Origin of the sequence: Chryseobacterium elymi (genome assembly GCF_003385495.1) — a bacterium.
Lineage (GTDB): Bacteria > Bacteroidota > Bacteroidia > Flavobacteriales > Weeksellaceae > Chryseobacterium > Chryseobacterium elymi.
In genome coordinates this window covers 1-230,686 of the sequence record NZ_QNUH01000004.1, presented here as the reverse complement: position 1 = coordinate 230,686, position 230,686 = coordinate 1, and the positions used below count along the sequence as shown (strand labels likewise).

The window sequence follows — 230,686 nt, the reverse complement described above, 5'->3', positions numbered from 1 at the left end:
ATATGGTCGTAGAGATGCCTATTCTTTAACTTCAAAATGCCAAATGACTTGCATTATAGGTGGCACGATTACTTATGCAGAAGGAATTACAAGTACCTGGCAGGCTATGATCTACACCGCAAGAAACACAGGCTGGGCAGTTTTAGAAGGTGCTATGCTGGGTAAACTTGGATCGGCAGGGTTTGGCGCTTTCGCAGGAACAGCGACACCAACGATGTCTACAGCCTTGCTCAATTTTGCTTTTTTGAATGTTTCCGCAAGGGGAATTGCTGTTGTAGATCAAGTAGGCTTCGAGGGGATATTAAGAAATGGTAAAAATCTAAGCGAAACAGGTGACGAAGTTATTTCAGGTTTAACTATGTTTGAGCAACCTTTCATTCAGATATACCAAAAAGCAACTGGCGCAAATCCACAACCGTTGAATTGGCAGGATTTTTATTATGCAGGACTATCACTTGTTGGGCAAAGAGCGATGGTTGAAAGTGCGAAGACAAATCCAAATATGGCGGTTGGAATTTACAAACAGGGAGCGCAGACAGTTAATGCATTGAAAAATGGTAAGCTTTTTGAGCGTGTTACTTTAGAGGCCAGATTTGGATTGCAATCACTGTATGATAATCCTGTTTGGCGTGCTTTATGGGAACAAGCAAAGGAAAATTTACGAAACTCGGACACTAGAGCAGGTGAACATTTGAGAAATTATGAAAATGGACGCCGAGGGAAAATTGACCCAAATGATAACAAAAGCCCATCTTATGAACGAAAAGCTTTTGATGCTGTTAGAGATGAGTTTAAAAAAATAGCTAGGCGAGATAATGTGGAATTTCCAGAAGGCCCTATTCATCATAATAACTGGCCTATTGAAAAATATTCCGATCATGCAACAGATCCAAAGAATTTATATCCTACTGAACCGAAAACGGCGACAACAGATCAACATAGAGATATTCACAGGACTACAAGTACAGGGCCACATCCGTACAATACACCTGTAAGCCCAAAACATGAGAAACCACTATATGAATATAAACCACGTCCAATTGACGACAACGATAATGATTAAAAAATGAAAGAGCTACTTGATTTATTGGGAATTGATGACAGGGTACAGAAACTGTGTCTTGGTAATATTAGTGTTTTCAGGGAGTATAGTGGTTGGGAGTATTACGGCTTGAATGAAGTTAATTTAAAGAAAAACCATGCTTATCCACCGCTTTTTCTTCCGATAATTATTAATTATGACGCTACACCAATTTCTTATGGAATTACTAAACAATGGTTTACAGGAAGAGAATACTCATTTACCTACATGGAGTTCTCTGAACAATTTTTGAATGCAGAAATTGCTAGAACGGCAGATCAATTTATTGATAATCTAGTTTTTGAATATTTCATAGATTCAATTGAAGATAATGATATTAGCGATAGTAAAAAGTATACTGTGTTGAATCAACTAAGAACTAATTATAGTTTTGAAGAGATAAAAAGAATTTCAAGATTAAATTCGACACAGCGGGCTCAGTTGCTCAATTCTTATAAAGAACATAAACCATTATGGATGTTTGTCAATAATGTCAGTGAATATAAAGGAGCGTTTCCAACAGCAGAGAGTATATTAAATCAAAAGGCCCTTTTTGAGGCCACATTCTTTGAAATATCGCATAAAGAGTGGATTGGCTATAATGCAGAGAAAAGTATATTTTCATTTCTTAAGAAAGAATCAAAGTACAAAGCGTTAGATAATATTCCGGAATGGTTAAAGCCAGAAACTGACAAAAAAGAATCGTTTGAGAAATATATCAGTTCAGGTGAATTTAATAAAGCTTGGCTTATCATAAATGGTCCCGGTTTTAATCCAATTGAAGTTGGAGAAAGACTTCAACGCTTAAAGGAATTTTCAGATGAGAAGGCTTACCATTTATGGGCTGACTTCTGGTGTGATAGATATGGAGATATGGATAGTTTTATTTTTGTTTAAGTGTTGTTATTCTATGTTGGAAAATATATTAAATGAATTAAATTTAGGAAAGGAACTTAAATCATTGTATAAAGGTGAAATTCCGATTATTGATGAGTATAGCATGTTTAAGTTTTATATTGAAGAAACAAATACAGGCTCATTTGCTCATCCACCGTTTCTCATACCTTTTATGTATAGTTATGACGCAGACCATTATCATGTGGGAATTGTTAAACACTGGTTTTCAGACAGAAAAATTAGTTTTGGAGACATGACAGATGGATATGGGTTTCAAACAAGTGAAATTGCCAGAAACGAGAAACAACTGTTTTCGCGATTGTTGTTTAACGAATTCGTAAACAGCGAGGATTGTATTGTTACCGAAAGACTAGAAAAATGTGCGGCACTCATGGGGTTGAGTAATCAGGATTTTTTAGAATTTCAACAAGCAAATCAGAGCCATCAAGAAAATCCAGAATGTAGTATATCGGTAATCAATGCAAATAGACCACTTTCATGTCTAAAAGAAAATGAAATTTATGATGGTGAATTTCCCTCTAACGATAATCGGATAATTTTAAGCAATGTTCCAAAGTCTTGTTATTTTGAAATCTTTCACAAAGAATGGATCGGGTATAATAAGGATAAGTCAGGTTTTTCCTTTTTTAAAAAAGATCCAAAATATAAATCAATCGACGATATTCCCGAATGGCTTTTAGTCAATACAAATAAAAAAGAGCTATTTGAAAAGTATATTGTTACCGGAGAGTACGACAAAGCCTGGTTCACAATTAATGGTATTGGCTTTACTCCCAATGAAGTTGGCGAAAGACTATACCGCCTGAAAGAATTCACCAATGAGAAAGCCTATCATTTATGGACGGACTTTTGGTGTGAAAAGTATGGAGATATGGATAGTTTTATATTCATATAAGTGTAAGGCGAAATTAAAGAATGAAAGAAATTTTAAATGAAATTTGTTCAGATCCCAGAATAACTGAGATTTCTATGGGAACAATAAGACCCTTTAGTGAATATAGCGGTCGGGAATATTATGGAACTACATCTAAAAATGATAAAGCAGACTTTCCCTTTCCTCCTTTATTTATTCCGATCATAATTGATTATAATTCCACTCCAGTAGCAGAGGGAATTATTAAGCATTGGTTTTGTGAGCGAGAATATCCATTTGGATATATTGATTTTGGAAACGGTTTTCTAATAGGTGAGTCTGCCAGAAGCTCTGAACAGTTTATTGAAGGAATGTTATTTGAACAATTTATTGATCAATTCAATTATGTGATGACTGATGAATTTCTAAGTCTTGCTAAAAAATTGCAGATTTCAGAGGAAGCTTTATCTAAATTTTATGAAGTTAGTGAAAGGGAAACTAATAACACTGATTGTTATCTTCCGATTTTCATTGAGAATCAGCCATTAAACTGCATCTACAATAAAAATCACTATAACGGTAGTCATCCTAGCAATGAAGTAGTCATTATTGAAAGAAATATATTACAAGCTTCTTTCTTTGAAATCTTTCAAAAAGAATGGATTGGATACAATATCAAAAATAGAGGATTTTCATTTTTCAAGAAGAAACCCAAATACCAGCCCCTAGAAAATATTCCTGAATGGCTTAAACCGGATATTGAAAAGAAGGAATTATTTGAATACTACATGGTAAAAAAAGAATATGGCGAAGCTTGGCTTACAATGCGGGTGTATTCGCATTGGGATAAGCAAGAACTTCCTTGATTTGTCGTTCTTTTAATTCTCTGTTATTTCCGCTCGCCTGTTTCGATCCAGATATGGATATCTGGGATGCGAGATCTGCCAGTTTTCTGGCATCATTTACAGTAACGCCGTATTTATCATTTTTGTTAATCGACATGTCCTCCTGTTGACATGAAAGAATGCCCAAAGAGGCAACAAAAAGTAAAAGGTACTTAAATACTTTCATAGTGATTATTAGTTTAGATTAATATTGTCTACAATTCACTTCTAAGTTAATTAAAATATCAATTTAACCTATAATCACTTCTAAAAACTACACTTTTGGGTAATTTCAAAGAATATTTTTCCGATAAGTTTTAATTTAGATTATATCACTTAAATTTTAATGCTTGATGAATTTAATTATAATGGGAGATATAGATAATGGGTAACTAAGCTTTTTTTCTCGGAAGCCCAATCTCATGCTCCTGAGGATAAGGTGCTCGAAAAGTCATACTGACATCTTCTTTCATTCGCTCCTGTGTCTCAAACCGTTTCTCTTCATCGTGAGCATATCTTGGATCAGCCATAAATGGCATCTTTGCCATTTTGGTGATGGTAATCGTAGGGAAATGGAAATCAACCTCCACTATTCCCAAAAGTAGATAACAGCCTCCTCCTTGAAAAGGAAACTTTTCAAGGCAATCAGGAAAATGGGCGGTGTCAAAGTAATTCCCCTCAACATCGATCCAGGTTCCAAAATACATAGTTCCCCTTTTTGTGGGTACATGTTTTCTTGAAATCAGATACGCAAGCATTTTAACCTCTTTTTTGTGGTGGTTAACCAATTCACTTGCCATCACAGTTCCTCTGTACTTTGTCTGCAACAGATCAAAGGGTGTGCAAGACACCGGAAAAGATAGAATCTCAATCTCATCAAATGCATCTTCAAAGATGTTCCTTTTCAATTCTGGAAATTTAAATTCCTTAACAGGTTCTTCAAACAATGTTTCAAATCTACGTTCGGGTTTAAAATCCCCAAGAAGAACCCTTGCCTTTAAAAGCAATTCATTCTTCGGTACACCAGTAAACCGAAATGCCCCGATAAAGATCAAAATCTGCAAAGTTTCAATACCGATTGGAATCCTTCTAATAAAATCTTCCAATGATCGGTATGCTCCATTTTTTTTTCTCTCCTCAGGAATAAGCATTCCAAGTTTTGATTCTACCTTTTCCAGATGCATGAACCCCAAATAAATCTCATCACCGTAGATCGTTGTTTGCTGTTCACTCATGTTAACACATGGATTCAAAATCTTACCACCAGACATCCGTGCTTCATGAACGTACACTTCTGTGCGATAAAAACCTCCCATGTTATTGATCACGGATACCATAAACTCTAACGGATAGTAGACTTTAAGATACAGACTCTGGTAACTTTCCACAGCGTAAGACGCCGAATGCGCCTTACAGAATGAATATCCTGCAAAAGATTCGATCTGCCTGTAAATTTCTGTACTCAGGGCTTCTGGGTGTCCTTGCTTTCTGCAAGATGCAAAGAAATCATCTTTAACTTTCTGAAGTGCCGAAAGTGACCTACCTTTTCCACTCATTGCTCTTCGAAGAATGTCACCGTCAGCAGCCGAAACCCCGCCATAATGCAGGGCAATTTTTATGACGTCTTCTTGATAAACCATGATTCCGTAGGTTTCTCCAAGCTGCTGTTCAAAAACTGGATGGAAATATTCGAACTTATCCGGATTGTTGTGACGAAAAATATATTCCCGCATCATTCCAGATTGGGCTACTCCTGGTCGGATAATCGAAGATGCTGCTACCAAAACCTTATAGTTATCACATTTCAGTCGACGAAGTAACCCCCGCATCGCCGGAGACTCGATGTAAAAGCAGCCGATAGTTTTCCCTTTGCTCAGGAAATCATTACAGATCTCTTCATCTTTAGAAATGGCGGTGTCTTTGATATTAACGGTGATCCCCCTTTTTTCTTCCAGAAGCCGGACAGTATCATTAATCGTACCCAAACCGCGTTGTGATAGAATATCAAATTTTTCAAATCCGATTTCCTCAGCAACATGCATATCCCACTGAACAATTGGAAAGCCTTTCGGCGGCATTTCGAGTGCCGTGAAATTTGTTAACGGCTCTTCTGAAATAATAATGCCACAAGAGTGCATGGAGCGTTGGTTGGGAAATTTCTCTAATAATTTTCCATACTTCTGTACCTGTTTTACGATATCATCGCGAAATACTCTTTCGGGATATTTGCTTAATTCGTCCAGCTCCTCTTTGGGTAAACCAAAGGCTTTTCCAACCTCGCGAATAATAGAGCGGTACTTAAATTCCACATTCGTACCACAGAATGCTACATACTCCTTACCATATCGATTGAAAATATAATCTAAGATAATATCTCTGTCCTGCCAAGACCAGTCGATGTCAAAATCAGGCGGACTCTTGCGATTTTCATTTAAAAAGCGTTCGAAATAAAGATCAAGTTCCAAAGGACATATATCTGTAATACCAAGACAAAATGCAACAATACTATTTGCACCGCTTCCACGACCGACGTGCATAAATCCCATACTGTTGCTGTATCGTACAATATCCCAGGTAATTAGAAAATAACCGCTAAAGTTTAGCTCATCGATAACTTTCAATTCTTTTTCGACTCGTTTTGTTGCAGCTTCATGGTTTCTGCTATATCGCCTTTCCAACCCTGCGAAAGCCAACCTTGTTAAAAGCTGCAAATCATCCTTCTTTGAGCCTGTGTAAAATTTTCTGTTCCGTGGAGTTTCAAAAGCAAAGTCAAAACTACACTGCGAAAGTAATGAATTGGTATTGTGGATGATTTGTGGATAATTCCTGTAGGCATCCAAAATTTCTTGCGGAGGCCGAAAATATTCTTTCTTGGAACACACTTCACTTTCCGGTAATTTAGAAAGCAATTCATTGTTATCAATTGCTCTGAGAATCCGATGGAGATTATACTCTTTTTTAGTACTGAAGGTGATCGGGTGGAGTATAACCATTTTGATAATAAGTTTTTTATACTGTGGCCGGATCAAGAGATTTAGTTCTTCTTCACGAATGCCTATAAATTCATTTTCTTTCAGGATTTCTGGGATATTGGTTAAAGGATAAATGATGAAATTATTTGGCAATTTGGGTTGCAACGGTAATTCGAGACTATCACAGTTAGCCGATGTCAACATTCTGTTCACTTCTTCTAATCCGATAAATTCCTTTGCGATGGATATGTAGAGTAGGGTGTTGTTTTTTCGTACCTCTACTCCTACCATTGGTTTAATTCCCTGTTGTTCGCATTTTTTCTTGAATTCATAAATACCGGTAACCGTATTTATATCCGTCAAAACAAGCTCTTTTACTCCCAATGAGGAAGCTTGGGAAATAAGGTCATCTATTGATAATGTCCCATATCGAAGGCTATGGTATGAATGGCAGTTTAAAAACATAGTTTCACACTCTAACGTAAAAAATCAAATCCTACAGCTCGGCCAACGGCAGAGCTTCCAAACCGGTTCTTGATATTATCCATCGCTTGGTAGAGACTGATAAGCTCTGCATTATCTTCAAACAAATTCATTTGATAACTGCCATGAACGAGATCGGTAAAACGCAATCCTACCAGACGAAGACGCATACGTCTTGTGTAGATTTTATCGAAAAGTTCCAGTGCAACCCTTGCTAGCGTATGATCAGAAGATGTATATGAAACCCTACATTGTTTTGTTTCTGTATCGAAGTTTGAGTAGCGGATCTTTATGACAACTGTGGAGGTTAGCCATTTTTCCTGTCTGAGCTGATGGGCCAATTGTTCCGCCATACCTGCAATGAGACCTTTCACTTCCTTTACATCCATCGTATCACTGCTAAAGGTGCGTTCTTTAGATATTGATTTCCTTTCCGAATACGGAACAACTGGCGCTTCATCAATACCATTAGCTTTCTTCCATAAATCAGCACCATTTTTACCGATCATCTGCTGCAAGACCTCCACCGGCATTTCCGAAAGAGTACCTATGGTTCTAATACCTACTCTTGAAAACAATTGAAAAGTCGCATTCCCAACCATCGGCATTTTTTTGATTGATAGTGGATTTAGGAAAGACTGAACACCTAAAAATGGTATTTCCCGGTGTCCGTGAGGTTTTGATTCGCCAGTCCCGATCTTGCTCACGGTTTTGTTGGTCGATAGTGCATAACTGATAGGTAAACCTGTTTCCTTTTCGATCTTTGTCCCAAGTTCATTTGTCCACTTGTAAGCCCCGAAAAATTTGTCCATACCCGTCAAATCAAGATAAAATTCATCTATTGATGCTTTCTCCATCAACGGTGCGCTTTCCTCGATCACCTCGGTAACTGTGTGGGACATTTTACTATATAATTCCATATCACCCTTGACAACCTTAGCCTGCGGACAGAGACGAAGCGCCATTTTCATAGGCATTGCCGACCTTACACCAAATTTCCTTGCTTCATAGGAACAGGACGAAACGACCCCTCTATCTCCACCTCCAATAATGAGAGGAACACCGTTCAACTCTGAGTTGACCAGTCTCTCACAGGATACAAAAAATGTATCCAAATCCATATGTACGATAGCACGCTCCATAACAATTAAAATTCTTTTACAAAATTGCTATGATTTTTAGCAAAATACACTAAATTTGTTGCTATAAATTATAGCAATGTTATTACTCGCTGAAAATCTGCGCTTTCTGAGGAACGAACTCAATGCTTCCCAACAATCTGTTGCGGACGCGCTCCTTATTACCAGGGGGAGGTATAGCAAATATGAAGATGGCGCCAGTGATCCCCCGATAGACATTCTGCTTAAAATATCTCGTTATTATAAGGTAAGTGTGGATTTGTTGATTTCAATAGATCTACGGAAATATAAATTGGAAGAGCTTTTAAAACTATCTGATAATAGGATTTTATTACCGATCAAAACGGATAGCAAAGGCGAAAATAAAATTGAAGTCGTTCCTTTCAAAGCTTCAATGGGTTATTTAGTAGGATATTCCGATCCGGACTATATTGAGAACCTGCAGACGATATCCCTTCCATTTCTCAATCATGGAAAATATAGAGCATTTCCGGTAGAAGGCGATTCTATGCCACCGTACAAAGATGGAAATTTTATTATTGGCCAATATATTGAATCTCTTAGTGATCTTAAAGTAGGGAAAACCTATATTTTTATAACGCGTGAAGGAATCACCTACAAAAGACTTGAAGATCAGTCATCATCCAAAATACAAGTTTCAGCAGATAATAAATTCTATCAATCATATGAAATCGCGAAAGAGAATCTGCTAGAAATATGGGAATTCAGATGCAGTATAGCAACTGATGAATTTGATAGGAACAGTAGTGAGCTGGATAATGAAACTATTATCAGGATGTTCAATGAAATCAAATCAGATCTTTCCAAGCTAACATCATAATTCATTTTACCGAACTACATCTATCAAGTCTAAAATGATCTTGACAGAGTACAGAAAAGAAATATTAAATTGCAGTGTTTTAATTATAGAATTGCCAGAAATGATTAATATGGAAAGTTTTGAAATTGACCAACCTGAATTTCTATTGTGTGAGAAGCCTTTAAAGGATTATGATAGCACTGGAAGTTTCCTGACGGAAGATGAACGTTCGTTTGCTTTAACTGTACCGGATGAACGTACATGGGTTTATCATTTATTAAGTGAATCATTAATCGAATTTGTTTTAATGAACAACCGTGAACCCTATAATTTTATAAATAAGCACAAAGATTTCATGTATAATGAGTTTCGATATACGGGTGTTTTCGTAAAAAATAATTGCGAAAGACTTGAATTTGATGAAAATTCTGTGCTTGATAAAGCTTGGGAATACTTGAAAAGTATTTTGAAATGGGAGGATGAGTATTACAATGGAAATGAAAACTAAAATTTAGAAATATTAAAACTCATTTTTTTAATAATACGACCTTCTTTTGCTTCTTTTCTTTGGTCGTCTATCCAAAAAGAAAAGAAGTCATGTTACATACTGCCCAGCAAGGTACATATGTGGTGGGCATTCAGAAGCGGACATCTCGCTTTACGCAAAAAGACGTTTCCAGCTATGGAAATGTCTTTTTGCCCGATTGGATCAATCGATCAATATCGGGCTTGTTCTGAAATCTTCAAGATTGTGGAAACATCCTCTGTATTTGGTCATTCCGTAACGGAACATGCTCCACAATAATTTACATCCCATTTGCGCCAGTGAAGCATTGATAAATAAATCCTGCTGTTCCAATGCTTCCGCAAGTGAACAACTTGGCGTATTATCGTCCTTTTCAGACTGTAAAAGAAGGTCACCATATTCTTCGGTAACAAACGGCATATTGGCTACAGGATTGTATTTTTCGGATTCCGGCTGAGTGATATTGCCCACAGTGGAAAGAATTACCTGTCCAGTCTGTTTACTATTTCCATAGTCCATCCAATATTTCGGAGAATCCCGAACACGGTTTCGCTGTCCATTAATTTCTGTAAGTATATCGGCAACTCCAAATCTCGCCTGTACTGTATCAACACAGGTAATCGTAATTGTTGCGACTGACTGTTTTGGGATATTTCCAAACTTGTCCTTTTCAAATTTAAGGTTTTCCGCTTTCCAATTCGCACCTGTACAGCGGTTGATACGGTTAATTAGCGCAACGGACTTTGGCAATCCGACTTCACATTCAAAAAAACGCTGTCTGCCCAAATTTGCGGAGGTAACAATATCGTCATCCCATAACCTGACCTGCAGTCCTGTATGTCCGAGTGCCAATAAACTTTCATTTATTTCCATCAGTCCAGTAAGCACTTTTGAACCTGTCCCCCCTGCTCCTATGAGGTTCACGCTGATCGGATTAGTTGGGGCTAACAAGTAATTGTCTGTATAATGTACATTTGTTTTTTGGGCATTCATAACAATATATTTTTGAGGGTTAATTTATGGGGTAGTAGTACCTCCGTAGGAAAAACAGTTTCCTGTTCTATCAATCTTTTCCAGAGTGTCACGAGATTTTCCTCGCTCTGTCCACCTGTAACAAGCGCATGGCTAAAATAACTGTGGAAAAAATAGTGTTCCCATGCTTTTATAAATTCCTCTACCGAAGTAGAATTTTTAATATCGATTTTTATTGTCCCTAAGCAAACTTTCCCATCTGCGTAGATATTGAAATAAGGACAATGGAAAAGCTGTGTTTTTAGTGTTGGCCTTCTGTTGCTTTTAAGTGCAAATACCGTAAGACTGGATTTACTAGCCTTCCACAGCATAGGTGGCACATGTGCTTTACCGTTTGGAATGCCCAGACTTTCGACAAAAAACAGTTCTTTTTGCGTAGCTTTTGTGTGCCATATTACTGTTCCTTTTTCCGTATTCGGATCAAGACTTAAAACATTGCCTGGCAGGACAGTTTTTGGTTTTAAAAATGCACTTTCTTTTTCATGTTCAACCATTAGGGCTTTAGCCAAATGATCGGCTTCCATCACAGTTAGCGGATGGGCGTTTATTGGGTTCCCGTCAACGTCCATATCAAAATGTTCAACATAAACGTCAGGGTCAAGCCCCTGTGACTGGTAAAGCACCAATGCACATTTCGGATAATAGAGTTTATCAAAATCGGGTGTAATATCTATGTTATTGTTGTTCATTGCTCAATTGTTTATAGTCATAAATTAAATCAGTAATGTCATGCAATAGGTCAAAAAGCCTTTTCTCAAATGAAAGGTCTTTGCTTTCAATTTCCTGTCCGTCAAAACATTTGATTAGGGCAGGTTCCTGCGTTTCGCTATACTCCTGAAACTGGTTATTGACGGATTCAAATATGGTTCCTGCGAGCCAACCTTTATTGTCCGCGTAAAATGAAATATATTTTTCCATCGGAATGATCTGATCTTCCAAATATTCTTCATCCTCATCGAACATACTACTGGCGTTGCGAAAAATACTGGCATCGGGATATTCCCGATAAATTGCCAGTGTTTTGCGGGCCAACATCAAACAGCCCGTATCAAAATCATCTTTTGGTTTAAACCGAACAATTCGCTGATCGAAAAAAACGAGGTTTTCACGGTTGTAAATTTTCTGTTCAATTTTATCCCCGACCCATTCCGCATAATCGATTTCACTTAATCGGTGGTCTTCATCCTCTTCATCTTCTTCGTAGGGATCATCCAGTATCCAGTCTTTCAGCATCTCGTACTCATAATATAAATAGCTACCTTCCTGTCTGTAATAAGGTATATCAGCAATGTGGTAGAGATAGGAAAACACAGATAACAAAAGGTGGGCTGCCTTTTTTCTCTTTTTGTCACCGAGCATTCTGAAAAGTGGAATAACAGGAATATAAAAGAGCGTAGCACCTGTATCATAGCGTTCTTCGGAAACCAGATAAAACTTGTCATTTTCTTTTTTGAATCTAACACTATCCCAGTTCAGCACATTCTTTTTTAATTTCCCCTTTATGTCAGAAAGGGCAAGATTGATATTGTAGGGAAATCTGAATTGTTCGGACTGTACAAATGGTTCAATTTTGTAGTGTTCTGCCAGTCTTGAAAGTGACTGAAAAAAGTCACTTTCAAGTTTAACAGATGTTTCATTTACCTGATTCATTTCTGTCTGCCTGAATTTTGGCAGAAATGTGCAGTTTAGTAAACCATTGGCAACATGGCTATTGGAACGCATTTCCTTTTGTCTCTGAAAATTTCCTGCGCATCCTTCGGTTTTTGCATCCAACTGGCGAACTCCGCAAGCCTGCGGTGCATTTTGGTTTCTCTTTCTTTTTCGGGTATTTGTATTGTTCCCGATATGATCTGTTTTCGCATTGTTCATTGTTTTAAAATTTTCGGTTTTATCCTTTCGTACCCATAACACTTTCAAAAGTATATACCACAGAATCATCCTTAATTACGGGTGCAGAAACTTTTGAAGTTGTCAAACTGGGATAGGTATTTGCATAAAAATTCATCACTGCATCCACGCTCCAACGTGGTTCGGGGTCGTCAAGAATTATTTTCAATCCTTTGTCCATGAGTACAAATACTCTCGCTAGTTCAAGTGCTAATAACATGATCTTTCAATTTTATTGTTAAACATTCATTTGGTCTATAGGCTCATCAGTTTCGCTCTGCGGTCTTGCAAAAAGGTCAGGTGCAAAATGGGATTGATATAAATCCTGTTTCTGACCGATTGTTTCAGCATGTTCGGGATATTCGGAAGCTTTAGGCAGTGCTGTCCATGCTTCCTTAAATTTTCCTTCATTTTCCAGTGCTTCGGCTTTTGCCATAGCATCGATGTACTTCTTGTTCTTGGCTTCCTTCTCTTTTTTCGTTTTATCAGCTTTTTCCTTTTCCATTGCAGACTGTTTTTTGGCTTCCTCCATCTGCTTCATAAAAGTTTCCATATTGGACATAAGCCCCGAAGCGGATTCGACTGGTTTTTTGATATGTGAGAAAAATTCAGCATCCAGTTCTTCTGCCGTTCCTTTCAGGTTAAGGGGTGGGATAATGTTTTTTGCTTTATCTCCACAGCCGTCATTCTGTACCAAAATAGACACAACTATTTTATCTTCTGTAGCTTTGGCAACCGTTAGCGTTAATTTGCTTTGCAAGTCCATTTTTGCTATCTGTTTAAAAAAATTCGCTTCCATAATATTGTAGTTTAAGATTATTGATTTATTTATAATTGATCGTATGGTGAGATAATTTCGGAAGGGTTATTCAGTCTATATTTTTCAATGAGAAGATTCGCAATTTCATCCTCTGAATATTTCAGGTATCTTAGTCTTTTTATATACTTTTTCACATTTTTTTTTGCATCCCGCCCGTGTTCTTCTTTGAGATCAAGTAAATGTGTTTTCCAATTATATACTGCATACAGAATACTTGAATAGTTTCTGCGTGCATATTGCTGTGCTTTTTCGGGATCATCATACTTGAACCCCCACTGGATATAGTTAGAAATAATGGACAAAAACCGATGTGACTGACTTTTTCCGATGCGCCGTTCTATTTCCAGAAACTCATTGAAGAGATAGTCCATAAACCTATTATCTTTTTCCATGATGTAAAAAATTAGCGTGTATAATTATGTTTTGCCTTTGGGATGCTGTCATCTTTGAGAAGCGGTCTATTGCCTTTACCTTCACGGTCATAATTTATCTTGTAGCCGTTGCTCTGTATGATACCTTCCAAAAGATTCCTTGCTCCTGTGGCATCCCAATCGTCCGATGCCGTCATATTCAGATAGTGCAAACGTTCAAAATCCTTAACCATTCGGGCGATGATGGATAATGCCCGATATTCTGTTTTATCTGCTAGGTTGCTCATGATCCAATTTTGATTTTAGTTCCAAAAGTTTTTTATAGATGTCATTCCAGTATACCTGTCTCACCTTATCGTAAGGGACAGGCGGAACATGATGCATATCTTTAAAGAGTTCCGCCTGCTCAATAGCTTTATCAAGGTCAGTTACTGTTATTTCCTGACCATTTAAATCGATGATTTTCATTTCAAAAAAATTTTAGGTTTACTAATACAGGTTTATGTTCTCCAAAAAAAAGATGAATGGCCTGCCTTAATTCATCGTCACAACGTGCTTGTGTTGTGTATTTCAAAAGGGCGTCAATTGTAAATAAGGCATCCAGACCATCGAATAATTGATCTCGAAATACCCGACAATTTTTGTATAATCTTGTACCGTTGGCAGTATATCTGTATCTAAAATTAGCAACAAGGCCATACCACGTATCAATATCTACGGGATCGCCTGTCCATACTGACCTGACGAAATCTTCATTCTTTGTATATTCATCAGTCACGGTTTTTATGAACTCCGTTATATCCTGCAGTTGGTCAGGAAACAGTTTTGCAAATAAATATGCCCTGTCAATATTGTCCATTTCTGTTAATGCTTTCATTTCATTAAATTTTGGTGTTAAAGAAATTTTTTAAGGCTTTCGGCTTCCTCCCAGTTTTCTTTTGCGAGCGGAAACCATTGTGCCGCCATCGTACAAAGAATGGCATGATAAATAATCTTCGCAGTCCTATAACTGTCCTGCTGTTCGTCTTCAAAATCCAGTGCGCCACTGTTCACAGCCTTATAGAAAAGTTCTTCGATTTCCTTTAAAGGCGGGTTGATGGCTAATAATGCCCTGAAATTATCTTTTAATTCTGCCTGTGTCATTTTGCTAGTATTTACAGGCGACTTTTCACAGTCACCTGTGGTTAAACTTTAATCTTCCGTTTGTTCCGTAAATTCAATGGAGACTACTTCTTTCTCTCCGAACAGCAGTTCTATTGCCAGTTTCAGACTATGGTGGGGATTTTCGCACTCGACAAAGCGCACAAGGCAGTGTGTCATAAAAATGGAATTGTGCCCCCAAAAAAGATGTTCAGAAAATATTCTCGGGTTTCTGTGAAGCTGAACATTGAACCGTTCCAATACCTTTTCAATTTCTGAGATCAGGCTGTACCAATAATTCGCTGTAATTATGGAATAGGGTGGCCAAGCCTGTCTAATATCCTCCTGTTTTTCCCGAAAATGGGTTATCTCCTTTTGAACAAAGCTGATAAGGTCTTTTAAATCTTTAGGAAATAATCGGGCTAGTACATACGCCCTTTCTATATTGTTCATTTCGTCCAGTGGTTTCATTTTGATAAATTTTGATGTGTAAAATTCAGTTCTGCGACCTGCGGTAAGTGCTTCGGTCAATGAAAGGTTCAATTCTGTATGCAACCCTTTTATTGACAAGATTTGCGTATTCAGTGGCTTTTTTCCTTGTTCCGAAAACCGCACCGTCTACTTTCCAAGTCACTTTATAATGCCTGATTGTGGAAGGCGACCTAAATGCGTAATAATCTATCCATTTAAGTTCCTCTTCCCTGAACACCTTGACCGGATGGATATACAGCCCTTTTCCGTCAACATTCGGGTAATAGGTAGAAGCCAGTAATTTCTTCTCCCTGTCGAAGATTTCAAAGCGTACAAAATCTTTGTCGTGCAAGATGATCCTGAATAATTCATCTACATTGAAATGTGCATTCATTAGCACATTTTCGTCGTACTTTTTATAGGTTATTACGCCAATATTCATTGTGGTAAATTTTAAATGGTTGATTTCTGACCGATTTTTTTAATCCTGACTATTGCCCCTATCGGACAGTGTTGCCACGCCATTACCTGCTCAATTGCGCCTTGCTCTCCGCTAAGTGAGGTCAGTTTGACCTTGAAAAAACCTGTATCATGTTTCAATGTTAATTTGAATGTTTCCAGTACCATTTTTTTAGATTTAAAGGCGACTGCTTTCACAGTCGCCTGTGGTTAATGTTTAGTTATAGAATACGTGTCCGTCCTCGCTCCAATAGCTTCCGCAGAAAAGATCGTTTGCGTAGGATGCATAGTCAAAATATTGCTTTGCAAAATCGCTGAGGTCTTCGCGCTGGTCAATCAATTCCCTCGCAAAATCCTCGTCACTGTCGTATTGCCCAACATAGTCGTTCTCAAAATCTTCCAATAGTTCGGAAGCATCACTACGTGACAAATCCTTATGATCGTTGTCACACCATATTAAAAAGGCTTCCAAGGTGTTTTCGTCCAGATTGTTTAAGGCTTCCAATACTTCAAAAATATTTTCGCTGATCCACGATTCACCGATCAAACCTTTAGGGATGTTCTCATAATCCTGAAACATATATTCGGGGTCTTCCTCGTCACTGTGCAACTCGGCACAGGCTTCGTAAAACTCGCCCCGATCGGCATAATCGGACAGTTTTAGCCATTTTCCGAAAATTGAACCGTTATTATATTTGGCATAGGTTCCCACGTAAACGTTAGCTTCTGTTATATCTATATTTGTTGCCATGATGTTAAATTTTTGAAGGTTTAAAGATTAGTTTGCACTTGCGACAAGCTGTTTTAATTTGGCTTTTACCGCCCTTGCAACCTCTCCACGCCATGTTGTCGCATTGGACAGAAAATAGTTGATTATTGAGCTTGCCGAATCTTCATAATAGTTGTCGTTTACGCTATTTAGTGAGCGCATGGCATCCAAATAAGGCACTGCCCCGAAATAGACGTTTTTCCAGTCTTTTCTGACCATTAGGGCAATCTGTGCTATATTATCGGGTATCTGTACCCCTGTGCTTTGGGCTGAATTTTTCATAATGAATTTTAGATTTGTGTTGATTTAAAATGGTAGATCATCGTCATTGTCTCCCGCAAATACGGGTGTAGAGTTTCCAGTTTTTACGGTTTCTTTTTTTACAGATTCTCCGCCCTGTTTTGTGTCCCCACCGTGAAAAACTATTTCTGATACCTGAAAATTCAGTCCTGCCTTTAGGTTGCCTTCTTTGTCTACCCACGCTCTAGGGCTGACCCTTCCCGAAAGTTCTACAATAGTGCCTTTTGTGAGGTATGGGGCAATGTTTGGGGTTCTCCAATATGCGCAGTCAAAAAATGTCGGCTGACTGATTTTTTCGCCTTCTTTGTTTCGGAAGGTGTGCCTGATCGCTACGCCAAAATTTACTACCTCTTTGCCGTTTGAAGTTGTTCTAACTTCTGCTGTTCTTGTGATTTTTGCTGTGATGTTCATAACGTTTTGTTTTATTGTTTTACATTGCTTGTTATGTTCTTCCAGTCCTTCCGAGGCTCGGCCCCGATATTATTTTCAAAAGAAAAAAAGGAAAAAAAGAAAGCAGACAAACAGATCATACAACTGCGTAGACCAAGAGAAAAAATGATTTAATGGGGGGTCCCTTGGGGGGGGGACCGTTCATTCACTTTTTTCTATTGGTGGGATGTGGGTCGGATGGATGAACTAACTTGGCTGCCTTTTTATCCTTTTCTTTGAAAATGATTTTCATTGAATTTCTATGCATATAAAATCCGGATACTTAGTTGTCCGGACATTAGAGATTTGGAAGGCAGATGTTGAGAACTGTTGTGGGATCTGACTTACAATTTTCTGATCATGGGGAGCCAAAAGCTCTTTTATGGGACGGAAAGAAGCCAGGAGATAAATGTGCTTTGGCGTGCGCAATGGAAAACATACAATAATGCGTGAGCGATTGAAGTGGATAGCCCACAGCTCAGCGAGGACTTGTAACGAAAAGCGCGGTCCATCATAAGACACGCCCCAGTTAAAAAGAAGCTATAGCATAATTTCAGCATGCACCTCGGAAAAATTATAGAAATTGGATCATGCCTCATTTATTGAGGAACCTGAAATTTTTATGAAATTGTTGAACTTCTTTATGTTCTATACCCTAAAACCAATTCATTAAAAAAATTACGAAATCGTAGTTGATTTATTGTTTTTATTAACTTATATAGGTTAAAAAAAAGTTATCTATTTCGTTAATTAAAGTTTATGGTTATATTTATTGTATATATATATAATACTAACCATAAAAACTAGATTATGAGAAAATTCTATTTGTATTTAGCTATTCTTATCTTCTTTTCGTGTAACAGGGAAGATATTAATACGGACAACTCAAATGATGAGAATTATGTTACCTTAAAAGAGAGCAAATCAATCGCTGACTCTTTACAGCAGTTCATATTACATAGGAAAGCAAAAGCCAGCCGGGGAGTAAATAAAAGCCGTAATACAGTTCTAGAGAAAGAAATAGTAGGCAGTGATGGAACGGTTGTCATGCGTATATTTAACTATACCGATGGCGGCTTTATTATTTTAGCAGCTGACCGAAGAGCAAACCCGGTACTCGCATATTCAGACGAAACTTCCTTTTCTTCAGATACTGTGCCACTTGCCACAGATGCATGGCTTAACGATACGAAGCTTGAAATTGATGCTATCAAAGCAAGAGGAACTCAGGGAACAAATGTTGCGGATATTCTATTGAAGAAAGCCAAATATACACAGCTATTATCCGGTAACATGGTCTCTACTATAAAAACAAAGGCAGTTGGAGGAAATGTCGCAAAACCGCCACCCCCAAAATGTGAGGATAGTGATTTTGTAAAAGGTCCACTTCTTACCACAAGTTGGGACCAAATCGGTGGCTATAATAATTATATGCCGGCGAAAAGTTGTACTCCTTATTATTGCAATGGTAAAGCTTTCACTGGTTGTGTAGCGACTGCAATGGCACAGGTCATGAGATATCATCAGTATCCAACTACATTTAATTACAGCATTATGCCCAGTAGTGTTCCAAATTATACAGATGTTTCTGCTGGAGCAAATGAAATATCTAAACTCATGTGGCGGGCAGCAGATGCAGTTGGCTCAGATTATAAATGTGATGGAACCGGCGCGGCTGCAGATATAAGTGATATTTCCTCTACTTTTAAAAGTCTTGGGTATTCCACATCCGCAACTTCGGGTGATTTTAATTCTTCGACAGTTTTGAGTGAAATAACAAGTAACAGGCCCGCTATATTATCAGGTTACAGTACCAAGAGCGGATCACTTTTTCCTACATATAGCGGCGGACATGTATGGGTAGTGGACGGAGCACACCACTTCATAACATGTCCAGAAACTTTGCCCGATGGTTCAACAGTTGGCGGAGGGGGTTATCTGTGGTTCCACATGAATTGGGGATGGGGTGGTTCGCATAATGGCTGGTTCGGTTATGCCGATGCAAATTCAGGTAATGGAAATTACCAATATAAACGACAAATGGTTTATTCGATTCATAAATAAAATCAACATGAAAAATTTATTGTTAATAATCGTAAGTGTTCTTTCTTTCATTGCATGTAAGAAAGAGGAAGCTAAGCAAACAAACCTATATGATAAGGTTTACCTAAATTTAGTAGATGAGAATGGTGTAAATGTCCTGAATTCAAAGTTGACAATGGCTGACCTGGATCTATATTACGTCACAAGTACAGGTGATAAAATCCTTCAAAATCATGAAAATCTGGATTTTCCAAAGAATATGAATATTGTAAATGAGGGGGTGGATAAGATGCTGATTGTGTTTGCAAATGTAGAAGCTCAAAATAATGAGTATGCAGAAAGCATATTAAAAGTTAAAGGTTATGATGATATAACAATTAAGGTTAAGGTTCAAAAAAATGGCGGTAGCCTTGGATATTCCGACTTATTTTTAAATGGAAAAAACATACCTGTAGATTTGAGATCTAAACCTATTAAGTTACAGCTGGAAAAATAGTTCCATTCAGATATACAAAGACCACAGATTTGTGGTCTTTGTATTTTTCCCTCCAATAGATAAAAAAACGTTTCCTTTCGATTAACGGCAATAATAGCCGCTCATTTATATCATCAAAGTTAGATACGATAATTTTTACGCCATATTTAGAATTTAGATACTAGGAAAGCAAATCACCATAAAAATTACCGTCAACTTTATAAACATGGTTAATCTTATCATTTTCACATCGTCCAACGAGGTTATATTCCTCCGACCTATATAAGTAAACCTTCCCGCAACATCCCTTTTTAATGCAGTCCGCAGATCGTTTGTTAAAAGTAAAATGCCAAGGTCCATTTCTCCGAATTGAAATATGAGTTTGTTCATCAAATAAAACCTCTCGCTCTACCGGCAATTTTTCACCCAAGATCAAGTATAAAATTTTATGGGGAAATTTGGTCTTTTTGAGTTTTTCTTTATAAAAATATAAGAATATCGGAAGTGCACAAAGCAAACTCATCATCGACATTTTCCAGACCCATTCATTTGAGGACCATATATAATAAATTCCTATTGCTATTACCAAAGTAAGCAGCGTCATTACGAACAGATAATACACATACGAATCTTTAACCGATTGCGAGAATGGAAATGATATCTTTTCCTTTTCATCCGCTTTGAAAAAGACTGTATTATCACCTTGAAAATCCAAAGACCGACAAAGTACCGTTCTAATTTGCTGGCTAGGCATCTGCATTATTTTAGCAGCAATATGTTTATGGGTGATCACATTAATCTTAATGTTTGGATTATGTATTCGTAATTTATCAACCACAGCCAATTCATCAGAAGTAGAAATTCGATTAGTAACAAAATTAAAAATTTCAACATTGTAATTTTTAGTGACGCAGTTAACAAAGTCCTGCCGAATCTTCGTTTTGACATCGCTTCTGGAAGATATAGCAAAATATTCCTTAGATTGCGGAATATAACCATCTTTACCGCCATCTCCATTACTTCCATATGATGCTACACGTTGAAATTCTATGCCATAAATTGCATCAAAATATCTTTCGCAGTAATCTTGAAACTCAAAGCTGTGTTTTCCTTCTAACAGCATTTCCATTAAGTCTATTTCCATAAGTATAAATTTTAATGTTTATTTAAATTGAAAGATAAAGATAAGTCAACGCTCAATATCGCTTGCTATTCTTGATTGCATAAAGAAAAACACCCGAATCTTGGGTAGAATCGGGTGTTTTAGCCATTATTAACCTATTTTATGAAAAGTATGCTCGAACGAGCATAAAATTATTTACTCGAATTTAATAACATTTTTAGAAAATGTCAAATTAGGATAGCCTTTTTATTACAATTTCCTATTTGCCTTCTCTTTTTTTAATTGGTTCCAATTATTGATATTTAAAATTAAGATTGGAAGCAGAGCTAGAGGTATCACATTTAACGCGCTAAAACCGCGTTTAAATGTTATGACTATATTACTTAAGAATAATAGCAGGATTGCTATGCCCAACATGATCGTTATGGCTTTGATTTTTTTTTCATTGCTTACAAGTTCTTTATTTGTATACTCAGTTAGGGCCTTATTTTTCATATTCTTCTTTTTAATGACATCACGTTTATTATTTTATTAGGAGACTAAACTTAAACTTCATAATTAAGTTCAGGTACTTCTGAATAAACAAAGGCTTTTGTAGGAGTTCCAGTTGTTTTGAACTCTTTTTCAATTGTATATGCTTCCATTTCAGCGGCACTGATTTGATAAGTTGCAAGTTCTGTAATTCGTTCCTCGCTCAGATCCTCCATCATCCATTCCCACGCAAGTTCGTCCGGTAGCATAGTAGGCATCCTGTTTTTTGAATTATGAATTTGTCTCATGAGCGGATTTGCTTCGGTAGTTACAAGAGCTACCGTATCCAATGTTTCGCCTGTATCCATGTCAGTCCAATTTTGCCAGATAGCTGCGATAAAGAAATACTCTTTTCCCTTAAGTCCAATATGGTAAGGATATTTATCTGCTGTCTTAAGCGGTTTATTGGTTTTTTTATTGAGACGATAAATATGGCGCCACTCGTAAAATTCACTTGAAAGTATTAAGCATCTTCTATCCAGCGCTGCTTTCCGAAACATTTTCTCTCGACCAGTACTTTCATCCTTCAGTAAAAGTTCTTCACCTTTTGCGTTCAACGTCGTATATGGCTGATGCCATTTTCCCTTGTCGTCCTTATAACCAAAACGCATCTTTTTCAGATTTTCTCTATTTTTCACATATGATGGAACGAAGCCCCATTCCATTTGGACGATGTTAAAATTGCATTTGTCTTCCGTGGGACGCAAAACCGCAATGTTTCCGTAATTAAATCCCTCGTGAATTTCTTGATCTAGAAAATCGTAGTTCATAACAGCTTTCTCCAGATCCATGAGACGAATAAATTCGTCTCTCGATACACGTTGTCCATTATAATAACACATAAGATTAAAGTTATAAATGTTTACTTATTTCTTTACCAAATGACTCTGCCTCCTTTTGCCGTCCTTGCGGTATACTCGTCCAGAGATTACTGGACAGAGCGGAAATTCGAGTAATAACGAGCGGTAACCGACCATCAGAAAATAGCAACCTAAAGACCTGTTGATCATTAACTGTGTATTCAGATACAACAATTTTCACGCCCTCGGCTGAAATTTCTAACGTTTTATTTTCAAAAAGATTACCCATCAGACTGCTAGTCAATAATTTAATGATAATTAAAGTTAATCATTTTTTCTTTCTTCTCATCTAATGAAATGATTTACCTTTAAGTCTAGGTATATGTTCTTCGGCCTAAAGCCCTAGATATTAAAAAAAATAAGGTACTGTACCATTAATAAAATATCCAAGGTTATGGAATTTGAAAGTGAAAAAGAAATGCAAAAATGGCTGAGTAATATCTTTGCAAAAGGACTGTGCTTAGCTGATATTATAATAAATTACGAGGAGTTTATTTCAAGTAGTGACCACCTAAATTATCCAGATTCTTCCCATCAGAAAATAGCACATAGTTTTCTCCATTGTCTTAAGTCCTTTGAAAACCATGAAGTTTTAATGGAGGATAAAAATATCTCCTTAAATTCCGATGATATTTTGCGACCCGATTTCTTACTTTATTCGCCAGCAACCGAAAGTATCATAATAGTTGAGCTAAAAAATCAAAAAGGTTCCACTAGACAAACCGCAACTGAAATCGGGGCCTATGCAGCAGAAATCAGAAGCTATCTACCTTTTCTCTCAGAAGGTGACTTAGTGAATGTGATTGTCTCTAGTGAATGGCCAACATTACTCTGTCATTTCACGTATAATGAAATTGTTTGGTTGCATAAACGTATTATCTGTTTAGAACCCACTCACAGCGGTGGAGAAACAGCATTAAACATAGTAGATCCTTATATAATTTTTAAAGAACGAATGACTCCATCAATTTCGGCTCAACAATTAGGGGGGTACCAGATTTGCCTTTATGATGACCAGCTGTATGCTGGTGGAGATTACATGAGATTGCAGGAATTTGAGAATTCAATGTTTATTGCCTTACATGCCATGTCAGCAAAGGGTAATTCATTGAAGGCACATGGATTCGCGTTTTTGTGGCGTCATCGTTTTGATGTTGGTGTTGCACCATACAATATTACCGTAATGAATTTTGCTTCTTTTCAAACACCAATGTTAACTATCGAAAATTCGACTTTTAAAGAAAATATTTTCTCCAATAAACTTATTAAAGCGATCCATGACCACAATCCTGAAGGCCATAGTAATACACTGGATATCATCTCAGACTATGCAGATACTTTTTTAAAAGAGTTCTGCTCACCTAGAGCAGAGGGATACTCAAATTGGCAAACTTTAAAACCAAGAATCTTCACTGAGATCGCTATTGCATTTGTTGGATGGGGTTATTTTCAGGAGTGTCTGTTTGATCGCTTAGCAAAAATGCCTAAACATGAGGAAGCCGACATTCGTTTTGAGTCTACAGATCCACTATTTGCAATAGCGATGCTTAATGAGATTATTACATAATTTGTAAAGTCAACAACTACATTTCTTTAAATAAAAAGAAACCATCTTCCGATGGTTTCAAAAACAGTCACATCAACATATAATCAGATAATCTGAACTATACTTGCGTTCTAAACGTAATGATGAAGATTATACGGTTTATTACCGGATGAAGTTACCAATCCTTATCTGTTTGATAACTCTGATTAAGGTCCGGACCGAAGATAATTGTTCCGTTATTAATAGTATAAGGAAATACTACCTGATATTTCTTCCTACGATTTCTAAATATTTCAATAACTACTACATCATATCCATCTGATTGGCCAGTGAGGACAATTGCTGAGGCAGTGATCTCAGAATCTGCTAAATCTAATTTTACCTCCTTGATGAGGAAATCATAGATTTGAGTTTCTGAAAATGTTTCATACGCTTTCACTGTATCAACAACTTCGCCTGAGCGAAAAAAGACCCTAAACGGTTTGAACTCGCCCATTTGGAGTAAAAAAAAACCAGCGCGTTCTTTAAGGGCGTTTATAAATGCTTCCATTTCTTAATTTTAACTCACTTACAAATTTAATGCTTGGAGCGTTACTATTATTTTCATTTCTGTTACGCATTCTTTGTCAGTATAATTTTATACTTTCCCAATAATTGACAGGCTTTCCCGTACAGATAAATTATTATTACAAGCGAGCTTTCTAAAAATAGTAATTAAGCCCTAGTTGGAAATTAGTGTTTTTTGAAATCTCTCCGCCGCTATTTTTAACAATATTGCTCAATCCTGCTATATAACGAGCATTAATCCCTATGTTCGGACTAAATCTATAGCCTAAACCAAGGTCTAAAGCAAAATTAAAGGTTTTTAATCCATCTTTATTACTTGCTTTATTAGAGGTGCCATTAATATCACCTGATGCTTGAGCATTAATAAGGAGCCCAAATTCGGGGCCAGCTTCAAGATAAAATTCAGGAGTGGCATTGTATTGTACCATTACTGGAACATTAATATAACCAAGGGTTTGTTTCATATTCGTTATTGTATATCCTACAAAGTCATAGTCATCTTTTAATTTTGCCCCCTGTTGGCTATATACTGCCTCCGGTTGAATGTTAAATGCTTCAGAAATTGGAATATTTACAAATACCCCACCATAAAATCCGGGTTTGGATTTGGAATCTCCGTCTGTTATACTTGAAAGGTTCCCCCCAGCCTTAATACCAAATCTCGTCTCGTCTGAGTATTGGGCAAATGTCATAGTTCCTATAACTATGCATAAGCTTAGTAATTGTTTTTTCATATAATTAGTTTAAAAAATTGTATTTGAATTTCATAGTTTGATTCTGTACCTTATATCTTTTTTAATTTTTATTTTCTACTATATGTTTTAATAATATTAGCACGATATTCATTATCTTTTTCATTGAATTCAACTAAATTTTCTTCAAGATTTAAATTTATAAAAATCTCCGCATAATCATTTTCTTCATCATCATTAAAAAATGCCTTAAACCTATAATAATTTGGATTACTTAAATTGGCTTCGATTTCATTCAATGGAAATATTGTTACAGTTATAGGCTTAATTGAAAATTTATCATTGCATTTAATTCCGTAAATTTTGCATAAGGCATGAAGAAAGTTATCACTTTCTTCGCCAATAGATTGCAAGGTCATCCCTTTCCTATAAAATGCATTACTGTCAAGTTTACCGTTGACTATTCCTGCATTTATATTATTTTGAACCGTTAATTTTAACCCTACTATTTTATTTTTATATTTCCCTTTTACAGTATATAAAAATGCATTTGCTGAATTTTCAGTTTCAACAATTTTTAATGCTATATCATTAAATCCTTCTTCTTTTACATTTATTATTTCTGGAAGATTTGATTTAACGGTATCTGATTTATTGCAACCAAAAAGGGTTGAAAAAAAACTTGTTAGTAATAGTGTCTTGGAGAAAATACTTCTCATAATTTCTATGATTGTTGGTTTTTATCTAATTGTTATGTAAAGGCCATTTCCACTCTAATTCTATGGGAGAACTTAATTTTTATACCGTGGAAACCAAAGGTTTTACTTTTGAAAAAGTTGCCCGAGTATTCGGGCAACTCTTATAATAAGTTATATGAACTTATTAAATAATTGCTCATGAGATTTTCAAATTCTAGTTATATTTCAAGAAGGATTTTCTCTTCATTCTCAAAAACTTACTTTTATGGAATAAGTTCTGAACTCTTTAATTTTAATATTTTTTTGTCTTGTTTATTTGCTTCTATTTGTTTCAATAAAAAATCCTTATTACTCGCTACATTCTGCAATTTCTGAAACCATGCGCCAAACTCTCCAAACACTGCTTCAAAGATTTTCAGATTCCAGTTTTTACTTGCTCTTTCAATTTGATCTAATGTACTTTGAATCTGACTTTCGCTTCCTGCATATAATGCCAAATAAAATTTAAACTCAAGTAATGATGCATTGCTTGCCGTGGCTGATTGATAAGTACTATCTTTTTTTTGAATGTCATCTATTAGATTGTAAAAACTATCCAATGGCACATCATCTTCCAGAGATAATTGCAGACTATCAGAAACAATTTGAATTGCTTCTTTTAACTTTTCATTCACATCATTATAAGGAAGATCTAATTGTAAATTTCTACCATTATAGAATTCAAACATGAGGACCGGATAAGCCAGACAAGATTTAATATCCGTCTTATATAAGGGATATATTACAAAATGGGGTCTGTAGTCCTCACTCCTTGGCAAATTAATAAGTTCTATACCGCATATAGCCGGACCAATTATTTTGTATAGCTTATTCTGGGAAAATGCACTTAAGCCTGGAAATGCCCTTAACCACTCCTCCTTGATTATTTTCTTTGTTTTATTATCCATTTTTTATCTTACTATAATGTTACCGTATCGATCTACTATCCTTATTGGTTGTCCAAATGTATTATTATATTTATTAAATTGAGAGGTTCCCATCACAGGTTTTCCAAATTTGAAATCATAAATAACACCGTTTGAAGTGTCATGAACATCTAAATAACCTTTTCCAAAAGCCCTGTTAAAATACTTGTTAACCTCCATTCCTCTATTACCGTACATACCCTGATATTTTTTTATAAAAGTAGTTGCATATGTATGTTTAGCGGTTCCTGCAAACCTGCCCGTTCCCCCAATTGCATTTTCTGCTCTAACAGCGGCTTGGGATACAAGTTGTTCATTTGACCTAAATACCTTCGGGAACGTCTCCTGACCTAGATTGCTGAATTTGGGATTGGGAGTATCCTTATATATAGGAATGGAGCTGACCCCCTCATCGACTATCTGGTAGCCAGTAACTTCCTTAATTCCTCCATTAATATCTCCAATTACCAAGTTTCCTTTTGGTGCAGGTGTTGCGCCTACGGTGGTTGTTTTCGGAGTATTGTTCAGTGTCCATTGGGTTCTTCCTACTTCGATAGGCGCATTTTTTAAAATGGTACCTTGTGGAGCACCTGTCGTAACTGCCCTTGCATTAGCTACAGCCCGCTGGATTCCGCCTGCAACACCTCCGATAGCTCCTCCCATAGCGGCTCCGGTCAAACCGCCCATAAAGGTACCCTGTACTACATCTTCGCCAAACATTACGGCAGTTGCAAAGCCATTGATGGCTCCAGCTGCTGCTCCTCCAGCCGCTCCTGCTATGGCTCCACCTAAAACACCACCCTGTATTCCCGCAGTAGCTGCTGCGGTGAGGGCAGAAGCGCCTACAACTGTCCCTACACCTCCGGTAAATGCTCCAATGGCACCGCCCATTGCAATTTTCCCCCAGGTCGCTCCCCAGTTCCATTTAACAGGATTCCATGAGCCGTTAGCTTTTACTCCTGTAACGTAGGCTCCTATAACTGCTCCCGCAACAATCCATACAAATTCCCCGTTAGGGTCATTATACATCAGCGGATTATTCATTACATACCCGTACCTGTTGTAGTTTTGGGTATTAAATGGTGCTTGAATGTGTTCATCTGCATTCAAAAATCTTCTGAGCAGTGGGTCATAGAGCCTTCCGTTCATATGGATAATTCCAACTTCAGAAAAATGCTCATGACTGGTATACCCCCGGTCTATTAAAAATAGAGTCGAATTGATTACATTTTTATCTGTAACAATAGCCCCGGTGCCTTTCTGAAAATGAGTAAAATTACCCCATGCATCAAAATGTCTCCGCTCGAATGGTCTGCCATTTTCAGCACTGATGGCCAAGATGCTTCCCAGGTAATCCTTATGCAAAAACCTGTAATAAGGAATGGTAACATCAAAGTCTTTCAAATATACAATATCTGATTCATATGGTGAACCTCCGATGTAAATAATGTGCTTTTCTTTCCCGGTAGCATTGTTTTTTACTACTTCGAAGCTTCCTTCTTCACTATAAATTTTAGTGAATAGTCCATCATGATCACTTCCAAAATTGCCTCCGTAGGTTGCTCGCTGTCTCATGGCTGATAAGCCATACTGAAAGGCAACATCCCCTTTTTCACCGTCTATAAATACCGGATCATTATTCTCATTGTACAGAACAGTTTGCACCAGATCATGGTCATAATTTTGTACACCGTTATTATTAAGGGTCATTCCGCTAGGCTGGTAGATTTTGCCAGCATTCTCAAACTTGATGGTTCCGATATGATCATTTTCCATGATCCGGCCTTTTACATCATAAATATTTCGGTTGGCAGATGGTATAACTCCTGTTACGGGATCGGTCCAGTTTACCAGGCGGTTATTATCATCATAACGAAAAGATTCACTGATGTCAAATAGTACATTTTTCCGGAAGTTCAATTCATTTTTAATAGCATTAAAGGAGTACTGCACGTGTATTATAGGTACTGATGTCGCAGATAAATGCTTAATTTCCTGAAGCATTCCCGCAGCATCATAGGTATTGGTTACCCCTGAAGTACCCAACTTTGCTTTCAGGACCTTCGACTTGGCATTGGTCTCCTGAAGCTCCCATAAAACTTTTCCGGTAGCTTTGTCTTTTACCTGATAAAGCTCTCCATTCCACGGGCTATAGATATTTTCGATTGATGCCTTGGTTATAATTCCTGAAGATTGCAATTCTTTCTCATAAGACCTTACCCTTCCATTACTGTCATATACTATGCTTTTGTCGTAAAAGTATGCTTCAGGAGTTGTTTGGGTGGAACTTATTACCCGTCCTTGGGGATCATATTTTCTTGTGTATATATACTTTTTCCCGTTGGAAGTTCCCGTTTTTTGGTCTATTCTGCCTTTACTATCATACGAAAAGGTGATGATCTTTTCCGTTTCGTTTCCGGGATTGGATTTCTCAATCTGGCTAATCAGCTGACCTAGATTATTATACTTATATATTTTCTCTCCCTTTGGGCTAACAATTCTTGACAATGCTCCCATATATCCCAAATATTCGTACTGGTATACTCCGTTGGAAGGGTCTTCCATTTGTATTTTATTTCCCCAGTCATCATATTTAGTGGTCACAATATTTTCAGCATACTTCGCCTGGATCTGTTGCCCCGCTGCATTGTAAGAGAACTGTACAGTTCCCCCCTTATCAGTAGATGAAATGATATTTCCTAATGCATCCATCGTCTGAGAAGTTATCCTTCCATAATCTGCCGGGTTAGTCTCCTTTACGGTGGAGGTTAGTCCAGAAGTAGTAGTCTCAGTTTTCTTCCCTGTAAAGGCTATGGCATTTACCTTGGCGGGGAAAACGGTGTCGTCATAAGTGAATGTATTCCACTGGCTGGCACTCTGGCCTTCAAAATAGGGCTCAGATTCGTTAATTTTCCTTCCCAATATGTCATACTGCGTTTCTTTAGAGACATACTGCCCCTGTCCGAAAGCTTTGGTTGAAGTTTTATATTCTCTTCCAAGTTTGTCTGTAAGAGTTTTGGAAACACCTCCATCGGAATCAGTTCGGGTAATGGTTACATTGTACAGGTTGTCTTTTTCATATTGATACGTGGTAGTTCCAAGCAGGCTAGATACAACACTCATTAGTTTACCCCATCCATCATAAGTATTTGTTATGGTATTATTATCGGGATCAGTCTTCATAAGCATCTGACCCCAGGCATTGTGAGTAAATACGGTTTCCAGTCCGAGGTTATCTGTTCTTTTAACTAGAAACCTTCCCTGTTGGTCATATACTACCGATTCAGTTTTGGAATTGCCATCAATTCCTGATGTTGTTGTCGTAGACGTAATATTTCCAAAACCGTCGTATCCATATTTTTCCACAATTGCTTTAGTAGCATCTGATCCTGGAAAATAAGTGCTGGTTCTTAAAAGATTGTTATCATAGGCGTATGTTGTGAAATTTTTTTGAGTGTCACCATAGGCTTCTAGCATTTCAAGTTTGTTCGATGGTCTTCCAACATAATAATTCTTTCCTATACCCGCTAAATTATGCTCATAATCAAACTCTGTTGTTGAGACAGCATAGCCATTATTAGTATTGGTTACCGTTTGGGAAGGAAGGTAGTAGTTTTCATAGGTAGTAGTTTGATCAGTAAATACACCAGTTAAAAAATCTTTGGTCTTCGTAGATATCGGAACAACAGCAGTAACAACCTGGGTTTTGTATGCTGGAGGCACGGTAGTAACGACCTGGCCATTCACAAGTTTGTCTATCTTGTATGTTACACCCTCAAAGCTCAACAGCTGGGTATTATTTTCAGATATATCAATCGGGAAAATATTATTTTCGTTGTTTGTTCTGATGCTCCAATTTTTTACTGGAATTCCGTCTTTAAGGAGATCAATTTCTGATCCGGACCATATTTTGGTATTTTCATATCCATCAGCGTACCAGGAAGAACGGGCGATCTGATGATACCCAATCATTTGTTTCTCATGTAAGTTTCCAGACAGACCCCTGTATCGGAAATCCTGCTTCCTGCCTTCCTGCTTAAGCTGGGAAACGGCAAAAGCCTGATCCGCTCTGCTTAAAGAATAATATGGATAAAACTCATTCTTTTCTTTTTTATAAAAAGATGAATTAGAGGTATTATTTGGAACTACTTCTAGATATTCTACTGAGGTGGTAACTCCTCCCTGTGTGATTGAGCTAACTCTGGCAAGTTCGGAAAGTGGAGTAGGCCCCTTTATTTTTTTTAGATTTTCTTTCCAGTATAAAAAGACATTGTAATAATTATTTCCTGATTTTATTGGGTTGGTAAGAGGGGAAAACAATGTAAGATCAGTAATGTCTGGTGTACCATATAACGGACTTTGAAATGACCAGTTTGCCGTAAAATTCGGCGTTCCATCAATCTCAGATCCATTCGCCATTTTCGCGCTAACTATATACCCAAACTCTCTATACCCATTTGCTTGGAAAGGATTAATCTGATTGTAAGAGAAAACCTGAACGACATCAGATTTTCCATCTTTATTCATATCAGTAACAGAAAAGAAATATTGTTTTGCATATTTTGCATAATTACCCGTCATTTCCTTCTGGAACTTTCTATAGGTAAAGAATTCTTTTTTCAGGAAAGGGACAAAGCCTTTATCTGTTCCGATATAAAATCTCCAGTCATCAGGTTTTCCGATCGCATTATCTGTAATGGGAATGGTAAAATCAAGCTTTCCATCGCCATTATAATCCCCGTATAACACTGGGAATTCCGGATCTTTTGTTTCAAGCAGGTTTCCAGAAAAGCGTATTTTCTTCTCATAATGGGTCGCATCATATTTTACAAATTCAAAGACTGTATACTTGGAGCCTGATACACTAATAATTTCTACTTTTCCGTCTCCGTCAATATCAGTATAATGCTGATCAGGATATAAGCTGTCATTGATTGACGAAATGATGTAATGAAAGCCAGCATTTGGATTTTTAAGATCTACAAGAGCTTTTGTGTTAAATGAACCCTGGTCTCCATCATCAATAAAAAGATCAGGAATACCATCACCATCTAAGTCCCCTACCTCCAGGGTGATGATATCATCGGGAGAACCTAGAGCTAGATTTCTCTCGAATACCTTTACAAAGGTATTATCTCTAAAAATATAGCAGAGAACTTTGCTGTCTTTATATTCAACAATGCCATTACCATTATAAACCTGTCCTTGTTCATCCAATAAGGTGTTTACTACTTTAGCATTACCGGCAAAAACTTTCCCTGTAGAAACGGTTGAAAAAGTTTCATTGAAAGCACCCAGCTTTACCTTACCGTTATTCATCAAAAAATCCAGATAAGAGTCCCCATTAAAATCTCCTACTAATTTGACATCATTAAAAGGCTCAGGTTCAGCTGGGTACTCAGCGTAGGATGAGTTGACATAAGGTGGATAGTTTAATGTCACCTCATTGGCAGACTCATTATTAGCATTGTACTCAATAATCTTATTGGCAAACTGGTAACTTGTTCCATTATTGGTATACTCTATACTGTATCTTCTGAATTGGTTAAAATCTGTAGTGACCTTAACTTCTGAAAGAATTTTGGTTTGATAATATTTGAGTCCCTGTATATAGGATTCTTCTTTTAAATGCCTATCGGAATAAGTAAAACGAATGGCATTCATATGGGGTTTATTCAAATCCTTATTGCCTCCCCATTCTACAGCATCAAGAATGGTAATGTGGTTTCCCGGACTATAGCTATAAGTAATATAATTCCCCTGAGCATCTTTCCATTCGCTGATATTGTATTCTGTTGAAGTTTTTCCATCCAGACCAATACCGTACAAGGCTTGAGAGCCATCCTCAAAAGTGATTTCCCAGTGATCGGGGCCTAACCAAGCCTGTCCAAGAGTAACAGATCCCACAGACTTTATTTTTATATTTGAGTATTTCTCTGTTACATATTCCGCACCATCCTTGCCGTATTCTCCGGATTTAAGAATCAACCTTTGGCCGTTGAAGCTGTAATAATCCGAGTAGTTGAACTGGATTCCTTTTACTTCTTCGGCATTTTCTATAGTCTTTGTAATTCTTGTGATTGCTGTAATGCCGGAGATACTCCATCCATACCCAGCAATACCATTACCGGATTCACTGGTGTAAACCAAACTTATTTTCGGAGTTACATCTTTTATACCTGGAGGTACTGCAATAGGTAAGGAAAACTGGAGCTGTCCTGTCCTTGTGACTTCGATATTTCCTTCAGTATCATGAAATTTCGGCGGCGCTTGTGAAAAGCAAAGAACCGAAATAAAAGATAATATGAAGGAGAAAAATAATTGTATTTTCTTTAGATTATATTTTTTCATGACGATTATCTTTTAGTGATGTTTTTACTGATAGTTCTTCCATCTTTTAAGGAAAAACGCAAAACATATACGCCCCAGTCGTAACCTGTCATATTGATCTTCAATTGCTTGTTTAGAGAAGGGATATTCTGCTGTTGGAATTTCCAGTGTACAGTACTATGTTGATAAAGTGAGACTGATTGGATTAATCCGTCTGCTTCCTCTGTCCAGTCGATCGTTAACACATCGTTAACCGGAACAGGGTAAAGCCTGATCTGTTTCCAGAATGTCTTCTCATCCATTGTCTGTGCGCCAGCTAATGGGACTTTTTTAGATTGCTCGGAAGCTTGTTTGGCTGCAGAGTCTGGTCCCCTGTATCGCTGATTGCCTGCGTCGTCGTATTTAAAGTAGACTTCGGTTTGAGAATACCCCAAAAAGCCCAGCAATAAACAAAACAAAATCATAGATTTCTTTACCATAAACCCTCGCTTTCTAGGAAAAAGATCGAATAGACTGATACGACGATCCACTTGCGATGGTATCAATTTCCTATGCAAAGGAATCCTTCGGCCCTGATGACCGGAGGCTGGACACCGATACGGCGTACCATTATAAATTTTGTACATGTGCTTTGTTTTTAGATTAAATTAGATATTAGTTATCCCTAAAAATGGGATTCATTGTCCTATCGTCTAATTTTTTGACGACGGGATATGTTTATCCAGAAAAAAGTTTCGCTTTCATTTAGGTTAATTTGAAGATTTCAATATTCCTGATTATTCAATCAGGCCACGGATAGTCTCTAAAGACGCTTAGCCTTACGGCCGTGTACAAATCGAAGAGATTCTTTATTTGTACATAAAAGAAGTTAGGGTGAGAACTTCATTTCAATAATCAATACCACTTTTCCATTCGAGAGCTATTTACAGTTTCGAAATACATAGCAACGATATGTACTTACAATTTTTGATTATATTGTTTACATATCAATAAATGGTGATTTAACTAAACATACTTCACAAAAAAATGATAAAATATCGACCTAAAAATATATTCGTTTTTCATTTTATGATTAGAAATTAGCGCACTTTTTTAAGAAGTATTGGTGTTTCAAAAAAGTGTTGTTTAAATTGTTATGGTTTTAAAATTTTCATCTGATAATATTAATGTTAATCAATCAAATACAGACCATTTGATATTGTTTTGTGCACCAATATTATGAAAAATTATAAGCAAAAATATCCGTAAAAACCCCATATTAAAATGGGGTTTTTACGGATATTTTTTAAATTGCATTAATATGGTTAAAAAGCCTAGTCGTACCGTATTTATTTCCCTTTTAGGTGAATTAATATTCGGAAGAATTCAATAAAAAAGAAGATTTTTGGGGGAAGGCACAACAGAATTTTAAAATCGTCTAAACAAAATATGATCTTAATGATTTTGAAGCAATCAGGAAAGATTTACTGAATTTTGAATTTTTTAGGCAAAATCCAAATACGCATAAAACTTGTACCAAACATGAGGAGAAAGCAGAATTTCGAGTAATGGCTGATGTTAATAAGAAATTCTTTTTACTGTTTGACAAGGTAGATAATGCTTTGGAATTTTTGAATTCTACTGAACACTACGATTATGGAATATTGGAAACAGACTTGCAGGACGAGCTGGAAAAGATCACCGCTGAAAATATTGATAAAAAATCTGCTGAATTTCTGTCACGTTTTAACAAAACATTTAAATTGCAGGTGGATTATGATCCAAATGAATCTGACTTTTCCACGATCACATCATTACATTATTGGATAGGGTAGTTTTGTTAATGTCTAAAAAATACTTTTAAAAAATCTTTGATTTTACGGAAACCCTAAAGATTTAAAGATATCATAACCGATACCTCAATGAAATAGCCCTCCATATATCTTTAGCAAGTTCTTGATCCGCATCAGAGTTTTCAAAAAACCAAGCTTTATCTCTATTAACAAGTTTTTGAATTACTCCATCTAGTAGAAGATCTACTTGGGTGTCGTCTTTTGAAATTCCTCTTTTTAAAAGTCGAATCTGAAAATCTCTATTCTTATACGTGATCCTAAAAATTTGTCCGGCGGTACTATCAAAACTTGAACCGATCGTATCTTCCATATAAGCAAAATAAATTAATAAACTGAATTTAGTATGTTTCCCTTTTTTTGTAACGTAAGATAATATGAATTGTTGTAGGTATTACCTTATAATATTATTACCTATAAAGCTTCTGAATGCCAAATTAGGCCATAAAATTCGCATATTCAAGATTCGATAAAAAATCATTCTATATTAGCTCAAACATTGTATAAAAAATTCAAGCACAGTTATGATTGTATAAGTAATAATGATTCATTCAAAATAGACTGTATCATTAAATCTTAAAAATTGGAAAAATATATATTATTAATTTACGAGTGATCAACAGAATGTAGGATAAAACGAGACTATAAAATATTAGCAAAACATCATTTACTTTTTGACAAACATTTCATCATCCAAAATTAAATACATTCTTTAATTACCAATATAGGTGGTGAATTCACCAATTATTTCACCACCGACATAAAGTTATTTTTGGCTTAAATAAAATAAATTACAATCCACAACTACCTTAAGTTCAGTCAGTTACAATGTCACTTGATATGTAATTAAGTATTTGATTTACAGCGCTTTATGAAAAATAGGTTTTTTAAAATTGAGCATTTTGTCCCTTTCTTTCAAAAATAGTTAGTTTGAAGAGAGACGTGAACTTGAAAACTGCATCAAATGAACATTGTTTGCCATTATCAAATTACCAAAATAAAACCCTTTTTTTGACAATGTTACTTCGATAAAAATTGACAATAAATTCTTGAATTTCAATGGTAAGTAATAAAAATTGCTTCTATTATATTTTGTTTGTTTTTATAATATCCGTAAATTTGTAACAGATATTTTTGATTTGTGTGTATTTATCCCCCATATGTCCCTCAATGGTGACAAACCGCTGTAAACAAACACTTTCTAAGTTTTGTATCGGAAAGTAATCACCATTTTCTAAGTACCATAATACAACTATACAACCCGCATTAATAAGGGAAAAATAGAAAATGTTAAGTGATATTTTCTGACATATTTTATACTGTAGGCTTCCCATTATCAGTACGAGTCAAAAGTAGTAATTTCTGTTGATACTTTTTTATTTTTTAATGTGGGAAAGTGGGCAGGTAAAAGGTTTTGTAAAGCAATATATATAAAGAATAAAAACAGATTGGTGAGAACATTAATTAACCTGAGTTCGGGATAAGAAAATACCTGAAACAAATTGTATTTTTATCGCAAAGGCAAACAAAGTATGTTTTGTTGCATGTTAATAAGGAAAACAAGGGCATTCCGTTCAGCAAAGTAAGACCAATATATTCCCTGTATTGCTTACCAATAAGTGAAACGGCTCTGTCTACCTAAAAAAATCAAATGAATGTTTTTTAAAGCTTTGTCTATCCTTGCGTTTAATTTAATCCTTATCCCGAATTCAGGTTTAATTAATATTTATTTGGATAAATATGCTGAATAATAAAATGCTAATGGTTTAAAATCAAATGATTGGTTTTACCTGCCTGTCATAGAACCAATCATTTTCTTATTATGTTGAATAAGCTAATTTTTTATCTCATGTTTCTCTCCATGTCCTTGGTCTACTACTTCGATTTTACCACCTATACTACACATGCAAAATGAATCTTCTGTAAGAATTTTGTAATTGTTAATGGTGTCTTTTTCTGTTGCTTTTTCCCAAGCGACTGGCGCAGGAGTACATGGTAAATACCCTCCCGAAGTGGGCTTTAATTTACATTGTCCGAAAGGTTTTATATTGGTGCTTGTTTGCTTATCCTGCTCCGTAGCAATATACTTTCCCTCGGCTGTAGAGAAATTCTGGCTTGTAACACTAAGGTTGCTCGGTGTTGTTCCCTGATTGCAGGATAATTGGGCGGTATTTGTGATCTTTTGTGGCATTTCATCGTTATTTCTGAGTAAATATATATTCTCTTTTTTTCTTTTGCCAATCTTCTTTGTAGCCTATCAATTGGTTATTTTTAATCCGTAAATCTAGGTTTTTTATGAATGATGATTGATTATTTGACGGAATTTGAATATCAATCTTATTTTTTACAATACGCCAAATAAAATTGTTCTTATGTAATATTTGCTCTTCATTACATTTTAAACGCTTTTCGATAACATCAACACTTTTATTTTTAAATTTTAAAACTAAATAATCTGTCGAACCAGAGCATTTAACAGGCTCAGGTGTTTCTTCACAAATACTTCCTATCTTGGTGGTAAATTCTTTTCCTGCAATATTTTTTTGCGCATAACTAATAGATGTTAAAAAAATCGAGAATAGTAAAAGATATTTTTTCATAGCATCAGTTATTAATGAATGGAACTGTCCTTCTTGTAATTTCTTTGCCATTTTTACCATCCAAAATTATTTCTTGAATTTGATCTGCTGTAATTTGGTATGAAATCTGCCATGCATTTCTACTTTCATAGTCACTGTAATTAATGTAGCTTTTATTCTGGGCGTCTATTCTGAAATCAAACTTATTTGTTCCTAATGTCTCTTTAATGATACTGTCAGCAATAATAGATGTGTTCACAGCCTGAGTACCCCCGAAACTCTGGGTATGGGGTGCGGAATCCATCAGGATTGTTGGGCTCTGCCCTTTCAGTACAATGTTTCCTAAACTCATTTTTTCCTGACTGAATGCCACTTTTGTAACCACACCGACAAATGTACGTTCAGGACTTTCATTTTCAGCATCTTTATATTTAAAAGTAACTGTCAGACGTTTTCCCAGAAATTGTCTGGCTTCTTCAAGGTTGTGGTTCTGCGCTTCTCCCAAAGAATCATGTGCTAAAGTAAGTTCAAAGTAATGATGTCTTCTTGCACTCTGCTGTAGGCGGAAGTGCTTAAAGTGGCTGACAGGTTTTCCGTTAATCACAATATGGAGCTTCACCACACGGTTGATGCCCGAAATATGATTCTCCGAAATCCGGTCAGAATTTGAGATATTTTTCTTCATTGTGTGTTTTTGGTATTATATCACTAAATATAGATAAAAATATGATGCTAGGTATAGAGGTTTTTAATAAATATTTGAAATTGTAGTAAAACTACGACTGCTTGTTAATCAAATAGTTTGATTAATGCTTTGCCTTCCGTGTTTTACTAAATGCTGTTTCAATTTGTCGGTTATAAATTTTAATATTCAGCCGGTTCAGAGTTGAAAAATAAAATATGTATAAATAAAATAGATATCCTAAATAATAACCTCTAGCCAGATATTGAGTATTAGAATGGTAAAGATGGGTACCAACAATCGCAAGGTATATTGGCTTTAATATATGTTAAAAAAAATATAAAATAAAAGTTAAATATATATAATTTAAGTATGTTACAGAGAGTTAGATTTAGTATTTTTGTAGCCTCTAAAAAAACATATTTATGGAACTTTTTCTAATCTTTTCTATCCTTATTACACTTGCCGCATTTTTTTCTTATATCAACATAAAGTTTTTCAAACTTCCTTCCGGAATCAGCTTGATGCTCATGGGAGTTTTAGTTGCTACCGGAGTAATTGTTACAGGGTATTTTTCAAAAGGATTTACAGAAATGATAAGAGAAAAACTGGTGTTGATTGATTTTTCTGAATTTTTATTAGGTATCCTATTGAGTTTTCTCTTGTTTGCAGGTTCAATGCACGTTTCCATCCCTGATTTGAAAAAATCGGCTAAAAGCATCATCAGTTTTGCCACGGTTGGAACATTAATTTCTACTTTAGTGGTAGGTTGCAGTTTATTTTATTTACTCACTGCTTTTAACCAGCCTATTCCACTAATCTATTGCCTTTTATTTGGCGCCTTGATCTCACCTACTGATCCAATAGCAGTTATGGGAATTTTGAAGAAAACCAATCTATCCAAAAATATAGAGACCAATATTGTTGGAGAATCCCTTTTCAATGATGGTATAGGAGTCGTAATATTTGCAACGATTTTAAAAATAGCCAGCGTAGGAGCCGAAAACTTTGGGATTGCTGATATTGGAATACTGTTTATCCATGAAGCCGTAGGAGGTATTTTCATGGGGCTTGTTATAGGTTTCATAGGATATAAGCTAATGAAATCCATAGATCATTTTCAAACTGAAATTTTAATTTCTTTAGCAATGGTAATGGGAGGTTACAGTCTTTGCCACTCTATTCATGTTTCAGGTCCATTGGCTATGGTAATAGCAGGTTTAATGACCGGAAATAGAGGAAAAGAACTTGCTATGAGCGATATTACAAGAGATTATCTGGGTAAATTCTGGGAAGTAACGGATGAGGTACTTAATGCCATTTTATTTATGCTGATAGGGCTTGAGATCGTAATAGTTTCATTCGACCTAAGCTATCTTACAATAGGAGTTATTACCGCATTCATCATTATAATTGCCCGTTTTGTATCATTATATATTCCTGCTGCTTTATTCAGGTTTAAAAAGGTTTTCGGAACAAAATCCCTGTTTATTATGACATGGGGAGGGCTCAGAGGAGGAATATCTATAGCTTTAGCTTTATCTTTACCACAAAATCCCTATAAAAACATTCTGGTATCCATTACCTTTGTGATTGTAATTTTCTCAATACTTATTCAGGGAATTACTGTTGAAAAAGTTATCAAAAAATTAACCGCTTAATATATTCAGCCAGATAAAATAACCTTAAGCGAATCTTCTAAGCTTTCTCAAATTAAAAGAGATTTTAAGAACACTAAATGTTTCTAATTTGGAAAAAGGGACATATATATTAAAATATACTGAAAATGGAATGGTAAGTAATAAAAAAGTCATCAAGGAATAAAGTTAGCATTCTTTTCTTTAATGTTATCTAATATAAACACATATCAATTTTCATTCAACAAATCAAAAGCAGCCTACATTCACCATCATTTTCAACAGGAGCCCTATGAACACAGGGCAGGACTTGCTGTCCGGGATGATCTACTGCCAATTTCCAAAGATGCCCTAATCCTAAATTTATAGGTCGGGCATTAGGTGTGGGTTGATAATGAAGATCGAAGAAACAGTCTTTCAGGAACATTTCAAATTCGGCTTCCGGACCATCATATAATTTTTTAAGCTTTTCCCGGATTTCAGGAATCAGGATTTTTTGTGTAGCCTGATTATTGGGTAAGATATCACTTGAAGCACCATGGTAGGTACATAGAAAAGTCTGGGTACCCACAGGCGAACGGTCCACATGATACGAATATACGTCTGTTGATATGAAATCGAACTCCTCATCTCGCTCATAACTTTTGAGTAAATTGAGTGAAGGTGAGGCTCCGAAATCAGTTAATTGCTGTAAATCACCTAAGATAATTTTCCTTGCAGTATGACCTTCTTCTGATAGCTGTAGCGCTAAAAGGTCTTCAATGGAAACTTCTGTAATATTCTCCTTTAATTCAAGTTGAGATACAATTTCTTTAAAATCACCGGTTAAATTTCTGCTCCAGCAAATTGCATTCATAGCTCCCTGAAAATTGGTATTTACAAGTTCAGAAAAAGTAGAAACTATTCCAATTTGATTATGGTCGGAAAATTTTAGATTCATTAGAGGTTGCTTAATGCTCTGCAAAAATAAGGATTAGATAAGAAGATAGTGATGACGAGCACCAGATATTATTTGGATTTTTATTCCTGGAATTAATTTTTTATATCAGTTTCCGGCGGATACGGCTCAGACTTTCCGGCTTCATTCCCAGAAAAGAAGCAATATAAGTAATAGGAACATTATGCAGGATTCCTGGATAATTTTCAATAAGTTTCCTGTAACGTTTTTCTCCGGAAAGAGTGGCCAGCTCAGTGGATCGGGTTTCATTATAGACAATAGATTTTTGGAAAACTTCTATGCTGAAATCTTTCATAGCTTCACTTTTTGAAGTTAAAGAATCGAGATCCGTCTTGGTGATTCTTAAAAGCTCACATTCAGTGATGCATTCAACATTTTCATTAGACTTTGCTGTATTTATGAAATTAAAATAAGAAGTAAAAAATCCCGGAGGGCAGTTGATATGCGTGGTCACCTCATCTCCATTTTCATTATAATGGAAAAGACGTAAATAACCTGATATAATATAATAAAGGTATTCCGGTACTTTTCCCGCTTCTTCAATAATACGGTTTTTAGGAAAAAGTACCGGTTCAAAATATTGGAAGATCAAATCCTTATCCATTCGGGAAAGAGGATGTCCGGATTGGATAAAATCAATTAATTTCTGCTGCATCATACCTTATAGTAGTTATATATTCAAATTTACAATAACTATTTCAACAGCTCCTTATGCTCCATTAAATAAAGTAATGCTTCCTTTACTGCCTGTTCCGGACTTTTGGGGTTGAATCCCAATTCTTTTCTTGCTTTTGTAATGTCGAAATCTTGCTGCAAGCCCGAAAACATGGCAATATCCTTGCGGGTCAGAACAGGTGGCTTTTTCTGTATTTTAGCAGTAAGCTCCATAATTCCGGCAATGATAAATAAAATAGACTTAGGTACCGAACCGGGTATTTTGATCTTCAGCTCAGGAAATAATATATTGGCCAGGATAGTAGTATCTGTAATGGTCATACACTTCTCATTGGCAAGGATATAGCGCTCTCCGTTTCTGCCTTTCTGTGCAGCCAGATAGCAACCTTCCGCTACATCTTTTACATCAATCCAGTTCAGGGTTATTTTAGTATCTACCGGGATTTCTTTATTGAGAATAAGCTTTAAAACTCCGTAAGAAACATTCAGCGGTAAAAAAGCTTCACTTCCGATCATTGCTGAAGGCATCACGGACACTATTTCTATTCCCAGTTTCCTGGCCAGTTCAAAGGCCAGCTTTTCACCATCGTTTTTAGAATTGTAATACATGTCCCTGCGGTCAGGATTATAGCCGTAACTTTCTTTAGTAGGGAGTTTTGTATAATCTAATGCCGCTATAGAGCTTACATAAACAATACGTTTTACACCTGCTTCTGCTGCAGCTTCAATAGTATTTATTGTTCCCAGGATATTCACATCATAAATTTCTGTTTCAGGATCCTTTGCCCACAGCTTGAAAGATGCTCCTACTGCATAGAATGTTTCCACTCCCTGTAAAGCTTTTATAAAAGACGATTTGTCGGTAATATCTGCCTGTACCACCTCGCAGTCCAACCCTGTAAATGGTGCTTTATTTTTAATATTTCTTACGCTGGCTCTTACAGGAACTCCTTTTTTAATCAGGAATCTTACCAGGTTATTTCCTAAATGTCCGTTGGCCCCGGAAACTAAAGCCAGATTTTTCTGTATCATAATTGCTTATTTTAATGACACAAAGTTCCTATAACCGTTTGCCAATGCACTTGACTTTTGTTAGATAATGTTCAGACGGTTTCTGCGATAAAAGAATAAAGCCATCTCAATAGTGAAACGGCTTCATCTGTTTTTGTATAGGATGTCCTTAAATAATAGCTGGCAGCTTAATGCCATGAGATGATTATTTTATCCTGCTTTACACATAGCATCCCAGGTTGTCCAGAAATGTGCATTTATAGCTCCTGGAGGAGGGCTAGTACTGTCAGCAACAACACCTACCATAGAAGCACAGTTCGAATTACAGCCTATCTCATTATAACTTCCTGCCTGAGGCGGAATCTGGCGCCATGTACCGGTAGAACCGCTTAATAACTCTACTTTAATCCCAAAAATACCCGAAAGATTGGGCGTCTGAATTTGTTTCGTCGGGTTATCGCTGGAAATCGAATCGCTCCAGTTACCCTGTGAGAATGTGATACGCCATGTAGAAATCATTTTAGCAGTATTATTCTGAGGTGAAAGATAAACCCAGAATTGTGCACCTCCACCCAATTGAAGCTGGCCGGAAGAATTGGCATTGAAGCCAGTGTTTGTAGTTTCCATATTGAATTTTATTAGTTTTTTATTGATTGTTCTGTATTTCAAAGTAACAAAGAAATATGCAGTCATTTTAGAGTACAAATGACCAATTACGGCTTTGGGTAGAAATACTTAAATTAGGAGAACAAAACTGTGAACTGATATTTTCCGGTAGATTTGCTGGCAGACGAGGAAATGCTTTATCTTTGTTTTTCAGGGCTGATGATAAGTTGTTGGCCGAAAATACCTCTATGAACAATAATAGTTTCTTACTTCCTGCAAAAGCAATCTGTATTGCAGCTTTTCTTTCCTTAAATACGGTAATGTATGCTCAGAAAACAGCAGATATTTCTGCAATTTCGGAAAAAACCTTAAGCAACATTCTGGAAAAAAACAGAACCTATTATACGCAAGGAAAAGTGGCTGATTACATTCCTGAACTGGGAAAAATGGATGCTAAGGCAATTGCTTTTTCAGTGGTTGGTAAAAACGGTAAAATCTTTAATACCGGCGATGTTCATAAAAAATTTACCATGCAGAGTATTTCCAAAATTATTGCATTAATGATCGCTGTCAGTGAAAAAGGCGAAGCAGATGTCTTTAATAAAATGGGCTACTTTGGGACCGATAAGCCCTTCAATCACTTTTCCAATCTTGAAACTACGGGTAAGCCATTGAATCCGATGATGAATGCAGGAGCTATTCTTACCACTTCACTCATTTCAGGAGAAGGTGAAAAACCATTTCTTAAAATTTTGAATCTGGTAAGGTATATAACCAAAAATAATACAATTGACTACAACACATCCGTTTACGAATCCGAAAAATCTACAGGCCACCGTAACCGTGGCATGTTTTACCTGATGAAAAATAACGGATTAATCTCAGGAAATGAAGATCAGCTGGACAATTATTTCAAGCAGTGTTCTATAGAGCTTACTGCAGAAGATTTAGCTAAAATAGGTTATTTCTTTGCTAATCAATGCGTTCGGTTCGACGGCGATTCTACCTATAAAAATGAAGAGCTGGCAAGGTTGATACAATCGCAAATGCTCATCGCCGGCATGTACGAATTCAGTGGAGAATATGCAAGAACCGTAGGCCTTCCGAGCAAATCCGGCGTTGGAGGCGGAATTGCCGTAAGTGTTCCCGGAAAAATGGGAATTGGTGTTTTCAGCCCGGCATTGGATCAACATGGAAATTCTGCAGCGGGCTATCATATGATTTTAGACCTGGTAAAACAGTATAATCTGAGTTTATTTTAAAAAGCTTATTTAAAAAAACACTGATTCTGCAAAATACAGCGTGCACTTTGGTTCTGGGGAGCATTATTAACAGTTTATCCCATATTAGCCTTCCTGTATTGATTGGGAGAAGAACCTTTTTCAGACTTGAAATACTTTCCAAAGTGTGATTTATCATTAAAGCCAAGTTCGTAGGAAATTTCTGTAATGGAAAGGGTAGTGTGCAATAAAAGCCGTTCTGCTTCCAGAACGACCCGGTTTTTAATGATTTTTCCGGCAGGTATATCCAGGCTTTCCTTAATGATCGCATTGAGATAATTAGGGGTGATGTTTAATTTTTCTGCATAGCTGGAAGTGGTTTTCAGTTCTTTAAAATTAATATTAACCAGATTGTTAAATTCATCAACCAGTGTTTTTTTACGGTCAGATTGGGTATTGATATGAGAGGTTTTGTGAGAATAGCGGATATATTTCAATACAAACACCTTAAGCAGAAGGCAGGTAACCTCTTTGAACAGAGGTTTCTCCGAAAAATATTCTTTTTTTAGCTCTTCAAAGCTTTGCCATTGATCTTTTCGACTTTCATTTTTCAGGGTGATATACGGAGAAATTTCGACCAGAGCAGTATCACTTTTTATCACCTTATTACCGGTATAGATGTAGTTATAAAAAGATTTTGTAAACAATAGGGCATAGCCTTCGCAGGATCCTGTATCCTGAAAGCTGTAAACCTGATTGTAATTAAGAAAAAAGAACTGATGAGGGATAAGATCAAAGGATTGACTATCGATCTGTAAAGAGCCTGTGCAGTCCATAAAAAGGAAAACGGCATAAAATTTATTTTTGAAATGACCTTCCTTTTTTACTTTCCACAGAAATTCATTCATAGTCAGAATAGCCATCCCGGACCGTAGACTGGCATGGGTACTGAGTTTGTTTAAAGTAAGAATTTGAATTTCCTGATTTAGCATGGACGTTTTTTAATGCTCAGGTATAAAGATAAAATAATTCCTTTTGATTCCCCGGTTTTAGGTGGTGTTTTTACGATTGTTTTACTGGGAAGCCGTCTTAATAATAAGTCGGATTCTTGATGTCAAACTTTGTTTACCTGTTTTTATTGATTTTTCAGTTCTGAAATTTTCAGTTATCCTGCAAAAAGACTTTTCTCACTTTCTTATCGACATAATCCGAATTCATAGCACGTAATACCGCCATATAATCCATGTTGAAATCCAGTGTATCTCCCACTTTAAATTGGGAATCGTTCGTTCCCAGATCTAAAATAAGCATATCTGAACTGGCCCCGATAATCTCTATCCCCTGAAGAAAAGGGCTTATATTTTTAGGGTCAATATCCAGTAGTCCAATATCTACGATAGCTCTGGTGGATTTTTTGCCCAGATCTTTAGCATCATATTGAGGGCTTTCTCCGGATAGGTTAGTCCCTACCTCTCCGGCTGGGATTACTGGTTTTTCAATGATTTCAATAATCTCCACCGTAAGACAGAAGACATCCTGGTACATTCCGCTGATCAGAGAATCCTGATACACATCTGTTCCGAAAAACAAGGTTTCTCCAACTCTGAAATGATTGATCCCGTCAGGAATCTGATTTTTGAAAATCAAAGGAATTGTTACAGAAGAGCCTGCTGAAATATAAGGTATTTTCATTCCATAGGTTTCCTCCACTATTTCTTTATAGCGGTTTAGCTTAGTCAGTTTTTTCTCATCAGGAAGTATTCCGTTAAGGCAATTCAGGTTGGTGCCTATTCCTACAACCTCAATATTTGGATATGGTAAAACTTCCCCATAAAATTGAGGCAGGTTTTTAGCCATAATCCCCTCCCGTAATTCACCCATTTCAACCATTATAACAATCTTATGAATTTTTTGCTGTTTTACAGCTTCCTCAGAAAGAGCTTTGATCGTATTAATTTCTGTGTTGAAACTGACATCGGCAAATTCCACAATGCTTTTTGCCAGCCTTTGAGCAGGCGGTTTTATATAAACAGTCTGTGTTTTGGGCGAAAGCTTTTTGATCGTTTTCAAGTTACTTAACCGCGAGTCGCAAATCTCTTTGTTTGATATTTCCAGCAAAACACTCAGAAATTTCTCATTTCCGCATAGCAGCTTTCCTACAATAGCCCAGTCAATATGACTCCGGCTGAAAAGCTTATCCAGAAATGTGAAATTATAAAGAAGTTTATCAGAGTTTAATGTGATGTGTGACATGTTATTTTTTTAACCGCATTTCAAGATATTTACTTGCAAATCCCAGCTTTTCATACAAATGCTTGGCCGGATTATCCGGTTCACAATGGAGTGCAATATCTCCTTTAGAAATGTCAATAGCATATTGCATGAGTTTTTTACCGATTCCTTTTCCCCGAAGATTTTTGTCGGTCGCAATATAGACAAGGATATTTTCAGGAATATAGCCATCCATTCCTGTTTTATTGATGACCAAAGCCCCTGCCAGTGTACCGGTACTTTCATTTACGGCTGCCAAAACAATTCCGCCGGGTTTGTGGTCTTCGCCCATGGCATAGTTGATGGATTTTTCTATATCGTATTTAGGATCTCCATATTGTTCCAGATGATGGAAAAGGAATTCTGTTATATTTAGCTTCTGCTGTTCATTCGCAGTTCTTTCTTCAGTATAGGTATGTATTGTGATCATTTTCTTTTTAATTAAATTATCCCGGGCAGGGCAGGGTTATATCGTATGCGTTAGGATTTCCTTGTGGAATTTTTATGGTGATTTTTGGTTTTAAGAATAGTAAAGGGACATCAGTAGCATTGATTATTTTCTTTAAAAAGTTTTCAGAGAAAATAGATTTCCAGCTTTCCTCATCTTCATAATTTAAAATGATAAGATCAGCAGCCTTTTTTTTTGAAAACTCTGAGATCTCTATGGCTTTATTTCGAGTCAGTAAAAACTCTGAAGTATAATCAGCAGATCTCATATGCAGTTGTTTTTTCAGATCTAGAAAAGCATTGGTCAAGCTCTCCGGGCCATATTCATCGCTGATACCTAAAAGACTGATGACACCTTGATTTTTTTTGGCAATAATGAGAGATAATTCCAGCTTGGCATTAAGATTATCAAGGACCCGTACCGGAAAGAGAATCTTTTTAAAACTGTAATGGGTACACGTTTCAGGAACCAATAATACGGAACAGTGTACGTAAGAAAGCATATGATAAGAAGATGAACCCAGAATCAATTGTTTTAATTTTTGTCTTCCGGATGTTCCTACCACTACCAGATCGATATTTTCTGAGACCACAAAGTCATTCATACTATCCACAAGATCTTGATGCCTAATTTTGGTTTCAATTTTTAACCCCTCGTATCTTTCAGTCAGTGCCGTTTTCAGGGCATCAAGACCGGCCTGTACTTTTATTGTGTTTTCCTCGATGGTTTTGTAGCCAATCACTTGTTTCCCCGTTCGGTCAATCATGAAATAATTGGGAATCATATGAAAGAGAATGATCCTCGCATGGTGACGGATCGCCATCTGCACAGCCATTTCTATAGCATTGAGTGATTTTTCAGAGAGGTCTGTAGGAACCAGTATATTTTTTATTGCTGTATTCATCTTTATATTTTTTGATCATCCAGTCATTGAGTTGCAAAATTACTGCGGATATCATGAAGAACGTGTTAGAAAAGACTGGTAAAGTGGTATATTTTACTTTTATTAGGGATTTGAATAAAAGGTAAATTTTCATAAAGTGATGGATGTTGGTCAGAACAAGACGAATTTTTGGCTTTTACAGGCTAATCGGAAAGTGCTTTTATTTTTATCCGTAAATGCTTTGGATCCTATCCGTGAATGAAGCCCTCTTCAATAAATACTCTTTGTAATATTGGAAAAATAATTCCCTTATTTTTGAAATATTATCTTTTTTATTTTTATATTTGCTTTGTATTATTCGGTTATAAACATTTATAATTGAATATAATAGGATGTACTGTCTTGTTTCTTAAAATTTGAAATATAAAACACTTTTTTATTTGTATTTAATTAATAATAATTTATTATTAAAAAATTGTTATTAATTTTTGTTTATAGATAGAAATACAATATAAATTCATTATTTTTATTCCCTAATAATTGATAAATGCTCTTTATACCGAAAGGTTGTGAGTTTTGTTATATAATTTCCCAATTATTATCTCAATACCATGAATGCAATGAAAAACTTAACCATTATTGGTGTGACGCCTTTTGAAAAGCCGGATGTTAATCTTATGCTGAAATTGCATGAGGCAGGTGCGTTTCCCGTCTTAAGCTTAGGACATGATTCAAAAGCAGCTCAGAAAGCGCTGAATCAAATGAACCAGTCAGATATACCTTCTTATGGGATTTATCTGCCGAACGACAAATTCATATCCCTTCAGATTCCCGAAAAAGTCAGGTTGGCCATCCTTCCGTCCGGTGTTTTAATGAACCTTATACCCGACCTTCCCGTTGTTTATCAGGTGACCAGTTTAGATGAAGCCAGGTTGGCCGAACAGTCGGGTGCCGAAGGAATTATTATAAAAGGAAATGAAGCAGGTGGCCTGGTTGGCTATGAGTCCACATTTGTATTATTTCAGCGTGTCATCAAAGAAATTACCTCTATTCCTGTTTGGGTGCATGGAGGAGTAGGGATTCATACAGCCGCTGCTGTGAAAGCATTAGGAGCCGCCGGCATTGTTTTGGATAGTCAGCTAGCCCTGTTCCCGGAAAGTTCTGTGTCGCGGGAAATCAAAGACCTTTGCTCAAAACTGAACGGTACCGAAACTAAAATAATAGCCAATCATCGGGTATTGGTGAGGCCCAATTCACCTGTGCTAAAGGAAAATATCACGGCTCAAGAGCTTAGAGAATATTTCATCGGCCTTGATTTGAGTGAAAATTACATTCCTATGGGTCAGGATATCTCGTTAGCAACAGATCTGTATGAAGATTTCAAAAATCTGAAAAGAATGATTTTTGGATTCAAAGAAGCTATGTATGGTCACCTGAAGCAGGCTAAAGAACTTGAAGTGATCAGTGAAAATAACATATTGGCTCAAAAGCTTGGATTACGTTATCCTATTGCTCAGGGACCAATGACCCGTGTCAGTGATGTTCCGTTGTTTGCCAATGCGGTAGCAGATGCAGGTGCTTTACCTTTTGTCGCTTTATCGTTACTTAAAGGTGAGCCGGCGAAAGCTTTGGTGATGGAAACCAAAAAACTGGCTGGTGAAAAAACGTGGGGTGTAGGTATTCTTGGATTTGTTCCCCAGGAACTGAGAGAAGAACAGACTTCTTATATATTGGAAGCAAAGCCTCCCGTAGTTCTTATTGCCGGAGGAAGACCTGCACAGGCCAAGGTATTTGAAAAGGCGGGAATTACCACCTTCCTTCACGTTCCTTCTCCTGCATTGCTGGATATTTTCCTGAAAGAAGGCGCTACCAATTTCATCTTTGAAGGCCGTGAGTGCGGAGGCCACGTAGGCCCGCTTTCAAGCATGGTTCTTTGGGAAAAACAGATTGAACGTATTTTAAAAGAAGAACATCCTGAAAATATCAGCGTATTTTTTGCAGGCGGAATTCATAATGCATTTTCAACAGCATTCGTTTCTATCATGGCAGCTCCGTTAGCAGCCAGAGGCGTAAAGGTTGGAGTACTGATCGGTACAGCCTATCTGTATACGGAAGAAGCTGTACGTACCGGAGCTATTCAGGAAGAATTCCAGGTGCAGGCTATGCAGGCAAAAGACACGGTTTTACTGGAAACAGCACCGGGACACGAAACACGTTGCTTAAATACAGCTTTTGCTAAACATTTCAGTACCGAGAAAATCAAACTTCTGGCAGCCGGAATGGATAAAAAAGAAGTATGGGAACAGCTTGAAAAACTAAATGTAGGCCGACTTAGGATTGCCGCAAAAGGGATCGATCGTCAGGGAGACAAGTTGGTTAATGTTCCTAAAAATGAGCAGCTGGATTTGGGAATGTACATGATCGGTCAGGTAGCCACCATGCAAAACCGTGTGATTTCCCTTGCATCCCTTCATCAGAACGTAAGTATTGATAACTATAAATATATTGAAGAGGCCGCTTTACCGGAACAGCCGGTATCCACAGAAAAGCCTCTGGATGTAGCGATTGTCGGGATGGAATGTATTTTCCCGGGCGCTAAAAACCTTGAAGAATACTGGCGAAACATCATCTTAGGAAGGGACAGTGTCACAGAAGTTCCTGATGAGCGCTGGAATAAAGAATTGTATTACCATCCGGATTCAGACGGACCGGATGTATCTCACTCCAAATGGGGCGGATTTATTCCGAAAATTGATTTCGATCCTTTAGCCTTTGGAATTCCTCCACAATCCCTTGCTGCCATTGAACCCACGCAGCTGTTGACCTTATTGGTTGCTAAACGTGCCATGGAAGATGCAGGCTATGGAGAAAAACACATCAACAGAGAAAATATCTCTGTTATTATAGGCGCTGAAGGCGGTAATGATCTGGCCAACAGCTATAGTTTCAGAGGATACTATAAACAGGTTTTCGGAGAACTTCATGAAGAAGTGAAACAGGCATTTCCCCATACGACGGAAGATTCATTCCCTGGTATTTTGGCGAATGTGATCGCAGGTAGGATTACAAACCGTCTGGATCTGGGGGGAAGAAATTTCACGGTAGATGCGGCGTGTGCTTCTTCTCTGGCAGCTATTGATCTGGCCTGTCAGGAACTGATATTAGGGAAATCCGATATGGTTCTTGCCGGAGGAGCGGATTTACATAACGGAATCAATGATTATCTGATGTTTTCCAGCACCCACGCACTTTCCAGAAAAGGAAGATGTGCCACATTTGATGGGGAAGCCGACGGAATTGCCCTTGGAGAAGGAGTGGCAATCCTTGTCTTAAAAAGATATGAAGATGCCGTTCGCGATGGCGATCGTATTTATTCTGTCATCAAAGGAGTGGGAGGATCAAGTGACGGAAAAGCACTGGGTCTTACGGCCCCGAGAAAAATAGGGCAGGTACGTGCTTTAGAACGTGCTTATTCCCAAGCGGGGATTAGTCCTGCATCAGTTGGTTTAGTGGAAGCCCATGGAACCGGAACTGTAGTTGGAGATAAAACCGAACTGAGTGCACTGACGAATTTATTCAGCCGCTCAGGAGCGATACCGGGACAAACTCATTTAGGCTCCGTGAAAACGCAGATCGGGCATACCAAATGTGCGGCCGGATTAGCCGGACTAATCAAAGCTTCACTGGCGGTATACCACGGCGTAAAACCACCGACACTTCACTTACAGCAGCCTAATGCTTATTATAATGCCCAAACCAGTCCTTTTGCTTTTTACACAGAAAGCGGATTATGGAGTGGGAAAAACCGTTATGCCGGAATCAGTGCTTTTGGATTCGGAGGAACCAATTTCCATACGGTCATTGCGAACCATCCTAAGGAAGACGATTCTGCCGTATTGCAATCCTGGCCGTCAGAATTATTTGTATTCCGTGGGGATACGTATGAGGATGCAAAAATTCAATTGTCACAGATCAAATCTCTATTGGAGGTTAATGGTGATATTCCTTTAAAAGATATGGCTTACAGCTTGGCGGTAGGCTCAGAAAAACCAATTCAGTTAACCATTGTTGCTGATACTGCCGAACATTTGATGATGAACATCGAACTGGCATTATCCGGCATCGAAAGTAAAGATACTTTTACGGTGAATAAACGTGACGGTAAAGTAGCTTTCCTTTTCCCCGGACAGGGCAGTCAGAGAATCAATATGGCCCGCGATCTGTTCGTAGCTTTTCCGGCCATGCGTAACCTGATCGATGGATATCCTGAATTGGAGAAAGTAGTTTTCCCTTCAGCAACATTTAATGAAGCTGCTTTAAAACAACAGAAAGAAACCATTAAAGATACCCGCCTGGCACAACCTATTTTAGGAATGGTTGACCTGGCTTTAGCTAACTTCCTGAAATCACTGGACATCATTCCGGATATGGTGGCAGGTCATAGTTATGGTGAATTGCCAGCTTTATGTTTTGCCGGAGTTTTTGAAGAAGAAAAACTGGTTGATCTAAGTATTCAAAGAGCCCACGCCATTCTGGATTCAGTAGAAGGAGGTGATCCGGGAACTATGATTGCGGTAAGCGCAACAAGAGAACAGTTGCAGTCGGTATTAGACAAAACAGAAGGCTGTTATCCGGTCAATTATAATGCTCCCACTCAATGTGTAGTGGCAGGAAGTACGCCGGCCATCAATAAATTAATGGAAACCCTTAAAAAGGAACGTATCTCTGCAAAGAAATTAGAAGTTGCCTGTGCATTCCATAGCTCGTTATTGGCTAAGTCTAAAGGCTTATATGACGAGGTTTTAAAAGACATTCCTTTTCAAGAAATGCAGATCCCGGTTTGGTCGAATACAACGGCTGAAACTTATCCTGTAGCGCCTTCAGAAATAAAGGAAAGACTGACAGATCATTTGGTACAGCCCGTAAGATTTGTAGAAGAAATTCAGGCGATGTATGAAGACGGAGCCAGAATATTCATCGAAGTAGGTCCTGGAAAAGTTCTTTCCGGACTGACTAAATCCTGCTTAGAAAAAGATCAGCTGACTCTGTATGTGGAAGACAGCAACCGAAATAAGCTGAGCCATCTTCTTTCCATGCTGGCGCAATATCTTGGAACCGGCAGAAGCTTCAGTATCGAAAAACTTTTCGATGGCCGTAAGGCTAAACTGATTCAGATAGACCAGCCTGAACTGTATAAAAAAAATCCAGCCATCTGGCGTGTGAACGGACAAATGGCGCATCCAACCACAGGTAATCTGCCGGCTAATGGTGCATTACCGATATTAAATCCTATTTCCATGAACAATTTTACGAATAACCAACCAGCCCCTGTAGCCGAATCTCAGCCTGCCGCTGAACGTATGCTTCAGGAATATTTAAATACCATGAAACAGCTGATCCAGGCACAGCGTGATGTGATGCTTTCCTTCCTGGGACAGAATCCGCAAGTCAGCCCTGCACCTGTTTATGCTGCGCCGGTACAAGCACCTGTGAACGATCGTTTGGTGACGATTCCTGCACAGCCTGCCCATGTAGAAAAGCCAGCTGCTGTTGCTGTAAAACAGGCTCCGGTAAAAGATATTAAAACCCTATTGCTACAGGTGGTCAGCGATAAAACAGGATATCCACACGAAATGCTCGGTATGGAAATGGACCTGGAAGCTGATTTGAGTATTGACTCTATCAAAAGGGTAGAAATCATTGGAACGCTTCGCAGTGAACTGGGAGCGCTTACATCAGGTAATGCCGATGAAGATACGGTCATGGAAAAATTAGCATCGATCAAAACTTTAAGCGGTCTGGTTTCATGGTTGACGGAATTGACAGGAACTCCGGCAGCTGCTCCTGAAAAAAACGGAGCTGCAGTAACACCGGCAGCAGAAGTAGAAAGCAAATCTGCATTCTCTTTTGAAGAACTACAAAATATAATTCTGGATATCGTTAGTGAAAAAACAGGTTATCCGAAAGAAATGTTGGGATTGGATCTTGATCTGGAAGCAGATCTGAGCATCGACTCTATTAAAAGAATGGAAATTATCGGAGACCTTAAAATCAAAATTGGTTTCGGTCAGGATATGGACCAGGCCGACGATCTGATGGAAAAACTGGCTGCTATTAAAACATTAAAAGGACTGGCCTCATGGATCAGTGAAATGAGTGGAAACACCGATGCTGATGTTGAACCTGTTCAGAATTTATTGTCACGTCTTCGTTTTGACCTGACGCCAACCGATGTTTCTACAGAGCAGAATACAGAAATCATCAAGGGAAAACGTTTTGCGATCACTCAGGACAACAGTCCGCAAACGATGGCGATCAAAAACACCCTTGAAAAATATGGCGCTATTGCAGAATTGGTAGATACGGAAAGGGATCTTAAAGATTTTGACGGACTCATCATTCTGGATCTGTTCTCCTCAACCGTAAAACACAGCATCATTGATCACGTGGATCAGATCAAGAAACTGGATCTTGATAAAGCCAAATGGGTGTATCTGATTTCAGACATTCCGGCTCATATTCAGGAACTGACTGATACCCGTCTTTTACGTCATTACAAAGGCTATCCTGGACTTTTCAAAAGCTTAGCGAGAGAATTTGAACAAACCTCTTGCAGGCTGATCAGTCTGAGCACACCACAGGAAGTTGATCAGATTACAGAGATTGCTTTAAAAGAAATATTAACCACAGATAAGCCTTCCGAAGTCGTTTACAAACACGACCAAAGGCATAAAATAGATATCATCCCTTCTCCATTGTCAACAAGCCTTGAAGAAGCTCATATCCAACTGGATCAGGAATCTGTAGTTTTAGTACTCGGAGGCGGACAGGGAATCACTTCCGAATTGGTGAAGCATATGTCCGGAGCGTATCCTTGTACTTATATTCTGGTAGGAAGATCGGCAGATCCGAGAGATGTCATAGCGGACCTTAAAGAAGTGGAAGCCATGAAAACCAAGGACGAAATAAGAAGCTATCTTATTAAAACCGGAAACTTTACTTCTCCTTCCGAAATAGAAAAAGAGACCGTAAGAATCTTCAAAAACAATCAGATTCTGAGAACCATCCGTGATATGGAACAGCTGGGAAGTACAGTGGTCTATCAATCCTTAGATCTTTGTGACGAAGAAGGATTATCAGATTTAATAAAAAATATTTACGATAAATACGCCCGTTTAGACGGAGTCATTCATGGAGCAGGTCTTTTGGAGGACAAACTGTTCAGGCAGAAGACATCCAGTTCATTTGAGCGCGTATTCGATACGAAAGTAAAACCGCTTCGTGTATTGGCAGAACAACTTCGTGCTGATTGTCAGTTTGTGGTGCTGTTTTCAAGTATCGCTTCAGTATACGGAAACAAGGGTCAGACAGATTATGCTGCGGCCAACTCCGTACTGGATGATTATGCGAAAGCTTTAAATAAAAAATTAAAAGGGAAAGTAATTTCCATCAACTGGGGCCCATGGAAAGGAGCCGGAATGGTTTCATCGACTCTGGAAACAGAATATGAACGACGCGGTATTTCTTTAATTCCATTGGACCAGGGGAAAGAAATTTTCCTTAATGAGATCAAATACGGAACCGAAAGTCAGGTATTGATCATGTCTGGAAACAACTGGTAAACCTCTGTATACGATAACTATGAAAAAAACAGATGTTGCTGTTATTGGCTTATCCTGTGTCTTTCCCGGGGCACAGGATGCCGATACTTTCTGGCAGAATATTATCAATAAGGTAGATTCCACCCAATCGGCTCCTGCTGATAGGATTGATCCTGTACACTTTAGTGATGCTACCAGTCCTGTAGACAGATTCTATTGCCAACGCGGTGGATTTATTTCAGATTATGAATTTGATCCTACGGCTTTTGGGATTCTTCCATTGGCAGTAGAAGGTACAGAGCCGGATCAATTATTAACCCTCGATCTGGTGCAGAAAGCCCTGGAAGATGCCGGTGTATTTCAAAAAGGAATATCTCTTGAGAAAACCGGAATCATTATCGGTAAAGGAAACTATACCGGTCCCGGAGCGACGCGTGCCATTGAAATCGTGCGTACGGGGGAACAGATTTCTTCGCTGTTGCAGGAATTGCTTCCTCAGGTATCTTCAGCAGACATCGAAAAGGTGAAGCATGCTTTCCAGGAGCGGAAAGGACGCTTTGCAGCAGATACCGCCATGGGATTGATTCCCAATCTGGTTGCCTCTTTAGTGGCGAACAGGTTCAATCTGGGAGGTGCTGCATTCACAGTAGATGCTGCCTGTGCCAGTGCCCTGATTGCAGTAGATCACGCCGTTCAGGAACTCAACCGTGGCCGTTGTGATATGGTCATCGCGGGAGGTGTACATACCGGACAGAACGCTGCTTTCTGGAGTATTTTTGCCCAGTTGGGAGCTTTGTCGCATCAACAGCAGATCAAGCCGTTCAGTATGGATGCAGACGGATTGTTAATTGGCGAAGGCTGTGGTTTCGTCGTATTAAAACGATTGGAAGACGCAGTCCGTGATCAGGATAAAATCTACGCCGTGATCAAAGGTGTTGGAGTAAGCAGCGATGGCAATGGAACCAGCGTGATGAGCCCGTCCGTTAAAGGTCAGCTTAAAGCTTTGCAACAGGCCTGGATCAATGCAGATCTGGACGAAAAGCAGATTGGTTATCTTGAGGCCCACGGAACAGGAACACCGCTTGGAGACAAAACAGAACTTCACACTCTGGCTCAGTTTTTCACTAAAGAAGAAACAACGCAGGCTGCAGGAATAGGATCCGTTAAATCCAATATCGGGCATGCTATGCCGGCTGCTGGGATCGCAGGTTTAATCAAGACCTGTCTGGCGCTTCATCATGATACGTTACCGCCTACATTATATTGTGAAAATCCAATTGCAGATATGGAGCAGACCCGTTTTGCTCCGGTACAGGAACCAAAAATCTGGTCAAAAACAGGTTTACCGAAAGTAGCGGCAGTCAATGCCTTCGGATTTGGAGGGATCAATGCACACGTTGTTTTGGAAGGCTATGATATGCCTAAAAAAGACCGCGTTTTAGTATTGGCAAGACCTACCCATGAAGAATTACTTTCTGCTTTAAAGAACAACGAAAATAGAGTAGGAGAAGGGGATTACCGGATTGCTTTATTCGACCCGACCCCTGAAAGAATAGAAAAAGCCACTAAAATTGTAGCTAAAAATAATCCATGGCGCAATAAACAGGATATCTGGTACACCAATACGCCTTTACTGAAAGATGGAGGTAAGATTGCCTTCGTATTTCCGGGTCTGGATGGCCTTGCGAAAGGAGAAGTGGACAGTGTGAGCCGTTATTTTGGATTAACCGAGCCTATCGAAACAGAAGGGGAAGGTTTGCTAAGCGATGCATTGGGGATTTTCAACAAATGCAGCATCCTTGATAACGCCCTGAAAAAACTGGGAATTGTTCCGGATATGAATGCGGGACACAGCCTGGGAGAATGGCTGGCAGGATATTCCTCAGAACTGGCAGAAGTGAATTCTGTTAAAGCTCTGATTGATGTTCTGAATCCGGAAACCTTTGAATTAAAAGATTCCAGATTCATTGCGATCGGGGCGGGGATTGATGAGGTGAAGCCTTTTATCGATGCCATTCCCAATCTTTATATTTCCAATGACAACTGTCCCAATCAGGTGATCCTTTGTGGCAGTAATGCTGCTCTGGACGAGCTGGTTCCATTGTTAAAATCAAAACAGATTTTTCATCAGATCCTGCCGTTCCAGTCCGGTTTTCACTCACCGTTTATCGCTGATAAGCTGGATGTGATCTTAGCGGGAATGGAAAAAGCGCAGTTTCAACAGACGAAAATCCCGTTGTGGTCTGCAACGACTTTAGAACCGTATCCTGCCGATCAGGATGCGATCAGAAAACTAAGCGCAGAGCATTTGGTTCAGCCGGTCCGTTTCCGTGAACTGACGGATAAACTGTATGATGAAGGCGCAAAATTCTTTATTCAGATAGGAACCGGAGGACTTATTGGATTTATTGATGATACTTTGAAAGGAAAACCATTCAGTACGATAGCGTCGAGTGTGGCTACAAGATCTGCCCTGGCTCAGCTGCAACGTGTGGTAGCCGCATTATTTGTGGAAGGTAAAACAGTAGCATTGGACTTTTTAGAAGTACAAAACCCATCAAAAAAATCATTAGGAAAGGGAATCAAGTTACAGCTGGGTTCACCGATCATTCGGGATTTTAAAGAAATTCAAAATCTGGTGCAGTCTTTTGAAGTGCCAAAACAAAATACGGTTTCAGCAACGGTGGCTAAGACCGGTCATCCTCTTGTTCAGGCTTTCCAGGAAAATATTACCGATATGATCCGGATGCAGGAAGAAGTGCTGACGCTGTTTCAAAACCGTCCGCAAATTGCAGTTCCAAAACCTGTAGTTTCCAGACCTCCTGTTAGTAAGAATTTCTCGAAACTTCTTCATGTTAATTTAGATACTCATCCTTACCTCATCGATCACAGTCTATTGAGACAGCCGAAAGGATGGACCAATGTTTCTGATATGGAACCGGTGATCCCGATGACCATGATTTTTGAGCAGTTAGCAGAAATAGCACAGGCCGAAATACCGGGAACCCGCGTTCATAAGATAATGAATGTAAGTGTGTTTCAATGGATGAATGTCGCCAAACCTTTTGAAAAAACAGTCAAAGGAGAATGGCGTTCCAATAACCATGCCTACCTTGATATAGAGAACTTTGCGAATGCAGAAGTCTTATTGGCTTCATCTGAGCCTGCTGTACCTGCCTTTAACCTATCGATCGGGGATCTTCTGCCTATTGAAAGAACACCTGAAGAAATCTATGACAAACATATGTTCCATGGAGAACTGTACCAGGGAATTACAGAGATTTCTGCAGTAGGAACAAAAGGAATTGTAGGAAAAATCAAAGGAAACGGAGGAAAAGGTTCTTTGCTTGATAATGCAGGACAATTATTCGGATTGTGGCTGCAGCTTACCCTGACCAAAGACCGTATTGCTTTCCCGGTAAAAATCAGAGATATCGAATTCTTCGGAGATATGGAGGATCAGGACGGCCTTTTTGAATGTACCTGTATCCTTACAGAACTCAATGAAGAATTTGCCATTGCAGATATCATCCTGAAAAGAGACGGAAAAGTATGGTGCGCGATTACAGGCTGGCAAAACCGCCGGCTGGAAATCGATGAACCTCTGTGGAATGTTTCCATGTCGCCTTTACATAACCGTCTTTCGGAGGAAATAGCTCCTGAAGTATTTTTCTTTCATCAGGCGTATACGAGAGTGGCTTCGTGGGATTTTATCCTCAAAAGATATTTCAACCAGACGGAAAAACAGTATCATCAGCAGTTGTTTCCCAACAAGCGGAAAGAATGGATGGTAAGCCGTGTAGCCGTGAAAGATGCGGTACGAAACCTTCTCCGTGAAAAGAAAAATCACCCTTGTTTCCCCATCACTTTTGAAATCGGGAAGGATGAAGTTGGAAAACCTTATCTGATAGGCGATGTCACAGAAGATATCCATATTTCTTTAGCCCATAAAGAAAAGGATGCGGTAGGTATTGCACGTCAGGGCGGCCCGGTGGGAATCGACATGGAGATCATGGAAGAACGAAGCTCCGAATTTTACGACCTGGTATTTACCGATCACGAATTAACCTTATTAAAAGACAGAGATCAGGCAGAATGGACCACCAGATTCTGGGTAACCAAAGAAGCGTACGGAAAGTTTCTGGGAACCGGACTGAAAGGAAATCCAAAAGCTTTCGAAATCACGCATATTGAGGGAGATCATTTATGGATCAACCAAACTGAAATAAAAACTATTAAACATAAAAAATATATTATCGGATGGACACTATAAACAACACATTAAAATTGAATCACGAAGAATTGTTCACACTTTTAAAAGGTTTTATTACAGAAGTGATAGGTGCCGAATTTGTAGAGGAAATGGATATCACTCCGGATAGTTCATTCACGAAAGACCTGGAAATGGACAGCATAGAAATAGTTTCTTTTTCCGAGAAGATCAAAGCGCATTTCGGGGATCAGATTGACTTCACGGGATGGCTGTCTTCTATGGACTTAGACGAACTGATCAACCTTGACCTCCGTATGATCATCAATTATATCTACGAATGCCAATAATCAATGTAAACAATAAACAGGTTCATATTCAGGAACTGAATAAAGGGGCTGAACAGACAGTGGTGCTTATCCACGGGATGTTCAGCAACCTCTCCATTTATTATTTTAATATTGCCCCGATTCTGGCGAAGCATTTCCATGTGGTGATGTATGATCTGAAAAGTCACGGCATGAGTGAGCGTTTTACAGACGGCTACGATCTGGAAAGTATGTCATCTGATGTACTGGCTTTGATGGATGTTTTAAATCTTAAGAAAGTACATCTGGCCGGATACAGTTTCGGAGGATTGATTGCTTTGAAAACAGCATTGAAAGCGCCGGACCGTGTCAGTCAGCTGGTCGTTATAGAAGCCCCGGATCCTCAGGATGAAAAGGCCCGTAACATTATCGATGAATACAGCAAAGAATTCCTCGAGCATTATGTGGCCAATTTTACGGACACCACCAAAGTTCAGATGGGCAAAAGGCAGATGGAGAAAAACCACCGGATGTATGAATTCCTGTTTGAAAAGACCACCATCAAAGCAGATATGATCAGGGAAAAACATTTTCTGGGGAAAGCCAATTTCTCAGAGCTGGATATTCCCACACTCTTGCTTTACGGATCTGAATCGAACTGTAAACCTACAGGGGAATGGCTTAAAACGCAGATTATTCCGTCTGAACTGGAACTGATTCCGGGAGATCATAATGTCCCGATACAGGAACCCGTTCGGATCGCTGAATCGATGGTTCATTTTTTATCTCAATCATTATCTAACGCATTAACACAAAATCATGGCTAAATTTGTATTTGTTGTTCCACCATTGACAGGCCATGTCAATCCAACCTTAAGCATCGGCGCAGAATTACTGCAAAGAGGACATGAAGTGGCCTGGATCAGTCTTGATAAAAATTTAAGTACAAAGCTTCCTGTCGGGGGAGAACTTTTACTCATTCAATATGACCAGACCGACGAGGAGAAAAGAGAAAGTGAGAGCTATCTCGATATTATTTCTAAAAAAGTAGTCTACGGTATCGACAGTATAAAGTTTCTTTACGATGACGTATTGATTCCTTTAAACAGACATTGCTACAATGGAATCGTTACCTTGCTGAAACACTATCAACCCGATTTGGTGATTGGAGATCATCAGTTATTTGCCGCTGCTATTGCTGCTAAAAAACTGAATCTTCCCTACAGCACCTCCGTTACCGCTCCGGCGGCCATTAAAATGATGGATGAACTGCCTAAAGTACACGAATGGGAAGTCAATAAAATCATTGAACTGCAGAAAGAACTTGGCGTAACGGAAAACCGTTCATTGGCTTCTTCTGATCTGTTGACGCTTGTTTTAACTTCAAAATATTTCTTTGGTGAAATGGATCTGCCGGAAAACTATCAGTTCACGGGACCTGTTCTTACGGAACGCCGTATCTCCTGTGAATTTGATTGGGACAGATTGAAAAGCATTACCCACAAAAAGATCCTGGTAAGCATCGGAACGACTTTCGATCATGATCATAAAAAAGCATTCTTCCAAAAGGTGGTGGATGCCTTTAAAGATGAAGACCTGACCGTGGTATTGGTTTCCGATCCGCAGCTTTTTGACAGCTGGCCGGAGAATTTTATGGTCTATCATCAGGTTCCTCAACTGGATCTCTTGCCTTATCTAGATGGAGTCGTTTGCCACGGCGGTCACAATACCGTTTCTGAAGCCCTTTCCAATGGTCTTCCGTTGGTTGTGATCCCGATTGCTTATGATCAGTCTCATGTGGCAGGACGTGTAGTGCGTACCGGAGCAGGAGAGCGTCTTAATTTTAACAGATTTAAATCCCATCACTTAAACGAAGCCGTGAAAAATATATTAAATAATTCGGAATATAAAGAAGCTGCTGAAAAGGTTCGTGAATCTTTCACCGAAGCCGGAGGTACAGCCACTGCAGCCAGTTTGCTTGAAAAAGCGTTAATCCCTGCTGAGGAAACCATAAAGCCGGGGTCTAAATTTTTATTTGTGATCCCGCCATTTTTTGGTCATATCAGCCCGACCTTAAGTGTAGGAGCCAGTTTGATCGCCCGCGGACACGAGGTAAAATGGTTCGGAATTACACCGTTAGACGACAAACATATTCCGGAAGGAGGAAGTTATTTTTATCCTGAAGAAGATCTTATCCCGTTTCAGGAGGATATTCAGCGTATTTTAAAGAGACAGGATGACGGGCCGGCGTGTTCAGGACCTGAAGTGATGAAGCTTGCACTGGAAGAGACCTATGTTCCGTTTGCCAAGATGATGATGCCCGGATTGGAGCGTCTGATGGAAAGCTGGAAACCGGATGTTCTGGTGAATGACTGCATCACTTTCGGAGGAGCTCTTTTTGCTCACAAACACCATATTCCGTGTGTAACAACTACGCCTGTTCCTCCCGATGTAATGGGCGATACCGCGAATAACGCACCCAAAATATTCGAATGGCAGCAAAACCTGATCAAAGATCTTCAAAAAGAAGTGGGAATTGATGATGAAGGTATTTTTATCCATTCCAATAAGCTGAATCTGGTATTCACGTCACAGACTTTTGCGGATTTTGAAACCGTTCCGTCCCATATGAGATTTGTAGGTCCGGTAAAAGGACGTCCGAATCCGGCTCCTTTTGACTGGGAAAAGCTGGAAGCGTCTACGACCCCGAAAATATTTGTATCCTTAGGAACGCTTTTAGTAGATATTCGGAAAGCCTTTTTTGAAAAAGTGATTGCCGCGTTTGCAGATCAGCCTGTAACGGTTATCGCAGCAACTCCTCCGGACATATTTGATGAATGGCCTTCTAATTTCATCGTGAACGGCTTTGTCCCGCAATCTGCATTGATGCCTCATATGGATGCAGTGATCTGCCACGGAGGCTTTAATACCGTAAATGATACATTTACCAATGGATTGCCGATGCTCATTACCCCTATCGCCTACGACCATTTTCATATTGCTAAATTAATTGAAAAGGCAGGCTGCGGAATCAGCATCCGATACAAGAGATTACGTGTTGAAGCTCTTCGTGAAACTGTTTTTGAACTGCTGGAAAACCCTGCCTACAGAAACGCAGCGAAAGAGGTTCAGACGAACTTACTGAATGCCGGCGGTAATGACCGTGCGGTAGAGCTTCTGGAAGATTTTGTGCAAGAACATCGTTCAACATTAGTTATGGTATAAGCCTATGCGACGAAAATTGTTATTTGGTGAGCGCATGCTGCTGGGTGACGGAACAGAACCTTTCAATGCGGTGATTCCGTTCCGGTTGCGCGGAACCTTTAAAGAGGAAAATATTCAACATGCCCTGAATCAGATTCAGAGAAAACATCCGTGGTTGAGAGCACTCATCAGCCATGATGAAAACAATATCCCATGGTTTGAAGTTCCGGAAAGACATCTCCCCATCCCGATACGGATGGTGACCCGAAAAGGAGAGGACGACTGGAAAGAAGAATCCGCAAGAGAGTGGAAAACCTTGTTTAATTACGGAGAATTGCCGCTGATCCGTTTTGTATGGATCAAAGGGGAAGAGGTTTCTGATATGCTTTTTTCTTTTCATCACTGTTTATGCGACGGCGGTTCTGCGATGGCTTTTCTGTATGAATTTTTGCAGCTGCTGGATCGTCCTTCTGCAGAAATCGGGGTGGAAAATCCCATACTCGGAATTCATGATGTGGTTCCTTCTGAGATTTTAACGAACCGAAAACAGAAACTGAAAGCGAAAGTGATCGGAAGACTGGCAGCGACAGCCATCAAATGTATTCCTGTCAGTAAAAAAGCCGTTGACCGGCAAAAAGATTATCTGATCCACTGGAAATTCAACAAAGAAATGAGTCAGGAACTGATTTCTTACTGCAAATCACACGAAGTTACTGTTAATACTTTCCTGTGTGCAGCATTGCTTCAGGCATTTAAAAAAGTGAGAGGCAATGCAGCTTTCAATAAGGTTTCGTGTCCGGTGGATATCAGGCGCTTTGCCAGCCAGATCAAAGGAGACCATATTTTTGCTTTCGGTCTGATGATCGTGGTTTCAGCGAATCAGAAAATAAGTTTTTCGGAGAATTTAAGACTGATGCAGGAATCTGTAGAGCGGAAAACTTCCAAATTGAATCCCTACATTACGATGATGGTGATGGAATCTGCTCATGATGTTCTGAAAAATTTCACGAAGCTGCTAAAGCATGGCAAGTCTTCCAACGACTGTATGTTTTCCAATCTGGGACGCATCCAGATTCCTCATCAATACAAAGAATTTACACTGGATACCATTTTTAGTCCTTCAGTAATCGGGCCTTTGGGCAATACCACAACGATGGTGACATCAACATTCAGAGGGGAAATGGATTTTTCTTTTGTAGGAAGCGAAGGATATTTGCCGTATGCTGAAGCCTTAGCCATTCGTGATGAGGTGATTCAGACGGTGAAATTACAATTAGACCCCATTGCAATATTATGATCAGGCGAAATTTAATGATGGTGGAACGGATCATGTATGTTGATCCTGAAACTCCTGTTAACTGTGTATTTACAGCAAAAATCCAAGGGAATATCCCTGAGGAAAACTTTAAGACTGCTTTAGAGAAAATCCAGCAGAAACATCCTTTGCTGCGAACCAGGATTGATAACAGCAGTGAAAAATATCCCTTTTTTATAGAAGTAGAAGAAATTGAATCCATTCCGCTCCGTATTGTTGAGCGAAAAACCGATGAAGACTGGCTGCTGGAATCCGAAAAAGAATGGTTCCGGCTGTTTAAAGATGAAAAAAAACCACTGGCCCAATTGGTCTGGATCAAAGGACAGGAGGTATCGGAAATTCTCTGGGTATTGCCTCACTGTATCTGCGATGGAACTTCCCTTGTCACCATGATGAAGGAACTTCTTGCTTTATTGGATGATCCTGCTGTAGAGCTGCAGCCTTATGAAGTATTCAGTTCTGTAGATGATTTTCTGCCTTTGGATTTCGATATGAAAAGAAAGAAGCGCAAAGCCCGTTTTTATCTGATGATAGGCAGACTCTTTTTTCTTATGAAGCGGAAAAGTAAGACCAGAAATCTTGGCAGCAATTATGTTGTCCATTGGAAGCTGAATGCAGATACAACCGCGCAAATAACGGCAAAATCTAAAGCTCATGGTGTTTCTGTACACGCTTTGCTTTGTTCTTCGTTTATGCAGGCTTTTCAGGATATCCAGGGAAAATATGCAAAAGGGAAGGTGATCAGTCCAGTGGATGTGCGTCACTTTATTCCGGAGATCAGGCAGGATCATGTATTTGCTTTTGCACCGACCGTTGAATTGTCATTAAAAAAAGGAAGCACAGATCTACTGGACAACGCCAGACAGATCAAAAAAGATCTTGTAGAAAAAATAGAAAAAATGGAGGCCCGAGAGCTTCTGTGGATGGGTGAGCAGATGCATCCCGTTGCTGAACGTATGGTTTCTATGATGAAGTCCAGTAAAGGCGGACATGATGTAACGCTTTCCAATATGGGAAGAATCAATATCCCAGGTGATTATAAAAATTTTAAAGTGGAAACCATCATCAGTCCGACTGTTGCCTTTCCATGGCTGAATTCAAATACTTTGGTAACCACAACGTATAATCAACAAATGGACTTTACGTTTATGTCCAATGAGGATTTTCTACTTAAAGAAGAAGCCGTTAAAATTAAAGACAAAGCCATTGAACTTCTCACCTCATCGCTATGAAATTTAAACTGAAGCCTTCACCTCCTAAAAAACTCAGGAAAACCACCCTGAAACGCTTTTTAATCAGGCGGACGATCTATTATGTCCTTCCGAATGTATTCTTCAATTTCATTATTGCTTACGCCAGTTTCCAGGAATTAGGGTATACACACTTCTTTTCCGGAACCCAAAATCTGGCCCGATTGACGCTACCAATGGCCATATTCTTACCGGTAGTGCTTACCATCGACATCATCAACAGGGTTATTATTGCTTCCGAACAGGGCGCGATTGAATTTACCGTAGATGAACAGCTTAACAAAAAGAAACTGATGACGAAACTGAGCATTTTGCACGGGGTTATTACCGGATTATTGGTTTTGTCTGTCCTGCTTTTTGCACAGTATGTTTTTTCAAAATATTATAAGCTGGATGCTACGGCGATGGCGATGCTTGTGGGCTTGCTGGCGGGAGTGCTTTCTGCCATTTTTGTGTATGTACCAGTGAGGAGGTTGAGGAGGTGGATGTATAAGCCTGAGATGGCTAAATAATAAATTGCTTTTAATTTTAACATCAAAAAATTATTAACCATGGAAATTAATGACATTAAAGATCACATTGCGGAAAAATTTAGTAGTGATTACAGAATCTGGAGTGATGTATTAAACAATACACAGCCGGAAAATTATGTCTGCAAAAATTGGCAGGTAGAAATCAGTCAAGAGGATATTTTTGTTGATACTCCTTCAAAAACATTTTCAGTTAATGAAGGCTTTTTTGCATGTAACCTAACATTGCAATCAGATAATCAGGGTGATGATATAACTTACAGTAAATCTTTTTCAGCAAAAGGAACATTTCAGCTGAACAATATCAATCATATAGAAATAGAAGATGTAGATATTGCTATTGAAATAGATATTTTTTAGGATGTTGTGTGTCAACTGTAGAAGAATAGCTTTAGACTAATCCTCAATAAAGTTGTTGTCGGTCTAATACTGATTAAGAAAATCAGAAAAAAAAGATAAGCATGTGATAAAAAAATTAAATTAAACAATTTTTTTACTCTTTAAAAGGCTATTAATACTATAATTTCAGATTTTATGTTTGTCTTTATCAATAGTATGTGAAATAAATTTGGATTCTATTGTATTTTTTATTATTTTCATTGTTATAAACTAATGTCATAAAAATATTAATTACAAAATTAAAACCTATGGAAATTTTTCTTCAATAATCTAGAAAAGTGTTCTTATTACGAAGTCTGAATACCTGCTCTATCCCATAGAAATTAAAAAAAGGTAATCTTAATACGGGCTTAGTTTGTTGTCAACCTCTCGTTTTATTTGAGTTTCAGTTATTTTGATTAGGTTGGGATTTGTTTATATAAATTATTTTGTTCTGTTTATTAATGACAGTTTTGGCCCAACTGTAACTATAAATATTATCCTTATGTGAAAAAACAGTAAAATAATAAAACCATGAACACACTTGAACTCTTAAACAAACAATTTAATTATCCCTTCCCGACATTAAAGAACCCTCATGCTGATCAGCTGCAGGAAATTACCGAAAACCAATGGATAGACGGCGAATATCTGTGGCTTTATGAACAGAACCCTGACCTCCGCAAAAAGTACAAAAAAACTAAAACTGCCCATATTGCTGCCCAATGGTTTCCCACAGCATCGCTTGAACGTTTCAAACCTATCTGCAGACTGATGTTATGGACTCTTTATAATGATGATCTGTACGAGGAAAGCACCTCTGGAGATATTAAAAAAATCCATACCCAGTCCGTTGCCGTTCTCAATGGTGAGATAAGCGCTGAAGAATCAACAATACCATTAGGATCTATGCTGGCTTCATTAAGGCAGGAACTGTTGCAGTTTATCCCTCAGGAATCAATCGTCCGGTTTACAAAGATGATCAGCAGATATTTTATCGGACTGGAAACTGAACTTCAATACAAGGAGAAAAAAGTGTTTCCGACCATAGAAGAATGTATTGCTTTAAGGGAAGATTCTATCTGTCTGTATCCTTTTTTGCAGCTTACAGAGGTAGAAACAGGAATCATTCTGCCGCAGGAGATCCATGAGCACCCGGTTATCCGTCGGTTGCAGACCCTGGCCTGTCATCTGGTGACCTATTTCAACGAAGTACAGTCCGTAGTGAAAGATGAGGCAACAGACAGTATCTATTATAATATTGTTAAAGTCATCCAGCATGAACGCCAGATCTCACTGGAAGATGCCTGCCTGGAAGATCTGCGGCTTCATAATGAAGACCTGAAAGAATTTGTAACCCTACAATCATCGCTGCCTGACTTTGGTATCTGGCAGGATGCTGTGGTAAACTGGGTACATTATATGAGCATGGTCCTGAGCGGCTGGAAAAATATCTCTACAAAACTTGGCCGTTACAATGCATTGGAATTTCCGGAAGCCAGGGAGCTGAAAGAAAAGCTGAACCAAATATGAGATTAAAGAGAAATAAACGTATAAATATTTTCAATCTACAAACTGAAACTGTAAACAAGATGAAACCGGAAGAATATAATTCAAAAGATTATCTGCCACGCGGCCATTATCCCTGGCCCGACCTCATCAATCCACATGCAGAACAGATGGGTAAGGATATGGATGGATGGATAGATAATGACTACACTTTCCTGACAGAAAAACAACGCGAAACATACAAAAAAATGAGGCTGCACATGTGCACGGCCCGTATGTGGCCGGACTTAACGTATGAACAGACTATTCCCTGCAACAGATTTATGCTCCAGTACGTCGCTCTTGATGACCAGGTGGAACATTCGTCTCTGGAGGAAATCCAACAGTTAAGAATTCGTTGTGTAGATATTCTTAAGGGGGCTCAGCCAAGGCAGGAAGAAAACGCCCTTTATCAACATATGGCCTTAATAAGGGATGAGTTTCGTGCGTTGATGCCTGATATATGGATTGAGCGTTTTATTTACTATTTTTATCAGTCCTTCAGATACGGGATTGAATTGGAATATCCTTATAAAATAGCACAGCGTCCACCATCTCTCACGCTTTTCAAAACCATTCGCGAATATTCTGTTCTTATGCGCCCCTATCTGATCCTGGGTGAGATTGAATCGGGTCTCGTTCTTCCCGAACATATTTTTGAGCATATTGTTGTTCAAAAAATAATATCACATATGACCCTGGTGGTTGCATGGCAAAATGATATTCACTCTCTGCCAAAAGAAATGGCGAAGGGAACAGAGGTTTTTAATTTGGTTTTTGTATTGCAGCAGGAATATAATCTTTCACTGGAAGATGCCTGCTCAGAAGCATTTTGTATCCATAATGAAGAATTGGCCAAAGTATTTGCCTTACATGCTGAGTATCGAGAGTTCGGTGAATATCAGGAGCACGTAGACAAGTTCGTTTATTACGCAGGAGTTGGACTTCAGGGTGTGAATTCTTTTTATCTGGAAACTGAAAGATACCAACATGGAGGAGTAGGTTTTGCCTGGCCGGAAATTAGTAATGATATGAAAACCATTTAAAAATCAGAATAAACGGATGTCGGAATTGTATGGGGTTTCCTATCAGTACAATGGAATTGTCACAAGATAAGAAAGCCAAAGAAAAGTTTTACCAATATTATCATTAATAATTTTCATTTTTAAAATAAACCATGAGAGAAGAACTAATTGTTCCAAAATGTCATTATCCCTGGCCTACGGTGAACAGCCCAATTGCCAATGCCTTTGATGAAGAAGAAAAAGATTGGTATGATAATGATTATACTTTTATTTCCGAAGAAGGAATAAAAAGATGCAAACCCCAGTTTTTGTCACGCGTAGCTACTTATATGAACCCTACCTGTGACAGCATAGAACGGATGCGCCCCTGTGCCAGGCTGATGATCTATATCACACTGTTTGATGATTATTTCGGAATGACCCCTGCAAAAGAACTGAAAGCGATGGCGGAGCGTGTATATGAGGTCATGATGGGTGAAGATCCCGAGCCGGATGAAATTGGTATTCTGCGGCAGATGGCACAGGCAAGAAAAGAATGGGAAACATTTATGCCTCGTTTCTGGATAGACAGAGTGGCCATCAATTTTTATGAATTCATCATCTATGGAATGATGGAGGAAATACCGTTCAAACAGGCTGAGAAAAGAACCTATCCGTTACTTCCGCATTATCTAAGCTTCAGAAAATATTCAATTGGGATGTGGCCTTATGGAGACCTGATAGATCCTGCAACGAACTCTCCGTTACCGGTTTTTATCTATAATCACCCTATTGTAAGGCGTTGCAGAGAGCTGCTCTCACTGATTATTGTGATCCAGAATGATTTTGCCTCTTTGAAAAAAGAACTTGAAATAGAAAGTGAAAGTCTGAATATCATCTTCATTCTGAGTCACCAGTATAATCTTACCTATCAGGAGGCCTGTACAGAAGCCATGAGATTACATGATGCCTATGGCCGGGAACTGGATGATCTGCACAAGTCCCTCCCGGATTTTGGGGCTTTTCAACAACAGGCATATGATCATATTCACCATATTAAACTTCAGATAAGCGGATGTGCCAACTGGTACTATAATTCCGGAACCAACCGGTATGAGCCGAAAGGATTTATTGTGCCACAGTATGGAAGGGAAGGAGATGACATTCTTATCCCACACAGTATTTTTGTACAGAAATAGCTGTGAATGCAATACTGTTGAAGTAATACAGAAAACAGCAAAGATGTAAGTTTTTGCTGTTTTATATTTTGAAAAATCTACTTTTTTTCAAAACATTAGATAACTAAAGCTGAAATCTATACTGCAGAAATGAACATAATAGTTTAAAATCTTATCTTCGTACCTAAATCAACTTGATGATATGAAAAAGATAATATTCCTTGCCTCAGCCGTCTTTGTGCTAAACTCCTGCGTTGTAAGAACCGCTGCAAAAGTAGTGACAGGAGCAGCAACAATTGGGTACAAAGCCGTAAAAGGAACAGTAAATGGGATCAGCTGGGCCGTAAGCAAAGCCAAAGGAAAAATAGATGAAGACCGTGTAGACGGAACATGGAAAGTGGTTGGGGTTTACAAAGGCTCTTTCGAAGAATTTTCAAACGATCAGAATCCGGAAAGCTCATTCACTTCAGACTGTGCGGACGGCTACGACCAGATTGTTTTCAAGGCTAAAAAATCCAAATTCAAACCTGTACATTGCAGCTCCGGAGAAGAAGATTGGGTGAAATATTCTATGGAATTCGGAAAAAATCCTTTAACCAAAGAAAAGGAAAACTATATAGAATACAATTCCAATAATTATATTTCAGTAATTGACGTCAACAATAAAACCATGGTGCTGGAAGGAAACCTGATGCCTAAACTGGCATTTTCAGGCGCTAAACTTTATCTGTTGGAAAAAGTAAAATAATGGCTCTCTTTTTATTGTAGTAACCTGTTTATCGGCTTAGGAAGCTGTAGCGTTAAAAAAATTAAAAATTGATCCGTTAAAAAATTCCCACTGTCTGAGTGCGGCCCGAATATAGAACTGAAAAAGTAATCTTGAATCCGCACGAGTTTTGGGGATTTTAGGAGCAAATTTTAATTTTTAGCGGAAGATTCCAGCCTTGAATTTTTGGTTCTTTTGTTTCAAGACAAAAGAACTTATAAAATGGATTGATAATTGGTTTAATGTTTTATCTATTATAAAAACAGATTGTCCGTCTAAACTTAAACGTCAATCATAATACTTTAACAAACATTGTAGCGTAGCCTCGATAAATTTTTGTTCTTTTGCAAAAAGTTTAATTAGTATTACATGTCAAAGTTCGATGAGATCCGGTTTTTTGATGACAGTGAAGTGAATGAAGCATTACTTGGAATTGCCCGTGATCCTATGATGAACGCGCTGATGGGTTTTACTTTTCCTGATACAGATAAGAAAATCTGGAGGGAGCAGTTTAAAAACATCCACTCTGTAAGTGATTTTCAGCACAATTTTATTGCACATACCATTCGACAGATCCTTACGAAAAGTTCCGAGGGCCTTACGACTTCGGGATTTGATAAGCTGGATAAGCAGACGCCGTATCTTTTTATTTCGAACCATAGAGATATTGTTTTAGATACTTCACTCATCAACCTGGTTCTTTTGGAGAAAGGCCTCATCATGACGGCTTCAGCGATAGGTGACAATCTTGTTCAGAAAACTTTTTTACATGACTTGGCCAAGCTGAACCGTAATTTTTTAGTTCAGAGAGGACTGCCGCTTCGTGAGCAGCTGAAGAGTTCCCAGATCATGTCTGAATATATTAAGGAACTTTTGCATAAAGAAAACCGTTCCGTCTGGATTGCCCAGCGCGAAGGACGTACCAAAGACGGAAACGATGTTACTCAGCAAGGCGTTTTAAAAATGCTTGCTATGGCTGCAGAAGATATGCCATTGGCAAATTACTTTAAAACCCTGAAGATCGTTCCTGTATCCATTTCCTACGAATATGACCCTACAGATTCCTTAAAAATGCCACAGCTTCTGGCTAAGCACAGAGATGAGGAGTACGTTAAAGGTAAAGATGAGGATTTTATGACCATGCTCAGTGGAGTTTTAGGTCAGAAAAAACGGATTCATCTGCATGCAGGCAACGTTCTTGATACGGAGCTGGATGATATTGCGGCCAATTCTGAAAACAAAAATAAGCAGTTGCAGGCAATTGCGCAGATTATTGATGAATCAATCATTCAGAACTATAAGCTTTGGCCAACCAAATTTATAGCTTACGACCTGCTTCACAATACCGATACCTATGCTGATCAATATACAGAACAGGAAAAACAGCTGTTTGTACGAAGACTTGAAATGCGCATTGACCCTTCTGATGCCATTTCCAAAGAGTTTTTTCTTACCATGTATGCGAATCCTTTGGTGAATAAAATCAGGTCCGAACAGAAACTTTCAGAATAATTTCTATAATAACGTTATAAAACCAGGTTCTCTGATTTTCAGCCAGAAGACAGGAGGTATTTTTTACTGCTCATAGTAAAATTAGTAGTACTTTTAGCTGATCATAATATCAACTGCAATACATTGTAGATCTATTAATTGTGATGCGAACCGCCAAAATTAATAACTTCTATCATCATGAAACTATTTCAGTACGATAATTTCCCACAAGTGACAGGCAGCAGAGTATCATTACGACAGATTCTGGAAACAGATATTAAAGATCTTATTGAGATTTCGTTTTATGATGCTATCCGCGCGGAAACTGTTCAGCAGGCAGCGGAAATGCAGGCAAAGATCAATCAGGATTATCTGGATGGAAATTCTATTCACTGGGGCATCGTGGACAATGAAACTCATAAAATTGTTGGTACCTGCGGGTATTACCGGGGGCTGGATAAAGGAGAAGGTGAGCTGGGATGTGTTTTATTGCCACAATATTACGGCAAAGGATATATGACTACCGGAATGACGCTGGCCATTGATTTCGGGCTGCATACATTAGGGCTGAAGCGTATATGGGCAGCAACAGATCAGCATAACGGCCCTGCAATTAAACTGCTGGAACGGCTTAATTTTGTGAAAACAGCAGATTTAAACGAAGGTGAAGTTGAGTATGAACTAAGAAAATAAATGCTCAGAGCGTACGATCAGTTACATCAATTTAGCAAATATTTATGTTAATGAAACGATAGAAAATATTTTTTTGTAAATTCAACGTTGAGGCGGCAAGATAGTTGTAGTGAACTAACAACCACACAAATTAAAACATATGAATTTACAATTAAACCCATGCCCAAAGGTGGAAAATCATCATGTTGACAGTTTTCGTCCGGATGTTCTGGAAGGCTTAAAAACCAGTCCAAAAAAATTATCTTCAAAATACTTCTATGATAAAACCGGAGACCGGATTTTCCAGGAAATCATGGCCATGCCTGAATACTATCTCACCCGCTGTGAACTTGATATCTTCAAAAATAAAACGGCTGATATCGCCCGCCTTATCGTTCCTGAAAATGAACCGTTTGATTTGATTGAACTGGGGGCAGGAGATGCAATGAAATCCACATTTTTACTGAAACACCTAGTTGAAAAAGGAATTCACTTCACCTATATGCCTATTGATATTTCAGGCAATATCCTTTCCATACTAAAAGAAAAATTGAGCCGTGAATTACCGGATTTGGATATAGTCGCTTTAGAAGGAGAATATTTTGAAATGCTTCAGAAAGCAGCCTCTCTGTCCGGCAGAAAAAAAGTTATCCTGTTTTTAGGAAGCAATATAGGTAATATGAATCCCGAAGAAGCTGAACATTTTTGTCACAGTTTAAACCATAATCTGACTTCTGACGACAGGGTATTGGTTGGTTTCGATCTTAAAAAAAATCCTCATACCATTTTAAATGCTTACAACGACCGGGAAGGTATTACGGCAGCATTTAACCTTAATCTGCTGTCCCGTATCAACCGCGAACTTGAGGCCGATTTTGATCTGAAACAATTCCAGCATTATCAAACCTACGATCCCATAAGCGGAGCCTGTAAAAGCTATCTCGTAAGCCTGCAAAAGCAGACCGTAAAAATAGGAAATGACAGCATTTCATTTGAAGAAAATGAACTCATTGATATGGAAATTTCGCAAAAATTTTCCGAAGAGAGAATTGAGGAATTAAGAGAGAAATCCGGGTTTAAACGGATAGGAGAGATCAGGGATTCAAAAAAATGGTTTGTAGATATCGTTTGGCAGGTAAAATAAAGAAATAGATATTGATTGTTAGAAGCGAACAAACAAACTATAAGCTTCATCATCAACCTGTCGATTTTCTTTGCTCATTTAAACAATACACCTGAAAACTAATAAACTTTGCGTTAAATAAAAATATAAATATCTACAGAAGCATGTATTTTTTTAATCTGCCAGAGTAAAAGAATAAGAAGTATATTTATTTTGCTCAAAGTTATAACCCATTAAAAATAAATAACATGACACTGAATATAGCGACACTGGATTTAGTGAAAAAGTATACAGATATCCGGAAACATTCCGAAGAAATCTGTGCTCCTTTGGAAATTGAGGATTATGTAGTGCAGCCCATCATAGATGTAAGTCCGCCGAAGTGGCATCTTGGACATACCACCTGGTTTTTTGAGACTTTTATTCTCATTCCCAATTTTCCTGATTATAAAGTTTTCGATACACAATATAACTTTGTCTTTAATAGCTATTACGAAACTATCGGGGCAAGAGTAATCCGTACCGACCGTGGAAATCTCAGCCGTCCATCCGTTTCAGATATTTATAAATACCGGCAATATGTGGATGAGCATATGAAAATATTTCTTCAGAGCAAATTCATGACTGAAACCGTTGAACCGCTCTTAGAATTGGGGCTTAATCATGAGCAGCAGCACCAGGAATTATTAATTACTGATATTAAATACATCTTGGGGCACAATCCGCTTTTTCCACCCTATAAAAAAGAATTGATCTCAAAAAAAGAAAGCTATGGAAAGACTGAAATGCTAAAGTTTCACGAAGGAGTTTATGAAGTAGGGTTCAAAGGAGAAGGTTTTTGCTTTGATAATGAGCTGGGCAGGCATAAAGTTTATCTTAATGACTTTGAAATTGCAGATCAGTTGGTGACCAACGGAGAATATCTGCAGTTTATGGAAGCTGGAGGATATACCGATTTCAGATACTGGCATGCCGAAGGATGGGATTGGGTAAAGCAGAGCGATGCGAAATCTCCCTTGTACTGGCATTTTATTGATGGAAAATGGATGAATTATACTTTAAATGGTTTGCAGGAAGTTGACCTTAATGAGGCAGTCTGTCACATCAATTTTTATGAGGCCTCTGCTTTTGCATCCTGGAAGGAAATGCGACTGCCTACCGAAGCAGAGTGGGAAGCAGCATCCGGTAATTTCAATTGGGGAAACCGTTGGGAATGGACCAATTCTGCCTATTTACCTTATCCCGGTTTCAAGAAAGAAGCGGGAGCAGTAGGAGAGTATAACGGGAAATTCATGGTCAATCAGATGGTTTTGCGTGGTGCTTCTGAGGCTACACCTGCAGGACACAGCAGGAATACCTATCGCAATTTCTTTCAGACCAGTCTGAAATGGCAGTTTACAGGAATCAGACTTGCTCAATAATTTTTGCCTATGATTACAATTGAATCAGTTTCAAAGAATTTTAACGGAAAACCTGCGGTAGACGATATTTCTTTTCAGGCCCATGATCAGGAAATATTAGTCCTTCTGGGAACGAGCGGTTGTGGTAAAACGACGACTCTTAAAATGATCAACCGTCTTGTAGAAGCGGATTCAGGAAATATTTCCATCAACGGTAAAAATATCCGTGATCAGAAACCGGAAGAACTGCGAATGGGAATCGGTTTTGTGATGCAGCATTCCGGTCTGTTTCCTCATTACACCATTCAACAGAATATTGCCGTAGTTCCCGAATTGCTGGGATGGGACAGGAAAAAAACAGAAAACCGGACCTATGAATTGCTGAATAAGCTTCATCTTTCAGAAGATATACTTTCACGGTTTCCCGGCGAACTGAGTGGGGGACAGCAACAGAGAGTGGGCATTGCAAGAGCTTTGATCGCCAATACACCCGTTCTGCTGATGGACGAGCCTTTCGGGGCACTGGACAATATCACCAAGGCTGACATTCATTCAGAGTTTAAATCGCTGGAAGAGCTTAAAAATAAAACCATCATACTGGTTACCCATGATGTTCAGGAAGCTTTTGAACTGGGACACCGCATATGCCTTATGGATAAAGGGAAAATTATCCAGACAGGAACCCCTGAAGAAATGCTTTATCGTCCTCAAAACGATTTTGTCAATGAATTTTTTAACGAAAACAGGCTTTTGCTTGAATATAAAATTGCGGTTTTGAAAGATCTTGCTAATTCAGAAAGCCTGTACAGTGAATTTGGTTTTACTGAAAATACCAGTGTCTGGAATGCTTTACAGAAATTAAGCTCGGATCACAGAAACACTGAATATTATGAAAGCCTGATCAGGGCATTCAATGAGTATAGAAAATTACAGATCGTATGACGCAGCAAAGTCTTTGGCAGTTTATCATAGAACAGCAGGAAAAATTACTGACCCAGGTTGTACAGCATCTGGGGCTTACCTTTCTGTCATTACTTTTGGCAATTGTTGTCGGTGTACCTTTGGGAATACTGATTGCGAGGAAAAGAAGATTCTCCAGCCCTGTGCTTGGTTTTGCCGGTATTTTGCAGACTATTCCGAGTATTGCCCTGCTGGGTTTTATGATTCCTGTTTTTGGAATCGGGGCCAGGCCGGCTATCGTTGCCCTGTTAATTTATGCTCTTTTACCCATCATCCGAAACACCTATACAGGAATTACAGAAGTAAATCCCACCGTTGTAGAAGCGGCTAAAGCAATGGGAATGAACAGAAGACAGCTCCTTTTTAAAGTGGAGCTTCCTCTGGCCATGCCTGTTATCATTGCCGGAATCCGAACGGCAGCGGTGATCAATGTAGGAGTGGCTACATTAGCATCCTTTGTGGCAGCAGGTGGTTTGGGCGAGTTTATTTTTGGAGGAATCTCACTGAATAACACCAACATGATCCTGGCAGGTGCTATTCCTGCGGCTTTGTTGGCGGTTTTGCTAGACCAGACCATTGCCATTGTACAGAAATCCGGCTACCGCTTATTTCAGAAACTGAAATATATAATCCCCGCTGTTCTTATTATTGTTGGGGCAGCTTATTTGTTTACTTCTGTATCAAAAAATAAAATTAAGGCAGGTTTTACTCCTGAATTTATGGGAAGACAGGATGGTGATCTCGGGTTGCGCTCGGTGTACGGGCTTCATGTAAATCCTGTTGTGGTAAACGATGCCATTATGTATAAAGCAGCCTATGAAAAGGAGCTGGATCTTATCAGCGGGTATTCTACCGATGGCAGAATTAAAGCTTTTGATCTGTATGTTCTCAATGATGATAAAAAAATATTTCCACCCTATTTTGCTGCACCCATTATCAAAACAAAAACACTGAATAAATTTCCCGAGCTGGAAGAAACTCTTAATCTGTTGGCCGGTAAATTTAATGACTCAATAATGACCGATCTGAATTATAAATCTGATTACCTTGACCAGACCCCGGAAAAAATAGCAAAGGATTTTTTAATTAAAAATAATCTGTATAAAAATTCCAGAAGGGGAAATTCCGGCACCATACGGATTGGATCGAAGATTTTTGGTGAGCAGTATATTCTCACAGAAATGTATAAAATGCTTATTGAAGGCTATACAGACTATAAAGTGGAAACAAAAACAGGGTTGGGAGGGACCAAAATCTGTTTTGATGCCTTAATGAATGATGGAGTTGATTTTTATCCTGAATATACGGGAACTGGACTTCTGGTCCTTTTAAAGCCTTCGGAGCAAACTATTAAAAATGTCACTGAGAATCCTGATAAAACATACACCTATGTCAATTCGGAATTTGAGAAACACTACGGTATTCAGTGGCTTAAGCCACTTGGATTCAATAATTCCTATGCATTGATGATGCGCAGAAAGCAGTCTCAGGACCTTCAAATAAAGAATATATCAGATCTTAAAAAATATTTCAGAGGCAGAAAATAGAATCTGATCTTTCCTTTAAAAACTGTAAATATTTGATTTATAATTAATAAATAAACCTAACACTTGTTAGTCGTACTACTACTACACTTTCTCAGATAAATCATAAAAAGCCCCTTTTATACCGTAACTACTTCTATATTTGGTGAAATAGAATAACATCAGATCACAAAATATTAACCATTAATTTACAAATCATGGCAGAAAGAAATTCAAGAGGAATCTTAAAATTTAATGGTGGAGAAGGGCAGAAACTGCTAAAACTTCACTACAGTGTATCACGTTCTACGGACGTATCAGGAAGAGTGGCATCAGACCCTTCTAATGCGCTTATCAAAATCACAGTGGAAGCTACAGAAAAATCAGATATTCTGGAAAGTCTTCTGAACGGAAAATACAAGCCTACAAGCGGAGAGGTTACATTCAACAAATCTCACGAAGAAGGAACACTTACTACTTTGAAATGGGAAAACGGATATGTAATCCAGCACGAAGTAGACTTCAATGCAGTAGATGAAAACAGTATGTACATCAGCTTCATAGTAAGTGCAGAACAAATTGACTTAGGTAATTCTTCTTACAAAGCAGAATGGCCTACTGCTTAAGAATATAATTTCTTAAACTTAAAAAATCAGACAGAATGGTTACCTATAAAATTAGGATACCATTCTGTCTTTTTTCTCTGTAAATAAAGTTGGTGGACTGATCTTTTTTTTGAAATTCAAAATCTCAATTCTGGCCATTTGCTTAAAATAGCATCAGCCGCAGAGACCGAACTTAGACCGCTGGTGGCCCCAGCGCCTGTAAGCACACCGATCATCAGGGAGCCATCGGTTGTAAAAACTGCAGATCCGGAATCTCCTGCAGCTGAAAAAGATCCTGCTTTACCCTTTACCATAATCACATTGTTGGCTGTCACTTCTGTTCCGTTAAAGTTTCTGGCTTTCAGTGAAGTGGTAATACTTGTTACTTCTCCCGTGGTGACTTCAGTTGTAATGCCGCTTTTCATTACTTCTTCACCCAGAAGAGGAGGACTGATATTAGAAAATCCTCCAATGATACTTCCCACACCATATATCTTTCCTATCGTAGCATATCTGAAGTATCCTTTTCTTGCAATAGCACAGTCCAGCCATGCATTGATAGTTACTGAATTACGTTGAAATGTGACATTTTCATAATAATAACTTTTCAGGGACGCACAGTTGTGGCAGTAATTCAGGGTTGTTTCCCATTTAGACTGCTGGCATACATCCGAATCCAGCTTCGTAGTCGTTCCTACCAACACATGAGCACACGTCATCAAATAAGGATTGTCATCCCCCGTTTTATTGATCATAACGCCTAACGTACCGTTTCCGGCGATTTCTTTTCCTCCTTGCATCAGTTCACCATTAGCCGAAATGCTTACCCCGCCGATCAGCGGATCTGTTTTTTCGTTTCTTGCTGCTAAAACTGAATCCGGAGCTGCTAAATTATTAGGCTGAATTTCAAACTCCACGACGTCTGTAGGATAACCAAAAAGATTAGCCGGAATTGGACTGCTCACCTTGGCTAAAGGCAGTTTCTTTTTCACCCCAAAAGTATAGCTAAGACTTGGGATCAGTTGATCGTTTACAGTTTTCAGAGAGACCCCTAAAGAAGTGATCTCGGGTCTTTTAAAATACTCTTCAACGAGTTCGGGGAGTCTTTTGGCCATTTCATCGTGCAGGGCCAGTTCTTCTTTATTGAGTTTCATGATCTGGTGGTTTTATTGGATTGATAGATAGAATAGGTAATAATTACTGTATTAAAATTCGGAACGGAATTTCCGTCCCGAACTCTAAGCATTTTCACTAAAACGTGGTGTTAGTTCAGTTTAATGGTTCCCGAAGAAGGAGCACCACCACCAGAAGGAGGAGGTCCGCCTGCAGAAGCCTGATCAGCCAGCATACGGTACTGTGCCGTTCCTTTTTCAGTTTTGATCGTTCCTGAAACCGTATACAGATACAGGTCCCCCGAAACAGCAAAGTCATTGGCCGAATTATTCACGTAAAAGTCAATATTTACAGTAGACATCTGCTTTGCCTTTTCAAGAAAAGCATCCATTAATGTGGTGATCTGAGCTTCCGTAAGCCCTTTGGATTTCATAGATTCTTTTGTTTTTTCATAAGAAGCAGAAGCGCCACCGCCACCGAAGAACCAAGTCCAGACGGATAAATTGGCACTTGCTGATGTTTTTTCATACTCTTTAACTTCTTCTTTGTAGCTGGCACTCAGCATGCTCATGGCCAGGTCATTCAGGTTTTTCACATCCTGGCTGGACATGGCAGATACCTGAAGAGAAGCTGTGATTCTTCCCTGAGTGAATGGCGGTACACTATAGGAAAGCCCTGTAAGCTGTCCTTCCCCTGCTACCTCGATAGAATAAGACTCTTTGGATTCTCCTCCTGCTTTTGAGGTTGAAATAACGCGTTCGAACGGATCTTTGAAACCCACTTCGGTCTGTGTAATTTGAATTGTTTCCATTGTTTTGTTTTTTGGTTGGTGTTTGTAATTACTTATTGAACAACTCAAAGGAACGAAGAAAAAGAACCGGATTTTAGCGTGTAAATAACCAAATATTATCGTCAGTAGAAATACTTATTGAGGATAATATATTGTTTATTAGTTATTTGCGGATTATTTTTTTAGCCAATCCTGTAAACATAAATTCTGATAAAACAATTCAGATAAACTGTAGAAGAATAATTTTAGCAGAGTGATAAAAAAGGCTACTCCAAATCATTAGGAATAGCCTTTTTATACAGCTTGGTGATTATAATTTATTGGATGACAATACTTTTTTTCTGTACCGTATGTGCTGAGAAATAACCCAAAGCCCCATTGTTAATATTGCTTGGAGGATTGGAAGGGGTAACGCCTCCGCCGGGCCCGCCGTCCCCTGAAATCTGCAGAAGGGCAGAATAATAGGTGAATATGTTATGATCGATGGACTGCATTTCTACATAAACAGTATCTCCGGGCACTACCTTATGGTCCGTAGGGTCATCATCATTATCCTCATTCGGGAGAAACAATGGTCTTTGGTTAACCATTCCGTTATTTACATTATCCGAAAATACCTCAAACGTTTTTTTCGTCATGTTATTGATCGTAAAACTGAAAAGATAACGGTTCCCTAATGCTGCCGGATCAGTAAAAACAGGTAAAAGGGTATAGGTAGTTTCGCTTCCGAAGGTAAACGAATCCTGTGTAAGGCCATCAAAGCTGACAACTTCAGGCATGGTACTTTGAGCCGTATACTGCTTTCCTTCAGCCTGTATGTTCAGGGTATAGGTTCTCCCGGTCACTCCGGTAAAAGCTGTGGTTATATATTTTCCGTCCCCTACATACTGTAAAGTTTCTGTCTGGCCTGTATTATCGCTTACGACAACCTTCGCATCAGTAACCGCAGGATATTGATTGTTTTGTGTAAAAGCTACAGATTTTGTGATTCTTACAATATAGGGTCCCGGCTGGTTCGTTATATTGCCTTCTATGACGATGTTTCCACTCTTGTCATCCAGATCAAGATCGATCTCCTTTTCACAGGAAGTTAGTAAAAACAGCGATAATATGATAAAAATGATATTCTTCATGATCTAAAATTTGAAATTATAAGTGATATTGGGTACCCAACGGAAAAGGGAAGTCTGCATAGCGCGCGTTGTTCCAGGGTTGTTCGGATTGTCTTCAAACGTAATCGTATAGGCATTTTCCCTGCCGTAGAGATTATAAATACCGAATGACCATGATCCTTTGAAACGCTTGGTAGATTCCGGTTCATAGGTAGCGCTCAGATCCATTCTGTGGTAGGCAGGCATACGGTCTGCATTCCTGCTGCTATACTGGAATATTGTCTGTCCGTTCAGCTCATATTTGGCAGTAGGAAAGGTAACGGCATTTCCTGTACTGTAAAGGAATAAACCGGATAAAGACCATTTCTTATTCAGTTCATAAGTGGCTACAACAGATAGATCGTGGGTTTTGTCCATTCTGGCATTATACCATTCATTATCATTGATTCCGTTTATTTTTCTTTCTGTTTTAGACAACGTGTATGAAATCCATCCGGTCAGTCTTCCGCTTTTCTTCTTGGCGATCAGTTCCAGTCCGTAGGCTCTTCCTTTACCATACAGCAATTCACTTTCTACATCAGCTGCCGTATCAAACGTGATCTGTGCGCCGTTTTTAAAGTCGATCTGGTTCAGCATGGACTTGTAATAAATCTCAGCGTTCAGTTCATAATTGTTATGATTGAAATTTCTGCTGTATCCTGCACTGATCTGATCGGCTATCTCCGGCTTTACGCTGTAGCTGCTCCCGATCCACTGGTCCGTAGGATTTCCGCTGCTGCTGTTGCTCAGAAGGTGCAGGTTCTGGGTGTTGCGGGAATATCCGGCCTTGATGCTGCTTACCTCATTGATACGGTAGTTGGCGGTAATTCTCGGTTCAAGATTAAAATAGGTCTTTCCGAATTTATCCTTTTCCAGAAATCGGCTCTCTGTAATCACCCCATTGTCATAGGTATTATACGTGTCACCGCCCAAAATACTGAACGCAGAAAGCCTTAAACCATAATTCACGGTCAGTTTATCTGAGACTTTAAAATCATCATTGATATACATTGCATTTTCCCACGATTTTCTTGGGTTTCTCGGAAAGCTGCTCACACTTGTACCGGAAGCACTGCTTGGCGTAATCGTATGGTGAATAGACTGAAGCCCGAAACGCACCGAATGCTTATTTCCGGCAAACCACGTAAAATCTTGCTTAAGGTTCCAATCCTCGATCTGAGAATTCAGGCCAAACGTATTATCATTGCTTTTCAGGCTGATTTTATAATTGTAATTACTGTAAATTAATGAAGTGTTGGAAAACAATTTACTGTTGATAATACTGTTCCATCGGAGTGTTGCCGTTGTATTTCCCCAGTCTGTTGAAAATGTATCGCCCAATCCCAAAACATCTCTTCCGAAATATCCGGATAAATAAAGACGGTTGTTCTCATTAATCTGATAATTGGCTTTCAAATTCAGGTCATAGAAATACAGTTTGCTGTCCTTATAATCATCACTCGTCTTAAGAAACAGATCGGCATACGTTCTTCTTCCGGAAACAATGAATGACGATTTTTCCTTCTGAATAGGGCCTTCCACACTCAGTCTGCTGCTGATTAGCCCGATTCCTCCATTTACATTGTAATCCTTGTTGTTTCCGTCTTTCATTTTAACGTCCATCACAGAAGAAAGTCGTCCCCCGTACTGAGCGGGGCTGTTTCCTTTGATAATGCTGGCGTCCTTCAGTGCATCACTGTTGAAGGTGCTGAAAAAACCTAACAAGTGGGAAGCATTATAAACAGGGGCTTCATCCAGTAATATCAGGTTCTGGTCTGTGGCACCGCCTCTTACGCTGAATCCACTGCTTCCCTCACCATTGCTTTTGATGCCCGGTAAAAGCTGTATCGTTTTCATCACATCTTTTTCCCCGAATAAAACCGGCAATTTTTCTATATTTTTAATGCTTAAAGTTTCAGTTCCCATCTGGGCCGAGGTAAGATTTTTATCCTTTTTGATCCCTGAAATAACGACTTCATCAATTTTTCCCACTCTTTCATCTCCTTTTTCTTCCTGGTCGAGTGGAAGATCCAGCTTGGTATTCTGTTCCACCTTTACCGGCAGTTCAAAATCACGATAACCCGGATAGGAAACGATCAGCGTATAACTTCCTTCGGGAAGCGACAGGGAATAAAAGCCATATTCGTTGGCAACCACAGAAACAGACGGATCTTCACTTACTTTTACAGTAACTCCGATCAGCAGTTCTCCATTCTTGTGATCCTTTACGGTACCGCTTACCGAGTATTTCTGCTGCGCCAGGGCCATGGAGCTGAAACAGACTACAGCGGCGGTGACGGCAGTTTTAAAAAACAATTTTTGCATTGAGTTTAAATTTTAATGTAGTAAAAATTCTGTCAAATTGTATGTTTAGGTTGAGTGATATTAAAGCTAATTGCAGAAAAGGAATTAGACGGATGAAACTTTAATGTTAGGCAAAATGGTTCGTAGTTTACTGTCAAACGTAAAAACTTAAACGATAGTACTGACATTGAAAAAATATTCTGCCGGACGCCAAAGCCGGAATAGATATTCTTCAATCTTTTACAGCTGATTTGTTTTTTGAATATTCTGAAGAGATGGGATGGCATTTATGAGACTGAATAGGTCTCTTTATAGTCTTTTTTTCCTGTATGTCAACAGGCAACAATTGATTTCGGTTCATAGTTTTAGGTGTGGTTATTCGGAAAAAGATATAAAATCACTCTTCCCAGGATACAAAAATAGCAAAATACCACCACCAGGCTTATATTTTATTGTCATCTTAATGTTAAATGATCACTTTAGGATAAAAAATGAGTATCACTTTAAACAGACTGTGAATGAAATCAATATATTTGTTCAATGATTCTCCGTATCCGGGGTACCTGTTTAGCACAGATTATTTAATAAATAGCTGCATAAAAGATGATTCCATTTCACGAACTTTTATTCTTTGTTCTGGCTGCATTGGTTTTAGTGATAAGTCCCGGCCCGAATATGATTTACCTCATTTCAAAATCAATTACACAGGGAAAAAAATCCGGAATTATTTCTCTGGCAGGCGTGGTTAGCGGCTTTATGTTCCATATTGTCATGGTATCTTTCGGACTTACAGCGGTATTACTGGCCGTTCCGGTTGCTTATACCGTTCTGAAAACACTTGGAACCGTTTATCTTCTGTATTTAGCGTACCAGGCAATAAGACCAAAGAGTAAAAATATATTTGAAGTAGATAAAAACAGCCCGCATGATGGTTCTAAAAAGCTTTTTACCGTTGGCTTTCTCACCAGCGCACTGAACCCGAAAGTCGCTGTATTTTACCTGTCCTTCTTCCCGCAATTTATAAAACCTGAATATGGTTCTGTTTTATTGCAAAGCTTTGAACTGGGAATTGTTCAGGTTTTTGTAAGCTTCAGCGTTAATTTTATCATCGTACTCACAGCCGCAAGGGTAGCAGCATTTTTCTCCGATAATCCATTTTGGATGAAGATTCAGAAATGGTTTATGGCAGGTGTACTTACTTATTTAGCGGTAAAAATGGCTTTGTCAAAGGCCAGATAAACTGAATTATAAAATAGGTCTTACTTTACTGAATGAAATGCCTTTGTTTATCCTGAAAACAGATAGAGAGAAATGTTTCTTTGCTTATCTTTGCTATAAATAATGCTTTTAGCTTAGTAAATCAGAATAATTTCTCATCATCAGCTATTTTTCAATGAAGCAGTCCATTCCCACTTACGATTTAAACAGCATTACGCAGCATGGTATTCTGATCGAAAGAATTGAAAAGCGGACAATGAGTGCCATAGATCATCTTTTTGATAAAGGTATTCACCGGGACAGTCATTATATTTTTGCGTTTTTGGAAAGTGGCAGAGCCAAAATGATGGTTGATTTTAAGGTAATAGAAGCACGGGATGCTGCTGTTTTCTTTTTATTGCCGGGGCAGGTTCATCAGGGAATTTTAATGGAACAGGTCACCGGATGGTTTATTGCCGTTAAAGCAGATCTGCTGCCCGATGCTGCAAGATCGGTTTTTGAAGAAACTTTGGTAGATATACAGCCGGTACCTGTTGATGATAGGTGGGTTGAAAAGCTCAATGCCTGTGCCGGGATGCTTCATATGTCCTGTACGGAAGAAATGCTGGCTACTAAAGAAGGATTTCTTGTTGTTCAGTCATTAATGAATGCTTTTACAGGTTTGTATTCCCTGATCTTTTTATCCGGTAACCATGCGGGAATATCCGGTGAAAGCCGTGCCATTCAATTGACCAGAAAGTTCAGGATTCTGGTAAGGAAACAATTTAAAACCCTGAAAAGTCCATCAGCCTATGCCGGCATTTTGAATATTTCACCAGGATATCTGACTGAGGTTATTCGTGAAGTAACAGGTAAATCTGCACAGCACTGGATTCATCAGGAAGTTTTGATAGAAGCGAAAAGGCTTTTGTCCTTCACTCAACTTAGTGTAAAAGAAATTGCATATGAGCTAGGCTATGGTGATCACACCTATTTTTCCCGCTTATTTTCTAAGGTTGAAGGCTGCCCGCCGACAGAATTCCGGGACAAATATCGAACTCAGCAGTAAACCACGAATTGTCCAACTAATACCCTGATACGGCTATCGGTCTGCATTCATTTTGAGACTTCCTTTGCATTAAAAATTATTTATGCCAAGTTTACCCAAATGGATTAATGACACTTTAGAAAATGTTATGTCCTCTAAATTTAAAGAATGTACCGTTATCCATACAGAAGCTGTTTCAAAAGATCTTCGCCTTATCCGTTTTGCTGCCGGTTTGGAAGACGTCCACTTTGATCCGGCTTACGCTATAGGAATAAGGGTCAACGAAAGGGATTACCGCAATTACTCACCCTTTAGTTTTAATAAGCACTCCGGAACTTTTGATGTGATTTTCCATCTTCATGATACGGATGCTGTAGGAAGCCGTTTTGCAAGCCGTCTTTCAGTAGGTGAAACTACAAAAATACTGATGCCAAGGGGAAAGCGTTTTTTTGAGCCCAATGCAGAAATTCATTTTTCCATAGGCGATGCAACTTCGCTGGGAAGCTCTCTGTCCATCAAAGAAGCAGCAGAAGAGACAGGTGGTGCATTTGTATGTCTTCATGAGCTGGAAGATCCCTCAGTGTTGAAAAAACTGGAACTGTATGGCTATCACGCTCCCAAAAATGATATTCAGAAAATCATGGAAGCTTTAAACGACTTTTTAAAAGAAGAAAAACAAGCCATTTACAATAACGAAGCGGTTTTCTATCTTACAGGAAATGGGAATACCATGTCCGTGATCCGGAAATTTCTTAAGGCGAAAGGGGTGTATGGGAAGTGTGTCAGGTCGCAGGCGTATTGGATGGAGGGGAAGAAAGGGTTATAGAACTACTAATGTTGGATGATTTTGCTTAATGTCATTCGAGCGGACTGCAGTAAACCTTATTCCTAATGAAAATGTAATCTTAAAGAATAATATGAAAATCATTTAAAGTTAATTGTTGGTTCATTTTTAAATCTATAATGTTTATAGATTGTCAGCTGTATCTAGCTATATAAAAATGTCCATTTTTCAGTTAAATTAAACCGCCTGCACTGTAGTGGCGGTTTTTTGATGTTCAAAAATATCTATCATCCCTTCAATAAACAGCTATGCCTGTTTTTAATTGGCAGTAATAAGACGTATGTGTTATTTTATCACATTAAAGGGAAATACCTGAGTTTCTAAAAATCAGTAAATTCCCTTAAGTTGGATATATTTTTATTTTGGACATTTGTATCAGAAGAAAGGGAGAAACGTAAATGAGGAAAAGGGGAAGCGTAGAAAAGTAAACCGGGAGAAAAGTTCTTAAAGATAAGAAGAATTGATGATCCTCTTAATTTAATAACCATTAAAACCAAGTATATGTCAGATACAGTAAATAACAAGGTCACTGATGCGGTAACGCAGACCAATGTTACGGTGCTGGGCGAATCGCCGGCTCAGGCAATGAGTATGTTGTACCAGATGGCCATGCATGCCAGCGGAATTTCGATACAGAACTCAGTAACAAACCAGCAGAATCTTAATCAGCTCAATCCAGCTATTGTAGCAGATGCCATTAAGATCTTAAAAGGATAATTTAAAATTTTAACACAATGGGAACGCAAAATTCAGAGGGAGCCAAATCTGCAGAAGAAGCGGTGATCTTCATCAACAAAGAGGTATTGTCGCCACCGGCGGCTTCGCCAATGACGGGCGCCGGAAAAGTGATGATCGATCAGTCGACGGGAATGATGGTTCAGGATCTTCAGTCTTTCTTAAAAGGATTTGAGCAGGTAGGTCTCATCGCATTGAGCAGACTGGCGAATAATTTACTGACCTACGGAACACCCAGCGAAAACAAACCGCCACCAAAAAACAATCTGAGTGAAGCTGATGATACAGGAAATGGGACTGGGAATGAAATGATGCGGGATCTTTTTAAAATAGTCAGCGATTATGCAGAAGTGAAAACGAAAATTTCTACCGCAATTTATGCCGTTAACAGCAATCTCAACGCCCCACAGCATATTGCATCTGCTGAAGATCCTGATGCTGAAGATCCTGAAAAAAAAAACGCCTGACATCAGGGACCGCCAATGAGAAACCAGAAGAACAAAACAGCATGGGAAATAGAAATCTTGAAGTTGACGGCGGGGACGGAAAATTGGTGCTGAAATCTATCAAGCTGGCTCAGCCACTCATAAAGCCTAAAATTGAAGAAGCAGTAATTCCTGCAGACCAACCTGAACAAGAGGAGGTAAAGAAACCTTTAGCTATACAGATCACAGACAAACTTAAAAAAATAGGAAATGGATTATTTAAAAGATAAAAGCAAAGATACGCAACCGGAAATCTATGAAAATATTCCTGCTGAGGGAGAGGAAAACTGGAGGACAGATCAGGAACCGGAAGATTGTATTCCTGTTGTGGAAACAAAAAATAATGCCGTGGGAATAGACATGAGTGCCATGCCGTTTGTTCTTAGCCATGAAGATGAAATCATTAACTACATCAAAGATAAAGCAACCAAAGAAACGCTTAAATCTTTAGCACCTCTGCTGGAAAAACTGGAAGAAGCAGTGAAACAGCAGGAAGCTTATCAGTCACCTGCTATAGCCAGCCCGGTAACAATGAACTATGATGAACAGTTAAAAAAGCTGCAGGAAGCTTCTGTGGTAAAGATAAAAGACAAAGAATTAAAGATAGCAGAAAGAATGAATAAGCTGCAGATAAGATTTGGCAATATCCGCAAATAATATACTAATCAAAAAAAATTACAGATAATATGAATGAAATCAACACCGCAGTTATGGGAATGTCAGCCTCCGTACCAGCCGCCATCTCAATGCAGGTAAGCGCGCATTCCACAGGAGTAATGCATATTAATTCCGCACTGAATCAACAACGGGACGCTATGTTGGGAATGAGTAATTACGTTATGGGAATAAAAAAGATGGGTTCCGGGAGATTAAAGCTTAAAGGTTCAATATCAGGAAGAGGCCGTTTTTAACTAATCCCAGACAACAATAACAATGGATGCGGTTTATTTCTCTGTAAAGATAGATACCGGTGACCTCAGCATATACAATCACGTCAATATTATTTCCACACCGGTTTTTAGATGCTCAACATACACAATCAGGTAATCCTCAACTACAGGCATATATCATGTTACAGCATACCTACAGCAGAAATTGACTTTTCAGGAATATAGACCTGGAAAATATCAACCGCATCCTTTTCCAGTATCATACCAGGATAGCTGGAGCTTAAAAATAAAGATTTAACTCTTGCAGATTTTACAGACCATGATTTCAACCCATTGTATCAGGAACCACCCATACAGCGGAAGCACAGTCACAGTCTACAACAATGTTTTGAAATCTGTTTTGCCGTATCATCTGCAGAGCTTAAATAATAGAAACTAGTTTAAATCAAATATTTTATTAACCGAGACCGGATCTCAAAAAACAATTACAACTATGGCAACAGTTAACGAACAAATTACAGACGCAGTAACGCAGTCTAATGTGAAAGTGGTGGGTGAATCTCCTGCAATGGCTTTAAGCAACGTGTATCAGACCGCTGCACATTCTACAGGAATCATGTTTGAAAATGCAGTGAACACGCAAAACCAACAGAACATTTTAGGACAGGCAGCCACTACACAGGGTATTATGCAGATTTACAGCATGGATACGGTAGCAGACGCTGTTTCAATTGCTAAAATCCTGAAACCTTAATTTTTACAAGACAAAAAATAAGCTTTACAAATCCGGCAGATCCGGTGTTTTTAATCCAAACAAACAATAATCATTATGGCAACAGTTAACGAACAAATTACAGATGCAGTAACACAATCCAATGTGAAAGTAGTGGGTGAATCTCCAGCAATGGCTTTAAGCAACGTGTACCAGACAGCAGCACATTCTACAGGAATCATGTTTGAAAATGCAGTGAATACCCAAAACCAGCAGAATATTGTGACTCAGGCAGCCACTACACAGGGTATTGCTCAGATTTACAGTAAGGATACCATTGCAGATGCAATTTCTATTGCTAAAATTCTGAAACCTTAAAAGTTTTTCAGCTCATACTAAAATCATGACAAACCGGAAATTCCGGTCGTTTTTTAACCCAAATAAACAATAATCATTATGGCAACAGTTAATCAACAAATCACAGACGCAGTTACCCAATCCAACGTAAAAGTGGTGGCAGAATCTCCAGCAATGGCTTTAAGTAATGTATACCAGACAGCGGCGCATTCTACAGGAATCATGTTTGAAAATGCAGTAAACACACAAAATCAGCAAAACATTGTAACCCAGGCAGCTACTACACAGGGAGTGACGCAAATCTACAGCCTGGATACAATAGCAGATGCTGTTTCTATTGCTAAAATCCTGAATCCTTAAAAAATAAGTTCAGAGCAAAAATAATTCTAACAGCCGGATGAACCGGTCATTTTTAAACCAAATAAATAATAACCATTATGGCAACAGTTAACGAACAAATCACAGACGCAGTTACCCAATCTAATGTAAAAGTTGTAGGCGAATCTCCTGCAATGGCTTTAAGCAACGTATACCAGACAGCAGCGCATTCCACAGGAATCATGTTTGAAAATGCAGTGAATACGCAGAACCAGCAGAATATTCTAACCCAGGCAGCCACTACACAAGGTGTTACGCAGATCTACAGCCTGGATACAATAGCAGATGCTGTTTCTATTGCTAAAATTCTGAATCCTTAAGACTCGGCTGACAGCAGAAAAAATCCTTACAGCCGGATGAGCCGGCTGTTTTTTAACCCAAATAAACAATAATCATTATGGCAACAGTTAACGAACAAATCACAGACGCAGTTACCCAATCCAATGTAAAAGTAGTAGCAGAATCTCCTGCAATGGCATTAAGCAACGTGTATCAGTCCGCTGCACACTCTACAGGAATCATGTTTGAAAATGCAGTGAATACGCAGAACCAGCAAAATATTTTAGGTCAGGCCGCCACTACACAAGGGGTTATACAGATCTACAGCATGGACACGATAGCAGATGCTGTCTCCATTGCTAAAATATTGAATCCTTAATTATAACATGTTTTTTAGATTTCCTATCAGGGAGTGCCTACGTGTACTCTCTGATTTTTTATGGAATAAATTATTATTTATCCAGCAAGATAATTTCGTCTGCATCAATAATACGGTTCTGTACAGCATAAATCACCAGTCCGGCCATATTCTTTACAAAGGTTTTGAGCATCAGATTGGTTTTATGCGTTTCAACGGTTTTCGGGGAAATGAACAGGGTATCTGCAATTTCTTTTGTACTCATCTGCTGGCAAACAAGTTTTAGAACATCAATTTCCCTCTCCGTAAGATCATCTTTTGAATAGGCATGAAATTCAGGAAGCTTGTTAGACAGCTGATGTCTCATCACTTCTACCTGGTCGTTAGAAAAATAATGGCCGTTCTCATGCACAGCATTAATTACATCCGAAAGCTCACTCATCTCTATTTCTTTGGAAAGAAAAGCATGTGCTCCCATTTTCAGCATCTGGCCCATAAAAGACCGTCTGTAAAAACTTGAAAGTACAATGATTTTCATTCCTGTAGAGCTGTTGGATAAAGCTGATAGTACTTCAAGGCCGCTGCCGTTGGCCATTCTCAGGTCCAGGATCAGAATATCGGGGGTATGCCTGTTCATTTCTTCCAGGAAAGCTGCTCCGCTGGTGCAGGTAAGCACCGTCCGGTATCGTTTATCTCTTTCTATATAATCCTTTAAAAGCTGTACAAATAGAAGGTCATCGTCTGCAATGCCTATCTTTATTTTTTCTGATTCTTTCATATTTTAGCTTGATTTTAATGTCGTAAATATCAACCATTGGGTTCCCTTTCCCGGCTTAGTCTTTAATTTATAAGCAGCGTTGATCTGCTGAGTCCTTGATCTTATATTTCTCAGGCCTATTCCTCCATATTTATTTCCTGTCTTAAAGCCACACCCATTATCTTTCACAGTTAAGACCAGGTACCGCGATGAAATCCTGAGCCTTATGTCCACTTTGGTAGCCTGTGCATGTTTTAGTACATTGCTGATAAGCTCCTGCACGATCCTGAACAGATTTAATTTGACTGAGCTGCTGATGATCCTCTTGCCATCAATTCCGGAATGATGGAAAATAACAGGTAAGCCTTCAACCTGTTCAAGATAATCTGCAATAAGATCTGAAAGTTCTATTTCATCCAGATCAGGTGGCGTAAGGTTGTGGGAAAGCTCCCGGATAAGCTGCATCGACACTCTGATGTCCCGGCTCAGATCATTAACACTTTTACCTGCCGTATTTAAGCGGATGAGGTTAAGCCTTGAAATAATATTATCATGGAGCTCCTCTGACAAACGTTCTCTGTCTTTTTCCTGAATATAAATTGTGTTTTTCAAACATTCTGTCTGGGCATTTCTGACCATCTGCATTATTTTTTTTTTATTTTTTTTGATGCCTTTCAGATAAGTGAACGTGAGTACCGTTATGAATAAGGTCATTAAGAACAGCAAACCGATCCCGATCCAGATCCATACAACTACTGCCAGATTCTGATTTTCCCGGTACGGCATCCCATATTAATGATAGCAAGATAAAAGCACAGCAAAAGCACTCCTCTGAAAAGCCAGATGGGTGCTACCCATTCCATATGGTTGTTGATCAGGAAATTAAATGTTGTGGAGATCACCGCCTCAATGGAAAAAAACAGAAATACAGCAACATTCATCATGAACAGGGTGGAGTCTGTTTTTGCCTTTCTGATTATCTTCAGGAAGTAAAATCCTCCAAAGCTGCAGATCACAATATTCGGGATAATATTAGAGTAAAAGGTAAGCGCCTCAATACTCTGGCGATACATAATGTTGAATGCCAGCAGTACCAATGCAAAGGTATAGATCAGGACCCTTATACCGGAAGGAATTTTGAAGAAATAGTTATTGTAAATTTCTGTCAGGGCAACCAAACTCAAAAACTGGCTTAACGAGTAGTTGTAAACATTGTATGCATTCAGTTTCATCAGTCTTCCGATGAGATCAGACAGTTCCAAAGCAGTTTCGCCCAGAAAAAATAGTAATAGCAGGAGCTTTTCTCTTATTCCGGTCATCAGAAAAAGAACAAAGCCGGCGATCAGTGTCAGATTGATAAGGATCTGCAGAAAAAGAGACAGGCTGTTATATGTGTCCATCACTTTTGATCAGGAGTTGGAAATTTTGCAGGCCGGATATGGAGAATGGCGGTCTGGGTGTAGAAAAGTCTTCTGCTTGCTTACTCATTTCATTCACTTCCAGATGTTTCACAGTAATGAATTCTATATGATAATCCGAGAGATTGCTTCCGCCTTTTAGTAAAGTAGTAAGTCCCAGAAAGCAGATGCACGACTGGTCCTCCTCAAGACCTAATTTCTCATAATCTGAAAAAGGAATAGAAATTAATCTGAAAAATGGCTTTTTCCTGTTCATCTCAAGCCATGTGCTGCCGAACATATTCCATCTGAAATTCCGGTTGATCGCAGATTCCCAGTCAATAGACGGTACCTCCAATGTTTCACTGAAATACCGCTGTAGCGGATCAACTGATCCACGAGTAAACTTTTTGACAAGAATATGGCTGAAATCTGCATCTGTATCGCTTTTGGAATCGATCAGGAAAAACTTCAGCTGGCCTTCATCAATGCCTGCATAAGCGTGTATAGCTTTGTTTTCTTCATGCTCCAGATGGCTTTTCCATTCATTAATTTCCTTTCCCGTAACACTGAAATGCGTCCCCTGATTAAGCGCGTTGAGGATTTCCTGTTCACTTACTTTATTCCCCATCTTATACAATTCTGTTAAAGTATTCCATTTCCTGATGGCATTACAGATGTTCTCAATTTCCATATATTAAATATTTACAATGATATTTCTTTATGGTTGAAATTTACGAAAAAATTGGATTTAAATCACATTGTTTGGAGATAGGTGTATTTATTAAATTTAAAATACCACTCGAGTAAAAGCATGCAAATAAGGGAAGATAATCTTATGAATAAAATTGTTTGCTGCCTAAATCAAGAAATGTGAATTTAATAGCTTAATACTAAGAGATGATGATTCATCAATTTAAGATTGTTGGTATTTTGTCAAGGTGTTGCAATAATGAATGTTTTGTAATACCGACTTTCTTTTAATTTTAATTCCCACATTCGTGTGAAATTGTTATTACTCCTTCGGTCTACTATAGTGAACTTCCGGTAACAGCAAACCAAAGGTGATGCGGTTCTGGATTTATCTGATATATTTTCTGACTCTACTGACTAATCATTTTGTCAAAAACACACATTAAGAAGTCCATTATTCTGAACTAGATTTCTTAACTAAATAATATTCATAAACGATCAATGGAACTTCCATTGATCGTTTTTTTGAAAATATAATATCAAGAATTTAATCCCGGATAACCATTTTTTTAGAACCCGTCACTTTTCCGTCTGTAATCATGCTGTACACATACGTGCCGGATTGAAGATCTGAACCTGATAGAGTGATCGTTCCATTGCCCTTCTCACGGAGTGGGAGGGATTTCACCAGCTGGCCGGAGATGTTGTATACTTCAATAGAAGCTGTTTTTGTACTTCTCGGAAGATAATAGCTGATGCTCGTTCCGTTTTTGGTGGGATTGGGAACATTTTGAGCAAGTTGCGCAACATCCGAAGAAGAAATATCAGTTGATGAAACGCCTTTATTTAATAGCAGCTCTTTCAGTTCCTCTACCGTATTTTCAAGATTTTTAATGCGGTCTTCCAGCTGCTGGATAGTTTCATCTGAGGTCGAAGCTGTTTTGTTGAGCGGTGTATTCGATACCATTACATTTCCACTCGCATCTACAACCAGGGCCCGGCCGCTTCCTGTGGGCAGATTTTCATGCCTTACCGTTCCCACCGTATGGAAATTGGCAGTTGGGGCAAGCGTAAGAATCCCTACACTTTTATCCTTGATCAGCATGGTTGATGTAGGAGATAGGCCAAACATAATGGACAACGGAATATTGTTGGTCAGTTTCACTCCTCCCGTTCCTGATCCGATCACAAAAGAACGGTTTCCGGTAGCAGCCAGGTCAATTCCGAATCCTCCGGAATATACATCCTTAAGATCAATACCCACCCCTAATGCAAATTGATTTGGGTTTCTGATGATGTTTTTCCAGCCCAGTGCTACCGATTTTCCGGCATTATTCAGGACAACGTTATCCTGTCCGCTCACGATATTGGCACCTCCGGCATTACTTAGGTCATTTCCCCAGCCGCTTACTATGGAGCTGCCTGCCAGTCCCCCAAGAATATTGGAGCTTCCGGTAATGATGCTTCCTTTTACTTTGGCAATATTGGAGTTGTTCACGGCGTCTACGATAAACGAACCTGCTTCATTAAGGATAGCCTGTCCCGGATTGGCAGATGCTCCGTTGGTTCTCAGGAAAAAAGGTCTTGGATCTACTGTGCCTGCATAATTTGCCGATGTGATTCCTGCGTTTCCGGTAATTTGCCATTGCTGGGCATTAGCAATTCCTGTCAAAAGAAGCATAGCTGCTGCCAGGCCACTTTTCATGGATAATAATGGTGTTTTCATAAATTTGGATTTTGATGGTTTTAGTTATCACTAAAGTATGAAATATTATCATTGAAATTAAATATTTGTCTCTTTTATGTGATATTAAAGATTTATTTTTTTGCTTTAAATTAAGTGATAAAGGGAAATCTATGCATTATAATTAATTTCTATACATTTTATTTGTATCATCTAATTAGTTTTGAAATCCTTTTCAATACGAATATAACTGAGTTGCAGCTTCACTAAATCTGAAAACAATAATTTGAATTCAGGAGATGCATCATGATGCTCATTTTTTTATAAATGCTATTAAAAAGAAACCAAACTGAATTGGCAAACATTGATTTAATTTTTGAAATAAATTTTATTTTTTTAAACAGGTGTTTAATTTCCTGTTATTGCGTTAATTAAGTGTTTTTGACCGGAATAATTCGAGCTCAAACGGAACTCTGAATAAAATTTTGGTATGTAAATTGTTGAATAGAGGGCTAACTAAAATTTTATTTTTAACGCATTAAATTGTGTGGAAAATATTAATTTATTATAAAGTCATATGAATAATTTAAATTTTAGCACCATTAATGGGAAATTCATTTTCTTGTTAATGGTTCTTTTTTACGGTATTGCGAACGCGCAATGTACAGCTTACACAGGCCAGGCAATGAATCCCGGACAGACTTATTGTCTTACCGGAAACCTTACTTTAGCTAACGATATTACCATCCCGCAGGATGCACTTCTCATTATTGAACCTGGAGGAATGCTTACTGTAAAAGGTGTTACGGTAAATGGTAATCTTGAGATCAGGGATGCTGCCAGTGTAAAATCCGAGGGGTCAATCATCATTGGAGTTTTCGGAAGTCAGAAGAACTCAAAAGTGAAGTTGGGAACAAAAGCCTACCTTTCCCTTACCGGTTCGGTTTCTCAGGGAGATCCTTCTTTCATGGGAACATTTCCCGGAGCTACTTCAACCATTGATATGGGAACATACAGCGTTGTGGAAATATGCGGAACTTTCAGCCAGCAGTCTATTACCTATCCTTTTATAAATTATGTTGGAGCTCCTTTGGGAAAAGCCTATTGTATTGCCAAAGCCCAGGCAAATGGAGGAGGAAATTCCATACTCAGTAACGACAGTCAGATTATAGCCATTGCAATGGATACGGTAACAGGGCTTGCTCCCGGAAATGCCAGCTTCTGCGGACCAAATGCTACTCAGGCTTCATGCCCGGGTCTTTGGCCTGCCGGGCTTCCCAGTGATAAATTTGCCTGTGGTTTTGCGGATGAAATCGTCCATGAATTAGATGATTACTGTACCAAGCCTGGAATCTCGGGAACCCCTGATGGCTACACCAAAATGGGGATCACCATACAGCAGAAAACCAATAATTGGCCTGAGAATATCCCTAATGGTTTTCTCGCATTGGAATCAAAAAATAAAGGTCTGGTTATCACAAGAGTGCAGCATGTCAGCCAGACTCCCCAGACAGAAGATGCAATCGCTGAGCCTAAAGAAGGAATGCTTGTTTATGATATTCAGGACAAATGCGTCAAACTGTACAACGGTACCCAATGGAAATGTATTGAAAGAAGCTGTAATGATTAACCTAATTTGATATAATATGAAACCTATAAAAAAGATAAGTATAGCCCTGACGTTGATGATTTTTAATGTTTTTTACACTCAGGTAGCTATAGGTAAAGAAACAATTGACGGCAGGAGTACCATACTGGATTTCAATAATACATCCACCAATACGAAAGGGCTTATTCTTCCGGCAACAAAGGGACTTCCCGGAGACAGTCCGGCAAACGGAACATTTGTATTTGATACATCAGATGATAAAGTAAAGGTGTACGAAAATAATATCTGGAAAGCACTCAGTGATGCAGGAAATTCTGCATCAGTAATAACTAATAGTTCGGATGAAACCGGAAATGGCGTAGTGATCGGTGCTAAAGAAGGAAGTGCAGACGGGATACTCGTTCTGGAATCATCTGACAAAGCTATGATTCTTCCCAAAGTATATTCTCCGCATCTTAATGTGAAAAATCCGTACCCGGGAATGATATGCTATGATACAGCCAGCAAAACGTTTGCTGTTTTTGACGGAACGGTCTGGAATTATTGGAAATAGTAATACGATAAGACTATTTAAAAAAAGCCCTGTATTAGAAAATAAACAGGGCTTTTTTATTTTTTTCTTCCATATAACAGGATTCTTTTGAAAGCATAAATAGCAGGGAGTTTTGGAAAGTTCTTACTGATACGCTGTTTAAATTCTGTTGTAAAGTTTTTTTGCTGTTCCTCATCAAGCCTTTCCAGGTAAGGGATCAAGGCCGATCCTGAGATAAAGTTGAACAAAGTTTCATGATCTTCTGCAATAATGGGATATACTTTCTGAGAAAGATTCAAATCTTGAATGTCGTTATCAAAAAGGATTTGCGCATATTCATCAATTGTCAGTACGGCAGAAGGACGGTTCCAGCTATTAAGTTGGGATTTAAATGGCTCTTCATCTGCCAGTTCAAAAAGGATTTTATTTAGTGTATTTCCAGGTTGATAAGGCATCTGTATAGCCAGTTGGCCACCCATATTCAGTTTGGAGATCAGCTTCGGGAACAGTTCCTGGTGATTATCAGACCATTGCAGGGCAGCATTACTGAAAATAAGATCCCAGCTTTCATAAGCATCAAGCATTGCTTCAGTCGTCGATATTTTAAAATGGAGACGTTCATTTTCCAGAGTCCTGGATTTTTCAAGCATTTCGGGAGAAGAGTCGATCCCTGTAAATACTGCATCGGGAAATTTTTCTGTAAGAATAGCAGTTTGTTCACCTGTCCCACAGCCGATATCTACTGCTTTCATGTTGCCTTCATCGGTGATCAGCTCTGCAAGGTCATAAAACGGTTTGAAACGGATGCTTTTAAACTGATTGTAAACGTCAGGGTTCCAGGGCATATTCAGTGAATTAAAATGGATCTTCAATTTAGCAATTCCTGAATAGAATAAGGAAATTAAAATATTAAAAGATTCTTAAAAGATGGGGAGTGGGAAGATGGGAGTGGGAAGTTACTGTAGGGAGAAAGGGTAATCAATCTTGTTTTTATTGAATATGTAAATTTTTATTAAGTTAATCTGAATTCGGTAAAGACCGGAGATCTAGTTACAGACTAAAAGTGCCTCCATCTCCCATCTTCCCGCTTCCCTCCTCAAATCCTTACAAAATCTGCGCGCTTTCTTTAATGCTGTTCATCACAAAAATACTTTTCGTTTGCCCGATCCCTTCAATTTCAGAAAGCTTATTCACAAAAAACTCATGGAACTCATCCATATTCGGAGCCAGGATTTTAAGCATGAAATCAAAATCTCCACTGATGTTGTAAAACTCTACAACTTCTTTCAGCTTTCCAACCTCTTCAATGAATTTCCCTGCTGTTTTCTTATTGTGAACATTCAGGGCAATCATACAGATGACCATCATACCCTTATTGACTTTTTTACGGTCTACTACAGCCGTGTATTCTTTGATAATCCCCTGCTTTTCCATCCGTTTGATCCGTTCGTGGGTAGGAGTAGGGCTTAAACTGATCCTGGCTGAAATATCACGCACACTCATTTTAGCATCCTTCTGTAATAAACGAAGGATAGAAAGGTCTTTTTCATCGGGAGTATAATGTTCTGCAGTCATTTGTTCTGTTTTTAAGCTTATTACTGATGGTGATGGTGTTTTTGTTCTTTTAAAATTAGTTAGAATACAAATTTGTTCCAAATTTACTATATAATTTTCAAATATGTTCTTTAAAAATTAATTTTGAAGGAAATTTGAATACAATGAGTACAAGGAAAAATTTAATATTAATATTAGCATCAGTAGGAACTTTTGTAGAGGCTTTGGATATTGCCATTATTAATTTAACGATTCCTTCTATTCAGGAGCAGTTTCATATCGGGGCGGAAACTGTACAGTGGTTGCAGACCCTTTATGTGTTGTTTTTCGGAGGTTTTCTGATCATTGGCGGTAAGCTTTCGGACCAAATCGGGCGTAAGAAAATATTCCTTATCGGAGCTCTTATTTTTATGCTGACCTCATTGGGAGCGGGACTTTCGCAAAGCTTTGAAGTCTTGGCCATATTCCGTGCCCTTCAGGGGTTGGGGGCGGCTTTGATTATGCCTTCTGCTTTATCCATTGTGACCAATACATTCAGGGAAGAGCAGGAACGTAACCGTGCCATCGGGGTTTTTAGCTCGTTTGCTGCAATCGGTTCGGGAAGCGGACTTTCAGTGGGCGGAATTATCAGTACTTATCTGAGCTGGCACTGGGTTTTCCTGATCAATGTTCCTATTCTTTTACTTACCCTGATTTTTGCCTATCAATATCTGCCTGCAGATGAAAAAAGTGAGGCAGGTCAGAAAACAGATCTCATATCAGGAATGCTGCTTGTTTTTGGATTGTTAAGTCTTACCTACGGAACCCATGAACTGGTTCATATCAAAGAAAACCCTTTAATGATTATAGGCTCTCTGGTGCTTGCTGTTCTGCTGTTGGTAGCTGTATTTATCAGATTAAAGTCTGTAACTCAGCCTTTGATTGATTTACAGTTATTGAAACACAGATCGCTGATGGTTTCCAATGCAGTTTTCTTCACATTGGGAGCTTTTTTCATAGGATTCCTTTTTCTAATTTCATTAATGCTTCAGAAAGATATGGGACATAGTGCAGCATCGGCAGGGCTAATGCTTGTCCCGTTCAGTATCATGTCTGCGCTTGCAGCAAAATTTGTGCTGCCTCATGTTTCCAAGAGATTAAGTTCTTCTCAAATGGGTGTTTTCGGCTGGAGTTTTATGTTGGCAGGTGCTTTATCTTTACTGATTTCAGTTTATACAGGACATCCTTTGGCAGTAGTATTGCTGGGAGCGGCCTGCATTTCAGGTATTGGAATGACGTTTTGTTTTACAGCGCTTTCTGTGATGGGAATTCAGGATGTAGAACCTTCTCATTATGGAGTGGCATCCAGTCTGAGCTCTACAAGTTACTTTCTGGGAGCAGGCATCGGACTTTCGTTTATGACTTTAATGAGCCAGATCTTTCCTTCTCAATATGCAGTTGGAGATTTAAGCCTGATCATCCTGGTTGGATATGCTTTACTAGCCCTCGGAATGCTGCTGTATTTCATTGTTAAAAGTTTAAAAACCAGACTGACAGAAATAGCTGTTTCGTAAATAAATTCATAATCTTAACGTAAGAATTACTACTTCTTCCTGGAGGAGAACAAGAAAACGGCTTTGTCGTTGATTAGATATCATGAAAGTATCTATTTCCTTTTCTATTGTGGTTGGCCATGTTGGCCTAGGAAACTGTAGCGTTAAGAAAATTATAATTTGATTCGTTGAAAAATTCCCATTGTTTGAGTGCGGGAAGAATATGGAACCGAAGCAGTAATAATGAATCCGCACGAGTTTGGGGATTTTAGAAGCAAGTTTTAATTTTTAGCGAAAGTTTCCAGCCTTGAATTTTTGGTTCCTTTTGTTTCAAGACAAAAGAACATATAAAATTGTGATATTTATTTGCTTATAAATATGTCCTGATAGGATCAGTTTTTATTAGTTTCTCCTATCTCTCAGCATATTCTCCCTTCTCTGAAAGTATACTTATTTAATGTCACAACCTCTCTGTACAAATTGGTTGGCATTGCTGATCATAAAGTAAAATGAAACAAGGTTCGTCTATCATAATGCAGCAGGTTTTTAAACTATAATCATTATGAAGAATACAAATATACATGAGGGTATCATTCTTATTCCCGATTTCAGCGGGTTTACTGAATTTGTGTTCAATACCAAACTTTATACAGGAGAATATATTGTAAGACAACTATTATCTACGCTGATCGATATGAATGATCAGTATTTTGATATCTCAGAGATTGAGGGCGATGCCATTTTATTTTACAGGTATGATAATCATCCGTCTTATGAACATATTTCAAAAATGCTCTGGAACATGCGGAATGCATTTAACCAAAAGATTAAAGCATTAAGTAAAGAGTTAAGTATGCCCATAGACATGTCACTGAAATTTATTGTACATTATGGGAAATTTTCACAATATACCATCGGAAGCTTTAAAAAGCTTTATGGTAAAACAGTAGTGGAGGCACACCAGATGCTAAAGAATGAATTTGCAGAGCAGCCATCTTATGCTCTTTTTAGCAATTCTTTTTTAGAAAACAGCGAAAACAATGAAGCAGAAACCAATACACAGAAATATCATCTTCCGGAAGGTGGAATGATCCATTATTTTGAGAATGCCAACTAACCTATTTGTTTTTAATCTTTTGAATTTACTATGCGATGTGAAAAAATCAGGATATCTTTTACGAGCTGAACTCGATTTAATATTTTTGATAGTATCCTTATTTGATACTATCAATCCGGGAAAAATAATGATAATGCTGCCGCACGAGTTTAGAGTTTTTAGAGAACATATTTCATTTTTAGCGGAAGGTTCTAAGTCTTGAATTTTTCGTCCTTTTGTTTCAAGACAAAAGGACATATTAAATAATGCAGAATGGCTTTTACAGAAAAAGCAGATCCCATAGAACCTGCTTTTTAAATCTTATTAATAGAAATAATTATTTCAAGGTGAACTTCACCTTCGCCTTAATCGCATCAGAAGAATTCCCGATCAGCGCCTCAAAATCTCCAGGTTCAGCAGTCCATTCGTGGTTATCTGCATTAAAATAGCTCAAAGCTGTTTTATCAATCGTGAAAGTCACTTCTTTCTGCTCGCCAGGATTTAAAAACACTTTTTCAAAACCTTTCAGTTCCTTTTCAGGACGCGGTATAGAAGCTTTGATATCACTGATGTAAAGTTGGGCAACTTCAGCTCCTGCTTTCTTTCCTGTATTCTTTACAGTCACTGTGAACGTGATCTTATCGTCGTGAGACATCACTGTTTTATCAGCAGAAGCTTTACCAAACTCAAATGTCGTGTAGCTCAAACCATGCCCGAAACTGAACAGAGGCTTAATCTTTTTCGTATCGTGCCAACGGTAGCCCACAAAAACACCCTCGTTATAGGTAATGTTAATCGGGTTTTTCTGATCTTTTCCTTTTCCGGCTGCCAGTTCGTCTTTCTGTCCCGGATATTCTCCCAGTTGGTGTGCTGAATTATCTTCCAGCTTCACAGGGAAAGTAAACGGAAGTTTTCCGGATGGATTTGCATCACCGGCCAATACAGAAGCGATAGAATTTCCGGCCTCAGAACCAAGATACCACGACTGTAAAACAGAAGGAACTTCTTTAATCCAAGGTATTGCTACCGCGTTTCCGGAAACCAGAACAACTGCAAGGTTTTTATTCACTTTGGCTAATGCGGAAATCAAATTGTCCTGGTTATAGGGAAGCCCGTAACTTTTTCTGTCGTTACCCTCACTGTCCTGAAAATCAGATTTGTTAAGTCCCCCAATAAAAATAACATAGTCGGATTTTTTGGCTAATTCTACAGCTTCGTTCAGTAATTCAGTTGCAGATCGGTCGTCTTTCAGGTCCTGTCCTGATTTTACCCCGTTATATTCTCCGCCAATATCCCCAACATAACCTCTTGCATACTGTACATCAGCCTGCTTTCCAAACCTGGTTTTAATTCCGTCTAATGGAAGGGTTTCATATTTTACTTTTAAAGAAGAAGATCCACCACCAACGGTCATGATCTTGATAGCATTCTCACCGATAACGGCAATTTTTTTAGCTTTATTAAGATCAATAGGAAGTATATTTCCCTTATTTTTCAGCAATACAATTCCTTCTTCCCCAATCTCCTTTGCTATGGCTTTATGTTCCTCAGAAGCAATATTCCCGAAAGGCTTGTTCCTGTTCATCGTAGTTTTGTAGGCTAAACGAAGTAATCTGGTCACTTTATCGTCAAGTTCCTGTGTTCCTACTTTTCCAGCTTTGATGAGGTCTAAATAAGGTTTTGCTAAATAATAATTGTCGTAAGCATTTTTTGTCCCCGCAGAAAGTCCGTTCGTCCAGCTCCCGAATTCAAGGTCCAATCCGTTGTGGATGGCCTGCTCTGTATTGTTGACTGCTCCCCAGTCGGAAATAACAACCCCTTTGTAGCCCCATTCTTTTTTCAGAATATCATTTAAAAGGTACTGATTCTGGCTGGCGTATTGATTTTTGTACATATCATAGGCACCCATGATCGTCCAGGAATCCCCCTCGGTTACCGCTGCTTTGAAAGGCGGAAGATAAATTTCATAAAGTGCCCGGTCATCAATATTGACATTGCTCGTATGGCGAAACATTTCCTGGTTGTTTAGAGCAAAATGCTTCACAGAAGTAGCCACACCATTGGATTGTACTCCTTTGATATACGGAACCACCATTTTTGAAGTTAAATAAGGATCTTCACCCATATATTCGAAGTTTCTTCCGTTCAAAGGTGTTCTGTAGATATTAACACCAGGTCCCAGAAGAATATCTTTTTTTCTGTATCGGGCTTCTTCCCCCAGAGCTTTTCCGTAATTCCATGACATTTTTTTGTTCCATGTTGCAGAAAGTGCCGTAAGGGCAGGGTAGGCAATAATCGAGTCATTCGTCCAACCTGCTTGGTCCCATTCATCCCACATCACTTCCGGACGTACCCCGTGAGGACCATCCGTCGTCCAGAATTCAGGAATTCCCAGTCTTGGAACACCTGGAGAACTGAATTTGGACTGTGCATGCAGCATAGCCACCTTTTCTTCCACAGTCATTCGGGAAAGAGCATCCTGAATACGCTGTTCTACAGGTTTTGATTCATCTAAATAAACGGGTTGGGTATGATTCTGAGCCATATATGAAGCGGCAATAAAAGTGAATAAACTTACAATGGCGGTTTTCTTGAACATAAAATGCCTTTTTATTGATTAACAACAAAAGTAAGTAAAATTTTTATTATCTCAAATTGAGAAAATAAATTTTAATCAATAATTTTTTTGATCCCGGACTTCTAAGTTTAAAGGTAGGAGAGTTTTAGAGTATGGGTTTGTATTCCGAGGTTTTGAGTTTTTTGTTATAACATACAATCCGCATTCCGAAATTCTCCAATTCTCAAACCTCTGTATCTGTAAAAAACCATCACATATTCCTCATTATTCATGATTTTACCACCCCTTCACCGCACCGCTCTTGAAGATTTCTTCAGCTTTTTTGGCCACTTCATCAGACTGATAAGCTTTCACAAAGTTTTTAACTTTGGCAGAATTTTTATTGTCATGCGTGGCAACGATTACATTGACGTATGGAGAATCTTTATCTTCACTGAATACCCCTTGTTTATCAGCATTTAGTCCTGCCTGTGATGCAAAATTGTTATTGATAATAGCGATAACGACTTCTTTATCATCCAGAACTCTTGGAAGCTGCGGAGCTTCAATTTCGAGGATCTTCAACTGTTTTGGATTTTCAGTGATGTCTGTGACTTTAGGAAGAAGTCCGACACCTTCTTTTAATTTTAAAAGTCCGTTTTTCTGAAGAAGAAGGAGGGAACGTCCTTCGTTGGTAGGATCATTCGGAATAACGATAGTACTTCCATTCTGAAGCTGGCTGATTGTTCTGATCTTCTTTGAATAGGCAACAATAGGATAAACAAAAGTATTCCCTACCACAGCCAGTTTGTAGCCTCTTTGCTTCGATTGTTCATTTAAATAAGGAACATGCTGAAAAGCATTGGCTTCAATATCTCCGTTGTTCAAGGCCTCATTCGGAACCACATAATCATTGAAAGGAATCAGTTCCACATCAAGATTATACTTCTCCTTGGCTACTTTTTTAGCCGCTTCGGCAATTTCCAGTTCCGGACCGTAGGTAATTCCTACTACGATATGGTTCGGATCGTCTTTCTTTCCGGAACATGCATTGAATATGAGAAGTCCAGCCGTTAAAAAGGCTATAATTTTTATCTGTTTCATTAGAATTTTTTATATTAAAAAGGTGTTGAAGTACTCGAGTCACCTTTTATTATTTAGATTTATATTAAATTTTGGGTCCTTTAACCTACCTGTGATCAAACTTTTTCGCTAATCTATCCCCTGCAAACTGAATAATAAACACTAATGCTACCAATAGCACTAATACCACGTTCATAATTACAGCATCATAACCGATATAACCGTATTGATAACCAATCTGTCCTAATCCACCGGCTCCAAGAGCTCCACCCATTGCAGAATAACCTACCAGAGTGATCAGGGTAATGGCTGCATTGTTGATCAGGGAAGGAAGTGCTTCAGGAAGCAGTACTTTCCGGATGATCTGTAAGGGGGATGCTCCTAAGGCTCTTGCTGTTTCAATAAGACCGTGAGGAACCTCAAGAAGGCTATTCTCTACCAGTCTGGCAATAAACGGAGCTGCTCCAACACTTAATGGAACCAAAGCCGCATTCACTCCTATTGAAGTGCCTATGATCACTCTTGTGAAAGGAATCATCCAGACAATTAAAATAATGAAAGGAATAGATCTGAAAATATTAACCAGAATAGAAGTTACCCTGTAATATACTGCATTCTCCAGCAACTGTCCTTGTCTTGTTAAAAATAGTAGAATTCCAACCGGAAGACCCAAAACAAATCCAAAAAATCCCGAAATAAAAGTCATATAAACCGTTTCCCAAAGTCCCTTTCCCAAAAGAGCAATTACCGAATCACTAAGCATATCCTTTTACTGTATTTTGAATTTTATTCTGGTTAAAATAATAGATGGCTTTCTGGTTTTCTTCGGTTTCACCCTGCAGCTGAAGCAGAAGTTTTCCGAAATTGGAGTCACCCAGATATTCTACATCGGCTTTCAGAAGTCTGTAAGGTATTTTGTATTGATCGTAAAGCATTGAAAGCAGTTTTTCAACACTTATATTTTCGTTGAGTTCTATTTCAACCAGCGGAAATAAACCGTCCTGAGGTTCTTTCTGCAGTTTTTTATTGAGTTCCTGGGGAATCGTCATGATATCTGAATTTATAAATTGTCGGATCACAGGATTTTCTTTATCCGAGATGATCTCGCTTAATGTTCCTTTTGCTAATAATTTTCCTTTGTCTATAACCGCTACATGATTGCAGACTGCCTTGATGACTTCCATCTCGTGGGTGATCAGAAGAATGGTAATGCCCAGTCTTTGATTAATATCCCTTAAAAGCTGCAGGATAGACTGTGTAGTTGCCGGATCCAGTGCGCTGGTAGCCTCGTCGCAGAGGAGGAGATAAGGATCATTCGCTAAAGCCCTTGCAATGGCTACTCTCTGTTTCTGTCCGCCTGAAAGACTCCTTGGATAGTCATTGGATTTGTCTTCAAGTCCTACAATTTTCAGCAGTTCATTAACTTTTCTGTTGATCTCATCTTTGCTGACATGGTCTAATTCCAGTGAAAGCGCAACATTATCAAAAACCGTTCTCGATGAAAGCAGGTTAAAATGCTGGAAGATCATCCCTATTTTCTTTCTTTCACCTGCCAGTTGTTTTGAACTTAGTGTAGTGAAATCTCTTCCGTTGATGATGATCTGGCCTTCATCAGGTCTTTCCAGAAGATTCACGGTACGGATCAATGTGCTTTTTCCTGCGCCGGAAAACCCGATGATCCCAACAATATCTCCCTTTTCAACACTCAGGCTTACCTGATCCAGTGCTTTGAAAGACTGCTTTTTTTGATGAAATGTTTTTGAAATGTTCTTGATTTCTATCATTTTGAATGTTCTTGTTAAAATAAAAAGGCCCTACAACGTGGTAAGGCCTTTAGAATATGGTATATCTATTTAAGGTCAGCCACGGGATTTCTGATGCATAGGCATACAGTTGCACATCATCATAGTTTTGATGGTCTGTTTCTTCACTGGCTGATGTTTACATCCTTGTATCATTTTATTTTATTTTCCTGAATACAGGTGCAAATATAGGACATATATTTTTATTAGTCCACTAAAACAATAGACTTTTTAATGTTTTTATTTTGTTTATTTGTAATTAATTGTTTTTCAGTATATTATTTTGTTTGAAATTTTGTTAATATTCATTGATACCGAAAATTGAGCTCATTTGTTAGAAACTGAATCCCATTGGCACCTCCGGTAAATTGGGTAAGTCAAAAAAAATCCCGACTTTTGTTCCCCTTCAATAATCCCGAAATTCATGAAACTTTGTATTGCCGAAAAGCCCAGTGTTGCCAGAGATATTGCCAAAGTATTAGGTGCTACCACGCCTAAACAGGGCTATATGGAGGGTAACGGATACTGTGTGACATGGACGTTCGGACATCTTTGTACCCTAAAGGAACCTCACGATTACGGTCCTCAGTACAAATCCTGGAATTTGTTTTTGTTACCTATAATTCCAGTCAGTTTTGGGATCAAATTAATTCCTAATAAAGGTGTTGAAGCCCAATTCAAGGTTATCGAAAGATTAGTAGAGGAATGTGATGAGGTCATTAATTGTGGTGATGCCGGGCAGGAAGGAGAGCTGATCCAGCGATGGGTTTTGCAGAAAGCAAAATGCAATAAACCCATTCAGCGTTTATGGATCTCGTCCCTGACTGAAGAGGCAATTAAAGAAGGTTTTGAAAATCTGAAACCGGCTGAAGACTATAAAAATCTCTATCTGGCAGGAAATGCGAGAGCGATTGGTGACTGGCTGTTGGGAATTAATGCGACAAGATTATTTACCAAAAAATTTGGAGGGAATAAAGCAGTTCTTTCCATCGGAAGGGTACAGACGCCTACATTGGCGATGTTGGTCCAGCGTCAGAAAGAGATTGATGCGTTCAATACCGAAGAGTATTGGGAGCTTAAAACAAAATACCGTGACGTAATTTTCAATGCAGCGATTGACCGCTTAAAAACCTTAGACCGCGCTGAAAAAGGACTTGAATATCTTAAACTTAATCCTTTTGAAATAGTCTCTTTTGAAATTAAGGAAGGAAAAGAAAAAAATCTTAGACTTTTCGATTTGACAGGTCTTCAGGTGGAAGCCAACAAAAAATATGGCTACTCCGCAGAAAACACCTTAAACTATATCCAAAGTTTATACGAGAAAAAACATGTGACTTATCCGCGTGTTGATACCACCTATTTATCCGAAAGTCTGTATCCGAAAATAGAAGGCATCCTTCGGAAAATGCATTTTTATCAGGATCTGGTTTCCCCGTTATTGGAAGCACCTATTCCGAAATCAAAAGCCGTTTTTGATGATACTAAAGTGACCGATCACCATGCTATTATTCCTACTGAAGTTCCGCCTTCCCAAAACCTGAGCCGGGAAGAGAAGTTGGTGTATGATCTGATTGCAAAACGTTTTATTTCTGTTTTTTATCCGGAATGTAAAATTTCAAATACATTGGTAGAAGGAAAAGTAGGAACTATTCCATTCAAAACGAGTGGAAGACAGGTTCTGGAACCGGGATGGAGAGCGGTGTATGCAAAAGAGCCCAAAGAAGAATCTGCTGATAAAGAAAAAGAGAAGGAAGAAGAACAGACTATTCCTGAATTTACCGTTGGAGAAACCGGGCCACATGACCCGATGATCCACCAGGGAAAAACCACACCGCCAAAACCATACACTGAGGCAACTTTGCTGAGGGCGATGGAGACTGCCGGAAAACAGGTAGAGGACGAAGAATTGCGTGAACTTCTGAAGAATAATGGAATCGGAAGACCGTCTACCCGTGCCAATATTATAGAAACCCTTTTCAAAAGGAAATACATTGAGAAGAAAAGAAAAAATTTGATCGCTACTCCAACCGGAATTCAGTTAATTGATACCATTGAAGACGAACTTCTGAAAAGTCCCGAATTAACAGGAGAGTGGGAGTCAAAGCTCCGTAAAATTGAAAAAGGAGAATATGAAGCCAACCAGTTTAAAGAAGAACTGATTCAGATGGTAACGGAGCTGACCGAGAAAGTGGTGTATGGAAAAGGAAAAGTGATTACACTATACGAAGAAAAAGAAGAAGTTAAAGAAAAGAAAAAACGTGAGCCTGCCGTAAAAAAAGAGCTTCAGTCCTGGGAAGAAACCAAATGCCCGAAATGTAAAGAACATCACCTTATCAAAGGGAAAGCAGCTGTTGGGTGCTCTGATTTCAAGAACTGTGGTTTCAAAATTACATTTGATATTTTCGGCAAGAAATTATCGGACAAACAGCTTTTAGATCTTGTTTTAAAAGGGAAAACTTCAAAACTGAAAGGATTTACTGCACACTCTGAAGCCTTAACAGAGGGAGTTTTAGCGCTGGGAGAAGATTTTCAGGTACAGCTTTCTTAAATTTAACGGAATAATTTATCGTACCAGCCACTGATGTCTTTTTTGATGGTATCATGGTATTTACATAATATCTGCGCCAATTCAAGCTCTGATCTTTCTGATTTGTAAGGATTTAAAGTCAGATAACCGAAAAAATTACCATCCTGATCAACGATTGCCGGCGGATATGAAGCATAGCTGCTCCACGGAGAATAGGTGCTGTATGAACTTCCATAGTTTCCATAACCGTTCCAGATTGATTTTGAGCTGAGTAGATTTCCATAATCACCGAAAGAATTCCAGATAGAGTCTTTATCAAATGTATCACAATTTAAGCATCCAAGATATTGATCTTGGTTGGAACCGCCATACAGGTGTAAGGTCTGAGTCTGAAAAAGACAGCAAATCAGTAGGCTTAAAAATGTGAAAATCTTTGTTGTGGTCATACAGATACTGTTTACTGCAAAGCTACTATAAATCCTATTATTTAACCACAAAAGTCACAAAAGCTTCTAATTCATTGAATACTTAATTCAAAATTTTTTACCGTCCTGAAAACAAGTATATAAGAAGAAAATCAAAAATTTTCATAGAAACTTAAGGATACTTTTATGCGCAATATATTTAGCTTAAATACTTAAGTGTTCAATAAACTTTTGTGGCTTTTGTAGTTTGTAAATTTTTATTCACACGGATCTTCCTGATAACACAGATCAATATTTGAATAATTTTTAAACCATTAAGATCAGTGAAGATGATAAAAATCGTTAAGGAAAATCAAATGATTTTTTTAGGTGTACTTCTTAAAAGCGAAGCTCTACTTACTATTCTTAAAAACTTAAAAAACCTTAATGGTTAAAAATTTTCTCCCGCAGATTTCTCAGGTGGCACAGATTTTTATCATGATAAATAAAAATATTAGATTTTTGGGGAAACTTAAGTGTACTTCTTGTGCGTTATGTATTTAACTTAAAAATAAACTTAAGTGTTTAAAAACTTTTGCATCTTTTGTGGTTAAAAGCTTGTTGAACTATTTAAAATTTCATCATTAAGAAGTAAACTTGTTTTCAATTTTTTGGGTTTTCTGAAAAACATTGGTGAACTTTGTACTACATTCAGATTAAAATATATTATTCATGACTCCGGAAAAAAAGAAACTCATGACAGACAGCTTCGGCCGTTCAGAAACATTGAAATTTTACAATGCCGAATTGCTGGAAGTAGACACCGATTTCGTCTCCATCAAAATTCCCAAAATGGAGATGATGACCCGTAAAGCCGGAATGTTCAATGGGGCTATGATCGCTTCTCTGGTAGATATTTCTTCAGGATATGCTTCAGTAAGCCATTATAAAGATGATTGTTATGTAGTTACGGTTGAGCTGAAGGTCAATTACCTTCGTCCTGCAATGGGAGATGCCCTCATATCGAGGTCTTATGTTGTAAAAGGTGGGGCAAAGATTATCGTGGTAAGAACTGAAATTTATGTTCTTGATGAAAATACGGGTTCAGAAAGCCATGTGGCGACTTCATTGGTAACCATGATGAGAATCAAATAAATAGAACCGTAGCTAAAAACATTCGGTAAATACAGGGGTTACCGGCTTTTTTTAGGATTAAATGGAACAGGATTTGTAACGTAAATATCATAACATTAAAAAATAATAATATGAACTTAATTATCAGGCTGTTCATTACAGCAATCATTGCATACCTTTTAACTAAGGTGCTTCCAGGTGTACATTTCGAAGGATTTTCCTCGGCAATTATTTTTGCCATCGTATTAGGAGTATTAAATATTTTTGTAAAACCTATTTTGGGACTTTTTGGTCTGCCGCTTACCATTATTACCTTAGGATTATTTGCTCTGGTGATCAATGCGGTAATTATTTTGATCGCTGATTATTTTATAGACAGTATGGTAGTAGACGGCTTCTGGTGGGCACTTATCTTCAGTGTACTGTTGTCTTTTGTGACTTCACTGGCCAATTCCATGTTTTCAGACGGAGACTAATAGTAAAAATATAGTAAAAAAATCGGCTGTCTCATTGAGACAGCCGATTCTGTTTTAAGAATAATGATCATTAATCCATCCAATACATTCTTCGTAGGTCTGAACCTGTGCCGGAGTCTGGATATAAGGAGCATTTGTAGGAGCATTTTCGGCGATTTTAGCCATAATTTTCTCCAAATTTCTACCTTTAAAATCAACTCTTGTTGCCTGAATCGAGCCATATTTCAAATGGTCTTTGTGAATGTGCCAAAGATTAGGTGCTCCTGCATCTACTTGGGTTGCTTTAAAATCGCCTGTTTCTAGTGTACTCATGATGAAAAGTTTAAATAGTTAATTAATAAAACGGAATGGATTATGAACTGCTGTTATGCTGTTATAAAATCACGATTCTGTTGATTTCACTGAAGTAAAATTCAGGATTTCCGGCAAGTGAAAGAAGAGGGAAAATACCCATCTTTAAAAAATAGGTGTTTTCCTGTAAAGCACGTCTCAATTGTGAATTGGAATTTTCTTGTTAATTCTTTCGTTCATTGGGATTTTAAGTATTAACTTTGGTCATCTTTGAATTAAATAACAGGAATGGATGAAATCAGAAAGATTCTATAGTTCCGTTAAAAAATGAATACCAACATATGAAATTTAAGTACAGTCTGCTGGCTCTGGCAGCTCCGCTCTTAATGAATGCACAACAGTTAATGACACCTGAAATTCTTTGGACTTTGAAAAAAGTAGGGGTACAGGCAGTTTCACCGGATCAGTCTTCACTGATTTATAAAGTGGGACAGGTAGATCTGAAAACAGAAAAAACAAAAAGTGAGAACTACTTTCTCAATGTTCTTAATAACCAGTCTTCCAAGATAGATTTCGGTAAAAAAAACCTTATTCAGTGGGACAAAAATGGAATTTATGCGCAGGAAGGAGATACGATTTTCCTTTCAAAAGACAACGGAAAAACCTGGTCAGAATTTTACACCATTGGTGAAGTTGATAATATCGTGATCTCTCCGGACGGTAAAAAAATTGCTTTCAGCAAGCAGGTTCTGGTAGAAAAATTAATGGGGAAAGACAAATACAGCGATACCCCTAAAACAACAGCCCAGGTATATACAGATCTGAATCACAGACATTGGGATTACTTCAATGAAGGGAAATACAACCATGTATTTGTTGTAAACACTACAGACAAGGCAGAATCTGCAAAAGATTTACTGGAAGGTAAAACCTGGGATTCCCCTCAAAGACCCTTCGGCGGAGCAGAAGATTTTATCTGGAGCCCGGATTCTTCTCAACTTTTATACGTTACCAAACCTAAAAGCGGGAAAGAGTATGCTACAAGTACCAACACAGACATTTTTGCATACGACCTGGCTTCAGGAGCAACAAAGAATTTAACAGAATCCAATAAAGGGTATGATGTTAATCCAAAATTCAGTCCGGACGGAAAGTCACTGGTTTGGCAAAGTATGACCAGAGATGGTTATGAAGCTGATAAGAATGATGTGAAAATTATGGACTGGAAGTCTGGGAAGACAACGAATCTTACCTCTGGCTGGGATGAAAGTGTTTCAGGAGATGTATTCTGGAGCGGTGATTCAAAAGCCATTTATTTTACCGCAGCATTCAGAGGTACAAAGCAGCTTTTCTCCTTAGATCCTAAGGCCGCAAAAGTACAGCAGATTACAAAAGGTGATTTTGATGTCAATGAGATCTTTAGCGACAACAAATCTTCACTTTTAGTAGGAAGAACAGATGTAAACCATGCAACGGAATTATTCTCTGTTAACCTGAAAAACGGTGAAATGAAGCAGGTGACCGAAGTCAACAAAGATGCTTATGCTAAACTGGCACAAGGTAAATCTGAATTGAAGATGGTAAAAACATCAGACGGCAAAGAAATGGGGGTATGGTTCCACTATCCGCCGAACTTTGACCCCAATAAAAAATATCCTACACTCGTATACTGCCAGGGAGGGCCGCAATCTGCACTGACGCAGTATTTCAGTACAAGATGGAACTTTTCTTTAATGGCAGCCAACGGATATATCATTGTTGCCCCAAACAGAAGAGGAATGCCGGGATGGGGAACACAATGGAACGAAGAGATTTCCAAAGACTGGGGCGGACAGCCAATGAGAGATTATCTGGCAGCAACAGACTTTGCGAAAACACTACCTTATGTAGATGGTGAAAGGATGGCAGCAGTAGGAGCGAGCTATGGAGGATACAGCGTATTCATGTTGGCTGGAATCCACGAAAACAGATTTAAAACATTTATCGCACATGATGGATTGTTCGATATGAAATCATGGTACCTTACTACAGAAGAGCTTTGGTTTGCAAACTGGGACCTTGGTTCTCCATGGGAAAAACCACTTCCTAAAGCATACACAGAATTCAATCCAAGCAACTTCGTTGAAAAATGGAACAAACCTATCATGATTGTTCAGGGAGGTATCGATTTCCGTGTACCTTATGAGCAGGGACAGGAAGCTTTTCAGGCAGCAAAATTAAAAGGCTTGAAATCTAAATTAGTCTATTTCCCGAACGAAAATCACTGGGTACTTCATCCTCAAAACGGATTGGTATGGCAGAGAGAATTCTTCGACTGGCTGAAAGAAACTTTGTAATTTAAACTAAAAATAAATGGTTAAAATGAATTGAATTTCTTTTAATTATTCCTGAAAATATCAATAGAAACGGGCTTTAGCCCGTTTTTTTTATGCGATCACCTGAAGGTTTTAGACAAATTATTAATGAGAAGTTTTAAGTTTTCTAAAGTGGGTTTATGAGATGCGGAACTCGGTGTTGGAAAATGTTCACATTTCACTTGCATAGCAAAATTGATCATTGACATTTCTCAATCTCAGCCTTAAACTTAACCTTAAAGTCTCGTGTCTGAAATCTGAAATCTAGAATCTAAAACCTTTCCCCTTTGTCCCGAGTTTTTATATATTTGAGTATGCAAAACAGAATTTCCTCCTTTCCGCCAATAATCGATGATCAGTCTGAAATTTTAATTTTAGGTTCAATTCCCGGAGTAAAATCATTGGAGAAACAACAGTATTATGCACATCCGCAGAATAAATTCTGGACTATTATTTTTGAATTGTTCAATGAAGAAGTTACTGAAAATTATCCTGAACGGATAAATATTTTAAAGAAACATCATATCGCAGTCTGGGACGTTATAGACTCCTGCGAAAGAAAGGGAAGTCTGGATTCGGAGATCAGAAACGAGGAAGCTAATCAAATCGCAGAACTTTTGGATCAACATCCTCATATCAAAGCTATTTTTTGTAATGGAGGAAAATCATACAAGAATCTGCAGAAACTTTTAGGTAAAAACTACAGACTGCCTATTTTTCAGCTTCCTTCCACAAGCCCTCTTCACACGGTAGCTTTTGATAAGAAACTGGAAGAATGGAATAAGATTTTAGAATTCCTGATTTAAAATTTTAGATCAACAGTTAGTTGTTGGTTTCGGCGCGGGGAGCATCGCTCCCGCGCCGAAACTTCCCCCCTGTCCTTAAATACACACATCAAAAGCCTAACGCAGATTAGGCAGATGTTAAATCCGTGGAGCAAATCTAATGAACACGCAAATACGTTCTCAAGCCTTTCAGCAGTTCCAGCTGATTTCTCGTCCTATCCAGGTTATGGTCAGTATATTTAGTAGCATAGTAGGTATTACCATTCAGATAATCAGTCAGAAAGCGGATCGCCTGAATATAGATGACAGTCTGCGCTGCATAATCAAGATTTTCAAGCTCTTCAAAAGTCAGTTTCTCTTTTAAATACAGCAGAAACCCGTCTTTTACAGTTCTGTAAATATGGGGATTAAAATTATGATCTGCATTTCCATTGTCCTCATCCAGTATATTGGAATAAGATCTTGCCATGTCACCGAAATCATACAGGATTGTGGAAACCGTTACTGTGTCCAGATCAATAACAGCCAGAGGTCTTGAATTCTCATCAAAAAGAATATTTCTTACATTGGGATCTCCATGTATAATTCTTTTAGGCAGCAGACCGTTTTTTTCCATTTCGATCCATTTTTGCGGAAGAAAAAGCAACTCGTTCATTGTCTTGATTTCCGGCTCAGCATTTTTCAACAGACCTTCATTTGCATATTGTAAAGATACCTGGTAATCCAGGATTCTTTTTTCAAAATTAATAAAATCCGGAATTGGGGGCTGAACGTCCGGAAGATGTTCAGGGTTTATCATATTTAAAAAACATCCTACAGCCTTTGCCGATTCATAAGCGGCTTTGATATCGGGAATCTTAAAGAAAGTCTTTGTATCTTCAATGAAACTGAGCATTCTCCATGATTCTCCGTCGTCATCTTTTTGAATAAAACTTCCTGATAAAGTGGCCTTTGGTTTTACGATTTCCAGCGGATAATTTCCCTCTTCCAGCATCCGGTTGATTAAAAGATGATTTTGACTGATGATCTCAGGAAACGGAAAAACCTGAATGTTGATCTTTTGAAGGATCCATTTTTCTTCAGAATCATGATCTTCTACCCAATAGGTGGTATTGATCAGTCCATTGGTAATAGGAGTGACCGTACAGTTTTCAGTTCCGGTAAATCCGGTAACGATTTGTTTTAATTCCATAAATCTTCTGGATATCTGTTTTTTGCGACTTCTGATGTCAGAAAATCTTTAATACTGCTTTTATCATTGGCATAGGTAACTCCTATCCACTGCGAAGGAGAAGCTTTCACTAATACTTTTGCCTTTCTCTCGTCAATCATTCTCTGTACGGCAGAAGGAATGTAAAACTCCTGCGAAGGCTCCGGATCTGATTGTACAAAATCATTAAAATACATTTCAAGAGCATCAAAAATATCCGGATGAAAAATGAAAAAATTCATAGATACCAGCATATCAGGAACTATTTCTATATCCTTTCCTTTTTCAGTATACATGATAAGATTTCCTACCTTCCGGATAGAGGTCTGTTCCTCTATTTTTACGAGATAATTTTCAGCATCTAAAGTACATATTCCCCGGGCTACATTTCCGTTTCCACTTAAAGTAGACCCTACCGGGTAGGCAGCCATTCCGAACTGCGATCCTGAAATATGCATATCAATTTCTTCAGCTGCAAGCTGATATGCCTCTTTTCCATAAAAATCATCCGCGTTAATCATAACAAAAGGGTCCTGCACCACATTTTTTGCACAGAGAACAGCATGGCCGGTTCCCCATGGTTTCTGTCGTTGTGAGAAGTCAAAATCCGGTGACAGGAAATTTTCTTTTTCCTGATACACCCAGTGAAGCTCAAAATCTGCTTTTCCGGATATGGTATTTAACCTTTCAATATAGCTTTGAGGAATCAACCTGTTCACAATAATAATAACTTTGCTAAAACCGGCTTGCAATGCATCATAGATGGAATATTCCATGATCGGTGAACCGTTATCCAATATTCCGTCTATCTGTTTCAGGCCTTTATAACGGCTTCCAAGGCCACCTGCTAATATGAGTAGTGTTTTTTTAGAATTCATCCGTCATTCCAAATACAGGTTTACGGGTTTTCCATTTTCCGTTGGTGAAATCCGGAATATCAACAGCCTGGCCTCCTTTAGCAATAGATTCTTCGCTGAGCGGCGTGATAGAATACCATAGAGCAAGATCATACACATCCATAGGGAATTCTATATTTCGCTTGATACATTCGATGAAGGTATTCATGACGAAGAAATCCATTCCGCCATGACCCGCGCCTGCAGCAGTATTTTCAAATTTTTTCCACATAGGATGGTCAAATTCCTTCATCCATTTTTCTGTATTCTCCCATCGGTGGCTGTGATTCATTGTTTTTTCAAAATAAATGTGCCCCTGGTTGAAATCTCCCCAGCCGAAATCCTGCCATAAACCTTCCGTTCCCTGCACTCGGAATCCAAGATCATAAGGTCTCTGCAGACTTGTATCATGGGTTAAAAGGATAGTCTCGCCATTCGCACATGCAATTTGTGTGGTGACAATATCTCCCTGATTGAATTTTACTTTTGCATTCGGATGATTTTCTCCGCCTTTCGGATGTTCCACAATGTATTTATGCAGTCCCACAGATTTTGAAGAGAATGAGGAAAGCCTCGTCAGGCGGTTGCCACGGTTAATATCCATCATCACTGCCACAGGGCCTAATCCATGGGTTGGATAAAGCTCTCCGTTACGTTTTACATAATGTTCCGTTCTCCAGTGGGCCTCGCTGAACCCCTTGTCCCCAAATTCAGCACCCGAATTGTAAGGCGTAACACCGTCATTGAAAAGAACTCCTCTTAAATCATGCTGATAGCCGCCTCTTCCGTGCACCAGCTCTCCGAACATTCCTTTACGGACCATATTCAGAACAGCCATGATATCCCTGCGGTAACAAACATTCTCCATCATGAAAATAGGAACCTTCGTTTCTTCATATACTTTTACAAATTCCCAGCAGTCCTGTAGCTTTATCGCTCCCGAAACCTCCATACCTACGATCTTCTTAGCTCTCATAGCTTCCGTTCCCTGTGGAAGATGCCATTCCCATGGAGTTGCAATGACAACAGCATCAATGGTTTTTAATTTTAAAAGATTCCGGTAGTCATAATCTCCGTTTGAAAATTCCTGGGCCGCAGATTTATTATTATCTTTCAGTATTTTCTGGGAGGCCAGAAGCATTCGTTTATCAGGATCTGCAAAGGCTACAATTTCTACGTCATTACGTTTTGCCAGCAGCTTTACATGTTCCTGCCCGCGGAGTCCTACACCGATAAAACCGACACGGATTTTTTTATCTGATTTAAAATCATTGGAGTAGGCAAATAAAGAATTAGGTAAAACCAATGCTCCAAAGCTTGCCAGGGCAGCGGTCTTAATAAAGTTTCTGCGTGAAGAGGTGGTGTCCATTAAAATTTTTTCCTAAATATATTAAAAAGTTGCGAAGTAGGGGGTATTGGATGCTGGTTTTGGGCTGTGGAATTGGAGATTTAAGATCCAGCGTGAAAATAAAAACAGCTGTCCTGATATGAGGAACAGCCGTTACAATCATCAATTTTTGATATAATTATTTTTCTGTGAAATATACTTCTTCGTACGGCTGGATCAGTACCCATCCGGTTCCTGAAAATTTCATCTGGAATTCTTCACCGCTTCCTCTTCCGATAAGGCTTTTGAAGGAAACATTGGTTTTCAGATCAGGAATTAAATTACCGGACCATGCTACTGTAGCATTAGGATCTGTGAAAACAGGATTTTCCGGGGTTACCATAAGAGTCAATGGTTCACCATGAGTCGTTATTGCAATATGCCCGGTTCCGGAAAGTTTTACCTGGAAAAGACCGCCAGCCATCATTCCTGCAACACTTTTAAGCATAGTGATATCACTTTTTACAGTCTGTTCGTGGGCAAGAACATCATTCCCATTCACGCATACGGACTCATTGTCGAGATAAAGGATGCGCACTTTCTTTCCGGCATCTGCCACATACAATTTGCCATTTCCTTCGGCTTTCATCAGTTTCGTTCCTTCACCGCTGATCGCTTTCTTTAAAAGATTACCGATACCTCCTGCCAGCATTCCCTGTCTTTCGAAGCTGATGCCTCCTACATAACCTACCATACTTCCTCTTTTGGTCCAAACCGCCTGATTGTTGAGGTTAATTTCCAGCATATGGGGCGTTTCAAGCTCAAAATAATCTCTTTGTTGTGGATTTTCTTTAGTTTCGTTGACGAAAGCTTCCAATGAATATTTGCTCATAGTGCAATTTTTTTTAAATATTTCCAAAAATAATCTTTTTTTTTCTTCAAGAATCACCGTAGAATCACGGTTTTATATTTGATTTTAAATAATACTTGACAAAGGGGTATTGAATGTCGTATATTTGCACACCGAAAATTACACTTGTAATTTGAATAATTTTTAAACCGTAATTTAAAAAAATGAAAACATCAGATTTTAATTTTGATCTTCCTGCGGAATTATTAGCAGAACACCCATCTGAACACAGAGACGAAGCCAAATTAATGGTTCTTAACAGAAAAACAGAAACCATTGAGCATAAACTGTTTAAAGATGTTGTGGATTATTTCGATGAGAAAGATCTATTCATTTTCAACAATACTAAAGTTTTCCCTGCACGTCTTTATGGAAATAAGGAAAAAACAGGTGCTAAAATTGAAGTTTTCCTTTTAAGAGAGTTGGACAAAGAAACCAGAGTGTGGGATGTTCTTGTAGATCCTGCAAGAAAAATCAGAATCGGTAACAAATTATTCTTTACTGAAGATGAATCTTTGGTAGCTGAAGTGATCGATAATACCACTTCAAGAGGAAGAACATTAAGATTCTTATTCGATGGTTCTTATGACGAATTCAGAACAAAACTGAAGGAATTAGGAGAAACTCCGCTTCCAAAATATATCAAAAGAGCTGTAGAGCCGGAAGATGCAGAAAGATATCAGACGATCTATGCAAAAGTTGAAGGAGCAGTAGCTGCCCCTACAGCAGGACTTCACTTCTCCAAGCATCTGATGAAGAAATTAGAGATCAAAGGAATCGATTTTGCTGAAGTAACACTTCATGTTGGTTTAGGAACTTTCAACCCAATTGAGGTAGAGGATCTTTCCAAGCACAAAATGGAGTCTGAAGAAATCATCATCGATGAGAAAAATGCTGATATCATCAATAAAGCGGTAGATGCTCACAGAAGAGTCTGTGCAGTAGGTACTACAACGATGAGAGCATTGGAAACATCTGTTTCTTCAAATAAAAAGATCTCTGCATTCAACGGTTGGACAAATAAGTTCATTTATCCGCCTCATGATTTTGGAGTTGCGAACTCGATGATCACCAATTTCCACACGCCGAAATCAACATTATTGATGATGATTGCTGCATTTGCCGGGAAAGATTTCATCATGCATGCTTATGAGGAAGCCGTAAAAGAAAAGTATAAATTCTATTCTTACGGTGATGCCATGTTAATTCTATAAATTATGTATTAATGTATAATGTACAAAGTATAATGTATTTTTTAGTGGTTTAAAAACTTAAGATAATACATAAGATTATTACTTTGTACATTGTACATCATACTTTTTACAATAATGAAAGATATCCGAGTTTTATCACTAGACCAGCTTAAAGACTATTTTTTGACTTTAGGGGAAAAACCGTTTCGTGCGAAACAGGTTTATGACTGGTTATGGAGTAAAAACCTCCATTCGATTGATGAAATGACGAATCTTTCGAAATCTCTCCGCGAAAAAATCTCCGAAGAATATACCATTAACCCCGTTTCTGTGGACCAGCTTCAGAGAAGCAAAGACGGAACTATCAAAAACGGTGTGAAACTTCACGACGGACTGCTGGTGGAATCTGTTCTTATTCCTACAGAAACAAGAACCACAGCCTGCGTTTCTTCACAGGTAGGATGTTCATTAAATTGCGAATTCTGTGCAACGGCAAGGCTCAAAAGAATGAGAAACCTTGAAGTAGCCGAAATCGTAGACCAGGTGGCTCTAATAGACAGCCAAAGCAAAATGTATTTTGACAGACCGCTTTCCAATATTGTTTTTATGGGAATGGGCGAGCCAATGATGAATTACAAAAATGTAGTGGAGGCTATCAGAAAAATCACCCAGCCGGAAGGTCTGGGAATGTCACCAAGAAGGATTACCGTTTCTACATCCGGAATTCCTAAGATGATCAAAATGCTTGCAGACGATGAACTCCGTGTAAAACTAGCGCTTTCGCTTCACTCTGCTATTGAATCCAAACGGAATGAGATCATGCCTTTCTCGGATAAATTTCCGTTGACGGATATTATGGAGGCACTTCAGTACTGGTACCAAAAAACAGGTTCTGTCATTACTTTTGAATACTGCGTATGGAAAGGTATTAATGATGGGGATGAAGATATCAAAGCTCTGATCAGGTATTGCAAACAGGTTCCTTCCAAAGTGAATCTGATCCAGTATAACCCTATCGGAGACGGAAAATATGACCAATGCAATAAGCAGGCAGAAGATAATTATGTACGCCAGCTGGAAAATGCAGGAATTACTGTAATGATCAGAAAAAGTCGCGGTGGAGACATCGATGCGGCCTGCGGACAGCTGGCCAATAAAACAACAGATTAAAATTTCCTTAAAAAAAATCAAAAATTTTCTTAATATTTTCCTAAAATCTTACCTTTACATAAAGTAAAAAAGTTTATATGGACTTCTTTATGAGTGAAGATGGTTTGGAAAACGTTTATGCATGGGCTATACCATTTCATGCTGCCGTTATTTTAGCTGAAATGATTTACAGTCACATTTCTGAAGCTAAGCTATACAGTGGAAAAGATGTTGCCACAAGTGTTTATCTTGCTTTAATGAATTTCGGGCTGGACCTGATCATGAAGGCTTTTGCTATGGGGGTGATGTTTTTCTTTTACAATCACAGGCTTTTCACATGGGATTTCACAGTTTGGTACTGGCTCATCTGTTTTACCATCACAGATTTTGCCTATTATGTGCTGCATTATGTAGATCATCATTCCAGGGCGTTCTGGGCCGTTCACATTACCCACCACAATTCAGAGTATTTCAACCTTACAACAGGTTTTAGAAGTCCCGTACTGCAGCCGCTTTACAGGTATCTTTATTTTTCTCCGCTTGCTTTTTTAGGCTTTAATCCGTGGCACATTATGGTGGTTTATGCCATAGGGCAGGTGTACGGGACCTGGGTGCATACACAGACTATAAAAAAACTGGGAATCCTGGAATATATTCTGGTAACCCCTTCCCATCATAGAGTCCATCATGCCTGTAACATCAAGTATCTGGACAGGAATATGGGAATGTGCCTCATCATCTGGGATAAAATGTTCGGAACTTTCGAGAAAGAGGACCCCAATGTACCCGTGAAATATGGAATATATCCAAAAATGCCGGACAATAAGCCTGACACCGTTCTTCTTTATGAATGGAGAAAAATCTGGAAAGATATCAGACAGCCGGGACTGAAATTTTCCGATCGGATCAATTATATTTTTAATTCTCCGGGCTGGAGACATGATGGTACGGGAAAAACAGTAAGACAATATCAGAAAGACTATTTGGAGAAGCAGTTAAAAAGACAGGAACAAAAACAAAAAATGAAATCGGCATGATTCATATGTATTTATAATTCTGAGTTTTATTTAACCACAAAAGACATAGAAGTTTTTAAACCCCTAAGTTATTTTCAGTTAAATGCTTTGCGCACAGGAAGTACACTTAAATTTTTTTAAAGTCTATGATTTTCACGACATCTGTTGTTAATTGGGGAATTATTCCTATCCTTTGGAGGGTGGCGAAAATTCAAAGAATTTTTAACGGAGTGGTTTCAAAAAATAAAATACTTCCGGTTTTCCTCATTCCCCGCAAACCCCTATTTTTGCCTTATGAAAAAATTCATCCTTCTCATAGCTGTTATTATCTTTCAATCTTCATTTTCACAGCAGACGGAATTTTTAAAAATAAGAAAATACAGAGTAGGTTATTTGGATGATAAAATCCAGGAAACATCAGGGCTGAGTAGTCTGAACGGTAAGCTGTATACATTTAATGACAGCGGCAATGCTCCGGAGCTTTTTGAACTGGATGAAGCTTCCGGCATTATCAAAAATACGTTCACAATCAATGCTAAAAATAAAGACTGGGAGGCTTTGACTAATGACGGAAAGAACTTTTATATTGGTGACATAGGTAATAACGCAGGAACAAGACGAGATCTTGAAATCTATAAACTTCCTTTTTACAGCAGCGAACCCAAGAACGATTCTATCACGAAAATTTCGTTCTATTATCCTGAGCAGACAGAATTTATTCCTCAATATACCAACAATGATTTTGATGCAGAGGCCATGATCTATTTGAATGGAAAACTTCACCTGTTTACCAAAGAATGGAAATCAAAATCAACTTCTCATTACACTATTGATCCCACGACCTCCGAAAAGCAGAAAGCAGAAAAAACAGAATCTTACAAAACGAATTTTGTGGTAACTGATGCTGCGTATTTTGATAAAAAGTTATATCTGGTAGGCTATACCAAGAAAACAGAGGTATTTTTGAATGTCTTTACCGAAACAGAGCCGGGAATCTTTTTTAAGGAGATCCCGAAACATTATTATCTGGGCAGTGCTTTAGCAGTAGGGCAAATCGAAGGCATTGCTGTTAATGAATCAGGAATCTATATTTCAGGGGAAAAATTCAGGTCAAAATTGGGAAGCGCACAGCCTTCGCTTTATTTTATTCCAAATAAAGAACTCAAAGATTAATTTTGTCCTGAAATTGCGTGAAAAAAATTATCTTTGTGAGAATTAATTAATATTTACCTTTCATTCACAGATTTTGGCAAACATCGTAGAAGAAATCAAACGACCGATCAATGAGGAAATGAAGCTTTTCGAGCAGAAGTTTTATGAATCGATGCAGAGCAAAGTGCCTTTATTGGATAAAGTAACGCGTTTTATTGTTACTACTAAGGGAAAGCAGATGCGTCCTATGTTCGTATTCCTTTGCGCAAAGCTGATAGGTGAGGTCAATGAAAAAACCTACCGCGGCGCCTCCATGATCGAGCTGATCCACACCGCAACTCTTGTACATGATGATGTGGTGGATGAAAGTTTCAAAAGACGTAATTTTTTCTCAATCAATGCTTTATGGAAGAATAAAATTGCTGTTTTGGTAGGAGACTATCTTTTATCAAAATCCGTACTGCTTTCTACAGATCATAAGGATTACGATCTTTTAGGAGTGATTTCCAGAACGATCCGTGAAATGTCCGAAGGTGAGCTTTTGCAACTTGAAAAAGCCAGGAAGCTGGATATTACCGAAGATGTTTATTATGAAATTATCCGCCAGAAAACTGCGACATTGATTGCGGCTTGCTGTGAAATTGGTGTTCTCTCCAATAATGCAGATGAAACTCTGGCTAAAAAGATGATGAATTTTGGGACCTATACCGGGATGGCTTTCCAGATTAAAGACGACCTTTTTGATTATTTGAGTTCAAACGTTATCGGGAAACCTGTAGGTATTGATATTAAGGAGCAGAAAATGACCCTCCCTTTAATTCATACTTTAAAAATAGCCGGTGAAAAAGAACGTAAATATTACTTCAATACCATCAAACGTTACAATAACGATCCTAAACGTGTTAAGGAGCTTATAGACTTTGTCAAAAATTCTGGCGGCATGGATTACGCCATAAAAGTAATGAAAGATTTTCAGCAGAAGGCTAAAGATATTCTTAATGAATTTCCGGATTCTGAACCTAGGAAATCATTACATCTTATGCTGGATTATGTCATCGAGCGAAAGTTCTGATACCGGATTAAAATCACTTTTCTATTATCTTTTCTCTGTCTCAGTTTTCTTATTGACAGTTTACGTCATTATTAGTAACTGGAACTTGTGTTTTCCCAGTTTTAAATATTTATTTTCTTGCGATTCTTCCACTTCATTTCTACTGCATTTGCATAATTATTTACTTTAATATATTGGTTATTAGTGTGTTATTTGTTTTTTTTGTTAGATACGTATCCAATACGTATTGCCTTATAGCAGGCCTGCGATGTCCCTTTCTTAGTTTTGCAGCAAATAGAATGAATAACAATTTAAAACAATAAAAAAATGAAAAAATTAATGGTAATAGGTACAGCCGGTATCTCTTCGCTTATGCTCTCGCAAGTAGGTATCAATACACAATCACCTACGGAAACACTGGATGTGAATGGTAATATACGTTTTAGGTCTGTACCACAATACAGTTCTTTATTATCAGCAGACCTTATTATGGTTCTGGACGCTAATGGTGTGGGAAAAAGATTACCGGTATCAGCCCTAATACCACCCGGAAAATATGTTTTGGACGATATCTATTCTATTGTTGCAGTAAACCCGATAAAAAGGAATATCCACGGAGTATGGAATGGTAGCCAGCAGATTAATAATATAGATTTAGAGATGACACAAAGTATTGTAATTCCTGCTAATAAAGATGTTCAGGTTGTTGTTAATTATTCGATCCCCTTAGGAATGGAAATTGGAGGAGCTGGTAGTGAGTGTGCAAACGATGCTTTATCCTACTATGGCATTAGATTTCTCAAAAATGGTAATGAAATGCAGGCAGGATCCAGGAAATTCTCCTTTCCTAAAGGCTCCAATGGTGTTAAAATGTCTACGGTAAGCGCAGCATATGTTGAACAGATTAAGAATACGACAAGCACTGATATGACGGTTACTTATACATTGAATGGTTATTTAGAACTTAAGTCAGGAACTGTTACAGGTACCGACAGTTCACCCTGCACCGTAAAATATAATATGCACGCTGCAACTGGGGAAAACTATAATTGGGGAAAAGGGACAATGACGGTTCAGCTTTACAAAAAGGACCTTTAATTTCGGAAGTTTGCTTTTAGCTTTTCGTTTATTCCATTCTCCTGCTTTCAGTAGAGAGCAGGATTTTTATCAAATTTTAGGTTATTTGTAAATAGTTTATATTAGTATTCATATTTTATTATCAATGAAATTATTCCCATGCCTTTTCTTTCTTATGCTTTCCGTGATTGTTTTCGGCCAGGCCAAATCTGAAAAGAAGAAGGTAGACAGCCTGCTGGATGTTTCAGCGGAGCAGGCTTATCAGGATCAGCCGGTTGCTGCCATAAAGACCGCCCGTCGGGCTTTGGCATTGGCAAAAGAAAAAAAATATTCCCAAGGAATCTGCAAGGCAAATATTTATATAGCCTATCCTTTATTATATCTTAATATGTATGATGAAAGCCTGAAATATGCTAAAGAAGGGAAGAAGTATATTGCGGAAAATGATTATACATTAAGGGCAGATATCAAAAACATCCTTGGAAGCATATATGTAACAATGAAGCTCTATGACAAAGCAAAGGAAGAGTTTTTGGAAAAAATAAAGCTCTCCCATAAAATTCCGGCCGAAGAGTACCGGTTAGAATACCTGAATGTTTCTTACCTGCAGCTCGGAAGCCTGTATGATGAAAAAAAAAATATTGACTCCAGCCTGTATTACCATCGCCTTTGTATTGAAGGGTATAAACAGCAGAGCAAAATTGATGAAGATTTTAACCATTATAGCTTCAGTTCGGCTCATTTAAGTCTTGCATTTGTATTCATGAAACAAAAAAAAATGGATTCTGCAGAAGCTCATATCCATAAGGCGGCTCAGATACTGGAGAAATACCACCATCCTAATAAGGAATATCTTTGGTATGTATCAGGAAAACTTGCTTATGAAAAAAAAGAATATGATAAGGCTTTACATTTCATCAATGAAGCCATTCGATATAACAAAAAGCGAAGCCCTACAGTTGACGTAAGGGATCTCTATCAATTTCTTGCTGAAATTTATGCTGCTATGAACAGACCTGAAAAGGAAAAAGAATATCTGAATAAATATATAAAGCTAAATGACAGTCTTAACCGGGAAAATGCGAAGATCATGGATTTTGTCATTCATAATATCCTTGATGAAAAGGATGATGAGCAGAGAAAGCAAAAAAATAAGGTCTATTTGCTGGTTGGTATTTCCATATTAGTGATTTTATTTTCCATGTGCCTGACTTACAGGGTGGTGCTGAATGATAAAAAAGCAAAGGAATCCCAACTTATGGAAAAAGAACAGCGTCTTCTGGAGAAAGAAAAAGAAGCTAAAGAAATGCAGAAAAGGATCAATGATTCTTTTGAAGAAGTTGTTTCTTTAGCTAAAGAAAATCACCCTGAGTTTTTTATCCGTTTTCAGGAAGTTTACCCGGAGTTTGTAGGCAGGCTGCTTTTACTTTCTCCCGGATTGAAAACTACTGAGCTTACATTTTGTGCTTTCTTATTTCTTAATTTTTCTACCAAGGATATTGCTGAATTTACCTTTACCTCACCCCGAACCGTTCAGACCCGCAAATATAATATCCGTAAAAAGCTTAATATTCCTTCACGGACTGATATTTATCTCTGGATTCAAAATATGGGAAATTCAGAACAATAATTCTGGCCTTTTGTTTTGTATTGATAAACAGGATTTTGTGATCTTTTTTTTGATAATTAAGCATCTAATACGTAGCGATTTTTAGCAAGGATATTAAGAATATTTTGTCCTTTTGTAGGGAAATAAAAAATCCAAGTAATGAACAAATTATTTTTATTATTCATGTGGTTTTCTTCCACAGCAATTTATTCTCAAATGGGAATTAATACATCAAATCCCCAGGCTACGCTGGACATTCAGTCGAAAAATGTTTCGGGGGCAACAAAAAACATTGACGGGTTATTGATTCCCAGAGTAGACAGGGAAAGGGCACTGAATATGTCTCAGGTTCAGCATTCCACACTTATCTATGTTAATGATGTTACTACCGGTGCGGCTGCCGGTCAGGCCTCTAATATTGATTCGGCCGGTTTCTATTATTTTGATGAGACTTCAGGTAAGTGGGAAAAGTTTGGTAAACCGGTAGTATCTGATCTTAAGATTCCTTCAAACGTTCTGTATGCCAGGAGAATAGGAACCTCTCTGAAATCAGGAAGTAATGTTGTAAGCCCTGTGTGGTTTGAAGCGACAGACCATATCAGTAATGAATATGTCACCAGAGTTGATAACGGAACTTTTGCTGTTAAAAAAACAGGTTTATATACCTTTGATGTCTGGGTAAAATTTTCAGGGATTCCTGTTGGGGGTGTTTCTATTACGGGAAGTGTACCTAATTATGTAAGCAAGTTAGGGGAATTTGCAGCTGCAGATAGAGGGGTAGCACTGAGGCTAACTGCTGGGAGTTTAATTATTGAATCTCAGGGATTCAGATGGCAATATGGAGGTGGAGATAGTTTTATGACTACAACAGTAAAGCTAGCGGCGGGAGAAGTATTTAAACTAGATACGACTACAAGTAAAAGTGGAACTTATACCCAATTACCAGGGGCACATATGTCGGTAATGTATACAGCAATACCATAGTTCAAAAGGTTCTAAAAACTATATAAATGATGAGAAAGATATAATGTAGAGACAATCTAAAGAAAATCAGTTTCCCTGCTGGTTTTCTTTTTTTGAAATTTTGTGGATCTTGTTGATTAAGATGATAAAGTAACTATTTAGTATTGTTAACCTGAGTTCGGGATAAGACATTTCTGATTTAATAAGGTAAGGAAGCCTGAAGCTGGAAGAGGGAAGTTATTAAGGTCGTGAAAAATAACGATACTTCGGTTTTTATCAATTTTTTAAGACTAGTTAATTCAATTTTAAGAAACTATCAGTCCAATAGTAATTTCAAGCCCCCCTCTTCCAGCTTCCAGCACATTAATCTTAATTTTCTTATCCAGAACTCTCAGGTGTTGTTAATAATATTGAAAGAAATTAAAAGTAAAAAATTATTGATATGAGTTATAATTTAAAGAATATTCATATAGGTTCATTAATTAAACAAAAAGCCATTGAGCTTGATATGGAAACTTCCCGTATCTGTAATTTCATGAAGTGCAGCGTGGAAGATGTGGATGAAATGTTCCTGCAGAAAGATTTGCCAACAAATATTTTGTTGAGTTGGAGTAAGTTGTTGGAATATGATTTCTTTAGACTCTATACTCAATACCTGATATTATTCTCACCTCCATCCAAAAGAAGTAAAAGCGAAGTTGAAAAAAAAGTCTCCCAGCTTCCCCAATTTAGAAAAAATATTTATACAGGTGAAGTCATTGATTTTATTTTAGAACTCGTCAACTCACGTGAAAAAACAAGAAAGCAAATTATAGATGAATATCGAATTCCTAAAACTACACTTTATAAATGGTTAGCAAAATATAATAAAATAAAATGAAGTTATTAAGAATTGAGAATTTTAATAAAATATGAAAAATCTACCTCCAAATTATAAGTTAATTTACCAAGATATTATCTCGAAAAAATATCCTCACAAAAGGGCTAAATGTAAGGGTTTACTAAGTAAGAAAGAACTATCAAGCCTGGATATTATCAAAGTGAACAGTATTATTTTTGATGGTGCAGATGCTGAGGCATTTAAATTTAATCAAAAATTACGTTCTTATAACAAAGCTACAGTATTAGAGATTTTAAACTATCAAAAAGTAAATAAATTAAATAATACTCAACTAGCAGAAAAATTTAACCTTAGTAGAAATACAATAAGTAAATGGAAGAAAGAGTTTCGTTAATCACCATAAAACTCAGGTTATATTACAATGAAAAAACTTTCCTCCGGTTGTCATGCCTCCTGTCTTATTAAGGTACAACACGAAAGAATAGCAGTTATCCTCAGTTTCGAAAAAATATATAGACTCAGAAAATAATTGACTTATTCCTGAGCTTATTGTAGCAGGAAAAAAGACCAAACAGTAGGGGGCAGCAAGTAAAGAAATTCCTAAAACGGCCTTATATATAATTAGATCAGAAAGTACACACAAACAGTATAATGATGTAAGATGTCATATGATAGAGAGAAACAGCCTGAACGCTATTAACGTTCAGGCTGTTTCTCTCTGATCAATAAAATTTTATATTTTCTGTATGGTAACATTCGTTACGTTGCCACTTCCTGTACTTCCTGTTTCAGTAGCTAAAACAGTAGCATTTTGATTGGGAGCTGCAGTAAAACGGACCCGGTAGCCTGCTGTAGGTATAATCAGTAATGTAGTGTAATTCATTAATTCTCCAACACTCCCAGAATTAGCAGCAGCATTATAATGACTGCCTCTTCCCAGATAATCTGCATCCGGAACAGGTCTTATTCCCAACAGTAACTGGGTTCCCGCTGCCATATTAGTGAAACTGGCCTGTAGTGTTACGAGATAATTTCCTGCCTGATTAAACGTTAAAATACCTGTTGAGGTACTATAGCTGTAATAAGGAGAAGTGGCCAGCGGAGCGGAAAATACTAAAGTACTAATGGTAGCAGTTGTCAAACTTTGATTAGCTGTAAGGCGGGCATGGAATAAAGAGTATGAATTAAAATTAATGGTCTTCAAAACACCTGTAGCATCAGCTACTACCACTCTGTCAGTTCCTCCGATTCCAATGTTTGAATTGATGTCCCGGATTCGTGCGTTTCCTGAAGCTACATCCAGTTTGTCTGTTGGATTCGTAGTCCCAATCCCCACGTTAGCAGTACTTGTTACAACAAAATCATTAGCTTGTTGTACAACAGAAGGTGCACCCGACAGCGGATTGTCTTTTGCTGCATCAACATGAAAAATAGCTTGTGGATTGTTTGTGTTTATCCCCACTTGTGCATAGATAATGCTTGACGTTAAGAAAACGCCAAGAAACGAAATAGTTTCTTTTCTCATCGATTTAATTTTTTTCTTTTGTGTGTTAAAATTATTTAACGTTATGTTCAGTGTCAAATTTTATACCATTACAGAAGGAATAATTAGCATCATGATAAATTTCAGCTTTTTTAGGACTGGATTTTACGGAACATGTAAAATATCTCTTATTTAATTTATATAGAAAGGCATTATTACACTATGTAAAGGAAATTATCATTTGAGCTCAATCTTTAAAAATTCAGGACTAAACCAGAAATGAAACAGTTAAAGATACTGATGTTGCCTTATATAATTAGATCAGAAATGCAGACAAATGTATAATGATGTAAGATTCTCATATGATCAAAGAACAGCCTGAATGTTATTAATGTTCAGGCTGTTTTCTCTGATTAATAGAATTTATATTTTCTGTACGGTAACATTCGTTACGTTACCACTTCCGGTGCTTCCGGTTTCAGTTGCCAAAACTGTGCAGTTTTGATTAGGAGCTGCGGTAAACCTAACCTGATAACCGGCGGATGGAACTATAATCATTGTCGTGTAATTCATCAGTTCACCAATACTTGCACCTGTAGCAACTGCATTATAATGGCTGCCTCTTCCTAAGTAGTCGGCATCTGGCACAGGCCGGATTCCTATAAGCAATTGAGTTCCTACAGGAGCACTGGCAAAACCAGCCTGTAAGGTGACAAGATAATTCCCTGCTTGGTTAAACGTCAATGTACCCGTACTTGTATTGTAGGCATAGTATGGAGAAGTTGCCAATGGAGTGGCAAATATTAACGTTGTAATGGCACCACCACCACCTGTATGATTTTGATTAGCCGCCAAACGTGCATGGAATAAGGAATAATCATTAAAATTAACCGTTTTTAATATCCCAGTTGCATCAGCCACTACCACTCTGTCTGTTCCGCCAACGCCTATATTAGCATTAATATCACGAATGCGGACATTACCAGAGGCTACGTCCAGCTTTTGAGTAGGAGCAGTTGTTCCTAGCCCTACATGGGCAGCTGAAGTAACAGAAAAGTCGTTCACCTGTTGAGCCGCGGTAGGAATCCCTGTTACCGCGTTATCCTTAGCACCGTCTATGTGCAGAATTGTTTGTGGATTACTGGTGTTTATCCCTACTTGGGAATACATAATACAGGTTGTTACTAAAACACCAAAAGCCGAAAATAATTTTCTTTTCATTTCATTTTGTTTTTAATTTTATATAAAATTATATAATATTTTATTCTGACGATCAATTTTTATACTATTATAGAAAGAATGATTGAAGTTGTAGTATATTTGATTAATTTTTAATCAAAATATTGAGAAATATGTAAGATATATCTCTTGCGTTTGATTTAGTTATATACTGAAGCTCTCTTACTCATCTTACTTGTAAGAACAAATAGGTGAATTATTTACCCCAAAAAATAAAATTTTGAAAAATGAAATGATTAGATAATAGATTTAATCAATTATTTTTACGGTCATAATAAGAACTGCTAAAACAATACAAAATAAAGCGATTAAAAATAGATAATCCGCAATGGTCTCATATTTACTTTCTCGCTTTCCGTTTTTGGTTCTGATCGCCATAAACGAAAAAAAGCAGCTGCAGGAAAATAACAGGCATGCTATACCTGCAAACTCATCCAGATGTGTATTCCCACTGATTTTAGTGATTTTGAGGGAAGTGATGATAATCAGGGAAAAACCTAAAAGATTGCTGGATGCATTCAGGATATGAGTCGATTTTTTTTCCATCATTTACAATTTTTTTACAATATAAAACACAATTCTTTTATTATCAAATTTTTAAAAAAGATTATTGAAAATTAAAATTAATTTAAAAATTGTATATTAGCGGCATACTTGAAGAATAAAAACTTTTATATCTAGCTATGCAGACAACCTATATTGAAACACAGCAAATTTCTTTCCGGGACTTTAAAAACCAGATACTTGAAGATTACAGGTTAGGAAAGATATCGCGCGAAATGTCTTATCTTGGAAGAAGAGAAGTGCTTACAGGAAAAGCTAAATTCGGAATTTTTGGGGATGGTAAGGAACTTCCTCAGCTGGCCATGGCGAAAGTTTTCAGAAATGGTGACTTCCGTTCAGGATATTACAGGGATCAGACTTTTGCATTAGCAGTAAATGCTTTAACGGTTGAAAGCTTTTTCGCACAGCTGTATGCAGATACAAGTGTTGAGAGAGAGCCGGCATCTGCCGGAAGACAAATGAACGGGCATTTTGCCACAAGAAGCTTAGATGAAGACGGAAGCTGGAAAGATCTTACGGCACAGAAAAATATCTCTTCGGATATTTCTCCTACAGCAGGACAGATGCCCAGATTATTAGGATTAGCCCAAGCTTCTAAAGTGTATAAAAGCGTAAAATTTGAAGGTTCTGAAAAGTTCTCAAAAGGAGGAAATGAAGTTGCGTTCGGAACAATCGGTGATGCTTCTACAGCAGAAGGACATTTCTGGGAAACGCTGAATGCTGCCTGTGCGCTTCAGGTTCCTATGATTGTTTCTATTTGGGATGACGGATACGGAATTTCAGTTCCAACCAGAAACCAGAGAGCAAAAGCGGACATTGCTGAAATGTTAAGCGGTTTTCAGAGAAAAGAAGGAGAAAACCAGGGCTGCGAGATTATTCAGGTAAAAGCATGGGACTATCCTTCATTACTGGATGCTTATGCCAGAGCTGAACATTTTGCCAGAACAGAAAGTATTCCGGTTGTGGTTCATGTTATTGAGGTTACCCAGCCACAGGGACACTCAACTTCAGGATCTCATGAAAGATATAAAAATGAAGAGCGCCTTTCCTGGGAGGCAGATTTTGATGGTATGGTGAAATTCAAAGAATGGATCCTGAATTATTCAATCGAAATCGAAGGAAAAGAAGAAATTATTGCTTCTGCGGAAGAACTGGATGCGATAGATGAAGAAGCTAAAAAAATAGTAAAAGCAGGTCAGAAAAATGCCTGGGAGAATTATCAGAAGACCATTACAGATTTAGTTCAGTCTGTTCTTCCGTTAATTGAAAACCTTAAAGGTCAGAATGTTGAAATCGAAGGGTATATTGCTCAGTTCAATAAATTGGTTTCAAAAGCTAAAAAAGATGTTTTCCATCTTACAAGAAAGGTTTTACTGACAACAAGAGGAACAAATTCTGCAGAAAGAACCCAATTGATGCAGAAGTATAATGAAGTTTTTGAAATAGAAAAAGATAACTATTCTTCCCACTTATATTCACAGTCTCAGTGGAAAGCTGAAAATGTGAAGGAGGTGAAGCCTGTTTTCTCAGAAAATTCTGAAGAAGTAGACGGAAGAGTAGTGGTAAGAAATAATTTTGATAAGATTTTCGAAAAATATCCTGAAACTTTAGTATTTGGTGAAGATGCCGGAAATATCGGTGATGTTAACCAGGGATTAGAAGGAATGCAGGAAAAATACGGCGAAGTACGTGTAGCAGATACCGGAATCCGTGAAGCTACCATTCTTGGCCAGGGTATCGGTATGGCGATGAGAGGTCTTAGACCTATTGCTGAGATCCAGTATCTGGATTATATTCTTTACTGCTTACAGGGAATGAGTGATGATCTGGCAACTGTTCAATACAGAACAAAAGGCGGTCAGAAAGCTCCGGTAATCATCAGAACAAGAGGGCACAGACTGGAAGGTGTGTGGCATTCAGGTTCTCCAATGGCAGGAATTCTGAACCTTTCTAAAGGAATTTTGGTATTGGTACCGAGAAACTTAACGAAAGCGGCTGGTTTCTACAATACAATGCTTCAAAGTGATGATCCTGCGGTGATCGTTGAATGTCTGAACGGATACCGATTAAAAGAAAAGCAACCTGATAACTTAGGTGAATTCACTGTTCCTGTAGGGAAAATTGAAGTAACCAAAGAAGGAAAAGATGTTACTCTGGTAACTTACGGTTCCACCTGGAGAATTGTAATGGATGCCGCAGAACAATTGGAAAAACTGGGAATCTCTGCAGAAGTTATTGATGTTCAGTCATTAATTCCTTTTGATTTAACGAATGAAATTGCTGAAAGCGTGAAAAGAACGAATAGATTGGTTGTAATCGACGAAGATGTGGAAGGGGGGACTTCAGCATTTATTCTTCAGCAGATTCTTGAGAAGCAGAAAGCATTCAGATACCTGGATTCGGATCCGTTGACGATTGCAGCTAATGATCACAGACCTGCTTATGCAAGCGACGGAGATTACTTCAGCAAGCCATCTTCAGATGATATGGTGGAAAGAATCTACGCGATGTTTAACGAAACCAACCCTCAGAAATATCCTGCGATATTCTAATTGAGATTTTAGATAAAATTAAGCCGCTTTCGGAATTTCTGGAAGCGGTTTTTTATATTCAATAAATGTTTTTTAAATAATGGTTGCATTAAAAATTATATCTTTGTTTGAACTTAAAATATAATTATGTACAATACGTTAGATATAGCACAAGAATATGGGATTGAAGAAAGAGCACTTAAATCATATCTAATTGAAAATAAAATACCTTTGGTTCAAGATAGTGGGATAAATGAAAAATATTTTCAAGCAGTCTTATCGTTTATCGAAAACACAGACAATAGAATTGAGCAAAAATTAAATAAAGCTCACGAAACATTTAAATATAATTCTGAACAAAATAAAATTTCGATATACCAAGATGATGCCATTTCATTCTTAGAAAAACTTCCTTCCAATAGTGTTGATTTAATTGTCACAGATCCGGCTTATTCAGGAATGAATAATAAGTTACAACTTGGAAAAGGAAGAATCGTTGGGAATTATTCTGAAAAAGGAAAAGAAAAAGGAAAATGGTTTGGTGAATTTGAAGATTCGGAAGAAAACTACACTAAGTTTTTAACTGAATGTAAGAGGGTTTTAAAAAAATCTACGGGGCACATTTATATAATGTTCGATTCTTATTCTTTACTAAGTCTTGGTAGCATTGTAAGACAGTATTTTGATGTAAAAAATTTGATTACTTGGGACAAAGTTAATATCGGAATGGGACATTATTTCAGAAGAAGACACGAGTATATAATTTTTGCAACAAATGGAAATACAAGGAAGATTAAAAATCGTAAATTTCCCGATGTATGGAGATTTAAAAGAATCCATAATTCTGAATATCCAACGCAAAAACCCGTAGAGGTTTTTCAAGCAATGATTCATGCAAGTGCTGAAGAAGGATTTACCATTTGTGATCCATTTCTAGGAAGTGGATCATCTGCAATAGCAGCTATAAAAAACAATTGTAATTTTATTGGGTGTGATATATCAGATAAGTCTTTAGATATTTCGAAATCTAGGATTTCTGAATATCTAAAGAATAACAAAGATATATTACAAAAAAATTCAATGGGAGTTGATGATAATATTTTTTGGGAATAATTATGGCAAATTTAAGTAAAACAAAAGCCCTTTTTGGGTTCACATCACCACGGACTATTGAAAAAATTATTCCTGAAATTAAAATACTCTGTCAAAATTTTGAAGGACAACAATGGTCTGGAAATGAAGATTTACAAGCTGAATTTTTTCAAACATTGTTTGATTCCGAATTTTATGAAGGAGAAACATTCCCAACAGATCCTGCTTTAGCTGCAAGAGATAGAATGACTAGAGCTCCAAAAGCTTTTGGTTTTGTTGATTTACAACCTGAAGTAAAATTAACCCAAGCTGGAGAATTGTTACTTGCTGAAAAAAGATTAGATGAATTATTCACAAGACAGCTTCTTAAATTTCAGCTACCTTCTCCATATCATACGCAATCTAGAACAGTAAGTTTTGCTGTTCGTCCTTATCTTGAATTAATTAGGCTTATCAAAGACCTTGGAAGTTTATCAAAAACTGAAATCGCACTTTTCTTTTCACAATTAACCAATTTTAATAAGTATGATGAGATTGTTGAAAAAATATTAAAATTCAGAAGAGAATCTAAAGAATATAAAGGCAGTCGAAAAATGTATATTAATGAATGTTTTGAAAATGAAATCCTTGAAATTTTTGAAGATGAAGTTGTTAGTAAAAAACTAAAAACTAGAGAGAGTTCTGATACATCTCTAAAAAAATTTATAAAAACAAAACGCGCTAACATGAAAGACTATGCTGATGCTTTTGTTAGATATATCAGAGCTACAGAATTAATAACTTTTCAAAAAAGAACATTTAGATTAATCATATCTCCACAAAAACTTGATGAAGTCGACTATTTATTAAATACTGTCTCGAGAAATCCATTTGTTTTTAAATCTCATAAAGAATTTAAGGAATATATTTTTAATCCTTTCACATTAAGCTTGTTATCTGACAACAAAGAACTTTTAATTGCTAAGCTTAAAACTCTTGGACTTACAGAAATTGATGAGACTTTAAATATTGAAAACCTTAAAGATATTTTTGATGAACTAAAATTAACTGTTAAGGCGAAAAATATTGAAGATAAAAAAAGAGAATTAAAAGACTACAAAGAGTTACCAGATATAATAGAAGTCTTCGAACAAATTAAGAAAAAAGATATTCCTGATCCACCATTGTTTTTGGAATGGAATGTTTGGCGTTCATTTGTAATGCTTAATTACGCTAAAAGAATAGATGGTAATTTTATAATGGATATTGATGGAATGCCTTTAAATACTGCACCCGGAAATATGGCTGATTTAGAAATTGAATTTGATGATTTTGGAATAATCGGTGAAGTCACATTATCTTCTGGTGCGACGCAATTCAAAATGGAAGGTGATTCTGTACCAAGACACTTTGGAAACGCCTTGAGAAAATTTGAAAAGGATACTTATTGTATTTTTATTGCTACAAATATACATGAAGGTTGTTTAGCTCACTTTTTTAATCTTAATAGATTCAACACAAAACATTATGGAGGTAAGACGAAGATCATTCCATTATCATTAGACAAATTTATCGAATTTATAAATATTGGTGTTTCAAATAAATTTTCTGATCCTATTAAATTAAAAAACTGGCTTGAAAATCAGTGGGTTTTAAATCAAACGATTGAAGATGAAGAAAAATGGAAAATTGAGATTGATAAACAAGTATTAATATGGGCTGTATAAGATTTTATTATATATATTGTGACTAAATGTTGATAAAAGACCATCAAACAACAGTCTTTTGTATTTTCTTACCTTCCGTAATTATTTTCAATTCTTCTCTTTTTCAGGGTTATAATCATGATATTTCGCCTCCCATTCTTCCAGCAAATACAAAATCGGCAGCAAGGCCAATCCCTTTTCTGTCAAAGAATATTCAACCCTCGGAGGCAGCTCTTTAAATTCTTGACGGATAACCAATCCATCGCTTTCCATTTCTCTCAACTGGTCCGTAAGAACTTTCCTGGAAATCACATTAATTCGTACAGCTAGTTCCCCGAAACGTAGCTTACGGTCTTTAATCACCAAAACAATGATCGGTTTCCACTTGCTTCCTAACGCAGACATTGCTTTGCCTAGAGGACAGCTATATTTCATCAGTTCATTCTTTACCATGCGTTACTTTTATGTTACTAATGTAAGTTACTGCGAAGTTACCACTATTTTTTTGATAAAAGATACAAAAACAAACTATTATTAGTTACTTTGTGTAACAATTATAAAATAGCAATTTAAAAATGAGCACAGAATCATTATTTAAACCTTTTGTTTACAAAAATCTGGAACTTAAAAACAGAATTGTAATGGCTCCTATGACCAGAGCACAATCTGATAATGGAGTTCCTACTCAAAATATCGCTGAGTATTACGCAAGAAGAGCTGCTTCAGAAGTAGGTTTGATTCTTTCTGAGGGAACCGTGATCAACAGGCCGTCTTCAAAAAATATGCAGAATATCCCTGATTTTTATGGAAATGAAGCATTGGCAGGTTGGAAAAATGTGATCAATGCTGTTCATCAGAACGGTGGTAAAATGGGACCGCAAATCTGGCATGTAGGAGATACAAGAATGTCTGAAGATTATCCGCTGGCTCCGATGGAGAAGGCTTCTACAATGACTTTAGAAGATATTCAGGATACCATTGCACAGTTTGCTGTTTCTGCAAAATCTGCAAAAGATTTAGGATTTGATGTTGTTGAGGTTCATGGTGCCCATGGCTACCTTATCGATCAGTTCTTTTGGGAAGTAACCAATACAAGGACCGATGAATATGGAGGGAAAACAATCAAAGAAAGAAACCGTTTTGCAGTGGATATCATTAAAGCCATCAGAGCTGCAGTAGGAGAGGATTTCACTATTATTCTCCGTCTTTCGCAATGGAAACAGCAGGATTACAGCAGCAGACTGACTGCAAATCCAATAGAAATGGAAAAATGGTTATTGCCATTAAAAGAAGCCGGAGTAGATATTTTCCATTGTTCACAACGCCGTTTCTGGGAACCTGAATTTGACGGTTCAGATTTAAATTTTGCAGGCTGGGCAAAGAAAATCACTGGGCAGCCGACAATCACCGTAGGTTCTGTAGGACTGAAAGGAGATTTCATGAGTGCCTTCGCCGGGCAGGGAACTGAAAAAACTGACCTTACCCAATTGATCAGAAGACTGGACAATGAAGAATTTGATCTTGTTGCAGTAGGACGTGCACTTTTACAGGATCCTCAATGGGTTCAAAAAATAAGAACCGGAAATACAGAAGAGCTTCTTGACTTTTCAGCAGAAAGTATGGCGAAACTGTATTAAGATGGCAATAGTGAACGGTCAATTTTGCTTCGCAAATTAATAGAATTAGCTCAGCGAAAATAAAAATTGACAGCGAAGCGAATTCACTACTAACCATTCACAAATTATATTTTTCTTTATTTTTATATTATAAATTTTCACCTATTTATTAAAAACCCGCTTTCAGAAATTCTGAAAGCGGGTTTTGCTTGTTCTTAACCCGGGCATTCCATAGTGTCTGAAATGCATTTCCAGCGGGATGGGAAACCGTTTGCCGGAGGAATATAACATGCCGTCGTTCCTGTAGGACAGTCGGGCGCATTTCCACCGTTAATTTTCTTTAGATCTGATTTTGCTAATTTTTTTATATTTTTCATAGATAATGATTTGTTTGGAGAATAAAAGTATACTATTTTCACTAAACAGAGAAATGTTGTATAAAATAAATAGCACAATAATAAAAAGACACCGCGCTCCAAAATCTTGGAACGCGGTTTTAACAGATTTAAAATATCTAAAATTACCGTAATAACCGGTAACAGTGATTGTTGATTATAAACCGATATTTTTTGTAGGCTTCAGCTTTTTAAGGATGCTTTTTGGAACAGCATTCTTATGAATTAAAATAGCTGTCGATTTGTATTCTACATACGGTCTTGTTACATACAGATAACCCTCAAAATCATTGGTTACACCCCAGGAGTTTTTAACCATATAATATTCTTTACCAGTCTGGTCTTTTGCCAATCCTACGATATGCATACCGTGGTCATCCGTTGTAGAAAGGTTGTTAAGAGCTTTCTGACGCATATCTTCCGTAATGGTTTTATCTTTTTTAGGCTCAGTGAACAGCGTTTGCTTGTTTTCAGCCGTAATCTGGTTCAGATCCATATCCGGAACATAGGCCACACCATTTTTGTAAGAGAAATAAGGTTCGGAAACATCCGTTGCCCAGCCCACAGAATATCCTTTGTTTACAGCGTTATCAATAATAGCTGTAAGATCTTTCATTGGAACATTCCAGTCAGAATCATGGCTCCAGTTATCAGGAATAGGAACTACAAATTTCTGGTAATATGGATAATCTTTGTAAGAAGAGATTTCGATATAATCTTCAGGATTGATTCCTACAACTTCTTTAGCGAATGTTTTAGGAGTATAATTTTTTCCTTCATACGTAAAGTTAGCCGGAACTTTTCCAAGATATTCATCCAGAATGGCATCTACGGAATCCATCCAGTTATCAGTAAGCTGTGCTTTTGATCCTGCTTGAACAAGGCTGTCTAAAACAGGTTTTAATTTTCCCTGCATTTCCTTGAAGTTATTAAGGGTCTGTCCAGATTTTAATCCCGTATAAACATCTTGAGGTACCGCACCGTATTTTTTGTACATGTTTACCACATCGTGCAGTTCACCGCCGTCTCCCCAGCTGATCGCTCCATTGTTCAGTACATATAGTTTAGCTTTATCGTGGTAAGAATTTCTTGCTGTGAAAATTTCAGCAAGATCTACAGGCTTTTTACCCATTCTCTGCATTTCGGATTCAAGGAAAGAATTTCCTGAGTAGCTCCAGCAGGTTCCTGACGAACCCTGGTTTTTTACTGATGTAGCTCCTACGTCTTTTAACGCGGTGAACTGAAAATTAGCATTTTGAGATTGATTGTTTTTTAATTTGTTGATCAAGTCATCTTGGGCAAACATCATACTTCCTGCAGACAAAACAAAAAGTAATGAGGCAATTTTGATATTTTTCATTACTATAAAAAGATTATTTATGTGAATAGTCGTTCATATTAAAGATTTGTTACAAAGAGAAAAGTTAAATTCGGAAGTCAAAAAGCCGAATAAAACTGAAAAAAATATCGAAGTAATAAGTTTATTTATTACCAGTTTATTCAGTATTTTGTTTTTTATCAAAAAAAGATTTAAATGTTTCCAACCCATTCAACAATTTATGCATCTATTACAGTATAAAGCCTGACTATGGAAAAAGAATTACTAATAGAATGCCAGCGTAACAGCCGCAGTGCCCAGCGGAAGGTCTACGAGAAAATGGCGGGCAGGCTGTACTCAGTCTGCAGACGCTATCTGAAAAATGATGAAGATATTGAAGAGGTATTGGCCGATACTTTTTACAAAATATTCATCAAGATCACCCAGCTTCAGAATCTGGATACTTTTGAAGGATGGGCTAAAAAAATTGCAGTGAATGAGTGCCTGCAGAAATTGAGAGCTACTAAAGCACAATTCATCTCCATGGATGATGATTTTGCAGAAACATCCGGAACCTTATCAGAAAGTATTTCATTTGAAAAAGATATTCTGAGCCTGCTGAACTTTCTTCCCGAAGGCTGCAGGGCAATTTTCAATCTGTTTGCCATTGAAGGATATCCGCATAAAGAGATTGCTTCCATGCTTTCGATAAGCGAAGGGACTTCTAAATCCCAGCTCAATTTTGCAAGGAAAAAACTACAGGAACTTTTAATCAATCAGAACATTTAAACTTTAGGAAAATGGAAAATAATCACGACATAGATAAAAGATTCAATGATGCTTCTAAGCTTTCAGAAGAACCGTCTGTTTTTCAGGGTTTTGATAAAGTTTGGGCGAAGGTTGAAGAAAAATTAGATACAAAAGAAGCGAAAAAGAGAATATTACCGGTCTGGCTCCCTTATGGAATTGCAGCCAGTTTAATTCTTGGTCTGGGAGCATTTTATTTTATCAGTAAAAATGGAACTGTTGAGAATTCAGCCTCTTTAATTGTAGAAAACAGTACTGAAATACATCCTGAAAAAAAGAATATTTATACAATTGACAGTACGGTTAAATCGAATATTGAAAAGGAAATTGGAATTTCACAATCATCACAGAGCCCCCCTTATTTAGCAAAAGATAAAGCTATTAAAGTCCCAAACAGCAAGAGTAAAACCTTAGCCGTTAATAAGAATGAGGAGAGGTATGCGTCACCAAAAAATGCTTACTCAACAGATGAATATTATATCAAAAAGAAAGAAGCCGGTAATGTAACTGTTGCCCCGGTAAAAGGAGGTAAGCAGGGAGATACTTTACGGACGCAGAATATTGAAGAAGTTGTTGTAACAGGATTTGCGCCTAAAAAAGTACAGGCCTATACCTCAAGTGCTGTTAGCGTACAGTCTAATTATATTGCATCAAATACTGTTTCCCAGGCACTTCAGGGAAGGGTCTCGGGAGTTCAGATTCAGGCTTACGGAACTAAGCGGAGAAAAAGTGATCAGATTGCTGATAAAATGAATACAATCAATAATGGTCTTTCAGGTAATAATCAAATAAGCATAAGAGGTGCAGCAAGTCTGAAAAGTACGAACGAACCTTTATATGTAGTTAACGGTGAGATAGTACAGCGTGATTATTTCAATGCATTGAATCCCAAAAAGATTGAAAGTGTGGAAGTTGTAAAAGGAACTGCTGCGTCAGCATTGTTCGGAAGCAGGGGAGCGAACGGAATTATTGTAGTAAAAACTAAAAGACTTTCCAGAAAGGAGAAAAGAAGGATGGAGGAAATACAGGAAACAATCAGCCCATACAAGCAGAATGCTGTTTCCGACAATGAAGGCTATGATGCATTTGAAGAAAACGCATTTGAGCTCACCAAAAACCAGCCGTTGTCAACTTTTTCTATTGATGTGGATAATGCAGCCTATTCCAATGTCAGAAGAATGATCAATAATGGACAAGCCGTAGATAAAAATGCAGTAAGAATTGAAGAAATGATTAATTATTTTAAATACAGCTATCCTCAGCCTAAAAATAACGATCCGTTTTCAATTAACACCGAATACAGTAATGCACCTTGGAATCCAGCCCATAGACTTTTAAAAATAGGTCTACAGGGAAAAAGCATTACCATGGATAAAGTGCCAGCATCTAATCTTGTATTCCTGATCGATGTTTCAGGATCTATGAATGAGCCGAATAAGCTTCCACTTCTGAAATCTTCTTTCAAAGTACTGCTGGATCAGCTCAGACCTGAAGATAAGGTTGGGATTGTAGTGTATGCCGGAAGTGCAGGAATGGTTCTGCCATCAACTTCTGCCAGAGAGAAAGAAAAAATAGTCCTTGCACTGGATAATTTGCAGGCAGGAGGAAGTACGGCGGGCGGTGCAGGAATTGAGCTTGCTTATAAACTGGCTCAGGAAAATTTCATTAAAAATGGCAACAACCGGGTAATTATAGCTACAGATGGAGATTTTAATGTAGGGGCTTCTTCCACTTCAGATGTTAAAACTTTAATTGAAGAAAAAAGAAAATCCGGAGTTTTTCTGACTTGCCTGGGTTTTGGAATGGGTAATTATAAGGATAATACGCTTGAAACACTTGCCGATAAGGGAAACGGTAATTATGCTTACATTGACAATCTTCAGGAAGCCAATAAATTTCTTGGAAAAGAGTTTGCGGGAAGTATCTACGCGATTGCTAAAGATGTTAAGATCCAGATTGAATTTAATCCTAAATATGTGAGCTCTTACCGTCTCATTGGATATGAAAACAGAAAACTTAGAAATGCAGATTTTGCGAATGATAAGATTGATGCCGGGGAATTGGGAAGCGGGCATACGGTAACAGCTTTATATGAAGTGATTCCTGCAGGTGTGAAATCTGAGTTTCTGCCTGAAGAAAATAAACTGAGATACAACAAAACTTCCCCTGCTGAAGATTTTAGTGATGAATTGGCAACCATTAAATTCCGTTACAAGAAACCAGACGGAGATACCAGTAAAGAAATAATGCAGGCTGTGAAAAATACTGATTATTCAACAATATCCGCAAGCCATGATTTTAAATTTGCATCATCTGTAGCCTGGTTTGGATTGGTTTTGAGAGATTCAAAATTGATAAGTAAAAAAGACCTTAACGATATCGAAACGCTTGCCAGAGAAGGGAAGAACAAAGATGAAGAAGGCTATAGATCTGAATTTATAAGACTTATTGAAAGTTATAAAGTAATTCCAAAATAATTTAAAAATAATATGCTGAATAACTTCTAGAGGTTGAGAATTGGGTTTTAACAAAATTTTAAAGGTATTTAACAAAAATTAAATATATTTTGATAATTTCACAGCTATTAAAAAATTATGATGAAAAAATTTAGTATTGCAATAGTAATTCTGGTATTAGGAGGCTGTACAACAAATAAAGTATCTACAGCTGAAAATAATTCTAAACCTTTAAGCATCAGAAAAGATAAAGATCAGGATGGTGTTCCCAATAAATTAGACCAATGTCCTGACATTGCAGGTCCTGTTGAAAATAATGGCTGTCCGTGGCCCGAAACAGATGGTGACGGAGTTTTAGATAAAGACGATGCCTGTCCTACCATTGCAGGGCCAGCGGAAAACAATGGCTGTCCTTGGCCGGATACCGATGGTGATGGTATATTGGATAAAGATGATGCCTGTCCTACAGTTCCTGGGATGCCTGAATATAATGGCTGCCCGAAGCCTAAAATGCAAACTGCTATGGAAGTATCATCTGGAAGTATTATTATGGAAAGTTCGTATCGAAGGAAATCTTTTGATATAAATGAGAAAGTTTATAATAAAACAAATTCTGCGGGTAAAAAAGGAACGAAAAAGCAAATAGATTATGATGATGAAGAGTATGCGTCCTTAGTTGAAAATCCTTTTGAGCTGACAGTAAGCCAGCCGGTATCTACTTTTTCTATTGATGTTGATAATGCCTCATATTCTAATATCAGAAGAATGATTAACGGTGGAGGTAATGTAGATAAAAACGCAGTAAGGATTGAAGAAATGATGAATTATTTCAGATATGATTATCCTCAGCCTGAAAGTAAAAGACCATTTTCGATCAATACGGAATACAACGATTCACCCTGGAATCCTGATCATAAATTGTTAAAGATAGGTCTTCAGGGGAAAAATATCCCGATGGATAATCTTCCTAATTCCAATCTGGTATTTCTTATTGATGTTTCCGGTTCTATGAATGAAGCTAATAAATTACCATTACTGAAATCTTCTTTAAAAGTGCTTTTAAATCAATTGAGACCTCAGGATAAAGTGGGGATTGTAGTGTATGCAGGAAGTGCAGGAATGGTTTTAGCTCCCACTTCAGCTAAAGAAAAAGACAAAATAATAGAAGCCTTAGATAAGCTTAATGCGGGAGGAAGTACAGCAGGCGGAGCAGGAATAGAACTTGCCTATCAATTGGCACAGGAGAACTTTATAAAAGGTGGGAATAACAGAGTTATTTTGGCTACAGATGGTGATTTTAATGTTGGAGTATCGTCTTCCACCGGTCTTGAAACCTTAATTGAAGCAAAAAGAAAATCAGGAATCTTTCTTACCTGTCTGGGTTACGGAATGGGGAATTATAAAGATAATAGACTAGAAACTCTGGCGGATAAAGGAAACGGTAATTATGCTTATATTGATAATATGCAGGAGGCCAATAAATTTCTTGGAAAGGAATTTGCGGGAAGCATGTACGCGATTGCGAAAGACGTTAAGATCCAGATTGAGTTTAATCCTGAATACGTAAAATCTTATAGATTAATTGGTTATGAAAACAGAAAACTGAGGAATGAAGATTTTGCAAATGATAAGATTGATGCCGGGGAATTGGGAAGTGGCCATACAGTAACAGCTTTATATGAGATAATTCCTAAGAATGTTAAATCTGCATTTGTACCTAAAGAAAGCAAATTAAAATATACAAAAACTTCAAATTCTCAAAACTTCGGAGATGAGTTGGCAACAGTAAAATTCCGGTATAAAAAACCGGATGAAGATAAAAGCGTTGAGATTAGCCAGATTGTTAAAAACTCTGATGAACCCATCACATCTGCAAGCCCGGATTTTAAATTTGCATCATCTGTTGCGTGGTTTGGATTAGTCTTGAGAGATTCAAAATTAATAAGCAAAAAAGATCTTAACGATATCGAAACGCTTGCCAGAGAAGGGAAAAATAAAGATGAAGAAGGTTATAGATCCGAATTTATAAGATTGGTTGAAACGTACAAAACCATTCAAAAATAGCTTTAAAACAGGCATTCAATAGGATGTCTGTTTTATTTTAAATTTAATTTTCAAAGATTATTGAAAATTCAAAAAATATAATTATATTTGTTATAGAAATTGAAAATTGAGAAACAAATGAAACTTTCGGAAGCAAAAGAAAAGTATATCCAGACATGGGGAACGTTTGCCACCAATTGGGGAATCAACCGTACGATGGCACAGGTACATGCACTGCTTTTGGCCACTGGCAAACCGCTTTCTACCGATGAGGTGATGGAGCAGCTGGAAATTTCAAGAGGGAATGCCAATATGAATCTCCGCGCTTTAATAGATTGGGGAATTGTAAGAAAAGAATTTATAAAAGGTGACCGTAAAGAATATTTCGTAGCAGAAAAAGATGTTTGGTACCTGTTCAAACAGATTACAAAAGAACGGAGAAAAAGAGAAATAGAACCCGTAGTTTCTTTCCTGGAAGAACTAAAAAACATAGAAGATAACGATTCTCAGGAGGCAAAAGAATTTATAAAGCTGATGGATGATTTTAGTTCCGTAACCGGAAAAATCAACAATATTATGGATCTGGCAATTAAAAGCGATGATCACTGGCTGGTAGGAAAAATTACCAACCTGTTAAAATAGAAGAGGAGTTAAATCCTTTTTTATTTGAATTTAATTTTCAAAAATTACTGAAAATATAATATTTATAAGATGTTTAATATAGTATCATACATCATTTTCCTTACGGTGAGCTCTTATATCACCATAGATGTGGGAAGGAGATGCTTTCACGCCGGAAAAGCTTATCTGGAGTATCTTATTCATGATAGCGAGATGTGTCTTACCATCAACAGAATACTTCTAGGATGCTACTACCTGCTAAACCTGGGATATATTGCTGTCAGTCTTGCATTTTGGGACCGGGTCAGCTCGACAGAAGAAATGATCGCAGTTACTGCTGCCCGGATTGGATATATAGCTTTGATCCTTTGTATACTGCATTATATGAACATTTTCACCCTTTACTTTTTAAGAAACAAATTAACCCTAAAATAATACAGCTATGATCACAACAGTTTTAACCGGGACGTACAATTTTTCAGCGTACATGATTTATCTGCCCATTGTAATTATCCTTACCGTATTGGTATCACAGTTTCTGTTCAAAAACTCAAAAACATTCATGATCGATATTTTTCACCAGAAAGAAGACATCGCGATGGCAACAAATTCACTTTTTAAAATCGGATTTTATCTCCTGAACATCGGATTTGCCTTATGTATCATTGAATTTTTTCAGATTGAATCCATAGAAAGACTGGTTGTTGCTTTAAGCAAAAAAATCGGAGGCTTTTCCATCTATCTCGGATTGATGATGCTTCTCAATCTTCTTTTGTTCCTGAAAGGACGTAAACATGCCATTAATAAAGAAAAACTTATCGAAAATGAAAACATTAATCTTTAAAATCTGGATGTATATTACCTTCAGATCCAACAATAAAAGAACCCGGGGCGATTTCCTAACCTTTTAAAATAAATGATCATGAAAACATTTGCGAAATATGACTTTTATATTCAATTGGCAATTTTAGTTTCTGGAATTATAGTCGAAAGTACAGGAATATTTGGTGGAGCATTTTATTTTGTGGTAGGTATTCCCCAGTTCGTTAGCTTTTTGATCAGGGCCTTTCAACCGGGAAAGAAATCTGTTTTATACACCATTTATGGGATTTTAATTCTACCGGTTTGGATCTCATTGTTGCTCATATTCGGACTCAAGGTACATCCAGACATTGTTCAATTGCTCCTGGTTGTCTTAATAGCCTCTTTATTTTACAGTCCGGTTATGGCCTTAATCTACATCTATGATAATTACAGACTTTACAAATCTTATAAATAATTGCTATGAAAACCTTAAAAAACCATACCCTGATCTACGACAATGAATGTCCGATGTGTAATATTTATTCTAAAGGTTTTACAAAATTTGGAATGCTTGATGAGAACGGGAGAGAAGCCTTTACAGAAATATCTGCAGCCCATAGATCCATCATAGATTTCAACCGCGCAAAAAACGAAATTGCCTTGATAGATCACCATAAAAATAAAGCTGTATACGGATTAGGCAGCCTTCTTCTGATCATTGGCAATTCCTTCCTTTACTCGAAAGAACAGTCAGGATAAAACCTTTGTACTGGTTTTTCAAAAAACTGTATTCATTGGTTTCGTATAACCGGAAACAGATCATTCCATCAGCAAAAGATGATACTGAACAGGCATGTATTCCTGATTTTAATTTGAAATACAGAATGGTATACATTGCCTTTGTGATTATCTTTTCAGCCTATATTCTAAGTGTATTTTCAGGAAAACTGGGATTTAATCTGAATCATAATTTTATGAGAGAATTGAGTATTTGCATCGGACAAATTATCTGGCAGACTGTATTTCTGAAAATTTATTTAAAAGTTAAAATCTGGGATTATCTCGGAAATATGATGACGGTTTCCCTGATCGGAACGCTGCTTTTAATTCCTGCTTTATTGACCAACTTCTCACCTTCTTTTTATATCATTTATTTCGGAATTGTTGTATTGATGATGTTGCTGGAACACTTAAGACGATGCAGACTCCTGAAATTGAACTATCTTCCTACCATTTCATGGATTCTGTTCAGAATAACAGCTTTGGCACTTATTATCTGGCTTACCTTTAAAAATTGAAAGCATGAACCATCTTGAACTTATTAAAAAAGTAGAATGGAAAGACCTCAGAACTCTCTCCGTTAAAGAAATGCTCATTGAAAACAATATCAGTCTGCCATGGTTTCTTATTTCGATATTCTTGGCTTATTATGAATATTACTGGCTGGCTCTTCCTTTTTCTGCATTCTATTTTCTGACGGCGCTCAGGCAGGTGCATAATGGTTTTCACAATGCTTTGGGGACCGGGAAATTTCTAACATGGCTCTCTCTGTATCTGAACAGTATTTTAATGATGGCATCTATTCATGCGGTAAAATTTAACCATATCAGGCATCATAAATTCTGTCTTTCAGAAGAAGATTACGAAGGCAAATCAGCCTCTATGAAATGGTATGAAGCAGTCTTGTATGGTCCGAAACATATGTTCATGATCCACTGGATCACCTTTAAAAAAGCCAATAAAAAGTATAAAAAAAATATGATGACAGAACTCGTTTCAATAGCGATTTTTATTTTTATAGTGTTTTATTTTCAGATTAATTTTCTGATCTATCATGCGTTGATCATGCTTTTCGGAGAATTTTTAATGGCATTCTTTGCAGTATGGACTGTTCATCATGACACCCATGAAAACCCTGATATCGCAAGAACACAGCGTGGATCCTGGAAAAACAAAATTACTTTCAGTATGTTCTATCATATGGAGCACCATCTTTTTCCTGCTGTTCCAACGATCAAACTACCGGAACTGGCTGCAAGAATAGATAAGGAACTGCCGGAACTGAACAAAAAACAGACTTTTTAAAAAAATAATAGCTTAGACAGCAAATGGGAAACTAAAATATGTATCTCGGAACAGGAATCCCGAAACTCTTTAAAACTAAAACTATGGTAACAATATATTTAGAAACCCTGATCAAAGCAGATATTCATAAAGTTTTTGATTTAGCCAGAGATATTGACCTGCACCAAAAATCAACATCAAAAACCAATGAAAAGGCAATAGCAGGAAGAACGTCCGGACTGATTGAAGAAAATGAAACCGTAACATGGAGAGCCAGACATTTAGGAGTGAATCAAACTTTGACAACAAAGATTATCAACATGGAGAGGCCATCCCAATTCACGGATGTCATGCTTAAAGGAGCTTTTAAATCGATGAAGCACCAGCATATTTTCAAACAGAAAAAAGGCAATGCGGTAATGATTGATATCTTTGAATTTGAATCTCCGTTGGGATGGATAGGAAAACTTTTTAACCACTTCTTCCTGAAAGATTATATGAAGAAATTCCTGTTGCAGCGGAATCAGTTGATCAGGGAAATAGCCGAAAAAAGTACAAGTACTAACCTTTAAAACGAAAAAAATGAACTTCCTGGAAGCAGAATGACGGAAATTAGCCATCATCAACTATGAGATAGATCCTGAGGTTTTAATGAAATACCTTCCCAAAGGTACAGAACTCGATTTTTTATCACAGAAAAATGTTACGTAAGCCTTGTCGGATTTATATTTTTAAACACAAAATTATTAGGACTTTCCATTCCTTTTTACAGAAATTTTGAAGAAGTCAATTTGATACCTTCCATCTCTTTGAATACGGAAACTGAACTTTTATTGAAAAGAAGAAATGAACTGGATAAAGCGCTGCGGCATTTATTGAAAAATTAAGGTTTGCTGATTAGTGATAGGATGTTTAATTTAGCAAAAACGAACGTCATATGCCCATTAAACAGAAAACTAAAGCCTTTTTTCTTTCATTATTTCTTATTTCCACCGCTTTTTTTTCACAGGCTCACAATGTATCAGCAGGTTATCACAAACCGGATGACCCGCTAGTCGTTCAGAATCTGGAGGAATGGCAAGACCTTAAATTCGGGTTGTTTATGCATTGGGGAATCTATAGCCAATGGGGAATTGTGGAAAGCTGGAGCCTTTGTCCGGAAGATGAATCATGGACCAGGAGGAATCCTGAGCATGGGGAAATCTATAATGAATATGTAAAGAATTACGAAAATCTTCAGACCACTTTTAATCCTACAGAGTTTAATCCGCAAAAATGGGCAGATGCTGCAAAAAAAGCTGGGATGAAGTATATGGTTTTTACCACAAAGCATCATGACGGTTTCTCAATGTTTGATACCAAAGAATCAGATTATAAAATAACTTCACCTAAAACCCCTTTCTCAAAAAATTCTAAAGCAGACGTTACCAAAGAGATTTTCAATACATTCAGAAAAGAAGGATTCAGGATCGGAGCTTATTTTTCCAAACCGGACTGGCATTCCGAAAACTACTGGTGGCCATATTTTCCACCGAAAGACAGGAATGTAAACTATGACCCGAAGAAATATCCTGAAAGATGGGAAGCCTTCAGAAAATTTACGTTTAACCAGCTTAATGAGATCACGTCCAACTATGGAAAGATAGATATCCTTTGGCTGGATGGCGGCTGGGTTCGCCCGTTCAAAACTATTGATCCCACTGTAGAATGGCAGAGAACCATTAAAATGGAACAGGATATTGATATGGATAAAATTGGGGCGATGGCAAGGAAAAATCAGCCGGGAATCATTGTGGTAGACCGTACGGTGCCTGGGAAGTGGGAAAATTATGTGACACCGGAACAGGCCGTTCCCGAACATGCCCTTTCCATTCCCTGGGAAAGCTGTATCACCATGGGAGATTCTTTTTCCTATGTTCCCAACGATAATTATAAATCGTCACAGAAAATAATAGAAACCCTTATCAAAATTATCTCAAGGGGCGGGAATTACCTGATGAATATTGCTCCCGGACCCAATGGAGATTATGATGCAGTTGTTTACGGAAGATTAAAAGAGATTGCCGGCTGGATGGAGAAAAACCAGTCAGCTGTATTTGCCACAAGAAGTGCGAAACCCTACCATGATGGAAATTTTTACTATACCCGTTCGAAAGACGGCAAAACCCTCAATGTTTTCCATATTGATGATAGAGCCGTTTATCAGGCTCCGGCTGTGCTCAGTTTCTCAATCCCAGAAAATTTTAAGCCTAAATCGCTGAAGGTCCTTGGAACAGATTCAAAACTACAGTGGAAGCAGACCGGAAATACAATAGAATTAAAGCTTCCTGGAGACAGAACAAAATTAAAGTATGCATCGGTAATTCAAATAACTAAATGATGAATCTTAATTTGATTAAAGTCACGGTCATTACTCTTTCGCTGAGTCCTGTTTTCTTCTATGCCCAGAAAGAGAAACCGTTGTACAAAGATCCAAAACAACCGATTGAAGCACGGGTTCAGGATCTGTTGAAGAGAATGACACCGGAAGAGAAATTCTGGCAGTGTTTTATGATTCCCGGAGATCTGGATCATGTACCCAAAGACCAGTATAAACATGGAATTTTTGGACTTCAGGTAAGTGCTGTAAATAAGGGTGGCGGGGCAGCCGGGCAGCTGCTGACCTATAATGTCGGTGAGGGTGCTGAAATGCTTGCCAGAAAAATCAATGCGATCCAAAAATATTTTATCGAAGAATCCAGACTGGGAATTCCCATTATCCCGTTTGATGAAGCTTTACATGGCTTAGTACGTGAAGGGGCTACCGCTTTTCCGCAGGCTATAGGACTGGCGGCTACTTTTAATCCTGAGCTCATGAAACAGGTGTCCTCTGCTATCGCAAAAGAATCAAGATTAAGAGGAATCCGACAGATCCTGACCCCAGTAGTCAATCTGGCCAGCGATGTGAGATGGGGCCGAACGGAAGAAACTTATGGCGAAGATCCTTTTTTAACCTCTGTGATGGGCGTGAGTTTTGTAAGCTCATTCGAAAATTTGGGAATCATCACGACCCCGAAACATTTTTTAGCCAATGTAGGAGAAGGCGGGCGCGATTCCTATCCTGTTCACTGGAGCAGAAGGTATCTTGAAGAAACCCATCTTATTCCTTTTCATCAAGCTTTTATCTCGGGGAAAAGCAGGTCGGTGATGACTTCCTACAATCTTCTTGACGGAAGACCTTCAACTGCCAATCATTGGTTGCTCACAGAAAAGCTGAAAAAAGAATGGAATTTCAAAGGCTTTGTCATTAGCGATGCCAGTGCTGTAGGAGGGGCCAATGTACTTCATTTTACGGCAAAAGATTATGATGATGCTTCGGCACAGGCCATGAATGCAGGGCTTGACGTAATTTTCCAGACAGAATACAAACATTATCAGCTGTTTATTCCTCCGTTTTTGGATGGACGGATTTCACAGGAAAGGATAGATGATGCGGTAGCAAGGGTTTTAAAGGCAAAATTTGAACTCGGGCTTTTTGAGAATCCGTATATCTCTGACCGGGAAATTCATGAATTGAAAATGATTAATCATAAGCCGTTAGCCGAAAAAGCAGCTCTTGAATCTATTGTTTTATTACAGAATAATAGGGGAACACTTCCTGTTTCTTCCGATGTGAAAAAAATAGCAGTGATCGGGACAGATGCCGTTGATGCAAGACTTGGAGGTTATTCCGGTCCCGGAAATCATAAAGTAAGTATGCTTGAGGGAATTAAAAACATTACAAAAGATAAGAATATAGAGATTCTTTATTCAAAAGGTATTACATGGGATCTGAAGGATTTTAAAACGGTTCCTGCCGATCTTTTATCATCTGAAAATAAGAAAGGTTTAAAAGGAAATTATTTCCCAAATACAGGCTTACAGAGAAAGGAGGCTTTTCAAAGGCAGGATGAGCAGATCAGCTTTAAATGGACCCTATACTCACCGGATCCTGAAAAACTACAGCCGGACAACTACAGCATCAGATGGACAGGTCAACTGAAGGCTCCTGACACCGGAAAGTATCAGTTCGGGCTGCGCGGAAACGATGGTTTCCGATTGTACCTGGATGGAAAATTAATTGTTGATCAATGGGAAAAATCAGGATATTCCACGAAAACTACCGCCATAGATTTTGTCAGAGACCGAAAGTATGATATCGTTATAGAATTCCGTGAAAGCCGTGGAGAAGGTAATATTGACCTGATCTGGAATTATGGGATTGATGACTATCAAAAAGACTTTGATGAAGCTTTAAAAACAGCAGAAAAAGCAGATCATATCATCATCGCAGCAGGTATTCATGAAGGAGAGTTTCAGGACAGGTCTTCACTGGCCCTGCCCGGGAATCAGGAGAAATTTATTCATGAAGTTTCAAAACTGAATAAGCCCGTAACCGTAATTTTAGTTGGAGGCTCTGCTATCAAAACCACAGCGTGGGAAGATAAAGCAGGAGCCATTCTGGATGTTTGGTATCCGGGAGAAGAGGGCGGAAATGCAGTGGCGAAAATTCTTTTCGGAGCGGAAAATCCTTCAGGAAAATTGCCCATTACCTTTCCGGCTGAAGAAGGCCAGCTGCCACTGACTTACAACCATCATCCGACAGGAAGAGGAAATGATTACTATGACCTTAGTGGTGAGCCGTTGTATCCTTTTGGTTTTGGACTGAGCTATACTACTTTTGAGCTTTCGGATTTGCATTTAAGCCAAATGAAGTATTCGGAAAATGATACTATTATTGCAGATGTTACAATCAAAAATACGGGAACAAAACCAGGAAGTGAAGTGATTCAGCTATATGTGAAAGATATTCTGGCATCTGTTGCAAGACCTGTTATTGAGTTAAAAGGTTTTCAGAAAGTGTATGTAAATCCCGGGGAATCAAAGCAGGTAACCATTAAAATTCCGGTCAAAGAATTCCGGTTTTTAGATAAAAATATGAACTGGACAGTAGAAAAAGGAACATACAGAATTATGGTCGGAAATTCCTCTAAAAACCTTCCCTTAAAACAGAATATTGAGGTAGAATAATTTCTTATTCAGGATTTATCCTTTTTTAAAGCCTGCTGAAAGAAGGTGAATGTGAAGGATAAAAATTATGGTATGATATATGTAATATTTACTTAAACCTGAATGAATTAATTGATAACTAATCATTTTAAAATCATTCTTAAAAGTAAAATGTCATGAAAAAGTTTTTTATATCAACCGTATTGTTATTAGTTTTATCAATAAGTGTGAATGCCCAGAAACGGCCACCGGCACCTCCACACCCATCCAAAAGTGAGCTAATCAGCAGTAAATCGCGTGAGCTGGACAAAAAATACAATACAGAAAAGAAACTGATTATGAATCATCCGCTTGCGACAAAAAAGATGAAAAGAGATCAGATGAAAGCTTTAAATGAAAGATACCGGAACGAGAAGAGATTACTTAGAAAAATGTAACACAGCAATTTTGCTGGTATAAATTTGAAATAGTAAAAAGGCCGTTTACATCTTGTAAAACGGCTTTCTTCATTTATTCTATAATTCTTTTTCGAATTTAGTTTTAATCTGTTTTAGTATAATTTTCTGGCCAGTAGTAAGTTAAGGAGGAAAGTTCCGGTCCAGTTACTGTTGTTTGATCCGTTATTTCCTATAAAGTCAATACGGGAAACAGAAACGGTAAGCCTGGTTTTTCCGCTGATATTCGCAAGACTTACAAAAGATGTTGTAAAAATGTCCGGAAAGCTGGAATTGTTCCCTGCTGTTAGAATAGGATACATATTGGTAACATTAAAAGGTGTACCCTGGTATTCATATACAATCATCATTCTGCTTGCATTAGAATAACTGGATGTATGAGCATAAGTTGTAGACGTTTTACTGATAATCCACCATGCATCTGTACCTGTTCCTGTATCATAAGATGTTGTAGTATGGTTGGACCAGTCTGCTACAGGAGCCGTTCCGTTAGCATGAGGAGGAATAGAAAGCTGTATCCCGTAAATTTCTACATTGCTCGGTTTAGGAAGAACAGTAAAGGACAAATCCCAGGTTCCTCCGGTGGTATTGCTGTTGTTCACAACTTCAGCATAAGCGCCTGTAGGAATCACAAAAGAAGCAACCGGAGTATTGTCGATTCTCAGAGTATTACCGCTGGATGCCTGAAGTGTAATACTGGATGCAGAGATATTCTTTATTTTATAAATTCTTCCTGTATAACTTGTTGTACCGGTTCCGATGACCGGAAGTGTAAAAGTAGCATTGGCTGCTCCGTTATACGTAAGGTAATGATCTGTAGCTGTAATAGTATAGGCAGTCGTGGTAATCTGCTTATAGTCGGCTCCCAGAGAGCCCGCAACAGCTAAAGTGCTGTTAGGTGTTGTTGTTTTAATACCAACCTGTGCGCTAAAGGTCAAACTCCATAGGAGAGAGAGCGAAATAATATTCTTTGTTTTCATTATATGCTTATTTTTGTTCAAAAATATAAAAAATATTATAAAATATTAATTTACAGGTGATTATTTTTATTTTTTTGATATTTAAGTCACAATACAGAGATTTTGTTCATGCTCTCTAGGCTTTAGATAATATTAATGATTGACATAAAAAAAGAGATTCAGAAATATCAAGTTGAACGGCAACCGGTAAAATGAAGTTAGCTTTCAGTGAAATATGAAATGACAGAACATATAACATCCAATATTTTTCCTTAAATTCGCATAAAATTTTTAAAATAATGAACTACGATATCATTGTCATCGGAAGCGGTCCTGGCGGTTATGTTACAGCGATCAGAGCAGCACAATTGGGTTTCAAAACTGCAATTATCGAGAAAGAAAACTTAGGAGGTATCTGCCTGAACTGGGGATGTATTCCTACGAAAGCTTTACTGAAGTCTGCTCAGGTTTTTCATTATATCAACCATGCTGAAGACTATGGTCTGAATAAAGTGGAAGCCAGCTTTGAATTTCCAAACGTGATCCAAAGAAGCCGTGGCGTAGCCAGCAAAATGAGTAAAGGAATCGAATTCCTGATGAAAAAGAACAAGATAGACGTTATTTTGGGTACGGCTAAAGTACAGAAAGGTAAAAAAGTTTCAGTTACAGATAAAGACGGTAAAGTAACCGAATATACAGGAGAAAACATTATTATCGCAACAGGAGCACGTTCAAGAGAACTTCCGAACCTTCCTCAGGATGGTAAGAAAGTGATTGGATACAGACAGGCATTATCTCTTCCGGAGCAGCCGAAATCTATGATTGTTGTAGGATCAGGAGCTATCGGGGTGGAATTTGCCGATTTCTATAATACGATGGGAACTAAAGTAACTGTTGTAGAATTTATGCCAAACATCGTTCCCGTAGAAGATGAGGAAATTTCTAAACACTTAGAAAAATCTCTTAAAAAGACAGGAATCGAGATCATGACCAATGCATCAGTTGAAAGCGTTGATACAAGTGGAGAAGGTGTAAAAGCGACTGTAAAAACAGCTAATGGAAACATTACCCTAGAAGCTGACATCTTACTTTCTGCTGTAGGTATTGCTGCCAATATAGAAAACATAGGATTGGAAGAAGTGGGAATCCAGACAGATAAAGGAAGAGTTTTAGTGAACGAATGGTACGAAACTTCCGTTCCCGGTTATTATGCAATCGGTGATATCATTCCTACCCAGGCTCTGGCACATGTTGCTTCAGCAGAAGGAATCACTTGTGTAGAAAAGATCAAAGGAATGCATGTTGAGAAGATCGACTACGGCAATATCCCGGGATGTACGTATTGCCACCCTGAAGTAGCGTCAGTAGGTCTTACAGAAAAACAGGCTAAAGAAAAAGGATATGAGATCAAAGTAGGTAAATTCCCTCTTTCTGCAAGTGGTAAAGCTACAGCTAACGGGAATACAGACGGTTTCATAAAAGTTATTTTTGATGCCAAATACGGTGAATGGTTAGGATGCCACATGATTGGAGAAGGAGTTACAGATATGGTTGCAGAAGCAGTAGTTGCCAGAAAACTGGAAACGACAGGTCATGAGATCATTAAATCTATCCACCCGCACCCAACGGTTTCTGAAGCAATTATGGAAGCAGCAGCAGCAGCTTATGGTGAAGTAATCCACATCTAAGATCAATTTAACCAGTAACTGTATTTTCAAAGATGTTTAAAAAACTTGCTGCAGAAGCATTAGGCCTTGGAGATATCGGAAAGATCATTCCTTCCCAGGACTATGATAAAGTAGATTCTGATGACTATATTTTGTCGGAAGATAATGAGAAAATTTTTTTCTTAATCAAATCCAAAAGAGATGAATACTGCTTTACCAACAGAGCATTAATTCATATTGACGGAGCAAGTGCTCTGGACAAAAAAAGGATTTTAAGAAGATATGAATATTATCAGTTTCCTTTTTCAAATATTGCACTGCAGACTGCGGGGACAATAGATCTTGACGTAGAAATTTCATTCCATATCGGGAATGTTCCATTGATGATCAGTGTGAGTAAGGGCCAAATCGATCAGCTAAAAGACCTTTACAAAGCTCTTTTGGCGATTCAGCAGGAAGTGCATCACAATCAGTCTCTTTTAGGATTCTCTGTAGACAGTCTTCAGAAAGCGATCACCACAGTGGCCGCAGGAAAGCAGGAGAATGTATCGAAAAGCCAGGAACTGCAGAATGTCAATGAATATGTTTTCAACTGGTCAAAAAACAGTTTTGAAAAGTACAACCAGAAAGACTTTTCAGCAATTTTTGAAAAGTATATTAATAACTAAAATATTAATAACTATATTTAAAGCTCAGATTTGTTCTGGGCTTTTTTTATGATAGCTGCAATTATGAAAAAGATAAATTTATTACTCCTTTTCCTCTGTTTTAATTTCTTATTTTCTCAGAAAGAAACATATTTTCCTGCAAAGTATGTCCTGAAAAACTCTAAAGATACCGTAAAAACCCAAATCCTGAATATTGGATTGTATGATAATGAAGAGTTTTCTCCGGCAACTTATATCCGGCAGATCACAGTTTTGAATCCTTCAGGCAAAAAGCTGAAAGTGAAAGAGAATGATATTAAATATTTGGAGATAAGAGATCTTAAAAAAGTTAAAAGAACATTTGTTGACTCAAGGTCTGTCCTTTCTAAAGATTCCGGGCTGGTTCAGGTGATGTATAGCGGGAATAAAACGCAATGGTACAGAAAGAGCTTCCACAACGGACCTATTTATACCTACGAAACAAAAAATACGGATTATCTGATCATGCGGAAGAATAAAAGTATTCATGAAATATATTTTAGGGCACCGGGGGCAAAGGCGCAATTGAAGGAAATATTTGGAGCGTATTCTGATCTTTCACTATTGATAGACGGAATGGTTGAGGATAATGATTTAATAAAGATCTTGGAACGATACGATAAAAAATAATATAGGCTTCTGTGAATAAATGAAAACATAGATGATATCTGTGTTTTTTTTGTAAATTCATGCGAAAATTTAAGCATGAAAAACAGATATATTATTCTTCCTTTTCTGTTTGCAGGGCTCCTGTCTGCGCAGACGAAAAATGACTTTGTAAGCCCCAATGAGAATCTTATTGCGGAAAATATCCTGCCCATTCCAAAAAATCTGAACCAGGCTATTAAAAAGTATTCTGAGAGTAGAAATGCAGGTATTGCAAGCGTTCATCCCAATGGAAGAGAAATTATTGCTGTGACTCGTTTTGCATCTACTAACCAGCTTCATAAAATTTCTGTTCCAATGGGAGCGAGAAAGCAAATCACATTCTTTGACGAACCTGTCGGAACTGCATCCTACGAGCCTGTAAAAGGAGATTACCTTATTTACACGAAAGATACGGGAGGAAATGAATTCGGGCAGCTTTTTAAGCTTGATCTGAAAACCATGGAATCCAAACTTCTTACAGACGGCGGAAGATCCCAGAATGGTGGAGTAACCTGGAAAAAAGACGGTTCAGGATTTTATTTTTCATCTACCAAAAGAAACGGTGGCGACAGAGATATTTATTATATGAATCCTTTAAAACCTGAAGATACACAGCTGGTGCTGGAAGTAAAAGGCGGAGGCTGGGGAATCTCTGATCTTTCCGAAGACGGAAGAAAGCTTCTTATTGCGGAATATGTTTCTGCTAATGATTCTTATCTGTATATATATGATCTGGAAACCAAAAAGCTTGAACCCATTACCGACAGAAAGGAAAAAGGAGTGGTGCAGGGGAATGCTTCTTTCAGTAAAAACCCCGACGAAATTTTCTATATTACAGACAGGGACAATGAATTCAGCAGACTTGCGGTTTTGAATTTAAAAACGAAAAAAAGCGAATATCTTACTTCTTCCATTCCCTGGAATATAGAAAATTACGATCTGTCAAAGGATAACACTAAACTTGCCTTTGTAACAAACGAAAGCGGAGTTAACAGGCTGTATATCCTTGATACGGCAACAAAAAAATATGCATCTGTAACTCAGATTCCGGCCGGTTTAATTGGTGGTGTGAAGTTTTCCAACGACGGAAGATCCCTTTATTTTTCGAGATCTGCAGCAGATTCCGGTTCGGATGTCTATAGAATGGATATGGCCAGCCAAAACATAGAAAGATGGACGGAAAGTGAACAAGGCGAAATGCAGCCTTCTGATATGTCTGTTCCTAAGCTAATCGAATGGAAAAGCTTTGACCAAATGAAGATATCCGGATTCTATTATCCTGCGGCCTCTAAATTTACCGGAAAAAGACCGGTGATTATTAATATTCATGGAGGACCGGAAGGGCAGTCTATGGCTTCCTCTATAGGATCTTCCAATTATTTTACCAATGAAATGGGAGTTGCCATGATTTATCCTAATGTAAGAGGTTCATCCGGGTTTGGGAAAACATTTATTTCTGCAGATAACTGGTATCTAAGAATGAATTCCGTGAAAGATATCGGAGCTTTACTGGATTGGATTGCCAAGCAGCCTGAGTTGGATAAGGACAGAATTATGATTATGGGTGGAAGCTACGGCGGTTTTATGACGTTGGCCACGGCTTATGAGTATGCTGATAAGATCAGGTGTTCCGTAGATATTGTGGGGATATCGGATTTTAATACTTTCCTTAAAAACACGGAAGAATACAGAAGAGATCTGAGAAGGGTGGAGTATGGTGACGAAAGGATTCCCAAAATGGCCGAATTCTTCACGAAAATAGCTCCTCTGAATAATATTGACAGGATCAAAAAGCCAATGTTTATCATTCAGGGAACCAATGATCCCAGAGTGCCCGTCACCGAAGCTGTCCAGATGAGGGATAAGCTGAAAGCCCAGGGAAAAACAGTATGGTATCTGGAAGCTAAAAATGAAGGCCATGGATTTAGAAAGAAAGAGAATGTAGATTTTCAGCGTCTTGCCGTGATCAGATTCATGCAGGAATACCTGCTGAAATAACAGCAGCATAAAAACTGTCCATATTCTGGATGTATCAAAATAAAACCACAAAAGTCAGAAAATTTATATGCTTAAAGTATTTGAAAATTCTGTGACTTTTGTGGTTTAAAATATTCTGTAACGACCATAAGAGTGTTGTACAGCGAAGAGAATGCGTTTTATTTCATTTCTTCATTAAGTTTATGGCTGTCTTCTAAGAAATGATATTTGACAATTTTTCCGTTGATCACTTTAAAAATAACAACAAATTCGGTACTGAACAGTTTGTCATATTTCAGTATTCTGGAGGATAACTGTCCTGCTACGGCTGCGTTTTCCCCTTCTACAGAAATAAAATCAATAGCAAAGCTTTCAGATTGTATGTTATTGTATAATTCATAAAAAAACTGCTCTATTTCCTTTTTGGTTTCTCTTTTTCCTGTCCATGGGAATTTATCCTTGTTGCCGGGCAGATCCCAGTCTACATAATCTGCAAAAAGGTCCACTATATTTCCTTCTTTCCTTCCGAACAGCAGATCATAAAATTCTTCAACCACATCTCTGGTGGAGGGTACTGAATTCTCTTTAGCGGCGTTGTTCTTGAAAATAGCAAGCCTTTCAGTATCTTCCGATGTAAAATCCGGATCTACATAGATATGAACTCTTTTAATCAGTTCACCGTCAAATTCAAAAACATTGCAAAATTTACCAAAATACGTATGATTGTCCGGCCATTCTTTACCAGACCTTGTGACTCCTTTTTCGTTACCTTCAACCACAATGACAGTATCTGAAAAAGTATACCTGAAATTTTGAATATCATGAGTAAGCTTCTCCAAATGCTTTCCTATGACCTTTCCGAAATTTTTAATTCCCTGTTTTCCTTTTTCAAACCCAAATTTAGGATAATACATTTCTACATCTTCAGCATAAAGATCAAAGTATTCATCATCAAATATTCCTGAATCTATCTTTTTAAAATAGGTTTCAATTTTGTTTTTTCTGATCTCATTTAAAGTCTTTTTTTCCATTTTATTTTACTTGTTAATTGATTGATATTTTTATTATTGTATTTTAAACCGATCGTTCCGTTATTGGATAAAAAAAATTATTTCCTTATTTGTTCCATTAAAAAATCAACCATTTCCGTTACTTCTTTTTTATTTTGCGTTAAGATATAATGACTCCAAAAACTACTGAAAGAAGCAAGAATATAACGGGCAATAACAGATGAAGAACTTTCACTTCTGATATCTCCTTCCGCACGGGCCTGTAATATGGACCGCTCTAAAATCGCCTGCAGCACCGCAGCATTCTTCAGGATGAACTGCTTAACCTTCTGGTCTGAAGGAGCCACTTCAAAAATAGTTTTTACAATAAGACATGCTCTGTTATCTGCCAGTGTCTGATCTACAACATCCCGGATGATATATTCCAGAGATTCAATTCCTCTATCTTTTACCTGTGACGCTTTTGAGTATTGATTTTCTTTGAAGGACGCATAATTCGACAGACATTTTAAAAATAAATCATGTTTATTGCCATAGGTATCGTAGATACTGCTCCTGTTCAGCTTCATGACAGCTACAATATCATGCATGGATGTCGTGTGGTATCCCTTTTCCCAAAAGAGGTTGCGCACTACTTCCAGTTTTTCTGTATAATCAAATTCCTTATTTCTTGGCATGAGACAAATATACAATTTAAACTGATCGTTCCAAATTAAACTCTCTGCTTTTTTGAATCAGATAAGAAGAACAGCTACCGGGTGTTTTGTTAAAATAATTCTAAAATACGCATGTTTCTTAAAATTAATCTGATTATTTCAGGCTGTTTTCTTACATTTATTCTATGAATTTTGAGAGAACAGGGCTGGTTTTGTCAGGAGGCGGTACCAAAGGGATTGCCCATGCAGGAGTTTTAAAATTCTTGAACGAAAAAAATATAAACATTGATGTGCTGTCATGCTGCAGCGCTGGATCTATTGTGGGATGTTTACATGCAGTAGGAAAAACACCGGATGAAATCCTGGAATTCTTCAATTCTGTATATTTTTTCAATTGGAAGCATTTTACTTTCAACCAGCCGGGCTTGGTTTCTTCCGTGATTTTCAGTAATTATCTTAAGCCTATTTTCCATGATATGAAATTGGGAGATCTGAAGAAGGAAGTGAAAATTGTAGCCACAGAACTGGTTTCCGGAACCCAGAAGATCTTTGATGAAAATTTTGAAGTAGTGGATGCTATTATTGCATCTTGTTCCATTCCGGGAATTACAACGCCATACATCATCGGCGACGAAATGTACTGCGATGGAGGAGTACTGAACAATTTTCCTGCAGATATCATCAGAGAAGAATGTGATAAGCTAATCGGTGTTTTCGTGTCACCACCGCATGATATTGATATTAAAGACCTGAAATCCATCAAAGCCATTGTTTCCCGTTCTTACGACCTTCTTTCCTATAGAGTTGAAAAAGGAAAATTCGATTACTGTGACTGGTTTATTTCTTCCCAGAAACTTTCCTCCTACGGAACTTTTGAACGCAAAAAAGACCGTCTGGAAGAAATTTTTAATGTAGGCTATAAAGCTGCAGAAGAAAGCTATGAAACGAGCAGTTTTCATACACAAATGAGACAGCTTGGTTCGTAATAAGCTTATCTATATAGTAAATTGAAATTATAATAAAACCCCCACAGATTACAAATTCCACAGTTTTACTGTTTTTGAAATGGTGTAATCTGCAGGTCAGTAATGCTTTTGTTGCTTGTCTATAATTAAGCTATATAATACTATTTATTGCTTCACCACAAACCCATCCTGGCGTACAATTTCCTGATCATTCTCATTACTCACGGTTAATGTGTAAGGTGCTTTGGAAGCTGAATCAGTAAGGTAATTTCTCCAAATCTGATAGGTGTGACCTTCATTTACAAAATTGAAATAGTAATTTCCACCAGAACCATCTGGGATCAGTTCACCGTCACTGATGATCATACTTGGCTTTGACGTGAGCCTGGCATTGGCTGACCATGATTGATAAAGATATTTTCCATTAGGCTGTCTGTCGATCCTGATTTTGAATTTTTTCGTTTTGATGATCACTGTTTTCGGGATTTGCTGAGAAGGAAGTATCTCGCTGGAAAAAGGAATAAAACTGGATGCTACCGGCTTTTCGATTGCATAAGCAAAAGAAAACTGAGCCATACAAAAGGCTCCTAATAAGATTCTTTTAATCATTGCACTATAGGTTATTGGTTAGATTATTAACCAATCAAATATGAAGCCATTTGGTGTTTATCTTAAGATGATTTCTTTGATCCAAGCATTCAGCTCCAGGGTGTTTTTAAGCGTTGTCAGGAACCATATATTAGTCTTATGTCTTTCCGAATATTGAGGTGAATATACATTTAAACCCTTTTTAAAACTAAAAAAGCTAAGGTGAACGTTTTTCCTTAAAAAATCAAGCCGCCTGTCCAGCCACTTTCTATCATCTGTAGAACCGGACTCGTGATGCCTGATCAATACTTCAATGATGGAAGTATCAATTCTTTCCGATTCTTTCAGCATTTTATCCAGGGCGTTGGTCAGTATTTCATCATTGATAAAATTAATGTTGGGCAGATTCTCGTCATTGTTCTGAAAAAGATGCTCAAACTCAATCTCCTGAAGCAAGCAATGAGCTCCATGCATGATTTCTGATGCTGGACTGTAATCGTTACTATCCTTTACAATAAAAACTGCTGGAATATCCATTTTCAGATGGGTATACGCTTCAATTTTATGGTGTCCGTCCAAAACAAAGGCACAGCTCATCATTGGATCCAAATGGTATAGACTGTAAAATACAACTGGCTTCGGACGGCCTCCTTTTCGGATTAGATCTACATAGTATTCAATTCTTTTGGGATCTATACTTTTACTTTCCAGCGTATACAGATAATTAAAATCCTGGAAAGGGTAGAACCAGCCGGAAAATCTCTTCCGGTCAGAAAAGTTTTTGCCATCAGGTAAAGGTCTGGCCATATAAAAGTTGGAATTGTCGAAAGGAATTTTACCCAGGTTAACCTGGTAGCTGCCATTTTCAAAAAGGGTAAGGAGATCCTCAATTCCAGTCATGATCTCAGCTTCTGTTCCATCCGTAAGAGCATGGTTAAGACTCTCAGCCAAGGTTATTTTCTCTTCTCCGGAGAGTTCTGATACAGCATAATATTCACCCACACTTCCTCTGGAATCCGGCCAGTTCACGGCCACAGGACGCCTGATGATTAAGCAGCTAGCAAAACCATCGTACAGAACTTTGATAATGTTCTGTCCGTGAGTGATGTGTATTTCCATGAGTAATTAAGAAACAGCCGTATAGCTCGCAAAAGCTTCTTCCAGACTGTCGAATCTGCCTTTAAATTCATCGATAGGGCAGTCCTGAAGAATGTTTCCCTTGTGAATCAAAATGACACGTGAGCAAAGCGCCTCCACTTCCTGCATAATATGAGTAGACAGAAGTACTGTTTTCTGTTGCCCGATTTCTTTCACTACATTCCTTATCTCGATAATCTGGTTAGGATCTAGGCCGTTAGTAGGTTCATCCAGAATCAACAGGTCCGGCTGATGAATGATGGACTGCGCAAGCCCAACCCTCTGTTTGTATCCTTTAGACAGCTGTCCGATCTTTTTTGATTTTTCCGGAGTGATGCCCACAAGCTCAATGACTTCGTCTATTCTGGCTGAAGATATTTGATGGATATTGGCAACGAACTGAAGGTATTCTCTGACATACATTTCCAGGTATAACGGATTGTTTTCGGGAAGAAAGCCTATTTTTTTCTTGCTTTCGATCTCGTTTTCGGAAATATTCATTCCGTTAAAGATAATTTCGCCCTGATCAATTTTCAATGCTCCGACAATAGATTTCATGAGGGTGGATTTTCCAGCTCCGTTCGGACCCAGAAGGCCAATGATCTCATTTTTATCAATAGAAATATTGATATTGTCTAGTGCGGTCTGTTCCCCAAATTTTTTGGTTAAATTGATTATTTGAAGCGGCATAATAAGTAATGTCTTTCTGCAAAAGTAAAAAATAAAAAACTCATTTCGTAATCTACGGTTGTGTAATATTAGAAATAATAGTGTTTATCTTCGGATTTATCTTAAAAATAAAAACTCATCCGGATGAATGAGTTTAGTAATATTGGAAAATAATATGATTATTTTTTTGATTTCTTGTTCTTACTGCCGCTGTTTGAAGCTGGTGTTGCGGTGGATGCCTGACTTGAGGAAGACCTTGTACCATTGATCTGTTGCATGGTAGCAGGCTTCTCATACATGGCGGATTTACCGTTCGTTCTTCCAAATATTTTATCTACCTGTTTTCTTGTTAAAAACTGTGATTTTCCAACGTACTTACGGTTTTTATTGATGTATTGGATAAACTGTACGGTCGGCTGACCATAATTTTTCTCGTAGTGAAGTTCAACAATATCATTAGGAAGTTCCAGGATGATGTTTTCGTCCGGGGAGGATATAAAGCCGTCCATAAGCAGTTTATACAGGCCGGATACATCGCTGTTCAGGTTCTGGAAAGAAAATGACCTTATGGTATTCAGGTTACTTGTATTAAGATCCTGATAGTTGATGGTAAATTTATCCTCTTTTTTATATAAACCTACGGAATTATCTTTGCCAATTTCCACCAAGCTTTCATTTTTCAGCACTTTAATTTGTGAGAAAACTGAAATACCGAACATGCATGTAATGAGTAGAATTATTTTTCTCATGTGGAAGGGATTTTAATGTTTTATAAATTTGTGTCTTAAAATTACTAATAAAAAGCTTTTAAACAATTTTATTATTTCAAGCAAAAGTAATACTTTTTTTTAATATCCGTGATGGTAAAGCTGTTGATATTATGCATGCCATTACATGTGGGAAAGTTTCCAAATCATTTGTTAGGGGCGTTTATAAAATTATTTGCATTTAGTGTCCATAGCTGACCACTTTTGAAATTTTCCATCCATTGGGAGTCTTTTTCCACACGTGAACAAACTTAAATGTACCACAGTTAGTCAGGGAGCCATTTTCAAGGCGGCAAAATTGATGAATTCCGGTTTGTACAGCTCCATAATCCTTAATGGGATATACTTCCACAGACTCCGGAACCAAAACTCTCCGGGTATAGAAGTAATTTTTAGCTACTCTGCTGAAATTGTCAACCGTTTCCTTATAGTCTGCCAGGCCGCCAACGTCATGAAAGAACTCAAGATCTTCGGTAAAGAAAGTCTTCAGCTTATCAATATTGCCGGAATTGGCAGCATCAAAGAGAATACTGTCTTTTTTATGATGGTATCATAGAGTTTTTTTGAAACAGGAATATAAGCTGTCGATTGGGAAAAAGCAGCTGTAACCATAGAGCAGCATAATACAATTGAAAATAAAATGTTTTTCATATTTAAAATTCGATTTATTAAACAATTTTCAAAGAAGCCTGCAATATTTGCTCCTCAGTTTACTCAAAGATAATCAATCGGCCTCAAAGGTTTTATTTTCAAAGACAGGATATTTGAAACTAATATGGAGCTGCAGGAGTATTGAATGTTGCATTATTGTGGCGAAGCATTAATTTGTACCTTTACTTTCTCATCATTAGAAGTTTAATATGTGTATTTTACATCAGGATCAGAACTTTATGATCCGTGAATTTTTACCGGAAGAACGGAACCTGTTTTGTGATCTTTTTGAAGATGAAGAGGTTACGGAATACCTTTCATACCGTTCCCCTGAGCAGTATACAGAAATGTTTGAAATAGCTTTGGAAGATTATCTTAAAGGACCGTTTGGCCGTTTTGGAATATTCAATTCTGAAAATAATGATTTTATTGGAATGTGTCTTGCCAGGAACTTTTCAGATGTACCCGGCCAGATTGAAATAGGATATACTTTGAGAAAAAAATATTGGGGAAAAGGTATAGCAACAGAAGTGAGCCGTACCCTCGTAAAATATTGCTTTTTAAAAACTGAGACAAAGGAAGTTGTAGCTGTAACTGATCTGAATAACATGGGTTCACAGAAAGTATTGGAAAAAGCAGGTTTTAATCGGACTGAAAATCTGCAAAGAACAGACGGTGAATTAGCTTATTATGTAGTTAAACGCAGTTAGATATGTGCTAATACATTGGAAAATAGAATGTAATTGATTGAATGGAACCCCCAGATACTTTTGCTGGGGATTTTCATTGCAATAATAAATACATAAGGAAATGACAGCAGTTGCCTTCCGGCAACAATTTAAAAACTAAATAACCTGAGTTCGGGATAAGAAAATACCTGAGACAAATTGTATTTTTATCGAAAAGGCAAACAAAGTAGGTTTTGTTGCATGTTAATAAGGAAAACAAGGGCATTCCATTCAGTAAAGTAAGACCAATATATTCCCTGTATTGCTTGCCAATAAGTGAAACGGCTCTGTCTATCTTAAAAAATCAAATGAATGTTTTTTAAAGCTTTGTCTATCCTTGCGTTTAATTTAATCCTTATCCCGAATTCAGGTTAAATAAAATCCGTAGCTGACAAATTTGAAAACCCGGTTATAAAAATTTCTTTTCCGTATCACAAAATTTCCTTTTCGTATCATCCGGTGGTAAGCATAATATTACTTTTGAAATAATAGAATTCATCATTACTATTATTATGAAAAAATACCTGTTATTCCTAATATCTTTCCTGATCCCGGGCTTATCATTTGCACAACAATATAATCCACTTACCTTTCAGGAAGCAGAAAAAAGATTACTGCCCCAGTTTAGAGCTATGATTAATGCTCCGATTCAGGATATTACCCTGGAAGAAGTAAAAAAAGAGCGTAAGACCCAGGCAGAAATGATCTGGCCGGAACTGAAAAACAAAGACAGCATTGATGTGACCCAATCTAAAATCCCGGGACTGAATGCAAAAGATCCTGGAATCCCGGTAACGATTTATAAACCCAAAAACGCGAAAAATCTTCCCCTATTTCTTTGGTTTCATGGCGGAGGTTTTGTGTATGGAACCCCTAAATGGGATCATCAGAGGTGTGCAGATTATGCTTTGAAAGGGCATGCTGTTGTTATCAATATAGATTACCGTTTCGCCCCGGAAAATCCTTTTCCGGCGGCACTTCACGATGCCTATGCTTCCCTGTTATGGGCCAGTAAAAATGCAGTGAGTATTGGTGGGAATCCAAAACTGATGGCAGTTGGAGGTTCCAGTGCGGGAGCCGGGATATCTGGAAGTCTAGCACAATATACAAGAGATCTGAAAGGTCCGGAAATCAGTTTACAGGTTCTGGAAATTCCTCCCGGTGATTTCGGGATGGATTACCCGTCTGTTGTTGAATTTAAAAGAATTCCCGGTGTTAAAAGTGATGATTTCCCAGTTTTAAAAGACTTCTATATAGGAAAAAATGGTAATTCAAAAGAAAAATACGTATTGCCTGGCAATATTAAAGATGTCTATAATCTTCCACCTGCTGTAATTTTTGTTGCCGGAGCAGATCCTTTACGGGATAGTGGAATAGCTTACGCTGACCGTCTGATAAAAGCAGGTATTTTCACAGAATTACATGTTTTTGCAGGCTATGCCCACGGAATGCCACTCCCGGAAAGCATGGAAATCACGCTGAGAATGATGAAGCAGTTTCTTAAATAATCAGGACAGGGATGAGACAGAAATCTGGATTTCAAACTGTCATAGAATAATATTCTATAGATCCGGATAAAGAAAAAATATTTTCCTTAATATTGATGTAATAACACAGGATTGACAGAAGTAACAAGAGCCCTTTTCTTCAGAAAAGCTGTCTGACTGTGAATCATATTTTAAAACTAAAATAATGCAGTACTCAAAAAAAATATCTTTAATTTTCGTTTTATTCTCTTCCATCGTATTTTCCCAGGTTTATAAAACTTCTTCAACAGTTTTACCAGGAAAGCAATTTCCAAGAATAGACTCTGAGAAAAAAGCAGAATTCCGTGTTTACTTTCCGGATGCAAAATCTGTAACTTTAGATGGAGGAGACGGGATGAAAAGTATAAAATCTTCCGTTGCCAAAGATAAAGATGGCTTTTGGAACATTTCTACGACACCTATGGAAATAGGCTTTCATTATTATTGGTTCAATGTAGATGGGCAACGGACTAATGATCCCAATACACAGCTGTATTTCGGGTACAGCCAGCCGACGAGTGGAATTGAAGTTCCTTCCGGGGAGGTTTTTTTCCAGGAAAAAAATGTAGAGCATGGGAAAATCATTAATGACAGTCTCAGTTCACAAATAACACAAAATAAGCGGAACTTTAAGGTATATCTCCCGCCCAATTATGGATCTAAAAAATTACCTGTTTTATATCTGTACCACGGTACCGGGGAAGATATTACAGGCTGGGAAAAGCAAGGTTACATTCTTAACATTTTAGACAATCTTTTCGCAGAAAAAAAGGCACGGGAAATGATAGTGGTGATGGACTATGGGGTTGCCTTGAATCCCGAACAGGAAAAAATGCCGGACAACTATCCCAGAACAGTGCTTTCTTCCAAAAATCTTGATAAAATCGTTACGCAGGAGCTGATTCCTTATATAGAGAAAAAATATAAAACTTCAGGTAAAAAAGCTATCGCAGGACTTTCCCGCGGCAGCTATCAGGCTATGCTTATCGGGGTATCCCATCCCGAAACATTTTCGGCGATCGGAGCATTTAGTCCTGTGATTTATGAAGGAACTGAGGCAGAACCTTTTAAAGAACTTCCCATCGAAAATTTAGTAAAGTCTAAGAAAAAGCCTTATTTCTTTATCGGAATCGGGGAAAAAGAAGACGCCATGTTTTTTAAATTTGATCAATTATTGACGGATTTCTTAAACCGGAATAATTATCCTTATTTCCAATACAAATCGCATGAAACCCGCCATGAATGGCTTACCTGGAGAAGATCTCTCTACCAGTTTACCCAGCAGATTTTCAAATAAAAAACATGATATTTGTCATGTTTTGAAATTTTATTAACTTACACCAATAAATTACCGTTGTATGGAATTGCTCCTTCCTTATCTGGAACCGGATGGTTTTAAACAAGGTCTGATGAAAGATTACAGATTTTGTGATAAAGATTTCCTGAACTCTACTGTTCTGGAGATGCCTGAGGATTTAGGAACCGGGAAGCTGATACTTTTCAACAAAAGGAATTTTCATTTTTTCCGCGGAACATGGAACTTTCATGAAGAAACTATTTTCCATTCTCCACATAAAGTCGGTGACAATGGAATGATGGATTTCCGGATCAATAAAGAAGGGAAGATCAGCAGTAATTTTATTAATAATGAAAAAGAATTTGAGCACAATACGACAGATATTGACGGGGTAAGAATTTTTGTCCCGAAAAGTCTCTTTCCAAAAGATAACGGACTGTTGAAAGAAAAGCTGGAAAATGCACAGCGCAATTATATGAGCCAGGATAAGCTCAAAACTATTTTCGATACTCCGTTTGATGATGCTTCCTGCAGTATCATTCTTGAAAGCAGGATTCTGGAGTTCTTGAGTTACTGGATTCATTACCTTCTTTCTGATGAAAAAACCTTTGAGCACAAGAAGGCATTTGAAGACAAAATAAAACTGGCGAAAGATTTTGTGGATACCAATGCATTTCAGGCTTTGGCGATAAGGGAAATCAGCCGTTACTGTGGACTCAACAGCAGTGATTTGAAAAAAGGATTTAAAGACTATACCCAACTTCCTATCCACCAATACATCATTAAGGCCAGGATGGAAACTGCCCGGTCCATGCTTCTGGAAACCGAAAAATCGGTAGGTGAGATCAGCGATTTTATCGGGTATAATAACCGGGGACACTTTTCCCAGCTTTATCTCCGTCATTTCGGAAAACTTCCTTCCGAAGAACGTCTGTAAAACTTAAACGCTTTTATGTGGAATATCGTGAATGTCTGTTATACCTGATATTTATGTGAGGTTGTATTCTTATACACTTTGAAAAAATTTCCTTTTCGTATCACGGAATTTCCTTTTCGTATCAGCACCTGTTCAGCATATCATTAATTTGGAGTTAAGATTAGTTCCTATGAAATTCCCTTTAACCAAGGCTCTTTTCATATCAACATTAACTCAATATGAACAAAATTATGCTGAACTTATCAATTTTAGTGGAAGAAAGTGCAAGAAGAAATCCCGAAAAACCAGTTTTAAGTCTTGGAGAAACTACAATCAATTATAGAATCTTCCATGAAAAAATCTGCCAGGCGGCCAATGCGTTTACAAAAAAAGGAATGGGCTATGGTGATAAAATCGCCTTACTTTGCCCTAATATTCCTCAATTCCCGATTATTTTTTTCGCAATACTAAAAACCGGGGCAACGGTTGTACCCTTTAGCATTTTTCTTAAACCTGAAGAAATTGCTTACCAGCTGTCCGATTCCGATAGTAAAATGTTTCTGTGCTTTGCAGGAACTCAGGAAATGCCTGTAGGAAAGTTTGGAAAGGAGGGATTTGATAAAAGCACCTCATGCAGAGATTTTATCAGTATAGGGAATCTCGCTGAAAATGTTGAGAATTTTGATGATTTCATTAAAGACGAAGAAACTGATTTTGAATCTTATATTACTTCATCAGAAGACACAGCCGTTATCATTTATACTTCGGGAACTACAGGGAAACCAAAAGGTGCAGAGCTTTCGCATATTAATCTTTTCACCAATGCAGAAGCCAGCACAACCATCATTGCATCTGCTGAATTTGAAGCCCAGCTTGTTGTTTTACCATTATTTCACATTTTTGGTTTAACGGTGATGATGCTTGCAGGAATCCGGAGATCACTCCATCTGATCCTGCTTCCAAAATTTGATGCCAAAATGGTTTATCAGCTCATTAGCCGTTTTGATATCAGAATTTTTGCCGGTGTTCCCTCCATGTATTGGGCACTTCTGAATGAAGAAGATACTAAAGAAAACGCCAATAGCATTAAGAAACTAAGAATCTGCATTTCCGGAGGAGCTTCCCTTCCTGTAAAAATCATTGACGAATTTGAAACCCGCTTCGGCGTTCCCATTATTGAAGGATATGGAATGTCCGAAGGTTCTCCCGTGGTGACATTCAATCAGCTGGCAGTGGGACGTAAACCAGGTTCTATCGGAACTCCGATCTGGGGCGTTGAGGTGAAAATTGTAGATGACGCATGCAACGAACTCCCGGCGGGTGAAAAAGGAGAGCTGATCTATCGCGGTCCCAATGTGATGAAAGCCTATTACAAAAGGCCTGAAGAAACTCAGGAAGTTCTGAAGAGCGGATGGATGTTTTCCGGAGACATCGCGGTAAAGGATGAGGATGGTTTTTTCTTCATCGTTGACCGTAAAAAAGAAATGATTATCCGGGGCGGAATGAATGTTTATCCCCGTGAAGTAGAGGAACTGATGATGCGGAATCCTGATATTTCCATGGTTGCGGTTATCGGTATCGATGATGAAAAACTAGGCGAAGAAATTAAAGCATTTGTGGTAAAGAAAAAAGAAAGCAACGCTTCCGAGGAAGATATTAAGCTATGGACAAAAGAAAGAATTGCCAAATATAAATATCCGAGAATCATAGAATTTATAGATAAGATGCCTTTAAGCGCTACAGGAAAAATACTTAAAAAGAATTTAAAAAAACAACTGAAATGAATTATTTTAAAATCACAGCCCTGTCCATTACATTATTGACGGTAAGCTGCTCAACACAAAATGTTGGAAACAACAAAACGGTTTCTGTAAGTCAAAAGGAAGAAAAGCTTACCGATATACAATACGGCTCACACGAAAGAAACGTAATGGATGTCTATCTACCGGCAAACAGAAGCCCGAAAACTGCCTTTCTTATTAACATCCACGGAGGAGCCTGGACGCAAGGTGATAGGACATATGATGGTAAAATTTCCGAATATCTTCTTTCACAGGGAATTGCTGTTGCCAATCTCAATTACCGTTATGCCAATCTTACCGATACTCATCTTCCTGAGCTCTTAGATGATATTGATAATGTTGCAAAATATCTTTCCTCCCGTTCCAATGAGTGGAATACCAGAAAAAACGGGTTTTCAATTTCCGGAGGAAGCTCCGGAGCGCATGTTTCGCTGATGTATGCCTACACCAAAAATCCTCAGATCAAAACCATTATAGAAATGTGTGGCCCTGTGGATTTTACAGATGTTCAGACTCTGACGTATGTAAAAGCAGCTAACCTTTTGGAGGTTCTGGATAAAATGTCAGGAAACAAAACAGTCTGGAATCCCGGTGATGCGATCCCGAAAGCTTACGCTAAAACCAGCCCTGTAAAATTTGTCAATCAGATTCCCACGATGATTATTCATGGTGATAAAGATGAGGTAGTTCCTATCCAGCAGGCTTATATTCTGGAAAAAGCCCTGAAAGCAAAAGGTGTTCAGTACAAACTGGTAGTAGTTCCCGGCGCAGGGCATCTTATCACAAAATTACCGGCAGATGAGCAGGTGGTATTCACCCATGTGGCGGAATGGCTTAAAAAGTATGGCACAAATTAATGATAAAAATATGAAGACTACATTTTTAAATACAAAAATTACGGTAGCCGTACTTTTTCTGGCAGCCCTCAACGTAACAGCCCAGAAAAAAGAAGCTGACACAGTAAAAACAAAAGATATTGATGAGGTGATCATGACCGGGGTATTTGATAAAAGGACAAGGATGAATGCACCCGTTGCAATCTCTGTTCTGAAAAGCGACGTCATTGAAAAACAGGTTCCCAACAGTGCTGCAGACCTGCTCAAAAATGTTCCCGGAGTATATGTCAACTCGTCATTAGGGGAGATCAGGAATAATGTAAGCTCAAGAGGAATCAGTGCAGGTTCTTCAGACGGTACTTTTGCTTACGAATATATATCTATGCAGGAAGACGGTTTGCCGGTAACCAATACCACCTATTATAATTACGGTCCCGACTTTTTTCTAAGAGCAGATGCAACCATTTCCCAGATTGATGCCGTGAGAGGAGGTCCTGCTTCTATTACAGCTGCCAATGCACCGGGCGGAATTTTCAATTATATTTCCAAAACAGGCGGTAATAAATTCGGAGGTGAAATCCGTGCCAAATATGGAGTTCAGGGAGCAGATAATTCCGGATATCACAGGATCGATGCCAACTTTGGAGGTCCTTTGAGAGATAACTGGTTTTATAATATCGGAGGATTTTACCGCTACGATTTGGGAGGCAGATATGCCGGATATCCTTTTAATAATGGAGGGCAGGTAAAAGCAAATATTGTAAAAAAATACAGTAAAGGAAGCCTGAAAGTATTTCTAAAGTACCTTGACGACAAAAACGGTTATGCCCAATTGATTCCTACGAGAAATTATACAAACCCTGAGCCGGCAGAAGGGTTCAGCAGCAGTTCATCCTTACTCATTCCGAAATTACAGTACAATTCCCCGGATTTTATTCATGGAGGGAATATAGATTATAACTCAGGCCGCCTCGTTAGCAATAAATACCGTTCCGTAGGACTGAACTGGGACCATAACCTTGGAAATGGCTGGAAGCTATTCCTGGCAAGTAAATATTCTGATAATGATGTGGTACAGAACAGCGTAGGAAATTCTTTTCTTACATCGCTGGATGATATGACTTCTTATTTTTTGGTTGGCGGGCTGGGAGTGGGAACCTATTCCTTTAAAGATGCGCTTACAGGACAGGAGCTTGCCAGTGTGAATGCTGCTCTGGGAGCTGGTGGATTGCCAGTTTACCAGATCACTAAAAATCAGTTGCCGGGTCAGTCCATTCAGAATAATTCATTTGTAATGTCAGCCCTTAATTTTTATGAAAATAAAGTGAAGGAATCAATGAACCAGCTGACCATTAATAAAAAATGGAACCATATGAATTTCTCATTTGGCGGTTATTACGGATATTCCGATGTATGGAGATTTTCCGGAATTAATGGGATAGGACTTACTACCTTAGAGAACCGTCCCAGAATGATGACATTAAGTTTAACAGGAGTTACTACTTTAGATTTTACAAAACCGGGGGTGTATCAGCTGACCAACAATGACGGTTTTGCACAGGCAGCCGGAAGTACGGGAGATTTACTTGAATTCAAAGCTAAACAGCAGCAGGGAGCCGTATTTTTCGGGCATACCTGGGATATTACAGATCACCTGACACTGGATTGGGGAATACGGTATGAAAAAGTATGGATCAAAGGAGATAATACCCGAACTTACCTGTTTTCAGATAAAAACGGAGGTACGGATAGCAGCATTTATACCCTTTACAATAACAATGCTTTGACAAAACTTACTAACGTTGTTTATAGCAGACAGCTGGAAAACTTTTCCTATTCAGCTGCGGTGAACTATAAATTTAATAATAACCTTGCCATATATGCCAGATATTCCAAAGGAAGCAAATCTCCGGATCTCGATATGTTCTTTGCGGCCAACAGACCTGAAACCATTGGTTTACTCGATCCGCAATCCAGAAAAACGCAGCAGATAGAAATGGGATTTAAGGCTAAAACAACATATTTTGATGCTTTTGTAACCCCTTTCTACAGTTTACTGAGCAATGTTCCCTACAGCTTTCTGGCAGATGACGGGAAAGGTGGGTTTTATACAACTCCTTCCTTGTATAATAAAAACGAAACCTATGGAATTGAACTGGAAACCAATATAAGACCGACCGATAATTTCAGCGTCAGGGCTGTGCTTACACTGCAGGACCCGAAAGTGAAGGAAGGTTATTTATGGAACCTGGGAAGCGCTCCCGGCCCTTCGGATGATACCGTATTGTCATATTCAGGAACTACGATTGCCTATACACCGAAAATTATGGCCAATATCACTCCCAATCTGAAAGTCGGTAAAGCATTCGGATTTGTAACCTGGAATTATATGGGGAAAAGGGAAGGCAGTAATACCAACGTTTACAAATTGCCAGGATTTTCACAGTTTGATTTAGGACTCGGGTATAATCTCAATGAAAATATAAGCATGCTTATTAATGTGAATAATGTATTTAATAAATATGGGGTAATGAGCTATCAGAGACCGGGAACCCTTCAGCAGCAGCTTGCCGGCTTCGAAAACTTTACCCAGGCTGAATATGCCTCTGCAGTGGCTAATAATACGCCTTATTTTACAATTGCCATTCCACCCACATCCGGATATTTTACGGTAACTTATAAATTTTAATCCCATGAGAAAGTTCTTACAAATATTTTTTGCAGTTCTGCTTTTTATTATCCTGATATTATTGGTTATTCCCATGATTTCAGTGTATCTGAAAGCACCCATGCTTCTGAGCGGTTACAGCAGTTCGTTTGCCATGCAGTTCAATTCACAGTTTGTTGTTTTTGGGTTGGTTTTACTATTCATCTGCTTTCTTTTTTACAGATATGGAATGTACTGGCGGAAATTACTGATAGCGAATTTGGTCCTTTCCGTTCTGTTTTTTATTGCCCAGACTTACTTCACTGCCGTCATGTTTTATACTGCAAAAAAATACAATACCCAAGTTTCTTTTTTTCAAGGATTAAAAAGTTCTGGTATGCCGGTAAAACCTACGGAAACCTATACTTATCTTACGATTTATAATGAAGAGCAGCATATAGATGTTTTCCGTCCGGAAACAAAATCTTCATCACCTGCAATTCCCGTTATTCTTGTCCATGGTGGTGCTTTTATTGAAGGAAACAGAACCCAGGTAGGTTATGCTGCCAATTGGTTTAAAGATCATGGATACACCGTTTTTTCCATTGATTATCCTTTAGGAAAAGAAGACCGGCACAATTGGGAATCTGCTGTTAATTCAGTCGTGACTTCAATGGGATTTGTGGTGAAAAATGCAAAAAAATTCAATGTTGATCCGAATAAAATAGTTTTGGTGGGTGGCTCTGCGGGAGCAGCTCTGGTGATGCAGGCAGATTTGGGATTGAGGAAAGGTTTTGCAAAATCTTACGATTCCCCGCAGCCTCCGGTTCCGGCTGGAGTTATTGCTATTTATCCGCCTGTCAGCCTATCCGAGCTTTGGCAGAAAATAGACGAAAAAAAGAATATTGACCTCAAATATGCAGCCAGAAAATATCTCGGAGGCTCACCCACTGAATTTCCACAACGCTATGCACAGCTGAATTTAATAGACCAGCTTTCCGAAGGAATTTCCCCGACGTTCATTATTGCAGGAGAAATAGATCATGTTGTAAACGTAGAAGCGACAAGGAAATTTGTGAAAAAAGCGGAAGAAATGAAGCTTCCTGTTTCCTATGTTGAAATTCCTTACGGGGAACACGTTTTTGACGCCAATTCCAATTCCATTGCCGGACAGATTGAATGGAATAAAATAGAAGAGTTCCTAAAGATTAATCATCTGGAAAACTGAGGAGCATAATAATAAAATTTGTCTGATGAATTACTGATGAATGATTTGTTTCGGCTATTTGGCTTTAGTAAATAATACAGCACTGTATGTTGACATACAGTGCTTTTTTGGACAAGAACTTGTGATCTCGCTCATAAACTAAAAAGAATAAGCAGATAAATTGGAGTAATAATCTAACAATACATGAGTGTTTTTTAGTGATAAACTGGTATTCAGATGTAAAGCGCTGACTTTCCGGTATGGCAACAGAGGAGAAGAAAGATCACTCTTTTTTAAACTCTATTTTTAGACCTCCGTATATTCTGGCCTTCCTATTCAGGAAGGCTTTTTATATTTAATATCTTTACTTTTTAAATTGTCTTACTGTTGTTATATTTCGATTTTTTATTTGAATAATATAATTGTTAAAATGTGTTATTTAATGCGAAAATGTGTGAAATTCTTTATTATTTTGATTAATATCATGTTTTTATGATGTAAATCATAAAAATAAGTCATGTAGGATTGTAATTTTGAATACATCACAAAATTAGATATTATGAAATCTACTACATCACAGCAGCATAAGGCAGATATTTTTGTCGTCACACAGAAAAAAACTGAGGAATTTCAGGAACTTTCATAAAATCAATGTCTTTTCTCCTTTCAGATACGTTTAACCCGGCACAGCCGGCATTCCCTTACCGGAATCCACGTAGAAACGGCAATAAAAACGATCAAGCGGATGGAGAAGGACAATATTCTGAAGATCATCAACAGAAAAATTTGTATTAATTGTCCAATAGGATGCGAGTCATAAACAAGAGAATTATTCCGTTGTAAATCTGAAATATCAAACTGATTAAAGATCTGAATCATTCCTTAATGGAAGTTATATGTAAGCTGTTCAGCTTAATGACGTGGGAGCTCCGGAATAAGAGCAGGCTTCAGATCTGGTACATCAGGAAGAGGAAGATCATCTTCAGGTTCAGGAAACGGAACTTCAAGAAGAGGTTTTGCAGAGGATTAAATCAAATAATACATCATGCCATATGAATTTCAAAATCTATATGACATTGTAATCCGGAAACTATCAGAGATATTGTCTGAATAGACTCTTCACACCAATATTAATATTATGAAAGCAGCAGTTTTTCACTCTCCCGGCACCATGACCAATCTTGCAACAGATGATATGGCTGCTTACAGAATGGGAGAAATGCAGAAACCGATTACTGAATAATAAAAAATTTTTATTCAAACAATAATAGACAAACCAAACAAAAAAATATGAATATGAAGACAATCATTTTAATGGTATTTTGCCTAGCGAGTTTAACAGCCTGCCGTTGTGATGTAGACGAGGATGAAGCACAGAAGAAGAACGATCTAAGATTAAAAAGCGACACTTTAAAAGCTAAAAAGTAATGAACAGGGATGGGGCCAGAAAAAGTATATGGCAGGAAGAAATTAAAAAATTTTCTTTAGAGCCGGCCTTGGAAAAACATTATGATGTTGCCATCGTTGGAGCCGGTATTACCGGCATTTCTGCCGCAATAAGATTACAGAAAGAAGGTCAGAAGTGTATTGTTCTGGAAGCAGCCAATATTGGTTTTGGAACGACCGGTGGAACCACAGCTCACTTAAATGACTTCTTTGATACCACCTATGCCCAGGCCATTAAGGATTTTGGTTTAAATAACGCAAAACTCCTGAAATATGTGGGCATTGAAGCTAAAAATATCATCAGGAATAACATCAGGGAATTTAACATCGACTGTGATTTTGAAAGCAAAACTGCCTACCTTTTTGCTTTGGACGAAAAGCAGGAAAAACAGTTGGAAGATATTGTAAAAGGGGCATCACAGGTAGGGCATCAGATGACATTTACCAATGAGATTCCTTTTCCCTTTTCATTCAAAAAAGCGGCTGTTATTCCCAATCAGGGACAGTTTCATCCCATTAAATATATCAGGAGCCTGGCAAAGGCATTTATCAGTATGGGTGGGATGCTCGTAGAAGATTGTGTTTGCGAAGGGCATGATGAGCAGGAGAAATCAGTAATCTTAGAATCTTCAAAAGGAAACGTCAGTGCAAGCCATGTTATTTATGCTACCCATATTCCTCCAGGAGTGAGTATCCTTCATTTGATGAATGCTCCTTACCGAAGTTATGCCATTGCATTCAGTCTGAAAGGGGATCATTATTCTAAAGATCTCGGATATGATCTTACTGACCCTTATCATTACTACAGAATTCAGGAAGTAAATGGTGAAAATCTGCTTATTGCCGGAGGTGAAGACCATAAAACTGGGCATACGGAGGATACCGGAGAATGCTTTTCAAAATTAGAAAACTATGTGAGAGAGCATTTTGAGGTAGATACTGCCGTTTACAGCTGGTCCAGCCAATACTATGAGCCCACTGACGGGCTTCCCTATATCGGAGTACTGCCGGGATGTAAAAATATTTATACAGCCACGGGATTTCGGGGAAACGGGATGATTTTTGGAACGATTGCGTCACAAATTCTTGGAGACTTAATCTTAACCGGTTCCAGTAAGTATAAGGAACTTTTTGATCCGGGAAGGATAAAGCCGATGGCAGGTTTTACCAATTTTGTGAAAGAGCAGGCCAGTGTAGTATTGGATTTTGTAAAAGATAAACTGTTTATTGAGAAAATAAATTCCCTGACAGAGCTCACTGAAGGCGAGGCGAAGGTTGTAAGATATGAAGGTGAATCTTACGCTGTATATAAAGACAGCGGAGGGAAAATACATCTTGTTAAAAGTACTTGCCCTCATATGAAATGTGAAGTACGCTGGAACAGCGCAGAGATAAGCTGGGACTGTCCCTGTCATGGTTCCAGATTCAATGTCAATGGGAAAATGCTTACAGGTCCTACTGTAAAAGATTTGCATAGAATTGAACTTTAGATAAAAGCTTTTTACAGTAGAATATTAACTGTGATCGTTTAAAAGCCACCCCGGGGTGGCTTCATTATTTGGTGTGATATGATATTAAGGCTGTCCGCTTCCTCCCGCAGCGCCATAGATCTGGCCTGTTGCAAAACTTGCATCATTGGCGGCCAGCTGAACAAATATAGATGCCAGTTCGGCAGGCTGGCCGGGTCTTCCCAATGGGGTATCACCACCGAATTTTTCAATATTTTCCTGGGTTTGTCCGCCACTGATTTCAAGTGCAGTCCAAACCGGTCCGGGTGCGACACCGTTTACCCGTATTCCTTTCGGGCCTAATTGTTTGGCCAGAGACTTTACATAGCTTGTTGTTGCGGCCTTTGTTTGTGCATAATCATACAGGTCAGCCGAAGGATCATAGGCCTGTACCGACGATAATCCTATGATGCATGAACCGGGCTTTAAATGAGGTAAGGCCGCTTTAATAATCCAGAACGGAGCATAAATATTGGTTTTCATGGTTCTTTCAAATTCCTCTGTACTGATAACTGGAATCGACAGGGTTTTTGGCAACCTCAACAATTGATTTGGCCAGATCGCGGGGGTCGAAAGACGACGGAGGGGTACTCAGTTTTATCCCTGAATAATTAGCTGCATGCTCTATTCCTGAAGACTTCTGAAATCCCGGATATAAGGCACAGATATGAATGTCAGGATAATCGGATACTTCTCCCTGAAGTGTTTCTACCATGCCCCGGATCCCAAATTTTGAAGCGGTATATGCTGTTCCGTACGGCGCAGGCATCCATCCGCCAATGGAAATATTATTAATAAGAATTCCTTTTTTCTGCTTTTTAGAAATTGGCAGTACAGCGTGTGCAGAATGCATATAACCCAAAAGGTTGGTTTTAATGATCTGGTCTACCACTTCAATTGGAGTTTCTTCAAATTTTCCAAATGAGAGAACTCCTGCATTATTTATCCAGTAATCGATCCGGTTATTCAGAATAAATGCCTTTTCTGCAAGGTGGTAAGTCTTCCGGAACTGAGGTATCGGTAACAAGGGTAAGCACTATGCCGCCGTATTTTTTACAGGCTTCTGCTGTTTCTGTAAGGGCTTGTTGACCCCGTGAAGCAAGAACCAGGTCAGCGCCTTCTCTAGCGAAAGCTTCTGCAGTCGCTTTTTCTACACCACTGGATGCTCCTGTGATGACAACTGTTTTCCCGAAAAAGGGAGGTTTCTTTTTATTTTTCATACTATATTTTTTAGGCAAATATTATTGTTGTTGAGTTGTATTTCTTTTTGGATAAAGAATTAAACGGATGGATGGGTTATTGGTGATAAACAGCCGTAACCAATCCAGTGCTAGCCTGATTTTGCTTCTGAAACCTACCAGCGGAATGATATGGATAAACAGCCATGTAAGCCAGGCCAGGAAACCTTTGAAAGAAAATTTGGGAAGATCCACCACGGCATTGAATTTTGAAATGATCGCCATACTGCCCTTATCATTATATTTGAAGGGAATGAGTATTTTTTCTTCTTCGATCCTGATGAAATTTTTAGCCAGATTTTTAGCCTGCTGTATGGCCACCTGGGCAAGCTGGGGATGTCCTTTCGGGAACTCTTTATCCGTTAATTGAAGCGCGATATCTCCTACCGCATAGATGTTCTCCATTCCTTCTACCCGGTTGTATTCATCAGTTAAAATTCTTCTTCCTTTTCCTATTTTGTCTTCCGGAATTCCGGGGACTTCCCGTCCTATAACTCCGGAGGTCCAGATGAGGGTTTCAGTATCTATCGATGTTCCGTCTGACAGAAGCACCTGGTTGTTGATGTAATCTTTTACCGAAACATTAAGAAGTATTTTTACACCAAGCTCCTGTAAAGTCTTGTAGGAAGTCTCCTGCGCCATTTTACTCATCGGGGATAGCAGAGTAGGCAATGCATCGATCAGATACAGATTGGAAAGGCTGAGCTTGATCTCGGGATATTCTTTTTCAGCAATATATTTTCCCATTTCCGCGAGCATACCTGCTAATTCTACACCAGTAGGACCACCGCCTGCTATAACCAAATTCTGTAATTTTTCTGCCGTTTTAGGGTCTTTATTTCTGGCAGCTTCTTCCAGGTTGAGGAGCATATGATTTCGCAGATAAAGTGCCTCCTCGATACTTTTCATGGGCAGCGCACATTTCTGTACATTATCCATTCCAAAAAAGTTGGATTCAGTTCCCAATGCAATCACCAGATAATCATAGGTTAGGTTTCCCGTATCTGTTTCTATGGTATTGTTCTCGGGATCAACTTTAAGAAGGCTTCCCATGTGAAAATTCACATTCTTGTATTTAGAAAACAATCTCCGGAAAGGATAACTGATATTGGAAGCCTGAATAAAAGAGGTAGCCACCTGGTAAATAAGTGGAGGGAAGAAATGATAATTATTCTTATCAACAAGCGTAATAAGAAATCTATTGTCATTTTTTAAGGATTTAATAAGATTAATTCCGGCAAATCCTCCACCAACAATAATGATATGCTTTTTCATGTTGATTAATATTTGGCATTGTTTTGATTATCCTCCAATAATGGCACCAAAAAAGATCAATGATGTTACGGCTTACTTAACAGGGTCTGGAAACACCATACAGCAACACTTATAAAAAAGTTATTGATGTAAGCGGCAGATGTGATTCCTGCTATCATAAAACATTGTTTAACACTTACCATCAGGCATGCTAATCTTTTATAAAATTAGTAAATGCTTCTTGTTTATATTATTATCCTGATCATAAATACTGGTTTCTGTTTGATGTTTTTCGTAACAATAAATTAATATGGCTTGCTTTTTGATATTGGAAAATCACCAATTTTTACTATGATGTTCATTACTTAACAATAAAATTTTAAGATATGATAATCAGTGAAGACCTTTTATTAGCTTATGGAGGTGAATATGAAAAATATTTGCCTAATGAAACTATTTTTAGTGAAGGAAACTTGGCTAAATTTTATTTTCAAATCGTTAATGGTATTGTGGAACTCAATAACTACCATGAGGACGGTAAAGAATTCACACAGAATATTCTTTCTGATGGGCAAAGTATTGGAGAATCATTACTTTTTAATGATAAGCCGTATCCCATGAATGCGGTTGCTAAAATACAATGTACTGTACTGAAACTTTCTCAGCCAGATTTCTTTTCACTCATTCATCAAAATAAGGATGTGATGATGGATATGTTTAAATGTATGGCAGACCGGCTTTATTACAAATATTTAATGCTTTTTAATATTTCATCTACGGATCCACAGTTTAAAATCAAAACGGTCATGGATTATTTAAAGGCAACGCAATGTAATGATAATAGCCAGACTTTTCAGGTGCCCTATACCAGACAGCAGATTGCTAATCTAACAGGGTTACGTGTTGAGACGGTCATAAGAACCGTTAAGAAAATGGAAAGCGAAAATATGGTAAAAATTGAAGGCCGGAAAATACTTTATTGAGCTTTTACAATCGGTCTTTATTTTTATTAATATATTAATCTGAAATATTTATAAATAACGCTATATGATTCATATGGCGTTATTTGTGAACTTCACAGTAGAAGCATAGTGTAATTCGGCAGCATTATCATGTAATATCCCCCTTTTTATTGAGATTGGTCATTCTCAAGGTGTCATTTTCCATTTGTAATTTTTTAATTGACAAGTATCATCACACAAATTAGCTGAAAACAGGGATTTTTTGCGGTTGTGATTTTGCAGATCTTTGTTAAGTCATTTCAGGACACAAAAAAACACAATGATGAAATTTTTCCTTTTGTCGGGGAAACATATATAAAACGATGACACAGGCTACTCTTTATGGCTTTTGCATCCATCTAAACCTTAAAAAAACATGAAGAAATTATTTACGTCAGCGGTTTTCGCCCTGATCATAAACATTCACGCAGGTGCACAGCAAAAAATCTATTTTGATGAAAACTGGGAAAAAACCACTCAGGACAAAATGGAATTTTACCGTGAAACTGAGAATAAAGGAAAGCTTACTTTAATCAGAGATTTTTATAAAAACGGAACCCTTCAGATGGAAGGCCTTGTTTCGGATGCTACGCCAGGCAGTGAAATCTATGAAGGCAAAATTACCTGGTACAATCCTGAAGGTAAAGTTCTGAGCACAGGAACATATTCTGCAGGTCAGCAAATTGGCCCTGCCAAGACCTTTGATGAGCAGGGAAGACCTTTGGAGGATCTGATTTATAAAGCGGACGGTACCTTTACAGGAAAAATATACAACTATAAAAATCCGGAGGAAATGTCTTATTATAACATCATTACAACGTATGAAACTCCCGATAGTTTCAAAACAATTGTGTTTGATGAAGATATTAAAGGAATCCGTTATGAAGTCATCAATGAAGGTAAAGGGTTGTTTGAAGCTAAATTTTATGGAGAAAAAGGAAAATATATTGGCTCCAATAGTTCCGGAGATTCAGGGGATAAAGTGACTGTGGAGTATTATCAGAATCCGATGAGGGTCTCCAAAATCGAAAAGCAAAGTAAAGACGGAAAGGTAACGGAAGGCACCATTTACTCCCGAAAAGGGGGAATTTTGCAGGAAGAAAAGAAAAATAAAAAAGGAGGCTATCAAAAAACGTATGATGAAGCGGGTAAGCAGATAGGCAGTCTTACCTACATGTATGATAAAGAAATTGATTATTACAAGCCGCAAGATGGGGAAGAGTATCTGTTTAATTATGAGTTTTCCGGATTCACTGCTGTTAATGTTTATAAAAACGGGTATGCAGTCCTGAATAAATATTTTGATGAGAATGGGAAATTATCTTCTGAACAGATCTTGGAAGATGAAGTAATCCAGGAAATCAGATATTACCATCCGGATGGAAGGTTAAAAGGTTCTGTGACGTATAAGGATGATATGCCTTATAATGGTACGCTGTACGAGGGACTTATGGAACAGCAATATAAAGACGGCATTTTAGTGCACTCGAAATCTTTCAGGCTGGAAGGGAATCTAAAAAAAACAGAAACCAAGATCAATGCAGATCAAACTGCGTACAATTCTACCATTTATGATGAAAATGGAGCTGTTGCCTATACTTACAGCCATCCGGTTGAGCAGGGTGATGGCTTCACAGCGCAGATTGTACAGTATGTCAAAGGAAAACCTGCCAATAAAGCAGTTGTAAAGGAGGGCATCCTTGAAAGTGGAAAACTTAAATACAAATCTGAATCCGGGTTAAAGGAACTGGAGCGCAACGGAAAATGGATTATCGTAAAAATTTATAACACGGAAGGAAAACTGATTCAGGATTCTAAAGTACTCGCAGAAACGCAGGAGCCGGATGGTTACAATTCATTAAATACACAGATCACTGAGGCCGACCTTCAGTATGAATCTTTTGAGACTGTATAAAACTTGAAGATCAATTATTCAATTCTGCTGTATCTTTATACATTCCTTTAGAATATTATTTGATATTATGAAAAATGAAATCTCCAAAGTCGGTAGACTTTGGAGATTCTATATTCTGTAAATATGTAGTGGTTATCTTGTTGACCAGTACGGCAGACTTTGTAGATTGCGGAATAAAAACTTCTGATATTATCGGAAAATTTTAAAAAATTATTGGAGAAGATACCAGATTCCAACACCAATTGCGGCATAAGCGGTAACGGTAATAATATCGGCTATTGGTTGTGAAAATCGTTTTTCTGCAATTTTCTCGGCATTGATTTGGTTCTTATGGAATTTCAGAATTTTTTTAGGATTATGAACCGGGTGTGCCACCAGACTGTCACTTTCCCACTTGTCAACGATTACTTTATAACTTTTGCCTTCAACGTCAATTTTAACATTTTTACCGGATGTAAGTTTCTCCTGAATATTGATAGGAGCAGGTGCTTGTGGTGTGTTCAGACTTTGGGACGCAGCTGTTGTATTTTTCATTTGCACAACTGTATTTTGCTTATTGTCGGCTGCTGGATCCACTTGTTTTTTTACCTGGTACGTATAGCAACTGGTAAGAGAAAATAATATAATGGTGAAATAAAGATTCTTTCGCATGAGCCAAATTTAAGAATTAAACGGAATATTTAGTGCTTTCTTTTGAAAGATCCTGTTTTAAACAAAAATTTCTGCTAAGCAAAGTCTGCTGACTTTGTGCCAGTAAAATAAAAACAATCCCTTTAAACATGTTCCAAAGTCAGGAGACTTCGGAGAGCAGGGTATTATAAAAAAGTTGCCTGATTATACTTATTAAAATTAAAAACAAATTCATAAGCGGTGAAATAGAAGTTTGATTGGAGTCCTTATAGAAAAATAAAATTTATTTGCTCTTCAGTATTTGTTCTTTATCCAAGAAATCTCTTTCCTCGGAGTTGGAAGAATAAGTCAAACACTTTTTTACTGATATTAAAAATATTTTATATGTATGTGTTCGAAAAAACAGTTTTCAATTTTTTTATGGCTCGAGTCCAGGACCACCACATGAATTATATGGAACGCATGTTAATTTATCATTTACAAAACATAGCCTGACACAATCTGCACCTCCAACAATTGTTTTTAATTCTGCTTTTGTAAGCTTTTTTAAATTTTTCATATTTTAATAATATTTATGTTTGTAGAACAAATCTGAAAAATAATTATTAAATAATAGTTGAAATTAACAAATTTTAACTTACAAAATTATATATTATTTTTCATTATGCTGTGTCCGGATAAGTATTAAGCCTTATTGGTGGGCGTTCACAGTGTAGTTATCGTTAGATATAAGCGTGAGGAAGTAAAGCATCTATTGTGCCAGTATTTGATGTTATGAAATCGGTGTGAAAGGTTTTGTTTGGATTAAATCTATATAAAAGCAATGCTAGGATTAAATCGTATATTAAAGTATATCGTCACCTAAAAATTCATTAATATTGTTTAAAATCCTCAGAATGCAAATTGCAAGTATTGTGAGTGAACGGTAATTTTAAGACCTGCTACTTATACCAGATCAAAAAAGATGAAATCCATAAGAATATCTGTATTTATTACTTTCTTTTCAATAACATTAGTTTTTTCGCAGACTTCTGAAAGAAAATTCGTATCTATTAACAATAAGCAAATAGCATATAAAACTTTTGGACTTTACGAAAGAAAAGCTAATGAGCCAATACTAATCTTTGAAAGTGGTCTCGGTTCAGGAGGTGGAGGCTATGGAAGTTTATTTCCTTTCATTCAAAAAAGTTTTGCAGGGATAGTTTATGATAGAAATGGAATTGGAGAGTCAGAAATCGATACTTCCATAAAAACAGATGAAGATGTTATCAAAAGACTTCATGATTTATTAGGTGCCTTAAAAATAAGCCCGCCTTATCTATTAGTAGGACACTCGATAGGTGGACCATTTATACGTTTGTATAGCTCAATGTATCCAAATGAAGTTTGCGGCTTATTTTTCATAGACCCGACAGATTTTATGCTTACAAAAGAAGAAGACAACAAAGTCAAAATGAATACATCAAGCTCGACAGGGTATAGGGAATTATTTGCAATAAACCTTAAAAACATCATAAATGACACCTTAACATCAGATGGTTTTCGGAATGAGGCAACGAGAGAACTGAATGAAAATTCACCGGAATTCTTTAAAAAATACAAATCCTTACAACCTCTTAAGGACATTCCTATAACCGTAATGATTTCATACAACAAGCATATTGAACATTATGAAACAGAAATGAACGAAAATCTGAAATTAGGGATCAACTTAATCCCATGGTGGAAAGAATTAGATGAATTAAGAATCAAGCATTATGCTGAGATGATAAAAAATAACAGCAATAGCCGCCTTATCCTGTTGCCGCGTTACAGCCATGGAATACATCAGCAAGACCCCAGAATTGTAGCAGAAGCCTTGATCGATACGTACAAAAACTGTCTGACTTCCTTGAAAAACAAGTAGAAAAAAACAATGCCTACAAGAGTTTTAAATCAGGCAGGCTATTTGAAAGAGGCTGTCTCAAAAGTACCCCCTCTCTCGGATTCCTGTCTGACAACTTTTGTTGTTTAGGAGATTCTCAGAGCGTTAGTTTACCTTTTGAGACGGTCTCTCAACATTAAAGTCTATTGAAGATATTGATATAATCGTTTATAAAAAATGGCGCCAAATTACATTGTTTGTGAGCTTGACTACCAAATTTACCTGATTACGATTACCGGGGTTTCTACAATCTACTAATTTTTTAAGATGGTTTTTATATACCCTTTCTTTAATTCGTTGGGGAAAAGATCTAGGTGGTTTTTAAGGCTTCCCGGGCTCTCCTGACAAGAAAAGATTGTCAGAAATTCATTTTCAATGGCATTTCGAGTGTATTGATTACCTTCCTGGTAAAGAAGATTAACTACATTTATAATTTCCTGAACATACGCCAATCCATCCTCTGATTCCGAACTATTTTTTTCAATACATAATTCGGCCAATTTCTGCAGTAACTGATAGTCAGCTAAAGTATTTTCCTCACAGGCAACATCAGGAATGAGATTAGCGGCTTCAGGTGCCCACTGGCAAATAGTGCTAATTATTTTTGTCTTCATTTTTTACCAATTAAATTAATTTTTTTATTCAAGAATATTTGCAATAATGCATGAGATACAGTAAAAGCTTATTTCCATCTATCACCAAACTCATTCCAATGAAGTGGTTTTAAATTAATCGAATGGTAATCAGTTATATATATTGTGAATTGATTTAGGGTGTAATTGAAAGGATATCAAAATGATAATATACCCTCTCAAAATGAAACTGTGTCAATTATTTCTACTTTCAAAGGAAATAGGTTTAAATTCCATATTTTTGTAATTATTAAAAATGTCATCGGCATTTTTCCTTTCAATTATAATATATAAACTTAAGCTTGAGAATATAATGCATGAATCTAAAATAACACCCATTGAAACAATATTGTCTCCTATACAACGTTTTATGCACCAGGAAAAATCAGGAGGTATTGTATTAGGAATCAGTGTGATAATAGCATTGATCCTGGCAAACTCACCATGGGCTGATGGATATCATCATTTTTTAGAGGAAAAATTCGGATTTCGGTGGGCTGGTAATACGTATTTTGAATTAAGCCTTCATCACTGGATTAACGACGGTTTAATGGCCATTTTCTTTTTTGTGGTTGGTCTTGAATTAAAAAGAGAGCTTGTAGGGGGAGAACTTTCCAATCCTCGAAAGGCTTTGTTACCTATTGCTGCTGCATTAGGAGGAATGGTAATACCAGCTGGTATTTATTTGCTTTTTAATCCAACAGGCGAAGTACAAAGTGGATGGGGTATACCCATGGCCACAGACATCGCATTCGCATTAGGTGTGCTTTATTTACTTGGTGATAGAATCCCCTTTTCTTTAAAGGTATTTTTAACAGCACTTGCAATTGTAGATGATCTGGGAGCTGTTTTAGTAATTGCTTTTTTTTATACTTCAGATATTTCGCTTATATACTTGTTAGCAGGAATGGCCGTTTTACTTGCTATGTATATAGGTAACAAAATGGGGGTCCGGAATATTTTTTTCTATGCTATATTAGGCATTGGAGGGGTATGGAGTACCTTTCTGCTATCGGGGGTGCATGCTACTATTGCTGCTGTATTAACTGCTTTTACTATCCCTGCCAATGTAGAAATTAGAGAGAAAATTTTCAGTGAAAAAATTCAAAAATATTTAGAGAGATTTAAAAAGATTGATCCTGATAACAGCAAACCAACCCTCACCAATGACCAGCTTCATGTTTTAGAGGAGATTAGCAATACTACCACGGCAGCAACGCCTCCTCTGCAACGTTTGGAGCATGCAATGCACCCTGCAGTAACTTTTATCATCATCCCTATTTTTGCCTTAGCAAACGCGGGCGTTTCTTTAGTTATAGATTTAGACCAGCTATTAAGCACAAATGTGGCCGTTGGGGTTGCATTGGGTTTGCTTGTTGGAAAAGTCGTTGGCGTAGTGGGCTTTACATTGCTACTGGTGAAATTAAAAGTAGCCCCTTTTCCTGATGGAATGAATATCAGAAATCTTTTGGGCCTGGCCTTGCTGTCTTCTATTGGATTTACTATGTCTCTCTTCGTCACTTCTCTTGCATTTACTCATGAAGAATATATGACACAAGCAAAAATAGGTATTTTTGTAGCTTCTATTATTGGGGGTATATTGGGATATGTAGTATTAAACAAACGGTCTGATAAGTAATAATCTAGGGTTTTAATTTGAAGATTATAATGATGAAAGAATTTCTTTATGACAACTGGACAAATAAACTGATTCTGATTTTACATTTGCTGGCAGTCAGCGGTTTAATTTTAGATTACGGGTTCAACTTGACAGATTCAATGGAAACGGTGGCGATGACGCTTTATTTTTCCGTGCTGGCAATTGGAATGTTATATACCATATTTAAATATTATTATTTCAGAAATAATTCGATTCTAAGTGTTTTTATTTTTGATTTACTGAGTATGATCTTTATTTTATTCTGTATTTATAAACAGTTTGCAGATGGAGGTACTGATTTTATTACTCACTGGCTAAGGTGGGCTGTAATACTGAAAATTGTCAGGGGTGTTACAGGTCCCGGTCTAAATTATAAACGGTCTTTTCTTAATCCGGCTCAATTATTTATTGTTAGTTTTTTAGGGTTGATATTAATAGGAGCATTGTTGTTAATGCTTCCTAAAGCGACTAATCATGGGATTAGCTTTATAAATGCATTATTTACTTCAACCAGTGCAGTGTGTGTAACTGGTTTGATTGTTGTGGACACCAGCAGTTATTTTACGCAATTTGGACAAACCCTTATTATGCTACTGATCCAGGCCGGCGGACTAGGAATACTGACTTTTGCCAGTTATTTTAGTTATTTTTTTAAAGGTGGGTCTACCTATGAAAACCAGATTGCTTTGAGTGACATGACGAACTCTGAAAAGATAGGCGAGGTTTTTACTACCGTAAAAAGAATCCTAATGATCACTTTTCTGGTAGAATTTACAGGTGCTTTATTAATTTTTATTAACCTGGATACCAGCCTGATTCCTGAATTTTCCGACAGAGTCTATTTTTCTGTTTTCCATGCTATATCAGCATTCTGCAATGCAGGATTTTCTACCCTTCCCAACGGAATGATGGAAGGAGGATATGTTTTTAATTACCCGCTTCAGTTTACCATTGTGCTTATCTTCGTTTTTGGAGGGCTTGGTTTTCCTATCGTAATAAACTCTGTCCGATACGTCAAACATATTTTAACCCACTATGTTTTAAGATTTCTGGAAAGGGAAAATAAGCGTAAGCCTTGGATATTGACCTTAAGCAACAAAATTAATCTTATTACCTCAGTTCTTTTAATTCTTGTGGGAACAGTTGTAATTTACTTTAAAGAATTTAATAATGTTCTCTCGGGACACTCCGGAATAGGAAAAATAGTTACGGCACTGTTTACGGCAACCACACCTAGAACTGCTGGATTCAACTCCATAGATTTCAGTGAACTGCATTTTTCATCAATTATTATAATTATCTTCCTTATGTGGGTTGGGGCTTCTCCGGCATCTACTGGTGGAGGTATTAAAACCAGTACTTTTGCGATTGCTACGCTCAACTACCTGAGCCTTGCCAAAGGAAAAAACAAAATAGAAGTATTCAGACGTGAAATTGCCGATATATCCATAAGACGTGCCTTTGCCGTTATGAGCTTATCTCTGATAGTTATTGGTGCCGGTGTCTTTTTAATATCTCACTATGATAATCATATTCCTCTCCTTGATATCGCATTTGAATGTTTCTCAGCATACAGTACAGTGGGATTAAGCTTAGGTATTACGGCAGACTTAAGCAGTACAAGCAAGGTGGTTCTTATTGGAATAATGTTTATAGGCCGGGTAACGATGCTTACTATTTTAATAGCATTCTTTAAGAAAGTAAAGCACGGAAATTATACTTATCCTTCTGACGAAATATTAATTAACTAATAATAGATAACAATGAAATTTATAATAATTGGACTGGGCAATTTTGGTGGTTCATTAGCCGAAAAGCTAACACAACAAGGAAATGAAGTAATTGGTGTGGACTTTAGAGTGGAGAAAGTAAATCTATTGAAAAATAAGCTTTCCCATACCATTTGTATGAATGCAACTGACCAGGCGGCTATTGCTCATTTGCCATTGAAAAATACAGATGTGGTCATGGTTTGTATAGGGGAAGATGAGGGTGCCAATATCATGGCTACAGCAAACTTTAAAAATCTAGGTGTAAAGAGATTAATAAGCCGCTCGATCAATCCACTTCATGAAAATGTATTACAGGCTATCGGAGTTAGTGAAATTGTGAGACCGGAAGAAGAATCTTCCGAAAGGTGGGCTAAGAAGCTATGTTTAAAAGGAGTTATTGATTCATTTGAACTTAATAAAAATTATAGTATTGTAGAAATACTGCTTCCCGAAAAATATATTGGAAAATCTATTGAAGAAGTGAAATTCAGAGAAAACTATAATGTTCTGGTATTAACCACAATAAAAAATACACGGGAATCCAGCTTTTTTGGTAAAAATAAAATGGTTCCAACAGTCCAGGGAATACCTGACCCACAGACTATCCTGACAAAAGATGATATTATTGTTATCTATGGGGCCAATGAGGATCTTCAAAAATTTGCCAAAGAATAGAATGAGTATCCTGTTCTTCCAGATTTGATTGAAGATCCGGGCATTTGGATTGGTTATCAATTTTAAGGTATTAATTACCTTTTAAGATTGATTAAAAAAATAAGGCCGTAAAATGTCTTCAAAATTATATAGCCCATTTCCCTTTTTATTAAGGTTTTCTGCCACGAATAATGCTCCGCTCCCAAATGCTTCTCGCGAAATAGATTCATGAACCAGACGTACGGTTTGATAAGGAAAACCAAATATAACTTCATGCTTGCCGACAATTCCGCCCGCTCTTACGGAATTGATGCTGCTGGTCTCAATGTCTAAGGTTTCCGCAATTTTTACGGCGGTACCTGATATTCCGGCTTTAGCTTTAAAGTGCTCTTCAATAACTTCTATATCAACACCAGGCGCAATATTTTTAAGTAATGAGGCAGCAAATAATAGATAATTAACGCCCAATGTAATGTTTGGCGACCAGAAAACTACCGTGTCAAGAGAAAGTTCCTTCAGGAATCTTTTTTCATTTTCTTCGTAATGTGAAATAGCAGAGATAATTTTAATATTTCTCCTGGACGCTATTTTTCCATAACTGTAGATGCCTTCTGCCGTCGAAAAGTCAATAATAATATCTACAGGCTTTTTATTTAGTAACGCTTCCAAATCCGTATTCTGTTCTGAGTAGATCAAACCGGGGTCCGCAACCGAAATTCCTAGAACTTCTTTAGCAGACGTATGCTCAAGTATTCCACTTTTCCGCAATACCCATTCTAAAGAAAAATCTGTGTGTTGCAGTATTACATTCGCTACGGCTTTACCAGCCTTTCCAAATCCTATTAATCCTATTTTCATACTTACAATTTTATATATTTTATTAATTGGTAATTCTAATATTTTTCAAAAGTAAGATACAATAAAAATTACAGATCGATTTTAAGGCTATTAACCAGGGTTCAAATTCTCTTTAATTACAATAAGATCAGCTGTAATATTTCTTCTTTAGCCACAGACTTGCCCTGACTAATAGTATAAGTACCGGCACTTCCACCAATGGGCCGATAACCCCTACAAAAGCCTGCGGAGAATTGATGCCGAACACTGCGATGGCTACTGCGATTGCCAGTTCAAAATTGTTTCCTGTTGCTGTAAAGGCTATTGAAGCATTTTTATCATAGGGTATTTTCAGTGATTTGTTTACAAAGAAACTCGCGAAAAACATTAGGACAAAATAAATTACAAGTGGTATCGCTACTTTCACCACATCCATTGGCAATTCTACTATTTTTTCGCCTTTAAGACTGAACATTAAAACAATAGTGAATAACAAGGCGTACAGTGTTATCGGTGATATTCTGGGTACAAATTTTCTATTATACCATTCTATACCTTTTGATTTAACTAAAAAGTACCGGCTTAAAAAGCCTGCTAAGAACGGAGTACCTAAATAAATAAGTACACTTTCTGTAACATCCTTCATGGAAATACTTACATTGAAGTTAGCAAGACCTAATTTACCGGGCAGTACATTGATAAATAGCCATACAAAAAAACTGTAGGTAAATACCTGAAAGATGCTATTCAATGCGACTAATAAAGCTGCATATTCTCTGTTGCCTTTCGCCAGATCGTTCCAAACGATTACCATTGCAATGCATCTTGCCAGACCAATAAGAATTAACCCGATCATATAGTCCGGTTCATTTCTTAAAAATATAATGGCAAGAATAAACATTAGAATAGGTCCTATCACCCAATTTAACAAAAGTGATATACTGATTACCTTTTTATCTTTAAATGCGGTTGGTAAAAGGGAGTAATCCACTTTAGCCAAGGGAGGGTACATCATCAAGATCAGACCTATTGCCAAAGGTATATTGGTAGTACCTACGGAGAGGTAATCAGTAATTTCTGAAATACCCGGAAATAAGAACCCTAAACCCACACCGATTGCCATCGCAAGGAATATCCATAAAGTCAGGTATCTGTCGAGAAATTTTAATTTTAGCTGCATAACTGTTTTAATTTATTCCTGCTGTTTTACTTCTTCTTTCCATGATAATTGTATCACGCCAGGTGTCTCCCAGCTTTCCTATTTTTTCGCGGTAGCCAACGAGCCTAAAACCAAAGCGTTGATGAAGCGCTACTGTTGCCTCATTTTCAGGGAACATTCCGCTCTGAAGCGTCCAAATTCCATGAACTTCACTATCTTCAATTAATCTAGCCATCAAGGCTTTCCCAATTCCTTTTCCTTTGTGTACATTGGAAATATAAATACTGACTTCCGCCACACCTCCATATACACAGCGGTTACTTACTGGAGAAAGTGCAGCCCATCCCACAACAATATCATTAACGATGGCAGCCAGCCGGCTGTGCTTTAATTTACTTTTGTCCCAGTCTTCCCATGCCGGAACTGAAGTTTCAAAAGTGGCATGTCCCGTTTCAATACCTTCTTTATATATTCTTGAGATATTTGGATAATGTTCCTTTGCGATTGCTGTTATTTCCATTCTATTTGCTTATTTGTGAAAAAATATAGAACATTTCTGTAGCGATCTGCAGGCTCCTTTCTGTATATACCTGTGTCTGTTGTGGAGTATTATCCGAGGCTTTTGGATCATCGTATTTTATCGGAAATCTAGCTTCTGCACCGATCACTAGCGGACAGCCTTCATCAGCATTGTTACAGGTCATGATAGCCCCAAATTTATTTCTAGGATTAAATTCGTTGCTGTATTCTTTTGAAAAACAGATCACCGGGGTTTCATTTTCTGCATATTTTATGGCATAAACAGGATTTTCTGCTTCGCTGAGTTTTTGAATTGTAAACCCCTGGGTACTCAATGTTTCACCCACCTTTGGGAACATGGCCGTTGCTTCAGTCCCTCCCGAATAGCAAAACACATTGCTAACCCCAAAATGATAAGCCATGGTTTGGGCCCAGATCTGGGACAAATGACTTCTCCGGCTATTATGGGTACAGATGAAATTTAACCGGATAGCTTCACCAATTTTCACTTTGTCTTGTATATAATCTGTTAATGGCTGTAAAACTGTTTTTCTTTCTTCGGAAATAGTATCAATTGAAATGGATTCAATTGTTCTTAAAATATTTTCGTTCATTTTTAATTCTTAAAATTAATAGCCTTTCTTAAATTTTCTATATATTACGTCGGGTAGGGAGTATCTTCTCTTCTATAGCCTTTGTCGCTTTTCAATATCGTATCCAAAGCGTATAAATTCCACACCGATACTGTCTTTATTGAATACAGAACTGCTTTCATTGATCGTCAGCATGACATGCACTCCTCGCATGTCATTATCCTTAGGCTTTCTAATTGAACCGATATTGACTGTATGACGATAATCAGGAAAATCTTCACTGCCCGAATTAAAATGATAGTAGGGCTTGCCTTGTAACCTGAAGCAAATTTAACCTGAGTCGCCTATCAGGTCACTCAAACAATAAATTATCTGGTTTCTTTTCTCAACATCTTCAAAGAAAGCTTCCAATGCTGGTAAATTGGCGCGTCTGTTGCTGAATAACGCAATTTTTATAGTCTGTTTTTTTGTTAAAAGATTAACAGCAGCCTCCTCCAGGAGTACAAGATGTATTTTGATTTCCGGCCAGTTCAGAAAGGTTTTTCTTTTGTTTTTCAGAAGGTATGCCGCAGGCATCCTGAGCAAGACAGGCCGTCGTTTTACTTTTCAATACAAAAGTTTTCCCGTTGAATTCCAGATCATATTTACCAATCGTGTTACTTTGATATTCTACTTCAATCTCATTATCTTCAATTCCTAATTTTTCTTCAGAAAGTCTGATAATATTCAGTAGTTTGCCTGGTTTTAAACGATGCTCAAAATCATCTGCATTCCATAGCTGAAAGTTTACAGCTTTTTCCTCACGGATTACTCCACCACAGTCAATGAATTTTTTATTAATCTGTCCTACTTCGGTAACATGAAAATGCTCTGGTACAAATGTGCCGTCTTCTAATTGAAATTCAACATTTTCTAATGTTGGAAGAATTTCTTTAATTTCTGATAGTTTCATTGTTATATATTTTATAGTTATAATGCAATATTGCGATGTCTTTAAACAAAAATTTTTAACAGCATTTAAGCTGTATCTTATTAAAATAATACTTGAATTTTGAGCTGTAAACAAGAATGTGTAAAAGACTGATAACGATTGCTCCCGGTAATAAGTTTATTGCTATAAATCTGAAAATGCCAAAGCTCTCAATCTGCTGAAAATTTTTCACTAATCTAATTCCTTTAGAATCAAAATCAATTTTGATTACTAAAAACACAGCAATAGCCGCAAAATGGAACCCGTTTACGAAAAGATGAATCATATACTCCCAACGGGGAAGTCCACCCATAAATTGTCTACTGTCTTTTTCCACATAAACGTCAATCAGTAATGTAATGATATCAGTAACTATCAGAACGCAGCCGAACAGAAACAGATCGTTATTTTCAATATTAATAAATAAGGAAATAAGAATGCCTGTAAACAAAAAAGCTCTTATCGTATGCGTAAAATGTTCAAACCGGCTTTCTTTGTGCTGATAGAGCAGGTATTTGTAGAGATGTAGATACACACCATCATATACAGCCAGTAATGAATAGCTGATCAGTAATATTGAGGATATAATGAAAGCAACTTCCATCATTAACAGCATTTTTGGTTGGTTACGGTGAATATTATCTTTGAGAAATACTCTCTCAAGATATCGAAAGTATTTTCGTCAATACAGTAGCATACAGAGTTACCTTCAATATTTCCTTTTATCAATCCTGCATTCTTTAATTCTTTCAAATGCTGTGATACTGTTGGCTGTGCTAGTGGCAGCTCATTGACAATATCTCCGGTAATGCAGGTATTGACTTTCAATAAATATTCTATAATAGCAATTCTCGCTGGATGGCCTAATGCTTTTGCTATAACTGCAATCTGGTTTTGGTGGTCTGTAAAGTGATCGGTCTTCGTTGCTCCCATTCTTTTATTATTATATTGCAATATTACGATTTTAATATTGTTTTCCAAATAATTTGAAAAAAAAAATTAAAGTTTATTCTTTTGCTTTATAGTAGGGTCATTTTTGATACGGTGTATTTGTTTTTGGTAAGGTTAAAGGCGTTATGCCAAACATGGCACCTATCTCTTTTGATGTTGTAAAAACAGTTTGAGTTTAAAATTAAGCTCAAATAGTTCAAGGAATACTATATAAGAATTCAACAAATAACCGTAAATTAGTTCAATATTTTCCGTATAATGAGCCAGCAAATATTATCTTCCGAATTCATTTCTTCTCAAGAATTAATGGATAAACTGTATCAGAACGGGATCAGAAAAACATATCAGGAAGGAGATGTTATTCTGGATGAAAATGCTTCCATACGTTCCATTCCGATTGTAATGAAAGGATTGTTAAAAGTAATCCGGACGGAAGAAGACGGGCGAGAGATCTTACTCTACTACATTAAGGCCGGTGAAAGCTGCATTATGTCGTTTCTTGGCGGGATGCATAACGAAAAAAGCATTGTAAAAGCCGAAGTGGAGGAAAAATCCGAAATTCTTTTTTTACCAATGGATAAAGTTACCTTATTCATCAAAGAATATCCGGAATGGCTGGATTATATTTTCAGGTTGTATCATAAACGTTTTGAAGAATTACTTGATATCATCAATGCCATTGCCTTCAAAAAAGTGGATGAAAGATTACTGAATCTTCTCGATAAAAAATCTGAAATATCCCAGTCCAAAACCATTATTATCACCCACGAACAGCTTGCCAATGAGCTTGGAACAGCCAGAGTAGTCGTATCAAGACTCCTGAAACAGCTGGAAGATTCCGGCAAACTGAAACTGGGAAGAAACAAGATCACCCTTTCCGATTCTATTTAATTTTTGTTGTGTAACAAAAGTAGCGGTACAGATTCCCGGATATATCCATCTTTGTTTCGTAAAAGTTGAAAAATGGAAATTTTTGGATATATAGCATCGGTTTTTATCGGTATTTCATTAGGATTAATAGGCGGTGGCGGAAGTATTCTTACCGTTCCTGTTTTGGTTTATCTCTTCGGGGTTGATGCTTTTTTGGCGACAGAATATTCACTTTTTATTGTCGGAATCAGCAGTATGGTTGGTTCTTTTTCTTATTTTAAAAAAGGATTGGTTGATTTTAAAACTGCTTTTATTTTTGGGGTTCCGTCAATTATTTCCATTTTTCTTACCCGAAATTTTCTTCTTCCTTTAATTCCTGATGAGGTTTTCAGTTTTGGAAGTTTCATTGTGACCAAAGACATTTTTCTTCTTTTACTATTTGCGGGTTTAATGATTATCGCTTCCTATAAAATGATTCAAAAAAGGGCAATGCTTAAAATTGAAACAGTCCCTTCACAAAAAAACAATACACTTTTGGCAGCAGGCGAAGGTTCTGTTGTCGGGATTTTAACAGGTTTGGTAGGAGCGGGCGGCGGATTTATGATCATTCCGGCATTGGTCAATCTACTGAAAACACCGATGAAAGTCGCCATAGGAACTTCCCTGGTCATCATTTCTTTAAATTCTCTGATCGGTTTTTTTTCATCAATGAATCACGTCAGGATCGAATGGAATTTATTAGCAACCATCACCGCAATTGCCATCGTTGGAATCCTCATTGGCTCGCAATTATCAAAGAAAATTGATGGTAAAAAACTGAAGCCTGCATTTGGCTGGTTTATTCTGGTGATGGGAATTTACATTATTATCAAAGAACTTTTCCTTTAAAACTTCTTGTGTAACAAAAGTGGCTGTAGGAAGAAAGTAAAACATAGAAATTTGTATCAAATAAAAAAATATCAAAATGCAAATAGAACAGATTTATACAGGATGTTTAGCTCAGGGAGCATATTACATCGTTTCTGAAGGTGAAGCGGCAATCATTGATCCTTTAAGAGAAACCCAGCCATACATCGACAGAATGGAAAAAGACAATGTAAAACTCAAATACATTTTTGAAACCCACTTCCACGCAGATTTTGTTAGTGGCCACGTTGATTTAAGTAAAAAAACAAATGCACCAATCGTTTATGGACCAACTGCAAAACCAGAATTTGATGCCATTATAGCTGAAGATAATCAGGTTTTTGAAGTTGGAAAAATCAAAATCAAGGTTTTGCACACGCCCGGACACACGATGGAAAGCTCTTCCTTTTTATTAATCGATGAAAATGGAAAAGAAAAAGCTCTTTTCAGTGGAGATACTTTGTTTCTCGGCGATGTCGGTCGCCCGGATCTGGCTCAGAAAGCGGCGAATATGACTCAGGAAGAACTGGCAGGACTTCTTTACGATAGTTTATACCAAAAAATTCTGCCATTGGACGATGAAATTATCGTTTATCCCGCTCACGGTGCAGGTTCTGCCTGCGGAAAAAATATGCAGAAAGAGACGGTCGATACATTAGGAAGTCAAAAGAAAACCAACTATGCATTAAATCAAAAAGATAAAGAAAGCTTCATAAAAGCTGTTACAGACGGGCTTCTTCCGCCACCTGCCTATTTCGGGATGAATGTAGCGATGAATAAACAAGGGTATGATAGTTTTGATGAGGTGTTGTCTAAAGGTATGCATGCGCTTTCTCCCGAAGAATTTGAGGAAATAGCAGAACATTCAGGTGCTTTGATTCTGGATGTCAGAAATAATGATGAATTTGCAAAAGGCTTTGTTCCTCAATCCGTTAATATAGGATTAGACGGAGATTTTGCACCTTGGGTCGGCGCTTTGATTGTAGATGTAAAACAACCCATTTTATTAATTACGGATGAAAATAATGAGGAAGAAACGGTTACGAGACTCAGTAGAGTAGGGTTTGATAATGTTTTAGGTTTTCTGAAAGGCGGGTTTAAAGTGTGGAAAAACAGCGGAAAAGAAACGGATACCGTAAACAGAATTTCCGCAAATCAATTTGAAACTGAAATCAAAAATAAAAAGGTTACAATTATCGACGTTAGAAAAGAAAGCGAATACCAGGCAGAACACGTTGATGAAGCCTACAACAAGCCGTTGGCTTATATCAATGAGTGGATAAACCATATTGCGCCGACCGAACATTTTTATCTTCACTGTGCAGGTGGTTACCGAAGTATGATGGCGGCAAGTATCCTTCAGGCAAGAGGCTTCCGTAATTTTACCGAAATTGAAGGCGGCTTTAAAGCCATCTCACAAACCGGTGTTCCCAAAAGCGATTTCGTTTGTCAAAGTAAAATGTTAAACTCTATTTAAACAAAAAGTAATTAATGTTAGATCTAATAAAAGAACCTTGGCCGTGGTATATTGCAGGTCCGCTCATCGGTCTTACCGTTCCCGTACTATTGATTTTAGGTAATAAATCTTTCGGGATCAGTTCGTCATTGCGACATATTTGTGCAGCGTGTATTCCGGCAAACGTGAACTTTTTCAAATACGATTGGAAAAAAGAATCCTGGAATTTATTCTTCGTATTAGGAATTTTCTTCGGCGGAATGATTGCTGCCCATTTCCTGATGAATCCCGGAGAAATGACAGTCAATTCAAACCTTAAGACCGAACTGGCAGCCTACGGAATTACAGATTACAGCAACTTAGTTCCGACCCAACTGATGAATTTTGAAAGCTTATTGACGTTAAAAGGATTCATTATGATGGTCGGCGGCGGATTTCTCGTAGGTTTTGGAACCCGATATGCCGGAGGCTGTACAAGCGGACACGCCATAATGGGACTTTCCAATCTGCAATGGCCGTCTTTGGTGGCAACAATCTGCTTTATGCTCGGTGGTTTTTTAATGGCAAATGTGATTTTGCCAATCATTCTTTCACTCTAAATATATTTATAATGACAAAAGAAAAAGATATACGTCATCAGGACAGCATTTGTGCCAACGAAAGCCATCTTCAGCACAAATGGTATCACAATTTGAAATATTTAATCGTTGGTATTTTATTCGGGATCGTATTTGTAAAAGCTGAAATTATCAGCTGGTTCAGAATCCAGGAGATGTTCCGTTTGCAGTCCTTTCATATGTACGGCGTGATTGGAAGCGCGGTTCTGACAGGAATGATTTCTGTATGGCTGATTAAAAAATTCAAAATAAAAACAATTTACGGAGAAAAAATTTCAATTGCTCCTAAAACATTCAACAAAGGACAAATCTACGGTGGATTGATTTTCGGATTTGGCTGGGCAATTACCGGTGCTTGTCCGGGACCTCTTTTTGCACAAATCGGAACCGGAGCTTTTGCGGTTATTATTACTTTAGTGAGTGCTGTTTTCGGAACCTGGGTTTATGGTTATTTCAGGGATAAATTGCCGCATTAATTTTTAGAGTGACTTTTGAAAAATTCTGCAATAGCAGGAAGTAAAGACCTCGGGAATTCGTGTCCGGAATCACTCTGTTGCAGGATAAAAATTATGGAAATCAACTTTTTCGTTCAATTAAAATTATGAAATGTTTGATTAAAAATGATTTTTTATTGTTGACTGTGAAGCTATAATGTTACTATTTTTTCTTTTAATTTTTATATCTTTTAGAGGAATTGTTAACATTGCTTACCATTATTCGATAAAATAATCCTTATTTTTAGATAACCTATTTAATTGATATGTCCTACAATCTAGCCGAAAATCTTACAGGTCTTACCGAAAATGAAGTGGAAGCTTCCAGACAACGATATGGATATAATCGGTTGGAAGCTATCCGTAAAAACACCTGGTTTGATTTGCTCATTGGTATTTTAAAAGAACCGATGCTGATTTTACTGATCATTATTTCAGTCATTTATGTGATTGTGGGAGATTATGGAGAGGCTGCTTTTATGTTTGTGGCAATTGTGGCGGTGACTGCTATATCTTTTTATCAGGATAACCGCAGTAAAAAAGCTTTAGAGGAACTTGAAAAACTTAATGAACCTTTAAGTACGGTCATCAGAAATTCGAAGGCAGTAGAAATCCCGACACACGAAATTGTTGTGGGTGATTTATGCATCACCGAGGAAGGAAGGATTATCAATGCTGATGGAGTAATTGTACACAGTAATGATTTTTCCGTGAATGAATCTTCGCTTACCGGTGAAAGTTTTTCAGTTTTTAAAGATAACAAATCTGAGGATAACCTTGTTTATAGCGGAACTGTGACGGTTTCGGGGTTAGCTGTTTTTAAAGTACAAAAAATAGGAAAAGAAACACGTGTCGGTAAAATTGGAGAATCCATACTGAATATAAAAGAAGAAATTTCGCCATTGCAGATCCAGATCCGGAAGTTTGTAAAATGGATGGCAGTTGTCGGGATCCTTATTTTTTTGATGGTCTGCATATTCAGTTATATCAAAACAGGAGATATGGTCACGAGCCTGCTTAGTGGATTAACGCTAGCAATGTCTGTACTTCCCGAAGAAATTCCTGTTGCATTTACAACTTTTATGGCTTTGGGAGCCTGGAAACTGATGCGTCAGGGAATTATTATTAAGCGGAGCAGTATTGTAGAAACCCTGGGAAGCACCACGGTTATCTGTACCGATAAAACCGGTACTATTACTGAGAACTCAATGAAGCTTCAACATTTATACAATTACCTATCCGATAAGATTTATGAAGAAAAGGAATTTAAAAATGATGATTTAAGTGAACTGATTAATTATGCAATGTGGAGCAGTGAGCCAGTCCCTTTTGACCCGATGGAAATTACTCTACACAAAACGTATGAGGAAACTCAAAAGAAGGATGTAAGAAAAGAATATAAGATGTTTCATGAATATCCGCTTGAAGGCAAGCCGCCCATGATGACTCATCTTTTTGAAAACACAAATACAGACAGAATTATTGCAGCGAAAGGTGCTCCCGAAGCTATTTTAAATGTTTCAAGGCTTTCAGAGACTGAAAAAGAAAAGATAAGAGACGTTATAAAAACATTTGGACAGCAAGGTTATCGTGTATTGGGAGTTGCGAAGTCCCATTTTGAAGGGAACAATTTCCCAAAAAACCAACAGGATTTTGATTTTGAATTTTTAGGGCTGACCGTTTTTTATGATCCTCCTAAAAAAGGAATAAAGGAGGTCTTTCAAAGTATTTATGATGCGGGAATTAAGGTAAAAGTCATTACAGGCGATAATGCAGATACAACGAATGCTATCGCTCTGCAGGCAGGAATTAAAAATGATGCTCCAGCGACCAATGGAAGTGATATTATAGGACGTTCTGAAGAAGAATTGATGCAGATTTCAGAGGATACGGTTTTGTTTACCAGAATGTTTCCCGATGCGAAGCTTGAAGTAGTAAATGCCCTGAAAAAGAAAGGTGAAGTGGTGGCCATGCTTGGAGATGGTGTAAACGATGGTCCTGCGTTGAAAGCTGCTCATATTGGTGTTGCAATGGGAAATAAAGGAACCGAAATTGCCAAATCAGCTGCGGCATTGGTTATTACGAATGATGATCTAGAAAAACTAATTATAGGAATTGCTGCAGGAAGAAGAATTTATACCAACATTAAAAAGGCGATCCAGTATATTATTTCCATCCATATTCCTATTATTCTGACGGTTTCTTTGCCGCTGTTTTTGGGATGGGTATTTCCGCATATATTTACTCCGGTTCACGTTATTTTCCTTGAATTAGTAATGGGACCGACCTGTTCCATTGTTTATGAGAATGAGCCTATGGAAAAAAATACAATGCAACAGCCTCCAAGAGCTATGGGAGATACTTTTTTAAGTTTAAATGAATTGGGAATCAGTGTTATTCAGGGTTTGATGATTACCTTTGGAGTTTTATTTGTGTATCAGTTTTCGGTTCAAAACGGAGGTGATGAAGAGAAGACCAGGGCAATGGTATTCAGTACCTTAATCTTTGCCAACATATTACTGAGCTTTGTCAATCGGTCATTCTTTTATAGTGTGCTGGAAAGTTTCAGAAACCGTAACCCTTTACTCATCGGTATTTCTGCTTTAGTACTAATGATGCTTTTAGTTATATTATACGTAAAGCCAATTTCTCTATTCTTTAAAGTAACAGCGCTCAATATAAATGAATTGGGGATGGCTGTTTTCATTGCAGCAGTTTCTGTTTTATGGTTTGAGGTCTATAAATATGTAAAAAGAATAGGAAAAGTAAAAGGATAGTGACGACCATCATTTTTTAGGAATACTATATTTTTGAAATTTACAGGAATAAATTAATAACCACGAAAATAAAATTAATATTAAAACAATGATAGGAAATCAACACCCATGGCATGACGTTTCACCAGGAGAGCATCTGCCGCAAATAGTTACAGCAGTTATTGAAATACCCAGCGGCAGCCATACAAAATACGAAATCGACAAACTATCAGGACTGATAAGACTGGATAGAATTCTTTTATCTTCGATGTATTATCCTGCCAATTACGGGATAATACCGCAGACTTACTACAGTGATGGAGATCCGTTAGATATTTTGGTCTTATGTTCGGAAAGTCTTGTTCCGCTTACTCTGGTTAATGCAAGGGTAATAGGAATAATGGAAATGACAGACGAAGATAAAAAAGACCATAAAATAATAGCCGTGGCTGAAAATGATTTGTCCTTATCGCATATCAATGATATTGAAAACCTGCCTGCTTACACAATTAATGAGATTCAGAATTTTTTTGAAGAATATAAAAAATTGGAGGGAAAAGCAGTACAGGTATTTGGGTTTAAAAATAAGGAAGAAGCTTTCGACTGTATTGAAGAAAGTTTGATGATGTATGTCAAAGAAATCAAGCCTAAAATAAAAGAGGATTAATGTAATATAATTCTTTGATTTTATAATTTCATACCCGGCATCATAGGGATAAAGAACCAGCATACCAACGAAATGATGATTATACAAATAATATTAAGTACAAATCCTGTTTTCATCATCGTCTGAATTTTTATGTTGCCTCTTGCAAAGATTATTGCATTTGGAGGAGTTCCCATGGGAAGCATAGATGAGCAGCTTGCACTTAATGTCATTGGAATTCCTAGTAGAAGGGGATCAATGTGTAAAGATAGGGCTAAAGTAGTCACAACGGGCGAAAGGATCATGACTAAAGCCAGATTGCTGATTACTTCACTTAAAAATATGGAGATGGCAGATATAATTATTATAACTAAAAGCAGATTACCTGTAGTAATGTAAGCCAGTCCGTTGGCAAACTCATTGGCTAATTGTGATACCTCAAGAGCATTGGCCAATGCAATTCCTCCTCCAAATAGCAGCAGTATGTCCCATGCCATCTTTTGAGTATCGCGCCAAACCAGTAATCTTTCAGGTTTCCTGTTTTTCTTATTACCGGATGGAATTAAGAATAAAAGAATGGCACTCAATAGGGCAATAACCGTGTCATCCAGTTTTAAAAAAGTTTGCCATTTGTTCACCAAATCTTTTGAAATCCATAATAAAACAGTAAAAATGAAAATCAGCAGGACTCGCAATTCGGGTCTGCTTATTGTTCCCAATTGAAATTGGGCTTTTTTTATCGTGTTTGAGGCTTCATTGTTGTGTTGGATATTATTAGGATACATTATTTTGACAAGTACTCCGTAAAGCATTAATAATAAAACTAAAGTCAGCGGCAAAAAAAGCACCATCCAGTCAGAGAAGCCAATGGTGTAATTGAATCTGTCTTTAATATATCCCACATAAGCAACATTTGGCGGGGTGGCAATGACAGTACCCAAAGCAAAATTGGAGGCATAAGCTATAGAAAGGAGAAGTGCTAAAGAAAAGTTTTGAGTATTTTTTTCACTTTTATTATGATTCTGGACAACGTGGATGACTGATACAGCCAAAGGATACATCATAATGGTCGTCGCGGTATTACTGAGCCATAAACTGAGGAAGCCCGTTGCCATAATAAAACCAAGGATGATACGGTTTCCATTGGTTCCTGTGATTCCTATAATTCCCAGAGCTATTCTTTTGTGAAGATTCCATTTTTCGATGGCTATTGCAATGAAAAAACCTCCCATAAATAAAAAAACGATTGGATCTGCATAGCTTTCAGCGACTTTTTTTATGGAAGAAATACCAAAAGAAGGAAATAAAACAAGAGGTATTAAAGCGGTAACAGCCATCGGCACCGCTTCAAATATCCACCAGACAATCATAAGAACAGCGACAGAAAGGACCTGATTGGCGTGATGAGATAATGCAAAAGGATTAGTTATACAACACAACACACTGAGTAAAAACCCAATGATCAGGCCGATTTTTTTTCTGTGGATCTTGTAGTAGGTTGGCATGGCGGTCAGAATGGATCATACTTTTGAATGGATTAACAACAATTATCTTTTTTCTTTTTCAGCTTCTTTTTTCTTTTTATTAAAATAGCCTCTTAACAAAAAGTTATTCTTCGCGGCGGCTTCTATTTCCCTGAGTTCATCGATACCTTTCCCGATATTGATAATCGTGGAATCAACGGATCTGCCAAGTTTGGGGTTGTTGGTAAGCTTCGATAACACATTCTCATCATTATTTATTTTTGAGGTAAACTGTATAAGATCATCAGAGCTTTTTTCAAGGTTACGGACTATCTTTTCTGTTGAAAGAGCCAAAGTATCATTGGAAGATAGCTGAGAAAGCACATTATTTTTATTATTTAGTTTTGTGGTGAAAATACTGATTTCACGAGAGCTGTTCTGTAGATTAGAAATGCTGGTTTCAATATTATCGGACCATTTCTTATCGGTAAATATTTTTGCAACCGTTCCGTTTTTATTATTCAGTTTGGGCGTGAATTTTGCCAATTCCTGAGAGCTAATCTGCAGATTTTCTATGGTTCTGTCTATTCTCGCAGCAAAATCTTTATTAGTCATTATTTTTGTCAATAAACTATTCTTGTTATTCATTTTAGCACTGAACTCGACAAGTTCATCAGTAATTGCTTTAGCGTTGTCGGCGCTTTGTTTTACACTTGAGAATAGATCATCTATTTCAATGGTTTTATAAGAAGTAATGATGTCATTATCCTTTACCATGGTAGTGGAGGTGGTGCCGGGCGAAATAATGAGAATTTTATCACCCATTAATCCGTCTGATGCTATACTGGCAACCGCGTCGGTTTTAATATATTTTTGTACATCCTTTCTGATTAATAACCTGACCAGAACCAATGAATCTGAAATGAAATCTATTTTGTTGACCGTTCCGATGTTGATACCGGAAAGACGCACGTTACTGCCCTGCTTTAATCCGCTGACATTCTTGAATTCTGAACGCAAGACGAAATTAGAACCAAACAAATTTCTGTTGACCCCAATAAAGTAGATGGCTGTTATGAAAAGAAGGATGCCTGCTGTGACAAAAATTCCCAATTTCCAGTTGTTTGATGACTCGTTGCTCATGGCTGTTTTTGTTTATTTTTCAAAAAAAGATTTTACCCAGTCATCGGCATTATTTTCTATGTCTTTATAGCTGCCTTCAGCTTTTATTAGACCGTCCTTCAGGACGATGACTCTGTCACCCGTATATTTTGCACAGGTTAAATCGTGTGTTATGATAATGGATGAGGTATTATATTTTAGTCCGATATTTCGGATGAGCTCAATGATTTCACGGGCTGTGATGGTATCTAAACCTCCGGTCGGTTCATCATAAATGATAATTTCCGGTTTAATGATTAATGCTCTTGCCAGTCCTATTCTTTTTCTCATTCCTCCGGACAGCTCTGCCGGCAATTGGTCAATAGCTTCTTCCAGTCCTACGTTTTGTAATGCTTCTTTAACAGCAGATTCCATTTCCTGTTCAGTAAGGTTCTTTTGGTTATGCTGTAATGTGAAAATTAAATTCTCCCGGACGGTCATCGAGTCATATAAAGCTCCGTTTTGAAACAGAAAACCAATCTTCATCCGGATCCGGTTAAGGTCTTCCTCATTGAGCTTTGTTATATCTTCTCCAGATATAAATATTTCTCCTTTATCCACTTTAGTAAGACCGACCAGGCATTTAACAGCAACCGATTTACCAGAGCCTGACTTTCCTAATATGACCAGATTTTCTCCTCTTTTAACGGTAAAGCTAATGCCGTTCAACACCTTATTACTGCCATAAGATTTGTAAACATTTTTAAATTCTATCAGTGATGTACCGGTTGCTAACTGGTCATGCCTGATGGGCAAATTTTTATTATTTTCCATTACAATTCAAAAAATAAATCAGTTACCTGCACTGCTATCAAATCAATGATAAAGATCATCAATGAAGCAATGACTACAGCTGAATTTGCAGCTTTTCCCACGCTTTTTGTCCCCCCCGAAGCATTAAATCCTTCATAACAGCCAATAATCCCGATAAAAAAACCGAAAAAAAAGGTTTTGATGATAGCCGGTAAAATATCTGTGTATTCCAGGGATTCAAATATGTTAGAAAAATAATGCGCTATATTACTTTCGCTGTGCATATTGATCCCGATAAAACCGCCCATGATTCCGATCAGATCAGCATATAGTACTAAAATCGGAATCATTAGTGTTGTAGCCAATGTTCTGGTCACCACCAGATACCGATAGGGGTTAATCGCTGAAACTTCCATGGCATCAATTTGTTCCGTTACTTTCATAGATCCCAATTCTGCACCAATTCCTGATGAAACTCTTCCGGCACAAATCAAAGCCGTAATAACAGGAGCAATCTCCCTTATTAATGACAGCGAAACCATACCGGGTATCATAGACTCGGCTCCGAACCTTGCCATAGCCGGACGCGACTGTATAGTCAGTACCAGTCCCATGATAAAACCTGTTATCGTCACTAATGCTAATGACTGATAACCCACAACAAAACACTGTCGGATAAACTCTTTCCACTCAAATCCCGGTTTAAAAATTTCTTTAAAAAAGCGGCTGGAGAATGAAGCTATATTGCCTACAATACTGAGGTTTTTTTTAAAATAGGTTTCCACGATGTGATGTTTATAATGTTCATATAGTTAGATTGTCCATTATTGATATTTGCAGAAATATTTTCAGCCGATAGACACAATGTACAATCCGGAACGTTTAAGAGTTAGTAATGAATTATAGATTGTACTCATAATCTACTTTTAATTCATTTTTTACATCTTGTATACCAGGTGTTTTCCAGACAATGCGTCCTGCTTCTTCCTTTTGATGCCAGGTGTGTACCGTCCCTGTTAATGTGACCGTTGCCCCGGAAACTGATACGTTGATTTCACTATTGTCAATTGAGCTTCTGTCAAGGGCCTTTTCAATATCACTCTTTTCAACAGTGTTCCGGACTTCCGGGTTAATAATAATGTTATTATAAATACCTTTAACTCCGGGAAGATACTTTACTGCATGTTCTGTAATATCCCGTAGATAATCCCAAGACACTTCACCATCTAAATCTACCCACCCGTTTTCCACTTTTACCGATATTTTTTCTTCGGGAATGAATGAGTTCGCTTTAAATGCAGCAATAATTTCACCGGCAATTTCTACATCAGTTTTTGATCGTGGATCTGATAATTTTACTTCGATATCTTCTACCAAAATTTTTACTCCCGAAACATTTTTTGTGGCATGCTCCGCCTGTAATTTCTTTGCATAGCTATCTACAGTTCCTGTAAGGGTAACGATTCCGTCTTTTACAATGACTCCAATCTCTGCTGAATGCAGCAAAGGCTCCCATTTCATGGCATCCTGAACATCTTTTTGTAATTCTGCATCTGTTTTCATTTGATGATAAGTTTTATATTTCAAAGTTCTATAAACTTTATAGAAGATAAAGTGATGCAGATCACGATGAAGTATGACATTGGTCAGATCAAATATTTGGCAGTCTGTTCTTTATTATTGAAATTTGAATAATAGAATTAATAATTTTTTGGCTGACCGATACTAATATTTGGAGGTGTCCAACGGATTTGTGGGTTATTAGACCCATTAGAATTCTATAGTAATCTAAAAAATTAAGAAATGAAAAAATCTGTTTTAACAATCACACTGAACCCATCTGTAGACAAGAGCAGCAGTGTTTCAAACATTATTCCAGAAAAGAAATTACGTTGTAATTTTCCTAAATATGAGGCCGGAGGAGGTGGAGTTAATGTATCCAGGGCATTAAAAAGATTGGGGATCTCATCAGATACTTTTTTTACTTCGGGCGGCAGAACCGGAAGGTTGCTGGAAGACTTACTTCAGGCCGAGCAACTGAATATACTCCCTCTCCATATTAACGCAGAAACCCGGGAAAATTTTACTGTTTTAGATACCTCTAATAACAAGCAATATAGGTTTGGATTCCCTGGAGAACTGTTAACACAAGAGGAGCAAAATGAAATTTTAAATAGGGTAGAGATAATGAATCCGCTTCCGGATTTTGTAGTAATCAGCGGCAGCCTGCCGACAGGAACTGATTCAAATTTTATGAAACAGCTTGTTAATACGTGTAAGGGTAGTAAAGTGATTATTGACACATCAGGAGAAGCTCTGAAAGCGGCGGTAGAAGAAGGTGTATTTTTATTAAAACCCAATATAGGGGAACTTGCGGTTTTAGTGGGAAAAGATAAGCTGGAAGAAACTGATGTAGATCAAGCTGCCCAACTTATTATTTCGCAGGGCAAAGCTGAGATTGTTGTAGTGTCATTAGGATCTCAAGGAGCGATTTTATTTTCAGCAGCTGAAAAAATTCAAATTGAGGCACCTCATGTAGAAGTGAAAAGCACTGTTGGTGCCGGAGACAGCATGGTTGCCGGAATGGTTTCTGTTTTGGTGAAAGGAGGTGATTATAAAGAAGTCCTTTCCATGGGAATCGCTTGTGGATCTGCCACTACAATGGCCGAAGGAACAGGACTTTTTATAAAGGAAAATGCAATGCACTTATTTAATGGAATTTGGAAGCATTTGTAATAGACACAACCGAATCTGAAAGTTAGGGGTTAAAAACGATTATTGTCCTTACTTCCAAGTAAGGATTTTTTGTTTTCTTTGCTTTCTTTGCTTTATTATTGTAGAGAATATCTATATTATGCTGCAGACATTCCCCCGTCAATTATCTGAGTTGTTCCTGTAATGAATTGGCTGTCGTCACTGGCAAGAAATAAAACCAGTTTTGCGATTTCAATAGGTTCGGCGTAGCGTCCCAATGGAATTGAAGTTTCAAATTGCTTTTTAACCTCTTCAGCGTGTCCCGGAGCAGAATTTTCTTCTATAGAGCGCATCATTCTGTTATTTACGGGAGATGGGTGAACCGTATTCACTCTGATTTTTCGTGAAGCTGCTTCAAGAGCTGTGGTTCTCATAATACCTACCACAGCATGTTTACTGGTGACATAGGCGCTTAACCCGGCAAACCCCAATATTCCGGCAACAGATGAAGTCATAATGATGCTTCCGCCATCGTTCATCTGGGGTAAAACATATTTATTTCCCAGCCATACACCTTTAACATTGACGGACATGATTATATCAAAAATGTCTTCGGGATAATGCTCAATTGGCTTTACAACTCCTTCAATACCGGCATTGTTGAAAAACACATCTATTTTTCCAAATAGTTTTATGGTTTCAGCCACGTAGTGTTCAACTTCAGCTGCTTTTGAAACATCAGCTACGCAATATTTTATATTTTCGCTGTTTAATTCTTGAACAGCTTCTTTTAAAGAATTTTCAGAAAGGTCTACCAGCATTACTTTTGCTCCTTCTTCTAAAAATATTTTAGCCGTAATTTTTCCTATGCTTCCGGAGCCGCCAGTTATAACGGCTACTTTATTTTCTAATTTTTTCATGAGTTCAGATGTATTTAATGAATATATTTTGGCTTATTTTTCTTACAGTAATCCTCCCTTCATAAGGAAATAGTAAGAACATTTTTCCTGATAATGGTAAGGAAATTAAAAATTGATGTAATATAAACTGATAGCAGACCTGTGGAAAAAATTATCCTCCACAGGTCAAAGATTAATCAGCGGTTAATAAAAATCATACTCGTAGTTAATTTCCAATTCATTTTTTACATTCCATATACCACGGGTTTTCCAGGCAATGCGGCCTGCCTCTTCTTTTTGATATAAAGAATTTGCTGTTCCGGTTAAAGTTACTGTAGTTCCTAAAACAGATACTTTAATTTCACTATCATAAATTGAGCTTCTTTTCAGTGCGTCTTCAATATCTTTTTTTTGTATTGCATCGTCTAATTCTGATTTGACTTTAATTTTGTTGATCAAGCCCTTTACACCGGTAAGATATTTTACTACCCTTTCTACCTCTTCTTTTTGATAATGCCAAGGTAATTCACCTTCTAGAGTAACCCAGCCATCCTCAACTTTTACCATTATTTTGTCATCGGGAATAGAATAATTGGATTTTAAGGCGTCCAAGACTTCTTTTGCGACTTCGGCATCAGCTTTTGTCCATGAACTTGGAAACTTTACTTCAATATTTTCAACTATCGCTTTAACCCCTCCAACTTTTTTTGCGGCATTTTCTGCCTCAGCTTTTTTTGCATAACTGTCAACTATGCCGGTAAGGGAAACTACACCGTCTTTTGCGATAACGCCAATTTCCGCAGCGTCTAATAAAGGCTCCCATTTAATGGCATTTTGAACATCCTTTTGTAATCTTGAGTTTGTTTTCATTTTAATTTTTTTTTGGTTAATAAATGTTTAGAGTTTGCTAATTGAAAGAATCATATATAGTTAAATCAAATTTTCATGTCATTTTTTATCGAAATGTTTTCCGTACTGTATTTTTTGTTGATATTTTCTTTTGGTATAGCATATTTTTCCATGGTCAGCCTTGCCATTAAGTAGCTGATGGTGGATTCAGCTCCCTGATTCAGATTGATGTAATGATCTTCCACACCATCATAACATCCTCCGGTGCAGGGATTATATACTATTTGGTTTAAATGGTTATTTCCTAAAAACCAATCAAAAGCATTGAACATCTTATATTTGTAATCTTCAATATTAAAATTGCTGTAGAATTCACTTAGTGCAATGATGGTATAGGCTACATCAATGGGCTGCTCTCCACCTGTATGGGCAGGATTAATTTCCTGGCCATTATGCATCCAGCCTTTATTAGAGATTACTTTAATCGCATCCTGAGAAAATATTTTTGACAGCAGAAAATTAAAGGAATCCAAAGCAATAGATTGATATATTGGTTTACGGATTGTTAACCAAGCAAAAAGCATTGCCTCAGGAAGCACACTGTTGGCGTATGTGAGATAACTTTCATACCATTGCCATTGATCATCAGTTTCATGTTTATACATTTGAACTAAACGGTCGGCAAGTTGTTCTATAAGTTGAATATTTAACGGATTCCCATTTTTGGTATTCGCAAAATATACTCCTTTAATAATGAATGCCATTGCCCTGGTCGAGTGAACGTATTGGGCTTGCAAAATTGCTTTATTAAACAGTTTCTTAGCCTTGACAATTAGTTCTGAAGAGATAATATCCTGCATCGAAATTAAGTATCCCAATGCCCATATTGCTCTTCCAAAAGAATCTTCAGGATTACAACTGCCGTTTTGTTCGGTAAATTGTTTTTTGATATCAACATAATTTAAAAAATAACCTTCCTCCTGAAAAGTAAATAGTATAAAATAAAAGTAGATATTGATGTAATTCAAATCATTTTTTATTTTATAGATTCTATAGAATTGACACATAGCGATCAATGCTCTCGCATTATCATCTAAAGTATATCCCGAATCTTTATCCGGATGATTTATAATTGAAAACTGAAGGATCCCGAAATCAGTCGTCATTTTTCTTAAATGATTCAAATTGATTTTGGGCATTTTATATTGAGTATTTAAATTGGAATTTGTAATTTTTTTAAACAGCTGAACATGAGCTATTGCAGAATTTTCCCAAGCCGTAGGAGCCATCTGATGTAAACCGTTTAATGCAATCTTATTTCTTAATAATTCATCATCCAATAAGGTATTTACCTGTTTGGCGAGCTGCAGGGAATCATTAAAATCAATGATAATACCTGCTCCTTTTTCCAGTACTTCCAGAGCGTGCGGAATAGGGGTGGAGATAATAGGGCAGCCACAGCTGATAGCATAGGAGAATGTGCCGCTTACCGCCTGATTGGGATCTTTGGAAGTAAACAGGTAAATATCCGTCAGCTGCAGATATTCCAGTAAAGTATCAAGAGCCAAATATTCATTAACAAAAGCTACATTTCCGGATAACTGTAATTCTTTGATTAGTAATTCTAAACTTTGTCTGTATTTTTCACCTTCCTGTTGCACAACACACGGGTGGGTTTTACCGATAATAAGAAATAGTGTTTCAGGATGTTGCTTAATAACGAAAGGCAGAGCTTTTAGTGTTGTTTCTATGCTTTTCCCAGAACTCAATAAGCCAAAGGTTGAAAGTATTTTTCTGTGCTGATAACCGTATTTTTCTTTTAAAGCTTTTTTATCAGAATTCTCTACCAGATGTGTACCGTGCGGTATGACGGTAATTTTTTCTTTTGCTATAAGATAATCATCCTCTAATATTTTCTTGGCAGCCTGAGTCATTACAATTAACATATCTGTAATTTCAGCGATGCTCCGAATATATTGTTGTGTTTCCCTGTCCGGTTTCGGCAAAACGGTATGGAATACCACTACAGAAGTTTTCTCAACAGATTGCAGGAGCATTAATAATTCTTTTTCATTGCCTCTAAATAAACCGAACTCGTGTTGCAGAACAACTAATTCGATTCGATCGGAGGCATTAATATCCTGGATTAATCTGTAATAGGAATGAGGGTTTTGTGTTTCTAAAATATAATTAACATTCTCATCATAATCATGCTTTCCATTTTCCAATGCACATATTTTAATATCAAAAGATTCCGTAAATTTATTGTTAATTGCCTGTATCAAGTCCTGCGTATAAGTTGCAATACCACATTCTCTGGGTGGAAAGGTGCTGATCATCAGCAGTTGAGGTGCTTTTTTTGGGACAGGTTTTAAAAGGAGTTGTCTAAGCAGTCTTTTTCTTCTATTTAATTTATTTTTCATGGGATAAGTTTTTTATAAGTTGTTAATTCTTTCAGCAATTCCGAAAGAGACACCGAAGCACAGGCAACATGCTCGTCTGCTGCGCCGTAATAGATATATAGTGTATCCTCACAAACCAATGCTCCACTGGGAAAACAGACATTATTAACTTTTCCGTGCAGCTCGTAATTGTATTCAGGTTTAAACAATGGGTAGGGTAAACGGGCTATTTCGCAGGTAGGATCCTCTAAATCTAACAGTGCCACACAGGTACAGTAGACATAACCATCAACGGTATCATGAACTCCATGATAGATCAGCAGCCAGCCTTTTTCTGTTTCAATGGGAGGGCATCCACCTCCCACATAGCTTACTTCATGGTCATATTTTGATGAAATGAGAATGTGATCGCTGAACATCAGTAGAAAGTTATCCCAAAAATTATGGGTAAGCTCACTCAAATCATAAACAGAAACAACTTGAATATCAGGTTTTATCCGATGTAAAAAATAAAGCTTACCATTAATCCGCCTTGGAAAGAGTATTATATTCTTATCCCAAACCAATACTTTTTTTTCGAGTTTTTTTGAGACTATATATTTCCCGTTGAAACGAAAGTACTTTTCATTTAATTCGCCTTTAGATTCCGCTAAAAACTTAAATTCTTCATAGGAATACTGCGGCACAATCAGCCCTCTTTTTTCCCATATCACCAAATCTTTTGATGTAGCTAATGCACCTAAGGCATTGATACCGTCGTAAGCAGTATAGGTGAGGTAATACAGGTCATCAATTTTTACGATCCGTGGGTCTTCCACCCCTTTCCTTTCATAATTATATTGTGGATACAAAAGCGGGATTTCCATTCGATTTTCAATGGTTACCGGTGTTTTTAACTGACAATAACCAATGCTTGAATAATTGTCTTTGCTCACCGCTCTGTAAAATAAGTGAACAGAATCATTTTCACGTAAAACGGCAGGATTCAACACTCCTGAACTTTCAAATCCAAGGTTAGTCTTTTCCAGGATGATGCCTTCTTTTTTTACACTGATCATAGCAGATTGTTATTTATTTGACAGTAGTTATTTTTCAATAAATCCCTCCTGCTGCATTTTATTGCGAAGGGTACGGGCAATTTCGTTCGTCAGTCTTTTTACGCCTTTCGGATCATACGTTTCTGTAATTCCTGACCATATTATTTTATCATCCTTAATAGAATAAATTATAGTTTCAATAATGAATTTTTTAGTGATGGTATAATAGCCGGGAATATTATAATACATCCAGTTTCTGTAGTAGTAGGTAATGAAATCATTATAATACATAGGGTACATGTAATATTGCTGGGGAGTATATACCTTTTCTTTATCCACATCAATCAAACGCATAGTTATAGCAGCATCAAAACTGTCTTTTTTTATTTTACTCCGTAAAGCCTGTTCATCTTTTGCATTAAAATTTTCATCCAGATAACTGTAAGAAGTGATGCCTTTTCCGTCGAGGTATTTCGCCATTTCATCTTCAGCACTGCGGCGATTGGTTTCATTTGTTAATAATGCCATCACCAGTACTTTTTTCCAATCTGTAGGATGGATATGTTTATCCGGATCCCGCCAGCTGCTTGCTATATGAGTGGAGCTGCAGGAATTGAGAAGTACTGTACATGCAAATGCTGTAAAAAGGATTATCCTATGATAGTGTGATTTTTTCATGATCATATTTTATTATTAGTTCATTCCAAAGGTCCTAAAACAGCATCGGAAATAATATGACACGCATCACTGTGAAAAATGATGTTGGTCAGTTCATCAATTCAACCTTTTATAAGAGTTAAATCAAACGTTGGTTACAGAAGTGATTTACATTGATTTCTTTATAGTAAGTGATCTGGGAGCCTTGATGAAACTTAAATTAATTTATAGCTGTATCATTTTTTTTAGTGACCGGAGTCATTATCTGGCAAGAAGGTAATTTGGAAATTTGTGGCATAAATCTTAGATTATGAAAGCTCTTTTAACCTTCACCATTATTCTTTGCTGTGCAATGATCACACGGGCTCAGGATTTGAAAATGACCAGTGAGATTGCTTCTTCACTTAAAGACAACGTTATTCTCTCGAAACTGCATTACCCAAAATCGGTCATTCAGTTTTATGCCAGAAACGACTCTGAATATGCTTGGCTACACACTGCACAGAAGTCAGATCAACCTGAAACAGCAATGTTGCTGCTGGAGTATTCCTACCGATTCGGACTGTCTTTATCTGATTATCATTGGGGGGCAATTTCTCTTCAGAAATTAAGAAAATTGAGAGATGCTCCTGTAGAAATAAATCAAAAAGAGAAAGCTGAGTTCGATATTCTGATGACCGATGCTCTTATTACTTTCATCAATAATCTGCATTTTGGAAAATACAATCCTTCCTACAACTCATCATTTATTGATACCAACGAGATTAATGGATTTCGCTCAGAGAATGTATTGTTATATGCAAGACAGCAAAAAGATTTTCTTAAGGCGATTCTTGAAGTTCAGCCTAAGGTTAAAGCTTATACGGATCTTCAAAATTATTTGAATGGACTCTATGAAGAAAACGATTGCTTGGCTCCTCAAACGGGAATTGAAAAGATTGTTATCAATATGGAGCGCTTACGATGGATCAATACAAGGGATCAAGCGTATATATTAGTCAATATTCCTTCCTATACATTAGAATTTCACCAGAAAGACAGTATATATGATTTTAAAGTAATTATAGGGAAACCATCTACCAAAACGCCGGTTTTGAAGAGCAGTATTAATTATTTTACGACAGCCCCTGACTGGAAAGTTCCCCAAAGCATATTCATAAAAGAAATGCTTCCAAAAATTTTAAAAAACAAAAGTTATTTAACAGATCATCATTATTCAGTGTATGATAAACAAGGTAATAAAGTCGAAATAACTTCGTCAAAATTAAAAGAGATCCGTCAAAATCCTTATAAATATAGTGTCAGACAATCATCCGGATGTGATAATGCATTAGGAGCGGTGGTTTTTAGATTTGAGAACTCTTATGGAGTATATCTCCATGATACTTCTCAGAAACAATTGTTTAATAAAGATGAAAGAGCTTTCAGTCATGGATGCATTCGTGTTGAAAACGCTAAAGAACTCGCTTCTCTCCTTTTAAAAAATGATGGCTCTGGAAATAAGATTCCCATTTTAGAAAATGCGATGGCTGGCTACCAAAGAAAAGATTTTGTTTTAAAGCAACCGGTTCCCATCATTATTACTTATCTGACTTGCTTAATAAAAGATGGAAAACCTGTACTCTATAAAGACATTTACCATTTTGATGATTCACTCGAAAATAAATTTAACCAAAATAAATAATAAAATTATGAGAACGATTGTAGTACCTACAGACTATTCAAAGCCGGCAAAAAATGCTGCAGTTTATGCACTCCATCTGGCTAATGCTCTAAAATGTAATATTGATTTGTGTCATGCATTTGCACTGCCGGTTGAAAGCCCTATGCTTGGGCAGACTGCGTGGGCTCTATATGAATATCCGGCCTTACAGGATGAAAACAGTAAGGAGATGAAAAAATTGGTAAAAGTACTTGAAAATAAAGAGAAAACTTTATGGGGAGATGAGGCTTTTCCTTATCATCCGTCGATATATTATTCTTGCGAGGGAGGTGATGTTGTGCAGGTAATAAATAATACGGCAGCCAATAATAAAACATTGCTTATTGTAATGGGGATGCAGGGAGCCGGAATGCTTGCCCGGTTTATTTTTGGAAGCAACAGTCTTAAAATGATTGAAAATACACAACATCCGCTCCTGTTAATTCCCCAAAACCATAAATATAAGGGAATGAAAAAGATCGCTTTTGCAACAGATCTGAAGAGAAAAGATATAAAAATTGCTCAATCATTGATTAAGTTTGCCCAATATTTTGATGCCGAACTCTTAATTACCCATATTATTCAAAGCAATAATGATGTGATTCAGGATACTGCTTATGAGCATAAAAAAGAAGTGTTTTTAAAGGCCTTGGATGGTAAAGTTTGTTATAACTGCATTTACAGCGAAAATATAGATTACGGTTTAGATATCCTGAAAAATAAAGATATTGATATCTTGGCAATGGGACATGACCACAGGAGTTTTCTCGAGAGATTTACCAAGAGCAGCCATGCTGCAAGACAGGCTGCAGAGTTAGAAATTCCACTGTTAATCATTCCGGAAACTGATCATCTGTTTTTTTAATCTAAAGAATTCCTCTGGGCTCCGTCTCGGGGAATTTTATTTTAGATTTCAATTTTTTATTCGTATTTATTGAGAATAATTAATAACAATTTAATTTGTTAACATTTATTTATATCCAAATACGATTAGTTGTACTAAAATTCATAACTTTATATGATATAGTGCTATATAAAATATGGAAAGTGCAAAACTATTACAAGCCATTATTGAAACGGCCATTGACGGTATTATAACTATTGATAATAGAGGGAGAATAGAAAGTCTGAATCCTTCTGCACTAAAAATATTTGGGTATAAAGAAGAAGAATTAACAGGTAAAAATATTTCAGTACTGATGCCTGAGCCTGATAAAAGCAGACATGATGATTATTTGCTCAATTATCAAAATACCGGCGAAAAAAAGATAATCGGAAAGGGTAGGGAAGTAAGAGGATTAAGAAAAGATGGCTCCCGATTTCCCTTCAGGCTTGCCGTAAGCGAAGTACAATATCAGGATAGGGTGATTTACACAGGCTTTATCCATGATCTATCTAAAGAAAAAGAAGCGGAAGAATTTCTTAAAAAATATACAATCGAACTTGAAGAATTAGTTGACAACCGTACAAAATCGCTGAAAAAAATGCTTCATGAATTGGAAATGGCAAAGGAAGAAGCTAATACATCTTTGGAAAAAGAAAAAGCGCTGAACCGTATGAAAAGCCGCTTTGTATCAATGGCATCGCACGAGTTTCGTACCCCTTTAAGCTCTATGCAGCTTTCTGCCGTACTTATTGAAAAATATCTGCAAACTTCCGATAATATCCAAATATTAAAACATCTCCATAAAATAAAAAATGCAATTGGCAGTTTAAATGGTATTCTTAATGATTTTCTTTCCTTAGAAAAATTGGATACCGGAATTGTAAAACCTCATTATGCCTCATTTGATATTGTTAAGTTTTCAGAAGAACTTACAGAAGAAATGCAGCTCATCACCAAAGAAGATCAAATTATTATTTACCAGCATGCCGGATCGGAAAATGATGTAAATCTGGATCAAAACTTATTAAGAAATTGTTTAATGAACTTAATGAGCAATGCTATAAAATATTCAGGAGAGCATACGTTGATTGAATTCTCTACAGCAATAAGTGAAAATCAATATGTATTTTCAGTAAAAGATAATGGAATAGGGATACCTGAAGAAGACCAATCCGGACTTTTTCAGCCATTTTTCAGAGCCCATAATACAGGAAATATTCCCGGAACAGGATTAGGGCTCAATATTGTGCAGCGGTATGTAGATCTCATGGATGGTACGATCCGTTTTGAAAGTAAATCAGGTAAGGGTGCAGAGTTTATCTTATCATTTCAGAAAAAATAATTAATAATACTCCAAGTTAGTTCCATGGAAAGAATACGCATATTAATAATCGAAGATAATGATGATATCCGAGAAAGCACTTCTGAGATCCTTCAGCTTGCCAGTTATGAAGTATTTCAGGCTTCTAACGGTAAACAGGGAGTAGATCTGGCTATTAAAAAGATACCGGATGTGATATTATGTGATATTATGATGCCGGAGCTTGACGGGTATGGGGTGCTACATCTTTTAAGCAAGAGAGAAGATACTGCGCTTATTCCTTTTATTTTTATAACGGCGAAAACGGATAGGGTAGAAGTCCGAAAAGGAATAGAAATGGGTGCGGATGATTATCTTACCAAACCTTTTGATGATATAGAACTCCTCAGTGCTATTGAAAGCCGATTGAAAAAGAAAGAACGCCAGAAAAGTCTTTACAGCAATATTCTTACACAAATGACCAATTTATTTCATGGTTCACACGGACTTGATGAATTAAAGAAAGCTTTTGATGAACGAAAAGTGAAGTCCTTTAAAAAGAAGCAGATTATATACTACGAGGGTGATACTGCCAATGCTGTCTATTTAATTATATCCGGTTCAGTGAAAACAACAAAAATGACCGAAGATGGAAAAGAACTCATGACAGGAGTCTACAGTCCGGAAGAATATTTTGGAATCACTTCATTATTTGCAGGAAAAGAATATAAAGAGACAGCTGAAGTATTGGAGGATGCTACCTTATGCTCTGTTCCCAGAGAAGTTATTGATCAATTGTTTTATAAATATCCTGATGTGGCAGAAAAATTCATCAAAATTCTTGCCCAGAATGTTATTACCCACGAAGAGCAGTTATTACAGCTTGCTTATTTTTCTGTGAGAAAAAGAATGGCAGAGGTACTGCTTAAACTCCATGCAAAACATCCTCACACCGACAATTTTGAAATTTCCAGAGAAAACCTTGCTTCTATGGCGGGAATGGCTATTGAAACGGTAAGCAGAATTCTAAGTGATTTTAAAGAAGAAAATTTAATAGACAGGAGTGCCGGGAAGATTACCATACTTGATAGGCTAAGACTTCAAAAGCTTAAAAACTAATCTCTATCACTTTTTATAATGATTTCATGCATTCGTCAGTTCTGTGCAGTTGAATACATTTGAACATTGAACAGATAGTATGAAAGTCATCGTTTATCATATCAGCCAGGAAGATAAAAAGCTTCTTGCTTTGGCTAATCGTAAAAAGCATAAAATTACGATTATAGTAGATCCTTTAAGTGAAGCTACGGTCCATTTTGCAGAAGCAAAAGACACTGTCATAATCATTGATCAGGAAACCCCGGTTTCAAATAGTCTTATTTTGAAGCTTATATCCTTTGGGATCAAATATTTTATATTCAGATTCCAGGAACAGGTTCCCGTAGATGTATCAATAATTCAGAATTCAGGATTGAAATACATTACCATTCCAGATTCAAAATTAGCCATTTCCTCAATAATTGAAATTCTTGATACCTGGGAAAAAAGTGATTAACATCATCTCAAAACGCAACGACAGTCATAATTTAAAAATTATTTCCATTATACCTTTGGAGTATAAACCTTAAAATAATTGTATTATGAAAACTTTAGAAAAAACCAATCCATCTCAATCATTAGAATCTCTGATAGAAGATTTTTGGAAGAATGATGATCTTGTTAATCAGTCGGTTAAATCAGAACCAACAGTGAACATTATTGATAAAAACGGTGTCTATAAGGTGACGGTTTCGGCTCCGGGATTTAAGAAAAAAGATTTTAAAGTAGCCGTTGAAGACGGATCACTGATCATCAGTGCTGAAACCAGTGCAGAGAAAAAAGAAGAAAAAGAAAATTATGTAAGAAAAGAATTTTCAGCTTCCTCATTTGCCCGCAGTTTCCGTTTACCCGACAATATTACTTTGGGCCACATAAAAGCCAATTATAAAGGTGGATTATTAAATATTACGATTAATAAAAATAATCTGGATAAAAAGGAAGTAAAAGAGATCAAAATACGCTAAAATTTTTTAGTATTAATTCATAAAACCCTGTTGCGCATTTAGGAGATGATTCAAGTGTCAGAGCCGGAATAAACCAGATGCGCAACAGATTTATAAAAATAAAAAAATGGATACTATCATTCTAAAATCTCTTGGAGGAGCTGAAACAGTTACGGGATCTAAACATTTATTAAAAACCTCGGAACTTAATATATTGATTGATTGTGGATTGTTTCAGGGTATTAAATCTTTGCGTGCACAAAACTGGGAATCGTTAAATGTCAATGTTGCTGAAATAGATATAGTAATTCTTACCCATGCCCATCTTGATCATTGCGGATATATTCCGCTCCTTGTAAAAAAAGGGTTTAAAGGTAAAATTTATATGACTGAACCTACCAAAGAATTAGCAAAATTGATTTTACTGGATAGTGCAAAACTGCAGGAAGAGGATGCAGAAAAAGCAAATTATCATCATTATACCAAACACAATCCCGCAAAACCGCTGTACACGATAACTGATGCTGAAAGGTCTTTTAAACAATTTTTTACGGTTAAAGAGAATCGTAGTATTAAATTAAGTGATCATATCCAATTCAGATTCAAACCCTGCGGACATATCATTGGGGCCTGCTCTTTAGAAATCGTATGTTTTGAAAAAACGATCATTTTTTCAGGAGATATTGGACGAACTAATAGCGCTATTTTACCTCCACCTGATTTTTTCACCAAAGCAGATTTTATAGTAATGGAATCTACTTACGGAGACAGACTTCATGATAATACCAATTTGTATGATAAATTGGAGCACTGGATCAATCTCACGGTTAAAAACCATGGTAATATTATTATTCCCAGTTTTGCTGTAGGCAGAGCACAGGAGCTTATTTATATTCTTTATCAACTCAAAGAACAGAACAAAATACCCCGTAACCTCCCAATAATAATGGACAGCCCTATGGCTGCTTCTGCAACAGATATTATGGTTGAATATGCTGAATACACGACTGTCGATAAAGAAAAATGGCTGGAAATTATTGAACAGATGAATATCAATAGAGAGTACACAAATACAGAGGAAATCGTTCATGACAAGCAAAGTAAAATAATAATTGCCGGAAGCGGTATGATAACGGGAGGGCGTGTCCTTGAATATTTAAAACATGATATAGGAAACAGCCGGAATACTGTATTAATTGTTGGATTTCAGGCAGAAGGTACTCGCGGAAGAGCATTGCTTAATGAATCTCATGAATTAAAAATTCACGGAAAATATTATCCAGTGAAAGCAAATATAGTAGAATTAACGGGGTTATCTGCCCATGCTGATCAATCTGAATTAATAGAATGGATAAGAAAATATAAGAATCCTCCTCGACAAATCATGCTGGTTCACGGTGAATCTTCCGCATTGGAAGCATTAAGAGTGAAAATTCAAACAGATTTGAAAATACCGGTTGAAATTTTAATAAAAGATAAAGAAATCCTATGTTAATTATATTTCTTAAAAGTACTTATAGCCTTCAATGGATCCTACAATAAAAAATAGTTGCAGAAATTCTATATTTGGAGTTTCAGCAGTTCAATTATTTTATCTTCTTCAGTCAGAAGAACAGTAAGGTATACAATTGATGAGGTCGAAAACGGAGGGAAAATTATGTTAAACATTAGGAATAAATGAAGATAGTTATCATTTTCACCAACCATTTATCATGATGTATGATGAAATTTTTATATAATGGTCTTCATGTTGAAAATATTTTTTATTTTTGGTGAAATTGTAGCCCTTTATCTATGAGAAAAACAAGTTTTAAATTAATTTATGCAATCGGTTGCATTTTTTATATTGTTTTATAAGCTCAGCAATCTGTAGAGGTGGCTAACCCTCTGGTTTTTTCCAGAAATGAAATATAAGATGCAAAAGTAAAATGGCTTCCCATTCAATAGATCGATTATGATGGTGGTGGAAAAAATGAAGAATTACTCTGTTCAAACCCCGGAAAGCAGGATTTTATGCGGAGTTTGTCTGGCAGAAAAAAGGACAGTTTCAAACGCAGAAAAACTGGGAGAATATGCTTCAGAAGCAAGCTTATATTATTGCAAACCATTGGTAGTAAAAATGGTAGAATGATAAAGAGATAAGTTTAAGGGGCGTAGAGTTTGAGTGTTCGTAATACAATATTCTCTTTATAAATTTTTAATGATAAAAATGAATCTAAAAATATACACATTTGCAATAGGATTACTGACGGTGAGTTATTCTGCTCAGGTGAAAGATACACTGGCAGAGAAAATGCTGGTCTATCAGCTTCCTAATGGCGGTTGGGGAAAACAGCTGGAAGATAAGTCGGAGGTAAACTATAATCTGTCTATTGATAAAAACCTTTTAAAAAAGATAAAATCTACCGGTGATGAACATGCAACCATTGATAATAACGCAACTTCCAGAGAGATCAATGGATTGATCAAAGCGTATTTAGACACAAAAAATCCTGAATATTTAAAAGCGGCAGAAAAAGGAATCAGTTATCTTCTTCTCATGCAGTACGATAACGGAGGTTTTCCTCAGTATTATCCCAACACTGGGCTTTACAGAAAACAGGTGACTTATAATGATAATGCGATGATCAATGCTCTGACAGTTCTGTACAATGCGGCGGAAGGTAAGAACAACTTCGATGTGATCTCTTCCTCATTAAAAGAAAAATCAAAAATTGCAGTTCAGAAAGGGATTGGATGTATCTTAAAAACGCAGGTTCTGCAAAACGGGAATCCTTCCATCTGGGCAGATCAGTATAATGAGATTACTTTACAGCCGGATAAGGCAAGAGCTTTTGAACCTATTTCATTAGCTACGGGAGAATCGGTAGGGATTATTAGGTTTTTGATGCAACAGCCGGTAACTCCCGAAATAGAAAAATCCATAAAAGCTGCACTAGAGTGGTTTAAACAAAATAAGATTGAAGGTTATAGCTATAATGTCACCAAACAAAACGGAAAGGCAATAAGAGTTTTGGTTAAAGATAAAAATTCTGTTATCTGGGCCAGATTCTATGATATTCATACCAACAAACCTTTGTTTGGGGATCGGGATGGCAGTGTAAAGTATAATTATAATGAAGTTTCAGAAGAAAGAAGAAACGGCTACAGCTGGTTTGGGGATTTTGCCGAAAAACTGCTCGCAAAGGAATATCCCAAATGGCTGGAGAAAAATAAAATAACGGAATAATTAATTAATTTATGCTATAACAAATAAGTTGTGATACCCCTTCTTTTATCACATCTAAAGACCAAAGAGAATATCTCAGAAACGAGATACTCTCTTTGGTATTACTACTATTATTACAGTCTCATATTAAAATGCATCACAAACGTTTCCTCCTAAAGTAGCCCCAGCATTTGCAGTAATATCAGATTTTACATCAGCTACATTCAGCTTATTAATAGTATAAGGTGGAGTAAATGCTGTTCCGCTTCCTGCAGTGTTTCCGGTAACATTGATGAAGCTGCTTCCTGATTGGGTTACAGCTGTAAATCCGGTCATTAAACTGATAGGTTCTTTTACATTTTCAAAAACATTTCTTTCCACCAGGATATTAGCCTGTACTCCAGCAGCAATACATTTATTGCTTACAGAACTGTTGAAATAACTGTTCAGTATATGTATCTTACCGAATCTTACTCTCGGCATGCGCTCTCTGCATCCCGGTGCCCACCAGCAGCGTACAAAAGTTACATTCAATTTTCCGATATCAGCAGTGGCGCTGTCACTTGACCCGATAAGGTTAGAGAATCTGTGATCATTTGTTCCTCCTGGGCCTCCTGGTTTTGGAGCTTTCAGATAATGGAACTTGGTATAGGAAACTGTAATAAAGTCAGATTTGTTTTTGATGTCGAAATTTCCGTCTACACCATCTCTGAACTCGCAGTGGTCTATCCATACATTTCGGCAGTCGTCAAGAATGGCGTTGTCCCAACCGTCTGTATCATACGCTCCGGGACCCTCGAAAATAAGGTTTCGGATAATGATATTGTTACATCTTTTAATATTGATAATTCCTGAGCCGTCTTTGGTTTGATCGGTAGAAACAAGTCTGGCGCCTGTAGCCCCGTAAATTGTTTTTCCGGTCTGATCCTGAAGAGATAAGCGTGTAGTAATGGTGATGGTTCCGGTTACCTTGATCACTTTTACAGCTGTGTTTTCAATTGCAGCCTTTAACTGAGCATACGTGGAAACAGTAGTCTCTGCTGCGGTTCCGCCTCCGGTAGTTCCTCCGTTTTGAGAAGCCCATCCGGGAGCTACACAATTGGCCAAAGGAATAATCTTTTGTGCCAAGGAGTTTTTAATATTGATTTCGCTTTCTGCCAGGTCATTATTGATTTCTTCGTGACCACATCCGGCCAGGGTAAAAGCAGAACTTAGAGCTGCCGTAAAGAAGACAGCTTTGAACCTTGTTTTCATAGTTTATATTTTGTGATTTGTTCTGGTTTAAAATTATTAAGTTAATATTTAATTATTTTATATTTTAATATAGCTATATT

Annotated in this window: 222 protein-coding genes (1 of these 222 cut by a window edge); 122 read left to right on the top strand and 100 right to left on the bottom strand. The window is 37.6% G+C overall.

The window, feature by feature from the left end:
• The 4 genes in view from DRF60_RS06505 to DRF60_RS06490 are tightly spaced (at most 20 nt apart) and all read left to right on the top strand, a layout consistent with a single transcriptional unit that may run on beyond the window.
• Nucleotides 1-1,063, top strand: the 3' portion of a protein-coding gene (locus DRF60_RS06505) for a hypothetical protein (protein WP_123902648.1). 344 nt of this gene lie to the left of the window's left edge; the window shows 1,063 of its 1,407 coding nt (coding positions 345-1,407); its start codon lies off the left edge, out of view; it ends in the stop codon at nucleotides 1,061-1,063.
• Between the two features lie 3 nt (nucleotides 1,064-1,066).
• On the top strand, nucleotides 1,067-1,978 hold the full coding sequence (locus DRF60_RS06500; RefSeq protein WP_111959514.1) for a hypothetical protein: 912 nt from the start codon (nucleotides 1,067-1,069) through the stop codon (nucleotides 1,976-1,978).
• A gap of 13 nt (nucleotides 1,979-1,991) precedes the next feature.
• On the top strand, nucleotides 1,992-2,894 hold the full coding sequence (locus tag DRF60_RS06495) for a hypothetical protein (protein ID WP_123902647.1): 903 nt from the start codon (nucleotides 1,992-1,994) through the stop codon (nucleotides 2,892-2,894).
• 20 nt (nucleotides 2,895-2,914) lie between these two features.
• A complete protein-coding gene (locus tag DRF60_RS06490; protein WP_116011287.1) occupies nucleotides 2,915-3,718 on the top strand; it encodes a hypothetical protein in 804 nt (267 codons plus the stop codon).
• Here the strand turns inward: DRF60_RS06490 and DRF60_RS20990 are convergent.
• From DRF60_RS20990 to dinB, 3 genes are all read right to left on the bottom strand, one after another.
• A complete protein-coding gene (locus DRF60_RS20990; protein ID WP_123902646.1) occupies nucleotides 3,672-3,854 on the bottom strand; it encodes a hypothetical protein in 183 nt (60 codons plus the stop codon). The two genes, DRF60_RS06490 and DRF60_RS20990, sit on opposite strands and share 47 nt — an antisense overlap.
• A 274-nt stretch (nucleotides 3,855-4,128) precedes the next feature.
• Nucleotides 4,129-7,173: a DNA polymerase III subunit alpha gene (locus DRF60_RS06485; protein ID WP_116011286.1), complete on the bottom strand. Its 3,045-nt coding sequence runs from the start codon at nucleotides 7,171-7,173 to the stop codon at nucleotides 4,129-4,131.
• Nucleotides 7,174-7,184: 11 nt separating this feature from the next.
• Nucleotides 7,185-8,333 carry a DNA polymerase IV gene (gene dinB, locus DRF60_RS06480; protein ID WP_116011285.1) on the bottom strand — a complete coding sequence of 383 codons (1,149 nt, stop codon included), beginning with the start codon at nucleotides 8,331-8,333 and terminating at the stop codon, nucleotides 7,185-7,187.
• A gap of 76 nt (nucleotides 8,334-8,409) precedes the next feature.
• Here dinB and DRF60_RS06475 point away from each other — a divergent pair, with 76 nt between their 5' ends.
• Together DRF60_RS06475 and DRF60_RS06470 are read left to right on the top strand one after the other, a co-directional pair.
• A complete protein-coding gene (locus DRF60_RS06475; protein ID WP_116011284.1) occupies nucleotides 8,410-9,171 on the top strand; it encodes an XRE family transcriptional regulator in 762 nt (253 codons plus the stop codon).
• A gap of 40 nt (nucleotides 9,172-9,211) precedes the next feature.
• Nucleotides 9,212-9,658, top strand: a complete 447-nt coding sequence (locus tag DRF60_RS06470; RefSeq protein WP_167443710.1) for a hypothetical protein — start codon at nucleotides 9,212-9,214, stop codon at nucleotides 9,656-9,658.
• Between the two features lie 201 nt (nucleotides 9,659-9,859).
• Here the strand turns inward: DRF60_RS06470 and DRF60_RS06465 are convergent, their stop codons facing one another.
• From DRF60_RS06465 to DRF60_RS06400, 16 genes are read right to left on the bottom strand one after another with little or no spacing between them, the layout of a single operon-like run.
• Complete coding sequence (locus DRF60_RS06465) at nucleotides 9,860-10,669, bottom strand: PRTRC system ThiF family protein (protein ID WP_116011282.1); 810 nt, start codon at nucleotides 10,667-10,669, stop codon at nucleotides 9,860-9,862.
• Nucleotides 10,666-11,397 carry a PRTRC system protein B gene (locus DRF60_RS06460; protein WP_116011281.1) on the bottom strand — a complete coding sequence of 244 codons (732 nt, stop codon included), beginning with the start codon at nucleotides 11,395-11,397 and terminating at the stop codon, nucleotides 10,666-10,668. The genes DRF60_RS06465 and DRF60_RS06460 overlap by 4 nt, the downstream gene beginning before the upstream one ends.
• Nucleotides 11,384-12,577, bottom strand: coding sequence for a hypothetical protein (locus tag DRF60_RS06455; RefSeq protein ID WP_116011280.1), 1,194 nt, complete (start codon nucleotides 12,575-12,577; stop codon nucleotides 11,384-11,386). Before DRF60_RS06455 ends, DRF60_RS06460 begins: the two co-directional genes overlap by 14 nt.
• Nucleotides 12,578-12,596: 19 nt before the next feature.
• Nucleotides 12,597-12,815 (bottom strand): PRTRC system protein C, encoded by a 219-nt coding sequence (locus DRF60_RS06450; protein WP_111959544.1) that lies wholly within the window; start codon nucleotides 12,813-12,815, stop codon nucleotides 12,597-12,599.
• An 18-nt stretch (nucleotides 12,816-12,833) separates the two neighbouring features.
• Nucleotides 12,834-13,394: a PRTRC system protein E gene (locus DRF60_RS06445; RefSeq protein ID WP_111959546.1), complete on the bottom strand. Its 561-nt coding sequence runs from the start codon at nucleotides 13,392-13,394 to the stop codon at nucleotides 12,834-12,836.
• A 29-nt stretch (nucleotides 13,395-13,423) separates the two neighbouring features.
• Entirely contained in the window at nucleotides 13,424-13,807 is a 384-nt protein-coding gene (locus DRF60_RS06440; RefSeq protein ID WP_116011279.1) for a hypothetical protein, read from the bottom strand.
• Nucleotides 13,808-13,818: 11 nt separating this feature from the next.
• Nucleotides 13,819-14,073, bottom strand: coding sequence for a hypothetical protein (locus DRF60_RS20985; RefSeq protein WP_123902644.1), 255 nt, complete (start codon nucleotides 14,071-14,073; stop codon nucleotides 13,819-13,821).
• Complete coding sequence (locus DRF60_RS06435) at nucleotides 14,054-14,254, bottom strand: 3-isopropylmalate dehydratase (protein WP_116011278.1); 201 nt, start codon at nucleotides 14,252-14,254, stop codon at nucleotides 14,054-14,056. Before DRF60_RS06435 ends, DRF60_RS20985 begins: the two co-directional genes overlap by 20 nt.
• Before the next feature lies 1 nt (nucleotide 14,255).
• Nucleotides 14,256-14,663: a hypothetical protein gene (locus DRF60_RS06430; protein ID WP_116011277.1), complete on the bottom strand. Its 408-nt coding sequence runs from the start codon at nucleotides 14,661-14,663 to the stop codon at nucleotides 14,256-14,258.
• 17 nt (nucleotides 14,664-14,680) lie between these two features.
• On the bottom strand, nucleotides 14,681-14,929 hold the full coding sequence (locus DRF60_RS06425) for a hypothetical protein (protein WP_116011276.1): 249 nt from the start codon (nucleotides 14,927-14,929) through the stop codon (nucleotides 14,681-14,683).
• 48 nt (nucleotides 14,930-14,977) lie between these two features.
• Nucleotides 14,978-15,397, bottom strand: coding sequence for a hypothetical protein (locus DRF60_RS06420; protein ID WP_116011275.1), 420 nt, complete (start codon nucleotides 15,395-15,397; stop codon nucleotides 14,978-14,980).
• A 25-nt stretch (nucleotides 15,398-15,422) separates the two neighbouring features.
• Entirely contained in the window at nucleotides 15,423-15,839 is a 417-nt protein-coding gene (locus tag DRF60_RS06415; protein ID WP_116011274.1) for a hypothetical protein, read from the bottom strand.
• Nucleotides 15,840-15,850: 11 nt separating this feature from the next.
• On the bottom strand, nucleotides 15,851-16,024 hold the full coding sequence (locus DRF60_RS21095) for a hypothetical protein (RefSeq protein ID WP_157967934.1): 174 nt from the start codon (nucleotides 16,022-16,024) through the stop codon (nucleotides 15,851-15,853).
• Between the two features lie 49 nt (nucleotides 16,025-16,073).
• Nucleotides 16,074-16,607 carry an antirestriction protein ArdA gene (locus tag DRF60_RS06410; RefSeq protein WP_116011273.1) on the bottom strand — a complete coding sequence of 178 codons (534 nt, stop codon included), beginning with the start codon at nucleotides 16,605-16,607 and terminating at the stop codon, nucleotides 16,074-16,076.
• A gap of 27 nt (nucleotides 16,608-16,634) precedes the next feature.
• Nucleotides 16,635-16,907, bottom strand: coding sequence for a hypothetical protein (locus tag DRF60_RS06405; RefSeq protein WP_116011272.1), 273 nt, complete (start codon nucleotides 16,905-16,907; stop codon nucleotides 16,635-16,637).
• Between the two features lie 24 nt (nucleotides 16,908-16,931).
• Nucleotides 16,932-17,336: a single-stranded DNA-binding protein gene (locus DRF60_RS06400; RefSeq protein WP_116011271.1), complete on the bottom strand. Its 405-nt coding sequence runs from the start codon at nucleotides 17,334-17,336 to the stop codon at nucleotides 16,932-16,934.
• A gap of 828 nt (nucleotides 17,337-18,164) precedes the next feature.
• Between DRF60_RS06400 and DRF60_RS06395 the strand changes: the two genes are divergently transcribed.
• Together DRF60_RS06395 and DRF60_RS06390 are read left to right on the top strand one after the other, a co-directional pair.
• The gene (locus DRF60_RS06395; protein WP_116011270.1) at nucleotides 18,165-19,418 is read left to right on the top strand and encodes a C10 family peptidase; all 1,254 of its coding nucleotides are present in this window, start codon (nucleotides 18,165-18,167) and stop codon (nucleotides 19,416-19,418) included.
• Nucleotides 19,419-19,425: 7 nt separating this feature from the next.
• Nucleotides 19,426-19,893, top strand: a complete 468-nt coding sequence (locus tag DRF60_RS06390) for a hypothetical protein (RefSeq protein WP_123902643.1) — start codon at nucleotides 19,426-19,428, stop codon at nucleotides 19,891-19,893.
• Between the two features lie 160 nt (nucleotides 19,894-20,053).
• Here DRF60_RS06390 and DRF60_RS06385 read toward each other — a convergent pair whose 3' ends face one another.
• The 3 genes from DRF60_RS06385 to DRF60_RS06375 all read right to left on the bottom strand — a co-directional run bounded on the left by DRF60_RS06385 (nucleotide 20,054) and on the right by DRF60_RS06375 (nucleotide 22,317).
• Nucleotides 20,054-21,016 (bottom strand): hypothetical protein, encoded by a 963-nt coding sequence (locus DRF60_RS06385; protein ID WP_116011268.1) that lies wholly within the window; start codon nucleotides 21,014-21,016, stop codon nucleotides 20,054-20,056.
• Between the two features lie 228 nt (nucleotides 21,017-21,244).
• Nucleotides 21,245-21,490: a redox-active disulfide protein 2 gene (locus DRF60_RS06380; RefSeq protein WP_116011267.1), complete on the bottom strand. Its 246-nt coding sequence runs from the start codon at nucleotides 21,488-21,490 to the stop codon at nucleotides 21,245-21,247.
• Nucleotides 21,491-21,540: 50 nt separating this feature from the next.
• Nucleotides 21,541-22,317 carry an SOS response-associated peptidase gene (locus tag DRF60_RS06375; protein WP_157967933.1) on the bottom strand — a complete coding sequence of 259 codons (777 nt, stop codon included), beginning with the start codon at nucleotides 22,315-22,317 and terminating at the stop codon, nucleotides 21,541-21,543.
• Between the two features lie 463 nt (nucleotides 22,318-22,780).
• Between DRF60_RS06375 and DRF60_RS06365 the strand changes: the two genes are divergently transcribed.
• Nucleotides 22,781-23,953, top strand: a complete 1,173-nt coding sequence (locus DRF60_RS06365; RefSeq protein ID WP_116011264.1) for a hypothetical protein — start codon at nucleotides 22,781-22,783, stop codon at nucleotides 23,951-23,953.
• Between the two features lie 154 nt (nucleotides 23,954-24,107).
• On the opposite strand, the gene DRF60_RS06360 is transcribed toward DRF60_RS06365, so the two are convergent.
• The 6 genes from DRF60_RS06360 to DRF60_RS06335 all read right to left on the bottom strand — a co-directional run bounded on the left by DRF60_RS06360 (nucleotide 24,108) and on the right by DRF60_RS06335 (nucleotide 33,663).
• Nucleotides 24,108-24,482, bottom strand: coding sequence for a hypothetical protein (locus tag DRF60_RS06360; protein WP_116011263.1), 375 nt, complete (start codon nucleotides 24,480-24,482; stop codon nucleotides 24,108-24,110).
• Between the two features lie 151 nt (nucleotides 24,483-24,633).
• Nucleotides 24,634-25,233, bottom strand: a complete 600-nt coding sequence (locus DRF60_RS06355) for a porin family protein (protein ID WP_116011262.1) — start codon at nucleotides 25,231-25,233, stop codon at nucleotides 24,634-24,636.
• A gap of 68 nt (nucleotides 25,234-25,301) precedes the next feature.
• Entirely contained in the window at nucleotides 25,302-25,910 is a 609-nt protein-coding gene (locus DRF60_RS06350) for a hypothetical protein (protein ID WP_116011261.1), read from the bottom strand.
• Between the two features lie 242 nt (nucleotides 25,911-26,152).
• Nucleotides 26,153-26,836: a hypothetical protein gene (locus tag DRF60_RS06345; RefSeq protein WP_116011260.1), complete on the bottom strand. Its 684-nt coding sequence runs from the start codon at nucleotides 26,834-26,836 to the stop codon at nucleotides 26,153-26,155.
• 3 nt (nucleotides 26,837-26,839) lie between these two features.
• Nucleotides 26,840-33,205: an RHS repeat-associated core domain-containing protein gene (locus DRF60_RS06340; RefSeq protein WP_116011259.1), complete on the bottom strand. Its 6,366-nt coding sequence runs from the start codon at nucleotides 33,203-33,205 to the stop codon at nucleotides 26,840-26,842.
• Between the two features lie 5 nt (nucleotides 33,206-33,210).
• Nucleotides 33,211-33,663 (bottom strand): hypothetical protein, encoded by a 453-nt coding sequence (locus DRF60_RS06335; RefSeq protein ID WP_116011258.1) that lies wholly within the window; start codon nucleotides 33,661-33,663, stop codon nucleotides 33,211-33,213.
• A gap of 1,068 nt (nucleotides 33,664-34,731) precedes the next feature.
• Between DRF60_RS06335 and DRF60_RS06330 the strand changes: the two genes are divergently transcribed.
• The gene (locus DRF60_RS06330; RefSeq protein ID WP_116011257.1) at nucleotides 34,732-34,998 is read left to right on the top strand and encodes a hypothetical protein; all 267 of its coding nucleotides are present in this window, start codon (nucleotides 34,732-34,734) and stop codon (nucleotides 34,996-34,998) included.
• 70 nt (nucleotides 34,999-35,068) lie between these two features.
• Here the strand turns inward: DRF60_RS06330 and DRF60_RS06325 are convergent, their stop codons facing one another.
• From DRF60_RS06325 to DRF60_RS06305, 4 genes are all read right to left on the bottom strand, one after another.
• Nucleotides 35,069-35,326: a hypothetical protein gene (locus tag DRF60_RS06325; RefSeq protein WP_111959604.1), complete on the bottom strand. Its 258-nt coding sequence runs from the start codon at nucleotides 35,324-35,326 to the stop codon at nucleotides 35,069-35,071.
• A 1,521-nt stretch (nucleotides 35,327-36,847) separates the two neighbouring features.
• Nucleotides 36,848-37,204: a DUF4280 domain-containing protein gene (locus DRF60_RS06315; protein WP_116011255.1), complete on the bottom strand. Its 357-nt coding sequence runs from the start codon at nucleotides 37,202-37,204 to the stop codon at nucleotides 36,848-36,850.
• 7 nt (nucleotides 37,205-37,211) lie between these two features.
• A complete protein-coding gene (locus tag DRF60_RS06310) occupies nucleotides 37,212-37,613 on the bottom strand; it encodes a hypothetical protein (protein WP_123902642.1) in 402 nt (133 codons plus the stop codon).
• Between the two features lie 4 nt (nucleotides 37,614-37,617).
• Nucleotides 37,618-38,277, bottom strand: a complete 660-nt coding sequence (locus DRF60_RS06305) for a hypothetical protein (RefSeq protein ID WP_185144576.1) — start codon at nucleotides 38,275-38,277, stop codon at nucleotides 37,618-37,620.
• A 422-nt stretch (nucleotides 38,278-38,699) separates the two neighbouring features.
• Between DRF60_RS06305 and DRF60_RS06300 the strand changes: the two genes are divergently transcribed.
• Together DRF60_RS06300 and DRF60_RS21870 are read left to right on the top strand one after the other, a co-directional pair.
• The gene (locus DRF60_RS06300; RefSeq protein WP_116011253.1) at nucleotides 38,700-39,935 is read left to right on the top strand and encodes a cation:proton antiporter; all 1,236 of its coding nucleotides are present in this window, start codon (nucleotides 38,700-38,702) and stop codon (nucleotides 39,933-39,935) included.
• 61 nt (nucleotides 39,936-39,996) lie between these two features.
• A complete protein-coding gene (locus DRF60_RS21870) occupies nucleotides 39,997-40,098 on the top strand; it encodes a T9SS type A sorting domain-containing protein (protein WP_116011372.1) in 102 nt (33 codons plus the stop codon).
• A 54-nt stretch (nucleotides 40,099-40,152) separates the two neighbouring features.
• On the opposite strand, the gene DRF60_RS06290 is transcribed toward DRF60_RS21870, so the two are convergent.
• From DRF60_RS06290 to DRF60_RS06275, 4 genes are all read right to left on the bottom strand, one after another.
• Entirely contained in the window at nucleotides 40,153-40,851 is a 699-nt protein-coding gene (locus DRF60_RS06290; RefSeq protein ID WP_116011252.1) for a DUF1826 domain-containing protein, read from the bottom strand.
• A gap of 100 nt (nucleotides 40,852-40,951) precedes the next feature.
• Nucleotides 40,952-41,527, bottom strand: coding sequence for a Crp/Fnr family transcriptional regulator (locus tag DRF60_RS06285; RefSeq protein WP_317125818.1), 576 nt, complete (start codon nucleotides 41,525-41,527; stop codon nucleotides 40,952-40,954).
• A gap of 35 nt (nucleotides 41,528-41,562) precedes the next feature.
• Entirely contained in the window at nucleotides 41,563-42,576 is a 1,014-nt protein-coding gene (locus DRF60_RS06280) for an NAD-dependent epimerase/dehydratase family protein (protein WP_116011250.1), read from the bottom strand.
• 189 nt (nucleotides 42,577-42,765) lie between these two features.
• Nucleotides 42,766-43,182, bottom strand: coding sequence for a hypothetical protein (locus DRF60_RS06275; RefSeq protein ID WP_116011371.1), 417 nt, complete (start codon nucleotides 43,180-43,182; stop codon nucleotides 42,766-42,768).
• 299 nt (nucleotides 43,183-43,481) lie between these two features.
• On the opposite strand from DRF60_RS06275, the gene glsA reads away from it, so the two are divergent.
• Entirely contained in the window at nucleotides 43,482-44,423 is a 942-nt protein-coding gene (gene glsA, locus DRF60_RS06270; protein ID WP_238640082.1) for a glutaminase A, read from the top strand.
• A 74-nt stretch (nucleotides 44,424-44,497) separates the two neighbouring features.
• Here glsA and DRF60_RS06265 read toward each other — a convergent pair whose 3' ends face one another.
• The 4 genes from DRF60_RS06265 to DRF60_RS06250 all read right to left on the bottom strand — a co-directional run bounded on the left by DRF60_RS06265 (nucleotide 44,498) and on the right by DRF60_RS06250 (nucleotide 48,004).
• Nucleotides 44,498-45,373, bottom strand: a complete 876-nt coding sequence (locus DRF60_RS06265) for an AraC family transcriptional regulator (protein WP_116011249.1) — start codon at nucleotides 45,371-45,373, stop codon at nucleotides 44,498-44,500.
• A gap of 169 nt (nucleotides 45,374-45,542) precedes the next feature.
• The gene (locus tag DRF60_RS06260) at nucleotides 45,543-46,634 is read right to left on the bottom strand and encodes an alanine racemase (RefSeq protein WP_116011248.1); all 1,092 of its coding nucleotides are present in this window, start codon (nucleotides 46,632-46,634) and stop codon (nucleotides 45,543-45,545) included.
• 1 nt (nucleotide 46,635) lies between these two features.
• Nucleotides 46,636-47,082 carry a GNAT family N-acetyltransferase gene (locus DRF60_RS06255; protein ID WP_116011247.1) on the bottom strand — a complete coding sequence of 149 codons (447 nt, stop codon included), beginning with the start codon at nucleotides 47,080-47,082 and terminating at the stop codon, nucleotides 46,636-46,638.
• Nucleotides 47,083-47,098: 16 nt separating this feature from the next.
• Entirely contained in the window at nucleotides 47,099-48,004 is a 906-nt protein-coding gene (locus DRF60_RS06250; RefSeq protein ID WP_116011246.1) for a universal stress protein, read from the bottom strand.
• Nucleotides 48,005-48,603: 599 nt separating this feature from the next.
• On the opposite strand from DRF60_RS06250, the gene DRF60_RS06245 reads away from it, so the two are divergent.
• The 20 genes from DRF60_RS06245 to tssD all read left to right on the top strand — a co-directional run bounded on the left by DRF60_RS06245 (nucleotide 48,604) and on the right by tssD (nucleotide 79,070).
• The gene (locus tag DRF60_RS06245) at nucleotides 48,604-55,605 is read left to right on the top strand and encodes a type I polyketide synthase (protein ID WP_116011369.1); all 7,002 of its coding nucleotides are present in this window, start codon (nucleotides 48,604-48,606) and stop codon (nucleotides 55,603-55,605) included.
• A gap of 19 nt (nucleotides 55,606-55,624) precedes the next feature.
• Nucleotides 55,625-59,857: a type I polyketide synthase gene (locus DRF60_RS06240; protein ID WP_116011245.1), complete on the top strand. Its 4,233-nt coding sequence runs from the start codon at nucleotides 55,625-55,627 to the stop codon at nucleotides 59,855-59,857.
• A complete protein-coding gene (locus tag DRF60_RS06235; RefSeq protein ID WP_034728171.1) occupies nucleotides 59,845-60,144 on the top strand; it encodes an acyl carrier protein in 300 nt (99 codons plus the stop codon). The genes DRF60_RS06240 and DRF60_RS06235 overlap by 13 nt, the downstream gene beginning before the upstream one ends.
• Nucleotides 60,135-60,929 carry an alpha/beta fold hydrolase gene (locus DRF60_RS06230; protein ID WP_116011244.1) on the top strand — a complete coding sequence of 265 codons (795 nt, stop codon included), beginning with the start codon at nucleotides 60,135-60,137 and terminating at the stop codon, nucleotides 60,927-60,929. The genes DRF60_RS06235 and DRF60_RS06230 overlap by 10 nt, the downstream gene beginning before the upstream one ends.
• Nucleotides 60,922-63,327, top strand: a complete 2,406-nt coding sequence (locus DRF60_RS06225) for a glycosyltransferase (protein ID WP_116011243.1) — start codon at nucleotides 60,922-60,924, stop codon at nucleotides 63,325-63,327. Before DRF60_RS06230 ends, DRF60_RS06225 begins: the two co-directional genes overlap by 8 nt.
• Nucleotides 63,328-63,331: 4 nt before the next feature.
• Nucleotides 63,332-64,603 carry a condensation domain-containing protein gene (locus tag DRF60_RS06220; protein ID WP_116011242.1) on the top strand — a complete coding sequence of 424 codons (1,272 nt, stop codon included), beginning with the start codon at nucleotides 63,332-63,334 and terminating at the stop codon, nucleotides 64,601-64,603.
• The gene (locus tag DRF60_RS06215; protein ID WP_116011241.1) at nucleotides 64,600-65,853 is read left to right on the top strand and encodes a condensation domain-containing protein; all 1,254 of its coding nucleotides are present in this window, start codon (nucleotides 64,600-64,602) and stop codon (nucleotides 65,851-65,853) included. The genes DRF60_RS06220 and DRF60_RS06215 overlap by 4 nt, the downstream gene beginning before the upstream one ends.
• Nucleotides 65,850-66,383 (top strand): hypothetical protein, encoded by a 534-nt coding sequence (locus DRF60_RS06210; protein WP_116011240.1) that lies wholly within the window; start codon nucleotides 65,850-65,852, stop codon nucleotides 66,381-66,383. The genes DRF60_RS06215 and DRF60_RS06210 overlap by 4 nt, the downstream gene beginning before the upstream one ends.
• Nucleotides 66,384-66,422: 39 nt before the next feature.
• Nucleotides 66,423-66,761 (top strand): hypothetical protein, encoded by a 339-nt coding sequence (locus DRF60_RS06205; protein WP_116011239.1) that lies wholly within the window; start codon nucleotides 66,423-66,425, stop codon nucleotides 66,759-66,761.
• Nucleotides 66,762-67,313: 552 nt separating this feature from the next.
• Nucleotides 67,314-68,312, top strand: coding sequence for a terpene synthase family protein (locus DRF60_RS06200; RefSeq protein ID WP_116011238.1), 999 nt, complete (start codon nucleotides 67,314-67,316; stop codon nucleotides 68,310-68,312).
• A 236-nt stretch (nucleotides 68,313-68,548) separates the two neighbouring features.
• Nucleotides 68,549-69,373, top strand: a complete 825-nt coding sequence (locus tag DRF60_RS06195; protein WP_123902641.1) for a terpene synthase family protein — start codon at nucleotides 68,549-68,551, stop codon at nucleotides 69,371-69,373.
• 131 nt (nucleotides 69,374-69,504) lie between these two features.
• Nucleotides 69,505-70,530 carry a terpene synthase family protein gene (locus DRF60_RS06190; protein ID WP_116011236.1) on the top strand — a complete coding sequence of 342 codons (1,026 nt, stop codon included), beginning with the start codon at nucleotides 69,505-69,507 and terminating at the stop codon, nucleotides 70,528-70,530.
• A gap of 181 nt (nucleotides 70,531-70,711) precedes the next feature.
• The gene (locus DRF60_RS06185; protein WP_116011235.1) at nucleotides 70,712-71,257 is read left to right on the top strand and encodes a membrane lipoprotein lipid attachment site-containing protein; all 546 of its coding nucleotides are present in this window, start codon (nucleotides 70,712-70,714) and stop codon (nucleotides 71,255-71,257) included.
• A 387-nt stretch (nucleotides 71,258-71,644) separates the two neighbouring features.
• Nucleotides 71,645-72,787, top strand: a complete 1,143-nt coding sequence (locus tag DRF60_RS06180) for a 1-acyl-sn-glycerol-3-phosphate acyltransferase (RefSeq protein WP_116011234.1) — start codon at nucleotides 71,645-71,647, stop codon at nucleotides 72,785-72,787.
• A 177-nt stretch (nucleotides 72,788-72,964) separates the two neighbouring features.
• Nucleotides 72,965-73,459, top strand: a complete 495-nt coding sequence (locus DRF60_RS06175; protein ID WP_116011233.1) for a GNAT family N-acetyltransferase — start codon at nucleotides 72,965-72,967, stop codon at nucleotides 73,457-73,459.
• Between the two features lie 139 nt (nucleotides 73,460-73,598).
• On the top strand, nucleotides 73,599-74,582 hold the full coding sequence (gene egtD / locus DRF60_RS06170; protein ID WP_116011232.1) for an L-histidine N(alpha)-methyltransferase: 984 nt from the start codon (nucleotides 73,599-73,601) through the stop codon (nucleotides 74,580-74,582).
• Nucleotides 74,583-74,809: 227 nt separating this feature from the next.
• Complete coding sequence (gene egtB, locus DRF60_RS06165; protein WP_116011231.1) at nucleotides 74,810-75,982, top strand: ergothioneine biosynthesis protein EgtB; 1,173 nt, start codon at nucleotides 74,810-74,812, stop codon at nucleotides 75,980-75,982.
• A gap of 9 nt (nucleotides 75,983-75,991) precedes the next feature.
• The gene (locus DRF60_RS06160; RefSeq protein WP_116011230.1) at nucleotides 75,992-76,903 is read left to right on the top strand and encodes an ABC transporter ATP-binding protein; all 912 of its coding nucleotides are present in this window, start codon (nucleotides 75,992-75,994) and stop codon (nucleotides 76,901-76,903) included.
• Nucleotides 76,900-78,468 (top strand): ABC transporter permease/substrate-binding protein, encoded by a 1,569-nt coding sequence (locus DRF60_RS06155; RefSeq protein WP_116011229.1) that lies wholly within the window; start codon nucleotides 76,900-76,902, stop codon nucleotides 78,466-78,468. Before DRF60_RS06160 ends, DRF60_RS06155 begins: the two co-directional genes overlap by 4 nt.
• 194 nt (nucleotides 78,469-78,662) lie before the next feature.
• Entirely contained in the window at nucleotides 78,663-79,070 is a 408-nt protein-coding gene (gene tssD / locus DRF60_RS06150) for a type VI secretion system tube protein TssD (protein WP_116011228.1), read from the top strand.
• Between the two features lie 116 nt (nucleotides 79,071-79,186).
• Here the strand turns inward: tssD and DRF60_RS06145 are convergent, their stop codons facing one another.
• From DRF60_RS06145 to DRF60_RS06130, 4 genes are all read right to left on the bottom strand, one after another.
• Nucleotides 79,187-80,203 (bottom strand): hypothetical protein, encoded by a 1,017-nt coding sequence (locus tag DRF60_RS06145; protein ID WP_116011227.1) that lies wholly within the window; start codon nucleotides 80,201-80,203, stop codon nucleotides 79,187-79,189.
• Between the two features lie 110 nt (nucleotides 80,204-80,313).
• The gene (locus DRF60_RS06140; RefSeq protein WP_111954463.1) at nucleotides 80,314-80,973 is read right to left on the bottom strand and encodes a hypothetical protein; all 660 of its coding nucleotides are present in this window, start codon (nucleotides 80,971-80,973) and stop codon (nucleotides 80,314-80,316) included.
• A 296-nt stretch (nucleotides 80,974-81,269) separates the two neighbouring features.
• Entirely contained in the window at nucleotides 81,270-82,085 is an 816-nt protein-coding gene (locus DRF60_RS06135) for a DUF4249 domain-containing protein (RefSeq protein WP_116011226.1), read from the bottom strand.
• A gap of 3 nt (nucleotides 82,086-82,088) precedes the next feature.
• Nucleotides 82,089-84,428 (bottom strand): TonB-dependent receptor, encoded by a 2,340-nt coding sequence (locus DRF60_RS06130; protein WP_116011225.1) that lies wholly within the window; start codon nucleotides 84,426-84,428, stop codon nucleotides 82,089-82,091.
• Between the two features lie 582 nt (nucleotides 84,429-85,010).
• Here DRF60_RS06130 and DRF60_RS06120 point away from each other — a divergent pair.
• The 13 genes from DRF60_RS06120 (at nucleotide 85,011) to DRF60_RS06060 (ending at nucleotide 91,711) form a co-directional block, all read left to right on the top strand.
• Nucleotides 85,011-85,646: a LysE family translocator gene (locus DRF60_RS06120; RefSeq protein WP_116011223.1), complete on the top strand. Its 636-nt coding sequence runs from the start codon at nucleotides 85,011-85,013 to the stop codon at nucleotides 85,644-85,646.
• Between the two features lie 154 nt (nucleotides 85,647-85,800).
• Entirely contained in the window at nucleotides 85,801-86,673 is an 873-nt protein-coding gene (locus tag DRF60_RS06115) for a helix-turn-helix domain-containing protein (RefSeq protein WP_116011222.1), read from the top strand.
• A gap of 82 nt (nucleotides 86,674-86,755) precedes the next feature.
• The gene (locus DRF60_RS06110) at nucleotides 86,756-87,478 is read left to right on the top strand and encodes a siderophore-interacting protein (RefSeq protein WP_116011221.1); all 723 of its coding nucleotides are present in this window, start codon (nucleotides 86,756-86,758) and stop codon (nucleotides 87,476-87,478) included.
• 519 nt (nucleotides 87,479-87,997) lie between these two features.
• Complete coding sequence (locus tag DRF60_RS06105) at nucleotides 87,998-88,213, top strand: RebB family R body protein (protein WP_034728290.1); 216 nt, start codon at nucleotides 87,998-88,000, stop codon at nucleotides 88,211-88,213.
• A 17-nt stretch (nucleotides 88,214-88,230) separates the two neighbouring features.
• On the top strand, nucleotides 88,231-88,698 hold the full coding sequence (locus DRF60_RS06100; protein ID WP_116011220.1) for a hypothetical protein: 468 nt from the start codon (nucleotides 88,231-88,233) through the stop codon (nucleotides 88,696-88,698).
• Between the two features lie 41 nt (nucleotides 88,699-88,739).
• Nucleotides 88,740-88,946, top strand: coding sequence for a hypothetical protein (locus tag DRF60_RS06095; protein ID WP_116011219.1), 207 nt, complete (start codon nucleotides 88,740-88,742; stop codon nucleotides 88,944-88,946).
• On the top strand, nucleotides 88,927-89,373 hold the full coding sequence (locus DRF60_RS06090) for a hypothetical protein (RefSeq protein ID WP_116011218.1): 447 nt from the start codon (nucleotides 88,927-88,929) through the stop codon (nucleotides 89,371-89,373). The genes DRF60_RS06095 and DRF60_RS06090 overlap by 20 nt, the downstream gene beginning before the upstream one ends.
• Before the next feature lie 29 nt (nucleotides 89,374-89,402).
• On the top strand, nucleotides 89,403-89,627 hold the full coding sequence (locus DRF60_RS06085; RefSeq protein ID WP_116011217.1) for a RebB family R body protein: 225 nt from the start codon (nucleotides 89,403-89,405) through the stop codon (nucleotides 89,625-89,627).
• Between the two features lie 472 nt (nucleotides 89,628-90,099).
• Nucleotides 90,100-90,360: a RebB family R body protein gene (locus DRF60_RS06080; RefSeq protein WP_116011216.1), complete on the top strand. Its 261-nt coding sequence runs from the start codon at nucleotides 90,100-90,102 to the stop codon at nucleotides 90,358-90,360.
• A gap of 75 nt (nucleotides 90,361-90,435) precedes the next feature.
• Nucleotides 90,436-90,696 (top strand): RebB family R body protein, encoded by a 261-nt coding sequence (locus DRF60_RS06075; protein ID WP_116011215.1) that lies wholly within the window; start codon nucleotides 90,436-90,438, stop codon nucleotides 90,694-90,696.
• 78 nt (nucleotides 90,697-90,774) lie between these two features.
• On the top strand, nucleotides 90,775-91,035 hold the full coding sequence (locus DRF60_RS06070) for a RebB family R body protein (protein WP_116011214.1): 261 nt from the start codon (nucleotides 90,775-90,777) through the stop codon (nucleotides 91,033-91,035).
• Nucleotides 91,036-91,112: 77 nt separating this feature from the next.
• Complete coding sequence (locus DRF60_RS06065; protein ID WP_116011213.1) at nucleotides 91,113-91,373, top strand: RebB family R body protein; 261 nt, start codon at nucleotides 91,113-91,115, stop codon at nucleotides 91,371-91,373.
• Nucleotides 91,374-91,450: 77 nt separating this feature from the next.
• Nucleotides 91,451-91,711: a RebB family R body protein gene (locus DRF60_RS06060; protein WP_116011212.1), complete on the top strand. Its 261-nt coding sequence runs from the start codon at nucleotides 91,451-91,453 to the stop codon at nucleotides 91,709-91,711.
• Between the two features lie 73 nt (nucleotides 91,712-91,784).
• Here the strand turns inward: DRF60_RS06060 and DRF60_RS06055 are convergent, their stop codons facing one another.
• From DRF60_RS06055 to DRF60_RS06035, 5 genes are all read right to left on the bottom strand, one after another.
• Nucleotides 91,785-92,468: a response regulator transcription factor gene (locus DRF60_RS06055; RefSeq protein WP_116011211.1), complete on the bottom strand. Its 684-nt coding sequence runs from the start codon at nucleotides 92,466-92,468 to the stop codon at nucleotides 91,785-91,787.
• 3 nt (nucleotides 92,469-92,471) lie between these two features.
• On the bottom strand, nucleotides 92,472-93,233 hold the full coding sequence (locus tag DRF60_RS06050; protein WP_116011210.1) for a sensor histidine kinase: 762 nt from the start codon (nucleotides 93,231-93,233) through the stop codon (nucleotides 92,472-92,474).
• Complete coding sequence (locus tag DRF60_RS06045; RefSeq protein WP_116011209.1) at nucleotides 93,200-93,847, bottom strand: hypothetical protein; 648 nt, start codon at nucleotides 93,845-93,847, stop codon at nucleotides 93,200-93,202. Before DRF60_RS06045 ends, DRF60_RS06050 begins: the two co-directional genes overlap by 34 nt.
• Entirely contained in the window at nucleotides 93,834-94,538 is a 705-nt protein-coding gene (locus DRF60_RS06040; protein ID WP_116011208.1) for a hypothetical protein, read from the bottom strand. The genes DRF60_RS06045 and DRF60_RS06040 overlap by 14 nt, the downstream gene beginning before the upstream one ends.
• Before the next feature lie 546 nt (nucleotides 94,539-95,084).
• The gene (locus DRF60_RS06035; RefSeq protein ID WP_116011207.1) at nucleotides 95,085-96,263 is read right to left on the bottom strand and encodes a T9SS type A sorting domain-containing protein; all 1,179 of its coding nucleotides are present in this window, start codon (nucleotides 96,261-96,263) and stop codon (nucleotides 95,085-95,087) included.
• A gap of 535 nt (nucleotides 96,264-96,798) precedes the next feature.
• On the opposite strand from DRF60_RS06035, the gene DRF60_RS06030 reads away from it, so the two are divergent.
• Together DRF60_RS06030 and DRF60_RS06025 are read left to right on the top strand one after the other, a co-directional pair.
• Nucleotides 96,799-97,851 (top strand): hypothetical protein, encoded by a 1,053-nt coding sequence (locus DRF60_RS06030; protein WP_123902640.1) that lies wholly within the window; start codon nucleotides 96,799-96,801, stop codon nucleotides 97,849-97,851.
• Between the two features lie 16 nt (nucleotides 97,852-97,867).
• Nucleotides 97,868-98,383: a hypothetical protein gene (locus DRF60_RS06025; RefSeq protein ID WP_238640068.1), complete on the top strand. Its 516-nt coding sequence runs from the start codon at nucleotides 97,868-97,870 to the stop codon at nucleotides 98,381-98,383.
• 56 nt (nucleotides 98,384-98,439) lie between these two features.
• On the opposite strand, the gene DRF60_RS06020 is transcribed toward DRF60_RS06025, so the two are convergent.
• Complete coding sequence (locus DRF60_RS06020) at nucleotides 98,440-99,207, bottom strand: methyltransferase domain-containing protein (protein WP_116011205.1); 768 nt, start codon at nucleotides 99,205-99,207, stop codon at nucleotides 98,440-98,442.
• Nucleotides 99,208-99,466: 259 nt separating this feature from the next.
• Entirely contained in the window at nucleotides 99,467-99,937 is a 471-nt protein-coding gene (locus DRF60_RS06015) for an Lrp/AsnC family transcriptional regulator (RefSeq protein ID WP_116011367.1), read from the bottom strand.
• A gap of 143 nt (nucleotides 99,938-100,080) precedes the next feature.
• Here DRF60_RS06015 and DRF60_RS06010 point away from each other — a divergent pair, with 143 nt between their 5' ends.
• Both DRF60_RS06010 and DRF60_RS06005 read left to right on the top strand, forming a co-directional pair.
• Complete coding sequence (locus DRF60_RS06010; RefSeq protein WP_116011204.1) at nucleotides 100,081-101,469, top strand: MFS transporter; 1,389 nt, start codon at nucleotides 100,081-100,083, stop codon at nucleotides 101,467-101,469.
• Nucleotides 101,470-102,010: 541 nt separating this feature from the next.
• On the top strand, nucleotides 102,011-102,565 hold the full coding sequence (locus tag DRF60_RS06005) for a DUF2652 domain-containing protein (protein ID WP_116011203.1): 555 nt from the start codon (nucleotides 102,011-102,013) through the stop codon (nucleotides 102,563-102,565).
• 316 nt (nucleotides 102,566-102,881) lie between these two features.
• On the opposite strand, the gene DRF60_RS05995 is transcribed toward DRF60_RS06005, so the two are convergent.
• The 4 genes from DRF60_RS05995 to DRF60_RS05980 form a co-directional block, all read right to left on the bottom strand.
• The gene (locus tag DRF60_RS05995) at nucleotides 102,882-105,143 is read right to left on the bottom strand and encodes a glycoside hydrolase family 3 C-terminal domain-containing protein (protein WP_116011201.1); all 2,262 of its coding nucleotides are present in this window, start codon (nucleotides 105,141-105,143) and stop codon (nucleotides 102,882-102,884) included.
• 255 nt (nucleotides 105,144-105,398) lie between these two features.
• Entirely contained in the window at nucleotides 105,399-106,205 is an 807-nt protein-coding gene (metQ, locus tag DRF60_RS05990) for a methionine ABC transporter substrate-binding lipoprotein MetQ (protein WP_116011200.1), read from the bottom strand.
• 85 nt (nucleotides 106,206-106,290) lie between these two features.
• Nucleotides 106,291-106,947 (bottom strand): methionine ABC transporter permease MetI, encoded by a 657-nt coding sequence (metI, locus tag DRF60_RS05985; RefSeq protein WP_116011199.1) that lies wholly within the window; start codon nucleotides 106,945-106,947, stop codon nucleotides 106,291-106,293.
• A complete protein-coding gene (locus DRF60_RS05980) occupies nucleotides 106,940-107,968 on the bottom strand; it encodes a methionine ABC transporter ATP-binding protein (protein WP_116011198.1) in 1,029 nt (342 codons plus the stop codon). The genes metI and DRF60_RS05980 overlap by 8 nt, the downstream gene beginning before the upstream one ends.
• A gap of 442 nt (nucleotides 107,969-108,410) precedes the next feature.
• Between DRF60_RS05980 and DRF60_RS05975 the strand changes: the two genes are divergently transcribed.
• Nucleotides 108,411-110,534: a type IA DNA topoisomerase gene (locus DRF60_RS05975; protein ID WP_116011197.1), complete on the top strand. Its 2,124-nt coding sequence runs from the start codon at nucleotides 108,411-108,413 to the stop codon at nucleotides 110,532-110,534.
• Between the two features lie 2 nt (nucleotides 110,535-110,536).
• Here DRF60_RS05975 and DRF60_RS05970 read toward each other — a convergent pair whose 3' ends face one another.
• Nucleotides 110,537-110,959, bottom strand: a complete 423-nt coding sequence (locus DRF60_RS05970) for a hypothetical protein (RefSeq protein ID WP_116011196.1) — start codon at nucleotides 110,957-110,959, stop codon at nucleotides 110,537-110,539.
• Nucleotides 110,960-111,649: 690 nt separating this feature from the next.
• Between DRF60_RS05970 and DRF60_RS05965 the strand changes: the two genes are divergently transcribed.
• Both DRF60_RS05965 and DRF60_RS05960 read left to right on the top strand, forming a co-directional pair.
• Nucleotides 111,650-112,072, top strand: a complete 423-nt coding sequence (locus DRF60_RS05965) for a PaaI family thioesterase (RefSeq protein WP_116011195.1) — start codon at nucleotides 111,650-111,652, stop codon at nucleotides 112,070-112,072.
• A gap of 110 nt (nucleotides 112,073-112,182) precedes the next feature.
• Nucleotides 112,183-112,527, top strand: coding sequence for a phage holin family protein (locus DRF60_RS05960; protein ID WP_116011194.1), 345 nt, complete (start codon nucleotides 112,183-112,185; stop codon nucleotides 112,525-112,527).
• Nucleotides 112,528-112,581: 54 nt separating this feature from the next.
• Here the strand turns inward: DRF60_RS05960 and DRF60_RS05955 are convergent, their stop codons facing one another.
• Nucleotides 112,582-112,839, bottom strand: coding sequence for a hypothetical protein (locus DRF60_RS05955; RefSeq protein ID WP_116011193.1), 258 nt, complete (start codon nucleotides 112,837-112,839; stop codon nucleotides 112,582-112,584).
• 320 nt (nucleotides 112,840-113,159) lie between these two features.
• Here DRF60_RS05955 and DRF60_RS05950 point away from each other — a divergent pair, with 320 nt between their 5' ends.
• Together DRF60_RS05950 and DRF60_RS05945 are read left to right on the top strand one after the other, a co-directional pair.
• On the top strand, nucleotides 113,160-115,154 hold the full coding sequence (locus DRF60_RS05950) for a S9 family peptidase (protein WP_116011192.1): 1,995 nt from the start codon (nucleotides 113,160-113,162) through the stop codon (nucleotides 115,152-115,154).
• Nucleotides 115,155-115,486: 332 nt separating this feature from the next.
• Complete coding sequence (locus tag DRF60_RS05945; RefSeq protein WP_116011191.1) at nucleotides 115,487-115,978, top strand: DNA-deoxyinosine glycosylase; 492 nt, start codon at nucleotides 115,487-115,489, stop codon at nucleotides 115,976-115,978.
• 136 nt (nucleotides 115,979-116,114) lie between these two features.
• Here DRF60_RS05945 and DRF60_RS05940 read toward each other — a convergent pair whose 3' ends face one another.
• The 4 genes from DRF60_RS05940 to DRF60_RS05925 form a co-directional block, all read right to left on the bottom strand.
• The gene (locus DRF60_RS05940) at nucleotides 116,115-117,149 is read right to left on the bottom strand and encodes a phosphotransferase enzyme family protein (protein ID WP_116011190.1); all 1,035 of its coding nucleotides are present in this window, start codon (nucleotides 117,147-117,149) and stop codon (nucleotides 116,115-116,117) included.
• Complete coding sequence (locus DRF60_RS05935) at nucleotides 117,140-118,045, bottom strand: sugar phosphate nucleotidyltransferase (protein ID WP_116011189.1); 906 nt, start codon at nucleotides 118,043-118,045, stop codon at nucleotides 117,140-117,142. Before DRF60_RS05935 ends, DRF60_RS05940 begins: the two co-directional genes overlap by 10 nt.
• Nucleotides 118,035-119,432, bottom strand: a complete 1,398-nt coding sequence (locus DRF60_RS05930; RefSeq protein WP_116011188.1) for a Gfo/Idh/MocA family protein — start codon at nucleotides 119,430-119,432, stop codon at nucleotides 118,035-118,037. Before DRF60_RS05930 ends, DRF60_RS05935 begins: the two co-directional genes overlap by 11 nt.
• Before the next feature lie 157 nt (nucleotides 119,433-119,589).
• Complete coding sequence (locus DRF60_RS05925) at nucleotides 119,590-120,282, bottom strand: AIM24 family protein (protein ID WP_116011366.1); 693 nt, start codon at nucleotides 120,280-120,282, stop codon at nucleotides 119,590-119,592.
• A 182-nt stretch (nucleotides 120,283-120,464) separates the two neighbouring features.
• On the opposite strand from DRF60_RS05925, the gene queA reads away from it, so the two are divergent.
• From queA to DRF60_RS05875, 10 genes are all read left to right on the top strand, one after another.
• Nucleotides 120,465-121,514: a tRNA preQ1(34) S-adenosylmethionine ribosyltransferase-isomerase QueA gene (gene queA / locus DRF60_RS05920; protein ID WP_116011187.1), complete on the top strand. Its 1,050-nt coding sequence runs from the start codon at nucleotides 120,465-120,467 to the stop codon at nucleotides 121,512-121,514.
• A gap of 114 nt (nucleotides 121,515-121,628) precedes the next feature.
• On the top strand, nucleotides 121,629-122,663 hold the full coding sequence (rlmN, locus tag DRF60_RS05915; protein ID WP_116011186.1) for a 23S rRNA (adenine(2503)-C(2))-methyltransferase RlmN: 1,035 nt from the start codon (nucleotides 121,629-121,631) through the stop codon (nucleotides 122,661-122,663).
• A gap of 77 nt (nucleotides 122,664-122,740) precedes the next feature.
• Entirely contained in the window at nucleotides 122,741-123,679 is a 939-nt protein-coding gene (locus DRF60_RS05910; protein WP_116011185.1) for a sterol desaturase family protein, read from the top strand.
• 273 nt (nucleotides 123,680-123,952) lie between these two features.
• Entirely contained in the window at nucleotides 123,953-124,831 is an 879-nt protein-coding gene (locus DRF60_RS05905; RefSeq protein WP_116011184.1) for a hypothetical protein, read from the top strand.
• A gap of 73 nt (nucleotides 124,832-124,904) precedes the next feature.
• Complete coding sequence (locus tag DRF60_RS05900; protein ID WP_116011183.1) at nucleotides 124,905-125,882, top strand: polyprenyl synthetase family protein; 978 nt, start codon at nucleotides 124,905-124,907, stop codon at nucleotides 125,880-125,882.
• A 306-nt stretch (nucleotides 125,883-126,188) separates the two neighbouring features.
• Nucleotides 126,189-126,959: a hypothetical protein gene (locus tag DRF60_RS05895; RefSeq protein WP_116011182.1), complete on the top strand. Its 771-nt coding sequence runs from the start codon at nucleotides 126,189-126,191 to the stop codon at nucleotides 126,957-126,959.
• Between the two features lie 124 nt (nucleotides 126,960-127,083).
• Nucleotides 127,084-128,568, top strand: coding sequence for a tetratricopeptide repeat protein (locus DRF60_RS05890; RefSeq protein WP_116011181.1), 1,485 nt, complete (start codon nucleotides 127,084-127,086; stop codon nucleotides 128,566-128,568).
• Between the two features lie 138 nt (nucleotides 128,569-128,706).
• A complete protein-coding gene (locus DRF60_RS05885; RefSeq protein WP_116011180.1) occupies nucleotides 128,707-129,531 on the top strand; it encodes a hypothetical protein in 825 nt (274 codons plus the stop codon).
• A gap of 421 nt (nucleotides 129,532-129,952) precedes the next feature.
• Nucleotides 129,953-130,390, top strand: coding sequence for a transposase (locus tag DRF60_RS05880; protein ID WP_116011179.1), 438 nt, complete (start codon nucleotides 129,953-129,955; stop codon nucleotides 130,388-130,390).
• Nucleotides 130,391-130,421: 31 nt separating this feature from the next.
• Entirely contained in the window at nucleotides 130,422-130,745 is a 324-nt protein-coding gene (locus DRF60_RS05875; protein WP_116011178.1) for a helix-turn-helix domain-containing protein, read from the top strand.
• A gap of 339 nt (nucleotides 130,746-131,084) precedes the next feature.
• Here the strand turns inward: DRF60_RS05875 and DRF60_RS05870 are convergent, their stop codons facing one another.
• The 3 genes from DRF60_RS05870 to DRF60_RS05860 form a co-directional block, all read right to left on the bottom strand.
• Nucleotides 131,085-131,876 carry a hypothetical protein gene (locus DRF60_RS05870; RefSeq protein ID WP_116011177.1) on the bottom strand — a complete coding sequence of 264 codons (792 nt, stop codon included), beginning with the start codon at nucleotides 131,874-131,876 and terminating at the stop codon, nucleotides 131,085-131,087.
• A gap of 381 nt (nucleotides 131,877-132,257) precedes the next feature.
• Nucleotides 132,258-133,055: a hypothetical protein gene (locus tag DRF60_RS05865; RefSeq protein WP_116011176.1), complete on the bottom strand. Its 798-nt coding sequence runs from the start codon at nucleotides 133,053-133,055 to the stop codon at nucleotides 132,258-132,260.
• A 267-nt stretch (nucleotides 133,056-133,322) separates the two neighbouring features.
• Nucleotides 133,323-133,622, bottom strand: coding sequence for a hypothetical protein (locus tag DRF60_RS05860; protein ID WP_238640066.1), 300 nt, complete (start codon nucleotides 133,620-133,622; stop codon nucleotides 133,323-133,325).
• Between the two features lie 134 nt (nucleotides 133,623-133,756).
• Between DRF60_RS05860 and DRF60_RS05855 the strand changes: the two genes are divergently transcribed.
• From DRF60_RS05855 to DRF60_RS05845, 3 genes are all read left to right on the top strand, one after another.
• A complete protein-coding gene (locus DRF60_RS05855; RefSeq protein WP_116011175.1) occupies nucleotides 133,757-136,189 on the top strand; it encodes an alpha-ketoacid dehydrogenase subunit alpha/beta in 2,433 nt (810 codons plus the stop codon).
• 126 nt (nucleotides 136,190-136,315) lie between these two features.
• Entirely contained in the window at nucleotides 136,316-137,281 is a 966-nt protein-coding gene (locus tag DRF60_RS05850; RefSeq protein ID WP_116011174.1) for a DNA-methyltransferase, read from the top strand.
• Nucleotides 137,282-137,283: 2 nt separating this feature from the next.
• Nucleotides 137,284-138,966: an AlwI family type II restriction endonuclease gene (locus DRF60_RS05845; protein ID WP_116011173.1), complete on the top strand. Its 1,683-nt coding sequence runs from the start codon at nucleotides 137,284-137,286 to the stop codon at nucleotides 138,964-138,966.
• Nucleotides 138,967-139,053: 87 nt separating this feature from the next.
• Here the strand turns inward: DRF60_RS05845 and DRF60_RS05840 are convergent, their stop codons facing one another.
• Complete coding sequence (locus tag DRF60_RS05840) at nucleotides 139,054-139,398, bottom strand: winged helix-turn-helix transcriptional regulator (RefSeq protein ID WP_116011172.1); 345 nt, start codon at nucleotides 139,396-139,398, stop codon at nucleotides 139,054-139,056.
• Nucleotides 139,399-139,520: 122 nt separating this feature from the next.
• Here DRF60_RS05840 and DRF60_RS05835 point away from each other — a divergent pair, with 122 nt between their 5' ends.
• Nucleotides 139,521-140,582: an NADH:flavin oxidoreductase gene (locus DRF60_RS05835; RefSeq protein ID WP_116011171.1), complete on the top strand. Its 1,062-nt coding sequence runs from the start codon at nucleotides 139,521-139,523 to the stop codon at nucleotides 140,580-140,582.
• Between the two features lie 194 nt (nucleotides 140,583-140,776).
• Here DRF60_RS05835 and DRF60_RS21090 read toward each other — a convergent pair whose 3' ends face one another.
• Both DRF60_RS21090 and DRF60_RS05830 read right to left on the bottom strand, forming a co-directional pair.
• Entirely contained in the window at nucleotides 140,777-140,938 is a 162-nt protein-coding gene (locus DRF60_RS21090; RefSeq protein ID WP_157967932.1) for a bacteriocin-like protein, read from the bottom strand.
• A gap of 175 nt (nucleotides 140,939-141,113) precedes the next feature.
• Entirely contained in the window at nucleotides 141,114-142,316 is a 1,203-nt protein-coding gene (locus DRF60_RS05830) for a C1 family peptidase (RefSeq protein ID WP_116011170.1), read from the bottom strand.
• Nucleotides 142,317-142,544: 228 nt separating this feature from the next.
• On the opposite strand from DRF60_RS05830, the gene DRF60_RS05825 reads away from it, so the two are divergent.
• The 14 genes from DRF60_RS05825 (at nucleotide 142,545) to DRF60_RS05755 (ending at nucleotide 156,534) form a co-directional block, all read left to right on the top strand.
• On the top strand, nucleotides 142,545-143,063 hold the full coding sequence (locus DRF60_RS05825; RefSeq protein WP_116011169.1) for an RNA polymerase sigma factor: 519 nt from the start codon (nucleotides 142,545-142,547) through the stop codon (nucleotides 143,061-143,063).
• An 11-nt stretch (nucleotides 143,064-143,074) separates the two neighbouring features.
• Entirely contained in the window at nucleotides 143,075-145,558 is a 2,484-nt protein-coding gene (locus DRF60_RS05820; protein ID WP_116011168.1) for a vWA domain-containing protein, read from the top strand.
• 120 nt (nucleotides 145,559-145,678) lie between these two features.
• A complete protein-coding gene (locus DRF60_RS05815; protein WP_116011364.1) occupies nucleotides 145,679-147,601 on the top strand; it encodes a vWA domain-containing protein in 1,923 nt (640 codons plus the stop codon).
• A 117-nt stretch (nucleotides 147,602-147,718) separates the two neighbouring features.
• The gene (locus DRF60_RS05810; protein WP_116011167.1) at nucleotides 147,719-148,222 is read left to right on the top strand and encodes a GbsR/MarR family transcriptional regulator; all 504 of its coding nucleotides are present in this window, start codon (nucleotides 147,719-147,721) and stop codon (nucleotides 148,220-148,222) included.
• A gap of 69 nt (nucleotides 148,223-148,291) precedes the next feature.
• A complete protein-coding gene (locus DRF60_RS05805) occupies nucleotides 148,292-148,636 on the top strand; it encodes a hypothetical protein (protein ID WP_116011166.1) in 345 nt (114 codons plus the stop codon).
• Between the two features lie 7 nt (nucleotides 148,637-148,643).
• Nucleotides 148,644-149,045 carry a hypothetical protein gene (locus tag DRF60_RS05800; protein ID WP_116011165.1) on the top strand — a complete coding sequence of 134 codons (402 nt, stop codon included), beginning with the start codon at nucleotides 148,644-148,646 and terminating at the stop codon, nucleotides 149,043-149,045.
• 78 nt (nucleotides 149,046-149,123) lie between these two features.
• Nucleotides 149,124-149,480 (top strand): hypothetical protein, encoded by a 357-nt coding sequence (locus DRF60_RS05795; RefSeq protein WP_116011164.1) that lies wholly within the window; start codon nucleotides 149,124-149,126, stop codon nucleotides 149,478-149,480.
• A 5-nt stretch (nucleotides 149,481-149,485) separates the two neighbouring features.
• Nucleotides 149,486-149,764, top strand: a complete 279-nt coding sequence (locus DRF60_RS05790; protein WP_116011163.1) for a hypothetical protein — start codon at nucleotides 149,486-149,488, stop codon at nucleotides 149,762-149,764.
• 35 nt (nucleotides 149,765-149,799) lie between these two features.
• Nucleotides 149,800-150,303: a hypothetical protein gene (locus tag DRF60_RS05785; protein WP_123902639.1), complete on the top strand. Its 504-nt coding sequence runs from the start codon at nucleotides 149,800-149,802 to the stop codon at nucleotides 150,301-150,303.
• A 4-nt stretch (nucleotides 150,304-150,307) separates the two neighbouring features.
• Nucleotides 150,308-151,090, top strand: a complete 783-nt coding sequence (locus DRF60_RS05780; RefSeq protein WP_116011161.1) for a fatty acid desaturase — start codon at nucleotides 150,308-150,310, stop codon at nucleotides 151,088-151,090.
• Between the two features lie 83 nt (nucleotides 151,091-151,173).
• Complete coding sequence (locus DRF60_RS05775) at nucleotides 151,174-151,641, top strand: SRPBCC family protein (RefSeq protein ID WP_116011363.1); 468 nt, start codon at nucleotides 151,174-151,176, stop codon at nucleotides 151,639-151,641.
• Between the two features lie 365 nt (nucleotides 151,642-152,006).
• Nucleotides 152,007-153,449: an alpha-L-fucosidase gene (locus DRF60_RS05765; protein WP_167443709.1), complete on the top strand. Its 1,443-nt coding sequence runs from the start codon at nucleotides 152,007-152,009 to the stop codon at nucleotides 153,447-153,449.
• Nucleotides 153,446-156,118: a glycoside hydrolase family 3 N-terminal domain-containing protein gene (locus DRF60_RS05760; protein ID WP_238640063.1), complete on the top strand. Its 2,673-nt coding sequence runs from the start codon at nucleotides 153,446-153,448 to the stop codon at nucleotides 156,116-156,118. Before DRF60_RS05765 ends, DRF60_RS05760 begins: the two co-directional genes overlap by 4 nt.
• 155 nt (nucleotides 156,119-156,273) lie before the next feature.
• On the top strand, nucleotides 156,274-156,534 hold the full coding sequence (locus DRF60_RS05755; RefSeq protein WP_116011160.1) for a hypothetical protein: 261 nt from the start codon (nucleotides 156,274-156,276) through the stop codon (nucleotides 156,532-156,534).
• A gap of 113 nt (nucleotides 156,535-156,647) precedes the next feature.
• Here DRF60_RS05755 and DRF60_RS05750 read toward each other — a convergent pair whose 3' ends face one another.
• Nucleotides 156,648-157,532 (bottom strand): hypothetical protein, encoded by an 885-nt coding sequence (locus tag DRF60_RS05750; protein ID WP_116011159.1) that lies wholly within the window; start codon nucleotides 157,530-157,532, stop codon nucleotides 156,648-156,650.
• Nucleotides 157,533-157,810: 278 nt separating this feature from the next.
• Between DRF60_RS05750 and lpdA the strand changes: the two genes are divergently transcribed.
• From lpdA to DRF60_RS05730, 4 genes are all read left to right on the top strand, one after another.
• Nucleotides 157,811-159,199 carry a dihydrolipoyl dehydrogenase gene (gene lpdA / locus DRF60_RS05745; protein WP_116011158.1) on the top strand — a complete coding sequence of 463 codons (1,389 nt, stop codon included), beginning with the start codon at nucleotides 157,811-157,813 and terminating at the stop codon, nucleotides 159,197-159,199.
• 32 nt (nucleotides 159,200-159,231) lie between these two features.
• A complete protein-coding gene (locus DRF60_RS05740; protein WP_116011157.1) occupies nucleotides 159,232-159,846 on the top strand; it encodes a PH domain-containing protein in 615 nt (204 codons plus the stop codon).
• A gap of 63 nt (nucleotides 159,847-159,909) precedes the next feature.
• Nucleotides 159,910-160,494, top strand: coding sequence for a hypothetical protein (locus tag DRF60_RS05735; protein WP_123902638.1), 585 nt, complete (start codon nucleotides 159,910-159,912; stop codon nucleotides 160,492-160,494).
• A gap of 75 nt (nucleotides 160,495-160,569) precedes the next feature.
• Entirely contained in the window at nucleotides 160,570-162,510 is a 1,941-nt protein-coding gene (locus DRF60_RS05730) for a S9 family peptidase (RefSeq protein ID WP_116011155.1), read from the top strand.
• A 158-nt stretch (nucleotides 162,511-162,668) separates the two neighbouring features.
• Here DRF60_RS05730 and DRF60_RS05725 read toward each other — a convergent pair whose 3' ends face one another.
• Together DRF60_RS05725 and DRF60_RS05720 are read right to left on the bottom strand one after the other, a co-directional pair.
• Nucleotides 162,669-163,520 (bottom strand): nuclear transport factor 2 family protein, encoded by an 852-nt coding sequence (locus tag DRF60_RS05725; RefSeq protein WP_116011154.1) that lies wholly within the window; start codon nucleotides 163,518-163,520, stop codon nucleotides 162,669-162,671.
• Between the two features lie 77 nt (nucleotides 163,521-163,597).
• The gene (locus DRF60_RS05720) at nucleotides 163,598-164,176 is read right to left on the bottom strand and encodes a TetR/AcrR family transcriptional regulator (RefSeq protein WP_116011153.1); all 579 of its coding nucleotides are present in this window, start codon (nucleotides 164,174-164,176) and stop codon (nucleotides 163,598-163,600) included.
• Between the two features lie 164 nt (nucleotides 164,177-164,340).
• Between DRF60_RS05720 and DRF60_RS05715 the strand changes: the two genes are divergently transcribed.
• A complete protein-coding gene (locus tag DRF60_RS05715; RefSeq protein WP_116011152.1) occupies nucleotides 164,341-165,141 on the top strand; it encodes a patatin-like phospholipase family protein in 801 nt (266 codons plus the stop codon).
• Between the two features lie 144 nt (nucleotides 165,142-165,285).
• Here DRF60_RS05715 and DRF60_RS05710 read toward each other — a convergent pair whose 3' ends face one another.
• From DRF60_RS05710 to DRF60_RS21865, 5 genes are all read right to left on the bottom strand, one after another.
• Nucleotides 165,286-165,729 carry a hypothetical protein gene (locus DRF60_RS05710; RefSeq protein ID WP_116011151.1) on the bottom strand — a complete coding sequence of 148 codons (444 nt, stop codon included), beginning with the start codon at nucleotides 165,727-165,729 and terminating at the stop codon, nucleotides 165,286-165,288.
• Nucleotides 165,730-165,786: 57 nt separating this feature from the next.
• Entirely contained in the window at nucleotides 165,787-166,827 is a 1,041-nt protein-coding gene (locus DRF60_RS05705) for a hypothetical protein (RefSeq protein WP_116011150.1), read from the bottom strand.
• Between the two features lie 6 nt (nucleotides 166,828-166,833).
• The gene (locus tag DRF60_RS05700) at nucleotides 166,834-167,535 is read right to left on the bottom strand and encodes an ABC transporter ATP-binding protein (RefSeq protein ID WP_116011149.1); all 702 of its coding nucleotides are present in this window, start codon (nucleotides 167,533-167,535) and stop codon (nucleotides 166,834-166,836) included.
• A 158-nt stretch (nucleotides 167,536-167,693) separates the two neighbouring features.
• A complete protein-coding gene (locus DRF60_RS05695; protein ID WP_116011148.1) occupies nucleotides 167,694-168,263 on the bottom strand; it encodes a hypothetical protein in 570 nt (189 codons plus the stop codon).
• A gap of 199 nt (nucleotides 168,264-168,462) precedes the next feature.
• Nucleotides 168,463-168,771, bottom strand: a complete 309-nt coding sequence (locus DRF60_RS21865; protein WP_394337443.1) for a nuclear transport factor 2 family protein — start codon at nucleotides 168,769-168,771, stop codon at nucleotides 168,463-168,465.
• 370 nt (nucleotides 168,772-169,141) lie between these two features.
• Here DRF60_RS21865 and DRF60_RS05685 point away from each other — a divergent pair, with 370 nt between their 5' ends.
• From DRF60_RS05685 to DRF60_RS05645, 10 genes are all read left to right on the top strand, one after another.
• Entirely contained in the window at nucleotides 169,142-169,642 is a 501-nt protein-coding gene (locus DRF60_RS05685) for a GNAT family N-acetyltransferase (protein ID WP_116011147.1), read from the top strand.
• 530 nt (nucleotides 169,643-170,172) lie between these two features.
• Complete coding sequence (locus DRF60_RS05680) at nucleotides 170,173-171,168, top strand: alpha/beta hydrolase (protein WP_116011146.1); 996 nt, start codon at nucleotides 170,173-170,175, stop codon at nucleotides 171,166-171,168.
• Nucleotides 171,169-171,352: 184 nt separating this feature from the next.
• Nucleotides 171,353-172,483 carry an alpha/beta hydrolase-fold protein gene (locus tag DRF60_RS05675; RefSeq protein ID WP_116011145.1) on the top strand — a complete coding sequence of 377 codons (1,131 nt, stop codon included), beginning with the start codon at nucleotides 171,353-171,355 and terminating at the stop codon, nucleotides 172,481-172,483.
• A 61-nt stretch (nucleotides 172,484-172,544) separates the two neighbouring features.
• Nucleotides 172,545-173,420, top strand: a complete 876-nt coding sequence (locus tag DRF60_RS05670) for a helix-turn-helix transcriptional regulator (protein ID WP_116011144.1) — start codon at nucleotides 172,545-172,547, stop codon at nucleotides 173,418-173,420.
• Between the two features lie 230 nt (nucleotides 173,421-173,650).
• Nucleotides 173,651-175,183 (top strand): long-chain-fatty-acid--CoA ligase, encoded by a 1,533-nt coding sequence (locus DRF60_RS05665; RefSeq protein WP_116011362.1) that lies wholly within the window; start codon nucleotides 173,651-173,653, stop codon nucleotides 175,181-175,183.
• Entirely contained in the window at nucleotides 175,180-176,058 is an 879-nt protein-coding gene (locus DRF60_RS05660) for a prolyl oligopeptidase family serine peptidase (RefSeq protein WP_116011143.1), read from the top strand. Before DRF60_RS05665 ends, DRF60_RS05660 begins: the two co-directional genes overlap by 4 nt.
• Nucleotides 176,000-178,726: a TonB-dependent receptor domain-containing protein gene (locus tag DRF60_RS05655; RefSeq protein WP_116011142.1), complete on the top strand. Its 2,727-nt coding sequence runs from the start codon at nucleotides 176,000-176,002 to the stop codon at nucleotides 178,724-178,726. The genes DRF60_RS05660 and DRF60_RS05655 overlap by 59 nt, the downstream gene beginning before the upstream one ends.
• Before the next feature lie 4 nt (nucleotides 178,727-178,730).
• Nucleotides 178,731-179,912 carry an alpha/beta hydrolase gene (locus DRF60_RS05650; protein WP_116011141.1) on the top strand — a complete coding sequence of 394 codons (1,182 nt, stop codon included), beginning with the start codon at nucleotides 178,731-178,733 and terminating at the stop codon, nucleotides 179,910-179,912.
• Nucleotides 179,913-180,542: 630 nt separating this feature from the next.
• Complete coding sequence (locus tag DRF60_RS21085) at nucleotides 180,543-180,686, top strand: hypothetical protein (protein ID WP_157967931.1); 144 nt, start codon at nucleotides 180,543-180,545, stop codon at nucleotides 180,684-180,686.
• A 632-nt stretch (nucleotides 180,687-181,318) separates the two neighbouring features.
• Nucleotides 181,319-182,827 carry an FAD-dependent oxidoreductase gene (locus DRF60_RS05645; protein ID WP_116011140.1) on the top strand — a complete coding sequence of 503 codons (1,509 nt, stop codon included), beginning with the start codon at nucleotides 181,319-181,321 and terminating at the stop codon, nucleotides 182,825-182,827.
• A gap of 84 nt (nucleotides 182,828-182,911) precedes the next feature.
• Here the strand turns inward: DRF60_RS05645 and DRF60_RS05640 are convergent, their stop codons facing one another.
• The 4 genes from DRF60_RS05640 to DRF60_RS05625 are packed head-to-tail and all read right to left on the bottom strand — an operon-like array spanning nucleotide 182,912 to nucleotide 185,358.
• Nucleotides 182,912-183,328 carry an SDR family oxidoreductase gene (locus DRF60_RS05640; RefSeq protein ID WP_238640060.1) on the bottom strand — a complete coding sequence of 139 codons (417 nt, stop codon included), beginning with the start codon at nucleotides 183,326-183,328 and terminating at the stop codon, nucleotides 182,912-182,914.
• Between the two features lie 7 nt (nucleotides 183,329-183,335).
• A complete protein-coding gene (locus tag DRF60_RS05635; RefSeq protein ID WP_116011139.1) occupies nucleotides 183,336-183,872 on the bottom strand; it encodes an SDR family NAD(P)-dependent oxidoreductase in 537 nt (178 codons plus the stop codon).
• Nucleotides 183,808-184,065 (bottom strand): SDR family NAD(P)-dependent oxidoreductase, encoded by a 258-nt coding sequence (locus DRF60_RS21745; RefSeq protein ID WP_116011138.1) that lies wholly within the window; start codon nucleotides 184,063-184,065, stop codon nucleotides 183,808-183,810. The genes DRF60_RS05635 and DRF60_RS21745 overlap by 65 nt, the downstream gene beginning before the upstream one ends.
• A gap of 21 nt (nucleotides 184,066-184,086) precedes the next feature.
• The gene (locus DRF60_RS05625; RefSeq protein ID WP_116011137.1) at nucleotides 184,087-185,358 is read right to left on the bottom strand and encodes an NAD(P)/FAD-dependent oxidoreductase; all 1,272 of its coding nucleotides are present in this window, start codon (nucleotides 185,356-185,358) and stop codon (nucleotides 184,087-184,089) included.
• A 365-nt stretch (nucleotides 185,359-185,723) separates the two neighbouring features.
• Between DRF60_RS05625 and DRF60_RS05620 the strand changes: the two genes are divergently transcribed.
• From DRF60_RS05620 to DRF60_RS21740, 3 genes are all read left to right on the top strand, one after another.
• On the top strand, nucleotides 185,724-186,320 hold the full coding sequence (locus DRF60_RS05620; RefSeq protein ID WP_116011136.1) for a Crp/Fnr family transcriptional regulator: 597 nt from the start codon (nucleotides 185,724-185,726) through the stop codon (nucleotides 186,318-186,320).
• 394 nt (nucleotides 186,321-186,714) lie between these two features.
• Nucleotides 186,715-188,253, top strand: a complete 1,539-nt coding sequence (locus DRF60_RS05615; RefSeq protein WP_116011135.1) for a toxin-antitoxin system YwqK family antitoxin — start codon at nucleotides 186,715-186,717, stop codon at nucleotides 188,251-188,253.
• 74 nt (nucleotides 188,254-188,327) lie between these two features.
• Nucleotides 188,328-188,459 (top strand): hypothetical protein, encoded by a 132-nt coding sequence (locus DRF60_RS21740; RefSeq protein ID WP_262510865.1) that lies wholly within the window; start codon nucleotides 188,328-188,330, stop codon nucleotides 188,457-188,459.
• A 4-nt stretch (nucleotides 188,460-188,463) separates the two neighbouring features.
• Here the strand turns inward: DRF60_RS21740 and DRF60_RS05610 are convergent, their stop codons facing one another.
• Both DRF60_RS05610 and DRF60_RS05605 read right to left on the bottom strand, forming a co-directional pair.
• Nucleotides 188,464-188,787 (bottom strand): hypothetical protein, encoded by a 324-nt coding sequence (locus DRF60_RS05610; protein ID WP_238640057.1) that lies wholly within the window; start codon nucleotides 188,785-188,787, stop codon nucleotides 188,464-188,466.
• 514 nt (nucleotides 188,788-189,301) lie between these two features.
• A complete protein-coding gene (locus DRF60_RS05605; protein ID WP_116011133.1) occupies nucleotides 189,302-189,442 on the bottom strand; it encodes a bacteriocin-like protein in 141 nt (46 codons plus the stop codon).
• A gap of 405 nt (nucleotides 189,443-189,847) precedes the next feature.
• Here DRF60_RS05605 and DRF60_RS05600 point away from each other — a divergent pair, with 405 nt between their 5' ends.
• Nucleotides 189,848-190,789, top strand: coding sequence for an alpha/beta fold hydrolase (locus DRF60_RS05600; RefSeq protein ID WP_116011132.1), 942 nt, complete (start codon nucleotides 189,848-189,850; stop codon nucleotides 190,787-190,789).
• Nucleotides 190,790-191,061: 272 nt separating this feature from the next.
• On the opposite strand, the gene DRF60_RS05595 is transcribed toward DRF60_RS05600, so the two are convergent.
• Nucleotides 191,062-191,421, bottom strand: coding sequence for a DUF7674 family protein (locus tag DRF60_RS05595; RefSeq protein ID WP_116011131.1), 360 nt, complete (start codon nucleotides 191,419-191,421; stop codon nucleotides 191,062-191,064).
• Nucleotides 191,422-191,752: 331 nt separating this feature from the next.
• Between DRF60_RS05595 and nhaA the strand changes: the two genes are divergently transcribed.
• From nhaA to DRF60_RS05580, 3 genes are read left to right on the top strand one after another with little or no spacing between them, the layout of a single operon-like run.
• Nucleotides 191,753-193,078 (top strand): Na+/H+ antiporter NhaA, encoded by a 1,326-nt coding sequence (gene nhaA / locus DRF60_RS05590; RefSeq protein ID WP_116011361.1) that lies wholly within the window; start codon nucleotides 191,753-191,755, stop codon nucleotides 193,076-193,078.
• Nucleotides 193,079-193,107: 29 nt separating this feature from the next.
• Nucleotides 193,108-194,850, top strand: coding sequence for a TrkH family potassium uptake protein (locus DRF60_RS05585; protein WP_238640054.1), 1,743 nt, complete (start codon nucleotides 193,108-193,110; stop codon nucleotides 194,848-194,850).
• A 12-nt stretch (nucleotides 194,851-194,862) separates the two neighbouring features.
• Complete coding sequence (locus DRF60_RS05580; RefSeq protein WP_116011130.1) at nucleotides 194,863-195,546, top strand: potassium channel family protein; 684 nt, start codon at nucleotides 194,863-194,865, stop codon at nucleotides 195,544-195,546.
• Nucleotides 195,547-195,627: 81 nt separating this feature from the next.
• Here DRF60_RS05580 and DRF60_RS05575 read toward each other — a convergent pair whose 3' ends face one another.
• From DRF60_RS05575 to DRF60_RS05545, 7 genes are all read right to left on the bottom strand, one after another.
• Nucleotides 195,628-196,383: a 4-hydroxy-tetrahydrodipicolinate reductase gene (locus DRF60_RS05575; protein ID WP_116011129.1), complete on the bottom strand. Its 756-nt coding sequence runs from the start codon at nucleotides 196,381-196,383 to the stop codon at nucleotides 195,628-195,630.
• A gap of 127 nt (nucleotides 196,384-196,510) precedes the next feature.
• Nucleotides 196,511-197,542 (bottom strand): ACR3 family arsenite efflux transporter, encoded by a 1,032-nt coding sequence (gene arsB, locus DRF60_RS05570; protein ID WP_116011128.1) that lies wholly within the window; start codon nucleotides 197,540-197,542, stop codon nucleotides 196,511-196,513.
• A gap of 7 nt (nucleotides 197,543-197,549) precedes the next feature.
• Entirely contained in the window at nucleotides 197,550-198,041 is a 492-nt protein-coding gene (locus DRF60_RS05565; RefSeq protein ID WP_116011127.1) for a GNAT family N-acetyltransferase, read from the bottom strand.
• 1 nt (nucleotide 198,042) lies between these two features.
• Nucleotides 198,043-198,654, bottom strand: coding sequence for an arsenate-mycothiol transferase ArsC (locus DRF60_RS05560; protein WP_116011126.1), 612 nt, complete (start codon nucleotides 198,652-198,654; stop codon nucleotides 198,043-198,045).
• Nucleotides 198,655-199,111: 457 nt separating this feature from the next.
• Complete coding sequence (locus DRF60_RS05555; protein WP_116011125.1) at nucleotides 199,112-199,585, bottom strand: DUF6428 family protein; 474 nt, start codon at nucleotides 199,583-199,585, stop codon at nucleotides 199,112-199,114.
• A 55-nt stretch (nucleotides 199,586-199,640) separates the two neighbouring features.
• Nucleotides 199,641-200,210: a hypothetical protein gene (locus DRF60_RS05550; protein WP_238640050.1), complete on the bottom strand. Its 570-nt coding sequence runs from the start codon at nucleotides 200,208-200,210 to the stop codon at nucleotides 199,641-199,643.
• Complete coding sequence (locus DRF60_RS05545) at nucleotides 200,210-200,536, bottom strand: ArsR/SmtB family transcription factor (RefSeq protein WP_116011124.1); 327 nt, start codon at nucleotides 200,534-200,536, stop codon at nucleotides 200,210-200,212. Before DRF60_RS05545 ends, DRF60_RS05550 begins: the two co-directional genes overlap by 1 nt.
• A gap of 276 nt (nucleotides 200,537-200,812) precedes the next feature.
• On the opposite strand from DRF60_RS05545, the gene DRF60_RS05540 reads away from it, so the two are divergent.
• From DRF60_RS05540 to DRF60_RS05510, 7 genes are all read left to right on the top strand, one after another.
• Nucleotides 200,813-201,445 carry a Crp/Fnr family transcriptional regulator gene (locus DRF60_RS05540; protein ID WP_116011123.1) on the top strand — a complete coding sequence of 211 codons (633 nt, stop codon included), beginning with the start codon at nucleotides 200,813-200,815 and terminating at the stop codon, nucleotides 201,443-201,445.
• A gap of 72 nt (nucleotides 201,446-201,517) precedes the next feature.
• Nucleotides 201,518-202,312: a sulfite exporter TauE/SafE family protein gene (locus DRF60_RS05535; RefSeq protein ID WP_116011122.1), complete on the top strand. Its 795-nt coding sequence runs from the start codon at nucleotides 201,518-201,520 to the stop codon at nucleotides 202,310-202,312.
• 76 nt (nucleotides 202,313-202,388) lie between these two features.
• Nucleotides 202,389-203,807, top strand: a complete 1,419-nt coding sequence (locus DRF60_RS05530; RefSeq protein ID WP_116011121.1) for an MBL fold metallo-hydrolase — start codon at nucleotides 202,389-202,391, stop codon at nucleotides 203,805-203,807.
• A 14-nt stretch (nucleotides 203,808-203,821) separates the two neighbouring features.
• Nucleotides 203,822-204,385 carry a YeeE/YedE family protein gene (locus tag DRF60_RS05525; protein ID WP_116011120.1) on the top strand — a complete coding sequence of 188 codons (564 nt, stop codon included), beginning with the start codon at nucleotides 203,822-203,824 and terminating at the stop codon, nucleotides 204,383-204,385.
• Between the two features lie 11 nt (nucleotides 204,386-204,396).
• Nucleotides 204,397-204,879 (top strand): DUF6691 family protein, encoded by a 483-nt coding sequence (locus DRF60_RS05520; protein WP_116011119.1) that lies wholly within the window; start codon nucleotides 204,397-204,399, stop codon nucleotides 204,877-204,879.
• A 284-nt stretch (nucleotides 204,880-205,163) separates the two neighbouring features.
• Complete coding sequence (locus DRF60_RS05515) at nucleotides 205,164-207,674, top strand: cation-translocating P-type ATPase (protein WP_116011118.1); 2,511 nt, start codon at nucleotides 205,164-205,166, stop codon at nucleotides 207,672-207,674.
• Nucleotides 207,675-207,762: 88 nt separating this feature from the next.
• Nucleotides 207,763-208,320: an inorganic diphosphatase gene (locus tag DRF60_RS05510; RefSeq protein WP_116011117.1), complete on the top strand. Its 558-nt coding sequence runs from the start codon at nucleotides 207,763-207,765 to the stop codon at nucleotides 208,318-208,320.
• Nucleotides 208,321-208,340: 20 nt separating this feature from the next.
• Here the strand turns inward: DRF60_RS05510 and DRF60_RS05505 are convergent, their stop codons facing one another.
• The 5 genes from DRF60_RS05505 to DRF60_RS05485 all read right to left on the bottom strand — a co-directional run bounded on the left by DRF60_RS05505 (nucleotide 208,341) and on the right by DRF60_RS05485 (nucleotide 213,239).
• Nucleotides 208,341-209,804, bottom strand: a complete 1,464-nt coding sequence (locus DRF60_RS05505) for an SLC13 family permease (RefSeq protein ID WP_116011116.1) — start codon at nucleotides 209,802-209,804, stop codon at nucleotides 208,341-208,343.
• Between the two features lie 42 nt (nucleotides 209,805-209,846).
• On the bottom strand, nucleotides 209,847-210,905 hold the full coding sequence (locus tag DRF60_RS05500) for an MlaD family protein (RefSeq protein WP_116011115.1): 1,059 nt from the start codon (nucleotides 210,903-210,905) through the stop codon (nucleotides 209,847-209,849).
• A 12-nt stretch (nucleotides 210,906-210,917) separates the two neighbouring features.
• Nucleotides 210,918-211,697, bottom strand: a complete 780-nt coding sequence (locus tag DRF60_RS05495; RefSeq protein ID WP_116011114.1) for an ABC transporter ATP-binding protein — start codon at nucleotides 211,695-211,697, stop codon at nucleotides 210,918-210,920.
• Nucleotides 211,697-212,461: an MlaE family ABC transporter permease gene (locus DRF60_RS05490; protein ID WP_116011113.1), complete on the bottom strand. Its 765-nt coding sequence runs from the start codon at nucleotides 212,459-212,461 to the stop codon at nucleotides 211,697-211,699. Before DRF60_RS05490 ends, DRF60_RS05495 begins: the two co-directional genes overlap by 1 nt.
• A 115-nt stretch (nucleotides 212,462-212,576) precedes the next feature.
• Nucleotides 212,577-213,239, bottom strand: a complete 663-nt coding sequence (locus DRF60_RS05485; protein ID WP_116011112.1) for a BON domain-containing protein — start codon at nucleotides 213,237-213,239, stop codon at nucleotides 212,577-212,579.
• A gap of 240 nt (nucleotides 213,240-213,479) precedes the next feature.
• Between DRF60_RS05485 and DRF60_RS05480 the strand changes: the two genes are divergently transcribed.
• The gene (locus DRF60_RS05480) at nucleotides 213,480-214,412 is read left to right on the top strand and encodes a 1-phosphofructokinase family hexose kinase (RefSeq protein WP_116011111.1); all 933 of its coding nucleotides are present in this window, start codon (nucleotides 213,480-213,482) and stop codon (nucleotides 214,410-214,412) included.
• A 116-nt stretch (nucleotides 214,413-214,528) separates the two neighbouring features.
• Here the strand turns inward: DRF60_RS05480 and DRF60_RS05475 are convergent, their stop codons facing one another.
• The 5 genes from DRF60_RS05475 to DRF60_RS05455 all read right to left on the bottom strand — a co-directional run bounded on the left by DRF60_RS05475 (nucleotide 214,529) and on the right by DRF60_RS05455 (nucleotide 220,235).
• Nucleotides 214,529-215,290 (bottom strand): SDR family NAD(P)-dependent oxidoreductase, encoded by a 762-nt coding sequence (locus DRF60_RS05475; protein ID WP_116011110.1) that lies wholly within the window; start codon nucleotides 215,288-215,290, stop codon nucleotides 214,529-214,531.
• A gap of 183 nt (nucleotides 215,291-215,473) precedes the next feature.
• The gene (locus DRF60_RS05470; RefSeq protein WP_116011109.1) at nucleotides 215,474-216,139 is read right to left on the bottom strand and encodes a BON domain-containing protein; all 666 of its coding nucleotides are present in this window, start codon (nucleotides 216,137-216,139) and stop codon (nucleotides 215,474-215,476) included.
• Nucleotides 216,140-216,204: 65 nt separating this feature from the next.
• On the bottom strand, nucleotides 216,205-218,541 hold the full coding sequence (locus DRF60_RS05465) for a glycosyltransferase (protein WP_116011108.1): 2,337 nt from the start codon (nucleotides 218,539-218,541) through the stop codon (nucleotides 216,205-216,207).
• Nucleotides 218,538-219,578 carry a glycoside hydrolase family 130 protein gene (locus DRF60_RS05460; RefSeq protein ID WP_116011107.1) on the bottom strand — a complete coding sequence of 347 codons (1,041 nt, stop codon included), beginning with the start codon at nucleotides 219,576-219,578 and terminating at the stop codon, nucleotides 218,538-218,540. Before DRF60_RS05460 ends, DRF60_RS05465 begins: the two co-directional genes overlap by 4 nt.
• Nucleotides 219,579-219,605: 27 nt before the next feature.
• Nucleotides 219,606-220,235 (bottom strand): hypothetical protein, encoded by a 630-nt coding sequence (locus DRF60_RS05455; protein WP_123902637.1) that lies wholly within the window; start codon nucleotides 220,233-220,235, stop codon nucleotides 219,606-219,608.
• A gap of 289 nt (nucleotides 220,236-220,524) precedes the next feature.
• On the opposite strand from DRF60_RS05455, the gene DRF60_RS05450 reads away from it, so the two are divergent.
• The 9 genes from DRF60_RS05450 (at nucleotide 220,525) to pelA (ending at nucleotide 229,373) form a co-directional block, all read left to right on the top strand.
• Nucleotides 220,525-221,898 (top strand): L,D-transpeptidase family protein, encoded by a 1,374-nt coding sequence (locus tag DRF60_RS05450; RefSeq protein WP_116011105.1) that lies wholly within the window; start codon nucleotides 220,525-220,527, stop codon nucleotides 221,896-221,898.
• A gap of 7 nt (nucleotides 221,899-221,905) precedes the next feature.
• Complete coding sequence (locus tag DRF60_RS05445; protein ID WP_116011358.1) at nucleotides 221,906-222,781, top strand: universal stress protein; 876 nt, start codon at nucleotides 221,906-221,908, stop codon at nucleotides 222,779-222,781.
• Nucleotides 222,782-222,956: 175 nt separating this feature from the next.
• Nucleotides 222,957-224,144, top strand: a complete 1,188-nt coding sequence (locus tag DRF60_RS05440; RefSeq protein ID WP_116011104.1) for a PAS domain-containing sensor histidine kinase — start codon at nucleotides 222,957-222,959, stop codon at nucleotides 224,142-224,144.
• 24 nt (nucleotides 224,145-224,168) lie between these two features.
• Nucleotides 224,169-225,221, top strand: a complete 1,053-nt coding sequence (locus DRF60_RS05435; protein WP_116011103.1) for a response regulator — start codon at nucleotides 224,169-224,171, stop codon at nucleotides 225,219-225,221.
• A 79-nt stretch (nucleotides 225,222-225,300) separates the two neighbouring features.
• Nucleotides 225,301-225,657, top strand: a complete 357-nt coding sequence (locus DRF60_RS05430) for a Rossmann-fold NAD(P)-binding domain-containing protein (protein ID WP_116011102.1) — start codon at nucleotides 225,301-225,303, stop codon at nucleotides 225,655-225,657.
• 85 nt (nucleotides 225,658-225,742) lie between these two features.
• Nucleotides 225,743-226,165, top strand: coding sequence for an Hsp20/alpha crystallin family protein (locus tag DRF60_RS05425; protein WP_116011101.1), 423 nt, complete (start codon nucleotides 225,743-225,745; stop codon nucleotides 226,163-226,165).
• A 106-nt stretch (nucleotides 226,166-226,271) separates the two neighbouring features.
• A complete protein-coding gene (locus DRF60_RS05420) occupies nucleotides 226,272-227,639 on the top strand; it encodes an MBL fold metallo-hydrolase RNA specificity domain-containing protein (protein WP_116011100.1) in 1,368 nt (455 codons plus the stop codon).
• A gap of 477 nt (nucleotides 227,640-228,116) precedes the next feature.
• Nucleotides 228,117-228,275, top strand: coding sequence for a hypothetical protein (locus DRF60_RS21080; RefSeq protein ID WP_157967930.1), 159 nt, complete (start codon nucleotides 228,117-228,119; stop codon nucleotides 228,273-228,275).
• A gap of 78 nt (nucleotides 228,276-228,353) precedes the next feature.
• The gene (gene pelA / locus DRF60_RS05415) at nucleotides 228,354-229,373 is read left to right on the top strand and encodes a pectate lyase (RefSeq protein ID WP_202974449.1); all 1,020 of its coding nucleotides are present in this window, start codon (nucleotides 228,354-228,356) and stop codon (nucleotides 229,371-229,373) included.
• 126 nt (nucleotides 229,374-229,499) lie between these two features.
• Here pelA and DRF60_RS05410 read toward each other — a convergent pair whose 3' ends face one another.
• Entirely contained in the window at nucleotides 229,500-230,606 is a 1,107-nt protein-coding gene (locus tag DRF60_RS05410; protein ID WP_116011098.1) for a pectate lyase family protein, read from the bottom strand.
• Nucleotides 230,607-230,686: the final 80 nt, after the last annotated feature.

Excerpts from the sequence above, each read along its gene's own strand:
- DRF60_RS06500 (WP_111959514.1), top strand. The coding sequence starts at position 1,067 with ATGAAAGAGCTACTTGATTTATTGGGAATTGATGACAGGGTACAGAAA.
- DRF60_RS06495 (WP_123902647.1), top strand. The coding sequence starts at position 1,992 with ATGTTGGAAAATATATTAAATGAATTAAATTTAGGAAAGGAACTTAAA.
- DRF60_RS06490 (WP_116011287.1), top strand. The coding sequence starts at position 2,915 with ATGAAAGAAATTTTAAATGAAATTTGTTCAGATCCCAGAATAACTGAG.
- DRF60_RS20990 (WP_123902646.1), bottom strand. The coding sequence starts at position 3,854 with ATGTCGATTAACAAAAATGATAAATACGGCGTTACTGTAAATGATGCC.
- DRF60_RS06485 (WP_116011286.1), bottom strand. The coding sequence starts at position 7,173 with ATGTTTTTAAACTGCCATTCATACCATAGCCTTCGATATGGGACATTA.
- dinB (WP_116011285.1), bottom strand. The coding sequence starts at position 8,333 with ATGGAGCGTGCTATCGTACATATGGATTTGGATACATTTTTTGTATCC.
- DRF60_RS06475 (WP_116011284.1), top strand. The coding sequence starts at position 8,410 with ATGTTATTACTCGCTGAAAATCTGCGCTTTCTGAGGAACGAACTCAAT.
- DRF60_RS06465 (WP_116011282.1), bottom strand. The coding sequence starts at position 10,669 with ATGAATGCCCAAAAAACAAATGTACATTATACAGACAATTACTTGTTA.
- DRF60_RS06460 (WP_116011281.1), bottom strand. The coding sequence starts at position 11,397 with ATGAACAACAATAACATAGATATTACACCCGATTTTGATAAACTCTAT.
- DRF60_RS06455 (WP_116011280.1), bottom strand. The coding sequence starts at position 12,577 with ATGAACAATGCGAAAACAGATCATATCGGGAACAATACAAATACCCGA.
- DRF60_RS06450 (WP_111959544.1), bottom strand. The coding sequence starts at position 12,815 with ATGTTATTAGCACTTGAACTAGCGAGAGTATTTGTACTCATGGACAAA.
- DRF60_RS06445 (WP_111959546.1), bottom strand. The coding sequence starts at position 13,394 with ATGGAAGCGAATTTTTTTAAACAGATAGCAAAAATGGACTTGCAAAGC.
- DRF60_RS06440 (WP_116011279.1), bottom strand. The coding sequence starts at position 13,807 with ATGGAAAAAGATAATAGGTTTATGGACTATCTCTTCAATGAGTTTCTG.
- DRF60_RS20985 (WP_123902644.1), bottom strand. The coding sequence starts at position 14,073 with ATGAGCAACCTAGCAGATAAAACAGAATATCGGGCATTATCCATCATC.
- DRF60_RS06435 (WP_116011278.1), bottom strand. The coding sequence starts at position 14,254 with ATGAAAATCATCGATTTAAATGGTCAGGAAATAACAGTAACTGACCTT.
- DRF60_RS06430 (WP_116011277.1), bottom strand. The coding sequence starts at position 14,663 with ATGAAAGCATTAACAGAAATGGACAATATTGACAGGGCATATTTATTT.
- DRF60_RS06425 (WP_116011276.1), bottom strand. The coding sequence starts at position 14,929 with ATGACACAGGCAGAATTAAAAGATAATTTCAGGGCATTATTAGCCATC.
- DRF60_RS06420 (WP_116011275.1), bottom strand. The coding sequence starts at position 15,397 with ATGAAACCACTGGACGAAATGAACAATATAGAAAGGGCGTATGTACTA.
- DRF60_RS06415 (WP_116011274.1), bottom strand. The coding sequence starts at position 15,839 with ATGAATATTGGCGTAATAACCTATAAAAAGTACGACGAAAATGTGCTA.
- DRF60_RS21095 (WP_157967934.1), bottom strand. The coding sequence starts at position 16,024 with ATGGTACTGGAAACATTCAAATTAACATTGAAACATGATACAGGTTTT.
- DRF60_RS06410 (WP_116011273.1), bottom strand. The coding sequence starts at position 16,607 with ATGGCAACAAATATAGATATAACAGAAGCTAACGTTTACGTGGGAACC.
- DRF60_RS06405 (WP_116011272.1), bottom strand. The coding sequence starts at position 16,907 with ATGAAAAATTCAGCCCAAAGCACAGGGGTACAGATACCCGATAATATA.
- DRF60_RS06400 (WP_116011271.1), bottom strand. The coding sequence starts at position 17,336 with ATGAACATCACAGCAAAAATCACAAGAACAGCAGAAGTTAGAACAACT.
- DRF60_RS06395 (WP_116011270.1), top strand. The coding sequence starts at position 18,165 with ATGAGAAAATTCTATTTGTATTTAGCTATTCTTATCTTCTTTTCGTGT.
- DRF60_RS06390 (WP_123902643.1), top strand. The coding sequence starts at position 19,426 with ATGAAAAATTTATTGTTAATAATCGTAAGTGTTCTTTCTTTCATTGCA.
- DRF60_RS06385 (WP_116011268.1), bottom strand. The coding sequence starts at position 21,016 with ATGGAAATAGACTTAATGGAAATGCTGTTAGAAGGAAAACACAGCTTT.
- DRF60_RS06380 (WP_116011267.1), bottom strand. The coding sequence starts at position 21,490 with ATGAAAAATAAGGCCCTAACTGAGTATACAAATAAAGAACTTGTAAGC.
- DRF60_RS06375 (WP_157967933.1), bottom strand. The coding sequence starts at position 22,317 with ATGGATCTGGAGAAAGCTGTTATGAACTACGATTTTCTAGATCAAGAA.
- DRF60_RS06365 (WP_116011264.1), top strand. The coding sequence starts at position 22,781 with ATGGAATTTGAAAGTGAAAAAGAAATGCAAAAATGGCTGAGTAATATC.
- DRF60_RS06360 (WP_116011263.1), bottom strand. The coding sequence starts at position 24,482 with ATGGAAGCATTTATAAACGCCCTTAAAGAACGCGCTGGTTTTTTTTTA.
- DRF60_RS06355 (WP_116011262.1), bottom strand. The coding sequence starts at position 25,233 with ATGAAAAAACAATTACTAAGCTTATGCATAGTTATAGGAACTATGACA.
- DRF60_RS06350 (WP_116011261.1), bottom strand. The coding sequence starts at position 25,910 with ATGAGAAGTATTTTCTCCAAGACACTATTACTAACAAGTTTTTTTTCA.
- DRF60_RS06345 (WP_116011260.1), bottom strand. The coding sequence starts at position 26,836 with ATGGATAATAAAACAAAGAAAATAATCAAGGAGGAGTGGTTAAGGGCA.
- DRF60_RS06340 (WP_116011259.1), bottom strand. The coding sequence starts at position 33,205 with ATGAAAAAATATAATCTAAAGAAAATACAATTATTTTTCTCCTTCATA.
- DRF60_RS06335 (WP_116011258.1), bottom strand. The coding sequence starts at position 33,663 with ATGGTAAAGAAATCTATGATTTTGTTTTGTTTATTGCTGGGCTTTTTG.
- DRF60_RS06330 (WP_116011257.1), top strand. The coding sequence starts at position 34,732 with ATGGCTGATGTTAATAAGAAATTCTTTTTACTGTTTGACAAGGTAGAT.
- DRF60_RS06325 (WP_111959604.1), bottom strand. The coding sequence starts at position 35,326 with ATGGAAGATACGATCGGTTCAAGTTTTGATAGTACCGCCGGACAAATT.
- DRF60_RS06315 (WP_116011255.1), bottom strand. The coding sequence starts at position 37,204 with ATGCCACAAAAGATCACAAATACCGCCCAATTATCCTGCAATCAGGGA.
- DRF60_RS06310 (WP_123902642.1), bottom strand. The coding sequence starts at position 37,613 with ATGAAAAAATATCTTTTACTATTCTCGATTTTTTTAACATCTATTAGT.
- DRF60_RS06305 (WP_185144576.1), bottom strand. The coding sequence starts at position 38,277 with ATGAAGAAAAATATCTCAAATTCTGACCGGATTTCGGAGAATCATATT.
- DRF60_RS06300 (WP_116011253.1), top strand. The coding sequence starts at position 38,700 with ATGGAACTTTTTCTAATCTTTTCTATCCTTATTACACTTGCCGCATTT.
- DRF60_RS06290 (WP_116011252.1), bottom strand. The coding sequence starts at position 40,851 with ATGAATCTAAAATTTTCCGACCATAATCAAATTGGAATAGTTTCTACT.
- DRF60_RS06285 (WP_317125818.1), bottom strand. The coding sequence starts at position 41,527 with ATGATGCAGCAGAAATTAATTGATTTTATCCAATCCGGACATCCTCTT.
- DRF60_RS06280 (WP_116011250.1), bottom strand. The coding sequence starts at position 42,576 with ATGATACAGAAAAATCTGGCTTTAGTTTCCGGGGCCAACGGACATTTA.
- DRF60_RS06275 (WP_116011371.1), bottom strand. The coding sequence starts at position 43,182 with ATGGAAACTACAAACACTGGCTTCAATGCCAATTCTTCCGGCCAGCTT.
- glsA (WP_238640082.1), top strand. The coding sequence starts at position 43,482 with ATGTATGCTCAGAAAACAGCAGATATTTCTGCAATTTCGGAAAAAACC.
- DRF60_RS06265 (WP_116011249.1), bottom strand. The coding sequence starts at position 45,373 with ATGCTAAATCAGGAAATTCAAATTCTTACTTTAAACAAACTCAGTACC.
- DRF60_RS06260 (WP_116011248.1), bottom strand. The coding sequence starts at position 46,634 with ATGTCACACATCACATTAAACTCTGATAAACTTCTTTATAATTTCACA.
- DRF60_RS06255 (WP_116011247.1), bottom strand. The coding sequence starts at position 47,082 with ATGATCACAATACATACCTATACTGAAGAAAGAACTGCGAATGAACAG.
- DRF60_RS06250 (WP_116011246.1), bottom strand. The coding sequence starts at position 48,004 with ATGAATACAGCAATAAAAAATATACTGGTTCCTACAGACCTCTCTGAA.
- DRF60_RS06245 (WP_116011369.1), top strand. The coding sequence starts at position 48,604 with ATGAAAAACTTAACCATTATTGGTGTGACGCCTTTTGAAAAGCCGGAT.
- DRF60_RS06240 (WP_116011245.1), top strand. The coding sequence starts at position 55,625 with ATGAAAAAAACAGATGTTGCTGTTATTGGCTTATCCTGTGTCTTTCCC.
- DRF60_RS06235 (WP_034728171.1), top strand. The coding sequence starts at position 59,845 with ATGGACACTATAAACAACACATTAAAATTGAATCACGAAGAATTGTTC.
- DRF60_RS06230 (WP_116011244.1), top strand. The coding sequence starts at position 60,135 with ATGCCAATAATCAATGTAAACAATAAACAGGTTCATATTCAGGAACTG.
- DRF60_RS06225 (WP_116011243.1), top strand. The coding sequence starts at position 60,922 with ATGGCTAAATTTGTATTTGTTGTTCCACCATTGACAGGCCATGTCAAT.
- DRF60_RS06220 (WP_116011242.1), top strand. The coding sequence starts at position 63,332 with ATGCGACGAAAATTGTTATTTGGTGAGCGCATGCTGCTGGGTGACGGA.
- DRF60_RS06215 (WP_116011241.1), top strand. The coding sequence starts at position 64,600 with ATGATCAGGCGAAATTTAATGATGGTGGAACGGATCATGTATGTTGAT.
- DRF60_RS06210 (WP_116011240.1), top strand. The coding sequence starts at position 65,850 with ATGAAATTTAAACTGAAGCCTTCACCTCCTAAAAAACTCAGGAAAACC.
- DRF60_RS06205 (WP_116011239.1), top strand. The coding sequence starts at position 66,423 with ATGGAAATTAATGACATTAAAGATCACATTGCGGAAAAATTTAGTAGT.
- DRF60_RS06200 (WP_116011238.1), top strand. The coding sequence starts at position 67,314 with ATGAACACACTTGAACTCTTAAACAAACAATTTAATTATCCCTTCCCG.
- DRF60_RS06195 (WP_123902641.1), top strand. The coding sequence starts at position 68,549 with ATGTGCACGGCCCGTATGTGGCCGGACTTAACGTATGAACAGACTATT.
- DRF60_RS06190 (WP_116011236.1), top strand. The coding sequence starts at position 69,505 with ATGAGAGAAGAACTAATTGTTCCAAAATGTCATTATCCCTGGCCTACG.
- DRF60_RS06185 (WP_116011235.1), top strand. The coding sequence starts at position 70,712 with ATGAAAAAGATAATATTCCTTGCCTCAGCCGTCTTTGTGCTAAACTCC.
- DRF60_RS06180 (WP_116011234.1), top strand. The coding sequence starts at position 71,645 with ATGTCAAAGTTCGATGAGATCCGGTTTTTTGATGACAGTGAAGTGAAT.
- DRF60_RS06175 (WP_116011233.1), top strand. The coding sequence starts at position 72,965 with ATGAAACTATTTCAGTACGATAATTTCCCACAAGTGACAGGCAGCAGA.
- egtD (WP_116011232.1), top strand. The coding sequence starts at position 73,599 with ATGAATTTACAATTAAACCCATGCCCAAAGGTGGAAAATCATCATGTT.
- egtB (WP_116011231.1), top strand. The coding sequence starts at position 74,810 with ATGACACTGAATATAGCGACACTGGATTTAGTGAAAAAGTATACAGAT.
- DRF60_RS06160 (WP_116011230.1), top strand. The coding sequence starts at position 75,992 with ATGATTACAATTGAATCAGTTTCAAAGAATTTTAACGGAAAACCTGCG.
- DRF60_RS06155 (WP_116011229.1), top strand. The coding sequence starts at position 76,900 with ATGACGCAGCAAAGTCTTTGGCAGTTTATCATAGAACAGCAGGAAAAA.
- tssD (WP_116011228.1), top strand. The coding sequence starts at position 78,663 with ATGGCAGAAAGAAATTCAAGAGGAATCTTAAAATTTAATGGTGGAGAA.
- DRF60_RS06145 (WP_116011227.1), bottom strand. The coding sequence starts at position 80,203 with ATGAAACTCAATAAAGAAGAACTGGCCCTGCACGATGAAATGGCCAAA.
- DRF60_RS06140 (WP_111954463.1), bottom strand. The coding sequence starts at position 80,973 with ATGGAAACAATTCAAATTACACAGACCGAAGTGGGTTTCAAAGATCCG.
- DRF60_RS06135 (WP_116011226.1), bottom strand. The coding sequence starts at position 82,085 with ATGAAGAATATCATTTTTATCATATTATCGCTGTTTTTACTAACTTCC.
- DRF60_RS06130 (WP_116011225.1), bottom strand. The coding sequence starts at position 84,428 with ATGCAAAAATTGTTTTTTAAAACTGCCGTCACCGCCGCTGTAGTCTGT.
- DRF60_RS06120 (WP_116011223.1), top strand. The coding sequence starts at position 85,011 with ATGATTCCATTTCACGAACTTTTATTCTTTGTTCTGGCTGCATTGGTT.
- DRF60_RS06115 (WP_116011222.1), top strand. The coding sequence starts at position 85,801 with ATGAAGCAGTCCATTCCCACTTACGATTTAAACAGCATTACGCAGCAT.
- DRF60_RS06110 (WP_116011221.1), top strand. The coding sequence starts at position 86,756 with ATGCCAAGTTTACCCAAATGGATTAATGACACTTTAGAAAATGTTATG.
- DRF60_RS06105 (WP_034728290.1), top strand. The coding sequence starts at position 87,998 with ATGTCAGATACAGTAAATAACAAGGTCACTGATGCGGTAACGCAGACC.
- DRF60_RS06100 (WP_116011220.1), top strand. The coding sequence starts at position 88,231 with ATGGGAACGCAAAATTCAGAGGGAGCCAAATCTGCAGAAGAAGCGGTG.
- DRF60_RS06095 (WP_116011219.1), top strand. The coding sequence starts at position 88,740 with ATGGGAAATAGAAATCTTGAAGTTGACGGCGGGGACGGAAAATTGGTG.
- DRF60_RS06090 (WP_116011218.1), top strand. The coding sequence starts at position 88,927 with ATGGATTATTTAAAAGATAAAAGCAAAGATACGCAACCGGAAATCTAT.
- DRF60_RS06085 (WP_116011217.1), top strand. The coding sequence starts at position 89,403 with ATGAATGAAATCAACACCGCAGTTATGGGAATGTCAGCCTCCGTACCA.
- DRF60_RS06080 (WP_116011216.1), top strand. The coding sequence starts at position 90,100 with ATGGCAACAGTTAACGAACAAATTACAGACGCAGTAACGCAGTCTAAT.
- DRF60_RS06075 (WP_116011215.1), top strand. The coding sequence starts at position 90,436 with ATGGCAACAGTTAACGAACAAATTACAGATGCAGTAACACAATCCAAT.
- DRF60_RS06070 (WP_116011214.1), top strand. The coding sequence starts at position 90,775 with ATGGCAACAGTTAATCAACAAATCACAGACGCAGTTACCCAATCCAAC.
- DRF60_RS06065 (WP_116011213.1), top strand. The coding sequence starts at position 91,113 with ATGGCAACAGTTAACGAACAAATCACAGACGCAGTTACCCAATCTAAT.
- DRF60_RS06060 (WP_116011212.1), top strand. The coding sequence starts at position 91,451 with ATGGCAACAGTTAACGAACAAATCACAGACGCAGTTACCCAATCCAAT.
- DRF60_RS06055 (WP_116011211.1), bottom strand. The coding sequence starts at position 92,468 with ATGAAAGAATCAGAAAAAATAAAGATAGGCATTGCAGACGATGACCTT.
- DRF60_RS06050 (WP_116011210.1), bottom strand. The coding sequence starts at position 93,233 with ATGCCGTACCGGGAAAATCAGAATCTGGCAGTAGTTGTATGGATCTGG.
- DRF60_RS06045 (WP_116011209.1), bottom strand. The coding sequence starts at position 93,847 with ATGGACACATATAACAGCCTGTCTCTTTTTCTGCAGATCCTTATCAAT.
- DRF60_RS06040 (WP_116011208.1), bottom strand. The coding sequence starts at position 94,538 with ATGGAAATTGAGAACATCTGTAATGCCATCAGGAAATGGAATACTTTA.
- DRF60_RS06035 (WP_116011207.1), bottom strand. The coding sequence starts at position 96,263 with ATGAAAACACCATTATTATCCATGAAAAGTGGCCTGGCAGCAGCTATG.
- DRF60_RS06030 (WP_123902640.1), top strand. The coding sequence starts at position 96,799 with ATGAATAATTTAAATTTTAGCACCATTAATGGGAAATTCATTTTCTTG.
- DRF60_RS06025 (WP_238640068.1), top strand. The coding sequence starts at position 97,868 with ATGAAACCTATAAAAAAGATAAGTATAGCCCTGACGTTGATGATTTTT.
- DRF60_RS06020 (WP_116011205.1), bottom strand. The coding sequence starts at position 99,207 with ATGCCCTGGAACCCTGACGTTTACAATCAGTTTAAAAGCATCCGTTTC.
- DRF60_RS06015 (WP_116011367.1), bottom strand. The coding sequence starts at position 99,937 with ATGACTGCAGAACATTATACTCCCGATGAAAAAGACCTTTCTATCCTT.
- DRF60_RS06010 (WP_116011204.1), top strand. The coding sequence starts at position 100,081 with ATGAGTACAAGGAAAAATTTAATATTAATATTAGCATCAGTAGGAACT.
- DRF60_RS06005 (WP_116011203.1), top strand. The coding sequence starts at position 102,011 with ATGAAGAATACAAATATACATGAGGGTATCATTCTTATTCCCGATTTC.
- DRF60_RS05995 (WP_116011201.1), bottom strand. The coding sequence starts at position 105,143 with ATGTTCAAGAAAACCGCCATTGTAAGTTTATTCACTTTTATTGCCGCT.
- metQ (WP_116011200.1), bottom strand. The coding sequence starts at position 106,205 with ATGAAACAGATAAAAATTATAGCCTTTTTAACGGCTGGACTTCTCATA.
- metI (WP_116011199.1), bottom strand. The coding sequence starts at position 106,947 with ATGCTTAGTGATTCGGTAATTGCTCTTTTGGGAAAGGGACTTTGGGAA.
- DRF60_RS05980 (WP_116011198.1), bottom strand. The coding sequence starts at position 107,968 with ATGATAGAAATCAAGAACATTTCAAAAACATTTCATCAAAAAAAGCAG.
- DRF60_RS05975 (WP_116011197.1), top strand. The coding sequence starts at position 108,411 with ATGAAACTTTGTATTGCCGAAAAGCCCAGTGTTGCCAGAGATATTGCC.
- DRF60_RS05970 (WP_116011196.1), bottom strand. The coding sequence starts at position 110,959 with ATGACCACAACAAAGATTTTCACATTTTTAAGCCTACTGATTTGCTGT.
- DRF60_RS05965 (WP_116011195.1), top strand. The coding sequence starts at position 111,650 with ATGACTCCGGAAAAAAAGAAACTCATGACAGACAGCTTCGGCCGTTCA.
- DRF60_RS05960 (WP_116011194.1), top strand. The coding sequence starts at position 112,183 with ATGAACTTAATTATCAGGCTGTTCATTACAGCAATCATTGCATACCTT.
- DRF60_RS05955 (WP_116011193.1), bottom strand. The coding sequence starts at position 112,839 with ATGAGTACACTAGAAACAGGCGATTTTAAAGCAACCCAAGTAGATGCA.
- DRF60_RS05950 (WP_116011192.1), top strand. The coding sequence starts at position 113,160 with ATGAAATTTAAGTACAGTCTGCTGGCTCTGGCAGCTCCGCTCTTAATG.
- DRF60_RS05945 (WP_116011191.1), top strand. The coding sequence starts at position 115,487 with ATGCAAAACAGAATTTCCTCCTTTCCGCCAATAATCGATGATCAGTCT.
- DRF60_RS05940 (WP_116011190.1), bottom strand. The coding sequence starts at position 117,149 with ATGGAATTAAAACAAATCGTTACCGGATTTACCGGAACTGAAAACTGT.
- DRF60_RS05935 (WP_116011189.1), bottom strand. The coding sequence starts at position 118,045 with ATGAATTCTAAAAAAACACTACTCATATTAGCAGGTGGCCTTGGAAGC.
- DRF60_RS05930 (WP_116011188.1), bottom strand. The coding sequence starts at position 119,432 with ATGGACACCACCTCTTCACGCAGAAACTTTATTAAGACCGCTGCCCTG.
- DRF60_RS05925 (WP_116011366.1), bottom strand. The coding sequence starts at position 120,282 with ATGAGCAAATATTCATTGGAAGCTTTCGTCAACGAAACTAAAGAAAAT.
- queA (WP_116011187.1), top strand. The coding sequence starts at position 120,465 with ATGAAAACATCAGATTTTAATTTTGATCTTCCTGCGGAATTATTAGCA.
- rlmN (WP_116011186.1), top strand. The coding sequence starts at position 121,629 with ATGAAAGATATCCGAGTTTTATCACTAGACCAGCTTAAAGACTATTTT.
- DRF60_RS05910 (WP_116011185.1), top strand. The coding sequence starts at position 122,741 with ATGGACTTCTTTATGAGTGAAGATGGTTTGGAAAACGTTTATGCATGG.
- DRF60_RS05905 (WP_116011184.1), top strand. The coding sequence starts at position 123,953 with ATGAAAAAATTCATCCTTCTCATAGCTGTTATTATCTTTCAATCTTCA.
- DRF60_RS05895 (WP_116011182.1), top strand. The coding sequence starts at position 126,189 with ATGAAAAAATTAATGGTAATAGGTACAGCCGGTATCTCTTCGCTTATG.
- DRF60_RS05890 (WP_116011181.1), top strand. The coding sequence starts at position 127,084 with ATGAAATTATTCCCATGCCTTTTCTTTCTTATGCTTTCCGTGATTGTT.
- DRF60_RS05885 (WP_116011180.1), top strand. The coding sequence starts at position 128,707 with ATGAACAAATTATTTTTATTATTCATGTGGTTTTCTTCCACAGCAATT.
- DRF60_RS05880 (WP_116011179.1), top strand. The coding sequence starts at position 129,953 with ATGAGTTATAATTTAAAGAATATTCATATAGGTTCATTAATTAAACAA.
- DRF60_RS05875 (WP_116011178.1), top strand. The coding sequence starts at position 130,422 with ATGAAAAATCTACCTCCAAATTATAAGTTAATTTACCAAGATATTATC.
- DRF60_RS05870 (WP_116011177.1), bottom strand. The coding sequence starts at position 131,876 with ATGAGAAAAGAAACTATTTCGTTTCTTGGCGTTTTCTTAACGTCAAGC.
- DRF60_RS05865 (WP_116011176.1), bottom strand. The coding sequence starts at position 133,055 with ATGAAAAGAAAATTATTTTCGGCTTTTGGTGTTTTAGTAACAACCTGT.
- DRF60_RS05860 (WP_238640066.1), bottom strand. The coding sequence starts at position 133,622 with ATGATGGAAAAAAAATCGACTCATATCCTGAATGCATCCAGCAATCTT.
- DRF60_RS05855 (WP_116011175.1), top strand. The coding sequence starts at position 133,757 with ATGCAGACAACCTATATTGAAACACAGCAAATTTCTTTCCGGGACTTT.
- DRF60_RS05850 (WP_116011174.1), top strand. The coding sequence starts at position 136,316 with ATGTACAATACGTTAGATATAGCACAAGAATATGGGATTGAAGAAAGA.
- DRF60_RS05845 (WP_116011173.1), top strand. The coding sequence starts at position 137,284 with ATGGCAAATTTAAGTAAAACAAAAGCCCTTTTTGGGTTCACATCACCA.
- DRF60_RS05840 (WP_116011172.1), bottom strand. The coding sequence starts at position 139,398 with ATGGTAAAGAATGAACTGATGAAATATAGCTGTCCTCTAGGCAAAGCA.
- DRF60_RS05835 (WP_116011171.1), top strand. The coding sequence starts at position 139,521 with ATGAGCACAGAATCATTATTTAAACCTTTTGTTTACAAAAATCTGGAA.
- DRF60_RS21090 (WP_157967932.1), bottom strand. The coding sequence starts at position 140,938 with ATGAAAAATATAAAAAAATTAGCAAAATCAGATCTAAAGAAAATTAAC.
- DRF60_RS05830 (WP_116011170.1), bottom strand. The coding sequence starts at position 142,316 with ATGAAAAATATCAAAATTGCCTCATTACTTTTTGTTTTGTCTGCAGGA.
- DRF60_RS05825 (WP_116011169.1), top strand. The coding sequence starts at position 142,545 with ATGGAAAAAGAATTACTAATAGAATGCCAGCGTAACAGCCGCAGTGCC.
- DRF60_RS05820 (WP_116011168.1), top strand. The coding sequence starts at position 143,075 with ATGGAAAATAATCACGACATAGATAAAAGATTCAATGATGCTTCTAAG.
- DRF60_RS05815 (WP_116011364.1), top strand. The coding sequence starts at position 145,679 with ATGAAAAAATTTAGTATTGCAATAGTAATTCTGGTATTAGGAGGCTGT.
- DRF60_RS05810 (WP_116011167.1), top strand. The coding sequence starts at position 147,719 with ATGAAACTTTCGGAAGCAAAAGAAAAGTATATCCAGACATGGGGAACG.
- DRF60_RS05805 (WP_116011166.1), top strand. The coding sequence starts at position 148,292 with ATGTTTAATATAGTATCATACATCATTTTCCTTACGGTGAGCTCTTAT.
- DRF60_RS05800 (WP_116011165.1), top strand. The coding sequence starts at position 148,644 with ATGATCACAACAGTTTTAACCGGGACGTACAATTTTTCAGCGTACATG.
- DRF60_RS05795 (WP_116011164.1), top strand. The coding sequence starts at position 149,124 with ATGAAAACATTTGCGAAATATGACTTTTATATTCAATTGGCAATTTTA.
- DRF60_RS05790 (WP_116011163.1), top strand. The coding sequence starts at position 149,486 with ATGAAAACCTTAAAAAACCATACCCTGATCTACGACAATGAATGTCCG.
- DRF60_RS05780 (WP_116011161.1), top strand. The coding sequence starts at position 150,308 with ATGAACCATCTTGAACTTATTAAAAAAGTAGAATGGAAAGACCTCAGA.
- DRF60_RS05775 (WP_116011363.1), top strand. The coding sequence starts at position 151,174 with ATGGTAACAATATATTTAGAAACCCTGATCAAAGCAGATATTCATAAA.
- DRF60_RS05765 (WP_167443709.1), top strand. The coding sequence starts at position 152,007 with ATGCCCATTAAACAGAAAACTAAAGCCTTTTTTCTTTCATTATTTCTT.
- DRF60_RS05760 (WP_238640063.1), top strand. The coding sequence starts at position 153,446 with ATGATGAATCTTAATTTGATTAAAGTCACGGTCATTACTCTTTCGCTG.
- DRF60_RS05755 (WP_116011160.1), top strand. The coding sequence starts at position 156,274 with ATGAAAAAGTTTTTTATATCAACCGTATTGTTATTAGTTTTATCAATA.
- DRF60_RS05750 (WP_116011159.1), bottom strand. The coding sequence starts at position 157,532 with ATGAAAACAAAGAATATTATTTCGCTCTCTCTCCTATGGAGTTTGACC.
- lpdA (WP_116011158.1), top strand. The coding sequence starts at position 157,811 with ATGAACTACGATATCATTGTCATCGGAAGCGGTCCTGGCGGTTATGTT.
- DRF60_RS05740 (WP_116011157.1), top strand. The coding sequence starts at position 159,232 with ATGTTTAAAAAACTTGCTGCAGAAGCATTAGGCCTTGGAGATATCGGA.
- DRF60_RS05735 (WP_123902638.1), top strand. The coding sequence starts at position 159,910 with ATGAAAAAGATAAATTTATTACTCCTTTTCCTCTGTTTTAATTTCTTA.
- DRF60_RS05730 (WP_116011155.1), top strand. The coding sequence starts at position 160,570 with ATGAAAAACAGATATATTATTCTTCCTTTTCTGTTTGCAGGGCTCCTG.
- DRF60_RS05725 (WP_116011154.1), bottom strand. The coding sequence starts at position 163,520 with ATGGAAAAAAAGACTTTAAATGAGATCAGAAAAAACAAAATTGAAACC.
- DRF60_RS05720 (WP_116011153.1), bottom strand. The coding sequence starts at position 164,176 with ATGCCAAGAAATAAGGAATTTGATTATACAGAAAAACTGGAAGTAGTG.
- DRF60_RS05715 (WP_116011152.1), top strand. The coding sequence starts at position 164,341 with ATGAATTTTGAGAGAACAGGGCTGGTTTTGTCAGGAGGCGGTACCAAA.
- DRF60_RS05710 (WP_116011151.1), bottom strand. The coding sequence starts at position 165,729 with ATGATTAAAAGAATCTTATTAGGAGCCTTTTGTATGGCTCAGTTTTCT.
- DRF60_RS05705 (WP_116011150.1), bottom strand. The coding sequence starts at position 166,827 with ATGGAAATACACATCACTCACGGACAGAACATTATCAAAGTTCTGTAC.
- DRF60_RS05700 (WP_116011149.1), bottom strand. The coding sequence starts at position 167,535 with ATGCCGCTTCAAATAATCAATTTAACCAAAAAATTTGGGGAACAGACC.
- DRF60_RS05695 (WP_116011148.1), bottom strand. The coding sequence starts at position 168,263 with ATGAGAAAAATAATTCTACTCATTACATGCATGTTCGGTATTTCAGTT.
- DRF60_RS05685 (WP_116011147.1), top strand. The coding sequence starts at position 169,142 with ATGTGTATTTTACATCAGGATCAGAACTTTATGATCCGTGAATTTTTA.
- DRF60_RS05680 (WP_116011146.1), top strand. The coding sequence starts at position 170,173 with ATGAAAAAATACCTGTTATTCCTAATATCTTTCCTGATCCCGGGCTTA.
- DRF60_RS05675 (WP_116011145.1), top strand. The coding sequence starts at position 171,353 with ATGCAGTACTCAAAAAAAATATCTTTAATTTTCGTTTTATTCTCTTCC.
- DRF60_RS05670 (WP_116011144.1), top strand. The coding sequence starts at position 172,545 with ATGGAATTGCTCCTTCCTTATCTGGAACCGGATGGTTTTAAACAAGGT.
- DRF60_RS05665 (WP_116011362.1), top strand. The coding sequence starts at position 173,651 with ATGCTGAACTTATCAATTTTAGTGGAAGAAAGTGCAAGAAGAAATCCC.
- DRF60_RS05660 (WP_116011143.1), top strand. The coding sequence starts at position 175,180 with ATGAATTATTTTAAAATCACAGCCCTGTCCATTACATTATTGACGGTA.
- DRF60_RS05655 (WP_116011142.1), top strand. The coding sequence starts at position 176,000 with ATGAGCAGGTGGTATTCACCCATGTGGCGGAATGGCTTAAAAAGTATG.
- DRF60_RS05650 (WP_116011141.1), top strand. The coding sequence starts at position 178,731 with ATGAGAAAGTTCTTACAAATATTTTTTGCAGTTCTGCTTTTTATTATC.
- DRF60_RS21085 (WP_157967931.1), top strand. The coding sequence starts at position 180,543 with ATGTCTTTTCTCCTTTCAGATACGTTTAACCCGGCACAGCCGGCATTC.
- DRF60_RS05645 (WP_116011140.1), top strand. The coding sequence starts at position 181,319 with ATGAACAGGGATGGGGCCAGAAAAAGTATATGGCAGGAAGAAATTAAA.
- DRF60_RS05640 (WP_238640060.1), bottom strand. The coding sequence starts at position 183,328 with ATGAAAACCAATATTTATGCTCCGTTCTGGATTATTAAAGCGGCCTTA.
- DRF60_RS21745 (WP_116011138.1), bottom strand. The coding sequence starts at position 184,065 with ATGAAAAATAAAAAGAAACCTCCCTTTTTCGGGAAAACAGTTGTCATC.
- DRF60_RS05625 (WP_116011137.1), bottom strand. The coding sequence starts at position 185,358 with ATGAAAAAGCATATCATTATTGTTGGTGGAGGATTTGCCGGAATTAAT.
- DRF60_RS05620 (WP_116011136.1), top strand. The coding sequence starts at position 185,724 with ATGATAATCAGTGAAGACCTTTTATTAGCTTATGGAGGTGAATATGAA.
- DRF60_RS05615 (WP_116011135.1), top strand. The coding sequence starts at position 186,715 with ATGAAGAAATTATTTACGTCAGCGGTTTTCGCCCTGATCATAAACATT.
- DRF60_RS21740 (WP_262510865.1), top strand. The coding sequence starts at position 188,328 with ATGAAATCTCCAAAGTCGGTAGACTTTGGAGATTCTATATTCTGTAAA.
- DRF60_RS05610 (WP_238640057.1), bottom strand. The coding sequence starts at position 188,787 with ATGAAAAATACAACAGCTGCGTCCCAAAGTCTGAACACACCACAAGCA.
- DRF60_RS05605 (WP_116011133.1), bottom strand. The coding sequence starts at position 189,442 with ATGAAAAATTTAAAAAAGCTTACAAAAGCAGAATTAAAAACAATTGTT.
- DRF60_RS05600 (WP_116011132.1), top strand. The coding sequence starts at position 189,848 with ATGAAATCCATAAGAATATCTGTATTTATTACTTTCTTTTCAATAACA.
- DRF60_RS05595 (WP_116011131.1), bottom strand. The coding sequence starts at position 191,421 with ATGAAGACAAAAATAATTAGCACTATTTGCCAGTGGGCACCTGAAGCC.
- nhaA (WP_116011361.1), top strand. The coding sequence starts at position 191,753 with ATGCATGAATCTAAAATAACACCCATTGAAACAATATTGTCTCCTATA.
- DRF60_RS05585 (WP_238640054.1), top strand. The coding sequence starts at position 193,108 with ATGATGAAAGAATTTCTTTATGACAACTGGACAAATAAACTGATTCTG.
- DRF60_RS05580 (WP_116011130.1), top strand. The coding sequence starts at position 194,863 with ATGAAATTTATAATAATTGGACTGGGCAATTTTGGTGGTTCATTAGCC.
- DRF60_RS05575 (WP_116011129.1), bottom strand. The coding sequence starts at position 196,383 with ATGAAAATAGGATTAATAGGATTTGGAAAGGCTGGTAAAGCCGTAGCG.
- arsB (WP_116011128.1), bottom strand. The coding sequence starts at position 197,542 with ATGCAGCTAAAATTAAAATTTCTCGACAGATACCTGACTTTATGGATA.
- DRF60_RS05565 (WP_116011127.1), bottom strand. The coding sequence starts at position 198,041 with ATGGAAATAACAGCAATCGCAAAGGAACATTATCCAAATATCTCAAGA.
- DRF60_RS05560 (WP_116011126.1), bottom strand. The coding sequence starts at position 198,654 with ATGAACGAAAATATTTTAAGAACAATTGAATCCATTTCAATTGATACT.
- DRF60_RS05555 (WP_116011125.1), bottom strand. The coding sequence starts at position 199,585 with ATGAAACTATCAGAAATTAAAGAAATTCTTCCAACATTAGAAAATGTT.
- DRF60_RS05550 (WP_238640050.1), bottom strand. The coding sequence starts at position 200,210 with ATGATGGAAGTTGCTTTCATTATATCCTCAATATTACTGATCAGCTAT.
- DRF60_RS05545 (WP_116011124.1), bottom strand. The coding sequence starts at position 200,536 with ATGGGAGCAACGAAGACCGATCACTTTACAGACCACCAAAACCAGATT.
- DRF60_RS05540 (WP_116011123.1), top strand. The coding sequence starts at position 200,813 with ATGAGCCAGCAAATATTATCTTCCGAATTCATTTCTTCTCAAGAATTA.
- DRF60_RS05535 (WP_116011122.1), top strand. The coding sequence starts at position 201,518 with ATGGAAATTTTTGGATATATAGCATCGGTTTTTATCGGTATTTCATTA.
- DRF60_RS05530 (WP_116011121.1), top strand. The coding sequence starts at position 202,389 with ATGCAAATAGAACAGATTTATACAGGATGTTTAGCTCAGGGAGCATAT.
- DRF60_RS05525 (WP_116011120.1), top strand. The coding sequence starts at position 203,822 with ATGTTAGATCTAATAAAAGAACCTTGGCCGTGGTATATTGCAGGTCCG.
- DRF60_RS05520 (WP_116011119.1), top strand. The coding sequence starts at position 204,397 with ATGACAAAAGAAAAAGATATACGTCATCAGGACAGCATTTGTGCCAAC.
- DRF60_RS05515 (WP_116011118.1), top strand. The coding sequence starts at position 205,164 with ATGTCCTACAATCTAGCCGAAAATCTTACAGGTCTTACCGAAAATGAA.
- DRF60_RS05510 (WP_116011117.1), top strand. The coding sequence starts at position 207,763 with ATGATAGGAAATCAACACCCATGGCATGACGTTTCACCAGGAGAGCAT.
- DRF60_RS05505 (WP_116011116.1), bottom strand. The coding sequence starts at position 209,804 with ATGCCAACCTACTACAAGATCCACAGAAAAAAAATCGGCCTGATCATT.
- DRF60_RS05500 (WP_116011115.1), bottom strand. The coding sequence starts at position 210,905 with ATGAGCAACGAGTCATCAAACAACTGGAAATTGGGAATTTTTGTCACA.
- DRF60_RS05495 (WP_116011114.1), bottom strand. The coding sequence starts at position 211,697 with ATGGAAAATAATAAAAATTTGCCCATCAGGCATGACCAGTTAGCAACC.
- DRF60_RS05485 (WP_116011112.1), bottom strand. The coding sequence starts at position 213,239 with ATGAAAACAGATGCAGAATTACAAAAAGATGTTCAGGATGCCATGAAA.
- DRF60_RS05480 (WP_116011111.1), top strand. The coding sequence starts at position 213,480 with ATGAAAAAATCTGTTTTAACAATCACACTGAACCCATCTGTAGACAAG.
- DRF60_RS05475 (WP_116011110.1), bottom strand. The coding sequence starts at position 215,290 with ATGAAAAAATTAGAAAATAAAGTAGCCGTTATAACTGGCGGCTCCGGA.
- DRF60_RS05470 (WP_116011109.1), bottom strand. The coding sequence starts at position 216,139 with ATGAAAACAAACTCAAGATTACAAAAGGATGTTCAAAATGCCATTAAA.
- DRF60_RS05465 (WP_116011108.1), bottom strand. The coding sequence starts at position 218,541 with ATGAAAAATAAATTAAATAGAAGAAAAAGACTGCTTAGACAACTCCTT.
- DRF60_RS05460 (WP_116011107.1), bottom strand. The coding sequence starts at position 219,578 with ATGATCAGTGTAAAAAAAGAAGGCATCATCCTGGAAAAGACTAACCTT.
- DRF60_RS05455 (WP_123902637.1), bottom strand. The coding sequence starts at position 220,235 with ATGAAAAAATCACACTATCATAGGATAATCCTTTTTACAGCATTTGCA.
- DRF60_RS05450 (WP_116011105.1), top strand. The coding sequence starts at position 220,525 with ATGAAAGCTCTTTTAACCTTCACCATTATTCTTTGCTGTGCAATGATC.
- DRF60_RS05445 (WP_116011358.1), top strand. The coding sequence starts at position 221,906 with ATGAGAACGATTGTAGTACCTACAGACTATTCAAAGCCGGCAAAAAAT.
- DRF60_RS05440 (WP_116011104.1), top strand. The coding sequence starts at position 222,957 with ATGGAAAGTGCAAAACTATTACAAGCCATTATTGAAACGGCCATTGAC.
- DRF60_RS05435 (WP_116011103.1), top strand. The coding sequence starts at position 224,169 with ATGGAAAGAATACGCATATTAATAATCGAAGATAATGATGATATCCGA.
- DRF60_RS05430 (WP_116011102.1), top strand. The coding sequence starts at position 225,301 with ATGAAAGTCATCGTTTATCATATCAGCCAGGAAGATAAAAAGCTTCTT.
- DRF60_RS05425 (WP_116011101.1), top strand. The coding sequence starts at position 225,743 with ATGAAAACTTTAGAAAAAACCAATCCATCTCAATCATTAGAATCTCTG.
- DRF60_RS05420 (WP_116011100.1), top strand. The coding sequence starts at position 226,272 with ATGGATACTATCATTCTAAAATCTCTTGGAGGAGCTGAAACAGTTACG.
- DRF60_RS21080 (WP_157967930.1), top strand. The coding sequence starts at position 228,117 with ATGAAGAATTACTCTGTTCAAACCCCGGAAAGCAGGATTTTATGCGGA.
- pelA (WP_202974449.1), top strand. The coding sequence starts at position 228,354 with ATGAATCTAAAAATATACACATTTGCAATAGGATTACTGACGGTGAGT.
- DRF60_RS05410 (WP_116011098.1), bottom strand. The coding sequence starts at position 230,606 with ATGAAAACAAGGTTCAAAGCTGTCTTCTTTACGGCAGCTCTAAGTTCT.